A 230686-nucleotide genomic window follows, 5' to 3' on the forward strand; every position below is an offset into this window, starting at 1 on the left:
GTGATGCCGGTCAGGATCGTCGCGCCCTTGAAGACGCGCTGCCTGCGTTTGTCCCTGTTTTCGTCTTCAGCCATCGCGCGCCAATCCCCGGCGATCGTCGCATTTCATGTGGTGCGATCGGCAAGATGATTAGGCCTGCCTGATAAACATAGCGTTATCGTCAGCGGCTGCGGCGACTTTGCATCTAAGCGGCGAGGAAGAGCTTCGCTGCAGGGTTTTTTAGGATGGAGAACTAGCCGCGGGGCCCGACTCGATCGAGGCTTATGTTCCAATCAACGGAACTGTGACTGTCGTTGCGTAATTTATCGGATACCGATCGAAATATGGGAACTCGATGACGAAAGCATAGGTAGCGGTCAGATGCGCCATGCGGAAACCGCTGCTGGGGGGATCGATCCCAATCGTCACTTCGACGTCTCTCAACCCTAAAGCCAGTAATTTCTCTGTGGCAATGGCTTGTATCTGGGCCTGCGTCAGCGAGTTCTTCATCTGCAGCGCACGCGAGGACGTTTCCAGCGTGTACCGAACACTCGACATGGCGTTCAAAGCCCAGCCGAATGCGAAAATCCCGAACAAAAGCATCATCAGAAAAGGCGCGAGCAGTGCGAATTCCAATGCAGCTCCGCCTGACGCATCACGTGTAAATGCTCTTCCTTTAACGGACACGAATCACCTGTTGATGCCTAATCTCGCGCGAGAAGGAAAACACGTCAAAGCCGAAGGGCGGGGACCAGGTGGCTGTCGCCTGTATTTCAACGAAGACCGAGGGAGCTTTCAAACCGTCGCACAGGACCGATGGATCGGCCACGGTGCTCCCGCACATGTATTTGCGCCCCAATGTAACTTGCGCGTCGTCGGGACGATTTTCCCAGCTCGAAAGGGCGACGGCTTGGGTTGCCGCGTCGTTGGCTTCTCCTTGCATCACAAGATTTGCTGCCGTTTTGACGCCTGCACGCATCGACAACGAGCTTGATACGAAAGACCAGCCGTTAATGACGCCAAGAAGTACCAGGCAAAGGATCGGCAGAACCAGCGCAAACTCCACCGCCGCAACACCCGAATCGCTCCGGAAAATCCGGACTGGTCGCCGTTCCATGGAGGATTACTCGACAAGCCGAACGGACTGCGTCGCCGGAATCTCACGCATCCCGAGGCTGGTGCAATCCTGATTGATGGTTGTGTTGCCGGACCACTGCACGTTGCTGGCGACGACCTGCGTGCAACCATTTATGCCCGAGAAATTGCCGAGGTAATTGACCGCCTGCGTTGGAAAATACAGGGCGCCGGTCAAAAGCGAATCCGCCGTGCCATTGAACGTGTTCGATCCCGCTAAGTTTGCTCTGTCGCCGTAAAACAGCACACCCGAATAGGTGCCTGATGTCGGTGCGCTAAGCTTGACGGTGGCAGTGCCGTTCATGGTGACGCCGGAGCTGCCGGCCAGATAGATGATAACTCCCTCGCCGGAAATGTTTGCATTTGAGTTCGCTTTGAAATCGCCTCCCTGAATGACGTATACCCCCGGCGAGAGCGTTACACTGCCGCTCAAGCTGAGCCCCCTGCAGTATGTTCCAGGTTGCAACGTCGACTGATTGCCGTTTTGACAGGGGTTCGTGGCCGGCGGCGCCGGAAGGTCGGCAAAAGGATCGGCAGCGGGCAGCGCCTGGGTTATCAGGCTGGTGCAGACGGTCGTCACAGGATTGGCCAATGACATCCCACCGGCCGATATCAGGCAGTCGACATCAAGGCTTGCCGATCCCTGAAGCTTGATGGCGTCCGGAGCAATCGAATTCGACATGACGGAGCAGCCCGTCAGTTTTGTGGTCGAACTGCCGGAAAAGAGGGCCGCTCTCGAAGCAGAACGATTGAGCGCCAGAACGCAGGCCTTTGAAGCATCCGTGATAAGAGCCACCGCTCTTGCCCGCGCGCCAACCTCGTTCTGCGTGAATATCGACGTGAAAAATCGATCGAGGTTCTGATGAACGATGACCTCGACAGCCTTTTTCGCCACGTTTGGGCCGGATGACGGGGGTGTGAAAACTTCAATCGTGCCTGTCGACGCTGCAAAACCGTTCGAGGCTGCTGAAAGCGTCGCGGCCGAGACTATCGCGGGTTTGTCGGATCCCGAAACCTTTTCCAAAGCGCCAGCATAAGCTGCCGCGTCGGCCACCGCCTGTAATTTCAAGCTACTATAATACCAATACGAGGTTTCCACCCCGAGACCCGCACCACCAACAACGATCGGCAAAGACAGGGCAAAAATGATGGCAACGTTGCCGCTCGTGCCGATGCATCGTCGTCGCAGACAGCGGACAAACCGCCTCGAGATAGGAGCGCCCAATTCCATGCCGGTATTTAAGGAAAGATGAATGAAGGAATGGCTAACGATTTCACTCCATTTGACAGGTGCGCTCCTTGGCCCGGCCGCAAAAGCTCCAGCAGCCGCAAAATGGCGTAGTTGGTGACAACTGAGACAGGCCCAGTTGGAGCCTGAGGAGATCCTGGATGACGATACTTTCTGTCGAACTGAACAAGCTGGTCATCCTTTCGACGTCGTCTATAGTCTATATATGTGCCGGTTCGCGCGTCACGAGGGGCCAAACTGTAACCACCGAACTGGCACCAAAAATTCTTCCCGTCCATATGGCAGTTGGCAATAAGCACGCCGAGAGGCACTACTTCCCACCCTATGGGTTTGGCTTTGCCGGATCGGTATTGTCCGCCTCTCTCACCCACGGTGTCGCCGAGCACTGCTTGATGGCCCTTTTTGGCGACCGCGGCTCAGTACAACCAACTGTCGAAGAAGTTGCGAGAATCTATGCTTTTGTGGCCGAGTCGCAGATTCGAGAGATCGGCGCTCGGCTGCCGATGGAAGATGCGCAGGCCGTACTTTTTGAGGCCGTAGTCTGCGGATTTTCACCCGACACGGGAACTACACGAACCTTTTACATTGCACCTACCCTTTCTCCTGATCTGCAGATGAGATGTCACGAGGTTGATCTGTCAGGCGGCGTTTTTCGCATCGGACTTGGCGCAAATGAGTTTGACAAAGCGCGAGCAGAGATGTCAGCAAACGGCGAAAATCCGACGTGTGTCAACGTAATCGAGAAACTGCTTGAGCAGCAGTTTCATCAGAGCGTCGGCGGCTATCTCCAGGCAGCGACGGTCGATCCTTCGGGCTTCTACCAGGTCGAACTGATTCACTACACCGATGGAAGAGCCATTCCTGATGCGAAATATCTAGGCATAGACCTCGCGGGAATTCCGAGACCGAAAAACTTCAAGTTCGGCCAGCGGGCTATCGGGGACGGCCGCGGCCAGACGCAAATCGTCACTACACACTAGCCCTCAGTCGATCCGGCAACGGCGTTCCTCAAGCTCGAATCGATCAAGCCCAGGAGGAAATTGGCCAAATATTGGACAGGGGAGCGGAGTTTTCCGCTATGTGCTTGAAACGTCTGGTACGCCCAAGGGGAATCGAACCCCTGTTACCGCCGTGAAAGGGCGGTGTCCTGACCGCTAGACGATGGGCGCGCTCAGATGTGAGCGCTTATAGTTGCGTTGCACCAAACCGGCAACCCGTCTGCCGCCGCCTGCGACAACTTTTTTCATTGGCCGCAAAACCGCGCATTTTCGGCGATTTAGCCCGGTTCGACGCGGCAGCGCATGCCGTCCTCAGATGGCGCACTGCGAACGCCGATAACGAGAGGGAGAGCCAGCCGTTACCGCCGCCGGCGGCAGCGCCAGTTCCAGTCGCGCTCGGGGCCGACGTCGATGTGAACAGATTCGGTATGGCAGTAGGTGCCGACGCCGCCACGCCCGGGCATGCTGCGGATGTAGCTTGCCAGTTGCGCTTTCGCGACGCCTGGAACCTGGATGTCGGCAGCAGCGCAATACATGTGCAGCGAATTCTTGGCGCCGTTGGCGCGGCGGTTGCGGGCCGGGTCACGATAGCCGGAGGTGACGATCATCTTCTTGCCGTAGTGGCCCTCGATCGTCTTCAGCACGCGGACCAGGGAAGGTTTCAGGCAGGCAACGTCGACATTCTCGGTCTGCTTCAAAAGACCGTTGGGCGCCAGCCGGGCAAGCCCGGCAGCGGATGCCACCTGATAGGCGCCGCCTTCATCCTCGTTCAGATCGACGTCGCTGTCGTCGTCGAGGCCGGATTTGCGCTTGATCTCGAAGAGTGCGGTCTTGCGTACGCCAGGCAGCGCGTCATCGGTGAAATGGCTGGTATCGCCGATCGAAGCCAGTTGCACCGGCTTTTCAGCCGATTTGGCCGAGGCCAAGGTGATGGTCGGCTTTGCCGCCGCCTTGGGCTGCGCCGCCGTCGATTGCTCGCCCGACCTGTTGCTGGTCTGCGGGGCAGGCGCCGCCGAGGCCGGCGTGGCGCTGAACAGAGAGGCGAGGAACCCCTTCTTCTTCGGCGCATAAGCCTGCGGCTGCGGCTCTCCGGCGGTCACATAAACCGAGTTGTTCATCGCCGGCGCGGCCGCCTCGATCTTGGACTTCGGCGCGGCCGTGCCTGCATCGGCGGTTTCAGTCTCCTGCGTAGCAGAGCCGGCCTGTTCAACCGTCTGCGCGGAGCCCGCAGCAGCGTCTGCGCGCGCAGGAGCCGTGACGGGGAAGCCGGCATCGGACTTGGCGCCTCCCTGAGGGGCTCCCCCCTGGGTTCCCGGCTTGGCCATAGGCACATAGCCGACCTGCTCGGGAAGGCTTGCGTCGCCCCTGGCGGTCATCGTCATCTGTGAAGTCGTGATCTGCGACGACGAATCAACGGCGACCTGTTGGGTACCAGAGGCCGTGCTGACATCCATAGCAGAGGCGTTATAACCGGGCATGCCGACTGACAGGGATGGGTCGCCGGCCGAGGTGCAGGACGCCAGGAGCACGGAGAAAAGCGCGGCTGCAATGGCGCGGCTTTCTCCCTTCGCGAGGCGCGATCCTGCTGATTTCAAAACAAAATTCCCCCTCGATGTCCGGCCGGTAAATCATTGGCGCGGCGTCGGAACGTCTCGCCGAAATAAATCCTTGTCCCCGAACGAAAACGAGACCTGTGTCAAATCCGCAAGCCCCAGAGTAATTCGACGGCTAAAGAGGAATCGAGACTGCTTGAGGGTTGACGACACCATTTCGTCCTCTTTTGGCGGCGCGTCAACTCACCACACATTACAGAAGGTTACACACGCACCTTGACATAGGTGCCTGGCGCGTCGCCCAGGGTTTTCATGTGCTTGCCGGGTTTGCGGGCCGGCACGCGGGTGTTGTCCTTCGCCTCGACCCAGCGTTGCCAGTGCGGCCACCAGGAGCCGGGATGGTTTGTGGCCTCGGCGATCCACTGGTCGAAGTCGCCCGCCGGCTTGCCGCCGGTCCAGTAGTGATATTTCTGCGCTGCCGGCGGATTGACGACACCGGCGATGTGGCCGGAGCCGGCCATGACGTAGTCGACGTCGCCGCCGAAATACTTCGAACCGAGGAACACCGAAAGCGCCGGCGCGATGTGATCTTCCTTCGAGGCGAGGTTGTAGACCGGGATGGTGACGTCCTTCAGCGAAACGACGCGGCCCGCCAGCTCCATCATGCCTTGCGAAAGTCTGTTCTCGAGATAGCAGTTGCGCAGGTAGAAGGAATGGTTGGCCGCGCCCATGCGGGTCGAATCGGCGTTCCAGTAGAGCAGATCGAAGGGCAGGGGATCCTTGCCGCGCATGTAGTTGTTGACGACATAGGGCCAGATCAGGTCGCCCGAGCGCAGCATGTTGAAGGCGGTCGCCATCTTGGTGCCGTCGAGATAGCCTTTCTCGTTCATCGCCTTTTCGACGGCCGCAACCTGCTCTTCGTCGACGAACACTTTCAGGTCGCCGGCATAGGTGAAATCGACCTGCGTGGTGAAGAAGGTGGCCGATTTGATGCGGTGGTCGCCTTCCTGCGCCATCAGCGCCAGGGCCGCCGCCAGAAGCGTGCCGCCGACGCAATAGCCGACGGCGTTGACATCCTTTTCGCCGGTGGCCCTTTCGATCGTATCCAGGCCGTATTGCAGGCCCTCTCGGATATAGGCCTCCCAGCTCTTGGTGCCGTGCCGCTCGTCCGGGTTGATCCAGGAGATGACGAAGACGGTGTGCCCCTGCTCGACCGCCCAGCGGATGAAGGATTTTTGCGGGTTGAGATCGAGAATGTAGAATTTGTTGATCCACGGCGGGCAGATCAGCAGCGGCCGCTTGAGCACGGTCTCGGTCGCCGGATCGTATTGCAGGATCTCGGCGACATCGCTGCGGCCCACCACCTTGCCAGGTGTCGTGGCCAGGTTCTTGCCGATCTCGAAGGACGAGTAATCTGCCTGCCTCAGTTTCAGGTCACCCTTGCCGGCGACGATGTCCTCGGCCAGCATCTTCATGCCGCGCACCAGGTTTTCACCATTCGAGGCGATGGTCTCGCGAAACAGTTCCGGGTTGGTCAGGATGAAATTCGATGGCGAGATGGCGTTGGATACCTGCTTGACGTAGAAGCTGGCCTTGTGGCGGGTGTGCTCGTCCAGGCCATCGGCGTGCTCGACCAGCTCGGCCGCCCAGCGCGAGGTGACGAGATAGGCCTGCTTGAGGAAATCGAAGAAAGCGTTGCGGCCCCATTCCGGGTCCTGGAAACGCTTGTCGCCGAGCTCGGGCTTGACCGCGTCTTCGGCGTCTTCGCCGCCGGCGCTGAGGCGCTGGATGGAGTTGGCCCAGACGGTCATGTAGCCGGAGAACAGCCGCGTCTGCGCCTCCAGCGCACGCTGCGGGTCGGAAAGCCAGTATTCGCTGAGCTTGGAGAAGGTTTTCACCATGTCGACGACCGGCTCGGCGACATGATCGCGCACATCGCCTTTTTCGCGCGGCTCGGCCCATGCGGAAGCCGCCTTGCCGGCCTGCTCGATCATGCGCGCCATGTTCAAGGCGAAGCGCTCCGGGTCCTTCACCAGATATTGCTCGACGGTCGAAGCCTGGTCATCTTCCGCTTTGCCCGAATCGGGTGTTTTGGACATGGTTCGCGGGGTTCCTCCCGAAGCGTTTTCTTGACATATTATCATGGGACAGCCGACAGGGTCCAACGCGCTCTACCTCGGCTGCCAAGGAAACAATATGACGATTAATATTGGCGAAACTGTTTTTTCTGGCACTGGTCGTTTTTGCCGCATGGGCGCGGCGGTCGTTTTGCTGGCGATCGCCGCAGGCTGTTCGAGCACCAACATCGAGGGCGCCACGCCTGTCGCGGCTACCGACGGGCCGAAGAACACCGGCACCTATCCGAACCTGAATATCCCGCCGCAGGTGGCGGCGGAGCAATTCACCGAGGCGGAAAAGAACGCCAAGCTCGCCCAGTTGAAGGCCGACGAGCAGGCGCAGGCCTCAAAGGGCGGAGCGGTCAAGGCCGCGAACCCGGCGGCGCTGAACACACTGGCAAGGAAGCACGGCGCCGATGCGCTGAAGCAGATCGAAGCCAAATGCGATCCTGCCCTCGACCCTACCTGCAAATAGGGTTATATCGCGCGACCGAACCACCTTCGCCAAAAACCACTTTGACCGTCTGGAATTGACATGGAAGAATTTCACAAGGTCCGCCGGCTTCCGCCCTATGTCTTCGAGCAGGTCAACCGGCTGAAGGCCAGTGCCCGCTCGCGCGGCGCCGACATCATCGACCTTGGCATGGGCAATCCGGATCTGCCGACGCCCAAGGCCATCGTCGACAAATTGTGCGAGGTCGTGCGCGATCCGCGCACGCATCGCTATTCGTCGTCGCGCGGCATTCCGGGCCTGCGCCGCGCCCAGGCCAATTACTATGCCCGCCGTTTCGGCGTGAAACTCGACCCGGACACGCAAGTGGTGGCGACGCTGGGCTCGAAGGAAGGTTTTGCCAATATGGCACAGGCGATCACCGCCCCCGGCGACGTGATCCTGTGCCCCAACCCGACCTATCCGATCCACGCTTTCGGCTTCATCATGTCGGGCGGCGTCATCCGCTCGTTGCAGGTGGAACCGGACGACGGCTTCATCCCCGCGCTGGAGCGCGGCATCCGCCATTCGATCCCGAAGCCGCTGGCGTTGATCCTCAATTACCCGTCGAACCCGACGGCGCAGGTCGCCTCGCTCGATTTCTACAAGGAGGTGGTGGCCTTCGCCAAGAAGAACGACATCATCATCCTGTCGGACCTTGCCTATTCGGAAATCTATTTCGACGGCAATCCGCCGCCCTCGGTGCTGCAGGTGCCGGGCGCGATCGACGTGGCGGTCGAGTTCACCTCGATGTCGAAGACCTTTTCCATGCCCGGCTGGCGCATGGGTTTTGCCGTCGGCAACGAGCGGCTGATCTCGGCGCTGACCAGGGTCAAGTCCTATCTCGACTATGGTGCCTTCACGCCGATCCAGGTGGCGGCTGCGCACGCGCTCAACGGCGACGGCGCCGATATCGCCGAAGTGCGCGACATCTATCATAAGCGCCGCGACGTCATGGTCGACGCCTTCAGCCGCGCCGGCTGGATCGTCCCGGCGCCGGCGGCGTCGATGTTCGCCTGGGCGCCGATCCCGGAGCCGTTCAAGCATCTCGGTTCGCTCGAATTCTCCAAGCTTCTGATCGAGCACGCTGACGTGGCGGTGGCGCCGGGTGTCGGCTTCGGCGAGCATGGCGACGACCATGTGCGCATCGCGCTGGTCGAGAACGAGCATCGGATCCGGCAGGCGGCTCGCAACATCAAGCGCTTCCTGGCCTCCAGTGCCAAACAGCCCAACAATGTGGTGCCGCTCGCCGCGCATCGTTGAGCGCCTGACACTACATCGACCGAATTCTTGGGGGGCGTCGCCGGACATGGCTGAAGCGTTGCGTGTTGGAATTGCCGGTCTCGGCACCGTCGGCGCGTCGGTGGCGCGCGTGCTGCACGACAAGGCGGCGGAACTGACGCGGCAATGCGGCCGCGAGGTCGTCGTGTCAGCCGTCTCGGCCCGTGATCGCAAACGCGACCGCGGCGTCGATCTCGGCGCGGCCAAGTGGTTCGACGATCCGGTAGGAATGGCGCAGACCGCCGAGATCGACGTGTTCGTCGAGCTGATCGGCGGCGACGAAGGACCGTCGCGATCATCCGTGAAAGCAGCGCTTGAAACCGGCCGCCACGTCGTCACCGCCAACAAGGCGCTGCTCGCCAAGCATGGCGTGGCGCTGGCCGAGATCGCCGAGAAGAAGGGCGTGCTGCTCAATTACGAGGCGGCGGTGGCGGGCGGCATTCCGGTCATCAAGACGATGCGCGAGGCGATGGCCGGCAATTCGGTGACCCGTGTCTTCGGCATCCTCAACGGCACCTGCAACTATATCCTGACCCGTATGGAGGCCGAGGGCCTGTCGTTCGACGCCTGTCTGAAGGATGCGCAGCGGCTGGGCTATGCCGAGGCCGACCCGACCTTCGACATCGAGGGCCACGACACCGCGCATAAGCTGTCGATCCTGACCAGCCTTGCCTTCGGCACGCGGATTGCCGCCAACGACATCTACATGGAAGGGATTTCCAACATCAGCCAGGCAGATATCCGCGCGGCCGGCGATCTCGGCTACCGGATAAAGCTGCTCGGCGTCGCCCAACGCACGGAAAGCGGGATCGAACAGCGCGTGCACCCGACCATGGTGCCGACGGCCTCGGTCATTGCGCAGGTGCATGGCGTTACCAATGCGGTGGCCATCGAAACCGATATTCTTGGCGAGCTTTTGCTCTCCGGTCCCGGTGCCGGCGGCAACGCCACCGCATCGGCAGTGGTAGGCGACATTGCCGACATCGCCAAGAGCCGGCCCGGTTTCCAGCACGGTCCGGTCTTCGGCCTGCCGGCGAAGGAATTGCGACCCTATAAGAAGGCGCAGATGCGCAGCCATGCCGGCGGCTATTTCATCCGGCTGACCGTGCATGACCGCATCGGCGTCTTTGCCGCCATCGCCAAGCGCATGGCCGACAACGACATTTCTCTGGAATCGATCGTGCAGCACGCCGCCGGGCCGGACACCGCCCTGCAGAAGACGGTGATCCTCGTCACCCACGAGACGACAGAAGCGGCGGTCCGCAAGGCCGTCGACGGCATCACCAAGGACGACCATCTGACCGACAAGCCGCAGGTCATCCGCATCGAGCGGGCGGAATAGGAATTTCTCTTTCTCCTTCAATCGATTGATATCGTTGCGTTTTCAAAAAAGACCCGCCCAGGTCTTGCTGTTGTCATGGAGCTTTGACACAACCGGCGCGCCTCTAACGCATCGGCCCGAAAATCGGAATCGATTTTCGGAAAGCACGATGCGTAGATTCAAAGACTTAGAGCGTCCTTTGCGCGTCCAATGGACGCGCGGCGCTCTAAAGAGAGGCAATGTGCCAACGAGGATTGTCCATCGATGAACGTTGCCCAGAACATCGTAGCCGGCCTTGACCGGATACTCACCATGGAGCTGGTGCGCGTCACCGAACGCGCCGCGGTTGCGGCGGCCAGGTTGCGCGGACGCGGCGACGAAAAGGCCGCCGACCAGGTCGCGGTCGACGCCATGCGCGAAGAGCTCAACCGCCTCGCCATCAACGGCACGGTGGTGATCGGCGAAGGCGAGCGCGACGAGGCGCCGATGCTCTATATCGGCGAAGAAGTCGGTTCCGGCAAAGGCCCGGCGGTCGATATCGCGCTCGACCCGCTCGAAGGCACGACGATCTGCGCCAAGAACCTGCCCAATGCGCTGGCCGTCATCGCCATTGCGGAAAAGGGCAGCCTGCGTTCGCGCCCGACGTCTATATGGACAAGATCGCCGTCGGCCCGGGCTATGCGGACGGCGTCATCGACATCGATGCCTCCCCGGCCGAAAACATCGCCAGCCTGGCCAGGGCCAAAGGCGTGCCGGTGCCGGAGATCACCGCCTGCATCCTCGACCGGCCGCGCCATGGCGGCCTGATTGAGGCCGTGCGCGCCACGGGCGCTGCGATCCGGCTGATCGGCGATGGTGACGTCGCCGGCGTCATCCACACCACCGATCCGGATGAAACCGGCATCGACATCTATCTCGGCACCGGCGGCGCCCCGGAGGGCGTGCTGGCGGCGGCAGCGTTGCGCTGCACCGGCGGCCAGATGCAGGGAAGGCTGATCCTCGACACGCCGCAAAAGGTGGCGCGCGCGGCGAGGATGGGCATCTTGGACCCGAAGCGGGTTTACCGCACGCAAGACATGGCGCGCGGTGACGTGCTGTTTGCGGCAACCGGCGTGACCGACGGCAACATGCTGGCCGGCGTCAAGTTCGGCCGCAATTCCATCACCACGCATACGATCGTGCTGCGCTCGTCGTCGCGCACCGTTCGCGAGATCAAGGCAAGGCACCAGGATCTGGAAAAGTTTTGATTCCCGACTCGGCTAGCCGTCGCATATTGTGAGAAATGACAATCCGCAGACGGCGCGTCGCATGACGGGCGAAAACCGTATCTTCCTCGATGTCAGACAGTCGGCATCAGGTGTTTCCTGGGAACACCGGCTGACCGAGCGGCAGGACATGACTGCGCTTGCGATAGCGCAAGGCTTTGGCGTGCCGGACATCGTCGCGCGCGTCCTTGCCGGGCGCGGCGTGACCGCCGAGCAGACCGAGCGGTTCCTTGATCCGACCATCCGCGATCTTTTGCCGGACCCGGCTTCGCTGACCGACATGGGCAAGGCCGCCGCCCGCATCGCTGAAGCGATCGTGACCAGGGAAAGAGTGGGGATCTTCGGCGACTACGACGTCGACGGCGCGGCCTCATCGGCGCTGCTCAAGCGGTTTCTCACGCATTTCTCCGTGCCAGCGGAGATCTACATACCGGACCGCATCTTCGAGGGGTACGGACCCAATCCGGAAGCCATGCGCGATCTTGTCTCGCGTGGCGCGACGCTGATCGTCACCGTCGACTGCGGCACCAACAGCGCTGTCTCGATCGACGCGGCGAAGGCTGCCGGCGCCGATGTCGTGGTGCTCGATCATCATCAGCTCGGCGGTCCGTTGCCGGCGGCGGAGGCGGTCGTCAATCCCAATCGCGAGGACGACCTTTCGGGGCAGGGCCATCTTTGTGCCGCCGGCGTCGTCTTCCTGGCTCTGGTGCAGACGGCGAGGATCCTGCGCGGCCGGTTGCCGGATGCCGCACCGCCGGACCTGCTTGGTCTGCTAGACCTCGTGGCCCTGGCGACCGTTTGCGACGTGGTGCCGCTGACCGGCGTCAACCGCGCCTTCGTGGTCAAGGGGTTGCAGATGGCGCGCCAGCAGAGGAACGAGGGGTTGGCGGCGTTGGCGCGGGTCTCGCGCATCGGCGAGCCGGTCAACACCTTCCATCTGGCCTATCTGATCGGCCCGCGCATCAATGCCGGCGGGCGCATCGGCGACGCAGCACTCGGCAGCCGCCTGCTCGCCACCGACGATCCCGTCGAGGCCCGCACCATCGCCGAGACGCTGGACCGGCTCAATCAGGAGCGGCAGCAGATGGAATTGGAAATGCTGGCCGTGGCACGAGTCGAGGCCGATGCCGAGCTTGCCGGCGGCAATGGGCCGGCCATCGTCGTCACCGCCAGCTCCAATTGGCATCCGGGCATCGTCGGCCTGCTGGCCTCGCGGCTCAAGGACCATGCGCGCCGGCCCGCCTTTGCCATCGCCTTCAACGCCAATGGCGTCGGAACGGGTTCAGGCCGTTCGGTGTCGGGCTTCGATCTCGGCCGGCTGGTGCGCGAGGCCGCCATTGCCGGGCTGATCGTCAAAGGCGGCGGCCATGGCATGGCGGCCGGCATCACGGTGGAGCGGGCGAAACTTGGCGCGCTCAGGGCCTTCTTCGAGGAACGAGCGGCGGCCGACGTGTTCCGGCTGCAGGGCGAGGAAAGCCTGGCGATCGACGGTGCGCTGGCCGCCGAGGGTGCGACGCTCGGCCTGCTCGATGCGCTGGAGAAAGCCGGCCCGTTCGGCGCCGGGCATGTCGCGCCGGTCTTCGCGCTGCCGCGCCATCGCCTTGCCGATGCAAGGCCGGTCGGCACCAATCACATCCGCGCCGAGTTGCAGTCGGAAAGCGGCAGCCGGATCCAGGCGATCGCCTTTCGCGCCGTCGATACGGCGCTCGGCGAGTTCCTGTTCACGAACAGGGGCAAACCGGTGCACGTCGCCGGTTCGCTTTCGGGCAATCACTGGAACGGCAACCGCACGGTGCAGTTCCGCATCGTCGATGCCGCACGTGCCTGAGAGCGGTTTTCGCTTTTGCTGCGCAGACCTTCAGTAAAGATCGCGGTTTAGGCCAGAACCGTCTGCAGCCGGGCCAGTTCGCCGATCTGGGCCACCGTAACCTGATAGCCGATGCGGATCGCCTCGTCGGCGCGGTGGAATTCGGTCAGGCCGATATGGCTGAGCTTAGGCTGCAGCGACATATCCGGCGGGTCGCCGGCAAGCCGCGCACGCGAAATGCGGTCCTGGATGATGTTGAACGCTTCGACCATAACGCCGGTGATGCCGAGCCGTGTTTGGTACTGGTGCCCTGTATCGACCAGGCCGGGCCTTGGCGCATCCTTTTCGACGACCAGTTCGCCGGCGCTGTGCTTGATGACGGCGGCGCGGCCGAACAGATCATAGTGAAGGTTTACCGCGACTACGAGGGGCTGCTCGTAGGCGCGACAAACCGAGACCGGAACCGGATTGACCAGCGCGCCGTCGACCAGCACGCGGCCGTTGCAAGTGACCGGTTCGAACACGCCGGGCAGTGCATAGGAGGCGCGCATAGCGGTGATCAGCGAACCGCCCGACAGCCAGATTTCATGACCGGTGCGGATTTCCGAGGTGACACAAACGAATGGTTTCGACAAATCCTCGAAACGGATGCCGGCCATATGCTCGCGCAGCCGTGCGTCGAGCTTCATGCCGCCGAACAGGCCGCTGCCGCGCAGATTGAGATCGAGAAGACCAAAAATGCGGCGCTTGGTCAGGCTTCTGGCGAATTCTTCCAGCTCATCCAGCTTGCCGGCAAGATAGCAGCCGCCGACCAGCGCGCCGATCGAGGTGCCGGCGATCATCGACACTTCGATGCCGGCTTCGTCGAGCGCGCGCAGCACGCCGATATGGGCCCAGCCGCGCGCGCAGCCGCCGCCCAATGCCAGCGAAATGCCTGTTTTCTTGGCGGGGTTCGTTTCGGATACGCCGGCGGGCGACGACAGGCCATTGGCCTCTCGAACATCCGGTCTGTTGAGCGATGACGCCCATTCGAGCATCACAATCTCCCTTGTCCCACGGCCAACATACAGGCTGGCCGTATCGAAATCATGAATATACGAGGCTGCAGTTCGGCGAATGGTTCATATGGATGGTTCACGGGGCTTTCGATACGTTTCTTTCGCATCGAACAGCGGCTTGCTGCCGTCGCTGGCCAGCGTCCCCTTGCCTTCGATCAGTCCCACCGTCCGATAAAAGCAGGAACGCCGGCCGGTGTGGCAGGTTGCGTGGTGGCCCATCACTTTGACGCGCAACCATATGGCATCCTGGTCACAATCCGTGAGCATCTCGACCACGTTCTGGACATTCCCGGACGTTTCGCCCTTCTTCCACAGAGCGCTGCGCGAGCGCGACCAGTAGTGGGCGATGCCGGTTTCCAGTGTCAGCGCCAGCGCCTCGGCGTTCATATGCGCAACCATCAGCAGCATGCCGTCTTCGGCATCGGTGACGACGACGGTGACGAGACCGCTGGCATCGAAGCGCGGCGAACAGACCGTGCTTTCTTCCAGTGCATTCTTGTCTGATGGAGCTTTCGGGAATTTCAGTGCCGACATCGCCGGTCCTTGTTTTGTGCGACCGGCGAGGCTCGTTCAGCCCCTGCCGCCGCGCACCATGGTGACGAAACGGACCTGTTCCTCGGGGGTGTCCTTGAAGACGCCGGTGAAGGTCGAGGTCAGCGTAGTGGAGCCCTCCTTGCGGATGCCGCGCATGGCCATACACATATGCTCGGCTTCTAGCATGACGGCGACGCCGCGCGGATTGAGCACGTCCTGGATGACGCCGGCGATCTGTGCGGTCATGGCTTCCTGGGTCTGAAGGCGCTGGGCGAAGATATCGACGACGCGCGCGATCTTGGACAGGCCGACAACCTTGCCGTCCGGCAGATAGCCGACATGCGCCTTGCCGATGATCGGCACCATGTGGTGCTCGCAATGCGAATGGAATGTTATATCCTTGACGAGGACAAGGTCGTCATAGCCGGCGACTTCCTCGAAGGTGCGGCCGAGTTCCTCGGCCGGGCACTTGTCGTAGCCGCCGAACATTTCGCGATAGGCCTTCACCACACGCTTTGGCGTATCGACCAGGCCCTCCCGGTCCGGATTGTCGCCGGTCCAGCGCAACAGCGTGCGAACTGCGGCCTCGGCTTCGGCCTCGGTCGGCCGATCGGTGACCGGCTTTTCCATGTAGGCGGACGGGGGCATGAATTTCTTGATGACGGCATCCATAAAGGCGTCTCCCGTAGTTCCCCTCTCAGGAGGAACGAGTTGAACGGACCACGACCTTTCGGGTGTTAGAAACGTGCCCTGTTTCCAGCCCGTAAGCGGCGTGAACTGATTTGAGCACGGACGAGGTTGTTGGTTACCTTGTCCATACCCGACTACCAGCATTATATATGATCGTGCCGAGCGAAAGGAAGACCGTCAGCGGCAATCGCTGTTCGCTTGGCGGCGACGGATTGGAAAAATATGATCGACGACGTCTACAATGCGAAAATTCTGGGATTTGCCGGGAATATCGCGCGGATCGGCCGGCTCGACCGTCCCGATGCAACCGCGCGCGCGCATTCCAAGCTGTGCGGCTCGACCGTGACCGTCGATCTGAAGATGGACGACGGCGTCGTCACCGATTTCGCCCATGACGTGAAGGCCTGCGCGCTTGGCCAGGCGTCGTCCTCGATCATGGCGCAACATGTCGTTGGCGCCAGCGCGAACGAATTGCGCGCGGTGCGCGAGACGATGCTGAAGATGCTGAAGGAAAACGGCGCGCCGCCCGAAGGCCGCTTCGCCGACCTCAGATATCTCGAACCGGTGCGCGACTATAAGGCGCGCCATGCCTCGACCATGCTGACCTTCGATGCGGTGGTCGACGCGATCGGCCAGATCGAGAAGAAGCGCGCCGAACAGGCGGCTTAGCCGTCAAATGGCTACGGATCACACGCACCAGCATCAGAGGCCGCGATACACGCGCAACTGGCCTGGCCCGTGGCGCAAGACGCCCGGCCGAATCCTCGGCACGTCGCTCGTGCGCTTTTATCAACTGACGCTGTCCGGCTTTGTCGGCAATTCCTGCCGGCATCTGCCGACCTGTTCCGAATACGCACATGAGGCAATCGCCCGCCACGGGCTGTGGGCCGGCGGCTGGATGGGGCTTTTCCGGGTGCTGCGCTGCGGGCCGGGCGGAACGCACGGCATTGATCGTGTGCCGGATGTGCTGGCCGATCGCTATGTCTGGTTCGCGCCCTGGCGGTACTGGCGGATCGGAAAAAAACGCAGTGACCCGGAAAGCTGATCGCGGTAGAGGGGCTCGGTAATCGGGCAGATCTTTACGACTTGCTAACCTTAACCCCATGTTGCGCATTTAAGACAAAATCGAGACAAGACGTCTCGCTAAGCCGCTCCTGACCTGCCTCAGGAGAGATTGCCAAATGCGCCAGATAGACCGCCGTCCATTCGTTTTCGCATTGGTTCTCTACCTTCTGGCTTGGCTGTTGGGTTTTCCGATCCGTGCTCAATCCGCGCCGCTGAAGGACGTTGAATGTACGCTGATCCTGGATGCTGCAAGCGGCGAAACGCTGTATCAGCAAGGGGTCTGTGACCAGCGCTTCAGTCCCGCCTCGACGTTCAAGATTCCCTTGTCGCTGATCGGCTATGACGCGGGAATCCTGAGCGACGAGCACACGCCGAGTTGGGAGTACAAGCCGGAGTTCAAGGCGGTGAAGCGGGACCAGAAAACCGTCGACCCGACGATCTGGGAGAAGGATTCGGTCCTCTGGTTCTCACGCGAGATCACACGCCGGCTCGGCGCCGAGCGGTTCGCCGGCTACGTCTCGAAATTCGACTACGGCAACACCGATGTTTCCGGCAACGCCGGCAAGAATGATGGCCTCACCCGGTCGTGGGTGAACTCTTCCCTCAAGATATCGCCGGTCGAGCAGGTGAGTTTCCTCCGCCGCCTGCTTGCCGGCAAACTGCCTGTTTCGGACAAAGCTCACGCGATGACCGAGGCGATCCTGCCGACCTTCCAGGCAGGTGGCTGGACAGTGCAGGGCAAGACCGGGACTACCAGACTCGGTAATGGCGGCAAGGAAAGACGTTCGCTTGGCTGGTTCGTGGGCTGGGGTGAGAAGGATGGTCGTCAGATCGTGTTTGCTCGGCTTGTGGTCGATACGAAGCGGACCGATATGCCGAAGGGCCCCGCGACGCGGGCGACATTCCTGAAGGACCTGCCTGATCTGATCAAATAAACGGGCGACGACGATCCGGCTTTACGGCGCTTGGATCTACCCCTAAAAGGCTGCCGCCGGACGCATCCGGTATTTCACCACCCGCGCTCGTTTGCGGGACTGGATAGGAGAACTCTATGCTGAATTCCGTTTCCCTGACATTTCCCGATGGCTCCGTCCGCGACTATGAGGCGGCGATGACCGGCGCCGGCCTGGCGGAATCGATCTCGAAGTCGCTGGCCAAGAAGGCCGTTGCCTACTCGATCGACGGCGTGGTGCGCGATCTTTCCGATCCGCTCGGCAAGTCCGGTAAGATCGAGATCATCACCCGCGAAGACCCGCGCGCGCTGGAGCTCATCCGCCACGACGCGGCACACGTGCTGGCCGAAGCCGTGCAGGAATTGTGGCCGGGCACGCAGGTGACGATCGGCCCGGTGATCGAGAACGGGTTCTACTATGATTTTGCCCGCAATGAGCCGTTCACGCCCGACGATTTCCCGGTGATCGAGAAGAAGATGCGCGAGATCATCGCGCGCAACAAGCCGTTCACCAAAGAGGTCTGGCCGCGTGAAAAGGCGAAAAAAATCTTTGCCGACAAGGGCGAGCGCTACAAGCTGGAACTGATCGACGCCATTTCCGACGATCAGGAGCTCAAGATCTATGCGCAGGGCGATTGGTTCGACCTCTGCCGCGGCCCGCACATGACTTCGACCGGGCATATCGGCAGCGCCTTCAAGCTGATGAAGGTGGCCGGCGCCTATTGGCGGGGCGACAGCAACAATCCGATGCTGACGCGCATCTACGGCACGGCCTGGGCTGACCAGGCGCAGCTCGACGCCTACCAGACCATGCTGGAGGAAGCCGAAAAGCGCGACCACAGGAAGCTCGGCCGCGAGATGGACCTGTTCCATTTTCAGGAAGAGGGGCCGGGCGTCGTCTTTTGGCATGCCAAGGGCTGGAGGATGTTCCAGAACCTGGTCAACTACATGCGCCGTCGCCTCGACGAGCAGGGCTACCAGGAGGTCAACGCGCCGCAGGTGCTCGACAAGAGCCTGTGGGAGACGTCGGGCCACTGGGGTTGGTATCGCGATGCCATGTTCAAGGTGACGGTCGCCGGCGACGATACCGACGACGACCGGGTCTTTGCGCTGAAGCCGATGAACTGCCCCGGCCACGTCCAGATATTCAAGCACGGGCTGAAGTCCTACCGCGATCTGCCGGTAAAGCTTGCGGAATTCGGCAATGTGCATCGCTACGAACCGTCCGGCGCGCTGCACGGGCTGATGCGGGTGCGCGGCTTCACGCAGGACGATGCGCATATCTTCTGCACAGAAGATCAGCTGGAAGCCGAGATACTGCGGATCAACGACCTTATGATGTCGGTTTACCGGGATTTCGGCTTTGAAGAGGTCGTGGTCAAGCTTGCCACGCGGCCGGAAAAACGGGTCGGCACCGATCAAATGTGGGATCACGCTGAAGAAATTCTTCGGCGGTCATTGGAACGCATGGCGTCGGTATCCGGCGGTCGGATCAAGACCGGCATCAACGAAGGCGAGGGCACGTTCTACGGTCCGAAGTTCGAATATACCCTCAAGGATGCGATCGGCCGCGAATGGCAGTGCGGCACCACGCAGGTCGATTTCAACCTGCCGGAACGTTTCGGCGCCTTCTACATCGGCTCGGATTCGGAAAAGAAGCAGCCGGTGATGGTGCATCGCGCCATCTGCGGCTCGATGGAGCGCTTCCTCGGCATCCTGATCGAGAACTATTCAGGCCATTTTCCGCTGTGGTTCGCACCGCTGCAGGTGGTGGTGGCGACGATCACCTCCGATGCCGACGATTACGCGCAAAAGGTCGTCGCGCGGCTGAAGGCGGCCGGGCTGTTGGCGGAGGCCGACCTGCGCAACGAGAAGATCAACTACAAAGTGCGCGAGCACAGCCTGGGCAAGGTGCCGGTCATCCTCGTTTGCGGCAAGCGCGAGGCGGAGGAAGAGACGGTCAACATCCGCCGGCTCGGCTCCCGCGACCAGGAATCGCTTGGCCTCGCGGAAGCCGTGAAGCTCCTATCGGAAGAAGCGGTGACGCCCGACCGCAGGCGCCGCGCGGCCTGAATGCTCCGAATTTTCAAGGCAATGGCGGTGGAGTGATCCACCGCCATTTTCATATCCCTGTCACGCCGACCTTGTAATGAGCCGTCATGCTCAAACTGAAATTGCGCGAACGGCCCTTTCCCGAGCTTTCCTATGCCAATCCGCGCCAGCCGGCATTGGCGCGCTGGTTCATCCATTCGATCGAAGGCCTTTCCGGTCGCGACCGCTATGCGGCGCTCTATGATTTCTGGCGTCGCCACGTGGTGCCGACCGGCGAGCGTGTGTTCAGCCGCATGCTGGAGTTGATCGATGTCGGGGTGCGGACCACCGGCCAATGGCCGCTGGCAAGATTGCCCGACACGCCGTTGGTGATCGTCGCCAATCATCCGTTCGGTATCGGCGACGGCATCGCCGTACTGTCGCTGGCCGAGCAGCTTCAGCGCCCGTTCCGCGTCATGATCCACAAGGATCTGCTCAAGATCCGCGAGATGGAGCCCTATTCGCTGCCGATAGACTTCTCCGAGACGAAGGATGCGCTCAAGAACAACATGGCGGTGCGCCATGAGGCGGTGCGGTTGCTGAAAGAGGGCGTCATCATCGTCGTCTTTCCCGCGGGCGGCGTTGCCACCGCGCCGAAAGGCTTTGGCCGGGCGCGCGATCTGCCGTGGAAGATGTTTCCGGCCCGTCTGATCCAGGATGCCAAGGCATCGGTTGTCCCAATGCACTTTTCCGGTCAGAACGGCCGGCTGTTCCACCTGGTCAGCGGACCAATGAACATGGCCGAGCGTGACGGACGTGTGGCGAAGTTCGTCGGGAAGGCTTCGTTGACGCTGCGCACTTCCCTGCTCATCCACGAATTCGCGCGGCTGTCCGGCAAATCGATCGACGTGCGCGTCGGCGACGTGCTGGTATGGGACGAACTGGAACCGCTGCGCGACCGCAAGGCTTTGCTCGACCGCCTCCATCGCGGCGTTTTCGATCTGGCACCGGTCGAACCGCGCGGCCGCGGCCAGTTTCTGCCGCGACGCATGCGCAAGGCGGCCTGATCGGCAAACCATACGCTGGACCCGATCCCGTACGGCAATGTCCGGACGGTTTAGTCCGCGCCTTCCTCGGGATCCATCGCCGAGGCCTCCGTGGCAAGAACCTCGATTTCCTTGTTCTGCCCGGCCACGACCGTAAAATCCTTCTGGTAAATGCGGTCGCGGTTCTTGGCGATGATGGTGTAGTCGCCCTCGGCAAGCACCATCGAAGCAAAGGCGCCGACGGTTTCCTTGATGGGATCGCCGGATTCGTTGAGCAACGACCAAGAGGTGTCGGCAATCGCCTCTCCACCTGACTCGCGTACCAGCTTCATGGTCATCTCCGCAGCACGGTGCTCGACGGCCGCTTCGGTCAGCTTGCCGGCCTCGACGCGTATGTCGGAGCGGATGACCGCATTCACCCCGCCATAGGTCGAGACGACGTGATAGACGCCCGCGTTCAGCCGCACCACGCTGTTCGGCTCGACATCGGGTATGATCAGGGCGCGATCGTGATTGGCTTCGGCTTGGCCCTCATAAATCGAAAACCGCAGTTTCTTCGGCGGTATGCGCACCCCGCCCGATAGTACGGCATCGAGCTTGAGCCCGCCGGCATCGAGCACGAGGCTTTCGCGCTTGGCGTCCTTGCCGACGGTGATGCGCTTGGTGGCGCCGGCCCGGCCGTAGGAGGCATGGACCAGGTAGCTGCCGGGCTCGAGCTGGAACACCGCGCTGCCGCCATGGGCGGAAGCGACCATCGGCAGCTTGCCGTCGCCGGTGGGTTCAGGCTTGAAGACGCGCCAGACGATGCCACGCGTGATGTCGGCGCCCTTGTCCGTCAATTGCGCCGACAGCGTGATCGCCCCGCTGCTCCCCAATGCCAGCGGTGTCTCGCTTTTCGGAGGCGCATAGGTCGAAATTCCGGGAAGTTTCAGATCACCGAGGCCGTCCACATCCTGCGCGAAGGCAAGCGAAACCGGCACCATGAACAGTGCGGCAGCGAGCCAGATCAGGAAAAGACGCAATGTCCCCTCAAACATGCCTTGCGTTGAAGCCCAAGGCGGTGGCAATTTCAAGGCTTAAGACTCCGATCAGCTTCTGCTAGAGGGCTCTTTGTCCGGCGCGCCGCGCCAATGCCCGAGCCGCCCGATGCCCCGATGGTGCGCTTCAGCTCAAATTCCAGGAGACTTGCGCCCATGGCGTCGCCGATCATCGACTTTCTGCTGACCCGAAATTCCGCACCGATCCCGGAGTTGAAGGAACCGGCGCCCAGCGACGCCGACATCGCGACGATGATCGCCGCTGCTTCGCGGGTGCCGGACCACGGGCGCCTCGAGCCCTGGCGCTTCATCCTTTACCGCGGCGAGGCACGCATCGAGATCGGCAAGAAGCTGGCAGCCCTTGCCGAACAGCGTGAAGGGCCGCTGCCAGAAGGCCGGCACAATCAGGAACTGGCGCGCTTTTCACGCGCGCCGCTGGTGATCGGTGTGGTATCGAGCCCGAAGGAAAACCCAAAAATCCCGCAGTGGGAAATGTTCCTGTCGGGCGGCATGGCGGCGATGAACCTGATGATATCCGCCAATGCGCTGGGCTATGGCACCAACATGATCAGCAACTGGTATTCCGATGTGCCGGAGGGCAGGGCGATCCTCGGGTTGGCGCCGCATGAGCGGGTCGTCGGCTTCGTCCATATCGGCTCCTATCTGGGGCCGGCGCCGGAACGGCCGAGGCCTGATCCGGCAAAGCTCTATGCCGACTATGCAGGGCCGTGGGTGGGCTGAATGTTCTACGAGCCGGCAAAGGGTCATGGCCTGCCGCACGACCCGTCCAAGGCGATCGTGGCGCCACGGCCGATCGGCTGGATCTCGACGGTAAGCAAGGCCGGCAAGATCAATCTCGCCCCTTATTCCTTCTTCAACGCCTTTTCGACACGACCCTTCATCGTTTGGTTTTCGTCCGAAGGCGAGAAGGACAGCGCCACCTTCGCCGAAGAGACAGGCGAGTTCGTCGCCAATCTCGTCAGCCGCGATCTCGCTGAACAAATGGTCCGCACGGCGGTCGATGCACCGCGCGGCGTCACCGAATTCGTCTATGCCGATCTCGCCATGGCGCCGTCGCGTCTTGTTGCGCCGCCCCGCGTGGCGGCGGCGCCGGCGGCGCTTGAATGCCGGGTGACGGAAATCCTGCGGCCAAAGGCGCTGGACGGGACGCTGACCAGCGCTGTCGTCGTTGCCGGCGAAGTTGTCGGCGTGCATATCGACGATGCGTTCCTGAACGACGGCATGTTCGATATCATCAAGGCGGGCAATGTCAGCCGTCTTGGCTATATGGATTACGCCAGTGTCAGCGAAATCTTTTCGATGCGCCGGCCGCGCTGGGGAAAAGACTAGAATTTGATCCCGATGGAATCGGGATGGGACGCTAACTTCTTGGTCGTTCTCCCGTTCCGGGGAGACATGCATCAACGATTGCTTCTCTCGATCATCGCAACGATTGTCTCGTAAAGTTCGTCCCGCGCCTGTTGAGCGGTGATTTCTCCCGTCGCAGCAGCATGGGACAAGGTGTCCGCTGCGCCTAGCATTGCCCAAAAACCGGCCTGCATTATCCCTCTTGGCCCTGTAAACGGGGCCAACGCCTTCCGGCACCTCTCGATGAAATCCAGTTGGTAATCCCGCTTGACGGTCTCCAGTTCAGGCGAGCCTGCCAGCGCGGCCAGCACGCCGGGGATCTCACGGCCCTGAGCCAGCACGCATTCGACGTAGGACGACGCGATGACAGAGGCTTTCTCTTCCAAAACCGAAGCGCTTCCTTCAAGGGCGGCGTCGATCAGAGCCGTCTGGCGCGCGTCGAAATCCTGATAGAGGGCGGTCAGCAAACCATTGCGCGTACGGAAATGGTCATAGACCACCGGCTTGGCGACACCGGCCTGTTCGGCCAGGCGCGGCAGCGTCAACGCGTCGGTGCCTTCATCGCGAACCAGCCACCTCGCCACCTCAAGCAGTTGGCTTAGCCGCTGCTCGCGACTGAGACGAATGCGCCTCCCTGTGGATTCGCGGTTCTTCAGTGTGCTTGACATGTCTATGTACCAAAAGTAGCTTACCTGGAGTATATAGAGTTTGCTCTTCAACCGCAACCATCCGCCGGACGTCCGCCGGCGGCCGAATCGGCACGCCTCCGCATGCCGTTCGCAGAGGATTTGTGTCTTATGACCGATACTTCACTTGCACGCTCCACCGACCGCAGGGCATGGTTGGGCCTCATGGCCGTCCTGCCTCTGGTCCTGCTCGTAGCCATGGACGGCTCGATACTCTATCTCGCCATGCCGCGTGTGACCTCGGCCATCACGCCGACCGCTGACCAAGCACTCTGGATTCTCGACATCTACGGTTTCGTGGTTGGATCGCTGCTGATCGTCTTCGGCAATATCGGCGACCGTTATGGGCGGCTGAAGCTGATCATGATCGGCGCGGTGGTTTTCGGTGCTGGATCGCTCGGCGCAGCCTATTCGCAAACGCCTGAAAGCCTGATCGCCTCGTGCGCCCTAATGGGACTGGGCGGCGCGACACTGTTGCCCTCCGGGCTGGCGATCGTGAGCTCGCTGTTCCCCGATCCGAGAACACGCGCTCAGGCGATCGGCATTTTCGCGGCGACTTTTGCAGCTGGTTTCGCCATCGGGCCTGTCATCGGCGGCCTGCTGTTGCGGCAATTCGAATGGGGCGCCGTGTTTCTCATCAATGTCCCCGTCGTGATCGGCTTCCTGATCTCTGCACCGGTACTGCTTCAGGAGGTGCGTTCGACTACCTACGGGCGGATCGATCTCGTGAGCCTCGTATTGTCCTTCGCAGGCATCCTGTTGTTCACATATTCGCTCAAGAGCGCGGCGGCCCATGGCTTCACGCCGACGCTATTGACCATCGGGATCGTCCGCATCTTTGCCCTTGGGCTGTTCGTGCGCAGACAGAGCAGGATCGACTATCCGCTGCTTGACCTGGACCTGTTCCGAGACCCCATTTTGTCCATCGCCATCCTAACCGGTCTTCTTACGCTGGTTGTCTGGTCGGCCACCGGATATCTGTCGGGCATCTATCTGCAATCGGTGCTGGGCTTTGATGTTTTCAACGCTGCACTGCTGACGCTGCCGGGCGCGATCGTGCTGACGGCGACTTGCGTGGGCACCGCTCGCATCGTGGAGCGGATCGGCCGCAAAACCGCCCTTGTTGCCACACATCTGCTCATCAGCGTCGGCGTCCTCCTGCTGCTGTTCACGACCACCGAGGTCGGAATCGCGGCCTTCATCGCTTCGACCATGATCGCTGGCGTCGGATATGGGTTGTCCTTCAGCCTCGTGGCCGAGATCGCGGTGTCGGCCGTTCCTGCCGAACGAGCGGGTGCGGCGAGTTCGATCGCCGAGACCAGCAACGAACTGGGCAACGCGCTGGGAATTTCCCTGCTCGGATCGTTGGCCGCGCTGAGCTTCCGGCTGTTGGGTCCCGGCGTTGCCGGCACGCTCAACGAAACACTTGATCGGTCGGACCCTGAAATTATCGAGCGGGCCAATGATGCCTTCCTCACCGGTTTACATGTCGCGGTCGGCGCCGGCGGACTGCTAACGCTTGCAACTGGCATCATCGCGTGGCTCTGGCTGCCGAGAAAGTTACCCGAATGACCTCTGCTTGCAGGGAGTTAGGAGTTATAAGACACCCCGAAGCAAGGATTTCCGGCAGAAAGCCCGCTAGGTGGAAATCCCTGCCGCCCTGGCTCGCGCCAGAAGCTGCTCTGCCAGCCGCAGATGCGGCCGGTCGTACATTTTGCCATCGATGCCGACGACGCCGGGATTTCCAGCCGCCTCGAATGCCTGAACGATCGCCAGGGAGTGTTTCACCGCCTCGGTCGACGGCGTGAAGGCAGCGTTGATGACCGGCACTTGCGCCGGATGGATCGCCATCTTGCCGGTGAATCCGTCGCGCTCTGCCTCGGCGCATTCCGCCTCGAAGCCGCCCATGTCGCGAAAACTGGGGAAAACCGTGTCGATCGCCGCGACTTCCGCGGCACCCGCGGCGAGGATGGTCATGGTGCGGGCGAAGCGGAACACATCGGTGTAGCGGCCATTCTCGTCGCGCGCCGTGCGCGCACCGATTGCTGCCGAGAGGTCTTCCGCACCCCAGGTCAGGCCGACAAGCCGCGCGCTTGGGTTGGCGTAGGTCGCAGCCGCCAGCACGCCGGCAGCTGTTTCGGTGATGATCGGCAGGATTTTTATCGCACCATCCGGCAGCCCGCTTTCGGACTCGTGCACCCTGAGCTTTGCCGAGAGATGCTGGACATCCTGTCCGCTATTCGACTTCGGCAGCATGATGCCGTGGGGTTTCACTGGCACGAGTGCCGCCAGATCGTCATCGGTCAGGCCGGTCGAGAAATCGTTGATGCGGACATAGATCGCGGATCTGGTTTGGTGCCTGTGTTCGGGGATGAAGCGTGCGGCGATGTCGCGTGCCAAGGCCTTGTTTTGTGGCGCGACCGAATCCTCGAGATCGACGATGACCACGTCGGCGCCGGCGCCAAACGCCTTTTCCAGCTTCTTTTCGGAATCGCCGGGAACGAACAGCAGCGAGCGCATCGGTCAGGCCGCCTTCTTCTTCATCATCATCGCCTGCCTTGTGCATTTGGCGACGAGCACGTCGTTCTGATTGTAGGCGCGGTGCTCGAATTCGACGATACCGCGGTCCGGCTTCGACCTGGAGTCGCGCACCGACACCACCGTCGTCTCGACGCGGATGGTGTCGCCGTGGAAGACCGGATGCGGAAACACTGTCTCCTTCATGCCGAGATTGGCGATGGTGGTGCCGACGGTGATGTCGTTCACCGAAATGCCGATCATTAGGCCCAGCGTGAACAGCGAATTGACCAGCGGCTTGCCCCATTCGCTCTTGGCGGCGAAGTCGAAATCGATATGCAGCGGTTGCGGGTTCAGCGTCATTACCGAAAACAGCATGTTGTCGCTTTCGGTGACGGTTTTCCGCAGCGTGTGCCGGAAGACATGGCCGACGACGAACTCTTCCAGATAAAGCCCGGCCATGCTCGATCTCCTCCGCTGCCGCATCGGCCTGAAAATCGGAATCGATGTTCGGAAAGCACGATGCGAAGACTCAAAGTGTTAGAGCGTACTTCTGTGCGTCCGCTCTTAAGGGGTTGATAGGCGCTGCATACCGCGCTCGCAAGCCAGTTAACAAACATGGTGAACCGTTCGTAAACCATTTCTGCCTACGGTCTTCACTGGGGCGGGAACGGACTCGGGTTAGGGGCGTAGCGGACGGCATGGTTGTTTCGCATTTCCTGAAATGGATCTACACGGCCAAGGTTTCGGAGCGCGCTGCTGCGGCAAGCGCTCTGGCTCGCGCCTACATCAATGCCGATCTGCCTTTCGAGGACCGCTGCGCGGCGGAGGCCGCGCTGACGCTGCTGCTCGACGATGCTTCGTCGAAAGTGCGGCTGGCGATTGCAGAGGCGCTGTCGATGAGCCATCACGCGCCGCTGCAGATCATCAGCGCGCTGGCGTCCGATCAACCGGAAGTCGCAAGCCTGGTGCTGGCACGTTCGCCGCTGCTCACCGATGCTGATCTGATCGACCGCGTTGCCGGCGGCCAGAAGGCGACGCAGAAACTGATCGCCGATCGTGCGCGCGTCTCCATGGCGGTTGCCGCGGCGATCGCCGAAATCGGCGAGCCGGAAGCCTGCGCCACGCTTCTCGCCAACAGCGGCGCCGACATCGCTTCGCTCAGCTTCCGCCGTATCGCCGAACGCCATGGCCATCTGCCTTCGATGCGCGAAGCGCTGATATCAGATGCGCGCCTGCCCGCCGACTGCCGGCATATGCTGCTGATAAAACTTGGTGAAACGCTCAAAGGTTCACCGCTGGTGCTGGCGCTGATGGGCCGTGCCAGAGCCGAGCGCGTCATGCGCGACGCCTGCATCAAGGCGTCCATGACGCTGATCGAAGGCACACGCCAGGAAGAACATGCGGCGCTCATCGAGCATCTGCGCCTGCGCGGCGACCTGACCGCAAGCTTCATCATTCGCACCATCGCGCATGGCAAGGTCGATTTCTTCGGCTCGGCGCTGGTCGCGCTCAGCCAGCAATCCGAACAACGGGTGAGAGCGCTGCTGGCCGGCGGGCATGACGTGGCGCTGCAGGCGCTGTTCCGCAGCGCCGGCCTTGCCGCGGCCACGCACGCGATCATCCTGCGCGCGCTGAAGATCTGGCGCGAGGTCGCCAATGGCAAGCGCCTTGCCGGCGTCCAGGAAGTGAGCTGGCTGATGCTGAAGGAATTGGGCGGGCAGTCCGCCGTAGGCGATCTCGCTGGGTTGGTCAAATCGATTCATCTCGATGCGCTGCGCGAAAACGCGCGTGGCCATGCGCTGGCGATCGCGGCGGCTTAGACCTTATCCTTCGCGAAGAAATCCGGGAGCTCCGCATTCGTGCGAGCGAGTTAGCTCAGATATCCAGCACTTCCGTCTCGGCGAATTCCGCACGTTCCTGGATGAAGCGGAAGCGGGCTTCCGGCTTGGTGCCCATCAGCGCGTCGACCGCATCCTTGGTCGCCGCCTCGGCGTCGATGACATCGACCCTGAGCAGGGTACGCTTTCTAGGGTCCATGGTGGTTTCCTTGAGCTGGGCGGCCATCATTTCGCCCAACCCCTTGAAGCGGCCGATTTCGACCTTGCCGCGCCCGGTGAACTCGGTGCGCAGAAGTTCGTCCTTGTGCGCATCGTCGCGGGCATAGGCGACCTTGCCGCCTTGCCGGATCGAGTAGAGCGGCGGCACCGCCAGATAGAGATGGCCGCCGCGGACCAGGCTCGGCATCTCCTGATAGAAGAAGGTGATCAGCAACGAAGCGATATGGGCGCCGTCGACGTCGGCATCTGTCATGATGATGACCCGGTCGTAGCGCAGATCCTGATCGCGGTACTTCGAGCGTGTGCCACAGCCAAGCGCCTGGATCAGGTCGGAAATCTGCTGGTTGCCGGCAAGTTTGTCGTTGCCGGCGCTAGCGACGTTGAGGATTTTGCCGCGCAGCGGCAGCACCGCCTGGCTGGCGCGATCGCGCGCCTGTTTCGCCGAGCCGCCGGCCGAATCGCCCTCGACGATGAAGAGTTCTGCGCCGGCCGCGGCATTCTGCGTGCAGTCGGCGAGCTTGCCGGGCAGCCGCAGCTTGCGCACCGCGCTCTTGCGCGAGACTTCCTTTTCCTGGCGCCGGCGCACCCGCTCGTCGGCACGCGCGATCACCCATTCGAGCAGCTTGGAAGCTTCCTGCGGATTATCGGCCAGCCAGTGATCGAAGGGGTCGCGGATGGCGGTCTCGACGATCCTGATCGCTTCGATCGTGGCCAGCCTGTCCTTGGTCTGACCGACGAATTCCGGCTCGCGGATGAACACAGACAGCATGCCTGCCGCTGAGATCATGACGTCTTCCGACGTGACGATCGATGCACGCTTGTTGCCGACCAGCTCGGCATAGGCGCGCAAGCCGCGCGTCAAGACGTTGCGGAAGCCGGCCTCGTGCGTGCCGCCTTCGCCGGTCGGAATGGTGTTGCAGTAGGAATTGAGGAACCCGTCGCCGCCGAACCAGGTCACCGCCCATTCGAGCGAGCCGTGGCCGCCTTGCCTGTCGCTTTTGCCGGCGAAGATTTCGCGCGTGACCTGGAATTCGTCGCCGAGCGAGGCTTTCAGATAGTCCTTAAGGCCACCGGGAAAATGGAACTCGGCCTTAGCCGGCGTCGTGTCCTTCTCCTTGATCAGCGACGGATCGCAGGTCCAGCGGATCTCGACGCCGCCGAACAGATAGGCCTTCGAGCGCGTCATGCGGTAGAGCCGCGCCGGCTCGAATGCTGCACCCTTGCCAAAGATCTGCTCGTCGGGGTGGAAGCGTATCCTGGTGCCGCGCCGGTTATGTACCTCGCCGAGTTGCTCCAGGCCGGTCACCGGAACGCCGCGCGAAAAACGCTGGCGATAGAGCTGGCGCCCACGCGCGACCTCGACCTCGAGATGGTCCGACAGCGCGTTGACGACGGAGACGCCGACGCCGTGCAGGCCGCCCGAGGTCTCGTAGACCTTGCTGTCGAACTTGCCGCCCGAATGCAGCGTAGTCATGATGACTTCGAGCGCCGGCTTCTTGAATTTCGGATGCGGATCGACCGGAATGCCGCGGCCATTGTCGGTCACCGCCAGATATCCATCGGCCGAAAGCTCGACATCGATGAAGGTCGCGTGGCCGGCGACCGCCTCGTCCATCGAATTGTCGATGACCTCGGCGAACAAATGGTGCATCGCCTTGTCGTCGGTGCCGCCGATATACATTCCGGGCCGCCGCCGCACCGGCTCCAGCCCTTCCAGAACCTCGATGTCGGCGGCGCTATAGCTCTCGCTGCCGTCGCGGGATGCCGGGCGCTTCGCCGCCTGCACCAGCGGGTCGGCCGGGCGAGCGGTGGCGCGAACCGGTTGCGGCTGCTTGTCCATAGTGCCGAAAAGATCGTTGTTGTCGTCCATGCTGGTCCTGGATTGCGATGCTGCGAATCACCGCTCGATACTGCCACGCTTTTTGCGGGCAGGCGACGGAGGTTCCTGTTACGTTCGAGGATAGAGCCTCTTACTGCAAAACCATCCGGCAACCAAGCGGCGGAAATGGGTCGAAACTCCGGCCATAGGGGTTTGCCGTCTCGGCCACCCTCATTGCCTATGCGCGGGAAATGAGGGGGCAGTCTGCCTCGCAGTCGACTGGTTCTATTCCGCCGCCCCCAGATACTCCGACAGCGGCGGACAGGAGCAGACGAGGTTGCGGTCGCCGGCGACATTGTCGATGCGCGACACCGGCGGCCAGTATTTGGCTGATGTGTCGGCATCACCGGCGGGGTAGGCCGCCTCCAGGCGCGAATAGGGATGGGGCCACTGGCCGGCCAGCGTCTCGGCCGCCGTGTGCGGCGCATTGACCAGTGGATTGTCGGCCAAGGGCCATTCGCCTTTCGCCACCTTGGCTGCCTCGCCTGATATCGCGATCATCGCCTCGCAGAAGCGATCGAGCTCGCTCTTGGGCTCGGACTCGGTCGGCTCGACCATTAGCGTGCCGGCCACCGGAAACGACATGGTCGGCGCATGGAAACCATAATCGATCAGCCGCTTGGCCATATCGTCGACGCTGATGCCGGAGCTCTCCTTGAGCACGCGGGTGTCGAGGATGCACTCATGGGCGATGCGATCGTGCCTGCCCTTGTAGAGGAGCGGGAAGTGCGGCGCGAGCCGCGTCGCCACGTAGTTGGCGGAAACAATCGCCGTCTCGGTGGCCTGCTTGAGGCCGGCAGCGCCCATCATGCGGATATACATCCAGGTGATCGGCAGGATCGAAGCGCTGCCGAACGGTGCGGCCGACACGGCATGGCCCGAGCCTTCGGTGACGTGGCCGGGCAGATACGGTCTCAGATGCGCCTTGACGCCGATCGGGCCGACGCCGGGACCGCCGCCGCCATGCGGGATGCAGAAGGTCTTGTGCAGGTTCATGTGGCAGACATCGGCGCCGATGTCGCCGGGGCGAGCGAGGCCGACCAAGGCGTTGAGGTTGGCGCCGTCGAAATAGACCTGGGCGCCATGCTCGTGAATGAGGGCGCAGAGGTGGCGCGCGCCTTCCTCGTATACGCCATGCGTCGAAGGATAGGTGAACATAAGCGCGGCCAGATTCTTGGAATGCTCATTGGCTTTGGCACTCATATCTTCCATATCGATATTACCATCCTCGGTGCAGCGCACGACGACGACGCTCATGCCGGCCATCGCCGCACTCGCCGGATTGGTGCCATGCGCGGATGACGGGATCAGGCAGACGGTGCGGTGGCCTTCGCCGCGCGAGCGGTGATAGCTGCGGATGGCGAGCAGCCCGGCGTACTCGCCCTGGCTGCCGGCATTGGGCTGCAGGCTGACCGCATCGAAGCCAGTGATCTCCGACAGCCAGCCTTCCAGTTCGCCGACCATCGCGCGATAGCCTGCCGACTGCCCGGCCGGCGCGAATGGATGCAGATTGGCGACGCTTGGCCAGCTCACCGGCATCATCTCGGCGGCGGCGTTGAGCTTCATCGTGCAGGAGCCGAGCGGGATCATGGCGCGGTCGAGCGCCAGGTCCTTGTCGGCCAGCCGGCGCAAGAAGCGCATCATCTCAGTTTCCGAGTGGTTTTCGTGGAAGACCGGCTGGCTGAGAAACGCCTTATCGCGTGGCTTGCCCGGAGTGGTGCTGGTGCCAGCAGCGCCTGCCTTGGCGCCGAACAGTGCTGCGATGGCGTCCAGATCGGCATCGGTCGAGGTCTCGTCGAAGCTGATGCCGACGTGGTCGGCGTCGATGACGCGCAGCAATCGGCCGGTCTTTTCAGCAGCGGCGGCGATCGCGCCGGCTCTGCCGTTCACTTCCACCGTCACCGTGTCGAAGCGGCTTGCGCCAAGCACCGAAGTTCCTGACGCAGTGAGACCGGTTGCCAGCCGGTTAGCCAATGAATGGATTCGGCCGGCAATCGCCTGCAGCCCGGCAGGGCCGTGCCAGATCGCATAGGCCGTCGCCATGTTTGCGAGCAGCGCCTGCGCGGTGCAGATGTTGGAGGTCGCCTTGTCGCGGCGGATATGCTGTTCGCGCGTTTGCAGCGCAAGGCGATAGCCGGGGCGGCCCTTGCTATCGGTGGATTGGCCGACAAGGCGGCCGGGCATCAGCCGAGTCAGCCTGTCGGAAACGGCGCAATAGGCGGCATGCGGCCCGCCAAAGCCCATCGGCACGCCAAAGCGCTGCATCGGGCCGACGGCGATGTCGGCGCCAAGCGTAGCCGGCGCGTCGGTCAGCGTCAGGCCGAGCGGATCGGCAATGAAAACGATCAGCGCGCCGGTGGCGCGGGCCTTCTCGATTACCGCCTTGTGGTCGCCATAGACGCCAAACGTATCAGGCCAGGAGACCAGCAGAGCGGCGGTGTTGTCGTCGATCGTGTCGCCGTCGACCTCGATGCCGAGCGGCTCGGCGCGGGTGCGCACGACGTCGAGCGTCTGCGGGTGCGGCGTGCCGGCAAGCGCCACCTTGGTCCGCTTGTCGCGATGATGGCGCAACGCAATGCCGACCGCCTCGGCCACCGCCGTCGCCTCGTCGAGCAGCGAGGCCGACGCCACCGGCAGGCCGGTCAGTTCGGTAACCAGCGTCTGGAAATTGAACAGCATTTCGAGCCGGCCCTGGCTGATCTCAGCCTGGTAGGGAGTGTAAGCCGTATACCAGGCCGGGTTCTCGAACAGATTGCGCTGGATGACCGGCGGCACGTGGGCGCCGTGGTAACCGGCACCGATAAAGCTCTTCAACACGGTATTTTTGGCCATCGTCGCCGAAAGCTCGGCCAGCGCCTCCGCTTCGCTCGCCGGGGCCGGCAAGGCCAGCGGCCGGTCGAGCCGGATCGATTTCGGCACAGCCTGGCTGATCAGCGTCTCGACGGAGGGAACGCCGATCGTCGCCAGCATGGCTCTGACGTCATTGAGGCCGGGGCCAATATGGCGGGCCGAAAAGGCGTAGGGTGCTGCGGTCATCTTCCTGGTCCTGCTATCAACCAATATGGGCTTTGTAGGCGGCCTCATCCAGGAGACCTTCGAGTTGGCTTTCATCGGCCAGCTTCATCTTCCACAGCCAGCCGTCGCTGGTCGCCGCCGAATTGACCAAAGACGGGTCCGACGAGAGCGAGGTGTTGGCCTCGGTGATCTCGCCGTCGACCGGTGCATAGACGTCCGATGCCGCCTTGACGGATTCGACCACGACGGCCGTGTCGCCCTTGGCCAGCTTTTTCCCAAGCTCCGGCAATTCGACGAAGACGAGATCGCCGAGTTGCTCCTGCGCGTAGTCGGTGATGCCGACGGTGGCGATATCGCCTTCGACGCGGAGCCATTCGTGATCTTCGGTGAAATAGGTTTTTGCCATGAAGTTCATCCTTTGCGGTAGCGATGGGGCGTGAAGGGCAGGGGACTGACATCGACCGGGATTTTGGTCCCGCGAACGTCTGCGAAGAGTTTTGCGCCAGGTTTGGCCAGCGACGTCTGGACGTAACCCATGGCGACCGGATGGGCGGCCGAGGGGCCGAAGCCGCCGGAGGTGACGTGGCCGGCGGGATTGCCGTCGGTGTCGAAAAGGGCAGCGCCGGTGCGCACCGGCTGGCGGCCTTCCGGCTTCAGTCCGACGCGTTTCTGCGCCGGGCCGCGCTCCAGGATTGAACGCAATGCGTCGGCGCCGATGAAAGCGCCAGAGGCGCGAACCTCCTTTGGGATCGCCCACATCAGCACGGCGCTGGCCGGGTCGATCTCAGGCGTGATGTCCAGCCCGTGCAGGCACAGCCCTGCTTCGAGCCGCAGGCTGTCCCGGGCGGCCAATCCAACCCACATCACGCGCTCGTCCTCGAGCAGCTTGGCGACGAGATTTCGCGCATCCGCTTCCGGCAGGCCGATCTCGAAACCGTCTTCACCGGTATAGCCCGACCGGCTTATGAACCAGTTTTCGCGGGGCTCAAAGCCGTGCATGAACAGCAGCGATCCGGTCTCGATGCCGGCGCGGGACAGGGCGGCCCAGGCTTCAGGCCCCTGAACCGCCAGGAAGACGCGGTCGAGTGCATCGATATTGGCATCAAAATCCCCCTTTGCCTCAACATCCCCCTTTGCCTCAACATCCGGGGCAAGCCCACGAAGGTGCTTTTCGTCGGCTTCGGCATTGCCGGCATTGGCAACGACCATGAAGCGTGCCTGGCCGAGCCTGGTGACGATCAGATCGTCGAGGATGCCGGCGGCTTCATTGAGAAAGAACGTGTATTTTGACTGGGAAACTTCAAGCGCGCCTGCGTCGAACGGGCAGGCACGGTTGAGCAGTGCTTCAGCGCCCGAGCCACTGATCTCGAACAGCTTCATGTGCGAGATGTCGAACAGGCCGGCATGCTCGCGGGTATGAAGGTGCTCCTTCATCACGCCGGCCGGATAGGTCAGCGGCATCGACCAGCCGGCGAACGCGCCAAAGCGCGCACCGGCGCCCGCGTGCAGGTCTTCGAGGGGAAGGTGTTTGGTATCATCGCCCGTCATGTCGTCTCCAGAGTCGCACGCAATCGGCCGCGAATGGCGACCAGTCCGTGCCCCTCTGTCTGAAGCCTGAGAGACTCGCGCCCCGTAACTCTGTCGGCAGCGCTTACACCTTCGGCGCGGGGGCAAGCCCCGACTTTCCAGAGTGTCTTTCCCGTCTACGGTTCTTTTGCCTGAGAGATTTCGGGCGATTTCCCCTTCGGCGGCAGCTCTCGCTGCTCTCTCCCGCAAACAGGTAGGACTCAATTTGAGCCCTCGACTAGCCATCCATAGCCTGCGGGCGACACCTTGTCACCTCCCAGCGACACCTTACCGACAAGTCTTCGCTAACCACGCGGTTTGCCGGTTTCTCAACGAACTCCCGATATATTGGGTCCAAACGACGTTCGGGCGGGGAACGAAATGGCCGAATTAACGATGAGCGCGCTTGCGGCCGGGCTGGCCTCGAAAAATCGGATTACAGCGGAAGACGTGGTCACGCTGCGCCGCGAGGTGTTAGGCGACGGCGTGGTGACGCGCGGCGAGGCCGAGGCGCTGTTTGCGCTCGACGCAACGGCCAAGGAAAAATGCGCGCAATGGCCGGACTTTCTCATTGAAGCCGTCACCGACTTCATCGTTCATCAGGAAAAGCCGGCGGGCTATATCTCGCAGGACAATGCCGACTGGCTGGTCCGGGCGATTTCACGCGACGGCATGGTCAACAGCCGGACCGAACTCGAATTGCTGGTGCATGTGCTGGAAAAGGCGAAATCGTCGCCGAACGGGCTCTGCGCCTATGCGCTGGAGCAGGTCGCTCATGCCGTCATCGACGGCAAGGGGTCGCTGATGCACGACGGCAAGCTGGTTGCCGGCCTGATCGCCAAAGCGGAAGTCGAGCTTCTGCGCCGCATCCTCTATGCCCATGGCGGCGACGGCAACATCGCGATCACCCGCGCCGAGGCCGAGATGCTGTTCAAGATCAATGAGCGGACAGCGGCTGCCGACAACGATCCGTCATGGAATGATCTGTTCGTCAAAGCGATCGCCAATTTCGTCATGTGCTCGGCCGGCTACGAAGCGCCGATGCGCGACGTGGCGCTGCGCCGGGATTCTTTCTTCGAGCAGGCGGAACCGGAGATCGGCAGTTTCTTTGGCCGCATGGTATCGGGCGGCCTCGCCGGCATCATGGAAGCCTATCGCGCGCCGGGCGATATCGAATCCGCATGGGAATCGAAGAACAAGGCAGCCGAAGCACTGGCCCGCCGCGCCGAAACCATCGACGCGAGCGAGGCGAAGTGGCTGGCTGAGCGCATCGGCCGCGACCAGCCGCTGCGCGAGAACGAGCGGGCGCTGCTGACACTGATCAAGCATGTCTCGCCGGAAATCCATCCGGTGCTCAAACCGCTGATCGACAGGGTCGCTTGAGCAAAAGCACTAAAACACTGATCGGAAACGGCGGAGCTATGGCCTCAAATGCCGCCGTACCAGTCGTAGCCATTGTCCTCCCAGTAGCCGCCTCTGCCGCCGCCGATATTGGCGAAACCGTCGACCAGTTCGATCTTGCGGAGATATTTCGGCATCTTGTAGCCGATCTGGCGCTCGACGCGGACACGCAACGGCGCGCCGTTCTCGACCGGCAGCGGCTTGCCGTTCAAGCCATAGGCAAGGATCGTCTGCGGGTGACGGGCATCGATCAGGTCGATCGAACCGTAATATTTGATGTCGCCGGACAGGCTACGATCGATCGTGTCGAGGCAATGGAACATCACGTAACGCGCCTGCGGCTTGACCACCGCCTGATCAAGCACCAGCGACAGCGGCGTGCCGGTCCATTTGGCGATGCAGCTCCAGCCTTCGACGCAGTCGTGGCGGGTGATCTGGGTGCGGCTTGGCATGTTCATTAGCTGCTCGCGGGTCAGCGACAGCGGCTTTTCGACGAGGCCGGAAACCTCGAGCCGCCAGTCGGCGAAATTGTTGGCGAGCAGGCCCTTGTAGACATCGTCGTCCGGCGCGGTGACGCCATTCGGCCGCTGCGGCTGGCGAATGTCGGCTTCGGTGAATTCCGGCGCCAGCGAATCGCCGGCAAGCAGGCGTTGCGCGCGCCAGGTAAGGCCATTGGCGCCTTCGAGGAAACTGCGCAGGCCGTCGCCGACACCAAGCTGGCTGTCGAAGGCATCGCAACCCGACAGCATGATACCGGAGACGCCGAGGCTGGCCGAGGTCAGGAATTTTCTTCGGCTTATCTGTAGTTTGGGGCTGATCTCAAACTTCGCCATCTCACGCACTCCTCTCGGGCGGCTTGCTGCCATGCGCCGGCGGATCGGTTCGGTACCAGCCGGTGATGATGGAACGCAACTCGTTGATCGGGCCGGCGGCGAAGATCATCACTATATGGACGATGAAGAAGGCGACGAGCAGCAGCATCACGATGAAATGAATCGTCCGCGCCGTCTGCCGGCCGCCGAGCAGATCGTTGAGGAACGGCAGCACCGCGTTCATGCTCGGCGACATGGCAAGGCCGGTGATGATCATCAGCGGCAGCAGCACGAACATTACGCCGCCATAGGCCATCTTCTGCAGCGTGTTGTATTCGCGCCTATGGTGGAACTTGAGCCTGGCATGATCGGCGATGTCTCGCGGCAACCGCCTGAAATCGTCGATGCGCGGGGCAAGATCGCGGCGCAGATGGCCATTGACCAGGCTGGCGACCAGCCAGACGACCAGTGTCGTGGTCAGTATCCAGGCGAAGAAGAAATGGACGACGCGGGCGGTGCCGAGGTCGTAATAAGAGGGGATCGTCGCCCAGGACGGGAAAGCGCGGGACGTCTCCCGACCCGCCGGCCCCGACCAGCCGAGCACACCGGTCGTATCGAAGCGCTTGCCGAAGATTTCGGTGTAGCCGCGCGGACCGTTTGCAGTGTTCTCGGCGCCGATGGCAAAGATGGTGTTGTCATAGGCGAATCCCGATTCCTTGCCGATATAGAGCTGGGGGCGGGCGTTGAAGATCTGCAGGCCGGAAAGCAGCATGAAGAACAGCGAGATGGCCCAGAGCCAGTGCGTCAGCCGCGTCCAGCCCGACTGCCGGTAGATCAGCGTCGCATCCTTCGGCGCAGCAGTATCTGGTCCGACGGTGGATTGTCTCCTGGCAACCGATTCCACTTTTTCGCGTCCTTCCGGCCGCTCAGTCGGCCTTCCCGATCCTTGTCCTCCCAATACGTTACCAGCCAAAGCGATGTTTCATCCGATCACGGAATTATTACGGCCTGCCGACACTACCGGCTCCCCAGGCTGACGGCGAGGTTGACCGCGGCGGCGACGATCACTGTATTGAAAAAGAACGAAACGATCGAATGCAAGAGCACGATGCGACGCATTTGCGTCGTCGAAACCGCGGTATCGGAGGTTTGTGAAGTCATGCCGACGGTGGTCGAGAAATAGAGGAAATCCCAGCCGTCCGGCCGCTCCTTACCTGCAAACACGAGGCCGCCGACGGGCTTTTTCTGCTTCGCCTTGCTGCCGGCGTCGGTCTCCTCATCGTTCAGCCAGTAAACATGGGCGTAGTGCAGCGCCGTCATGGCGTGGATGGTGAACCAGCCGAGCGGGATCGACAGCAGGGCGAAGGTGAGTTCGACAGGATGCGCGCTGCCCTCGCGATTGATCAATTGAAACAACGAGATAATGGCGACGGCGGCGACAATCAGCGTCACCGCAAAGATGACCAGCACCGGCTGATCGGTGGCGCGGGCATTCTTGCTCAGATAGCGGTCGGTGAGCAGCGGCATCTGGGCGACGACGATGACAGTGTAGGCGGCGAAAAACGCATTGGCGCCGATCGAAAAGGCGAGCGGAGTTCGCAAGACCAGCGCGATCGCCAGCGCAACTACACCGATACAGGCCGACACCGCGAACTGCATGTGGCGGTGAAGTGGTTTCTTCAGCGGCATCTCGGTCGTCATGGCCCGGCCTCTGATGGCGGTCCGTCTTCCCGCCGCTCGTCTTTTAGGACTCGGACACTATAGCACTTTTGACTGTGCGCATGATGCCGAAGATCGATCCCCGGTTTTGCTGCGCTGATCTCCGGTTCAAAGCGCTAGCCCGGTGCGGCGGATTTCAGCGCACGCCGCAAGATGCGGTCGAGCTCGCCGAGAAACCGCGAGCGGTCCTGCGGCGCGAAACTGGCGTTGTAGCCCTTGCTTTCGCCGATCTCGCGCAGATGCTGCTTGAGGTCGCGCATCGCCACCGCCATGCCGATCGTTTCCGGCGTGAACGGGCGCCCGGTCGGCCCGAGCACGTGGGCGCCGAGCGCCACCGTGCGGGCGGCAAGCGGGATGTCGGCTGTCACCACGATGTCGTTGGGCTTGGCATTGTCGACGATCCAATCGTCCGCCGCGTCGGCGCCCTTGGACACGACGACGTTGCGGACCATCGGATCGCGTGACGGGCGCAGGCCGCCATTGGAGACGAAGGTGACGACGACGCCATGACGCTCGGCGACTTTCTCGACCTCGGCCTTCACTGGGCAGGCATCGGCGTCGACGTAAATGGCGGGTGCGGGCATGGTTCGTTCCAAGGCGTATGGAGCCGGGCGGCTTCGATGATATTCGGGCGGTCGCCATCCCCGCAACGCTCCATGGCCTCTTCGCGCAGGGGCAATCGCTTCAGACAAAGATAGCCTCCAACCCATGTTGGAATGACCAATGTCGAGGTCGGCGCTGCCCCTCATCTGCCTGCCGGCATCTTCTCCCCGTATAGGGACGGGGAGAAGGGGTTGGCCGCAACCTCGGCACCCTCTCTGGAACGCTAGAGATGGCGAAACCCTTTGTGAAGGCGTCTTTCTCCCCGTCACTATACGGGGAGAAATGCCCGGCAGGGCAATGAGGGGCAGCCCAAACCTGAAGCGATTGCCTTGCTTTCCTCGCGGTCCAAGTCGCGATATCCGCGGCTTTTGGTTCTCGTCAGTAAACCACCACGCTCCTGATGCTCTTGCCCTCATGCATGAGGTCAAAACCCTTGTTGATGTCCTCCAGGTTCAGCGTGTGGGTGATCATCGGGTCGATCTCGATTTTGCCTTCCATGTACCAGTCGACGATCTTCGGCACGTCGGTGCGGCCGCGCGCGCCGCCAAAGGCGGTACCCATCCAGGTGCGTCCGGTGACCAGCTGGAACGGCCGCGTCGAAATCTCCTGGCCGGCGCCGGCAACGCCGATGACGACGGACTTGCCCCAGCCGCGGTGCGATGCTTCAAGGGCCTGCCGCATCACCTTGGTGCTGCCGGTGCAGTCGAATGTATAGTCGGCGCCGCCGATCTGGTCGGCGCCGCGCTTGGTCATGTTGACGAGATAGGGCACGATATCGCCGTCGATCTCCTTCGGATTGACGAAATGCGTCATGCCGAATTTCTCGCCCCATTCCTTCTTGTCGTTGTTCAGGTCGACGCCGATGATCATGTCGGCGCCGGCAAGGCGCAGCCCCTGGATGACGTTGAGGCCGATGCCGCCGAGGCCGAAGACGGCGGCCGTGGCGCCGATCTCGACCTTGGCGGTGTTGATCACCGCGCCGATGCCGGTGGTGACGCCGCAGCCGATGTAGCAGATCTTGTCGAAGGGCGCGTCGGGATTGACCTTGGCCAGCGCGATCTCGGGGAGCACGGTGAAGTTGGAGAAGGTTGAGCAGCCCATATAATGGAAGATCTTGTCATTGCCGATCGAGAAGCGCGACGAGCCGTCCGGCATCAGGCCTTGCCCCTGCGTGGCGCGGATCGCGGTGCACAGATTGGTTTTCCTGGACAGGCAGGACGGGCATTGCCGGCATTCCGGCGTGTAGAGCGGGATGACGTGGTCACCCTTCTTGACCGAGGTGACGCCCTTGCCGACATCGACGACGATTCCCGCACCCTCATGGCCGAGGATCGCCGGAAAGATGCCTTCGGGATCGGCGCCCGACAGCGTGAATTCGTCGGTGTGGCAGATGCCGGTCGCCTTGATCTCGACCAGCACCTCGCCGGGCTGAGGGCCGTCGAGGTCGACCTCCAGGATTTCCAGAGGCTTTCCGGCGGCAACAGCGACAGCGGCACGGGTTTTCATCGGGGCTCTCCTCTCAAGCCAAATCGGCAATCGAAAGCGAGCTTTAGCGTATCTGCAGGTTCCGGACTATGGGACGAATTGACAGTTCGTGGCCGGGTTTTGGTCGTCACCAGGCGACTTGCACCCGGGATATGCGCCAACTTGCCTTGACCGGCCGGGCGAAGCCCATAAAAGAAAGGCAGCCGAGGAAACGCAACCCGCATGTTCACAAAAATCCTGATCGCCAATCGTGGCGAGATCGCCTGCCGCGTTATCAAGACGGCGCGCAAGATGGGCATCGCCACCGTGGCGGTCTATTCGGATGCCGATCGCGACGCCGTGCATGTCGAGATGGCCGACGAGGCTGTGCATATCGGGCCTTCGCCGGCCGCGCAGAGCTATCTGGTGCCGGAGAATATCATCGCCGCCTGCAAGGCGACCGGTGCTGAAGCCGTGCATCCCGGCTACGGGTTTTTGTCCGAACGCGCATCCTTCTGTGAAGCGTTGGAGAAAGAAGGCATCATCTTCATCGGTCCGAAACCCAAAGCGATCAGGGCGATGGGCGATAAGATCGAATCGAAGAAATTCGCCCATGCTGCAAACGTGTCGACGGTACCCGGCTGGCTCGGCGTCATCGAGAATGCCGGTCATGCCGAGAAAATAGCCGGCGAGATCGGCTATCCCGTGATGATCAAGGCTTCGGCCGGCGGCGGCGGCAAGGGCATGCGCATCGCCTGGAGCAAGGCCGAGGTGCGCGACGGGTTCGACCGGGCGCGGTCGGAGGCCAAAAGCTCGTTCGGCGACGACCGCGTCTTCATCGAGAAGTTCGTGGTCGATCCGCGCCACATCGAGATCCAGGTGCTGGCCGACGCGCACGGCAACGCGCTTTATCTCGGCGAGCGCGAATGCTCGATCCAGCGCCGCAACCAGAAGGTCGTCGAAGAGGCGCCTTCGCCTTTCCTCGACGCAAAGACCCGGAAAGCCATGGGCGAGCAGTCGGTGGCGCTGGCCAGGGCGGTCGACTATCAGAGCGCCGGCACGGTCGAGTTCATCGTCGACAGCGAAAAGAACTTCTATTTCCTTGAAATGAATACGCGATTGCAGGTCGAGCACCCGGTGACCGAGCTCGTCACCGGCATCGATCTGGTCGAGCAGATGATCCGCATAGCTGCCGGCGAAAAGCTCGCTATCAAGCAAAGCGACGTCAAGCTGAACGGCTGGGCGGTCGAAAGCCGGCTCTACGCCGAGGACCCGTATCGCAATTTCCTGCCGTCGATTGGCCGGCTGACCAGATACCGGCCACCGGCAGAGGGCCGGTTCGGCGAAATCGTCATCCGCAACGATACCGGCGTCACCGAGGGGTCGGAAATCTCAATGTTCTACGACCCGATGGTCGCCAAGCTGTGCACCTGGGCGCCGACGCGGGTCGCGGCAATAGACGCCATGTCGGAGGCGCTCGACAGCTTCGTCGTCGACGGCATCGAACACAACATACCATTCCTGGCGGCACTCATGCAGCATCCGCGCTGGCGGGAAGGGCTGATATCGACCGCCTTCATTGCCCAGGAATATCCGAACGGATTCGCGCCGATCGTGCCCAGTGGCGAGGAAAAGGCCGTGCTGGCATCGATCGCCACTGCGGTCGAACTGCTGCGCCGCGACCGGCTCGACCGGCTGGGCGGGCGGCTGGCGCCGCATTCGGGTGCCCTGAAACGCGACTGGGTGGTCAAGATCGGCGAGGATTACCTTTCGGCATCTGTCCTCGATGGCATGATTTCCATTCCGCTGGAGCTCGATCTGTCGATCGACGGTAGCAAGGCTCTGACGGTGGCGTCCGACTGGCGGCCGGGCGATCTCATCTGGCGGGGCACGGTCGGCAGCCACAGGATCGTCGCGCAGATCAGGCAAGTGCCGAACGGGCTTCGCATCGCCTGGAAAGGCATGTCGGTAAGGGCACGCGCCATGCTGCCGCGCACCGCCGAGCTCGAAAGGCTGATGCCGGAAACAGTGGCGCCGGACACGTCGAAGATGCTGCTCTGCCCGATGCCCGGCCTCGTCGTGTCGATCGCCGTTGCCGAAGGGCAGGAGGTCAAGGCCGGCGAGACGCTGGCCGTGGTCGAAGCGATGAAGATGGAAAACGTGCTGCGCGCCGAGCGCGATCTCACCGTGTCGAAACTCAAGGCGAAGCCGGGGGACAGTCTCGCCGTCGATGCGGTTATCATGGAATTCGCGTGAGGCTGAAACACAAAACCCGCCTCGGCGGCGGGTCGTTGGCGCAAATCAGCACCATGCATATATTCCTAGCATAACTGCCATCATAAAGCAAATGAATCTCGAGCTCGCAGACCCGAATCGCTATGCTGGACTCGCATCATTCGGTGCCGGACAATACACCTTCATCGACTGAGTCCTTTCAAGCGGCGCTAAAAAACCATGGCGAATGAGACACTTCCACGCGACCCGTTGCGACGCGAGGCCTTGGTGAAGGCGTCCCGGCCGGAAGCGCCGGCGCGGCCGTTCATTCATCTGCGCGTGCATTCGGCCTATTCGCTACTCGAAGGCGCATTGCAACTCGGCACGGTTGTCGGCCATGCGGTCAAGGACGAGGCTCCGGCCATCGCCGTCACCGACACCAACAATCTGTTCGGCGCGCTCGAATTCGCACAAAAAGCAGTGAAGGAGGGCATCCAGCCGATCATCGGCTGCCAGACCGCTCTCGCCTTTTCCGGCGAAGCCGGCGACAGTCAGCGCGACCGCAGGCGGCAAGGTCCGGAAATGCGGCCCGTTGTTTTGATCGCGGCGACCGAGGCCGGCTACAGCAATCTGGTCAGGCTGGTCAGCCGGGTCTATCTCGAAACGCCGCCCGGCGAGGCCGTGCATCTGACGACCGAGATGCTGCAAGGCAATTGTGATGGCCTGATCTGTCTCAGCGGCGGTCCGCGCGGCCCGATCGGCAACGCCTTGAAAGAGGACCGCCGCGACCTCGCCGAGACACGGCTTTTAGCGCTCAAGGCGCTGTTCGGAGACCGGCTCTATGTCGAGCTGGAACGGGTTTCCGGTTATGACCGGGCGATTGAGCAATCGTCCGTCGACCTCGCCTATACCAATGACTTGCCGCTGGTCGCCACCAACGAGGCGTTTTTTTCCTCGCGCGACGACTATGAAGCGCATGACGCGCTGATCGCCATTGCCGAGGGCTCGGTCGTCGCCGTCGACAATCGCCGCCGCCTGTCGCCCGATAATTTTCTGAGAAGCCAGGCTGACATGGCGAGGCTGTTCGCCGATCTGCCGGAAGCGATCGACAACACCGTCGAAATCGCGCTGCGCTGCTCCTACTATCCCAAGACCCGCAACCCGATCCTGCCGCGCTTTGCCGGCGGCGATGTCGCCGACGCCGATGCGGCGGTGAAGGCGGAGGCGCAGGAACTTGCCAGACAGGCGCATGAAGGGCTGGAGGCGCGGCTCGCCGCGCACGGCCCGACCCCTGGCTATACGGTCGAACAATATCGCGAAAGGCTGGATTTCGAGCTCGGCGTCATCGAGAGGATGAAATATCCCGGCTATTTCCTGATCGTCGCCGACTTCATCAAATGGGCGAAGGCGCAAGGCATTCCGGTCGGGCCGGGCCGCGGTTCGGGCGCCGGCTCGCTGGTTGCATATTCGACGACCATCACCGACATCGATCCGCTGCGCTTCTCGCTGCTGTTCGAGCGCTTCCTCAATCCAGACCGCGTGTCGATGCCCGACTTCGACATCGATTTCTGTCAGGACCGGCGCGAGGAGGTCATCCGCTACGTCCAGCAGAAATACGGCCGTGACCAGGTCGGCCAGATCATCACCTTCGGTACGCTGCAGGCCCGCGCCGTGCTTCGCGATGTCGGCCGGGTGCTGCAGATGCCCTATGGCCAGGTCGACAAGCTCTCGAAGATGGTGCCGTCGAACCCGGCCAATCCGGTCAAGCTCGCCGACGCCATCGCCAACGAGCCGCGCTTTGCCGAGGAGGCCGAGCGCGAGCCGATCGTGCAGACGCTGCTCGATATGGCGCAGAAGCTGGAAGGGCTCTACCGTCACGCCTCGACGCACGCCGCCGGCATCGTCATCGGCGACCGGCCGCTGTGGGAGCTGGTGCCGATGTACCGCGACCCGCGCTCCGACATGCCGGTCACCCAGTTCAACATGAAGTATGTCGAGCAGGCCGGGCTGGTGAAGTTCGACTTCCTCGGCCTGAAGACGCTGACGGTGCTGGAGACCGCAGTCAAGCTGATCCGCCGCCGCGGCATCGAGATCGATCTCGCCCATATTCCGCTCGACGACCCCGATACCTATGCCATGCTGTCGCGCGGCGAAGTGGTCGGCGTGTTCCAGGTCGAAAGTGCAGGCATGCGCAAGGCGCTGATCGGCATGCGCCCCGACTGCATCGAGGACATTATCGCGCTGGTCGCTCTTTACCGGCCGGGACCGATGGAGAACATCCCGACCTACAACGCCAGAAAGCATGGCGAGGAGGAGATGGCGTCGATCCATCCGAAGATCGACCATCTGGTGAAGGAGACGCAAGGCGTCATCGTCTACCAGGAACAGGTGATGCAGATCGCGCAGGAGCTTGCCGGCTATTCGCTGGGCGAAGCCGATTTGCTGCGCCGCGCCATGGGCAAGAAGATCCGCGCCGAGATGGACAAGCAGCGCGAGCGCTTTGTTTCGGGCGCGGTCGAGCGCGGCGTCGGCAAGCCGCAGGCCGACTTCATTTTCGACCTGCTGGCAAAGTTCGCCGACTACGGTTTCAACAAGTCGCATGCGGCCGCCTATGCCGTCGTCTCCTACCAGACGGCCTATCTGAAGGCGCACTACCCGGTCGAGTTCCTGGCCGCGTCGATGACGCTCGACATGGGCAACACCGACAAGCTCGCCGATTTCCGCCAGGATGCGCTGCGCCTCGGCATCGACGTCGTGGCGCCGTCGGTGACATCAAGCTTCCGCGCCTTTGAAGTCGGCGAGAACCGGATCTTCTATTCGCTGGCCGCGCTCAAGGGCGTCGGCGACGCGGCTGTCGAGCACATCGCCGCCATGCGCGGCGAAAAACCGTTCAAGAGCCTCGCCGATTTCTGCGAAAGGGTCGATCCGAAGATCGTCGGAAAGCGGGTCTTCGAAAGCCTGATCATGGCCGGCGCGCTCGACTGCTTCGGCCACGACCGCGCCGCGATGATGGCCGGCGTCGAGCGGATGATGGGGCTGGCATCGCTGGCGCAGCAGAATGCAATGTCGGGCCAGCACGACATTTTCGGTGCTTCGCTCGGCGCACAGTCGCAGGCGCTCAACCTGCCGGCGACCGACCCGTGGCTCGCCGCCGACCGCCTGCACCGTGAATTCCAGGTGGTCGGCTTTTATCTCTCCGCCCATCCGCTGGACGAATACAAGGCGGCGCTGCAGAAGATGCGGGTGCAGAACTGGGCCGAGTTCTCGGCCGCCGTCAAACGCGGTGCTGCCGCCGGGCGGCTTGCCGGCACCGTCACCACCAAGCAGGAGCGCAAGACGCGCACCGGCAACAAGATGGGCGTCGTGCAGTTCTCCGACACGTCGGGCCAGTATGAAGCGGTGCTTTTTTCCGAAGGTCTGGCGCAGTATCGTGACCTGCTCGAGCCCGGCAGATCGGTGGTGATCACCGTTTCGGCCGAGGACAGGCCCGAAGGCGTCAATCTACGCATCCAGACCGTGCAGTCGCTGGAGGACGAGGCAAGCCGCATCCAGAAGGCCTTGCGCATCTTTGTCAGGGATGACCGACCGGCGTCGGCGATTCAATCGCAGCTTACCCAGCGCGGCGATAGCCAGGTGAGCATTATCGTCATCAAGGATGAGGCGCAGGGCGAGGTCGAGATCGAACTGCCCAACCGTTACCGCGTCTCGCCGCAGATCGCGTCGGCCATGCGCGCGGTGCCGGGCGTGGTGGAAGTGGAACTGGTGTGAGCTAACGGGATTAGCACAGCCTCCTTTGTTTGGACCGTGTTCCGCCAAGCCAGCGCTAGCATGCCCAGCGCCGGATTGCCCGGTGACATTGCCACTGGTATCGTGAGGTCGGCCCGCCCACTCGTCTTTTCGGTTGCCGGCCTGGGCTTTTGGCGGCCGGGGGGAGAGCCTCATGGACGAGCGAACAGCTGCTGCCGAACTCCAGAAAATGGTCAATGGGTTCCAGGTATCTCAGGCGGTATGCGTCGCCGCCACGCTGGGCATCGCAGACCATCTCAAGGACGGAAAACGCACCAGCGGCGAACTTGCCGCGTTGACCAATACCCATCCGCAGGCGCTCTACCGGCTGCTGCGCGCCCTTGCGTCGGTCGGCGTCTTCCATGAAGCGGAAGACCGATTTTTCTCGCTTACCCCGATTGGCGGCGCGTTGCGATCCGATGTTCAGCGTTCGGTCGCGCCGTGGGCGATTCTGACCGGACGGCCGTATTTCCGTCAGGCATGGAGCGATCTGCTGCACAGTGTCAGCACCGGCGATAATGCCTTTCGCCACGCTCATGGCAAGGGCGTTTGGGAATACCGGGCGGCGCATCCGGAAGAGTCCGTCATCTTCGACCGGGCCATGACGGCCATGTCGCGTGGCGTCGCCGCCGCGGTGACCGCGGCCTATGACTTCCGGCCGTTCTCTGTTGTCATGGATGTCGCGGGCGGGCAGGGCGCGCTGCTTGCCGAAATTCTCTGCCGCAATCCCGGCCAGCGCGGCATTCTTTTCGATCGGCCGCAGGTGGTGGCGAAGGCCGGCCCGGTCTTTGACGCCGCGGGCGTGGCCGGTCGATGCGACATCGTCGCCGGCGATTTCTTCGTCTCGGTGCCCGAGGGCGCCGATGCGATCGTGCTTAAATGGATCCTGCATGACTGGGACGACGACACAAACATCCGGATCCTGAAAACCTGCCGCCGGGCGATGCGCCCAGACGGCAAACTGCTGGTGCTTGAGAGCATTCTGGCGCCACCCAACGAAGGCGCCAGTGCAAAATTCGGCGATCTGAACATGCTGGTCATGCCGGGCGGGCAGGAGCGCACGGCAGAAGAATTCGAGTTGCTGCTTGCGGCGTCGGATTTCAAAGTCGCCAACATCGTTGAAGCCGGACCTCGCATCAGCATCATCGAGGCGGAACCGCTCTGATCGCTTTCCGGATCTGAAACGCTCCGGATGTTCTCAACTCACAGCGCCTTCACCCTGCTCTGCCCACTGGACGGCTGTCGCAGCGAGCGTTATCGCAGTTGTCATGAAGGCGCCAGACAGGGACGGAGCTCGGGATTTTTCAGCCTTGACGCGGCTGCGCGGCACGCTGCGCAAACTCTACCACGGGCGCACGCCGGCGGCTTTCCGGTTTCAACTGGTCGCGATCATCATCGACCTTGCCATCATCGCCTTCTTCATCGCCACACCGGTTATCCAGGAGTCGCCTTCGTTCCTCTGGCTCGATTATTCTGTGGCAGCGCTTGTCGCCGCCGACATGATTGCGCGGCTGCTTGCCTCCAACGACATGCTGCGCCTGATGAAACAGCCGGCGTCGTGGGTCGATGCATTTATCCTGCTGACGCTGCTGATGCCTTCAGCGCTGGCCAATCTGGGTTTCCTTCGCATATTGCGGCTGTGGTCGCTGTCGCGCAGCGGCGCGCTGTGGCGGTATCTCGAGATGCGCGGCCTCAGGCGATGGCGCGAGGCGAGCCACGCAGTCATCAATCTCCTGACATTCCTCCTTGTCATCACCGGTTTTGTCTACACCTTCTTCTTCCGCACGGGGGCCGGTCTCGAAGGCTATGTCGACGCGCTTTATTTCACCGTCGCAACGGTGACCACGACCGGCTTCGGTGACATCGTTCTGCCGGGTATCGCCGGCAAGCTCACCTCGATCGTCACCATGATCATCGGCATATCGCTGTTCGTCAGGCTGGCGCAGGCGCTCTTCCGTCCCAACAAGGTGTTTTTTCCTTGCCCGCAATGCGGCCTTCAGCGGCATGAAGCCGACGCCGTCCACTGCAAGGCCTGCGGGCACCTCCTCAACATCCCCGACGAAGGCGACTGAGATGCGAGGTTAGAGCGCGGTTTTGGTGGAACCAAAACCGCGCTCTAACTCTTTGCTTTAACGCATTTTGTCGGACGCCAAACAAAGATGCTTGGCTGCAAGATGCTAAGACGCTGCCACTTCCGCTGGTTTGGTCGCTTTTTTCTGCAGATTGAGCAGATTGCCCAGCAGGATCAGCAAGGCGCCGCCGGCGGTGAAGGCGTCGATCTGCTCCTGATAAAGCAGCCAGCCGATCAGCGCCGACAGCGGCACGCGCAGAAAGTCCATCGGCGAGATGACGGTCGCGTCGGCATAGGCGAGGGCGCGGGCCATGCAGAAATGCGACGACATGCCGGTGAAGGCGATCAGCAGGATCCACGGCCACAGTTCGAGCGGCGGGTTGCGCCACTCGTAGAGCGCCGGGATAAGGCCGAGCACCGACTGAATGACCAGCATCCAGAAGATAATGGACACGACGCTGTCCGTCCGCGTCAGCGATTTGACCAGGACCACAGATATGCTGAAGCAGACCGCAGCACCCAGCACGACGATATGTCCCGGATCGACAGAGCCGATGCCTGGACGGACGATGATCACCACGCCGATCAGCCCGAGCACGATGGCTGCAAGCCTTGGCCGGCTTAGTCTTTCACCAAGAAAGCCGACCGCCAGAATGGCCGTCCAGATCGGCGTCGTGAATTCGATGGAGATCAGCACGGCCAGCGGGATCAGCGTCAAGGCGTAGAGCCATGCCGCCTGGCCGACAAAATGGACGACATTGCGGGCGATGTGAGCCAAGGGGCGTTTGGTGCGCATTGCCGCAAAACCGCCGGATATCATCACCAGCGGCAGGAGGATGAAGAGGCCGATCACCGAGCGCAGTTCCAGCACCTGGAATACGTTGAGCTCGGCCGTCGTGGCGCGGCCGGCGACCGACATCGTCAGAAACGATGCGATCGACAGCGCCATCCAGAACGCGGCCCTGGGGATCGAGGGTGAGGGTGCCATGCGCGCTATGTCGCAAGCCGGGACTTTCACCGCAACCACTAGTCGACGCATTCGGCTGGGCCAGGGCAGCACGTTGCAAAACGGTCATGTTGAGGGCGGAACCTGCCGTCACGGCGAGCGTTGGTCCAACAGCCAGTTCGTTGGAAACGTCGTGATACCGATATCAACGGGGAGAGATCCAATGAAATCATTTGCACGATTTGTACTTGCCGGCTGCCTGGCGGCTGCAACTGGCGCAGCTCGCGCCGACGAAGCCGATTTTCTCCGCTCGTTCGAGGGGAACTTCGCCGGCAAGGGTACCGTCAAGGTAACCACCGAGGCGCCGACGGTGAACGTCTCCTGCCGCTTCAATTCCGACGCGACATCGAGTTCATTGTCGCTGGACGGCACCTGCCGCGGTCTCGTCGTGGTGACGCGCGCCATCAGTGCCGATCTGAAGTCCAGCGGGACGAAGTACACCGGCACCTATGTCGGATCCCGCACCGGGCCGGCACAGCTCAGCGGCAAGCGCTCCGGCAATGCGATCAATCTCGGCATCCGTTGGGCCAGGGAGGTCAACGGCGATCGCACGGCGCAAATGACGGTCGAGAAGAGCGGCGAGGACGGCATGCGGCTGACCGTTATCGACGTCGACCCGAAAACCGGCGAGCGCGTGATGACCAGCCGGATCGATTTGCGACGCATCTGAAGGCCCGCTCTTAAGCATGATCTTTTCCACACCGGATTCCACTTTTCGGGAATCATGCATCAGTCCTCGATCGGCTCGGGCGGGTGGGCTTTGCGGCCCTTGCCGAAGGTGTAGCCGGTCTCCACCGCTCTGCGGCCGAACTTGTCGCGCAGCGTGTCGATGGCGCCTTCGGCCATGGCGCGCTTGCGCGACTGGATATCGACGAGATCGGGCGGATCGGCCTTGTCGTCATTCGAGAGGTCGCTGACACCGATACCGAGCAGCCGGTATTTCGTACCATCCGTCTCCTTGCGCAGCAGGTCGAGCCCGGTCGAAAAAATGCGGTCGGCCAGCCGTGTCGGGTCGCCGAGCTGGCGGTTGCGCGTGCGGGTCTTGAAATCCTGGGTCTTCAGCTTCAGCACGACGGTGCGCCCGGCGATGCCGGATTTCTTCAGCCGCCCCGAGACCTTTTCCGACAGCGCTCTGAGCACCGAAACCAGTTCATCCAGGGAGGAGATGTCGGTGTCGAAGGTGGTCTCCGCCGAGACGCTTTTCGCATCCTGGTCGGGATGGACGCGGCGGTCGTCCTCGCCGCGCGAAAGATGGTAGAGCCGGTCGCCCATCACGCCGTAGCGGCGCATCAGGTCGCCGCGCTCCATGCGCTGCAGCTGGCCGATTAAGCGGATGCCGTCCCGTTCAAGCGTGGCGGCGAAGGCTTTTCCCACGCCCCAGATGAGCGTCACCGGCTGCTCGGCCAGAAAGCCTGATGCCTCGGCCTCGCCGATCACCGAAAAGCCGCGTGGCTTGCGAAAGTCCGACGCCACCTTGGCCAGGAACTTGCAGTAGGACAGGCCTGATGAAACGGTGATGCCGATCTCTTTCACCACGCCGAGCGCGAAGCGTGCCAGCACCACCGCGGGCGGCAAGCCATGCAGGCGCTCGGTGCCGGCAAGGTCCAGAAACGCTTCGTCGATGGAGATCGGCTCGACCAGCGGCGTCAGCGCCTGCATCATGGCGCGTACCTCACGGCCGACGCGTGCGTATTTTTCCATGTCCGGCGGGATGACAACCGCTTCCGGACAGGCTTCGAGCGCCTTGAACATCGGCATCGCCGAGCGCACCCCGTGGATGCGGGCGACATAGCAAGCGGTGGAGACGACGCCGCGCTTGCCGCCGCCGATGATCAACGGCCGGTCCTTCAACGCCGGATTGTCGCGCTTTTCGACCGCCGCATAAAACGCGTCGCAATCGATATGGGCGAGATGCAGCCGATAGAGCTCCGGATGGCGGGCAAGTCGTGGACTGCCGCAGCGTTCGCAGCGCCGTGCCTCACCGCGCTGAAAGGTCAGGCAGTCGCGGCAAAAACCGTGATCAGGATTGTTGACAGGAGCCGCCATCGCTGCGAACATAAAGAGAACAAAGGCAATGGTACGTCAGGACGGACGCCACGACAAGGCGGTGGGCCGGGAGAGAGCTCATGAATACGACCATAGCGCCGCTGGTGCCTGAGCTTTGGGCTGATTTCGAAGATCTTTTCGGTAAGCAAGGCGCCTGCTACGGCTGCTGGTGCACACATTTCCGGATGTCGCCGGCAACGCGCCGCGCCAGCGACCGGCAGCGCAACAAGGACCACATCAAGGCGCGGATCGAGGCCGGGCCACCACCGGGCCTGCTGGCGTTCGAGGATGGCAAGGCGGTCGGCTGGATGCAGATCGGCCCGCGCGCCGACGTGCCCGAATGGAACAATAAGGGCAGGGGGTCGGCGCCGGTCGATCCTGCCGACGCGACGGATCCGGGCGTCTGGGCGATCTCCTGCTTCTTCATTCGCGTCAAGGCGCGCGGCAGGGGCGTGACGCACCGGCTGGTCGAAGGCGGCATCGAGTTTGCTCGCCAGAATGGCGCGCGGCTCGTCGAGGCGTGTCCGATCGACCTGTCGAAAGATTCGCGTTCGATCGGGCTGTTCGTCGGCTCGTCGCGGGTCTTCGAGAAAGCCGGCTTCGAGAGGCTGGTCGAGCGCAAGGCGGGCCGACCGCTGATGCGATTGGTGCTTTAACCAGTGCTGCTGTGCGCGCCGCGATGCGTTTCACCGGGGCGATCGCCAGGATGATCGCTCGGACGTCTATGATCTTCTGCGCGCACTCGATCTTCTTTCCGTGCGCGGCGTGCAGGTGACGAATATGAGCCTGTCGGGTCCTGCGAATGCCCTTCTCGAGCAGTTTGTCCGGAAACTTTCCGAAGGCGGCATGATCATCGTCGCCGCTGCCGGCAATGGAGGTCCCAAGGCCGGACCTGCCTATCCGGCGGCCTACGCGGAAGTGATCGCAGTGACGGCGGTGGACCGCATGAGACGCCTCTGCAGGCGTGCCGGCCGCGGCGAGCATATCGACCTGGCCGCCCCAGGCGTCGAAGTATGGACAGCGGCGTCGGTCAGCGGCGCACGGCCGAAGACCGGTACCTCCTTCGCGGCGCCGTTTGTTGCCGCCGCAGCGGCGTTGATGAAGTCGGCAAACAGCAGCGCCACCGCAGTCGACATTCATGATGCGCTCGGCAAGTCGGCGGAAGATCTCGGCGCGCCCGGCAAGGACGCCGTCTTCGGTTGGGACCTGCTCAATGCCCGCGCCGCTTGCGTCGTCACGCCGAAGAAGGCGATGTGAAGCTCCGATGACGCGAGCTCTTGCTGGTGCGACAGGCTGATGCATCGTCGATGCTGGCGAACACCGCGATCGGGCAGGGCGCTTTGCATCATCCGCGTCGCGCCGCGCCGCTGCTTCATGAACGGTGCCCGGGACCTAGCGCTCAGGAGGGATTGCACCTCGCCCGTTTCGGCTTACGGTTACGATTGGAGTTTTCTACCAGAAGAATAGCAACGGAGATTCTGCGTGAACCGTGTTCTGCCGGCCGTCTTTGTTCTCGCGCTCAGCGCGCCTGCCTTCGGCCAGACCGTCGATGGCGAGGGTGCGAAGCAGCTCTCCGAAAATCTGTCTCGCTACATTGGCAGTAAGGCGATCGACAGCGGTTTCCTGAAGGTTTCCGTGGAAGGCGACGCTTACAAACTCGCCGTCGACTTCAAACCTGTCGTGAACCTGTTGGCGACGCAGCATTCCTTCAAGTTCGACTTCAGCCCCTACGCATTCCTCGTCAAGCCAAGCAGCAATGGGACGTGGAATGTCTCTGCAGATTTGTCGCCAAGCGGGTCCTTCGAGTTCATGGGGCCGGAAGGCCCGCAGAGCATGCAATTCTCGATCAAAGACAGCAAGTTCACCGGCGTCTTTGACACCGAACTGGCAGCTTTCACCAGTGCCACACAGTCGATGGCCGGCATGACGATGAATTCCCAGGACGCCATGCAGCGCGCCAAAGTGAGCACCGGCGCCGGTATCGCCACGATGAGCGCAACCAAAGCTGCGAATGGCGGCGTGGATTTCACCGCGACGCAGACGGTGGCCGATTTTGCCGAAACGCTTGATTTTGACGATGCCAAAAGCGGGCTGAAATTCCCGCTTACAATCAAATCGCCAGAACTGTCGGTGAATGCGACCGGCAAAGGGATGCGGACAAAGCCATTTCTCGATCTGCTGGCATTTGCCGTCGCCAATGAAGACGAAGCCAAGCTAAAGGCCAACCAGGCGCAGCTTAAATCGCTTTTACTCGCCGCGCTGCCGCTGTGGGAGCGGATCGACGGAAGCTACGGATTCAAGGATGTCATTGTCGAAAGCCCGGTCGGGCATTTCGGAGCGACGGAGCTGGGCACCAGCTTCGGGACCGACGGCATCGCCCAGAACGGAGCAGTCAACTATACGATCAAGGCCGCAGGATTGACGATCCCTCAAAATCTTGTGCCCGCCTGGGGTACGGCGCTGCTGCCCACCGACATCAATCTGAATTTCGGCGGCGCCAACATCGATCTCGACAGCATGGCGAAAAAGGCGATCGAGGCCTTTGATCTCAACAAGAATCCGCCGCTGCCGGCCGACTTTGGCGATCGGATCAAGGCTGATTTCATGGCCAAGACGCCGAAATTTGTCATCGGCCACAGCACGGTGAAGAACGGCGACATGGAAATCGCGATGGAAGGCGAGATGACGTTCCCCGGCATGAAGCCCGAGGCAAATGTGACGATCGATATCGCAGGCTATGACAGAATTGTGGAAAGCCTGCAGGCGGCGGCGAAGTCGGAGCCGGAAGCCGCGCAATATGTGCCGGTGGCGCTTGCGATCAAGGGATTCGGCAAGACGCTGCCGGACGGTCGCATCGAATGGGTCGTCAACGGCAAGCCGGACGGTTCGGTCACGGTCAATGGTGTCATGGTGAAGCCGGCCGATCCGGTTGCGAATGATGAAGGCGACGACAGCGAAGAAGAAACGACGCCGTAGGCGTTTTCGCGATCCGGTCGTCGCTCATATCGAATGTTCATGGTCGTCGTCGCCAAGCGGCAGCGCCCGCAGCGCCTTGCCGACGGAAGGCGGCGGCGTGCCGGTTTCGGCCGCGAACCGCATGAGCGTCGGCTCGTGGGCGAGGATGAACTGCAGCACGCCGGCCAGGAAACCCGGCTCGCCGGCTGCCTGGCGGATGGAATGCGCCTCGATGCCGGTGATCGCCAGGAAACGGGGCAGAAGTTCCGGATCGGCGGCGACGAAGCCCAATGCCTTCACGGCAATGGTTTCCGCTTCCTCGCGCATTGACGCTGCGTTTGCCATCACTACCTTCTTGCGCGGTGGAATAAGTCTCTTTTTGGCAGTAATCGCAAGCGTCGCCTGCGGCAAGCCATCTAACTCTGCAATGCGGTGACCGAGGTGAAATCCGAAGCTTTTCCGGCAGCCGGTTTCCGTTTCGTCAATTATATTGCCGTAGAGTCGAGCAGGAGTTGATGCGTACCGGCGAGGGCGCATGACGGCAACCTTCGAGCGGAAGGCAGGCCGAGACGGGAATTTGATGCCTAAGAAGGTCATGATCGTCGAGGACAACGAGCTCAACATGAAGCTCTTTCGGGACCTCATCGAAGCGAGCGGTTACGAGACGGTACGCACGCGCAACGGCCTGGAAGCACTGGATTTGGCGCGACTGCACAAGCCGGACCTCATTTTGATGGACATCCAGCTGCCCGAAGTGTCGGGGCTGGAGGTGACCAAATGGCTGAAGGAGGACGACGACCTCCATGTCATACCGGTCATTGCCGTCACTGCATTCGCGATGAAGGGCGATGAGGAGCGTATCCGCCAAGGTGGCTGCGAAGCCTATATTTCCAAACCGATCTCGGTGCCGCGTTTCATCGAAACCATCAAATCCTACCTGGGCGACGCCTGATGCGCCCTTCCAGCCGAGCCGGAGCTTTATGAGATGACTGCACGGATCCTCGTCGTCGACGACATCCCTGCCAATGTGAGGCTGCTCGAGGTCCGGCTGCTTGCCGAATATTTCGAGGTGCTGACCGCCACGAACGGGATGGACGCGATCGAGACCTGCGAAAACGGCAAGGTCGATGTCGTGCTGCTCGACGTGATGATGCCTGACATGGACGGGTTCGAGGTCTGCCGGCGGCTGAAGAGCGACCCGGCGACGTCGCACATCCCCGTCGTCATGATCACCGCGCTCGACCAGGTTTCGGATCGGGTGCGCGGCCTCGAGGCCGGTGCCGACGATTTTCTGACCAAGCCGGCGAACGATCTGCAGCTGATGACGCGCGTCAAAAGCCTGGTCAGGCTGAAGACGTTGACCGACGAGCTGCGCTTGCGCGCCTCGACCACGCGCAATATTGGCATCGAGGAGCTGTTGAGCCGCAACTTCGCGTCCGCAGACACCACGCCGAAGGTTCTGCTGATCGACGAGCGCAAATCCTCCTTCGAGCGCGTCCAGAAAATGCTGCGCGGCACCGCCGACCTCGACATCGCCACCGATCCGCATGCCGGCTTCTTCCAGGCCGCCGAGACGCCCTATGAATGCGTGATGATCTCGACGGCCTTTGCCGATTTCGATCCGCTCAGGCTCTGCTCGCAACTGCGTTCGCTCGATCGCACCCGTTTCGTGCCGATCATCCTTCTGGCGCAGGAGGGTGAGGAGGGGCGCATCATCCGCGGCCTCGAACTCGGCATCAACGACTATCTGATGCGGCCGATCGACCAGCAGGAGCTGACCGCTCGGCTGCGCACGCAGGTGCGCCGCAAGCGCTACAACGACGAGCTGCGTGCCAGCGTCACCCAGACCATCGAGATGGCGGTGACCGACGCGCTGACTGGGCTGCACAATCGCCGATACCTCGACAGCCACCTGCAGACGTTGTTCGACCGTGCCGTGGCGCGGCGACGGCCGCTGTCGATGATGATCACCGATCTCGACCGCTTCAAGACGATCAACGATGCACATGGCCATGACGGCGGCGACGAGGTGCTGCGCGAATTTGCGCGGCGGCTGCGCAAGAATGTGCGCGGCATCGATCTCGCCTGCCGTTTCGGTGGCGAGGAGTTCGTCGTGGTGATGCCGGACACGGACGGCGCCGTCGCCGAAAAGGTCGCGGAGCGCATTCGCGCCGAAATCGCCCTTATGCCGTTTGCCGTCGGTCACGACGGCAAGACGATCGAGGTTACCGTCAGCGTCGGCGTGTCGTCGGTGCTGAAGGGCGTGGATACGGTTGCCGGACTGATGAAGCGCGCCGACCTCGCGCTCTACGAAGCCAAGAGCGCCGGCCGCAACCGCGTCGTCGCCAAGGCGGCGTAAGGCCGATTCTCCATTCAGTGCGACAGGGTTACGAATTTACCTTAATGCAAGCGATTCGCCGGGCTTGGTTAAGAAATTGTTGATTTTCACAGGCTGTTGCGCAAGTGTGCAGACCAATGACGGAACCGGCGCGAGGTAGATAGCCGGATCGATCCGAAGAATACCCCATGATTCAGGTCCGCCGCATCTCCTGGGTCCGTGGGGTCGGCCGGCCGGCGCTGGCACATAGTGGCCTCCTCGTACCGCTGCCAAACGCCGACCGGCCCCCGTTCTCAAAATGCCTCACGACTCTGCGACAAGCGTTGGACATTTTGGACTTTTTCGAAGCCTTGAAAACAAAAACGCCGCCCATAGGGGCGGCGTTTTGGCTTTAAAGCAGGAAACCAGATTACTTGATCTTGGTTTCCTTGAACTCGACGTGCTTCTTGGCAACCGGATCGTATTTGCGGAACGACAGCTTGTCCGTCTTGGTGCGGCTGTTCTTGCTGGTCACGTAGAAGAAACCGGTGTCGGCGGTCGACAGAAGCTTGATCTTGATGTTTGCGGCTTTGGCCATTGTGTTCGTCCGTTATGTTCGTGGAGTTTTGGCCGCTGGAGCACGGGGAAACACCCGGACGCGGGAAACTCGGCGCGACACATAAAGAACGCGCCCGGAAAGTCAACCCCGTGAGGCTTCGGTGCAGTCGCTTGTGCAAGCCGTGGTCAATATCAGAGCCAGCCGGCAGCCGAGAATGTTCCTGACTATGCGTCTTCCCTAACCGGCGGAGCGGCCTTCTTCCAGTCTCCCGTGGTGTTCCACCAGCGGTTCGGGTTGGAGCGGTCGTCCAAGCCCTTGGAGCGGCTGGCGAGGATCGGCTGAATGCGGATCACCGGCTCCTGATAGCTGTGGGCCTGGAATATCGCTTCGACAATGCGGGCGGCCAACGCCTGATCGTCGGGCAGTTCGAACGACACCTCCACCGTGCCATGCCGTCTGCGCAATTCCGTCTCGGCGCCTGCAGCCGCGCCTTCGAGTGGCCGGTAGCGCTCGATGCCGTGCGCCGACTGGTAGGCATTGCTGTCGTATTTGCCCATGGTCAGCGGAGCGATCGCGACCACAGCTTCCATGATGCGGTCGACATCGGAGGCCGGCGCTTGAAAGGTCACAAGCAGCAGCAATTCCATCCGCACCGATTTCGTTTCAAACCCGGAGTCGATCATGGCGGCATCCTCAAATTCGTGGCGTGTTGCTGACAATCTACCTTGGTGCTGCTGACACGGTCATGTCAGCAGCCTTGCGCCACATGAGGCATCGATCGGGTCTTTCTACAGGATTTTTCGGGCGAGCCTGGCGCCGACCAGCGCGATATAGAAGGCGAAGAACACGCCGAGCGCCCAGCCGAAGCCGGAGGGTCCGAAAAGGTCCATGCCGATGCCGATCGCCTGCGGGCCGAGCACCATGCCGACACCATAGCAAAGCACGAAGGCAGCGTTGGCCGAAGCCAGGTCGTGACCGGAAAGCTTCGAGCCGAGATGGGCCAGCCCGATCGTGTACATGGCCGCGACCACGCCGCCCCAGACGAACAGAAGCGCCGCCATCAGATGCCAGTCCTGCGCGAAGTGCGGCATGAAGATAGTGCCGGCAAGCCCGATGGTTGCACACACCAGAAGCAGATAACGGCGGTCGCTGACACGGTCGCTGATCATGCCGAGCGGGATCTGCAACAGCACGTTGCCGAGGCCAATCATGGTGAGCAGGAGGGCGGCATCGGCCTCGGAATAGCCGATGCGGTTGCCATAAACGGGGAACAGCGCAAAGCCGCCGGTCTCGACCGCGCCGAACACCAGCACCGCGGCGGTCGCCGTCGGCACCAACCAGATGTAGCGCAGGAAGTTGCTGGTTTCGCCATTGGAGACGATCGTCGGGCTCTCGTTGCGTGCCGCCAGAACTGGGATGGCGGCCAGCGTCACCAGCGCCATGATGACGCCGAAGGGCAGGAAGCCGGTGCTGCCGAGTTGCGCGAACAGCCACGGCCCGGCGGCAAAGCCGAGGGACAGCACGGTGGCGTAGATGCCGAGGACGAGACCGCGCCGGTGTGGCGGCGCCGACGTGCTGATCCAGAATTCCGACAGGATGAACAGCACCGTCAGCGCGATGTGCAGCAGGACGCGCAGCGGAAACCACATCCAGAAGTCCGGCGCGAAATGGAAGCCGACAAAGGCCAGCACTCCCGTTGCGATCATAGCGAGCATCGTCCAGGCGACGCCGAAGCGCATGGCGAGCGGGGTGGCGAGCGGTGCGCCGACGATCGATGCGAGGCCGGCGACAGCGGTGTTGAAGCCGATCATGGTCGCCGAATGGCCGCGCGTTTCGAGAATGACGCTGAGCAGCGGCATGCCGAGGCCGATGGCGATGCCGACGACGCTGATCGACGAGATCGCCGCGATCATCGGCAGCCAATGTACGCGTTCCTCGACCTCTTGCTGGGTATCGACCGTCATGGGATGTGAATGCTCTATGCTCTACAGAATTTCGCGAACGAAGCGATTGCGGACAAGCCGGTAGAACGGCACGGAACCACCGGGGCGCAGCAGCGGATCATCGACGAGCCGCTTTTCCAGCTCCTCGAGGATAGCCCTGGTGATGTCGGGAATATCAGCTTCTCTGGCCTTGGCGAGCGGCAGCCAGACCAGTTCCTCCAGCTCGTTGGTCGGACCGCCGTCCGGCAACTCCACGGCGACATCTTCGCGCCAGGCGCTGAAGAAGCGCGTGTCGAAGCGACGCACCCGGTTTGGCGGCGTGATGGCGCGCGCGACGAAGCGCAGCGCTTCCAGCGAGGGTCTTACGCCGTGCTCGGCAAAACCCTGCCAATCGCGCCTGGTCGTGGCGAAGGCGCCCTTTTGGCCGATCAGCAGGCCGGCTTCTTCATAGGTCTCGCGAATCGCCGACAGGGCGATGGCGCGGGCGCGGGCCGGGCTGGTGCGGCCGACGCCGGCGGTCAGCCTCGCCTGTTCCTCAGGTTGCAACGCTGTGGCAACGGGAATTCGGCTGTCGGCCGGATCGGTACGACCACCGGGAAAGACGAATTTCCCCGGCATGAACGCGTGACGGGCGTGGCGCCGGCCCATCAGCACCAGGAACTCGTCGCCCTTGCGGTCGAGCAGGATCAGCGTCGCGGCGTCGCGCGGGCGTATAGGCTTGGCGTCGAGCGCGATCCGCTCAACCTTGTCGACTTCCGCCTTGGTCATAACGTCCATGCGCACGACCTAGCGGAATCTTCTCCGATGCGAAAGTGGCGTCCAGCCATGCCGATTTGCGCCAGCCTCGGTTTCAAGCCTCGGGATGCGACTCGATCAGATCTTCTTCCCCACCGAAGCCGTGCATATAGAACGCCCATTGCAGGCCGATGACGGCGCCCTTGACCGGCTGCAGCAAGACGATCGCCATGAGGATGGTCAGCGGCACCCAGATGGCGATGTGCTGCCAGGTGGACAATGTGGAGGTCGCTTCGACACCCATGAAGGCGCCGAGCACGATGTGGCCGACGATAACAACCACCAGATAGGCCGGCAGGTCGTCGGCGCGGTGGTGATGGAGCTCCTCGCCGCAATGATCGCATTTATCGACGGTCTTGACGAAAGCGCGAAACAGCTTTCCCTCGCCGCAATGCGGGCAGCGGCCAAGCGCGCCACGCTTCATCGCCGTCCACAGCGGGCGGGCAATGCGGCCCGAATGATGTTCGCCGCCGAAAACCTGTTGGTTCATGTTCAAATCGCTTGGCATTATCGTCTCCTGCCGCGCGAGCCTGGACGCGATTGCGACGCGCGGGCGCGGCCTTTGGCCTTGTGAAACGACCGTTTGGAGCCGGGCAGCGGCTTTGGGTCGGTCAGCATCTCGAAACGCATCGCGCCGGCCATAGGCGCCACCTCGATCAGGCGAACCTCGACGCGGTCGGCAAGCTGATAGCCCTTGCCGGTGCGCTCTCCGAAAAGCGATCGGGCAGTTTCGTCGTATATATAGTAATCGCCGTCCAGACTTGACACCGGGATGAAACCATCTGCGCCATACTGCGGCAATTGGACAAATAGTCCCGATTTGGTGACGCCCGAAATGCGTGCATCGAAACGATCGTCGACACGCTCGGCCAGATAGGCGGCGATCAGCCGGTCGACCGTGTCGCGCTCGGCGGCCATGGCGCGGCGCTCAGTGGCCGAGATCAGTGCTGAAACCTCTTCCAACCGCTCCGCCTCATCTTGCGTCAGTCCGCCCGCACCAAAGCCGAGGGCGGCAATCAGCCCGCGATGCACGATCAGGTCGGCATATCTACGGATCGGCGACGTGAAATGCGCGTAGCGTTTCAGATTGAGGCCGAAATGGCCGATGTTGCTGGGCGAATATTCGGCCTGCATCTGCGTGCGCAGCACCACCTCGTTGACCAGTCCCTCATGGTCGGCGCCGCGGACGCGATCCAGAATCCCGTTGAACTGGTTGGGCCGCATCTGCGCCCCGCGTGCCAGCGAGAGGCCAAGCGTCTGCAGGAATTCGCGCAGCGATTCCTGCTTGGCGAGCGAAGGCGCGTCATGGATGCGGTAGACCAGCGCCTGCCGTTTCGCCTCCAGCGTCTCGGCCGCCGCGACATTGGCCTGGATCATGAATTCTTCGATCAGCTTGTGTGCGTCGAGCCGCTCCGGCACGACGACCCGGTCGACGGTGCCGTCCTCCTTGAGCAAGATTTTCCGCTCAGGCAGTTCAAGCTCGAGCGGCTGACGCGTCTCACGGCCGCGCTTGACGACGGCGTAGGCATCCCACAGCGGCTTCAGCACCGTGTCGAGGATCGGGCCGGTCTTGTCGTCCGGCGCGCCGTCGATCGCGGCTTGCGCTTGCGGATAAGCGAGTTTCGCCGCCGATTTCATCATGATGCGGTGGAATGAATGCCTGAGCTTGCGGCCATCGGCCGAGAAGGTCATGCGGACCGCCAGCGCCGGGCGGTCCTGGCCTTCGCGCAGCGAACAAAGGTCGTTGGAGATGCGCTCCGGCAGCATCGGCACGACGCGATCCGGGAAATAGACCGAATTGCCGCGCTCCAGCGCCTCGCGGTCGAGCGCGGTGCCATAGCGCACATAAGCGGCGACATCGGCAATCGCTACGGTAACCACCACGCCGCCGGGGTTCTTTTCGTCTGGATCCGATATGGCGAACACCGCATCGTCATGGTCCTTGGCGTCGGCCGGATCGATGGTGACCAGCGGCAGCTCGCGCCAGTCCTCGCGGCCGGCCAGCGTCGCCGGTTTGACCGCCTCCGCCTCGGCAATGACGTCTGCCGGGAAAACATGCGGAATGTCATGCGCGTGGATGGCGATCATCGAGACCGCCTTTTCGCTGGTCAGCGAACCGAGCACCGCCAGCACCTTGGCTCTGGGCAGTCCATAGCGGGAGGCCCGCGCCGGCTCGACCTCGACCAGATCGCCGTTCTTGGCGCCGTTCTGGAATTCCTTGTCGACCACCAGCTCCGGCTGGCGTCTTTCGACAGGCTCGATGCGGAAGGTGCCGTCCTGCAGAACGCGAAAAACGCCGAGAACGGCATCGGTGCGCTTCTCGAAGATCTTCATCACCCGCCCGGTGTATGCGGGGCCCGTCGCGTCATCTGTTGGAAAGGTCTTGGCCAGCACGCGGTCGCCGATGCCCGGAGTCGGGCCGCCGCCGCCGCGCGACACGCGGATCGCGATGACGGGCGGCTCGCCGTTGCCAATGGCTTCGGTTGGGTGCGCCAGCAGCACGCCGTCGGCGTCGCGGCCAAAGATGTCGAGCACGGCGACATGGGCGAGGGCGCCGACGCGGGCCAGCCGCTTGCGTTCCTTGGTCAGCAGGCCCTCATCCTGCAGGTCGCGCAAAATGTCTTTCAGCCAGATACGGTCCTCGCCGCGCAGCGCAAACGCCTTGGCGATATCGCGTTTTCCTGAGCGATCCGGATTTTCGGCGATGTAGCGCAGGATCTCGTCGCGGGACGGCCGGTAGTTATCCCTAACCTTGGCTCTCGTGTCGGCGGTGCGCAGATCGCCATGACTTCTTCCGGATACCCTGCGCGCCACGATGCCCTATCCCTTTTTGTTGGCCACTTTCTTGGCCGCCGGTTTTTTGGCCGCCGCAGGCTTTTTGGCAGGTGCGGCCGCTTTGCGGAAGGGCTTTCTGCCGCCACTGCCGCCCTTGGCTTCCTTCTCGGCAATCAGCGCCACCGCGTCCTCGATCGTCACCGACTGCGGGTCCTTGCCCTTCGGCAGCGTCGCATTGACCTTGCCGAAATTAACGTAAGGCCCGTATTTGCCGTCACGCACGACGATCTTACCGCCGCCAGCCGGATGCTCGCCGAGCTCCTTCAAGGCGGCGGGCGTGCCGCCATTGCGGCCGCCCGGGCCCTTCAACTGCTTCTCGGCAATCACAGACACGGCGCGGTTGAGACCGATCGAGAACACGTCCTCGATATTGTCGAGATTGGCGTAGGTGCCGTCATGCAGCACGAACGGGCCATAGCGCCCCAGCCCGGCCGAGATCATCTTGCCGGATTCCGGATGCTTGCCGACGTCGCGCGGCAGCGACAGCAAGGCGAGTGCCTTTTCGTGGTCGATCGAATCGACCGTCCAGCCCTTGGGCAGGCTGGAGCGCTTGGCTTCCTTTCCGTCGCCGCGCTGGATATAGGGGCCGAAACGACCGCTGCGCAGGGTGATTTCCTCCGCCGTGTAGGGGTCCTTGCCAAGCACCTTGGTGCCGTCCTCGCCATTGCCGTTTTCGCCATTGGGGTTGGCGGCGTCGCCGAGCTGGCGGGTGAAGGAGCATTCGGGATAATTCGAACAGCCGACAAAGGCGCCGAATTTGCCGAGCTTCAGCGACAGGTTGCCGGTGCCGCATTTCGGGCAGATCCGGGGGTTCGAACCGTCTTCCCGCGCGGGAAACACCAGCGGCGCCAGTTCTTCGTTCAATGCATCGAGCACGTCGGTGACGCGCAATTCCTTGATGTCGGCGACGGCGCCCGAAAAATCCTTCCAGAAATCGCGTAGCACATCCTTCCAGGCGAGCTTGCCGTCCGAGATTTCGTCCAGTTTTTCCTCGAGCGAGGCGGTGAAATCATATTCGACATAGCGCTCGAAGAAGCTTTCGAGGAAGGCCGACAACAGCCGCCCCTTGGCCTGCGGTACAAGCTTGCGCTTGTCGATGGCGACATAGTCGCGGTCCTCGAGCGTCTTCAGGATCGCCGTATAGGTCGATGGCCGGCCGATGCCGAGCTCTTCCAGCTTCTTGATCAGCGAAGCCTCCGAATAGCGCGGCGGCGGCTCAGTCGTGTGCTGGGTGGCGTTGATCGCCTCGCGGTCGAGCTGTTCGCCGGCACGGATCTCGGGCAGACGGCGGTTTTCCTCGTCTTCCGAATCCTCGTCCTTCTGCTCGGTATAGGCGGCAATGAAACCGTCGAAGCGAACGACCGAGCCGACGGCGCGAAGCTCGGCCGTGCGGGCGCCATTGACCGCCTCGATCTCGACCGTGGTGCGCTCGATCTCGGCCGGCTGCATCTGGCTGGCGATGGCGCGTTTCCACACCATCTCGTAGAGCCGGGCCTGGTCGGCATCGAGATATTGCCTGACCGAAGCCGGCGTGCGCATGAAATCGGTCGGGCGGATCGCTTCGTGCGCTTCCTGGGCGTTCTTGGCCTTGGTCGTGTAGTAGCGTGACTTTTCCGGCAGGTATTTCGGGCCGAATTCCTTGGCAATGGCATCGCGGGCGGCCGAGATCGCTTCAGGCGCCATCTGCACGCCGTCGGTTCGCATATAGGTGATCAGGCCGGCAGTCTCGCCGCCGATATCCATGCCTTCGTAGAGCCGCTGCGCCACTTGCATGGTGCGGCTGGCCGAGAAGCCGAGACGCGAGGAGGCGGCCTGCTGCAGCGTCGAGGTGGTGAAGGGCGGGCCTGGATTGCGCTTGGTCGGCTTGGCTTCGACCGACAGCGCCTTGAAAACAGCGCCTTCCAACATCGTCTTGATGTCGTCGGCCTGCGCCTTGTTCGAAATGTCGAGCTTTTGCAGCTTCTTGCGCTCGAAGGCGGTCAGCCGCGCCTCGAAATTTTCTTTGCGCGGCGTGCCGAGGAGAGCTGATATCTGCCAGTATTCCTCGCGAATGAAGCGCTCGATCTCCAATTCGCGGTCGCAGACGAGCCGCAATGCCACCGACTGCACGCGGCCGGCGGAACGGGCGCCGGGCAGCTTGCGCCACAGCACGGGCGACAGGGTGAAGCCGACGAGATAGTCGAGCGCGCGGCGGGCGAGATAGGCGTCGACCAGCGGCGCATCGATCTGACGCGGATTGGCCATAGCTTCCAGCACCGACGATTTGGTGATGGCGTTGAAGACGACGCGGCTGACCGGCTTGTCCTTCAGCGCGCGCTTCTGCTTCAGCACTTCCAGAACGTGCCAGGAAATGGCTTCGCCCTCGCGATCCGGATCGGTGGCGAGGATCAGGCCGTCGGCGTCCTTGACCGCCTTGGCGATGTCGGCAAGACGTTTGCTCGAGGCGGTGTCGACAGCCCAGGACATGGCAAAATCCTCGTCCGGACGCACCGAGCCATCCTTGGCCGGCAGATCGCGGACGTGGCCGAACGAGGCCAGGACCTTATAGTTCTTTCCGAGGTACTTGTTGATTGTCTTCGCTTTGGCCGGCGATTCGACGACGACGACGTCCATGAGGTCTCATATCAGCTGTGGTGCGGCAGAAGAATTCCGCTGCGCGCGACGAAATCTCGTAGAATTGTCGCTCACATGGCCGCGCTTTTGCATCCGGTCAAGGGGAAGCGCCCAAAATGCAGTCCTGCATTCAGCGCGCAACCCAAGGGTGCGTCATGTGATATCCGCAATCCCGGATAGGGGGAGCGGCTGCCCTACCGTTGGACAAGCCGGCAATGGATCCGGGAGAAACGGGACAAAATCTTCCGCGGATATAAGAGAAACATCGATCATGCGCCAGCCCCCCGCTGAAGAGACGTTCGGTAGGATGCTCTGTCGGCGGGCGAGCCAGGCGTGGCGAGTGGGGCTCATATGCCCAGCGGACAGTACCAAAAGCTGGCCGCCGGGAGGCCTGTTCTCCCTGATATGATCGGGAAGCGCGCGGAAAGTCGCGGCCTCGTTGCATCAACGCGCCTGGGGTGCCGTTTCTTCCTCGATGCAGGGCGGCAACTTGCCACGCAATGGTGATTGGCGGACAAGCCCGTGCGCCGCTATATCGGCGCCGACAGTTGGAGTTCGGCAATGGCATTGGATATCGGCTATGTCAGCGCGGTCGGGGCGGGGGCGATCTCGTTCCTGTCGCCTTGCGTGCTGCCGCTGGTGCCGCCGTATCTCTGCTACATGGCCGGGGTGTCGGTCGATGATTTCCGCGGCAATGCCGGCGTCACGGCCAAGGCCGACGCGCGCAGTGCGCTGCTCTATGCCTCGATCGCCTTCGTTCTCGGCTTCTCGACCGTCTTCGTGGCGCTGGGCGCCGGCGCCTCGACCATCGGCCGGCTGCTGCGCGTCTGGCAGGAGCCGCTGGCGATGGCCGCCGGCGTGCTGATCATCCTGATGGGGTTGAATTTTCTCGGCATATTGCGCATCCCGCTGCTGTCGCGTGAGGCGCGCTTCCAGTCGCAAGGCAAGCCGGCCAGTATCGTTGCCGCCTATGTCATGGGACTGGCCTTCGCCTTCGGCTGGACACCCTGCATCGGACCGGTGCTGGGGCCGATCCTGACGTTGGCCGGCGGCCGCGAGACGGTGGGCGAGGGCGCGCTGCTGCTTGCCGCGTACTCGCTAGGTCTCGGCATACCGTTCCTGATCGCGGCGCTGTTTTCCGGCGCTTTCATGCGCTTTCTCTCGAAGTTCCGCGTGCATCTCGGCCGTGTCGAAAAGGCCATGGGCGCACTGCTGGTCGTCGCCGGCGTCTTTTTCCTGACCGGAGGCGTGCAGGCCGCATCCTATTGGCTGCTGGAGAATTTTCCGGTGCTGGGGCAGCTGGGGTAGGCTTGACCAGATACGGCCCCATGCTGGCGCATCTACACCTGCTGATTAAAAGTCAGTTGCTCTCCCGTCTCACCGGAATTTAACCGCATTGGTGCAGCATGGCGTCAGTGCTAGACATGCCTTGATTCCCAACGCTTTTCATATGGTTGCCTTTCCATGAGCCAGAGAACCTGCCTGTCCGTCATCCTCGCCGCCGGCGAAGGCACGCGCATGAAAAGCGCTGTGCCAAAAGTGCTGCACACGATCGCCGGCCTGCCGATGGTCGCCCATGTCGTGAGGGCTGCCGAAGCGGCAGGCAGCGGTGATCTGGCTCTGGTGATCGGCCATGGTGCGGACGAGATGCGCAAGGCCACGCAAAAATTCGCGCCGAAGGCGGAGACCTTCGTCCAGGACAAGCGGCTCGGTACGGCGCATGCTGTTCTGACTGCTCGCGACGCGATATCAAAGGGTTACGACGATATCCTGGTGATGTTCGGCGATACGCCGCTGATCGATCCGGAGGTGCTGACTGCTGCGCGCCTGAAGCTGGCCGAAGGCGCTGCCGTCGTTGTGGTCGGCTTCCGCACGTCAAATCCTTCCGGCTATGGCCGGCTGATAGAAAAGGACGGCAAGCTCATCGCCATCCGCGAGGAAAAGGACTGCACCGACGAGGAGAAGAAAATCACCTTCTGCAATGGCGGGCTGATGGCGGTCGCGGGCAAGCATGCGCTCAAGCTGCTCGAGCAAGTCGGCAACAACAATGCCAAGGGCGAGTATTATCTCACCGACGTCGTCGAGATCGCCGGCGGGCAGGGTTTTGATGTCGTTGCGGCAGAAGCCGGCTACGAGAATGTGCTCGGCATCAACAACCGTGCCGAACTCGCCCAGGCCGAAGGCATCTGGCAGAGGCGCCGGCGGGGCGAGGCCATGCTCTCCGGCGTCACATTGATTGCGCCGGAAACCGTGTTCTTTTCGCACGATACCGAGATCGGCGCGGATACGATCGTCGAACCCAATGTCTGGTTCGGGCCGGGCGTGAAAATCGCCACGGGCGCCAAGATCCATGCCTTCAGCCACATTGAAGGCGCCACCATCGCTTCGAACTGCGATGTCGGCCCGTACGCGCGGCTGCGGCCGGGCGCCGATCTCAAGCAAAAGGCCAAGGTCGGCAATTTCTGCGAGGTCAAGCAGGCGACGATCGAGGAGGGGGCCAAGGTCAATCACCTGACCTATATCGGCGATGCCCGCGTCGGCGCCGGCGCCAACATCGGCGCTGGAACCATCACCTGCAACTATGACGGCTACTCGAAGTTTTTCACCGACATCGGCGAGGGCGCCTTTATCGGCTCGAACTCCTCGCTGGTGGCGCCTGTTACGATCGGCAAGGGCGGCTACATCGCTTCGGGCAGCGTGGTCACCGAAAGTGTCCCCGACGATGCGCTGGCCTTTGGCCGCGCCCGCCAGAGGACGCTGGCCGGCAAGGGCAAGGAATTGCGCGAGCGTTTTGCTTCGGCCGCGGCGGCGAAGAAGGCCGGTGGATGATCATTCGGCGTTAGCCGGCAAGGTTCGCATCTGTGCCGAAAGCGGCCGTCACCTCGATCCTGCCGACAATTGCCCTGTTGAATTCAGGAAGGTCTTCGGCAGGGATCCAGTATTCCAGATGTGCCCTGCTACCGGCATGTTCAACCCGGTACTGGTCGAGAAAGCTCTTCAAAACGTCAAACCGGGTAACGAAGCCCGAGCCGCTGGCTGGTACGTTCCAGTCACGCGCGATCTGCACGGCATAAGCTTCGGACAGAACGGGGTAGAAAATGGGTTGCTCGGGAAGGCGCGGCGGAAACGCCCGCATGCCGGACTTCTCGATCAGCTTCAGCTCTTCAGGCCCAACCGGGCGCCAAAGCGTCACCGTGTCGATTTGTTCGTTCATGACCGCATCATATCTTTGACGGATTTCAGAACCATTGGGACGAGATAACATGCATTCGCGGACAAACCGAGCGAACGCGGTAACCGGATTGCAAGAGCGCTGTGTCATGGTGCATCTGTGCAAGATCGTTCCGGCTGATATGGAACGAAACGCAATGTGATTTTCGCGGCAGCCCGGCCAATCCTAAATGACGCCGGGTTTCATGCCGGAATCGGGGGCAAACGTCTATGTGCGGTATCGTCGGAATTGTCAGCCACTCGCCTGTCGCGCCACTGATCGTCGATGCGCTGAAAAGGCTCGAATATCGCGGCTATGATTCCGCCGGCGTCGCCACCGTCGAGCGCGGCAAGCTTGCCCGTCGCCGCGCCGAGGGCAAGCTGATCAATCTCGAACGCCGGTTGAAGGACGAACCGCTCGACGGCATGATCGGCATCGGCCACACGCGCTGGGCGACGCATGGTGTGCCCAACGAGACCAATGCGCATCCGCATTTTTCCGATGGCGTCGCCATCGTCCATAATGGCATCATCGAGAATTTCGCCGAATTGCGCGACGAGTTGATGCGCGACGGCTACACATTTTCATCACAGACCGACACCGAGGTCGTCGCACATCTGGTGGGGCGCGAACTGGCCAAGGGCCTGAAGCCGGTCGAGGCCGCGCACCAGGCGCTGAGGCGGCTGGAAGGCGCCTTTGCGCTTGCCATCATGTTCAAGGGCGACGAGGACCTCATCGTCGGCGCCCGCAACGGCCCGCCGCTGGCCGTCGGCCATGGCGACGGCGAGATGTTCCTGGGCTCCGACGCCATCGCGCTTGCCCCCTTCACCAATTCGATCACCTATCTGGAGGACGGCGACTGGGCGGTGGTGCGCCGCAACGAGGTCGCCATCTTCGACATGGACGGCAGCAAGGTCGACCGCAAGCGCCAGCAGTCGCTCAGCACCAGCTTCATGGTCGACAAGGGCAACCGGCGGCATTTCATGGAGAAGGAAATCCATGAACAGCCCGAAGTGATCTCGCACACGCTGGCGCATTATGTCGATTTTGTCGGCGGCGTATCGAAGCCGCTCGACCTGCCGTTCGATTTCGCCAAAATCGACCGGCTGGCGATCTCGGCCTGCGGCACTGCCTATCTGGCCGGCCTGATCAGCAAATACTGGTTCGAGCGCTATGCGCGGCTGCCGGTCGATATCGATGTCGCTTCGGAATTCCGCTACCGCGAGATGCCGCTGTCGAAGGCAGACGCCGCCTTCTTCATCTCGCAATCGGGCGAGACCGCCGACACGTTGGCCTCGCTGCGCTATTGCCGCAAGGCGGGCATGAAGATCGGCGCGGTCGTCAATGTCCGCGAATCGACGATGGCGCGCGAGTCCGACGTCATCCTGCCGACGCTGGCCGGGCCGGAGATCGGTGTCGCCTCGACCAAGGCCTTCACCTGTCAATTGTCGGTGCTGGCCTCGCTTGCCGTGCGGGCCGGCGTGGCGCGCGGAACGATCTCGCGGGAGCAGGAAACGACGCTGGTCCGCCAACTGTCGGAAGCGCCGCGCTATGCCAACCAGGTCTTGAAGCTCGACGGGCAGATCGAAAAGGTCGCACGCGACCTCGCCCACTACAAGAACGTGCTCTATCTCGGCCGCGACACCAATTTCCCGCTGGCCATGGAAGGCGCGCTGAAGCTCAAGGAAATCTCCTATATCCATGCCGAGGGCTACGCCGCCGGTGAGCTGAAGCACGGGCCGATCGCGCTGATCGACGAGAACATGCCGGTGATCGTCATTGCCCCGCACGACCGCATTTTTGAAAAGACGGTGTCCAACATGCAGGAAGTGGCGGCGCGCGGTGGCAAGATCATCCTGATCACCGACAGCAAGGGTGCCGCACACGCCACGGTGAAGACGATGGAGACGATCGTGCTGCCGGACGTGCCGGAAATCATCTCGCCGATCATCTACGCGCTGCCGATCCAGATGCTGGCCTATTTCACCGCCGTGTTCATGGGCACCGACGTCGACCAGCCGCGCAACCTGGCGAAATCGGTGACTGTGGAATAGGCGTGGTTTAAAAAATTTCGCGGTTCCAAAGCGGATTGCGGTTCATTAATGTTGCGCCGCAACCAGTGCTGCGGTGAACCATGTCCGATGCGCCCAAGACCTCTGGCATGACCCGGCTGCGGAATTACTTCCTGACAGGCTTTGTCGTCTGCGCGCCGCTGGCGATCACCGCTTACATCGCCTGGTCCTTCATCGGCTGGGTCGATTCGTGGGTGAAACCCTATATTCCGGCGCGCTACAACCCCGATAGCTATCTGCCGGCGCCGGTTCCGGGATTCGGCCTGATCGTCGCCTTGATCCTGATCACCCTGATCGGTTTCCTGACCGCCAATATCGTCGGCCGCGCTATCGTCTTGTTCGGCGAACGGCTGCTCGGCCGCATGCCGCTGGTGCGCGGCATCTACGGCTCGCTGAAGCAGATCTTCGAGACTGTGCTGTCGAACAAAGGCGACATGTTTCGCCAGGTCGGGCTGGTCGAATATCCGCGCAAGGGCGTCTGGTCGCTGGTCTTCGTCGCCAGCGACAAGGAAACCGAGATCAACCAGAAGCTCGACCAGGAAGGTGATCCGCTGATCGCGGTATTCATGCCGTGCGCGCCCAACCCGACCACCGGCTTTCTCATGTATGTGCCGAAATCCGATATCGTGCTGCTCGACATGACGGTCGAGGACGGCGCCAAGCTGATCGTTTCGGCAGGCCTGGTGGCGCCGGCGGTCAAGACGAAAATGGTGACGTTGAACGGCAAACCGATCGGCGTTCAGATCGCCAATCCGCCGGTGGATGCCGGGCCTCAGCCGGCGCGCAAGAGCCGCACCGCCTCGTCGCGGCCGAACAAATAAAGCAGCATGCGAAGGGCGGCGCCGCGTTCGGATTGCAGTTCCGGATCGCGCGACAGGATCAGCCGCGCGTCGTCGCGGGCGGCCTCCAGCAGGTCGGCATGCGCCTCGATGCGCGCCACCTGGAAGCCCGGCGTGCCGGACTGTCGGGTGCCGAGCAACTCGCCTTCGCCGCGCAGCTTCAGGTCCTCCTCGGCGATGCGGAATCCGTCCTCGGTCTCGCGCATCACCGACAGCCGGCGCGTTGCCGTCTCGCCGAGCGGATCCTTGTAGAGCAGCACGCAGGAGGATGGTTTTTCGCCGCGACCGACCCGGCCGCGCAATTGGTGCAACTGGGCGAGGCCAAAGCGCTCGGCATGCTCGATGACCATGATCGTCGCATCCGGCACATCGACGCCAACCTCGATGACCGTGGTGGCGATCAGGATGCGTGTCTCGCCGGCCTTGAAGGCGCGCATCGCTTCGTCCTTTTCGGCGCCCTTCATGCGACCGTGCACCAGGCCGATCCGGTCGCCGAACAGCGGCTTCAGCGAGGCAAAACGGTCCTCCGCCGACATCAGCTTGATCTCTTCGGATTCCTCTACCAGCGGACAGATCCAGTAGATCTTCTGGCCGTCGGCGACGGCGTCCCGCATGCGGCCGACCAGTTCGTCGAGCCGCTCGAGCGGCAGGGTGACGGTGCGGATCGGCTGGCGACCGGCCGGCTTTTCGGTCAGCTTCGACACGTCCATGTCGCCGAAAGCGGTCAGCACCAGCGTGCGCGGGATCGGCGTCGCCGTCATCACGAGCATGTCGGGCGCATCGCCCTTGGCGGTGATGGCAAGCCGCTGGTGAACGCCAAAACGGTGCTGCTCGTCGATGACGGCGAGGACGAGGTCGTGGAACATCACCGTTTCCTGGAACAGGGCGTGGGTGCCGACGATGATGTCGATCTCGCCATTGGCCAGACCGGCCAGCGTCTCGGTGCGCTCGCGGCCCTTTTCGCGGCCGGTGAGGATGGCAACGCGCAGGCCGGCTCGATCCGCCAAAGGTGCAATCGTCGCAAGATGCTGGCGCGCCAGGATTTCGGTCGGCGCCATCAACGCCGCTTGGCCGCCAGCCTCGACGGCGCGCGCCATGGCGAGTAGCGCGACAACCGTCTTGCCAGAGCCGACATCTCCCTGCAGCAGGCGCAGCATGCGTTCGGGGTCACCGAGATCGGCATTGATTTCGGCAAGCGCCATTTCCTGCGAGGCAGTCAGCGAATAGGAAAGGGCGGCGCGCAGCTTTTCGACGATGCGACCGTCGCCGACCAATGGTCGTCCGGACAGGCGGCGGACTTTTGCGCGCACCAGCGCCAGCGACACCTGGCCTGCCAGAAACTCGTCATAGGCGAGACGCCGCCAGGCCGCGCCGTCGACGGACACGTCGATCGGGTCCTCGGGATTGTGGATGCGGGCAAGCGCGTCGCCGAAGGCAGGAAAGGTCCGGCGGCGCAGAAACTCGCCATCCTGCCATTCCGGCAGCACCGGCAAGCGAGCGAGCGCCTGGCCGATTGCGCGGCGCAGCACTTTTCCCGAGAGCCCGGCGGTGAGCGGATAGACCGGCTCGACCAGCGGCAGGTTTTCCGCTTCGCTGGCCAGCGCGATGTGGTCTGGGTGAACCATGGTCGGCCGGCCGTTGAACCATTCCATGCGACCGGAGACCACGACATGCTCGCCTTCGGGCATCGCTCTTTCCAGATAGGCGGCGTGCGCATGGAAAAAGGTCAGCGCGATCTCGCCGGTGTCGTCATGGGCGTAGACGCGGTATGGCACCGATCTGTTGCCGCGCGGCGGCGGCTGGTGGCGGTCGACGCGTACTTCGAGGGTGACGATCGCGCCTTCGGCCGAACCGGCGATGCCCGGCCGGTTGCGGCGGTCGATCACCGTGTGGGGCAGCATGAACAGAAGATCGCCGGCGCGCGCCGCTCGGTCGCCGAGATCGGCCGGCACGATTTTCTCGATCATCGCGCCGACCTTCGGCCCGATGCCAGCAAGCGAGGTGATCGGGACAAACAGCGGATCGAGGAGGGAAGGACGCATGATGTCAGCTTATGTCGAGACAGCCGCAGCGCAAGGCTGACACCGCCCTCTATCCACGCTATATGCGCCGCTTCAGGCAAGGATGCTGGACGATGACCGGGACGAAACGACCAAGCGAGGGGCTCGATGCCCGCCGCCGCAAGCTTCTGTTTCGGTCCTGGCATCGCGGCATGCGCGAAATGGACCTCATTCTTGGCAGTTTCGCAGATGCCGAGATCGGCGCCTTGACCGGCGACGAACTCGACCAATATGAGAGGCTCCTCGATGTTCCCGACACCGAATTCCTGCCCGTGATCACCGGCGAGCGTCCGATTCCGGCAAATATCGATTGTGCCGTCCTGCAAAAAATCCTGGCGTCGCGCCAGACGATGACATTCTGAACTACGTGTAATCCATGAGCCTCATTCCCTCGATCGGCCTGCCGAAAGGCCGCGCCGGCCAGTTCATCGTCGACGGTGTTGCCGACGGCTACGAAGCCTTTGCGCTGGTGCAGGCCGCGCACGAGATCGCGCCCGACAAGCCGGTGTTGTTCGTGGCGCGCGACGGCCAGCGCCTGCCTTCGATTGTCGAGGCGCTGTCATTCGCCGCGCCAGGCCTGCCGGTGCTCGAACTGCCAGCCTGGGATTGTCTGCCTTACGACCGCGTCTCGCCCGGGGCGGATGCTGCCGCACGGCGTCTGGATGCGCTCACCGCGATGATCGCGCTGGTGAAAAGACCGCACCGCGCCGTCATCCTGACCACCGCCAATGCGCTGCTGCAGCGCATTCCGCCGGCAAGCCTCATCGAGGCGCAGACCTTCCACGCCAGACCCGGCAACCAGATCGACATGAATGCACTGGTGTCGCGGCTGGAGACATCAGGCTTCGAGCGGGTGCCGACCGTGCGCGGCGTCGGCGAGTTTGCCGTCCGCGGCGGCATTCTTGACCTGTTCGCACCGGGCTGGACGGAAGCGCTCAGGCTCGATTTCTTCGGCGACACGCTGGAATCAATCCGCGTCTTCGACGCCGCCACGCAGCGCACCACCGGCCAGCGCAAGTCGATGTCGCTGCAGGCGATGAGTGAAGTGGCGCTGACGCCGGAGACCATCAGCCGTTTCCGCCGCAGTTACATCGAGGCCTTTGGCGCGCCCTCTCGCGACGATGGGCTCTACGCGGCGGTCAGCGAGGGACGGCGTTTCGCCGGCATGGAGCATTGGCTGCCGCTCTTCTACGAGCGGCTCGAGACGGTGTTCGACTATCTGCAGGACACGCCTGTGGTGTTCGACCATCTGGCGCATGAGGCGCTGGCGGAACGCCATGCGTTGATCCTCGACCACTACGAGGCGCGCAGGAAGCAGGCGGACGGCGCGCTGAAGGACGCCGTTCCGTACAAGCCGGTGCCGCCCGACCTGCTTTATCTGTCGCCCGAAAACCTCATCGCCTCGCTTGGGCCGCGCGGAGCGATCGACTTCACGCCCTTCGATGCGCCCGATGCCGGCGCGAAGAAAATCTTCCATGCCGGCTCGCGACATGGCCGCAGCTTCGTCGAGGAACGCGCCGATCCCACCATCAACGTCTTCGACGTCGTCGTAAAACACATTGCCGATGAGCGGGCCGCCCGCCGCCGGGTCGTCGTCGCCGGCTGGACAGAAGGTTCGCTAGACCGGCTCGGCCAGATCCTGACTGAACACCATCTCGGCAATCTCAAGCCGGTGGCCACGCTGGCCGAGGCGGAAAAGCTCGAACCGGGGCAGGCGGCACTTGCCGAGCTGCCGCTCGAATCCGGCTTCGAGACCGAGAAACTGGTCGTCGTCGCCGAGCAGGACATTCTGGGCGACCGGCTGATCCGCCGCTCGAAGCGCAAGAAGCGTCCTTCCGACTTCATCGCCGAAGCCTCGGCGTTGTCCTCCGGCGACATTGTCGTCCACACCGACCACGGCATTGGCCGCTTCATCGGGCTGCGCACTATCGAGGCGGTCGGTGCGCCGCATGATTGCCTAGAAATCCATTATGCCGGCGACGACCGGCTGTTTCTGCCGGTTGAAAATATCGAACTGCTGTCACGCTATGGCTCGGATTCGGCCGAAGCGACATTGGACAAGCTTGGTGGCGGCGCCTGGCAATCGCGCAAGGCGCGGCTGAAGCGGCGGCTGCTCGACATGGCCGGCCAGTTGATCCGCATCGCCGCAGAGCGGCAGATGCGCGCCGCTCCTTCGCTGGTGCCGGCGGAAGGTCTCTATGGCGAATTCTCCGCGCGGTTTCCCTATGAGGAAACCGACGACCAGCAGACGGCGATCGATTCGGTCATGGGCGATCTGGGGGCTGGAAAGCCGATGGACCGGCTGATCTGCGGCGACGTCGGCTTCGGCAAGACGGAAGTTGCGCTTCGCGCCGCCTTCATCGCGGCGATGGAAGGGTTTCAGGTCGCGGTGGTGGTGCCGACGACATTGTTGTCGCGCCAGCATTTCAAGACCTTTTCGCAGCGTTTCTCCGGCCTGCCGATCCGCGTCGCTCAGGCCTCGCGGTTGGTTGGCGCCAAGGATCTGGCCGAGACCAAGAAGGGCATCGCCGAAGGCACGGTCGACATCGTCGTCGGCACTCACGCGCTGCTCGGCGCCTCAATTTCGTTCAAGAATCTTGGCCTGTTGATCATCGACGAGGAACAGCATTTTGGCGTCAAGCACAAGGAACGGCTGAAGGACCTGAAGAGCGACGTGCATGTGCTGACGCTGTCGGCGACACCGATCCCGCGCACGCTGCAACTGGCATTGACCGGCGTGCGCGAACTGTCGCTGATCGCCACGCCGCCGGTCGACCGCCTGGCGGTGCGCACCTTCATCTCGCCCTTCGACCCGCTGGTCATCCGCGAGACCCTGCTCAGGGAACGCTACCGCGGCGGTCATTCCTTCTATGTCGTGCCACGCATCAGCGATCTGGCGGAAATCCATGATTTCCTGCGTGAATCCGTTCCAGAGCTGAAAGTGGCTGTCGCTCACGGCCAGATGCCGCCCGGCGAGCTCGACGACATCATGAATGCCTTCTACGACGGCCAGTACGATGTGCTGCTGTCGACCACCATTGTCGAATCCGGCCTCGATATCCCGACCGCCAACACGCTGATCGTGCATCGCGCCGACATGTTCGGTCTGTCGCAGCTCTACCAGCTGCGCGGCCGCGTCGGCCGCTCGAAGGTGCGCGCCTATGCGCTGTTCACGCTGCCGGCCAACCGCAAGCTGACCGACACCGCCGAGCGCCGGCTGAAGGTGCTGCAGTCGCTCGACACGCTGGGCGCCGGTTTCCAGCTCGCCAGCCACGATCTCGATATCAGAGGCGCCGGCAATCTTCTCGGCGAAGAGCAGTCGGGCCATATCAAGGAGGTCGGCTTCGAGCTCTACCAGCAGATGCTGGAGGAAGCTGTCGCCGAGGTGAAGGATTCCGGCGAGGTTCAGGATGGCGGCTGGTCGCCGCAGATCGCCGTCGGCACGGCGGTGATGATCCCGGAAAGCTATGTTCCGGACCTGCAGCTGCGGCTGGCGCTCTACCGCCGCCTCGGCGACCTCGAAAACACCGAAGAGATCGATGCCTTCGGCGCAGAACTGATCGATCGGTTTGGCGCGCTGCCGGAGGAGGTGAAGCATCTGCTGAAGATCGTCTTCATCAAGGCGCTCTGCCGCAAGGCCAATGTCGAAAAGCTCGATGCCGGACCAAAAGGCGTTGTCATCCATTTCCGCAAGCGCGAGTTTTCCAATCCTGTCGGGCTGGTCACGTTCATCGGCGAGCAGGGTTCGCTGGCCAAGATCCGGCCCGACCAGAGCGTCGTCTTCAGCCGCGACTGGCCAACACCTGAAAAGCGTCTGGCCGGGGCCGCGGTCGTCATGACGCAATTGGCTCGGCTGGTTGGGAAGGCTGCCTAGCAAGGCGTTGCTGGTGCTTAGGCCAATGACTACGCCGGCAGTTCCTGGCGCATCACGGCCATTCGCCACACGTCCAAATCCGGTCTAGAATAGGAAATCGGCTTCGTGTATGGAGCCGCGAGCCCCATTTTGGGGCGAAATGGCGGGCGATACCACCCGCTGGAAAGAACGTTGGGTGCAACGATGACGAAATGGTCGCCGAATTCGTGGAGAGCAAAGCCGATCCAGCAGGTTCCTGCCTATCCGGATCTTGCCGCGCTGAAGAACACGGAAGGCCAGCTTGCCACCTTTCCACCGCTGGTTTTTGCAGGTGAGGCACGCAAGCTGAAGAAGCAGCTTGCGACCGTCGCTGCCGGTGACGCATTCCTTCTGCAGGGCGGCGATTGCGCCGAGAGTTTTGCCGAGCATGGCGCGGACAACATCCGCGACTTCTTCCGCGTCTTCCTGCAGATGTCCGTGGTGCTGACCTTTGCCGGCGCGCAGCCGGTGGTGAAGGTCGGCCGTGTTGCCGGCCAGTTCGCCAAGCCGCGCTCGTCCGACAACGAGACCAAGGGTGGCGTGACGCTGCCCAGCTATCGCGGTGACATCATCAACGGCATCGAGTTCGACGCCAAGTCGCGCATTCCCGATCCCGCACGCCAGGAAATGGCCTACCGCCAGTCGGCGGCGACGCTCAATCTTTTGCGCGCTTTCGCCCAGGGCGGCTACGCCAGCCTGGAGAACGTGCATCAATGGATGCTCGGCTTTGTGTCGGATAGCCCGCAGGGCGAGAAATACGAGTCGCTCGCCAACCGCATCACCGAGACGATGGACTTCATGAAGGCTGTCGGCATCACCTCGGAGACCAACTACGCGTTGCGCGAGACCGATTTCTACACCAGCCACGAAGCGCTGCTGCTCGGCTACGAGGAGGCGCTGACCCGAGTCGATTCGACGTCAGGCGATTGGTACGCCACTTCCGGGCACATGATCTGGATCGGCGATCGCACGCGCCAGCCCGACCATGCCCATGTCGAATATTGCCGTGGCATCAAGAACCCGCTGGGCCTGAAATGCGGCCCTTCGCTGACGCCGGACGGCCTCTTGCAGCTCATCGACCTGCTCAATCCGGAGAACGAGCCCGGCCGGCTGACGCTGATCGCGCGCTTCGGCTCCGACAAGGTCGCCGACCATCTGCCGAAGCTGCTGCGCGCGGTGAAAAAAGAGGGCCGGAGCGTGGTGTGGTCGTCGGACCCGATGCATGGCAACACCATCGAGGCCGCCGGCTACAAGACGCGGCCGTTCGACCGCATCCTGAAGGAAGTTCAGACTTTCTTCGAGGTGCATCGTGCCGAAGGCACGCATCCGGGTGGCATCCATATCGAGATGACCGGCAAGAACGTCACCGAATGTACCGGTGGCGCCCGCGCCATCACCGCCGAGGAGCTGCAGGATCGCTACCACACCCATTGCGACCCGCGCCTCAACGCCGACCAGGCGATCGAGCTGGCATTCCTGGTCTCGGACTTGCTCAAGAAGGGCCACCCGGTCCAGCACAAGCAGGCCGTCAACGGCTGATTTCAGTCGCCATCGATCAAGAAGCGCCGGAGAAATCCCCAGCTTCTGAGGAACCCGGACCACTTGGCGGCTCATCAGCGTCGGGTATCTCCGGGCTAACTGCCTTGGCTCTTGTCATATTCTTGAGTGCTCTGATCACTCTATGCCGTGGTTCCATGCGCTCATGAAAGCACTCGAACGACAATGATGCCGATCGTATCGTCCGAAAGGCGATCCTTCATATAAAGCACCTCCGCGCCTTCTCGCAGCGATCTCCATGGCAAATTTAGCGCAGCGCCACATTGGCGCTTTTGGGGTCGCGGTCGATTTCATAGCTGCAGTTCGAACACGCCCGCTTTGTGTCGCATTTGCTCGTGCGCGGCGGCGATAAAACTGGAATCCTGCTGCAATGCCGAGGATGGCGACTGGCTGGGGAGGCGAGATGGACGACACTCATATCGGGTCATGCCTGTGCGGAGCCGTGCGCTTCAAGACGCGGGGGCCATTGCGCGGCGTAATCTATTGTCACTGCTCGCAATGCCGGAAGCAGAGTGGTCACTTCTACGCTGCGACCAATGTCCCCGAAGGGAACATCACAATCTCAGGTGCCGAGAGCATCACTTGGTACGAAGCGTCTTCGTTTGCAAAGCGCGGCTTTTGCAAGACATGCGGCTCTCTGCTGTTCTGGAAGCCACGGCAAGATGCCTACATCTCGGTTATGGCGGGACTATTCGACGAGCCCACGGGACTTCAGGGGCAATGTCACATCTTCGTCGGCGACAAGGGCGACTACTACACGATCGACGATGGGCTGCCGCAGTTCGAGAAGTCGGCGCCGTCGATCAAGGTCGCGGATGAGTGAGAAGGTCGCCGACGAATGATTTTTGGAGAGATCGCCTTATTCCCTTGATCCGGCCATTGCGCTATCCCCTGCCGGTGATTCGGAAAGGTTTGGCATGCAGCGGCTGATCGACGCATTCTTCAATTCAGTGCGGGCATTTCGCAAATTGGCTTCCAGCGAAAAAGCCTTCCAGCAGGAGCTGATGCTGCTCGTGCTGGCGTTGCCGCTCGGCTGGTTTGTTTCGGTGTCGTGGCGCGGCTATGCGCTGTTGATCGGGGCGGTGCTGCTCCTGATCATGGTCGAAGTGCTGAACACCGGCATTGAGGCCGCATGCGATGCGTTCAGCCGGGAATTCAACGTCGATATCCAGCTCGCCAAAGACTGCGGTTCGCTGGCGGTGCTGATTTCGGTGGTGATCGTTGCCGGCGTCTGGGGCATCGCCATCATCGAGCGAATCTTGGGGCTACCGATCTAATCCTCACCTCTTATATGACGGTTACCAAAGGAGACCGTCATGTCGGACACTACTGATTTTCTTCTGCTCGAGCGTGCCGGCCTGCCCGATGATTTGCGCTGGCTGACTGAGAAATATCCGCGCGAGATCTGGCAGGGGCATTCCAACATCCATGGCATCGCCACTATGTGGCTGCAGCGGCACGACATGTTCCGCGAGCTCGGCGGCATGCTGACCAACGGTATCGGCGACTATCACGAGGGCAGGCTGACGGGGCCGGAGTTCGCTCGCTGGTTCGCGCCGCGCCTCAATCATTTTCTCGGCAATCTCGACGGTCACCACAATGTCGAGGACCATCATTATTTCCCGGTATTCGCCAAAGCCGAGGTCCGGCTGAAGCGCGGCTTCGAGATTCTGGATGCCGATCATCACACCATCCATGAGGGGCTGGAGCGCAATGCCGAGACCGCGAACGCCTTCATCCGCACGCTTCAGGACAGCGAGGACAAGCAGCGCTTTGCCGCCGATGCCTATGCCGACCAGAACAGCCGGCTGATCGCCATGCTGACCCGGCACCTTGCCGATGAGGAAGACCTGATCATTCCGCTGATCCTTGATCGCGGCGATCGGACGCTCGGCATCGATTAGGATGTGTGGATATTCAGGTGATGCCGGCCTGCAAATGGCGGCTTCCTGTGCTTCCGGTGCTCACGTACCCAAAAGTACGCTGCGTTCCGGTTCTCGGAACCCACCATTTTCGACTCGGCCTGACCTGAATCTCGACACATCGTGGAGCAAGTTGAAGTCAGGTTGGTCAATCCCTACGTCTCCTTGCTACGCTCCGTTTTGGCAATGTGATGAGCGATGAACCAGGCAAGGACGGCCACGCCCAACCCAATCGCCAGGGCGATCAGCAATCGCTCGTGACGGGCCAACGCCTGGCCGACGATGCGCTCCGCGCCCAGCCCGAACACATAGCCGATGGTGGTGAACAATCCGGCCCAGATGATCGATGAAATGACGTTGAGAATGACAAAGCGCGTCACGGCAATGCCGGACAATCCGGCCGCGATGCCGCCGACAAGGCGCAGGCCGTAAATGAAGCGGTTCGACAGCACGAAAATGTCGGGATGGTTGGAGACGAGACGATAGGCGTGGCTGAAGCCTGGCCGACCTCTCAATTTGATCACAAGCGGATGATCGGCGAAGCTTCGTCCGAGGGTGAAGAAGAAAGTATCGCCGACAAAGGCGCCGATGGAGGCCGCCAGAAACGCCTGCCACAGGACGAAGACATGCTGATGGGCGAAAAACCCGCCAAGGAGGGCGGCACTTTCGCCCTCGGCGACACAGCCCAGAAAGACGGCAATCAGCCCATATTGTTCGATGAGATTATGGATGGCATCCGTCATGGACGCGTCCGCTGCTTCGACAGAATCTCGTCGATGCGCTTCACCTGCTCGGCTAGCCGGGCGATCTCGTCGCGCATCCCGATGATCTGGCTGTGGCGCAGTTCGTCGAGCTTTTCATGCAGCGCCATGATCTCGATCTCGGCCTTGAGATTGACCTCGTAGTCGTGCGCGGCATCGATACGATCGCGCTCGGTCTGGCGGTTTTGCGCCATCATGATCACCGGCGCCTGCAGGGCCGCGACCATGGAAAGCACCAGGTTGAGGAAGATGAAGGGATAGGGATCGAAGGCGTCGCGCGTCAAAAGCCAGACATTGCCCGCCGTCCACAGGATCAGGAAAGTAATGAATGTCAGGATGAAGGACCACGAGCCGCCGATCCGGGCGATGGTGTCGGCCAGGCGGTCGCCAAACGTCTGATGAAAGGCGATAGCCTTGCTGGTATCCTTGGAGATCGTGGTGCGCTCGAGCGTTGATTGCAGCACCCGGTTTTCAGGTGCGTCCGGCTTTCGCTTCAGCCAACGGTTCGCCAGTTCCTCGATCGTCTTGTTCATCGTCGCCTCCCGTTGCGATAGAGGTAGAGGCTGCTGGTTCGCACGGGAAGTGGTAGATTGACGCGATAAGGTGAGGAAACAATGATGGATTTTCAGAAAATCCGCGCCCGCGCGGCCAAACGCAAGGGCGGGGAAGCGGCGCTGGCGTCGCTGCTGGGACCTATGCCCGACAATGCCGCGGTGGCTGACATTACCGACGACCGCATCCTCTCGACCATGGCCGAGCGTGTTTTCGCCGCTGGTTTCGTCTGGCGCGTCATCGAGCAGAAATGGCCTGGTTTCGAAGAAGCGTTCCTCCGCTTCGAGCCGAAGCGGCTGTTGTTCCAGCCCGATGATTTCTGGCACGATCTGACAGCCGACGAGCGCATCGTGCGCAACCCGCAGAAGATCAAATCTGTCCGCGACAACGCGGTGTTTGTCGAGAGGGTGTCGAAGGAGCATGGCGGCTTCGGCAGGTTCCTTGCCGATTGGCCGGCCGACGACCAGGTGGGGCTGATGGCCTATCTCGCCAAGCATGGCAGCCGGCTCGGCGGCAACACCGGCCAGTATTTTTTGCGTTGGCTGGAATGGGACGCCTTCATCGTCTCAACCGACATGGCGGCCGCGCTACGCGACGCCGGCCTGGACATCGCCGAAAGCCCGACCTCCAAGAGGGATCTCGACAAGATCCAGAGCCAGATCAATGCCTGGGCGGCGCAAACCAGCCTGCCGCGCCGGCATATTTCGCGCATTCTGGCGATGTCGATCGGCGAGAACCATTCGACGGAAGCGCTGCGCGAATATATGGGCGAATAGGGCCGAACGACATGTCGATCGGTCCGACACGATCGACATTCGTCGATCGGCCGGGACACGAATGACACATGTCATTCGGTCCGGGTGGTCCAAGCAAACGCCATTGCCCGGGCGATTTTGCCGCGCTAAACCCGCAGCATGACCAACACCGCTTCCGACATATTGCGCATCGCCGTCGCCCAGCTCAATCCGACGGTTGGCGACGTCGCCGGCAATCTCGCCAAGGCGCGCGAGGCGAGGGCGGATGCCGCCCGCCAAGGCGCCGATCTCGTGCTGTTCACCGAGCTTTTCCTCGCCGGTTATCCGCCCGAAGACCTGGTGCTGAAGCCGGCTTTCCTGAAGGCCTGCGAGCGGGCGGCGCAGGATTTCGCCGGCGATACTGCCGATGGCGGGCCGGGCGTCATCATCGGCACGCCGCTGAAGCGCAAGAGCGGCACGCACAATTCAATCATCTTTGCCGATGGCGGCAAGATCCTCGCCGAGCGCTACAAGCTCGATTTGCCGAACTACGGCGAATTCGACGAGAAGCGCGTCTTCCAGGCTGGCCCTGAAATGCAGGGACCGGTCAATTTCCGCGGCGTGCGCCTGGGGATTCCGATCTGCGAAGATATCTGGGGCGATGTCGGCATCTGCGAGACGCTGGCCGAAAGCGGTGCGGAAATCCTGCTGGTGCCGAACGGCTCGCCCTATTATCGCGGCAAGGTCGACATTCGCCACCAGGTTGTCATCCGCCAGGTCATTGAATGCGGATTGCCGATCATCTATGCCAATCAGCTTGGCGGCCAGGACGAACTGATCTTCGACGGTGCATCCTTTGCCATCGGCGCCGACAAGACGCTGGCCTTCCAGATGAGCCAGTTCGAGGAGACGGTCAACGTCACCACCTGGAAGAGAAACCGCGCCGCCGCAGGCGGGCAAAACGGCAATAATTCCGACGGCTGGGTCTGCTCCGAAGGGCCGATGTCGAAAATCCCGGAAAAGGAGGAGGCCGATTATCGCGCCTGCATGCTGGGCCTGCGCGACTACGTCAACAAGAACGGCTTCAAGAACGTTGTGCTCGGCCTGTCCGGCGGCATCGATTCGGCGATCTGTGCAGCACTTGCCGTCGATGCGCTCGGCGAGGAACGGCTGCGCGCCGTGATGATGCCCTACCGCTACACCTCGAAGGACTCGCTCAAAGACGCCGAGGACTGCGCCCGTGCGCTCGGCTGCCGCTACGATATCGTGCCGATCTTCGAACCGGTCGAAGGATTTCTGCATACGCTGACGCAGCTTTTCGAAGGCACCAAGGAAGGCATCACCGAAGAAAACCTGCAGAGCCGCGCGCGCGGCACCATTTTGATGGCGATCTCTAACAAGTTCGGCTCGATGGTGGTCACCACCGGCAACAAGAGCGAAATGTCGGTTGGCTACGCCACGCTCTACGGCGACATGAATGGCGGCTTCAACCCGATCAAGGACCTCTACAAGATGCAGGTCTATGCGCTGGCGCGCTGGCGCAATACGCACGTGCCGCCGGGCGCGCTGGGCCCATCCGGCGAGGTGATCCCGAACAACATCATCGACAAGGCGCCGTCGGCGGAACTGCGCGAGAACCAGACGGATCAGGATTCGCTGCCGCCCTATCCGGTGCTGGACGACATATTGGAGTGTCTGGTCGAGAACGAGATGGGTGTCGACGAGATCGCTGCCCGCGGCCACGACAGGGCGACGGTGACGCGCGTCGAGCATCTGCTCTACATCGCCGAATACAAGCGCCGGCAGGCAGCGCCCGGCGTGAAGATCACCAAAAAGAATTTCGGCCGCGACCGCCGTTATCCCATCACCAACCGGTTCAGGGACGGCGGATAGATCACCGTTTCTCGCTTCTGTGAAATGCTTGCGGCCGGCCGATCGCTGGGATAGCCATGCCTGACTGTGAAATCAGCTTCGACGTGTCGCGGATCGACTTCCGGGAGACCTCCGACCGGTTGATGGCAAGCTACTGGGGCAGCGGGCGCAGCGACGAAGTCCACCGCCGCGCCTTTGCTAATTCGCTTTGCGTCGGCGCCTATTCCGACGGCAAGCAGGTCGGCTTCGGCCGGGCAATCACCGACCGCACGGTGTTTGCCTATCTGGCCGATGTCATCATCTGGCCGGAATATCGTGGACAAGGGATCGGCACGCGGCTTGTCCAGGCGCTTATCGATCATCCGGATTGCAAGACAGTCACGCACTGGAGCCTGTCGACGAATGATGCCCACGTGGTTTACGAAAAACTTGGCTTCAGGCCGTCCACCGATGGCCGCTACATGCGGCTCGATCGTATTCCGGTAGCCTGAGTGGACGACGACGGCGCACAACCCGCGATTGTTGCAAATCTTCTCACTGGTTGGACCAGATGCGCTTTCAGTCGCTCTCTGGCTTGGCGACGCGTTGAGGCCTCTCTATAAGAACGGTTCCGCGATTCCCCTTTTCGGGAGGACCGAATGCCAGGATTTGACATCGTTATGCGAGGCCGCGAAGCCTAGTTCTCAGGTGGCGCGCCGGAAGGTTTTCACCTTCATGGCCAAGCCGATCTGACAACAGGCCTTCGTCGATGCCGGTCGCCGCCCGTATTCGGGTGAGCCGCCAAATATGCCGAACCTCCGCATTCCCGGGCGCTAATTCGCCCCACGCGGTTTCTTCAATTTTCGACCTTACCGGGACCGGGCTCGTTTGCGCCCGAATGACATCATGGCTCGTTTTCAGATAGATTTGCGCGCGGGTGCCTTTCGCAGCGTTCTTGGCTTCACGCTCAGTCATTGGCGGCGTCAGCCGTGGCGGCTTTCGCTCATCATGGGCACGTTCCTGCTGTCGACGTTGGCCGACGTGCTGACGCCGCTCTATTCCGGCCGACTGGTCGATGCCGTTGCCAGCAGTGCTGCAGCGGACGATGTCGCGTGGAATGCGGCGATGGCGGCCTTTTCGATGCTGGTAGCGCTGGCGCTCACCGGCGTTGTGCTGCGCAATCTCGCCTTCGTGGCCATCGTCGAACTGACCCTGAAGATGATGGCGGATATCGCCGCCGACGCCTTCCATCGCGTCCAGCGCTTCTCGACCGACTGGCACGCCAACAGCTTCGCCGGATCGACCGTGCGCAAGATAACCCGCGGCATGTGGGCGCTCGACCTGCTCAACGACACGATCCTGATCGCGCTGCTGCCGTCCGTCGTCATGCTCGTCGGCTCGACGCTGCTGCTCGGCTGGTTCTGGCCGCTGATGGGTGCTGTCGTCGCCGCGGGTTCGGTGCTGTTCATCGCGGTGACGGCGCTCCTGTCGCTTGGCTATGTCGCGCCTGCGGCAAGGCTTGCCAACGCGTGGGACACGCGCCTGGGCGGTTCGCTGGCCGATGCGGTGAGCTGCAACGCCGTGGTCAAGGGTTTTGGCGCCGAGGAGCGCGAGGAGACGCGCCTTGCCAAAGTCGTCGCCAGATGGCGCGCGCGTACGCGCCGCACCTGGGTGCGCGGCACCATCAACGGCACCACGCAAGGGTCGATGCTGCTGCTTCTGAGAGCAGCGGTGATCGGACTTTCGCTGCTTTTGTGGTCGTGGGGGCAGGCGAGCGCCGGCGATGTCACCTTCGTGCTGACCTCGTTCTTCGTGCTGCAAGGCTATTTGCGCGACATCGGCACGCACATCCGCAATTTGCAGCGCTCGATCAACGACATGGAGGAACTGGTCGACTTCCAGTCCGAGCCGCTCGGTATCGAGGATGCTCCCGGCGCCAAGCCGATCCGCATCACCGACGGTCGCATCAGCTTCGACAACGTCACCTTCCATTATGGCAGCCATAGACTGCCGCTCTATCGCGACTTTTCGGTGGATATCGCGCCGGGCGAACGCATCGGGCTGGTCGGCCATTCGGGCTCGGGCAAGACGACCTTCGTCAAGCTGATCCAGCGCCTTTACGACGTGAACGCGGGAACGATCCTGATCGACGGCCAGGATATTGCTGGGGTGGCGCAGGCATCGCTGCGCGGGCAGATCGCCATCGTCCAGCAGGAGCCAATTCTGTTCCACCGGTCGCTGGCCGAAAACATCGCCTATGCCCGGCCGAGCGCCACGCAAGCCGAAATCGAGCACGCAGCACGGCTGGCAAGCGCGCACGACTTCATCGTCGGCCTGCCGAAGGGTTACCGCACGCTGGTCGGCGAACGCGGCGTGAAACTATCGGGCGGCGAGCGCCAGCGCGTGGCGATCGCGCGGGCTTTCCTCGCCGACGCGCGGATCCTCATTCTGGACGAGGCGACATCCAGCCTCGATTCGGAATCGGAGGTGCTGATCCAGCAGGCGATGGAGCGGTTGATGGTCGGCCGCACAACCCTCGTCATCGCGCACCGGCTTTCGACGGTGCGGGCGCTGGACAGGCTTCTGGTGTTCGATCGTGGCCGTATCGTCGAAGAGGGTTCGCATGACCAACTGATCCGGCTGCAGGGCGGCATCTACCGCCGGCTGTTCGAGCGCCAGGCGCTCGAATTGACCAAGGGGCTGGCGATCTGACGCCTACAGAGCCGTGTGTCTTAATGAACGCGCGGCGCTGCCGCCTTTTCATCGCCTTCGTCATGTTCTATGTCTGCGGCCAAGCGCGGGGGCGTGTCTTGTCAACAGCAAAACCATCCGGTACGCCCCGTTCATGACAGTTACCGTCCGTTTCGCCCCATCACCCACCGGCCGCATTCATATCGGCAACGCGCGCACTGCGCTGTTCAACTGGCTGTTCGCCATGAACAACAAGGGCCGCTTCATCCAGCGTTTCGACGACACCGACGTTGCCCGCTCGATGCAGGAATTCTCCGACGCCATCCTCTACGACCTACATTGGCTAGGGATATTTCCGGACGCGACGGAATACCAGTCACGGCGCTTCGAGATCTACGATGCGGCGGTCGAGAAATTGAAGGCGGCGCGCCTTCTCTACGCTTGTTACGAAACACCGGAAGAGCTCGATCTCAGGCGCAAGGTGCGCCGCACGCGCGGCCTGCCGCCGGTCTACGGCCGCGAAGCGCTGACGCTGACCCCTGAGCAGATCGCCGAATACCAGTCCGATGGTCGGCGGCCGCATTGGCGCTTCCTCCTGCCCAATTTCACCAGCGATCCTCTGCAGCCGGAGCGCACCGAAGTCCACTGGAACGATCTGGTGCGCGGCGAGGAAACCGTCGACCTTGCCTCGCTTTCCGACCCGGTTCTAATGCGCGAGGACGGCACCTATCTCTATACTCTGCCCTCGGTGCTCGACGACATCGAGATGGGGATCAGCCATGTCATCCGCGGCGACGACCACGTCACCAACACGGGCGTGCAGATCGCGCTGTTCCAGGCAATGGGTGCCGAGCCGCCGGTGTTCGGCCACCACAATCTGTTGACCACTGCGTCGGGCGAGGGCCTGTCGAAGCGGAGCGGCGCGCTGTCCATCGAGAGCCTACGCGAGACCGGCATCGAACCGATGGCCGTTGCCTCGCTGGCCGTGCTTGTTGGCACGTCGGAAAACGTAGTGGCGGTGCCTGACATGACCGAGCTTGCCCGGCGCTTCGATCCGGCCGCGACGTCGAAATCCGCCGCCAAATTCGATCCGGACGAGCTCTTCGTGCTCAACCGCACACTGCTCCACCATATGCCGTTTTCCGAGGCGCGCGACCGGCTGATCGTGCTCGGCATTTCCGGCGAACAGGCCGAGCCCTTCTGGCTGGCGGTGCGCGGCAATCTCGACAGGCTGGCCGATGCAGGAATCTGGTGGCGCACACTTCGCAACGGCCCGCAGGAGCAGCCGGACTTTTCCGACGTCGACCGCGATTTCCTTCGCCAGGCGTTCGACCTTTTGCCGGAAGACCCCTGGAACGGGTCGGTCTGGAAGGAGTGGACGGGCAGGATCAGGGAAGCGACCGGCCGCAAGGGCAAGGCGCTGTTCATGCCGCTCAGGCTGGCGCTTACGGGGCAGCCTTCGGGGCCGGAGCTTGCAGATCTGTTGCCGCTTCTGGGTCGGGAAGGAACGTTGGCCCGACGACCCTGACCTTGCGCCGTCCCGGCGGCGGCAAAGTCGTCGGCGAGGGTTTGACGGCGAGGCGCTTGATGGCTTCGCGATCGAGCTCGCCTTCGACATTTGCCAAAGTCTCGGGGTCGGCGCCTTGATCGGCTTTGGCGACCGGCGCCGGAATGAGCGGCTTGGTCTCCACATCGGCCTCGGTCTGTTCCGGGCTTGGCGGATTGCCGGCAATGATCTCGAAATTCTGTGCAGCGTTGCAGCCGCAGGCCGGCGGGCGCAACGTTTCGGGCTGCTTGTAGAGATAGGCGGTGGGCAGTTCGCTGTAGGGCCTGCCGGTTGCCGAAGACGTCATGTCAGCCGAGTCGTCGCCAATGCCGCGCGTATAAAACACCTGCATCTCGGTGCCGGGGCAACTCGAATTGCAGTTCTTCTGGTCGCGCTCGAAATCGCCAAGCGAGGCGGCATTCGACATCGGGAAGAAATAGCCGTCGCAGGTGCGCACGCACATTGTGCGGAATTCGCCGCCAAGGCGCGGCAGGTCCATGCCGTCGGGCTGATTGATCATGGCGCGGACACCGCGTTCTTGGTCGGGATCGCTCGGCTCGTCCAGCGCATCGGGCTGATTTCCGTCGTCGCCCAAAAGCCGATCGAGCAGACTTTCTTCGCCGTTTTCACGGTTCGCTTCGAGGACGGGCGCACGCCTCGAAGGCACGACGCTGTCGCGACAGCCATTGGCGTTGAGTGAGGCCAATATGCGTGCGCGATCGCGGCGCGAGCCGCCGCCGGCGAGCTGCGCGCGCTTGACCTGCAGGGCATCGAGATTGGCGTTCATGCGGTCGAGCGTGGCCTCGAGTGCGGCGCAAGCGTTGCGATTGCGGCCGAGCAGCGAAAAGCCGCAGCCGGCGCTGTCGGACTGGCGGCTTACCTTTGAAATCTGCTCGCGCTGCCGCACGATCGCATCATCGTATTTCCTGAGCAGGGCCGGCTTGCCGCCGCCACCACGCGAAGCGGTCGCGAGATCGGCTTCCAGTTGCCGGCAAACACGGGAGGCGGCCTGCGGCTGAGTGACGGCAAAGCCTGATAACGCCAGGGCACCAAGCAGTGCCGCGGCATGCGTCAGCTTCCACCCTCCGCCCGTCATTCGCCGTGAACTCCGTTTAACGCCCGTCGCGAAAGCTACCGCTTTGCGGTCATTTATCAGCTTACCGCGAAAAAGCCGTTTTAACCCAGATTTACGACCGCCTGCGCCTTATGGGCCGCTTCGACCACGGCGAGCGCCGTCATGTTGACGACGCCACGTGACGTCACCGACGGCGTCAATATATGCGCCGGTCTGTCGGTGCCGAGCAGGATCGGGCCGACATGCAGCGCGTCCATCATCGCGCGCAGCGCGGTGAGCGTGATGTTCGCCGAATCGAGATTGGGGAAGACCAGCAGATTGGCTTCGCCCTTCAGCCGCGAATGCGGATAGACCCGCTGGCGCAGCTGCTCCGACAAAGCCGAGTCGGCATGCATCTCGCCGTCGCATTGCAGGTCTGGCGCGATGCGCGCCAGGATTGCCGCTGCCTGCCGCATCTTGAGCGCGCTTGGCGAATCGCGTGAGCCGAAATCCGAATGCGACAGCAGGGCGGCCTTGGGTTCGATGCCGAAGCGCTGGATTTCTTCGGCCGCCAACACCGTCATCTCGGCAATCTCCTCGGCCGTCGGATCGACCGTGACATGGGTGTCGGTGAGGAAAATGATGCCGCGCTGCGAGATCAGCATGGAAAGCGTCGACAGGTCATGATCCTTGATACCGGCGCGCGGGCCGATGATCAGGGTGACATTGCGCAAATGCCGCTCAAAACGTCCTTCCAGGCCGCACACCATGGCGTCGGCATCGCCACGCTTGAGGGCAAGTGCGGCGATCACGGTGTTGTCGGTGCGCACCATGGTGCGCGCGGCTTCCGTCGTTACGCCACGCCGGCCGGCGAGTTCGATCAAAAGGTCAACATAGTGGCGATAGCGTGGATCGTCCTCGGGATTGATCAGGCCGAAATCGACGCCTGGTTTGATTCGCAGTCCGTAGCGTTTCAGCCGCACCTCGATGACATGCGGGCGGCCGATCAGGATCGGCTCGGCTATGCCTTCCTCCAGCACCACCTGGGCGGCACGCAACACGCGCTCATCCTCCCCGTCGGCATAGATGACGCGCTTGGCATTCGACGTCTTGGCCATCGTGAACACCGGCTTCATCACCAGGCCGGAGCGGAAGACGAAGCGGTTCAGCGTGTCGATATAAGCGGCAAAGTCGGTGATCGGCCGTGTCGCGACGCCGGTGTCGCAGGCGGCTTTGGCCACCGCCGGAGCGATGCGCAGGATCAGCCGCGGGTCGAAGGGCGAGGGGATCAGGAAATCAGGCCCGAAGATCGGCGTTTCGCCGGAATAGGCGCGCGCGGCGACATCGGAAGGTTCCTCGCGGGCAAGGGCAGCGATCGCCCGCACCGCGGCCATCTTCATCTCTTCGTTGATGGCGCTGGCACCGCAGTCCAGCGCGCCACGGAAAATGTAAGGAAAACAGAGTACGTTGTTGACCTGATTGGGGAAATCCGAGCGGCCGGTGCAGATCATCGCGTCGGGCCGCGCCGCCCGTGCCGCTTCCGGCATGATCTCGGGGTTGGGATTGGCCAGCGCCAGGATCAGCGGTTTTGGCGCCATATGCTGGAGCAATTCCGGTTTCAGCACGCCGGCGGCCGAAAGACCCAGGAACACGTCGGCGCCCGGCAGCACATCGGCCAGCGTGCGCGCCTCGGTGTCCTTGACATAGGGGTCCTTCCAGCGGTCCATCTCGTCGACGCGGCCCTTGTAAGCGACGCCGAAACGGTCGGTGACCCAGATGTTTTCCACGCGCGCGCCCAGCAAAACCAGCAAGTTGAGGCAGGCAAGGGCAGCTGCCCCGGCGCCGGAGGTGACGATCTTGATGTCGGAGATCGTCTTGCCGGCAAATTCCAGCCCGTTGAGTACGGCGGCCGCGACGATGATCGCGGTGCCGTGCTGGTCGTCATGGAAGACCGGTATGGCCATGCGGGCCTTGAGCCGTTCCTCGACCTCAAAACATTCGGGCGCCTTGATGTCCTCGAGGTTGATGCCGCCGAAGGTCGGCTCCAGCGCCGAGATGGTCTCGACCATCCGCTCGATGTCAGGCGCGTCGATCTCGATGTCGAAGACATCGATGCCGGCAAATTTCTTGAACAGCACCGCCTTGCCTTCCATCACCGGCTTGGAGGCCAGTGGGCCGATATTGCCTAAGCCGAGCACCGCCGAACCATTGGAGACGACGCCAACCAGATTGGCGCGCGCCGTGTAGTCGGCGGCCGCCGCCGGATTGTCGCGGATTTCCAGACAGGGCGCCGCGACCCCGGGCGAATAGGCAAGCGCCAGGTCGCGCTGGTTGCCGAGCGGCTTTGTTGCCTGGATTTCAAGCTTTCCAGGCCGTGGATGCTTGTGGAAATAAAGTGCGGCTTCGTCGAGGTCCGAGCGGGCCGTTTTTTTGATTTCGCCTTCCATACGGGCCTCCCTGCGATCCTGCCTTGAAGCCCTTTTAGCATGCAGCGTTGGATTTTCACGATGCCAAATGACGTAACCGCCAATTAGGCAGAAGAATCGTCAAAAACTCATCTATGTCAGACTGTTGCGCTGAAATCCTCACCTGCCATGTCGCTGCCGGGCTGATGTCATGGGAGCGCATTGCGCGACCTGGTACGTCCGATCGCCGGCGGTCAAGTCACGTCTGGCCGACCGTCAAGCAGTTTCCAGACGCTATCGACGATGGCCGGCCGTGGCCGCCGTTTCGCGATCACCGCAAGTGGCCACGCGGGCAGCGATGCGTCGGCGATCGCTGCATACCGGACGCCCTGAAATACAAGGCGCTGTGTCGATCGTGGCAGCAGGGCCGCGCCCAAGCCTGTGGACACGAGCGAAAGCATGGTCAGTGCCCGCGTCGCCTCCTGGACGATCCGCACGTCGAGGCCAGTCTTGGTGAATGTGTCTACGATGCGGGCATGGAGCGCCGGGCCTTGTGCAGCCGGAAACATGATGAGCCCGTGGCGGGCGATGTCCGCCAGCGTCACCCCGTGCGTCTGCCGGTCGTCAGGCAGAACGGCAATAAGATCTTCAGCAGGATAGTCATGGACGTCGAGACGTTCGTCGGTCCCGAGCGGTGGATGCACGAAACCGATGTCGATCTCACTGCGCGACAACGCCGCAATCTGCTCATTGGTGGACACCTCGATGAGCTTTGGATGGATGTCCGGATACTTCTCGCGAAGCCGGGACAGGAGGTGCGGCAGATGCTCGTAAAGGGCCGCCGACACGAAGCCGATCCTGATCTCGCCAGCTTCGCCGTCATGCGCTGCGCGGGCGACATGAAGCGCCGAATCGGCGTGCCGTATGGATGCTCGAGCCTCTTCCACGAAGGCCGAGCCGGCGCGCGTCAAGGTCAGGCGGCGGTTGGCCCGCTCGAACAGTTTGACGCCGAGCTCCTTCTCCAGGCGCCCGATCGATTGACTAAGCGGAGGCTGCGCCATGGCCAGCCGCAGTGCGGCACGACCCATATGCAAATCCTCCGCAACAGCGAGGAAATGTCGCAATCGAATAGCTGGCAGTCTTTGCGGAACGCAATTGCGACCGGAGACGTCATGATGTCCCATTTTACCGCCTTTCCCCTCGTGCTCACAGCAGCCGCTATGATCGCCGCTCCAGCACCGGCAGGAGAGCCGGATCTCGTCCGGGCCGACAGGTTCGTCGAACTTCGGACGGGCGAGCGCCTCTTCGTCCGGGAGGTGCGCCGTCCTGGCGCAGCGTCCGAAGCCAACTCCGCCGTCCTCCTCGTCCATGGCGCACGCGTGCCCGGCGTTGCGTCCTTCGATCTGCCTGTTGCGGGTGGGTCGCTTGCCGCCGACCTCGCGGCGGACGGGCACCTTGTCTATGTCCTGGATGTTCGCGGCTACGGCGCATCGAGCCGCCCTGCGGCCATGAACAGGCCGCCGGACAAGTCCGCTCCCCTGATGCGTACCGAAGACGTCGTGGCGGATATTTCCGCAGCGGTCGACGCTATCGCGAAATGGAGCGACGTTTCGAGGGTCAGCCTCGTCGGCTGGGCCACCGGCGGACATTGGGCCGGCGCCTACGCCAGCCGGTTTCCGCAGACGGTTGACCGGCTCATCCTCTACAACTCCCTGCATGGAGGCTCAGACCAGCACTCCACTCTTGGCACCGGCTCGCCGCTCGAAAATCCCGACCGGCCCGGGACATTCAATGTCCATACGTTCGGCGGTTATCGGATGAATACACGTCAGAGCCTATTCACTGCCTGGGACGACAGCATCCCGGTCGCGGACAAGGCCCAGTGGCGCGATCCCGCGGTCGCTGCGGCCTATGGTGATGCAGCACTCGCCTCCGACGAGACGGCGCCGACGCGCCAGCCGCCGAGTTTCCGGTCCCCAAGCGGCGCCATGGCCGACAGCTTCGGACTCGCCTTCGGTCGCCGGCAATGGTCGGCGGCGGCACTCACCATGCCAGTGCTCGTCATCCGCTCCGGACGGGATTTCTGGAGCCGGCCGGAGGACGCGAAGACAATCGTGGACGAAGCACCAAAAGCGGAACGTCTAGACATCCCGGACGCCACGCACTTCGTGCATCTCGATCGCGAGGCCGCAGGGCGCGGTGTGTTCCTCGACGCTGTGAAGCGGTTTCTCGATCGGCAGGAGGAATGACCATGAAGGGTAGTTCATGTGTCCTGCGGGAGCAGCAGCCGCAACGGTGTCAGGCGGACCGCTTTGCGGCTACCGTCCACCCGACAGCTACTCACCGCGGTTGCGGGGCTACGCCTATCTCCGCCGCGCCACATCTCGACTCTCCCGCCTCCGCCATTTCCCGGCGCGTACAAACGTCAGACTTCGCTAGGCCGGCGCCGTTTCCTGGATGTACATGCTTTTTTCGTCATCGATGAACGCACCCATCGCGGCGAGGTGGTCGGCGAAGCCGGCAACGAACCGCCTGACCTTCAACGGAATGAAGCGGTTCGATGGATAGACCGCATGCACATGGTGCGGCGCATAGTGCCAGTCCGGCAGCACATGTTCGAGCAAGCCCTCGGCGATGAGCGGATCGAGTATCACCTTGTGCCCGAGGCCGATGCCGACGCCAGACAGCAACGCCTGATGATTGAGCAGCGAATTGTCCGAGCGCATGGCCGGCCGGATTCGCACCTCGGCCTTTTCGCCGCCCGGGCCGGTCAGCGGCACGACATCGCGCTTTCTGATGTGGGCGTAAAGCAGATAATCATGGTTGGCGAGATCTTCTGGGCGCCGCGGCCTGCCCCTGCGGTCGAGATACTCTGGCGTCGCCGCGAGGCAGCGCCCGATCACGCCGAGCTTGCGCACGATCAGCCGGTTGTCATCGATGGTCCCCATACGGATCGCCACGTCGAGCCCCTCTGCGATCACATCGACGAAACTGTCGGTCAGCGCCACGTCGAGCAACAGTTCCGGATAGGCGCGCTTGAACTCGATCAGATAGCCGCCAAGCACGCCGGCGCCGAAGCTGGCCGGCGCGCCGACGGCAAGACGTCCGCACATCTTCGATTCGAGGCAGCCGACGCTGCGGTCCGCCTCCTCAATGCGCTCAATGATGTCGCGGGCGCGCTCCAGATAACGCCGGCCGGCTTCCGTCGGCGAAACATGGCGGGTGGTACGGTCAAAGAGCCGGACGCCTAGACGCTTTTCCAGTGCGCGGATCTGCTGGCTGACGGCCGGCTGGCTCAAGCCCAACTCGCGCGCTGCCGCCGAGAAGCTGGCGGTATCGCAGGCGCGCACGAAGCTGGTTAGCTCGGTCAAGCGGTCCATGGTGGCAACTCTCCGTCGTGATTAATTACTGAGAGTAATAAGACATATAAGGAATCGGCAAGTTCAAAAAGCTAGGCCTATGACGTATACCCGCCTTGCTCCGCTTGGAGCTCTGAATCCCCAAAACTGGAGACGATGCAATGCCGCTTTCCCGCCGTCATTTTCTCGCCGGTGCCGGCCTAACCGGCGGCACTCTCCTAGCAAATATCTCCGTTCCGGCGGTGGCCCGCGCGCCGCTGGCCGACGCCGCAACGCTTGGCGCTCTCCGCCGCAACGTGGGATCGGTCCAGGTTACGGCGCTACTAGACGGCTATATCGACATTGGTTCCGAGCTGGTCATCGGGCACGCTGAGGCCGATGCGGAGCGGCTGGCTGAGGCCAGCTTCCAGAAGAGCGGACCGCGCCGCGCACCGGTCAACGCCTATCTCATCAATCTGGGCGACCGTCTGGTGCTCGTCGACGCCGGTACGTCAGACAGCATGGGCCCGTCACTCGGCCGACTTCCGGCCGCTATCGAGGCGGCCGGCGTCTCTCCGGACCAGATCGACACGTTGCTGATTACCCATATGCATCCCGACCATATCAACGGCGTTCTGACTCCCGCCGGCCAGGCGCGGTTTCCCAATGCCGAGCTCGTCGTCACCGCCGCCGATTACGCCTTCTGGCATGACGATGCGAACATGAACCAGGCGCCGGATGGGGCAAAGCCGTTCTTCATCGGCGCCCGCCAGGCCGCCGCCGCCTACGCGAACCGCGTGCGGCAGGTGGGTGGCGAGGGCGAGGCGGTCGGCGCGATCCGCACCGTGCCGCTGCCCGGCCACACTCCGGGCCATGCCGGCTTCATCGTGGAATCGGACGGCGAGGCGCTGTTCATCTGGGGCGATGTCGTGCACATGGCGACCTACCAGTTCGCGCGCCCGGACTGGAGCATCGCCTTCGATGTCGATTCCAAGCTGGCTGCCGAAACGCGCAAGCGGACGCTCGACCGGGTCTCTGCTGACCGGATGCTGATCGCCGGCATGCATTTGCCGTTCCCCGGCATGGGCCATGTGGCGCGCGATGGCGACGCCTATCGTTTCGTGCCGGACGAATGGCCGTATGCACTGTAGCGGCGACCAGCGCGGGAAGGGGCCATCATAGCCCCGCTGCTCAACACCACACCCGCCCCTCGCCAGCGCAGCCGATATCTTTGAGACGTCGGACGATAAATCGGCTGCTTATGGTCTGGCACAGCAGAAGCTTGCTCACCTCCCTCGCGCCGCGCGAAACAGCGATGTCGCCATCGACCGTGCGTCAGCCATCAGCTCAAACTGAACCGGCCGACCACTTTCTGCTGCACCACGATCGCACGCGTCCGTATCTGTGGACCGACGACCGAGCTTCCGGTCTTGATCTTCACGAGGTCGCATCGGTATCGTGGCGACAGGCGCGATCTGCCTCGGCTGCCAATTATGATCTGTCGGAAATTCAGTTCTGCACCCAACTTCCGCGACAGACATGATCCCATGACGACGGCCACCTGCAAGGCCTGCTTTCAGAGCCGTCCCTCCTGACAAGTACGGCCGAGATGGATCGCCTCCCGCCGTTCCCAGCGGGTGCCAAACCTTGGATTCTGCCACTAGAACGCGCTGACGTAGGCGCCACCATCGACCGGTATGTTCTGCCCGGTCAGATAGCCGGCATGAACCGAGCACAGGAAGGCGCAGATCTGGCCGAATTCCTCCGGCGTGCCGAGCCGCTTGGCCGGAACGTTGGCTGCTGCCTGGGTCTTGCGTGCGGCGGCAGCAGCCGGATCTTCGGGGGTGCCGGCTTCATGCGGGGGCCGCAGCCGGTCGGTGTCGATCTTGCCCGGCAGCATGTTGTTGATCGTCACATTGCGGTCGACCACCGTCCGCGCGACGCCGGCAAGGAACGAGGTCAGGCCGGCGCGCGCGCCGGACGACAGGTCGAGGCCGGGAATGGGAACATAGACCGACAACGAGGTGATGCTGACGATGCGGCCGAAGCCGCGCTCGGCCATGCCGTCGATCACAGCCTGAACCAGTTCGACCGGGGTCACCATGTTCTGGGTGACGCCTTCGAGGATCTTTTCGCGGTTGAGCTCGCGGAAATCGCGAAGCGGCGGTCCGCCATTGTTGTTAACGAGGATATCGGGATCGGGGCAGGCTGCCAGCAGCGCCTTCTGCACCTCGCGCTTCGACACGTCGCCGACGATCTCTGTCACCTTGACGCCAAATCTTTCGCGCAGTTCGGCGGCGGTCTTCGCCAGCTGGTCGGCGTTGCGCCCGTTGACGACCAGATCGCAACCGGCCTCGGCCAGCGCCATGGCGCAGCCGCGCCCAAGTCCCTTGCTCGAAGCGCAGACGATGGCCTTTTTTCCGCGAATACCGAGATCCATGGCGATTTCTCCTTTGATTGGGGCCGCAACCTACTCTTGGGGCTGGACCAATCGCAACCGTCATACGGTTGTTGCATGAATCGGGGCATAGGCTGCACGAGAGCAACGGTGAGAATCCAATGCCTGGCGCAGAGCCCCGCACTTTCCGCAGCATGTTCATCTCCGACGTCCATCTCGGATCGAAGGCGGCGAAAGCCGAGTTCCTGATCGATTTCCTGCGCCATCACGACGCCGATATCATCTATCTCGTCGGCGACATCGTCGACGGCTGGCGGCTGAGACGGAGCTGGCACTGGCCGCAGAGCCACAATGACGTCGTCCAGAAGTTGCTGCGTAAGGCGCGCAAGGGCGCCAGCATCACCTACATCGCCGGCAATCACGACGAGTTCGCGCGCCAGTTCCAAGGCGTGCATTTCGGCGGCATCGTCGTCGCCGACCGCGCCATCCACGAGACCGCCGACGGCAAACGTCTTCTTGTCATCCATGGCGACCAGTTCGACACTGTCGTCCACAACGCGCGCTGGCTGGCCTATCTTGGCGACTATGCCTACGACGCGGCCATGCTCGTCAACCGCGTGGTGACGCGGCTTCGCCAACTGCTTGGCCTGCCTTATTGGTCGTTTTCCTCCTGGGCCAAGGTCAACGTCAAAAAGGCGGTGAATTTCATCGGCTCGTTCCAGACCATGCTGACCGAGGAAGCGCGCCGCTCGCATGTCGACGGCGTGATCTGTGGTCACATCCACCATGCCGCGATCGAAAACTACGAGGATGTGCAATACATCAACACCGGCGACTGGGTGGAGAGCTGCACCGCGGTGGTCGAGCATTTCGACGGCCAGATGGAGATCCTGCACTGGGCGCATGTCCTGCCGGAGGCTCCGGTCGGCAGCGAAGTGCTGGTCCCGATCGACATCGTCGACATCAAGGGCAGGGCAGTCCAGGCTGCCTGACGCGATGATGCGTTAGTCCAGGCGATTTCGTCGCTTTTTTTGCCGTGCTATGGGATCTACGTGCGCTGCTGACCGGCCGGTCGAATGCCGCGCCGACGGATTGCCTTCTGATGTCCTCCCTGCCGCCGCTTTCACCCGAACAGCTCGTCAAGCCGCGTCATTTCGAACTGCGCATGGGCCTGATTTTCTTCACGCTTTTCGTGCCGCTCGGGATACATTTGCCGTACTTCCCGCTGTGGCTGCAGGCAGAGGGTTTCGATGCCGAGCAGATAGCGATCATTCTCGCAGCACCAATGTTCCTGCGCGTGGTGACGACGCCATTGCTTACGGCACTGGCCGACAGGGCGAGCGACCGCGCCCATGTTTATGTCGCGCTGATCGCCGCATCTGTGGCGCTGTCCGCCGGTTATTTTCTGACGCCGACCTACGCCATGGTGCTCGCTGTTTCGCTGGCGCTCGCTGTGGTCTGGACACCGCATTCGCCGATTGCCGATTCGCTGGCACTGTCGGGAGTGCGCCGCTTCGGCTCCAACTACGCAAGTATGCGCAAATGGGGATCGATCTCCTATCTGTGCGCAAATCTTGCGGGCGGTTTCATCCTGTCGGTGACTGGCGCCCAGGCTGTTCCGGTGATCATTTTCGCAGCGTTTGGCGCGGCGCTTGTCGTCGGACTGATCGCGCCGCGGCTCGGCCGTCCCCGCCGTGCCTCGCCGCTTTCGGCGGCCGACATCCAGCAATCGGCGCCCAAACTCCTCAACGCCTATTTCCTGTATTTCTCCATCGGCGTCGGCGTCATCACCGCCAGCCACGCGTTTCTCTACGGTTTCGTGTCGATCTACTGGAAATCGATCGGCATCGGCGATCAGGTGGTCGGGCTGCTTTGGGGTTGGGGTGTGGTGGCCGAGATCGGCATGTTCATGGTCTTCACCCGGGTTTTCGGCTCCTTCTCGGTCGTGTCGATCATGGTGATGGCCGGGATAGGCGCGATCGTGCGCTGGATTGCCTTCCCCATGATCTGGCCGCTTGGCCTTGGCGTCGCCGGATTTTTCGCAGTCCAGACGCTGCATGCGGTCTCCGTGGCGCTGGTGCTGATCGGCCTGCAGAAAATGATCGGTGAGACGATCGCGGAGGAGCGCACCGGGGCCGCGCAAGGCATCGCCTATTTCTCCAACGGCTTTTTCACGGCCGTGGTGACGCTCTTGTCCGGCCCGCTTTATGACCGCTTCGGCGTGGACGGCTTTTTTGCGATGATCCCGATCGCCCTTATCGGCCTTGCGTTGATCGGGCTTGCAGCGCGTTCAGCCCCACAGCGCCGTATCGGGCGGTGACACCAGCGAACCCTGGTAGACGAGACCGGGAACACGGTCGCGGGCAAGCAGCAGCGGACCGTCGAGATCGACGAAATCGGCATCCTGCGCCAAGAGCACGGCCGGCGCCATGGCCAATGACGTGCCGACCATGCAGCCGACCATGACGCCAAAACCCAGTTCGCGGGCGCGATCGCGAAGGATAAGGGCAGCGGTCAAGCCGCCCGACTTGTCGAGCTTAATGTTGACGGCATCGTAAAGGCCGACAAGCGAGGCAAGGCCCTCTGCCTCATGCACGCTTTCATCGGCGCAGATCGGCACCGGATGCGCGATTTGGCGAAGGAAGCCGTCACGGCCCGCCGGCAGCGGCTGTTCAATCAGGGCGATGCCGTATTCGGCGGCAAAGGCGAGATTTGCTACGATGTTGTCGTCGCTCCAGCCCTCATTAGCGTCAAGGATGATGCGGCTCGCCGGTGCCGCCTCCCTAACCGCGCGGATACGGGCCATATCGTTGTCGCCGCCGATCTTGACCTTGAGCAGCGGGCGCTGGGCGTTGGCGCGGGCCTGGGCTGCCATCGCGTCGGGCTCACCAAGCGACAGCGTGTAGGCCGTCTCAGGCGCGCTCGGCGGAGCCGTGCAGATGCTGAAAGCGACCGGCTTGCCTGTGAGCTTCGCCTCCAGGTCCCATAGCGCGCAGTCGATGGCATTGCGGGCGGCTCCGGCGCGCATGGCATCGAGCAGCGCGGCCCGGCTGATGCCGCCAGCGATCTCGCCGCGCATCGCCTCGATCGCATCGCGCACACCGTCCATCGTTTCGCCATAGCGCTTGTAGGGGACGCATTCGCCGCGCCCGCTCTGGCCGTCCTCGTGGATCGTCACTGTGATAACCTCGGCTTCGGTTTTCGAACCGCGCGAAATGGTGAAGGTCCCGGCGATGGGAAAGCGCTCGGCCTCGACCGAAATGACACGCGCCATATATTTCTGCTCCGGCTGTGCGACAACGAGCTTGTCGGCAAATCGACAGGTGGATCTCGTCAGGTTAAACAGATTGGCCCGTCAGGCTAACAGGACGCCATGTTGACCATCCGCAAACGCCACGCAAGCGGCACGACCGCCAAAGAGGCCGACCACCAGCCGCGCGTCGCGGTCGGTGAGGAGGGTGGCGTTCTGGGCTGCGCCTTCTCCGGAAACTGGACGACGCGCACCGTGACGCTGGTCGACGCCGAGATGCGCAAGATCGAGAAGCGCAGCGGTTTCCAGACGCTGGCGCTCGACCTTTCGCATATCGAGAAGATGGATACCGCCGGAGCCTGGCTGATCGACCGCCTGGTCAGCGCCTTCGAAAAGAAAGGCGTCGAGATCAGGCTGCAAGGGCAAAGCGAGATTGCCTCGATCCTGCTCGGCGCCGTTGGCGACGCGGTCCGGCGCGAACCCGATTCCGGCGGCACAAAGCCGCCCAACATCATCATTCGCGCCCTAGAGGCGGTTGGCCGGCGTGTCTATGAAATGCGCGACGATTTCCTGGCCGCGATGAACATATTGGGCGCCACGATACGCGGCTCGCAGATGAAGCTCGGCCGCGGCCATGCGGTCAATCCGGCGGCGATCTTCAACCAGATCGATCGCATGGGCGTCGGCGCCATCCCGGTGGTAGTGCTGATGTCGGCCATCGTCGGCGCGATCGTCGCCCAGCAAGGCGCCTACCAGCTCAGCTATTTCGGCGCCGATATCTTCGTCGTCGATCTGGTCGGCGTGCTGATCCTGCGCGAACTCGGCGTGCTGATGACCGCGATCATGATCGCCGGCCGTTCGGGCAGCGCCATTACGGCGGAAATCGGCTCGATGAAAATGCGCGAGGAGGTCGACGCGCTGAAGGTCATCGGGCTCAATCCAATCGGCGTGCTGGTGTTTCCGCGGCTGGTCGCGCTGGTGATCGCACTGCCTTGCCTGACGATCATCGCCAATTTCGCCGCACTCGGCGGCGGCATCCTGGCCGCATGGCTCTACTCCGACATCGCACCGGCGGCGTTCATCGACCGGCTGCGTGTCGCCATCGATCTCAGCACCATCTTTGCCGGGCTGATCAAGGCGCCGTTCATGGCCATGATCATCGGCACGATTGCCTCGGTCGAAGGCATGAAGGTTGGCGGCAGCGCCGAATCGCTGGGACAACACGTGACCGCTTCGGTGGTGAAGTCGATCTTCGTGGTCATCATCCTCGATGGGCTTTTTGCCATGTTCTACGCGGCGATCGAGTTCTGACATGGCGACGCAGGGCAGCACAAAGGCGACTGGGGTTGCGGAAGGGGCCGCCGACGAAGACGAGATCGTGCTTTCCGCGCACGACATCACCGTGTCCTTCGGCGACAAGGTCATTCTCGACAGATTGTCGCTCGATATCAGGCGCGGCGAGATCCTCGGCTTTGTCGGCGCCTCCGGTGCCGGCAAGTCGGTTCTCCTGCGCACCATCCTCGGCCTGGTCCACAAGCAGTCGGGAACGATCAAGCTGTTCGGCGTCGATGTCGAAAAGGCGAGCGAGAGGGAGCGTCTTCGCATCGACATGCGCCTCGGCGTCCTCTTCCAGCACGGCGCGCTGTTTTCGGCGCTCACGGTTCTCGAAAACGTGCAGGTGCCGATGCGCGAATATCTCGACCTGCCCAGAAAGCTGATGGACGAGCTGGCGATGCTCAAGGTCGAACTGGTCGGGTTGCCGCCGGATGCGGCGCAGAAATTTCCGTCCGAGCTTTCCGGCGGCATGATCAAGCGCGCGGCGCTGGCGCGCGCGCTGGCGCTCGACCCCGACATCGTGTTCCTCGACGAGCCGACATCCGGCCTCGATCCAATCAGTGCGGCTGAATTCGACGAACTGGTCGTCAAGCTGCGCGATACCATGGATCTGACCGTGTACATGGTCACGCACGATCTCGACACGCTGTTCACCGCTTGTGATCGGGTGGCCGTGCTCGGCAAAAAGAAAGTGCTGGTCGAAGGCACGATCGACGACATGCTCAGAAGCGAGGAACCCTGGGTGAAATCCTATTTTCGCGGAAAACGTGCGCGGCAACTTGATCTTGCGGCCCGCGCGTAGCCATAAGTGATAAATGGAAACCAGAGCCAACTACGTCATTGTCGGCATTTTCACGCTAGCCGCGATCCTGGCAGCGTTCGCGTTCGTCTATTGGACGGCCGCGATCGGCGACAGAGGTGAGACGGCGATGCTGCGGGTGCGCATTCCGGGATCGGCTTCCGGCCTCGGCCGCGGCAGCTTCGTGCTGTTCAACGGCGTCAGGGTTGGGGATGTCAGACGCGTCTATATCGACGTCGACAATCCGACCGCCGCCATAGCCGACGCCGAAATAGACCGCATGACACCGATCACCAAATCGACGCAGGCCGATATCGGCCTCGCCGGCCTCACCGGTCAGGCCAATATCGAACTCAAGGGCGCCGACCCCAAGGAAGTAAATCTTCTCGATCAGGCGGAGGCGGAGGGCCGCGTCGCTGAGATCGTCGCCAACCCGTCGGCGGTCACCAACCTGTTGCAGACGGCGCAGAACATCTTCACCCGCGCCGATACGGTTCTCACCCAGCTCGAAGGCTTCACCCGGGACGTTCGCGGGCCGCTGACGCAGACCGTCAACAATGTGCAGACATTCTCCGACGCGCTGGCCAAGAACTCCGACGGCATCGACAAATTCCTCGCCAGCGTCAGTTCGCTTTCGGACGAGTTGAGGGGTGTCTCGGGCAAGCTCGACGGCACGCTTAGGGCGGCGGAAGGACTGCTCAACGCCGTCGACAAGGACCAGATCAAGAGCATCGTCGCCAACGTCGATACGGTGACCACGAACCTTAAGGAAACCAGCAAGCAGTTCGACAGGGTCGTCAGGAATGTCGACACCGCGGTGGGGTCGATCAACGACTTCGCCCAGAAGACGCAAGGCACGCTGGCCAAGGTCGACGGCGTTCTCGACGGCATCGACCCGGCACAGGTTCGCACCGCGCTGGCCAACATCCAGAAGGCAAGCGAAAACGCCAACGAGGCTGCCGCCGACATCGCCAAGGTGACCAGCAAATTCGCCAACCGGGCCGACGATATCGACCAGACCATCAAGGACGCGCAGCAGCTCGCGGAGCGTCTCAACGACGCCTCGGTGCGCGTCGACGGCATCCTCGTCAAGGTCGATACATTGCTCGGCTCAGGTCAGGCCGACGGCATGATAGCCGATGCCAGGAATACGCTGAGATCGTTCAAGCAGGTCGCCGACACCCTGAACGCCCGCCTCGGCACCATCACCGCCAATCTGGCCCGATTCTCCGGTCAGGGCCTGCAGAACGTCGAAGCGCTGGTCCAGGACAGCCGCCGTTCGATCAGCCGCATCGAAGAGGCGGTGACGGATCTCAGCCGCAATCCGCAGCGGATCCTGTCAGGCGGCGAAGGCGAGGTTCGGCAATTCGACGGCAGGGTGCGGCGTTGACTTCGGATTTCGCCCGCCCCAAGAACAGCAGGCAAGTGCACTGCGGATGCGGATTGCTCATACGATTCGGGGACAACGAGGATCGCGTGTGAAGTCGGTGGTGCTTAAATTGGGCGGGGTCAAATCGGGTGGGCTCAAAGCGGGTGCGGCATTGCTTGCGCTTTCGCTAGCCGGTTGCGCGTTTTTGCCGGGCGGCGGGCCGCCGCCGCTGGACACATTCGAATTGTCGGCGCCGCCGCTCGATGCGCGCGGCCGCAGCCGCCGCCAGATCCTCATTGCCCAACCCTCCGCGCTCAAGGCGCTGGACAGCCAGAACATTGTCATCAAGCCGTCCGTGCGCTCGATCCAGTACCTCAAGGGCGCGCAATGGGCCGATCGGCTGCCGCTGATCGTGCAGGCGCGGCTGGCCGAGACATTCCAGCGCTCGGGCAGCTTCGCCGGTGTCGGCAAGCCGGGCGAGGGGCTGGCGATCGACTATCAGGTCATCGTCGAGGTCCGTTCCTTCGACGTCAGGGTCGACGGCGGCGAACATGCCGAAGTCGACCTGTTCGTGCGGATACTGAACGACCGCAATGGCGAGGTGCGCGCCTCGAAGAGCTTTACCGCGACCGCGCCCGTCTCGGGCAGCGGCAATCAGGCCTATGTCGGCGCGCTCGACCGTGCGTTCGGCGATGCCGCCAAGGACATCGTCCGCTGGACCGATTCGGTGATCTGATACAGCCGGAATTGCCGGGCGCAGCTTAGGATCAAACTCAATCATCTGGCTGCCGCCAATGGCCGAGACGGGTGGGCAACTGCCGTCCGTTTCGACGACTGGAACGAGCAGGGAGCGCCAATTACCGACCTTCCCGGCGCTTCTCCAAAGCCGCCCTTCGCGCTGCAGCTTTGAATCGACTTCCTTTCGGACGTAGACAGCGACCTGCATGAAGGTCTGGTTTGGCTACGGCCAGCGGCTTTGGGCGATGGAAAGCCGCAACGTTCGCCTGCTTCGCCGCGGAGAGGCTGCGCGTTCGGCCGGGGACATAGCGCCAGCAAGCAAGCTCCGGATCCGCTGCCTTGCCTCCCACAGCGACGACGCCCAGAGCTTCAGTGTCTCGATCGAAACGTCCGTCATTCATGATCTCCGAATCATGGCGACCCATCGATTCAGCAACCAGAAAAGAACGCAGCTGCAACGCTAGGACGCGTCGGTGGAGAATTTGTGTATCGTAGTCGACTTCAGCGTTTCGCCCGGTTTCAGCACCGTCGTTGGAAATGACGGCTTGTTCGGCGAATCCGGGAAGTGCTGCGTCTCAAGGCAGAAGCCGTCGGTCTGGCGGTATTGCTGACCGGCTGCGCCGACGAGCGTCGAATCGAGGAAGTTGCCGCTGTAGAACTGGACGCCGGGCTCGGTGGTCGAGATCTCCATGATCCGGCCCGAGCGCGGCTCGTAGACTCGGGCGGCGAGCGAAAGTCCACCACCCGACCGGTTCAGCACGAAGTTGTGATCGTATCCGCGGCCATAGGCCATCTGTGGGTCGCTCGAGCGGATGCGTGCGCCGATCGGCGCCCCTTGGCGGAAGTCGAACGGCGTGGCGGTCACGGAGGCGAGCTGCCCGGTCGGGATCAAGGTCGCATCGACCGGCGTGTAGCGATCGGCGTTGATCGTGAGGATGTGATCATCGATCCCACCCGTGCCGTCGCCGGCGAGATTGAAGTAGGAATGACTCGTGAGATTGACCACGGTTGGTTTGTCGGTCGTCGCCTCGTAGTCGATGCGCAGCTCGTTGTCGTTGGTGAGGCTATAGACGACCTGGACCGTGAGCGTGCCGGGATAGCCTTCCTCGCCATCCTTGCTCGTGTAGTTGAGCCGCGCTGCGGCGCCGCTGACGCTGCTCAACGGCTCGACCGCCCAGACGACCTTGTCGAAGCCTTTCGTGCCGCCGTGCAGGCTGTTCGGCCCGTTATTGGGGGCGAGTTGGTATTGCGTGCCGTCGAGCGTGAACTTCGCGCCGCCGATGCGATTGCCGTAGCGCCCGATCAAGGCGCCGAAATAGGGGTTCATGGATTCGTAGTCGGCGAGTTCCTTGAAGCCGAGCACGACGTTGTCGAGCTTGCCCCAGCGGTCGGGCACATTGATCGCCGTGACGATACCGCCATAGGCGATGAACTTGACGGACGCGCCCCTGTCGTTGGTGAGCGTGTAGAGATCCACGGCCTTGCCGTCCTCCGTGTTTCCGAATGGGGTCTTGTCCACAGAGCCGGCGCCGGCGCTCGTTCCCGTCAGCAGCACGCCCATGCCGAGCATGGCCGCGCCGAGCACTGACCTATGCCAGGTACGCGACTTGTTTGGTTCGATCGGCGTCATGGTTTCCTCCCTCGATAGGCTTCTTCGCCGGCGGCTTCTGACGAGCCGCCTAGAAGACCAATTCTAAACTCATCGGGCTATCAAGGTAAGCGCGCCCTGGTAGAGATTGTACAATAGCACCGTGCTTGAAATACGTGTGCCGGATACCGCCGGTCGCATCAGCTCATTGCCTGATCAAAATTGCCGTCGGTGCATGAATCGCAGGACGGGTATCCGCCTGATTCCCGACTTTGATCTTGCTGCTCGTTGGTGTCGCAAAGCCACCCGATTGAGACGTAGAACGCGCCATAGCGGTGAAATCCGAGCCGATGCCCCGGCCGGTTCGGTTGCGTCATTTCCGGACCAACATCGAGCCGCCCCTGTCGGTCGCCTCTCCGACTCGTTGCCCGACCTTCATGTTGTTTCGCTGCAAGGACCGCACAGGGGTTAGCGGTTCGACGTGGCTGCGGGCGACATAGTAGAACGGGGTCGCCAGATCACTATCAAAAGATCTGATCGTCATCGAGCTTCCTGAAAGGCAAAGGTCGCTTGGACGTGGGTGCGGGATTGGCATCTTCCAGTGTCGCTCGCGATGCGGTCGGGGCGGAGGTGGCGAACCTGGCGCTGTCGGACCAGCGGGAACCCAGGAGTCCGAACGCGAGAACCGGCGCGTCGCGATCCGCCGCATCACGCCGCTGGTCGCACCCGTGGCGAACTCCGAATAGGCCCCCACCCTTGTTTTGAGCCGGCCGGGCAGGTAGCGCCAGCCTCATCATTGCAAGCCCGCTTATATACCCCGCATATCGAGCGGGCCAAATAGGCGACACGCATCTAGTCCGGTCAAGATCCGCTTTCGCCACCTCTTGCGACATTGAGGTCGAAATCGAGTAACTACTGGATTGGGTCAAAGCGGTGAGTTCCACTGGAGGTCCCTATCTGGGAGAAAATTTGGGCCTGGAATGTCCGACTAGGGTCAGGGGCGTGAATTCGGCAGGGTCGAACGAACTTCCGCAACGGGTCGAAAAGCGGTCGCAGGGAGCCTAACATGAAGGTCTGCGGCCCCGGTTCCAAAAAACCTCAGGACTTGTGTCGGATTGGTCAAGATCCGTTCGTCCTTGGGCAGGATCGACACTCCAATTACAAGGATAAATGATATGCCCAGTACCGTACGCCTGCACCGCGTCCTGGCAACCAGCCCAGAAAAAGTCTACCGCGCTTTCCTTGAGGCGGACGCGCTCGCGAAATGGCTACCGCCCAACGGCTTCACCTGCACGGTTTATCATCTGGAACCCAAAGTCGGCGGCACATTCAAAATGTCGTTCCGCAACTTCACAACCGACAAAAGCCACGCGTTTGGCGGCGAGTATGTCGAGCTCGTTCCGGGCGAACGCCTGCGCTATACGGACAAGTTCGACGATCCTAACTTGCCCGGCGAGATGCAGGTGACGGTGATACTGAAGAAAGTATCAGTCGGCACGGAGCTGGATATCACGCAGGCAGGCGTGCCGGACGTCATTCCAGCTGAGGCTTGTTATCTCGGTTGGCAGGAGTCGCTGCGAAACCTGGCAAGGCTCGTAGAACCGGAGATCAATCAATAGAGCATGATCCCGAAGAGGTCGGAACGGCATGAAAAAGGCGGGAAAATTTCCCGCCTTTTTTGTTCCCCTGTCGCCTGATCAATGCAGGCGGCCACTGGCGTGGGCAAGCATCGTATAGACCTTGCCGGTGTCCGACGTCAGGTAGGTCTGCGCCATCATGTTGTCGCGGTCGTTGCGCGACACGTCCTTGAGCAGCTTTTCGAAATCGTCGCAATAACGGTCGACGGCGGCGCGGAACTCCGCCTCCATCTGATATTTGCGGCGAATCTCATCGAAAGTCTGCTGGCCCTTCAGCGTGTAGAGACGCCGCGTGAACACGTCGCGCTCGCCGCGCCGGTAGCGGTTCCACAGCTCGATCGAGGCGTCGTGATCGATGGCGCGGGCGATGTCGACCGAAAGCGAGTTAAGCGACTCCACGACGTGAAGCGGCGAGCGCTGGGCAGGTGCCGAGCGTGGCGCTTCCGAAGGTGCCGCGGGCTTGGCGCCCTCTTCGCGCGATGCCCCGGTCAAGAGATCGCGCACCCAGCCGCCCTGCGGCGTACGGCCATTGGGGTCGCGCTGGCGCGGCGCCGTCTCAGCCGGGCGTTCCAAGTCGAGTGTGCCGCGCAGTGCAGTGTCACCCGATGGCGCCTGCGGGGCACGAGGTTCGGGTTGCTGGGCCGGAGGACGGCGCAGCGGCTCAGTGGCGCGCGCGGCAGGCGCTTGCGGTGCCGGACGCAGGTTGCGCGGCTCCGAGGAGTCGGTGCTGCGACCCGATTTCGCAACGATATCCGAAAGTTCCTTCAGGGCGTTGATCTGCTCGGAAACGGCGCGGCGGATGGCCGTGGTCGATTCCTTTGCCTCTTCCGGCATCTCGATGACGCCCTTCTTGAGCTCGGCGCGGGTAAGGTCGAGCTCGCTCTTGATCGAGCCGGCGGTGCGCCGCATCTCCTCGGTCGCGTCGGCGAAGCGCTTCGTTGCCGAATCGACGACGTCGGCGATGGCGGTACGGATCTTGTCCGCCGACTCCAGCGTCTTGCCTTCGGCGTTCTGCAACGTCTGGCCGACCAGATCCTCGAACGAGCGCATGACCTTTTCGAGATCCTCCGACTTCTTAACCAGGCCGACGGCGAGATCCTCCAGCGACGACTGTCTTTCCAACGTGTGTTCGAGGTTGCTCTGGGCCGAGCTCAACAGATCCGAGGCACTGGACAGCAATCGGCTGTGCTCGTCGAACTTGGTGGCGATCGAGGCAACCTCGCGCAAGGTCGCGGATGACAGCTCGGTAAGCCGTGTCGTGTTCGAATCGACCAGGCGTGCCGAACTGGCGAAGGTCTGCGCGGCTTTTTCCGTCGTCGCTGCAAAGCTTTGCGTGCTGCCCGTCAGGCGTTCGTCGACCTGGCCGAGATTGGCCGCCGCCTGCTCGATCAACTGACCGAGCTGCGAGCTGGAGGTGCTCATACGGCCGATGAGATCGGCGACACTGTCGGCGAGCGTTGAGCGCGCGCCTTCGACGGCCGACAATGTTTCGGCCGTGCGGCTGGCGAGCGCATTGACGAGGGTGGCGTTTTCACTGCGCAGCTTCTCGGTGGCGCGTTCGGTCACCTCTTCCATGCTCTTTTGCAGTTCCGAGCCGCCCTGGGCGAAGCGCTCGACCAGCGGCCGTGCCGTTTCGTCGAGGATTTTCGAGATCTCGGCCGAACGTGCCGCAAGCATGGTGTTGAGCTCGCGGGTGTTGGTGCCGATGGTCTTCGCCGCGTCGTTGGTGCTCTGGCCGATATGCTGGCCGACCGCAGTGAAGGTTTCGGCGATCGCGTTGGCGCGCGAAATAAGTTGCGCCTCAGCGGTCGAAACCTGCTCGTTGAGCTTCTGGCCTATCGTTTCGGTGGTGTAGACGAGACGGTTTTCGACGCCGGCAACCTGCTCCTCGACGCGAGCCGCCGCAGCCGCCGCGCTGGATGCCAGGCGCTCGTCGGCGCCGGCGAGCGCCTGCTCGATTTCACGGGCGTGGACGGCAAGTTCCTGACCGGTCTGCCGCGCACGTTCGGCAACCCGCTGCTCGGTGCTGGCGAAGGCCCCGACGATGTTGTCGGCATGTTCTCCGATCGTCGACGTGCTGTCGGCGATGCGGGATACCAGACGGTGATCCGCCTCGTCGAAGATACGGCCGATCTCCGACGCGCGGGCCGACAGCGCCTCCGAACCTTCGGCGATGCGCGAGATCAGCTGTTGGTCGGCGGCATCGAAAATGCGGCCAAGGTCCGATGCTCGCGCTGCGAGCGCTTCGGCCGATTCGCCGATGCGCACGCCGAGCCGTTCGTCGGCGCCTTCAAAATTGCGCAGGATGTCGCCGGCGCGTGCCGCCAGCGACTGCGCCGTTTCGACCGCGCGGGCAACCAGCTTCTGGTCCGCCGCATCGAATGTACCGGCGATCTCGCTGGCACGAGCGGCCAGTTGGTCGGCCGTCTCCTGGGCGCGCGTCAGCAAGGAGTTCGATGTGTTGTCGACATGGGCCATGATTGCGCTCGATGTATCCTCGGCGCGGGCAATGAGCGCACTCGACGTGTCTTCGGCGCGTGCGGCGAGGCGGCGGTCCGCCTCCTCGAAGGTGCGGGCGATATCCTCCGCCCTGGCGAGCAAGGCGGCCGAGGTCTGCTCGGCACGCTCGGCGATCTTGCGGTCGGCGTCGCTGAACGCCGCGCCGGCCTGCTCATGCAGCGCGCTGGTGACTTCCATTACCTTTTCACGCAGCGCTCCCGCGACGAAGACGGCGCTCTTTTCGAGCACGCTGCGGACGTTGTCGACACCGGTCGACAGCGCGCGCTCCATGGTTCCGGCGCGCTCCTCGATGATGCCGGTCTGACGGCTGAACGCCTGCTCGATCTTTTCGACGTCAGAGGCAATAGCGTCCGAAATGTCGGTGCTTCTGGCGGCGATCTGGTCGATATGGCCGGACAGGGAACGGTCGACTTCCTTGCGCGTGTCGGCGAGCTTGGAGAGATCGTCCTCCAGCGCACGGGTCAGCGCGTCGCGGCCTTCGGCCAGCTTGCCGACATGCCCGGCGATGACGTCGTCCACCTCGCCGCGGCTCGCCGCAATTTTCTGCAGGTCTGCTTCCAGCGCACGTCTAAGGATATCGCGGCCTTCGGCCAGCTTCTCGACCTGGCCGGCAACCAGCCCGTCGATGCTCGACCGGCTTTCCGCCAGTTTGGCGAGGTCGTCTTCAAGCGCCTTGGACAGGATCGAGCGGTCCTGGATGAGCTTATCGGCGTGGCTGTTTACGAGACCGTTGACGCTGCCGAGATCGGCCTCCAGCGCCCGCGCAAACTCTGCACGATTGTCGGTCAGCTGCTGCGACTGGTCGGCGACGACACCCTTGATGGTATTGAGGTCTGCTTCCAGCGCGCGTCTGAGGATGTCGCGGCCTTCGGCCAGCTTCTCGACCTGGCCGGCAACCAGCCCGTCGATGCTCGACCGGCTTTCCGCCAGTTTGGCGAGGTCGTCTTCGAGCGCCTTGGACAGGGTCGAGCGATCTGCGGCGAGCCTGTTCATGTGATCGGAGACAAGGCCGTTCACATTCTGCAGGTCGGTTTCCAGCGCTCGCGTCAGTTGACCACGATCTTCCGCCAGCTTTTCGGACTGACCTGATATAACGTCTTTGATCGTGTTGAGATCGGACTCCAGCGCGCGCTTGAGAATGTCGCGGCCTTCGGCCAGCTTCTCGACCTGGCCGGTAACCAGACCATCGATGCTCAACCGACTTTCAGCCAGTTTGGCGAGGTCGTCTTCGAGTGCCTTCGACAGGATTGAACGGTCCTCGGCGAGCCTGTTCATGTGATCGGAGATAAGGCCATTCACGCTCTGCAGGTCGGTTTCCAACGCCTTCGAGAGCTGACCACGGTCTTCCGCCAGCTTTTCGGACTGACCTGATATAACGTCCTTGATCGTGTTGAGATCGGACTCCAGCGCGCGCTTGAGAATGTCGCGGCCTTCGGCCAGCTTCTCGACCTGGCCGGTAACCAGACCATCGATGCTCGACCGGCTTTCGGCCAGTTTGGCGAGGTCGTCTTCGAGTGCCTTCGACAGGATTGAACGGTCCTCGGCGAGCCTGTTCATGTGATCGGAGATAAGGCCATTCACGCTCTGCAGGTCGGTTTCCAACGCCTTCGAGAGCTGACCACGGTCTTCCGCCAGCTTTTCGGACTGACCTGATAAGACGTCCTTGATCGTGTTGAGATCGGACTCCAGCGCGCGCTTGAGGATGTCGCGGCCTTCGGCCAGCTTCTCGACCTGACCGGCGACCAGCCCGTCGATGCTCGACCGGCTTTCCGCCAATTTGGCGAGGTCAGCCTCGAGCGTTTGCGAAAGCAGGCTGCGGTCGTCGGCGAGCCTGCCCGAATGGTCCTCGATCAGGCCTCGGATACCGGACAGGTCGTTTTCGAGCGAGCGCGAAAGCAGGCTGCGGTCTTCCGCCACTTTGGCGGAATGGCTCTGGATGAGATCCTTGATGCCGACGATGTCGGTTTCCAACGCCTTGGCAAGTATGGCGCGACCTTCGGCGATCTTCTCGACCTGACCGGCGACCAGGCCGTCGATGCTGGCGCGACTGTCGGCCAGCTTACCGAGATCGGCCTCGAGGGCGCGTGAAAGAATGCTGCGGCCTTCGGCGAGTTTTCCAACGTGACCGGCAACCATTTCGTCAATGATTGTACGAGCTTGTACAAGTTTTCCGGAGTCTTCGTTCAAAGCCTGTGAAAGCCTGTTGCGGCCCTCTTCGAGCTGTTCGAGATGGCTGCCGAGCGAAGCATCGATGGTGGCGCGCGACTCGTTGACCTTGCGCAGATCCTCTTCGAGGGCGCGCGCGATCAGGTTGCGGCCTTCGGCAAGCTTCTGCACCTGGTCGGTGACAGCCGCGTCGATGCCGGCGCGGCTTTCGGCGAATTTCGCCAGATCGGCCTCCATCGCCGCCGCCATGCGTTCGCGGCTTTCGGAAAGCTTGCGGCTGTGGTTCTCGACGGCTTCTTCGATGCCGACGCGGGCATCGGAAAGCCGCTGGATATCGGCGTCGAAGGAGCGCGACACCACATGACGGGCCGCTTCCATGCGCCCGGCGAAATCGCCGGCGCGTGCTTCAAGCATGGACGAAGTCGACGAAACGATGTCGGCCATGTCGGCGCCGATCTGGGTCTTGCCCTGATCGATCATCGCCGACAGCGTCTCCTTGCTCTCTTGGAAGGTATGGGCGATTTCGCGCGCGCGCTCGACCAGCGTCTCGTTGATCTGGCGTGCGCGAGCCTCGAGCGCGGCGTTGAGCTTCTGGGTGCCGGTGTCCAGCGCTTCGGCGCGGGTCTGAAATTCACTAATCAGCGCCTGGCCGCGTTCGGCCAGCGTCCGCTCGATCCCGTCAAGGCTGGCTTCAAATTCGGAGTTGAGCGTACGCGCGGCGCCGCCGAGCAGCGACACCATGCCGGAGGTCCGATCGTCGAGCAGGTCGGTCAGCGACCGGGTGAGGCCGTCGGTCGTGTCCGTCAGCTTGGCGATGCGCGTATCGAGAAGGCTGGCGAAGGCTTCGCCGGAGGTCGACAGCCGGTCCGTGATCGATTCGAGCCGGCCTTCCACCGAATCGAAGATCGACAACGAGCTTTGGTTGATCCTATCGATCAGGGTGTCGCCGGAATTGGTTATGGTCATCGAGAGGTTGGTCGAGGCGTTGAGAATGCTGTCGCGAATGATGTCGCTGGCCGCCCCGATTTCGTCCTTCAGCGTCTCATGCGCGCCGGTGATCGAGGCGCGCACGCGTTCAGCGTGGGTGACCACCGCTTCGCGCTCGCTGCCCAGCCCGTCGACAAGCGAGCGGATGCGGGATTCATTCTCCGAGTAGGAGCGTTCGATCTGGTTCACCTCGCTGTGGACCAGGGTTTCGAGCTCGACGGCACGCGCAAGCGTGCGCTCGATGCCTTCACCCATGGCCGCCACTTCGCGGCGGACAGCTTGCCCGATCATCATGACGCGATCCTGGGCAATATTTTCCGGCTCGGTCAGGCGGAAGGCCACTTCCGTCATTGACTGAGCCGCGATGCGCATCTCCTGCGCGCGGCGAATCATGGCTGCAAACGCCCAGAACAGGAGCACGGGCAGGATCGCAGCGATCGCCAGGCCGATCAGTTCGGGACGGGCGAAAAACTGGCCGGGCGTGCGGATTTGCCAGATGCCTGGTCCAAACAGCAGGTTGGCCAATGCACCGGCGCCCGCGATCCAGGCGAGCGAAACGAGCGCCACGACCCAGTAGATCGTGTTCGAGGCACGCCGATTGAGGGTGTGCAGCAGCGTTTTGTAATCTTTCCGACGAGGGTCATTGGCCGGCGTGAAGCCGGCCGGCTGCGTGCCATTGCGCGTTTCCACAGGGCGCAGTTCAGCCGGCTTGGCCTTTGCCGCGGGCTTTGCTTTCTGGTCCTGGGCTTTTTCGTCCTGGTTGGCGGCAGGCTCCGTCTTCTGGCTCTGGCTGGCGACAGGCTCGGCATTCTCGCCTTGGCTGGCGACAGGCTCGGCATTCTGGTTACGGCCTTCGCGTGCCAACTCGTCGGCAGCCTGCGATATCTGCGCTTCCAGATCTTCCATCGACGCTGCGATGTCGAGGTCGCCGCCGGCATCGCCGCTCAGATCGATATCAAGTGCTTTTTCGAGTTCCCTGGCTACGTCGTTGTCGAGCGTTCTCGTCGTTGTTTTCTTCGCCATGCCTTCGCTACCCTGTACAAGCTGCCGCGGGACTTATTGATTCTGCTTGTCGTGTCCCACGCAAGAGGCTGAAAATGGACCTGTCGTATCGTAATGACACACCGGGGTAAAGAAAACCTGCATTCGGCGCGATACGTAAAACTTTAAATATAAGGTTAACGAAACTGTGATTCCGGCGCCGTTATCGCAACATTTTTCCGGGCCAATCATTAACCCGTCGTCCACAGGATGGGCCTATTTTTTGCGGCGGTCGACCAACGGAGTTGCAGATTCATGCGTGGCGAAAACGGCATTGCCTTCTCGATGCCCGGCGGCGACGTGTCGGGAACGGCCGGGTCGCGGCCGGTGGACCTGGCGCATCTGGCGCGTCAGACGATGGGCGACCGCAGCCTCGAACAGGAGGTGCTGGCGCTGTTCGTGCAGCAGGCGCTGTCCGTTCGCGACAGGATCGTCGACGCCGATGTGGGGCAAAGACTGCTTCTGGCGCACGGGCTGAAGGGTTCGGCGCGCGGTATCGGCGCCTTCGCTATTGCCGATTGCGCCAGCGCGATCGAACTTCAACCTGAAGATACCAATACCCTCAAGCGGCTTGGCTCCCTGATCGAAGAAGTCCGCGATTTCGTCGCCGCCATCAGCCGTTAAACCGATTTCCGAAAAAAACGGCATAGAGCGCCGCTTTCGCGCGGCAGTTGACTTGTCTGCTGGAGTGATTATCTCGGCTGGAACTCCCTTCAGGTGACAAATGACCAAGCTGACCTTCATCGCCCATGACGGCACACATTTTGACGTGGATGCCGAAAATGGCTCGACCGTCATGGAGAACGCGATCCGCAACGCCGTGCCGGGGATCGAGGCCGAGTGCGGTGGCGCCTGCGCCTGCGCGACCTGCCACGTCTATGTCGACGAGGCATGGACGGCGGAGGTCGGCGAGCCGGAAGCGATGGAAGAGGACATGCTGGACTTCGCCTACGACGTCCAGCCGAACTCACGGCTCTCCTGTCAGATCAAGGTGCGCGACGCTCTCGACGGCCTGGTTGTGCGCGTGCCCGCCCGCCAGGGCTGAAGCGTGAAGGCTGAAGCGCGGCTTATAGCCGATTTTTCGGGCCCCGGCTTGGCAGCGGGCCAATGGTCATGCAGTGTCTCGCCGTTCTCTATAGCGCCGCGCATCCTCTTGGACACGCAAAGGACGCTGTAGCACCGTGATTTGGCGCATGATCCCCAGCGAAAATCGATTCCGATTTTCGCGGTCATGCGCAGCGAAGGCGCATTCATGACCGATATCACCAGGACGGACGTATTGATTGTCGGGGCAGGGCCGGTCGGCCTGTTCGCCGTGTTCGAGCTCGGCCTCTTCGACATGAAATGCCATCTCATCGACATACTCGATCGCCCTGGCGGGCAATGCGCCGAACTCTATCCGGAAAAGCCGATCTACGACATTCCCGGCTGGCCATCGATTTCGGCGCAGGGCCTGGTCGACAGGCTGCTTGAGCAGATCGCGCCGTTCAAGCCCGACTTCACCTTCAACCGCATGGTCTCAAGCCTGGAAGAGCTCGAGGACGGCAGCTTTCGCGTCGTCACCGACGAGAACGAGGTGTTCGAAGCCAAGGTGGTGGTGATCGCCGCCGGCGGCGGCTCATTCCAGCCGAAGCGGCCGCCGATCCCGGGCATCGAGATTTATGAGGGCAAGAGCGTCTTCTACTCGGTTCGCCGGATGGAGGAATTTCGCGGCCACGACCTCATCATCGTCGGTGGCGGCGATTCGGCGCTCGACTGGACGCTGAACCTGCAGCCGGTGGCCAAGAGCGTGACGCTGGTCCACCGGCGGCCGGAGTTTCGCGCGGCGCCCGACAGCGTCAACAAGATGTACGCCATGCAGGAGATGAAGGAACTGGATTTCCAGGTCGGGCAGGTGACGGGATTGTCCGGCGCCGACGGCCAGCTTTCCTCCGCGACCATCAAAGGCCCCGGCGGCGATATCGAGGTGCCGTGCACGCGGATGCTGCCGTTCTTCGGCCTGACCATGAAGCTCGGACCGATCGCCGAGTGGGGCCTCAATCTTCACGAGAACATGATCCCGGTCGACACCGAGAAATTCCAGACATCGGTACCGGGCATCTTCGCCGTCGGCGACATCAACTGGTACCCCGGCAAGCTGAAGCTGATCCTGTCGGGCTTCCATGAGGTCGCCCTGATGGCGCAGGCAGCCAAGCGCATCGTCAGCCCCGGCGAGCGCATCGTATTCCAGTATACGACGTCGTCGACCAGCCTGCAGAAGAAGCTCGGCGTCGCCGGCTGACGCCCCACTCCTACTCCACGAGAATCGACCTTACCATCTGGCCAGAGCTAACCCGGCAGCCGGCCGTTCTCGATGCGCTCCATGCGATAGCGCAGCAGACGCAGGATACGGCTTTCGAAATTGATTGTCTCGACGCGATCGAATTGCATCTGGGCCCGGTCGTGCTTGGCGAGAATAGCGGCGGCAATCTCCGCTGCCTTGGCCTTGGCCTCCTGGCAAGTCTTCTGCGGATAGGTCCCCTTCAGCGCATCCTCGAGGTCGCGGGCATGGTTCTTGGCGATCTCGACATGGCGGTCCTCATGGCGCTTGATGTCGGCGGACAATGTGTCCCAAAACAGCCTTACGCCCGCGTCGGCCTTGCGCGAGCGGCGCCACTCGGGAAGGATCACCTTGACTTTGAGGGTGACGTTGGCGTCAGCAATCGCGCAGGAATTCGATTTTTCTGCATAGCTGACGCGGGTGGTGAACGCCATCTGCGTGGCGCCTGGATGTCGCATCCCGGTGCTTTTCACCTGAGGTCCAAGTTTCGTAAGCTGGGATCCGATATCCTCGAGCGTTCTGCCGCCGATGCTGAAATAGCTATATGTCTTTACCAAACTCGCCGTGCCCGCCGGCAAGGCAGAAAAAGCGAGCATCAGGGCGCAAAGCAGTGATCGTTTCATCATGTTGCCTCTTTGCCCACCATGCGCTACGGCCGCTGCCGGCGCAACGGAATTGATCTTTGGCGGATCACACATGGTTGATGGACAATGACGACACGGCGATGGCAACTGGCGCATGGGCGTCATCTCGACCTTGGCGGCAAAGCGGTGATCGTCGGTATCCTCAATGTCACGCCGGACAGTTTTTCCGACGGGGGACTGTTCGTTGCGCCCGAACAGGCGATGGCCCAGGCCCGCCGGATGGTGGAAGAGGGGGCCTCCGTCATTGACGTCGGTGGAGAATCGACACGCCCCGGCGCATTTCCGGTAGCCGTCGAGGAAGAGCAGGCCCGCGTGCTGCCTGTCATCGAGGCGCTCGCCAGGCTTGGTAAGGCGCTGATTTCGGTCGACACCTATCGCGAGGACACCGCCCGGCTTGCCGTCGCCGCCGGCGCCCATATCGTCAACGATGTCTGGGGCCTGCAGCGCGAACCGGGCGTCGCGCGGGTCGCTGCCGAGACCGGCGCCGGGCTGGTCATCATGCACACCGGACGTGACAGGCAAAAACTGCCCGACGTGATCGAGGATCAGTTTTCCTTCCTCGGGAAGTCACTGGAAATCGCCCGGCAAAGCGGCGTTGCCGACGACCAAATCGTGCTCGATCCGGGCTTTGGCTTCGCCAAGGAAACAGCGGAGGAAAATCTCGACCTGATGGCACGGTTTTCCGAACTTGATGCCTTGGGCTTTCCGCTGATGGCGGGTACATCGCGAAAGCGCTTCATCGGCGCCGTCACCGGCCGCGACGCCTCGGCCAGGGGGGCCGGAACAGCGGCGACGAGCGTTATCCTGAGACTCAAGGGCGCGCAGCTTTTTCGCGTCCACGATGTCGCAATCAATGTGGATGCGCTGGCGCTTGCGGATGCTATGCTGGCCCGTGAAACCACCGCATAGGCTCGAAAATCAAAACCGATTTTCGGAAAGCAGGATGCGTAGATTGAAAGCGTTAGAGCGTAGTTTTTGCGTCCAAGTGGATGCACGTCGCTCTAATCGAGCGGGACGCTGAGCGATGTATGTCATCCGCATGAAGAACTGCGCCTTCTTCGCCCGGCACGGCGTGCTGGATGAGGAGGAGACGCTCGGCCAGCGTTTCTATGTCGACGCTGCGCTCTCCGTCGAACCCGGCCGCGCGCTGGTCGATGATTCCATCGAGGATACCGTCCACTATGGTATCGCCTTCGGAGTGATCGAAAAGATCATAACCGGCGAGAGGCGTTTTCTGATAGAGGCGCTGGCGCTGGAGGTGGCCCGGGCGCTGACGGCCCGGTTTCCTCAGATCAAAAAGGCCGAGATCACTGTGCGCAAGCCGAACGCGCCAGTGCCCGGTGTGCTCGATCATGTCGAGGTGACCGTTGTCTGGCCAGAATAACACGGTTTACCTCAGCCTTGGCGGCAATCTCGGCGACCCGGCAAGGTCGATGGGCGCTGCGCTGCGTATGCTGGACGCTGACGAGAACGCGCGCGTCGTTGTCGTCTCCTCGCTTTACCGCACGCCGCCTTGGGGCAAGCTCGACCAGCCGGATTTTCTCAATGCGGCTGCCGAAATTTCGACTGTGCTCGCACCACACGCATTGCTCGATCTCTGTCTCGACGTCGAGCGCAGACTGAAGCGGGTGCGCGAGGAGCGCTGGGGTCCACGGCTGATCGACATCGACATTTTGGTGTTCGGCGATCGGATTATCCACGAAACCGGGCTGGAAGTGCCGCATCCGCGCATGCTGGAGCGCGCTTTCGTTCTGGCGCCGCTGGCCGAGATCGCGCCTGACCTCACCGTCGACGGCAGAAGCGTGGCGGAGCGGCTTGCCGCTCTCGACAGCGCCGGCATCGAGCGACTGCCGTCCGGCCGGGATTGGTGGCTGACCTAAAGCATCGGACCAAAACCTCTAACCAGTTTTGGCTGCGATGCACTGAGCTCAGCCGGAAAATCCGCCCCCGTCGAGGAACACCTGTTCCTCCGGCGTCGTCTCGCGGCCAAGCATCCTGTTTCGATGCGGAAAGCGGCCGAAGCGCTGAATGATCTCCAGGTGCTCGACCGCATATTTCAGATAGGATTGGGCTTTGGCGGTAAAAAGGTCCATCGATTTGAGCTGGTCGGCGAGATGCTCCGAATGCTCATACGGCAAATAGAGGAAGGCGCGCAGGTCTTCGTCGAGCGCCAGATCCTGGCCGGCGGCGGTCGCCTTTTCGGCAAAATGCCTCGCCAGCGGGTCGGTTGCATACATATGGCCGGTGCCGCGAAAGCAGTTTCGCGGGAACTGGTCGAGCAGGATCATCAGTGCCAGTGAGCCTTCGGCATGCTCCGACCAGTCATCGCATTCACGCCGTGCGGCAGCGTAGTGCAGGTCGAGAAACCGGTTGCGGAACTCCACGTCGAAGGCGTCACTCTTCTCGAACCACGCATCTTTCCCGGCGTCACGCCAGAATTTGGTGACGGAGAGCGCACGTTCGTCCAGTTCGGTCATCTGTTTGCTCCAGGTATTTAGTCTGCAGGCTCGGATTTGTGCAGAACGCCGGCGGTTTCTTCATTGAGCGCCTGACCGGCGCGGCGCGGCTGGCTGAGCGGTGTCGGAATGGGCGTGCCGATATTGCCCTTGAGGAAGCGCGCTCCGGCGCGAACGCCTTCGGCGAGCTGCAACTCGAAACGGGCAGCATCGCGGTGGCGGACATCCTCGATCACCTCGGCGACTTCCTCCGGGTCGACGCCCAGCGCTTCCAGCGTGGAGCCGCCGAAGACAAGCGCCGATTCGAAGGTTTCGCGAATCTGGAAATCGACGTCGGCACGTATCAACTGCAGTGCGGTTCCGCGGTCGAAAGCCCGTGCAAGCACGGTCAGCAGGGGAAACTCCGCCTTGACGAGCCGTGCGATGCGGACGGCGACATCGGGCTTGTCGACGCAGATCAACACGGCGCGCGCGCGGCCGGCACCTGCGGCACGCAGAATGTCCAGCCGCGTGCCGTCGCCATAATAGACCTTGAAACCGAAATCGGCCGCCGCCTGGATCATCTCGACCTCATTGTCGATGATCGACACATCGATCCCGCGCAACAGCAGCGGCTGGCTGGCGATCTGGCCGAAGCGGCCGAAGCCGATGATCAGCACGCTGCCGGTAAGGCCATCGGCGACGTCGACGCCTTCGAGCGACTGCTCGTCGCGCGGCGTCAGATACCGCAATGCCAGAATGGCCAGCGGTGTCAGCACCATGGAGATGATGACGATCGCCGTCAGGGTCGCGTTAGCCTGGCTGTCGATGATGCCGACCGCCGTGGCTGCGGAATAGAGAACGAAGGCGAATTCGCCGCCTTGCGCCATGAAGACGGCGCGCTCGAGCGCTTCCCGGTGACCGGTCTTGAGGATGCGGGCGACGAGATAGATGCCGATCGCTTTTATCGCCATGTAGGCAACGACGTAGATGGCGACAAGCCGCCAGTTCTCGATGACCACATGCAGGTCGAGCGACATGCCGACAGCGAGGAAGAACAGCCCGAGCAGCACACCGCGGAATGGTTCGACATCGGCCTCCAGCTGATGGCGGAAGGTGGATTCGGACAAAAGCACGCCGGCCAGGAAGGCGCCCATCGCCATCGACAGGCCGCTGAGCTGCATGGCAAGCGCCGACCCCAGAACGACCAGAAGGGCGGCTGCGGTCATCACTTCGCGGGCGCGGGCGTCCGCCAGGATGCGGAAGAACGGATTGAGCAGGTAACGCCCAGCCAGCACCAACCCGACGATGGCGGCAAGGCCGATGCCCACCTCCGTCAGCCGCTGCGTCAAGCTCATATCGGCGCCGCCCGGCGCCAGGAAGGCGATCAGGGCCAGCAACGGCACGATCGCCAGGTCCTCGAGCAGCAGGATGGAGACGATGCGCTGGCCTTTGGGCGCAGCGATCTCACCACGTTCCTCCAGAAGCTGCATGACGATGGCTGTCGAGGTCAGCACGAAGCCGGCGCCGGCGACGAAGGATTGCGAGATCGGAAAACCTCCCGCCAGTCCGACGCCGGTCAGCAACAGCGCGCACACGCCGACCTGCAATGCCCCAAGGCCAAAGATCTCTCGCCTGAGGCCCCACAGCCGCGACGGTTGCATCTCCAGCCCGATGATGAACAGGAACATGACGACGCCGAGCTCGGCGACGTGAAGAATGGCTTCCGATTCGGAAAAGATGCCGATGCCGAACGGGCCGATGACCACGCCGGCCGCCAGATAGCCGAGGATGGAGCCAAGCCCCATGCGCTTGAAGATCGGCACGGCGACAACACCTGCGGCGAGCAGCGCCACCACGTGGATCAGATCGCTGCCCGCTGCCTCTGCTGCCATGCCTGCCGTTCCGTTCTCTCTAACGACCGCTGCACGTGCTGCGGCATCGAGCGGCCAAGATAGGGGCTTCGGCTGAGATCGAACAGTCCGAATCCGGAAACTGGTGCGGCAGTGTTGCAGGCGCGCTCCACAACTTTATGCACCCGCTGCGTTGCGTGTTGCAGCAATCGGGCGCTAAGGGCGCGCGGCTTTGGCCGTGAAGGGCGGAGGACGATCAAGTCCGCCGCCTTTTTTTGAGGGAGACGACTAACATGAAGATTTTTTTGCTTGTTGCCGTTGGCATCGCGGCACTTGCCGGATCGGCCTGCTCGAACGCGCCGGCCTGCACGACTGAAATGCTGACCAAGAAGGCTCAGGACATGACTGCAGCCCTTCAGGAGGCGATTACCAAGGATCCGGCCAAGGCGGCCGATCTCACCGCCAAGGTTCAGGCGGTCACAACTAAGTATCAGGGCGATACGACCGCGGACGAGGCCTGCAAGGCGTATGACGAGCTGACTGCCGCCATCAAGGCCTGAGAATCGATTTGAGTTTCGCAAAAGAAGCGGTGGCCGTGGCTGCCGCTTTTTTTATAGCGCCGCGCCGCACGTCCTGTCGGACGGGCAGATAATCGCTCAGTTCGGCGCGATGGAGCCGACTTCGACCGTATCGACGCGCTTCAGCTTCATGCCGATGACCGGCACCAATTGCTGGTCGACGCGCACCGCAACCGTCACCGTCATCGAATTGTCGTTGGGGACAAGGGCCTGCATGACGCCGCGCAACTGGTTGCGGTTGATGGTGAAAACCACCTTGTTGGCGCTGACCACGTTGCCGCCGATAATGTCGAGGCCGGAACCGGCGGCACCGCCCATGAAGCTGCCTTTGTAGCCCTCGCGGCCCTTGTGCTGGATCGTCGCCGACATCTGCTGGGTGAACATGCCGACCCGGCAACCGCCGTCGAGCGACATGCCGATCTTGCCGTCAGGTGTCGAGCCGGTGAAATTACAGGTGAATTTCGTGCCCTTGTATTTGCCGGCGACGATTTCCCCCGGGCCGACCCATTCGCCTTCCACCGATTGAAAGAACTTCTTGTCCCGTTCCGCTGCAAACGTCTTTTCGGCCATGCCGGCAATTGTTGAAACCACGACCGCCATGGGCAGGACGCTAGACAAGATCACGCTTTTCATCGACGACACCCGGCAACAAAGAGTCTGGTTTGGAACCCGTCCGACCATGAACAAGATTGGTTAATGCTTCGTCACCGCTAGCGCATGGCCCCGAAAATCGGAAGCGATTTGCGCTGGGATCATGCGCTAAATCAAAGGGCTACAGCGTCCTTTGCGAGCCACCAGGATGTGCGGTGCTGTAGGACGGTTGTCACGTGTCGGAAGCGGATGTTTCCTTCTGCTTTTTGGTTGCAAAAGATGTCAGCGCGGACAGGAAATCGCCCATGCCGGGCCGCCTCGCGGCGCTAAAGGGCAGAGGCCTTGCGGTCTCCATCGCAGCAATGCCGATGCGCGCCGTCATCATGCCGTTGACGACACCTTCGCCAAGCTTGGCCGAGAGCCGGGCGGCGAGGCCATGGCCGACGATCTGCTGCACGAAACTGTCGCCGACGGCGATCGAGCCGGTCACCGCCAAATGGGCGAGAACGCTGCGTGCCAGCCGGAAGAATCCCAGCGTGCCCGGCCGGCCGCCATAAAGCTCCGACAGGCGGCGGATCAGCCGGCCCGCTTCGAACACGACATAGGCGACGTCGACCAGAGCGCGAGGGCTGACCGCCGTCACCAGCGACACGCGCTTTGCCGCTTCGAGGATCATCACCTTGGCGCGCGCATCGAGAGGGCCGAGGATTTCGGTCTCGGCCAGGCGCACCAGATTGCCACCGTCAATGATCTCGTCGCGCAGGTCAGCCAGCGCGCGTCTGCCGGCCGCGGTTTCGGGCTTGGCCGCGACGAAGGCCGAGAGTTCGTCGACCACGGCGCGAGCGGCCTTCGGATCGTCGCGGGCAATGGCGTCGAGTGCCCGCTTCTGCAGTTTTTCGACCTCGGCGAGGCGGGTGATCGCCAGGAACTCGCGGACGAGGATGATCAGAAGCGCCAGCAGCGCGATCACGGCCATCCCGGCAGCCAGCCAGCCCAGCCATTCGGCACGCGCGAACAGATCGCGAATCAGCTGGTCGGTCCAAAGGCCGAGGGCCAGCGAAACCAGAACGCCCAATGCGCCAAACAACAAGCCACCGAGCATCGAACGCTTACGCGGCGCGGTCGCCGGCGGCGGTTCGGCGGCGATAATATCTGGCTCGTCGAAAACGTCGATTTCCGCCGGAGTGACGACGGCAAGATCAGCCTTCACGGTGCGCGGCTTTCTGGCCGATGGAGCGTCAGGCTGGCGCAAGGCTGCCCTTTCTTTTGGCGGGGCTTCCGGCTCGATGCGAAATGCCGCCGGCTTGCGGGGCGCGGTCATGCCAGATGATCTCCGATCAGGAACTGCAGGGCGCGGTCGAGCCTGATATGCGGCAGCGACAGCGTGACGCCTTCAGCCGTGCTTTCGAGCTTTGGCGGGCGAAAGCGCACGAAGCGTATCGCCGGGTCCTCATTGCTTTGCCGATGGCCCGGGTTCTGCCGATGGTCTGGTCCAGAGACATCGAACACTGCATCAATTTTCTCCGGTAAATCACCGGGAAATATAGCTGTTTCGGTTCTTCCATCGAATGTTTCGCCGTTGATCTTTTCACCTTTCAACGGTGTGCCAATGATGACCGGCAGCGTCTCACGGCCTTGCTTGACCGTGCCTTCGCGGGTCGCGCGCACCGCCGCCAGGGCGACCACGTCGACATCGGCGCCGGTGAAATTTGCTCGCGCCACCGCACGGTCGGCAAGCCGCCGCACGATCGCCTGCAGCCGATCGTGGCTTTCGTGATGCAGATGGTCCGCCTTCGTCGCCGCCACCAATATGCGGTCGATCCGCCTTGAAAAAAAGTCAGTCAGGAAATTGCCGCGGCCGGGGCGGAAACAGGCGAGGATTTCGGTCACCGCACGTTCGAGATCGGCCATCGCGCCGGGGCCTGCGTTCAAGGCCTGCAGGGCGTCTATCACCACGATCTGACGGTCGAGGCGCGTGATGTGCTCCCGGAAGAACGGCTTTACGACATATGTCTTGTAGGCCTCGTAGCGCCGCTCCATCATCGCCTGAAGCGACCCGGAACGCGCCCGCCGCTCACTCAGGCCCGGCAAGGGCGCGAAGGTCAGCGCCGGCGAGCCCTCAAGATCGCCGGGCATCAGGAAACGGCCGGGCGGCAGGGTCGAAAGCGCCCGCTCGTCGAGCTTGCATGCCTTGAGGTAAGCGGCGAAGCTCTCGGCGAGGCGTCGCGCCGTCATCTCGTCGGCGTCCGCATTCAGGTCGACTGCGGCGGAGAGCGAGCGCCATTCCTGCGAAAGGTCGGCGCGCACCGGCAGCACGGCCATCTCGAATGCTTCGCGCGAGAAATCAGCGTAGGATTTACCGAGCAACGGTAGGTCCAGCAGCCATTCGCCGGGATAGTCGACGATATCGACCGACAATCTGCCTGATGAAAACATGCGGCTCCAGGCGGAGGCCGATTCATATTCGATGGTGAGCCTCAGCTCGGAAATGGCACGTGTCGAATCCGGCCACAGGCGATCGTTGACCAAAGCCGCTACGTGATCCTCGTACTGGAATCGCGGTACGGCGTCATCCGGTTGCTCTTCGAGGAAGGCACGGGCGATGCGTCCCGATTTCTGCGCCGAGAACAGCGGCAAGCGCCCGCCATGGATCAGATTGTGGACAAAGGCTGAGATGAACACCGTCTTGCCCGCGCGGGAAAGACCAGTGACACCCAGTCGCAGCGATGGCGAAAAAAGCCCGGTAGCGCGCCCCGACAGCGTATCCAGGGCAATCTTCGCCTCGTCGGTGAAAGTGGTCAGCGATGATGCCAAAATGCGGTCTCTCGGGCTTCGGTACGATCCGATATAGACGCTGCTGCCTAGGTTTGAAATGGCGTCAGAGATCGGCCGGCGTCACGAAGGCTTCGAGATAGCCGGTGCCTTGCGCGGCGTTGGCAAGACTGGCCGGAAAGCGGACGACGGCAAGGCCGGAAGTCGGGAAGCCGTGATTCAGCATCCCCCTGGCAGACTCGTCGCCGTCGCCCGAAAGCGCGATAGTGAGATCTTCCGTCATCGGATTGTGGCCAATGACGAGCAGCGAGCTTGGCCCGCCATTGCTGCGGATGAGGTTGAGATAGCCGGCGGCGTCCTCGCTGTAGAGCGTATCGAGGAACAGGACCCGGCCTGTATCGGTATGGCCGGCCAGACCTTCCAGGGTCTGGCGCGCTCGCTTTGCGTTGGAGCAAAGGGTGAGGTCCGGAATGTAGCTGCGGGCCCGCATGGCCGCACCCATCGTTTCGGCGTCGGCGATGCCGGATGCGTCGAGGGGACGATCGAAATCGCGCATGCCCGGCAGAGCCCACCCGGCCTTGGCATGCCTCAACAGATAAAGCTTGCTCACCGGCCCCTCGCTTGTGCCAAATACCGAAACTCGTCAAAAGGCGATGCGGGATTAGCCATGAGAAACGCCTTGCGCACAATGGCCGGCACCCTTCAAACCCAACGAATCATACGCGAATTCGGTCGCGCCCTTCATGCGAATGATGCGGCCCATAGCATTTTGCCCGACATTAACAATTGCGTGAAACTGTCGTCGATTGCGCTTGTGCAGTATTCGGTCCGCGAATATATAGGCGCCAAAATTGGGGCTGTTTGGGTGAGTCGAATGAACGACATCGTTACCGCCGATTACGTACCCTCCGAAGACGAGCCGTTCATGAACGAGCGGCAGAAATCCTACTTTCGCCTGAAGCTCGTCACCTGGAAGAACGACATACTGCGCGAAGCGCGCGAAACTCTCGAAATCCTGCAGCAGGAAAACGCCAACCACCCCGATCTCGCTGATCGCGCCTCTTCGGAAACCGACCGCGCCATCGAACTTCGCGCCCGTGATCGCCAGCGAAAACTCATTTCAAAGATCGATTCCGCGCTTCAGCGCATTGATGAAGGCACTTACGGTTATTGTGAGGAGACCGGCGAGCCCATCGCGCTGAAGCGGCTCGATGCGCGTCCGATCGCGACCTTGTCGATCGAGGCGCAGGAGCGCCACGAGCGCCGCGAGAAGGTCTACCGCGACGACTGAAGCACAGGCGAATCGCCTAAAAAGCAGCAATAGCGAATTTTGTCATGGCCGGTCTCCGGCCATTTTTTGTTGCCTGTTCGCTGGCCCGGTTTCTGGCCGGTTATCTTTTCTGGCTGGAAAGCTCGCCGAGAAGCTTCGTCATCTCGTCATCGAGAGACGACGGCGCCTTTGCCGCCGGCTTGCTCTCCGGCGCGGGCTGCGGGACATCAAACGAGACCTCGAGCTCCCTCATCAGCGTATCGTCAATGGAATCCTGCTTTGCCGGCGAATCCTGTCTTGCCGGCGATGGCGCGTGTCGAACGGCATTGGCGTAGGCGGGCAGCGGCGTGATGGTCGCCGATTGATGGCTTTGTACTGGCTTCGGCGTTGGCGCTGGTGCAGTCTGATGGGGCCGGACAGGCGTGGGGGCCGCGCTTACCGGCTGCGGAGGCGGTGCTTGCCTCATTGGCGCAGGAGCCGGTTGAGGCGCGCGCGGCCGCGGTGCCGGCTGATGGCCGCCGCCATCTCCGGTCAGTGCAGGACGGCGCAGCGCCGACAGCCGGATGTCGCGTTCGACGACGACATCGGTCGGGCCTCCGATCAGCAGCAGGTGCTCGATGTCGTCGCGGCGCACCAGCACCAACCGGCGGTGGCTGTCGACAGCGGTGGCGTCCATGACGGCCAGGCGCGTCTTGCGGTTCCTGCCGCCGGCAACGAATGTTCCGAAGGTCAGATTGCGGACCAGCTTTATGATAAGGAGAATGATGACCAAAAGGACAAGCGCGACAAACGTCCACAGGATTGCCGCGGCATAACCAGGACCCGCCACACTATCCAGCCACTGCAGCATTGGTGCCCCCAATATCGGCTTTCGATGAAGACGCGACACTAGACTGTTGCGGCACGCCACTGCAAGTCGCCTTTCGCGCCTCTTGAACAGCTTGAAACACCAATGTGGTGGATTTGAAGTCCCTACGAATTGAGGGCGTCAGCGTTCCGGAATTTCAAATCCACCACACTGGATTTTCAGCACGTTGCTGGTGTGGTGAATTCGAAATTCGCTCCCCGCAGCACCCAGGGTAATGCGAATTTCGGATTCACCACACCAGGCGCCGAACGGGCGTCATTTTTAGCGGACATTTGCCGCCAGGCCTTTTCCGGACCCTGAGAATGTGATTCAACCGGGCAGGGGCAAGTACCGGATTTCACGAGCAGGGGGCACATGGCCAAGGAAGCGCGCGGCGATTTCTATCCGGTACCGATCGTCGACCAGAATACGCGACCGGGTGCGGTCACCCGGCTCATCGTCTTTATCGTCGTCCTGACTGGCGCCGCGATCGTCTTCGGCCTTTTCCGCGAACGTCTTGGCGACCCATTCCTGCTTGGAATGCTTGGTGTGCTGGCGATGATCGGTGTCGGCTTCCTGTTCGCCACCGCCATCGGCTTCGTGCAGATCACACCGCGCTCGACGAGTGACGAGCTGTCGAAAGCCTTCGTCGATTCGATGTCGCAGGGTCTTCTGGTCACCGACACCAAGGGTCGTGTCGTCTACGCCAACCGGTCCTATGCCGACATGACGGGCGCGGCGTCCGCGGCGGATCTCAAGACGGTCGAAGGTTTGCTGTCCGACGTTCCCGAGGCCTCGGTGACCATATACCGGCTCGCCTCCGGCCTGCGCGACGGCCAGCCCGGCGACGGGGAGTTTCGGCTTGCGCAATCCATTCGACCCGGCGCCGAGCCGGGCGCGCGCTGGTATCGTGCCCGCGCCCGCGCCTTCAGCGTCCCGGGCCAGCGGCTGCCCTTGCTCGCCTGGGAACTCGCCGACATCTCGGAAGAACGGGCCGAGCAGGAGCGGTTCTTCCTCGATCTGCAGGAGGCCATCGATCATCTCGACCATGCGCCGGCCGGCTTCTTTTCGGCCGATCAGGAAGGCCGCGTCACCTACATCAACGCCACGCTTGCGGAGTGGCTGGGCATCGACCTGACGAGCTTCACGCCTGGCGCCGTCACGCTTCCGGAGATCGTCGCCGGCGACGGCATGGCGCTGGTCCGCTCGGTCAAGGCCGATCCCGGCACCACGCGCAATGCGGTCATCGATCTCGATCTGACGACAGTGAAGGGCGAGGCGCTGCCCGTGCGTTTCATGCATAGGGTCTCGGCCAGCCGCGAGGGCGTCAACGGTCCGACGCGCACCATAGTGCTCAACCGGACGCAAGGCGAGGACGCTTCCGCCGACCTTCGCGCCTCAGAGATCCGCTTCACCCGCTTTTTTAATTCGACGCCGATGGCAATAGCAGCTGTCGACAACAGCGGGCGCATCTTGCGCACTAACGCGCCTTTCCTGTCGCTGTTTTCCTCCGTCGTCGACGGGGACGCGGTCGATCGGCGCGTGCGGCTGGACACGGTGATCCATGAGCGCGACCGGCCCGCCTTTGCCGCGGCGTTCGAAAAAGCGCGACAAAGGCAGGCTGACATCGAACCGATCGATACGCTGCTGCCCGGCAATGAGGAACGGCACATGCGCTTCTACGTCAACGCGGTCGCCGACGGCACCGGCGAGGGCGCCGAAGAATCGGCCATCGTCTACGCCGTCGAGACCACCGAGCAAAAGGCGCTCGAGGGCCAGATGGCTCAAAGCCAGAAGATGCAGGCGGTCGGCCAGCTTGCCGGCGGCATCGCACACGACTTCAACAATGTGCTGACCGCCATCATCATGGCGTCGGACCTTTTGTTGACCAATCATCGCCCGTCGGACCCGTCCTTCCCGGACATCATGAACATCAAGCAGAACGCCAACCGGGCGGCGTCGCTGGTGCGGCAGCTTCTGGCCTTCTCGCGCAAGCAGACGCTGCGGCCGGAGGTGCTCAACCTGACCGACGTGCTAGCCGATCTGCGGATGCTGCTGGCCCGTCTGGTCGGCAACGACATAAAGCTGAAGGTCGATCATGGTCGCGATCTGTGGCCGGTGAAGGTCGACATCGGGCAGTTCGAGCAGGTGGTGGTCAATCTGGCGGTTAATGCGCGCGATGCGATGCCGAACGGCGGCGACCTCACCGTGCGCACCCGGAATGTGACCACAGAGGAGAGCAAGAGCATTCCCTACCGCGAACTTGCGCCGGCCGACTATGTGGTGGTCGAAGTCGAAGACACCGGCAGCGGCATCGCCCCCGAAGTACTCAAGAAGATTTTCGAACCCTTCTTCACCACCAAGGAGGTCGGCAAGGGCACTGGCCTCGGCCTGTCGATGGTCTATGGCATCATCAAGCAGACAGGCGGCTTCATCTTCTGCGAATCCGAGGTCGGCAAGGGATCGGTGTTCCGCATCTTCCTGCCGCGCTACATTGCAGAGGCGAGAGCGGGGGGCGAACCCGGCGAGGCGCCGGCTGCACCGGCAAAGATCGCCGACGCAGCCAAGGATCTGTCGGGTTCGGCCACGGTGCTGCTCGTCGAGGACGAAGATGCCGTGCGGATGGGCGGCATGCGGGCCCTGACGTCGCGCGGCTATACCGTCCACGAAGCGTCCTCAGGCGTCGAGGCGCTGGAAGTCTTCGAGGCGCTCGGCGGCAAGGTCGACATTGTCGTTTCCGATGTGGTGATGCCTGAGATGGATGGGCCGACGCTGCTTGGCGAATTGCGCAAGCGGCAGCCGGACATCAAATTCGTCTTCGTTTCCGGCTACGCGGAGGATGCGTTCGCTAAAAACCTGCCGGCAGACGCGCATTTCGGTTTCCTGCCGAAGCCGTTTTCGCTCAAGCAACTGGCCACAATCGTCAAGGATGTGCTGGAATCTTAGGGATTACTAATTCTCGCACTTGCGAAATGGCGTGAGACTGCCATGATTATGGGCGAAACGGGCGGCGGGTTTTGGGGGAGCATGCCGTGACGCCGCACAACGAGGCAGGCAAGGGTGATTATGCCGCAACAGTGCTGTTGCCGGGCGACCCGCAGCGTGCCGAATGGATGGCGGAAACCTTTCTGGAGGCGCCGCGCTGCGTCAACCGTCGAAGGGAAGCCCTCGGTTTTACCGGCTTGTTTCGCGGCAAACCCGTCAGCATCCAGTCCACCGGCATCGGCGTCTCGTCATTCCTGATCTACGCGCATGAATTGCTGGATTTCCACGGCGTGAGGACACTGATCCGCACCGGTACCTGTGGTGCCCTAACTGCCGCGGTTAAACTGCGCAGCCTGGTGATCTCGCAGTCGGTGCGCGGTGAAAGTGCCGAGAGCGGCCAGGTTTTTGGGCTCTATGGTGCTGATGCCGGCCCCGATCCGGCGCTAGTTTCCCGAGCCTTGGCCCGAGCTGCCGGAATCGGCATCGAACATCAGGCTGGGCTGACCATCTGCAGCGATATATTCTATCATCCTCAGGGGCGCGATCGCTTCGCCGAAGCGCAGGCCCACGGCGCGCTGGCCGTGGATATGGAGACCAGTGCGCTCTATCGCATCGCGGCGCATTTCGGCGCCCGGGCGCTGTCGATCCTGACTGTCGTCGACAATGTGGTGACCGGCGAGCAAACCGATTATTCCGAACGCCAGGCGCTTTTCACCGACATGACCCGCCTGGCACTCGATGTTGCGAGCGAAAGTTAAGCGGCTTGCCGCTTCGGGGCCGTGTGTTCTTCGATGCCCGGCCGGTGGCCGCGCAGATAGAGGGCACAGGTCGTGCGCAACATCGAGGCGAAGTTCGGAATCTGGCCATTGATCTCTATGGCCTCGTCATAAAGCTTCGAGATGAACTTCGGCGTCGTTAAACCTTGGCTGTCGGCGATCTCGTCGAGCAATGCCCAGAACGTCGCCTCGAGCTGGATGCTCGTCGAGTGCCCATCGATGCGGATCGATCGATTGATCTGCCGGTAGCCCTCCGGATCCTGCCCGGCAAAAACCCTGCACATCGTTACCTCCCGTTCTTAGTGGTCTTGGCCATTCTTGTTGATTTTAGGCGCAATCTGCAGCGATTCGCGCCTTTGAGCAGTGCCTATTGCGGCCAATTATCTTCAGCCGGAAAGCGGAAAACAGCAATCGGACTTTCGTCCTTAGGCGGTTTGCCACCCCATCGTTAGCTTAGCGCGTGGTAATCGGCTGCCACCACCTTTGCCGCAACCCGCGCATAATCACGCCGACGCGCACAAGGCGCTGCTGCGACGGAGTGTCATTTGGCGAAGACGATCCACACCATGATCAGGGTTCTGGACGAGGCCCGGTCCATCGACTTCTACCGGAAAGCCTTTGGGCTGGACGTCGCTGAACGGCTCGATTTCGAAACCTTCACGCTCGTCTATCTGAGCAATGTCGAGGCGGGGTTCGAAGTCGAGCTCACCGTCAACAAGGGCCGCCAGGAGCCTTATGCGCTCGGCGACGGCTACGGCCATCTCGCGGTTTCGGTCGCCGATCTGGACAGCGAACATGACCGGCTCGGCGCGCTTGGCTTGAGCCCGAAGAAGATCGTCGAGTTCAACCGCGACGGAGCGCTGCTCGCGCGGTTCTTCTTCATAGAGGATCCCGACGGCTACAAGATCGAGGTTCTGCAGCGTCAGGGCCGGTTCAAATAGGAGACATTACGGCCGCGCCGGCCAGCGGGCGCCAGCCAAGGCACCTTCGGGTGCGCACAGCAAGCAAAGGGAGGAACAAATGGTCACGATTTATGAGAGAAAGCCGGCCCATGCAAGGGAGCCCGGGCTATCGCGCCGTGAGCTTCTGAAGCGCGGCGGTGTCGGCGCGTTGCTGGTCATTTCGGGCAGTGCCGTCATCAGCCCGGAACATGCCTGGGGTCTCGAAACATCCGCGCTCAAGCCCGAAACCATGGCGACCCTGATCCAGATGGCGCGCGACATCTACCCGCACGACCAAGTGCCTGACAAATATTACGCAATCGCCGTCAAGGCCCATGACGAGCAGGCCGGCAAAGACCCAGCCCATAAGGACCTCATCGAAAATGGCATCGCCGAACTCGACTCGAAGTCGGGTAAGGGTGGCTACACCAGCCTCGGCTGGGAGGAGCAGCGCGTTGCCGTGCTAAGAGAGATCGAGGACACGCCGTTCTTCCAGGCAGTCCGTGGCGGGCTTGTCGTCGGTCTCTACAACCAGAAAGAGGTCTGGCCGAACTTCGGCTACGAGGGCGAGTCCTACTCCAAGGGCGGCTACATGGCGCGCGGGTTCGACGACATCGAGTGGCTCTGAGCCCCCGTCGTCCCAAACCGCACACAATAGACATCATGGGAGGAAACCATGGCAGCACCATTTGATCTCACGAACGACGGCGTGGTTGTCATCATCGGCTCCGGCGCCGGCGGCGGCACGCTCGGCAACGAACTCGCCCAGAAAGGCATCAATGTCGTCATCCTGGAGGCGGGCGCACGGCACGAATACGAGGATTTCATCAACGACGAGTGGGATTCATTCGCCCAGCTCGCCTGGACGGACAAGCGCACGACCTCGGGCGGCTGGCGGGTGGCGAAAGATTTTCCCAATCTGCCGGCATGGATCGTCAAGGCGGTCGGCGGCTCGACCACGCACTGGGCGGGCGCCTCGCTGCGCTTTCAGGAGCATGAATTCAGAACGCTTTCGACCTACGGAAAACTAAAAGGCGCGAACCTGCTCGATTGGCCGATCACGCTTGCCGAGCTGGAGCCCTACTACGCAAAGGCCGAAGATAAGCTGGGCGTGACGCTCACCAACAACATCCCAGGCCTTCCCGGCAACAACAACTTCAAGGTGATGAAGGCCGGCGCCGACAAGCTCGGCTACAAGGAGTGCCACACCGGCCGGATGGCAATCAATTCAGAGCCGCGCGACAACCGCAATGCCTGCCAGCAGACCGGCTTCTGCTTCCAGGGCTGTAAATGGGGCGCCAAATGGTCGACGCTCTACAGCGAAATTCCCAAGGGCGAGGCGACCGGCCATCTCGAGGTCAGGCCGAACGCCATGGCTATCAAGATCAACCACGATGGGTCAGGCAAGGTGACCGGCGTCGTCTATGCCGACAAGGACGGCAGACTGCAGGAACAGAAGGCCCGCATCGTCGCCGTGGCCGGAAACTCGATCGAGAGCCCGCGGCTGCTGCTCAATTCGGCATCGAGCCAGTTTCCCGACGGCCTTGCCAATTCGTCGGGGCAGGTCGGCAAGAACTACATGCGCCACACCACGGGCTCGGTCTACGGCATCTTCGACAAGCCGGTGCATATGTATCGCGGCACCACCATGGCCGGTATCATCCGCGATGAGGCCCGCAACGATCCTTCGCGCGGCTTCGTCGGCGGCTACGAGCTTGAGACGCTGTCGCTCGGCCTGCCGTTCATGGCCGCCTTCCTCGATCCCGGCGGCTGGGGGCGTTCCTTCACCACGGCGCTCGACCACTACGACCATATGGCCGGCATGTGGATCGTCGGCGAAGACATGCCGCGCGAGGAAAACCGCATCACGCTGCATGCCGATCTCAAGGACGAGCACGGCATGGCGGTGGCGGACGTCCATTTCGACGACCATGCCAACGACACGGCAATGCGAGACCACGCCTACAAGCAGGGCTCGGCGCTTTACGCAGCGGTGGGTGCGACCCGGACCTTCCCGACGCCACCCTATCCGTCGACCCACAATCTCGGCACCAACCGGATGAGCGAGAAGCCGGTCGGCGGCGTCGTCAACAAGCATGGCCAGGCGCACGACATCAAGAACCTGTTCGTGTCGGATGGCAGCCAGTTCACCACCGGCGGCGCGGAAAATCCGACATTGACGATCGTGTCGCTGGCGATCCGTCAGGCCGACTATATCGCTGAACAGATGTCGGCCAAGAGCATTTAGCGATACCCTCTCGACTGCCTGTTGGCGCGGAACCTCGCAAGGTTTCGCGCCTCTTCTTGTCGGCTGTTCAACGCTTCGTGCAGGTCGAGGCGGTGAAGGCGCCGTCAGGCTGCTTCATGATGATGTCGAAGGACGGGCTGGTTTGATCGTCCAGGATGGCTTGCGTGAGCGAGATCGAGTTGCCGCCGGTCGTATAGCCGCCCAACGGGCCCAACCATGTAATCTCGCCATTTGCATCCATCTGATAGTTGTAGCCCTGCCGGGCGGTTCCGAAGGTCACCGGACCGCTATAGACATTTCCCTTGATGGTGATGTCGCCAAGGCTGAGGAACATGCCTAGCAGATAGACTTCGCAATGATAGGTCCCGTCCGGCAATTTGCCGTGGGTGAAATCGGCGCGTGCACTGCCGGTGGCCGCAACCAGAAGCATGGTGCTGAAAATACGAGAAATCCTGGAGGTCATGACGTAGCTCTTTTGAAGATCGAACTTGCCCCATCTTCCTGCAGCGCTGCAACAGTTCGCCGTCTTTGATACGATGTTGCTCAAAATTCATGCATTAATTCGTGAGTGATCAAAACTTAGGCGAGAGCGGGGAAATTTTTCTCAATCAGAACACCTGCGGCGGCGCTTAACGTAGGCGGCTAGTATATTAACCCACTGATAGGGCAAAGAAATCTAAGCCCCTCAATTTTGCTCCCGCGGTTGGCACAGCTGTTGCATGGTCTGTTTGCGATGCGGTCAACCAGCTAGGGAGTTTGAAATATGAGGGGCAGTTTCTCGACAATAACAAAAATGTTTTCGGCAGGCGCGGTCACGGCCGGCTTGCTAATGAGTGTCCCGGCCAAGGCGGCTGACGACACGATCAAGGTGGGTATTCTCCACTCGCTGTCGGGGACCATGGCGATTTCGGAGACGACGCTGAAGGACGCCATGCTGATGCTCATCGAAGAGCAGAATGCAAAGGGCGGCCTGCTCGGCAAGAAGCTCGAAGCGGTCGTCGTCGATCCGGCTTCGAACTGGCCGCTGTTCGCCGAAAAGGCACGCGAGCTGATCTCCAAGGAGAAGGTCGCGGCGGTGTTCGGTTGCTGGACCTCGGTGTCGCGCAAATCGGTGCTGCCGGTGTTCAGCGAGCTCGACAACATCCTATTCTACCCCGTCCAGTACGAGGGCGAGGAGAGCGAGCGCAACGTGTTCTACACCGGTGCGGCGCCGAACCAGCAGGCTATTCCGGCCGTCGACTATCTGATGAGCGAGGACGGCGGGTCGGTGAAGCGCTGGGTGCTTGAAGGCACCGACTATGTCTATCCACGCACCACCAACAAAATCCTCGAAGCCTATCTGAAGGCCAAGGGCGTCGCTGCCGAAGACATCATGGTCAACTACACGCCGTTCGGCTTCTCCGATTGGCAGACCGAGGTCTCGGCGATCAAGAAGTTCGGCTCGGCCGGCAAGAAGACCGCCGTCGTCTCGACGGTCAATGGCGACGCCAACGTGCCGTTCTACAAGGAACTCGGCAACCAGGGCATCAAGGCCGAGGACATCCCGGTCATGGCCTTCTCGGTCGGCGAGGAAGAGCTTGCCGGTCTCGACACTGCGCCGCTCGTCGGCCATCTCGCCGCCTGGAACTATTTCCAGAGCATCGATACGCCCGAGAACGCGAAGTTCATTGCCGACTGGCACAAGCTCATCAAGAACGACAAGCGCACCACCAACGACCCGATGGAAGCCCACTATGTCGGCTTCAACATGTGGGTGAAGGCGGTTGAGAAGGCCGGCACCACCGACCCTGACAAAGTCATCGACGCGGTGATCGGCGTCTCGGTGCCGAACCTGACCGGTGGTTATTCGACCATGATGCCGAACCATCACATCACCAAGCCGGTACTGATCGGCGAAATCCAGGCCGATGGCCAGTTCGAGACCGTCTCGCAGACGCCTGGCCTGGTGATGGGTGACGAGTGGTCTGACTATCTGGCTGATTCGAAGGACCTGATCTCCGATTGGCGCGCGCCTCTGTCCTGCGGCAACTTCAATGTCGCCACCGGCAAGTGCGGCGGCAAGGGAACCAACTGATCCTCCCGGGTCTGACCTGTCGTGGAGTTCTCCACGACCCAGACCGCGACGCGTCCGGGCGAGCTCCTCCTCTCCTCCAGTCCGTCCGGACGCGAATTTCAACCCTTCAAGAGCCGCCAGAAATCGATGATCTTCACCCGCGCGATCGGCCTGACGATGCTGCTCCTCCTGGGGATGCTATCGCCGTCGAACGCTGCCGAAGCGGATCTGCGCGCCATCATCGCCAAATTTGCCACTGCCTCGAATTTTTCGGCCACCGAAGCTGTCGTGCGCGAGCTGGCGGCCACCGGCGATACTGCCGTCGAACGCCCGCTCGGCGCGCTTGCAGAGGGCGATCTCTACGTCCGCAAGGCCGATTCGCTGGTCTTCATCGGCAAGGAAGGTGGCGGCAGCGTTGAGCTGCTCGACCCGCTGAGCGGTGAAAAATCCGGCGACGCGGCCAAGCGCGAGATCACCAAGATCAAGGTCAACAATACGCTGCGCCGCGCCATCCGCGATGCTTTGGGCATGCTGACGCTCGGCGCAAAAGATCCGGCCGCGCGCATTGCCGCCGCCGACACCATGTTCAAGACGCCCGATGCGACAAACATCGAGCCACTCGATGCCGCAATCGCCAGCGAAACCGTGGCAAGCGTCAAAGCGCTGCTCGAACAGGCCCGCGCCGCATCCATTCTGGTGTCGGACAGGCCGGAGGCCGACAAGCTGGCGGCCATCGCCCTGATCGGCGCGCGCGGCGACCGCAACGCACTGTCCCTGCTCACCGCCGTCGAGGCCAATTCCGAAGGCGCGGTCAAGGACGCGGCGACGGCGGCGATCGCCAGCATCAAGTCGACGCTGACGCTGTGGGATGCGGGCCAGAACATCTGGTACGGCATTTCGCTTGGATCGGTGCTGCTGCTGGCGGCGATCGGCCTTGCCATCACCTTCGGCGTGATGGGTGTGATCAACATGGCGCATGGCGAAATGGTCATGCTCGGCGCCTACACGACCTTTGTCGTGCAGGAGGTGATCCGCAATTCCTTGCCCGGCCTGTTCGACTGGTCGCTGGTCATCGCGCTGCCGCTCGCCTTCTCGGTCGCGGCGCTCGTCGGCCTTGTCATCGAGCGGGGCGTCATCCGTTTCCTTTACGGCCGGCCGCTAGAGACGCTGCTGGCGACATGGGGCGTCTCGCTGATCCTGCAGCAGGCCGTGCGCAGCATCTTCGGGCCGACGAACCAGGAAGTCGGCAACCCGTCATGGATGTCCGGTTCGTTCGATATCGGCCAGCTTGCGGTTACCTGGAACCGGCTCTGGATACTGGTATTCGCGCTCTGCGTGTTCGTGGTGCTGCTTTATGTGATGAAGCGCACCCCCTGGGGCCTGCAGATGCGCGCCGTCACTGCCAATCGCCGCATGGCCGCGTCCATGGGAATCAGGACGCCATGGGTCGACGCGCTGACCTTTGCACTGGGGTCCGGAATTGCCGGCATCGCCGGTGTCGCGCTCAGCCAGATCGACAATGTCTCGCCCAATCTCGGCCGCGGCTACATCATCGACAGCTTCATGGTCGTCGTCTTCGGCGGCGTCGGCAATCTCTGGGGCACGCTGGTCGGCGCCTTCTCGCTCGGCATCGTCAACAAGTTTCTCGAACCCTATGCCGGGGCAGTCCTCGGCAAGATAGTCGTGCTGGTCCTCATCATCCTGTTCATTCAGAAACGCCCGCGCGGCCTTTTCGCGCTGAAGGGCAGGTCGGTGGAAGCATGATCACGGGACGCTTCTTCGCCGCCGGCGCCGACCGCCGCATCGCCATCACGATCTTCATCATTTTGGCGGTCGCCTTCATCGTTCCGCTGCTCAATCTTGCGGTCTCGCCGACAAGTGCGTTCTACGTGCCGTCCTATGTCGTCGCGCTCACCGGGAAATATCTCTGCTACGCGCTGCTCGCCTTGGCGCTCGATCTCGTCTGGGGCTATTGCGGCATCCTTTCGCTCGGCCACGGCGCCTTTTTCGCGCTCGGCGGCTATGCGATGGGCATGTATCTGATGCGCCAGATCGGTTCGCGCGGCGTCTACGGCAATCCGCTGCTGCCGGACTTCATGGTGTTCCTAAACTACAAGGAGCTGCCGTGGTTCTGGTTCGGTTTCGACCATTTCTGGTTTGCGGCGATCATGGTGCTTGCGGTGCCCGGCCTGCTTGCCTTCGTCTTTGGCTGGTTCGCCTTCCGCAGCCGCGTCACCGGCGTCTATCTGTCGATCATCACCCAGGCAATGACTTATGCGCTGCTGCTTGCGTTTTTCCGCAACGACATGGGCTTTGGCGGCAACAACGGCCTGACCGATTTCAAGGATATTCTCGGCTTCAACGTGCAGGCCGATGCGACTCGCTCGGCATTGTTCGCGGCCAGCGCCATAACACTGGCGCTCGCCGTCTTCGTTACCTGGGCAATCGTCGGTTCAAAATACGGCAAGCTGCTGATGGCTGTGCGCGACGCCGAGAGCCGCACGCGCTTTCTCGGCTGGCGCGCGGAGAACGTCAAACTGTTCGCCTTCACTGTGTCGGCTGTCATGGCCGGCATTGCCGGCGCGCTCTATGTGCCGCAGGTCGGCATCATCAATCCGGGCGAGTTCGAGCCGTCCAATTCGATCGAGGTCGTGGTATGGGCGGCGGTCGGCGGGCGCGGCACCATCGTCGGGCCGATCATCGGCGCGCTCGTGGTCAATGCCGGCAAATCCTGGTTCACCGGCGTGCTGCCGGAGTTCTGGCTGTTTGCGCTGGGTGGACTGTTTGTCGCCGTCACGCTGTTCCTGCCCAAGGGCATTGTCGGCATGTGGGATTCCTGGCGCGGCAACGCCAAGGCGCTGCGCGCAGCCTCGATCGCCGAGGAGGCCGGCACAGATCCTGACGTCCCGCCACCGCCGAAGATCGTTCGCTCGGCTGCGAGAACGCCGGGCGACTGGTCCGCGTCCGGCCCCGAACCGCAGCCGGCGGAGTGAGCGATGTCGAAGAGCAACACCATCCTCTATCTCGACGGCGTCTCAGTTTCCTTCGACGGCTTTCGCGCCATCAACAACCTGTCGCTGGTGCTCGACAAGGGCGAGATGCGGGCGATCATCGGTCCCAACGGCGCCGGCAAGACCACGATGATGGACATCGTCACCGGCAAGACGCGTCCCGACGCGGGCGAGGTTTACTTCGACGGGCAGGTCGACCTGACCAAATATGACGAGGCCGAGATCGCCATGATGGGCATCGGCAGGAAATTCCAGAAGCCGACCGTCTTCGAAAACCACACGATCGAGGAGAACCTGATGCTGGCGCTGAAGGGCCCACGCTCGATCTTCCCAGCGCTGTTCCATCGCCGCTCGGCCGCGGAGGCGCGGCAGATCGACTATATCCTCGGCATCACCCGGCTGGGGGACAAGCGCGATGAACTCGCCGCCAATCTCAGCCACGGCCAGAAGCAATGGCTCGAGATCGGCATGCTGCTGGCGCAGGATCCGAAGCTGCTGCTGGTCGACGAACCGGTTGCCGGCATGACCGACGCCGAGACCGAGGAGACCGCGCGGCTGCTCAAGGATATTGCGCGCGACCATTCGGTCATCGTCGTCGAGCATGACATGCATTTCGTGCGCGAGCTCGGCGTCAAGGTCACCTGCCTGCACGAAGGCTCGGTCCTGTCCGAAGGCTCGCTCGATTTCGTTTCGGCCGACGAGCGTGTCGTCGAAGTCTATCTGGGGAGATGATCATGGTCTGGCGCGTTCCGTTCCATCATTTCGACCTTTCGTTCTTCAGGCGTTGGAGAAGGCGCTGACCATGCTCGAAGTCTCCAACGCCACGCTGCACTACGGCGCCGCCCAGGCGCTGCGTGGCGTCTCGCTGAAGGCCGGCGCGGGCAAGATCACCTGCGTGCTCGGCCGCAACGGCGTCGGCAAAACCAGTTTGATGAGATCGATCGTCGGCCACCACCGGCTGACGAGCGGGAGCGTTGCCTTCGAGGGGAAGGCGCTCGACCGGAGCGCGGCGTATGACCGCGCCCGGTCGGGCATCGCATTCGTGCCGCAGGGCAGGGAGATCTTCCCGCTGCTCACCGTGCGGGAAAACCTCGAATCGGGCTTTGCGCCATTGAGGCGCGCCGACCGCAAGATTCCCGGCCATGTCTTCGAATTGTTCCCGGTGCTGAAGCAGATGCTCGCGCGCCGCGGCGGCGACCTTTCCGGCGGCCAGCAGCAGCAGCTTGCCATCGGCAGGGCACTGGTGATGCGGCCGAAACTGCTGGTGCTCGACGAGCCGACCGAAGGCATCCAGCCGTCGATCATCAAGGATATCAGCCGCGCCATTCGCTATCTGCGCGACCAGGCAGGCATCGCCGTGCTGCTGGTCGAACAGTATCTAGATTTCTGCCGGGAACTGGCGGACGAGGTCAACATCATGGACCGCGGCCAGATCGTCCACACGGGCCCGGCCGAGGATCTCGACCGCGCGGATGTCCGCAAGTTCCTGACTGTCTAAAGCCTCAGTGGCGAATCCCAAACCTCTAGGATTAGCTGAACCATCTCTCCCGTCGTCATCCTGGGGCGAAGCAAGAAGCGAAGCGACGCGGCGCAGACCCCAGGAATCCATGCCGTGACACCCGCCGAAGAGTGCAGGGGCGAAGAGAAAAAGCCGTTCTCCGGCGCCCCGCATCCTGGATTCTGCACCGTGGCGATCCTCTGAAGTCACGGCATTGATTCTTGTATCTTCACTCCGCTTCGCGTCGCTGCGCCCAAGGATGAAATAACGAAGGTTTACGAGATTTTCTTCAACGACACCGTTTGCAACTCTGGCGCGCCGAAGATTGCATGCTAGGCTTTACTTGGCCTTGTTGAGTCGGCCGCTTCCGTATCAGTTTTGTTGACAGATCAAGGTGAAGCGTGGACTCAGCCGGCACGTTCCGTGCAAGCAACCCCCTTTCTGCGATCTGATCGTTGTTCAACGCATTTGGGGCACTTGGGCCGGGGCAGCCGATGGAACGTTATGTCGAGGACTACCAGAAACGACGGCTCACCGAGCGCGTCGACATCATGACCGCCATCAACATTCTGAAATCGCAAGGATACGATCACGACGAGCTGATCGCAGAGATCACCAAGGTCTTCTACGTCGATCTCGATGCCTACAACGAGGTCGTGATGGCGGCGTGAGGGCTGACGGAAGGGGCGGTACGCTATCCCGCCAAGGGCTAGCTTGCGCGTCGGAAGGTCGAGGCCGCGACGCGGTTGCGACCGCCGCGCTTGGCGGCATAGAGCGCCTTGTCGGCGGCGCTGACCACTTTGTCGAAGCTCATGCCGTCCTTGCTGCCGAAGGCGTATCCGGCGCTGACCGTACATGTCAGGGGACGGGTTTCGGTCTCGATGACACGCGCGGCAAAGGCGGTGCGTATACGCTCGGCGGTGAACTCCACCGCTTCGGGCAGGGTCCGCTGCATAACCAGCGCGAACTCCTCTCCGCCCATGCGCGCGGCGACATCGGTGGGGCGAAGGTTCTCCACCAGTTCCTCGGCGAACACTCTCAGCACCTGATCGCCTGTGGCGTGGCCGAATTCGTCGTTGATGGCCTTGAAGCCGTCGAGGTCGAATACGACCACCGCCGTGAAGGCCCCGATCGGGGCGCCGCCATTGAGATCGAACAGGGCGCGCCGATTGAGCAGGCCAGTCAGCGGATCGGTTAGCGCAGCCAGACGATGATATCGGGCCAGACGGCCCTGGTTGAGTGCCAGTGAAAGAGCGCCGATGCCAGTCATGCTGGCGATGACGATTACGAGGCTCAGATCCTCGGCCCAGTTGCTCGGCGCATGTCCAAGGACAAGCTTCCCATCCCATGCAAGAGCCATGGCACACAGTACAAAGGAAATGCCGGTGGCCGAGTAGAGCACGGCGAGGCCGATGATCGGGACAGGGGCTTCAGCGCGCCCGATCCAGTATTGATAAGCCGTCGCAAATAGAAGCAGGGCGGCAAGAAGATTTTCGAACATGAAGCCGAGCCCGTCATAGCCGAGCGCCATCGGCGGCAACGCTAGGGCAAGCGAGATGCAACTGCCGAAAACCGTCAGCGGGATCGGCGACCGGCCGGACCTGAACTGGTAGGCGGCGCCCAGCATGGTCGAGAACCCAACCAGGAGCAGGGCGAACGTCGCGATGCCGAGGATGCGTCCGGGCGTCTCGATATAGTCCTCGTAGATAAAAACATCGCCGACGATCAACAACGCGCTGATCGACCATGTCAGCAGAAACTTTTCAGTTCGCGCGGTCAGCCAGATGCCGAACAACGTCAGGCTCAGGCAGGCGGCGGAAAAACCGACAGCCAGCAGAAGTGAGTGGTAGTCGAGCGACATGCCCTAACCCGCGGCTGCCCTAGCTCCGCGGATTCATGCAGCAAGGAGGTATCGATAAGGTTACGATGGTGATGTAGATGTCACAACTCGAGCCATCAGCCTGTGACGCGTTTCATCAGCGCCATGGCGCCGAACGGCGCGCGGACCTTGCCTTCGGTGATGAAGTAGGCAAACACATCACGCGGTTTGACTGGTGCGTCGGTTGAAGGATCGGTGCGCGGCAGGTCGGCAGGCACATTGCCTTCCGCCCAGGTTTTTGCCCGCGCCGCCCATTCGTCGAGCGCCTTTGGCGTGTAGCAGTCGGGATTGTCGTCGCTGCCTGTCTGCAGCCGGAGATAGACGAAATCGCCGGTGATATCGGCGATTGCTGGATATTTGGCGTGGTCGGCGTAGACGATCGCGACCTTGTATTTGCGCGCCAGGGCGGCGAATTCCGGCACGACGAAGCTGTCGTTGCGCACCTCGACCGCATGGCGCAGCGCAACACCGTCCTGCTTTTCAGGCAACAGCTTGAGGAAGGCCTCGAAATCGTCCGGATCGAACTTTTTCGTCGGCGCGAACTGCCACAGGATCGGCCCGAGCTTGTCGCCGAGTGCGGCGACGCCCGACCCCAGGAAGCGCGTCATCGACTCGCCGGCCTCGCCGAGCACGCGGCGGTTGGTGACGAAGCGGTTGCCTTTAAGCGAAAAGACGAAGCCACCCGGCGCTTCGTTAGCCCATTTGACGAAGGTCGGCTCCTTGAAACTCGAATAATAGGTGCCGTTGACCTCGATGCTCGGCACCTGCCGGGTTGCGTAGTGCAGTTGCTTCGCCTTGGATAGTTTGTCCGGATAGAAGGACGTGTCCCATGGCTCGAAGGTCCAGCCGCCCATGCCGGCGCGAATTGTTCCTGATTGAGTCACTGTCGTCCTCCCGTTTGCTGCAAAGGATCAGGCGATCGCCGTTGTCTGGGCGGCTTTAGCCATATCGACGATCGTCCATCCTGGCCGGTACGGATTGGGCCGGCGACCCGTTTCGTGAAAGCCATAGGCTTTGTAGAGCGCGATGTTCCGCTCCATCTTCGCGTTGGTGTAGAGCCGCACCTCGGGCAGATGCCATAGGCGCGTCTGTTCGTCCGCCCATCTGAGTAGGGCGATGCCGAAACCTTTGCCCTGGAAGGCAGGTACGACGGCGACAGAGAAGATCATTGTGTGGTCCGGGTGCCGCTCGAAGGACAATCAGTCCGGCCGGCTCGCCGCTGCTTTCCAGCAGCCAGACTTTGCCGCGTCCGATCCGCGGCGCATAGTGTTCAGCGACCGGGATCGGCGGCGCGCCCAGCAACGCAGTGTAGGGCGCGTAGGCGGCGGTGGTCAGCTGAACGACAGCATCAAGATCACCGGCAAGCGCTCTTCTGATCTTCATTTGAAGGTTCTTCCAAACGCCAGCCAGTCCTCATTCACTCCGCCGCTTCGCGCTTGCCTCCGGGCCGCCGCTCCAGCAGTTCCCGCAGGAACTGGCCGGTGTAGCTGCGCTTTTCGCGGACAATATCCTCCGGCGTGCCGGACGCCACCAACTCGCCGCCGCCGTCGCCACCCTCGGGGCCGAGGTCGAGCACCCAGTCGGCGGTCTTGATCACTTCGAGATTGTGCTCGATGACGACCACCGTATTGCCCTGGTCGACCAGCTCGTGCAGCACTTCGAGCAGCTTGGCGACGTCGTGGAAATGCAGGCCGGTGGTCGGCTCGTCGAGGATGTAGAGCGTCTTGCCGGTCGCCTTGCGCGACAGTTCCTTGGCGAGCTTGATGCGCTGCGCCTCGCCGCCCGACAGCGTCGTCGCCTGCTGGCCGACATGGATGTAGCCGAGGCCGACCTGCTTCAGCGTCTCCAGCTTGTCGCGCACGCCGGGCACGGCGGCGAAGAAATCGACGCCCTCCTCGACCGTCATATCGAGCACGTCGGCAATCGACTTGCCCTTGAACAAGACATCGAGCGTTTCGCGGTTGTAGCGCTTGCCATGGCAGACGTCGCAGGTGACGTAGACGTCGGGCAGGAAGTGCATCTCGATCTTGATGACACCGTCGCCCTGGCAGGCCTCGCAGCGGCCGCCTTTGACGTTGAACGAGAAGCGGCCCGGCTGATAGCCGCGCGCCTTGGATTCCGGCAGGCCGGCGAACCAGTCGCGGATCGGTGTGAAGGCGCCGGTGTAGGTGGCGGGATTGGAGCGCGGCGTCCGTCCAATGGGCGACTGGTCGATGTCGATGACCTTGTCGAGGAACTCCAACCCCTCGACGCGGTCGTGCTCGGCCGGGTGCTCGCGCGAACCCATGATACGTCGCGACGCTGCTTTGAACAAGGTTTCGATCAGGAAGGTCGACTTGCCGCCGCCGGAGACGCCGGTGACTGCCGTGAAGGTGCCGAGCGGGATTTCGGCGGTAACGTTCTTCAGATTGTTGCCGCGCGCGCCGACGATCTTCAGACGCCGGTTCTTCTTGGCTTCGCGCCGCACGGCCGGCGTCGCCACTTCGAGCTCGCCCGACAAATATTTGCCGGTGATCGAGGCCGGGCTCGCCATGATCTGCTGCGGTGTTCCCTGCGCGATGATGTGGCCGCCATGGATGCCGGCGGCCGGGCCGATATCGACAACGTAGTCGGCATGCAGGATGGCGTCCTCGTCATGCTCGACGACGATCACCGTGTTGCCGATGTCGCGCAGATGCTTCAGCGTGTCGAGCAGGCGCGCATTGTCGCGCTGGTGCAGGCCGATCGACGGCTCGTCCAGCACATAGAGCACGCCGGTGAGGCCGGAGCCGATCTGCGAGGCCAGGCGAATGCGCTGGCTCTCGCCGCCCGACAGTGTGCCGGAATTACGCGACAGCGTCAGGTAGTCGAGCCCGACATCGTTGAGGAAGCGCAACCGCTCGCGGATCTCCTTGAGCACGCGCACGGCGATCTCGTTCTGCTTGTCGGTGAGCGAGCCGGGCAGGGCGGTAAACCATTGGTCGGCCTTGCGGATCGACAGTTCGGTGACCTCGCCGATATGCTTGCCGGCAATCTTCACCGCAAGCGCTTCCGGCTTCAGACGGTAGCCGTGGCAGGCCGGGCAAGGCGTGGCCGACATGAAGCGCTCGATCTCCTCGCGCATCCAGGCAGATTCAGTCTCCTTCCAACGCCGCTCGAGATTGGGGATGACCCCTTCGAAGGTTTTCGTCGTCTTGTAGGAGCGCAGGCCGTCATCGTACTGGAAGGTGACCTCGCGCTCGCCGGTGCCATGCAGGATGGCTTCCTTTGCCTCTTTGGTCAGATCCCTGAACTTGTCGCCGAGCTTGAAGCCATAGACCTTGCCCAGCGCCTCCAGCGTCTGCACGTAATAGGGCGAGGTCGATTTCGCCCACGGGCTGACGGCGCCGGCACGCAGGGACAGGTTGTCGTCGGGCACGATCAGGCTGGCGTCGATGGCGCGCTGGCTGCCGAGGCCGTCGCAGGTCGGGCAAGCGCCGAACGGGTTGTTGAAGGAGAACAGCCGCGGCTCGATCTCGGGAATGGTGAAGCCTGACACTGGGCAGGCGAACTTTTCCGAGAACAGAATACGTTCGTGCGTCTCGTTCTTCGACTTGTTGACCGAATTCTCGCCGGTCTGGCCGGATTCGAGCGGACGGTCGGCGAATTCGGCCACTGCCAGTCCGTCGGCGAGCTTCAGCGCGGTTTCGATGGAATCGGCAAGCCGCGTCGCCAGATCGCCGCGCACCACGATGCGGTCGACGACGACATCGAGATCATGCTTGTACTTCTTGTCCAGCGCCGGCACGTCGGCGATTTCGTAGAAGACACCGTCGACCTTGACGCGCTGGAACCCCTTTTTCTGCAGCTCCAGCAGTTCCTTGCGGTACTCGCCTTTGCGGCCTCGCACCATCGGCGCCAGGATGAAAAGCCGCGTGCCTTCCTCGACCGCCAGCACGCGGTCGACCATCTGCGACACCGTCTGGCTCTCGATCGGCAGGCCGGTGGCCGGCGAGTAGGGGACGCCGACGCGCGCGAACAGCAGCCGCATGTAGTCGTAGATTTCCGTGACGGTGCCGACCGTCGAGCGTGGATTCTTCGAGGTGGTCTTCTGCTCGATCGAGATGGCCGGCGACAGGCCGTCGATCTGGTCGACGTCAGGCTTCTGCATCATTTCGAGGAATTGCCGCGCATATGCCGACAGGCTCTCGACATAGCGGCGCTGGCCCTCGGCATAGATGGTATCGAAGGCGAGCGACGACTTGCCGGAGCCCGACAGGCCGGTCATGACGATCAGGCTGTCACGCGGCAGGTCGAGATCGACATTCTTCAGATTGTGTTCGCGCGCCCCGCGAATGGAAAGATATTTATGGTCGGCCATCGCCGGTCGCCGCCTCAGGTCTGGAATCTCGTGGGATGGCGGGTTGTCCCGGCCATCTCCTATGTAGGTAATTTCGCCACCTTTTCGAGAGACGCCACAACTCTCGACCAAAGCCTTTAACCGTCTTTCGCGCGGGCGGGCAAGCGGAAAGAACAAAGACCGAACAAGCTCCTGACAAAAGCGTCCACGTAATCCAAGGCCGACGCCGGGCTGCTCGAAACGGATGCAAATTTCGGATTCGCCCCACAAGCGATCACATTTTTTGTAATCGGCTGTCCAACGGTTGACGTCTCAGGCTCAGGGAGTCAGACTCCAAACGTCACCGAAGCCGGCCGTCTTTCGATGGCCTCGCCGCCCCAAGGTGGTCTGCGAGACGCCGCGGGTTTTTGCGATATGCGCTTCGGACGACACCAGTCGCAATGGACAGAAAAGGAGAGCAGAGGAATGACTCCACCGGACAGTCCCTTGAGGCTCCACGTGTCGCTGGAGCCGCGGCAGGCATAAGTGCCAGGGCCAGGCGTGTGCGCCGCCCGACAAACCGTGACTTGCCGATCCCCACCAAAATCAGAGACTACTAGTCGGATCGTCGGCTGAATGCCGCGAAGCATCCGAAATCAAAAGCCGGCAGTGCACTCCCGGCGAGTTGGATTTTAGATCCAAGAAAGCCCCGACCGTTTGCGGAAGCAGCGGCGGGGCTGTTCGTTTTAGGGCCGCAAGGGCACGAGTGCCTGGAGGTCGTGGCAGCGATGATGGCCCGCACGCATGCCTTATGCCGAGGGACCTTGATCGCGCCGGCGCCGACATCGATGGTTATGCTGCCGGAAATCCTGACCTCGGTTTCGCCGATCTTGAACTGGCCGTTACCGTTGCTGGGCACGGCGTCGTCGGGTTCGGGAGCCGGCTCGGCGATGCGATAGTCGTTGGACACACCGGGCAGCGTGCCGTCCTGCAAAGGCGTTGAATTGTCTTGGGCGAACGCCGTGCCGAAGGTCATCGCCGCGACGGCAACACCGATGACTAGCCGGTTCAAGCGGGTGCGTGAGATCTTGTGGAGCATTGACGGACTATATCCGCCGAGCCCTGGTCGAGCCAGACCGGCGGCGATGAAACTTGCCGAACGACTTGGCCGCCATCGCTCATGAGCCGGCTACCTTTTCACGCCGCCTTTTTACGGGTGTCAAAAACATGATCGACGAGCCCCCAAGTCTTTGCCTCCTCGGCGGTCATGAAATGGTCGCGGTCAAGCGTGCGTTCGACCTCTTCGAACGTGCGACCGCAGTGGTGCGCGTAAAGCTCGGTCATGCGCCGCTTGGTCCTGAGGATGCCTTCGGCGTGGCGCTGGATGTCGGAGGCCTGGCCCTGGAAGCCGCCTGACGGCTGGTGCAGCAGGATGCTGGTGTTGGGCAGCGCGATCCGCCGGCCCGGCGTGCCTGCCATCAGCAGGAACGAGGCCATCGAGGCGGCAAAGCCCATGCAGACGGTCGATACCGGACTGCTTATATACTGCATCGTGTCGTAGATGGCGAAACCGCTGGTCACCACGCCGCCCGGCGAGTTGATGTAGAGCGAAATCTCCTTATCGGGATTGTCGGATTCCAGCGACAGAAGCTGGGCACAGACCAGCGCCGACACATTATCGTCGATCGGACCGTTGATGAAGACGATGCGCTCGCGCAGCAGCCGCGAAAAAATGTCGAAGGCGCGTTCGCCGCGGCTCGACTGCTCGATCACCATCGGCACCAGGTTGGCAAAACCGCTCATCGCTTTCTCCGTTGTGCCGCTCAGGCCGCGCGCAGGAAGAGGCGAGGCGAGTTTGCAGCTATGATCTGTCTGGGGCTGTGTGCGTTGAGCGAAAGCCGGCAACCGGCGCCTGCAAACGCAGGCGTAGCTACTCGCGCAAATCCGTCGTGGACGATGCGCAGATGCGTGCCGCCCGACACGGTGCGGTCGAGCGTGAAGGTGACGATACTGTCCAGCGGGCTGGTAAGCGGATCCGCTGCGTTGCCAGGCGCCGGCCGCTCCCGCCAGGAATAACGCAGCAGGCGTTCGGGCTCGGCGTCGAGGATTTCGCACTCGATCTGCGCATCAGCCTTAGCAAAGGCAAAGCGGCCGCCGATCTCGGGCTTGATGTCGTTCGGCATCATCCAGGCCGCGAGCAGGTCCGGCACCGTCAGCGCCCGCCACACTTTTTCCGGCGGGTCTGGAAGTTCGCACTCGAACTCGATCGAATCTGCCGCCATGTCTGAATGGTGTTTTGCCGTCATTGATCCATATCCTTCAAAACCGCCTTGAGCCGTTCGATACGCTCGGGCCAGAACGCCCGGTAGCGCTCGATCCAGCCGAGCAGAGGGTCAAGCCCTTGCGGATCGGCGCGATAATAGGCGTTGCGACCGGCTCGCCGCTCGACCACCAGCCCGGCGCCGCGCAGCACCGCGAGATGCTGCGAGACGGCCGGTTGCGACACGCTCATGCCGCTGCGCAGTTCCGACACGGTCATCTCGCCGGCGGCGAGCCGTTCGTAGACGGCGCGGCGCGTCGGGTCGGAAAGGGCGCGGAAAATCTCTGCTTCGATCATGGCAAAAGCATAAGTCGATACTTATTGATTTGGCAAGCGCTGTTTTACGGAGCCGCCAAAAGCCAGCGCTTCACCGGCTCGGCGGATCCGTCAAACGTGGCCTCGAAGATCGACGATGCGAGCACAGCATTGACGTGAAGTGTATCGGAGCCGACATTTCGGAAACCGTGCTTCCTAAAGGCCGGAACAATGAGTGACTGGCCGGAGGTCAGTACGGTGTGCTCTTCGTCGATCCACATCTCGGCATTGCCGGTGACGACGGTAAGCACTTCCTCGACCGGGTGCCAATGCGTTGGGGCACCTGCCGCAGGTTCCACCCATTGCTCGAAGAGGCAAAGGTTAGTTGCGCCGCTACTGGCCGAGATAAGCATCCGGGTTTCCACTCCCGCTCGCCATTGCTCGCGCTGCTGGTCCTTGTGAATGATTGGCTTCATTTGGACTCCCTCATATCGTGGAAATTCTGGTTCGAAACACTACATGCTGCTGACAAGCATTGACATGACATTGCTTTGTTCTGTAGAACGAAAAGAGAACAAAAACCTTGTGGGAAAAGGCAGCCACGGCAGGCGGCGATTGTCCGCAGTCTATAAGGTATGCGACAGAAATTTTGTTTCGGATGAGCGCGGAGAAGTATCATGGCGGGTAGCGTCAACAAGGTTATTCTGGTGGGCAATCTCGGGGCGGACCCGGAAATCCGCCGTCTGAATTCGGGTGAGCCGGTCGTCAATATCCGCGTCGCCACGTCGGAAAGCTGGCGCGACAAGACTTCCGGCGAACGCAAGGAAAAGACCGAGTGGCACAATGTCGTCATCTTCAACGATCAGCTCGCCAAGGTCGCCGAGCAGTATCTGAAGAAGGGCGCGAAGGTTTATGTCGAGGGCCAGTTGCAGACGCGCAAATGGCAGGATCAGACCGGCAATGATCGCTACACGACCGAAATCGTGCTGCAGAAATTCCGCGGCGAGCTGCAGATGCTCGACGCGCGCGGGCAGGGCGAGGGCGGTCAGGTCGGCAGCTATGCCGGTGGTGGCAGCAGCCGCGGTTCCGATTTCGGCCAGTCCGGCCCGGGCGAGAGTTTCAATCGCGGCGGCGGTGGCGGCAACAAGGGTGGCGGCGGTTCGTCGCGCGAACTGGACGACGAAATCCCGTTCTGATCCCTCGGAGCGAACGGCTCTGCGCGAGCTGACAACGCCAGCTACTCGAGGCCACGAATTGGCGTCCCGAAAATCTGTCTTGGATTTTCGGGACGTTCTGTATTTAAGCGGTGCACGGTAGAAGGACGTATCAAGTGAAAGCACGGGTCAAATGGGTCGAGGAGCGCACCTTTGTCGGCGAGTCCGGCAGCGGTCACAAGCTGGTGCTGGGGACTGCGTTCGGGCCGGAAGGCAGGACGCCGGGGCCGAGCCCGATGGAGCTGGTGCTGCTCGGTACCGGCGGCTGCTCGGCCTATGATGTGGTCCATATCCTCGAAAAGAGTCGCGAGGCAGTCGAGGACTGTGTGGTCGAACTCGACGCCGATCGGGCGGAGAAGGAGCCGCGAGTGTTCACCCGCATCCACATGCATTTCATCGTCAAGGGCCGCGCGCTTTCGCGCGACAAGGTAAAACGGGCGATCGACCTGTCGATCGAAAAATACTGCTCGGCGACCGCGATGATGGCCAAGACGGCGACCATCACTCACGATTTTGAAGTCATCGACACGGCGAAGTAGGATAGGTCACAGCGGCAGCGGTTCGCCGCGCGAGCTGGACGACGATAATGACGGCCTCGGCAATCAAACGCGAGGCCGCTTTCGTTTTCATGCCGCCATCAGCGCTTTGATGCCATCGGCGACGAACTGCACGGCGAGCGCCGCCAGGATGACGCCGAGCAGCCGCGTCAGGATCGAGCGGCCGGTCTGGCCGAGGATGCGGTCGATGCGCTCGGCCAGCACGAACACCAGATAGGTGATGACAAGACAGATCGCGATGATGCCGACAAGGGCTGCCTGCGCGCCAAAACCTGGAAAAGAGCCGGACAGCAGGACGGTCGCTGAAATCGCGCCAGGACCGGCGATCAGGGGGATCGCCAGCGGAAACGCGGCGATGTTGTGGATCATGTCCTTGGTGATGGCGACGTCGCCGATCTTTTCCTTGCGGTCCTGCCGGCGCTCGAACACCATTTCAAAGGCGATGAAGAACAGCAGGAACCCGCCGGCGACGCGGAACGCCGGCAGCGTGATGCCGAACACCGACAGGATCGATGCACCGGCGATTGCAAACAACGCCATCACCAGGAAACCGATGATCGAGGCGCGGACGGAAACCTGGTTGCGCTCCTCGCGGTTCATGCCTCGCGTCACGGCGAGGAAGAGCGGTGCCAGGCCGGGCGGGTCGATGGTCACGAGAATGGTGACGAAGGCGTTGAACAGGCTGTCGAAGCTCGGCATCTCTGACCCTCCCCGCCGGGCCGTGCCCGAGACCCCTGCATTGGTAGAGCAAAGCAGCGTCAGGGGAAACCGTGCAGGTCAGGTGCTGCCGGCTCGCCGCGCCAGGAACTCGACTTCGAGCCGCCAGGTCGCGCCATCGTCCTGAGAGCGTTCGCCCAGCCAGCGGAAGGAGTTTTCGGTAATCCGGGAAAAGCTCCAGCGCACCGAGGCGCCGCTGCCGTCAGCGCCTTGCTGGACGATGGTGTCGCCCTCGGCGCGGCCGAGCTGTCGGCTGTAGTACTGGGTGCGCGGATCGCTCCAGAAAATATGCCAGGCGTCGACGCCGGGGTCATAGACACGCAATGTCGTGCCATAGAAAGTCCATTTGCCGAGGGAGGGTGAGGGATCGGCGTCGCGCGCCGGCAGGATCCATACGTCCTGGATCGCGCGGCCCTCGAGCACCCAGCCGAAATGCACCTCGCCGCGCCCGGTCAGCACCTGGCCGTCCTCGAGATGGCGCGTGGCATCGAATGTCCAGGCGCCGACGAAGCGGCCGTAAAGGTTCAGTTTTTCGGCCAGGTCCCCGGCAGGCTCGTCGCTGTGCAGGGCTTCGATAAAGGAAGATGAATTGAACATGATTTCGACCTCGTCTTGTCAGGAGACTGGAGGGAATAGGCGGCGGCAGGGTTCTGTGCTTGGGAAAAATTGCTATCTTTCGAGCCATGACGACGAGCGCGCATACACTGGCGTCCGGACGAGGCTGGCAGGTGTTGGACGTGGTCTGCACCGCCGGCTCCGCCGATCGCCCGTTCGAGGAAGAGCATCGTAATTTCTGCGTCGCCGTGGTGACCAATGGCACATTCCGCTACCGCGCACGCCAGGGCAATGCGATGCTGACGCCGGGCGCGCTCCTGCTCGGCAACCCTGGCACGTGCTACGAGTGTGGGCACGAGCATGGCGCCGGCGACCGCTGCCTCTCCTTCCAGTTCGAGCCGGCCTATATGGAACAGATCGTTGCCGACATGCCGGGCGTGAAGAAGCTGGCCTTCGAGACGCCGCGGCTCCCGCCCTTGCCGGCGCTGGCACCGCTGCTGGCCGAGGCGGAATCCGCACGCGAGATGGCCGACGTCGACGCGTTCGAGGAAATCGGTCTGCGGATTGCCGGCGCAGCCGTCGCCTCCGGCGTCACGCCTGCTGCCCGGGTGCCGAGCCGCCGCGACGAGAAACGTGTCGCGGAGGCGGTGCGGCGCATTGAGCTGGATGCCGACCGGCCGGTCTCGCTTGCTGCGCTTGCAAGCGAGACGGCGACCAGCCCGTATCATTTCCTACGCACGTTCCGACGCGTCGCGGGCATGACGCCCTACCAGTTCCTGCTGAAAACCCGGCTGCACAGGGCGGCGGTGCGGCTGCGCATGTCGGACGAGGCGATCTCGACGATCGCCTTCGAGGTGGGGTTCAACGATTTGTCGACCTTCAACCGTCGTTTCCGGCGCGTGATGGGAGAGGCGCCCGGCGCCTACCGGCTCCGGCAGCGGGGCGATAAAGCGCCGGACACATATGCCGTTCCGGCCTTGTGAAGCAAAATTGGCCTGACAATGAGCTTTGCCGCGACAGCAACGAAAAAGCGCCTCGGCCATATCGTCGCAATCAGTGATATCCTTTTGAAATCACCACAAAAATCGACACTGGAAAAATACCGCGGACATTGGAGTTTCGACCCGGCTTCCTATATAAGCACCGAGTGATTCCCGATTAGATTGTGACCTGATTTGACCGACCAGAAGACACCGCGCGGCGCCGACGGCGGCCCGACCGGCATCGAGCCGATATCCATCATCGAGGAGATGCAGCGCTCCTACCTCGATTACGCCATGAGCGTGATCGTCAGCCGTGCGCTGCCCGATGTACGCGACGGGCTGAAGCCGGTGCATCGCCGCATCCTCTATGCCGCCCATGAAAGCGGCTACCACTGGAACCGCAAATACGTGAAGTCGGCGCGCCCGGTCGCCGACGTGATGGGTAAGTACCATCCGCATGGCGACGCCTCGATCTACGACGCCTTGGTGCGCATGGCGCAGGATTGGTCGCTGCGCGTACCGCTGATCGACGGGCAGGGCAATTTCGGCTCGATCGACGGTGATCCGCCGGCGGCGATGCGTTACACCGAATCGCGCCTGACCAAGGTCGCGCATGAGTTGCTGGAAGACATCGACAAAGACACCGTCGATTTCCAGGACACTTATGATGCGTCCGGCAGCGAGCCGAAAGTCCTGCCGGCGCGCTTTCCAAACCTGTTGGTCAACGGCTCCGGCGGCATCGCCGTCGGCATGGCCACTAACATCCCGCCGCACAATCTGGGCGAGGTCTGCAACGGCGCCATCGCCCTCATCGACAATCCGGCGATCGATCTGCCGGCGTTGATGGAGATCATTCCGGGGCCGGATTTCCCGACCGGCGGCATCGTGCTCGGCCGCTCCGGCATCTACAGCGCCTATTCGACCGGCCGCGGTTCCATCGTCATGCGCGGGCGCGTCAACGTCGAGGCGCGCGGCAACGACCGTGAATCGATCGTCATCACCGAAGTTCCCTACCAGGTGAACAAGTCGTCGATGATCGAGAAGATGGCGGAGCTGGTGCGCGACAAGCGCATAGAGGGCATTTCCGACATCCGCGACGAGAGCGACCGCCAAGGTTACCGCGTCGTCATTGAACTGAAGCGCGACGCGGTCGCCGACGTCATCCTCAACCAGCTCTACCGCTTCACGCCGCTGCAGACCTCCTTCGGCGCCAATATGGTGGCGTTGAACGGGGGCAAGCCGGAACTGCTGACGCTGACCGACATGCTAAGGGCCTTCGTTGCCTTCCGCGAGGAGGTGATCAGCCGGCGCACCAAATTCCTGCTGCGCAAGGCGCGTGACCGCGCCCATGTGCTGGTCGGCCTTGCCATTGCCGTCGCCAACATCGACGAGGTCATAAAGCTGATCCGCACCGCGCCGGACCCGCAGACGGCGCGCGAGCAGTTGATGGAGCGGCGCTGGCCTTCGGGCGACGTCGAATCGCTGATCCTGCTGATCGACGATCCGCGCCACCGCATCAACGAGGACGGCACCTACAATCTGTCCGAGGAACAGGCGCGCGCCATCCTCGAACTGCGCCTGCAGCGCCTGACCGCGCTCGGCCGCGACGAGATCGCCGACGAGTTGAACACGATCGGCGACGAGATCAAGGACTACCTGGACATCCTGTCGTCCCGCGCCCGCATTCAGCAGATCGTCAAGAACGAGCTTGCCGCCGTCCGCGACGAGTTCGGCACGCCGCGCCGCACCGAGCTCTCCGAGGGCGGGGCTGATATGGAAGACGAGGACCTGATCCAGCGCGAGGACATGGTCGTGACGGTCAGCCATTCCGGCTACATCAAGCGTGTGCCGCTGTCGCTCTACCGGGCGCAGCGCCGCGGCGGCAAGGGCCGCTCCGGCATGTCGACCAAGGAAGAGGATTTCGTCACCCGGCTGTTCGTTGCCAACACGCACACGCCGGTGCTTTTCTTCTCCTCGCGTGGCATCGTCTACAAGGAAAAGGTCTGGCGCCTGCCGATCGGAAATCCGCAGTCGCGGGGCAAGGCGCTGATCAACATGCTGCCGCTGGAGCAGGGCGAACGCATCACCACCATCATGCCGCTGCCTGAGGACGAGACCAGCTGGGGCGAGCTCGACGTGATGTTCGCCACCACCCGCGGCACGGTCCGCCGCAACAAGCTGTCGGACTTCGTCCAGGTCAACCGCAACGGCAAGATCGCCATGAAGCTGGAAGAGGAAGGCGACGAGATCCTCGGCGTCGAGACCTGCACCGACAATGACGACGTGCTTCTGACCGCAAGCTCCGGCCAGTGCATCCGCTTCTCGGTCAGCGACGTGCGCGTCTTCCAAAGCCGCAACTCGGTCGGCGTGCGCGGCATCGCCATGGCTGCCACCGACCGGGTGATCTCGATGGCGGTGATCGAACATGTCGAGGCGCCGCCGGCCGAGCGCGCCGCTTATCTCAAGCGGGTGGCGGCCGAACGGCGGCTCGCCGCCGGCATTGCGGCTGGCGAGGACGAAGACATCCAGCTCACCAATGAGGAGGTCGGCGAGGAGACGGAGCTTTCCGACGAGCGCTACGAATTCCTCAAGGCACACGAGCAGTTCGTGCTGACGGTGACGGAATATGGCTACGGCAAGCGTTCGTCTTCCTATGATTTCCGCCTCACAGGGCGCGGCGGCAAGGGCATCCGCGCCACCGATGTGTCGAAAGTGGCTGAGATCGGCCGTCTGGTGGCGACTTTCCCGGTCGGCAATGACGACCAGATCATGCTTGTCTCGGATGGCGGCACCGTCATCCGCGTGCCGGTCAACGGCATTCGTTTCGCCAGCCGCGCCACCAAGGGCGTGACCATCTTCAACACGGCCGACGGCGAGAAGGTCGTTTCGGTAGAGCGGATATCGGAACCGCAATCGGACGAGGAAGCCGAAGAGAGTGTCGAGGGCGACGCAACTCTGGATACCGGTACTGAAGACGTTGGCCCGGACAACAACGCCGAGTAGGTCTTGACTGGCAATGCCGGCCCGATGGGCCGGCGCCGTCAACAGCTAGCGGCCGGTTAGAAGTGGCGATACGGCTTGCGGATACCGAAGCCTCCGAACCGCTTGGCATTGGACTTGGCGCGGACGCGCTCTGCTTCCTGATGCAGCCCGAATACGGTGGCGATCAGCATGGCGACGGTCATTGCGGTGGCGAGCATGTAGATCAGCATGTGCGTGTTCTCCTGCACCTAGCAACGATTAAATGAGGTTTTGGTTTCATCTTCTGAAGCTGCAACCTAGTGAACGCTGCGTGAGGGCTTCGTGATCGGCCCGTTCATTGGTCGTTCATCTCGGCCAAAAGGTTCACACAAAGCGCATCGCGATTACCGTGGCTCAGGCGTTGCGCTTTGAGGCTCTGTTTGGGTGCATGTCGTTGTCGAGTCCGAGGGCATGCTTTTGGGCGACATGCATTGGCGGCTCGCTGATCGGATTTGCCTTTAAGAGAGAGGCTCGTTAGAAGCACCTTCCATGACCGAACGCATCGCCCTTTATGCCGGCTCCTTCGACCCGCTGACCAACGGCCATCTCGACGTGCTGAAGGCGTCGCTGGCCGTGGCGGACACAGTCTATGCGGCGATCGGCATTCATCCTGGCAAAAAGCCGCTGTTTTCGTTCGAGGAACGGGTCGGCCTCATCGAGGCAGCGACGAAGGCCGAATTCGGCCGCGACGGCGCGCGCATCAGGATTGTCGCTTTCGACGGGCTGGTCATCGACGCGGCCAGGAAGCAGGGCGCCTCGATCATGATCCGTGGCCTGCGCGACGGCACCGATCTCGACTACGAGATGCAGATGGCCGGCATGAACGAGACGATGGCGCCGGAACTGCAGACAGTTTTTCTGCCCGCCAGCCCTTCGGTGCGAACCATTACCGCCACACTTGTCCGCCAGATAGCCTCGATGGGAGGCGACATCCGCCCCTTCGTGCCGGCGGCTGTGGCCGGCGCACTTACCGCCAAATTCGCGAAATAATGCATGTCGCCCAAAATTGGAACCCCGTTTTGGGACAACGACATGCATGAGACAAAGGTTTTCGGAGAAAGATCCATGCAGCTCAAAAGGCTCGCCACCTGCTTTGTCGTTGTTTTCGGTCTTGTGGCTGCATCCGTTTCGGCGTTCGCCGCCGATCCGGAAAACACCATGATCATAACGCTGAGGGGCGGCGACGTGACCATCGCGCTCAGGCCCGATCTCGCGCCGAAGCATGTCGAGCAGATCAAGAAGCTGGTTCGTCAGGGCGCTTACGACAACGTCGCTTTCCACCGCGTCATCGACGGCTTCATGGCGCAGACCGGCGACGTGAAGTTCGGCAACATGAAGAACGGCTTCAACGCCGATGCTGTCGGTACTGGCGGTTCCGATCTTCCCGACCTACCGGCCGAATTCTCGACATCCGAGCGCTACGAGCGCGGCGTGGTCGGCATGGCCCGCTCGCAGGACCCGAATTCAGCCAATTCGCAGTTCTTCATCATGTTCGCGCCGGCGCCGCCGCTGGATGGCCAGTACACTATCGTCGGTAATGTCGAGAACGGCATGGAGTTGGTGGACCAGATAAAGAAAGGCGATGCGGCACAGAACGGGGTCGTCACCGATCCCGATCGCATGATCAAGGTGCGCATCGCCGCCGACGGCAAGTAAACCCATTAGTTTCAAAGGATATTCTGACATGGCCGAGATCAAGGACCGCGAGAACGCGCTCATCATGGAAACGACCAAGGGCAAGGTCGTCATCGAACTTTTTCCCGATCTGGCGCCTGGCCATGTCGGCCGCATCAAGGAACTGGCGCGCGAAGGCGCTTACGACGGCGTGGTGTTCCATCGCGTCATCGAGGGGTTCATGGCGCAGACCGGCGACGTGAAATTCGGCAATTCCACCAAGCCCTCTTTCGCACCGGCGCGCGCTGGCACGGGCGGCTCCGACAAGCCCGACCTGAAGGCGGAGTTCTCCAACGCCAATCACGGCCGCGGCACCTGCTCGATGGCGCGCTCGCAGAATCCGAACTCGGCCAATTCGCAGTTTTTCATCTGCTTCGACGATGCCGCCTTCCTCAACCGCCAATACACGGTCTGGGGCCAGGTCATCGAGGGCATGGACAATGTCGACAAGATCAAGCGCGGCGAGCCGGTGCCGGATCCCGACAAGATCGTGTCGCTGAAGGTGGCGGCCGACGTGAAATGACCTACCGGGCTGTCGCGGCTATCACTCTGATGCTTGTCGCGGCGGCCACTCCGGCGCTGGCGACGGAATCGATTGTTTGCAGCGCTGAAGGCGACGCGGCATCGATCGACGTTCTGATGGGGCACACTGCCGTCATCGCGGTTGCGCGTGTATGGCTTGATGCCGGCGGCAGGAACTGGACCACCGACGGTCAGCCGGGTTCGACGAAAGTCATCGTCGGACAGGCATTCGAGGACGACCAGCACATGGCGATCGATCTCACCGATGAGGGCATCAGCTCGATCGTCGCCAAATTGCGACTGGTCAAGGCCAGCGAACAGTCCAATTTCGCAATGGGCGGCACGCTGAGCATCGACGGTGTTGGCGCCTGGGCGGTGACCTGCCCGGAATTTTGAGGCGGGATTTTCTTGCGCGTCGATCTTTTCGACTTTGATCTGCCGGAGGAGCGTATCGCGCTTCGACCGGCAGAACCGCGCGACAGCGCCAAAATGCTGGTTGTCAGGCCGGGTGAGGGCCGCGAAGACCGGACGGTGCGCGAGCTGCCGTCCCTGCTCGAGACCGGTGACGTGCTGGTCTTCAACGACACCAAGGTCATTCCGGCACAGTTGAAAGGCATCAGGCGGCGCGGCGAAGCGATGGCGCAAGTCGAAGCCACGCTGCACATGCGGGTGGCTCCCGACCGCTGGCTGGCTTTCATGCGGCCGGGCAAGCGCATCGCCGCCGGTGACCGCGTCCATTTCGGCCATGACGCCAATTCCTGCTTTCTCGGCCAGCTCGATGCCACGGTGGTCGAGAAAGGCGAGGCCGGCGAGGCTTTGCTCGGTTTTGACCTCTCAGGTCCGTTTCTCGATGAGGCGTTGCACGCCGTCGGTCACATTCCGCTGCCGCCTTACATCGCTTCGAAGCGCGACGACGACGAACGCGACCGCAAAGACTACCAGACCATCTATGCCAGGGAGGAGGGGGCCGTGGCGGCACCCACTGCCGGCCTGCATTTCACGCCCGAGCTTTTCGCGGCGCTGGATGCCAAAGGCGTCGAGCGGCGCTTCGTCACCCTGCATGTCGGCGCCGGCACGTTCCTGCCGGTGAAAGTCGACGACACCGCCGATCACAAGATGCATGCCGAAATCGGTTCGGTCAGCCGGGAAACCGCCGAGGCGCTGAACGCGGCGAAAGCGCGCGGCGGGCACATCATCGCCGTCGGTACGACGTCGCTGCGCCTGCTGGAGAGCGCCGCGCGGGAGGACGGCACATTGGCTGGATGGTCGGGTCCGACCGACATCTTCATCACCCCCGGCTACCGTTTTAAGGCCGCCGACATGCTGATGACCAATTTCCATCTGCCGCGTTCGACGCTGTTCATGCTGGTTTCGGCGTTTTGTGGTCTGGAAACAATGCGTGCGGCCTATGCGCATGCCATCGAGAACCGCTACAGGTTCTACTCCTACGGAGATGCAAGCCTTCTGTTCAAAGACGAGAACGATGGACGCGCGCCCGGTATAGAACAAGGAATTCAATGACTAAGGCGTTCACCTTCGAGGTGCTGGCGACCGACGGAAAAGCGCGGCGCGGCTCTATCACTATGCCGCGCGGAGAAATCCGCACGCCAGCCTTCATGCCGGTCGGCACCGGCGGCACGGTCAAGACCATGTATATGGATCAGGTGCGCGGCGTCGGCTCGGACATTATCCTTGGCAATACTTACCATCTGATGCTGCGGCCTGGCGCCGAACGTGTGGCGCGGCTTGGCGGTCTGCATGAATTCGCCCGCTGGCCGCACCCGATCCTGACCGACAGCGGCGGCTTCCAGGTAATGTCGCTGTCGAAACTGAGGAAACTCACCGAAAAGGGCGTCACCTTTCGCTCACATATTGATGGCGCCCCCTATGAGATGTCGCCCGAGCGCTCGATCGAAATCCAGGGACTGCTCGGTTCCGATATCCAGATGCAGCTCGACGAATGCACCGCGCTGCCGGCTATGGAGAAGGAGATCGAGCGCGCCATGGAGCTGTCGCTGCGCTGGGCCGAACGTTGCAAGACGGCATTCGGCGACCAACCGGGCAAGGCGATGTTCGGCATCGTCCAGGGCGGCGACATACCGGCCCTGCGGCTGCGCTCGGCGCAGGCGCTGAAAGCGATGGACCTCAAGGGCTACGCCATCGGCGGGCTGGCGGTCGGCGAGCCGCAAGCGGTGATGCTCGAAATGCTCGACATCACCTGCCCGGAGCTGCCGGCGGACAGGCCGCGCTATCTGATGGGTGTCGGCACGCCTGACGACATATTGAAATCGGTGGCACGCGGCATCGACATGTTCGATTGCGTGATGCCGACGCGCGCCGGCCGTCATGGCCTCGCCTATACAAGGCGCGGCAAGGTCAATCTGCGCAACGCTCGCCATGCCGACGATCCGCGCCCGCTGGACGAGGAGAGCGACTGCCCGGCCGCCAGGGATTATTCACGCGCCTATCTGCACCATCTGGTCCGCTCGCAAGAGGCGCTGGGGGCGATGCTGCTGACCTGGAACAATCTTTCCTACTACCAGAGGCTGATGCAGGATATTCGTGCCGCCATCGAAGCCGGCGCCTTCGAGGCGCGGGCGGCGGCAATTTCCGAGGGCTGGGCAACGGGCGATATCCCGGTGATGTGAGCAGGCCCTCTCAGCGAAGCGAACGCGCGCAGGCATAGCCTACGCTTGGCAACGCTCCACAGGGTCAACGCCCGCGGCATCCGTCGTTTGGCTGCACTAAAGCTTCCCTCAGGTCGCGTTCTGCCTGAGCCCCGTCCTGATGCTTGAAAGCCGGGCGGCAGTCTGCCACAAGGGCCGCTTATGCGTGCAAGTTGAGCAGGACCGGGCAATGAAGGCATTTTTCGTGCAGATAAAGTGCGATCTGGGCAGGGCCTATGACGTTGCCGGCGCATTGGCCGATGCCGAGATCGCTTCGGAAATCTACTCGACAGCCGGCAACTACGATTTGCTCGCCAAATTCTATGTCGACGACGAGGAAGACATCGGGCACTTCGTCAACGAGAAGGTGCAGATTCTTCCCGGCATCAAGGACACGTTTACGGTCGTCACCTTCCGCGCCTTCTGAGCGGCGCCGGCCGCCTGCCCGGGCAAAAGGCAAAGCCTGACCCAGCCATATCGGCGCTGCCCCAATTTTAGGCAGGTCGCGACATACTGATCGCCAGCATCCTCCAAATCACCGATTGCGCTTGATTTTCTCCCGTGACGCCAGTGAAATGGTCTCACAGGGGAGTATGCGATTGGCAGCGTTCGACGAAATGCTTCCGGAAGTCTCCGGATTGAGAAAACCGTATTCGGCTTACGATCGCTGGCTGAAGGAGCAGGATCCAGCCAGGCTTACCGAGAAGATGCAGGACGCCGAACGCGTCTTTCGCAAGACCGGCATCACCTTTGCCGTCTATGGCGAGCAGGAAGCCTCCGAACGCCTTATTCCCTTCGATATCGTTCCGCGCATCATTTCCGGCAACGAATGGCGACGGCTGACGCAAGGCATCGAACAGCGCGTCCAGGCCCTGAACGCGTTTCTCGACGATATCTACCACCGCCAGGAGATATTGCGCGCCGGGCGCGTCCCCAAGGAATTGATCGCCAGGAACGAGGCGTTCCTGCCGGAGATGATCGGGGTAAGGCCGCCGGCCGGCGTCTACACCCATATCATCGGCGTCGATATCGTGCGTATCAGCGAGAGCGAATTCTACGTGCTGGAGGACAATGCGCGCACGCCGTCCGGCGTCTCCTACATGCTGGAGAACCGCGAGACGATGATGCAGCTCTTTCCCGAGCTGTTCCGGCAGATCAAGGTGCGGCCGGTGGAAAACTATCCGCAGCTCTTGCGCCAGTCGCTGGCGGCGGTGCGGCCGCAAAGCACCAAGGGTGCGCCGACCATTGCCGTGCTGACGCCGGGCAGCTTCAACTCCGCCTATTTCGAACATGCCTTCCTTGCCGACCAGATGGGCGTGCAGCTTGTCGAGGGGCAGGATCTGCGCGTCGTCGATGGCCACGTCGCAATGCGTACGACCGAAGGCTACAAGCAGATCGATGTGCTTTATCGAAGGGTTGACGATTCTTTCCTCGATCCGCTGACCTTCCGTCCGGACTCGGCACTTGGAGTGCCGGGCATCATGGATGTCTACCGCGCCGGCAACATCACCATCGCCAATGCGCCGGGAACCGGCATCGCCGATGATAAGGCGATCTATTCCTACATGCCCGAGATCGTCGAATTCTACACTGGCCGCAAGGCAATCCTCGGCAACATCCCGACCTGGCGCTGCTCGGAGCCGGACAGCCTGAAATACGTGCTCGAACATATCGACGAGCTGGTGGTGAAGGAGGTGCACGGCTCAGGCGGCTACGGTATGCTGGTCGGGCCGGCGGCGACCAAGAAGGAATGCGAGGATTTTTCCAAGAAACTCGCAGCAAAACCGTCGAACTACATCGCCCAGCCAACGCTGGCGCTGTCGACCTGTCCGATCCTGACCGACAAAGGGCTGGCGCCGCGCCATGTCGACCTCAGGCCCTACGTGCTGGTTTCCGACCGCATCCAGATCGTGCCGGGCGGGCTGACGCGCGTGGCGCTGAAGGAAGGCTCGCTGGTGGTCAACTCATCGCAGGGCGGCGGCACCAAGGATACGTGGGTGCTGGATGATTGAGACGAGTAAGTAGTGAATAGTAAGTTGTCAGTAGTAGGGGAAAGCACAATGTCATACTCCGTCAAAATCCAAACATTCACCATGCACTACTCACCACTCACTACTCACTAGCCCGAAGGGCAGCCCCACATGCTTCTCGGCCGCACCGCCAACGGGCTCTACTGGATGAACCGCTACATCGAGCGGGCGGAAAACATGGCGCGGCTGGTCGATGCCGGGCTGCGCATGGCGCTGACCCGTACCCAGAACGCCTCCGAAGAGTGGAATTCGGTGCTGCTCAGCGCCGGTTCGGACGCTGCCTTCACGCAGAAATATTCCGACTATACCGCCGCCAACGTCGCGGATTTCCTGCTTCGCGACACATCGAACCCGTCGAGCACGATGGCGTCGATCGAGACGGCTCGCAACAACGCCCGCATGGTGCGCACCGCGCTGACGCGCGAAACCTGGGAAAGCATCAACGAGGCCTGGATGTCGCTGAAGCGCATGCTGGCCAAGCCGATCGACGAACGTGACCTGCCCAGCGTGCTCGACGCGATCAAGCGCGAAACGGCGCTGATCCGCGGCGCGTTCTACGGCACCATGCTGCGCAACGAGATCTTCGATTTCTCGCAGCTCGGCACCTATGTCGAACGCGCCGACAACACGGCACGTATTTTGGACGTGAAATACTACGTGCTGTTGCCGTCGATCTCGTGGGTCGGCTCTACGCTCGATAACTACCAGTGGGAATCGATCCTGCGCTCGGTGTCGGCGCATCGCTCCTATCGCTGGGTCTACGAGGCCGACTACAAGCCGAGCAACATCGCCGACTATCTGATCCTCAACGTTCGGATGCCGCGCTCGCTGACCTTCTGCTACCGTTTCCTGACGGAGCACCTGAAATTCCTAGGCGACGATTATGGCGAACGCCATGCCTGTCATGCGACAGCCGGAAAAACCCAGGCCATGCTGACGGCCGGCTCGATCAAGGACATATTCGACGCCGGCCTGCACGAATTCCTGGCCAATTTCATTCGTGACAACACCAGGCTCGGCGACGAGATCGCGCAGGATTACAGGTTCTATTGAGCATGATCCCGGAAAGTGGACGCCGGTTTCCGGTAAAGGTGATGCTCGGGGGACGAGAGCAATGCGGCTGAAGATCACCCACCGGACCGAATACCGCTACGATGCGCCGGTGCATTATCTATTGCAGCGGTTGCGGCTGCTTCCGGTCAGCGGGCCGACGCAGACCGTTTTGTCCTGGGCGCTGACGATCGAAGGGGCACGCGAGGAAGTGCGCTTCACCGACCATTTCGGCAACGATACGCGGCTCCTGAGCGTCGAAGGTGAGCGCGATTTCATCACCGTCGAGGCATCAGGCGAGGTGGTGACACGCGACACCGCTGGCGTCTCCGGGCCACATCAGGGTTTCGCGCCGCTCTGGCTGTTTGGCCATGAAACCCCGTTGACCATGATCGGCAGCGGCATTCGCGAACTCGCGGCCTCAGTCGGCGAGGGGACCGATATCGAAAGGCTGCACCGGCTGATGGCCGTGATCGGTGAGCGCGTCGCCTATACGCCGGGTACCACCAATGCGGCGACTCCGGCCGAGGACGCGCTGGCGCTCAAGACCGGCGTGTGCCAGGACCACAGCCACATCTTTGCCGCCGCCGCGCGCGCCATGGGGTTTCCCGCCCGCTACGTCAGCGGCTATTTGATGATGGATGCGGCGGTCGAGCAGGCGGCAAGCCATGCCTGGGCCGAGGCGCATGTTGCGGGCCTCGGCTGGGTCGCCTTCGACGTCGCCAACGGCATTTCGCCCGACGAACGCTATGTAAAGGTGGCGACCGGCCGTGATTACCGCGACGCCACGCCGGTGTCGGGAATTCGGCTGGGACAAGCGGAAGAACAGCTTGCGGTCACCGTCACCGTGGAGCAGTAATCCCCGGCAAGATTTGCTGCCAAAGAGATTCGATGACCTATTGCGTCGGCCTGAAGATCGATCGCGGGCTCGTGTTCATGTCCGACACGCGTACCAACGCCGGCATGGATTCGATCTCGACCTTCAAGAAGATGCATGTCTGGGAGGAGCCGGGCGAGCGCGTCATCGTGCTGATGTCGGCCGGCAATCTGGCGACGACGCAGGCCGTCGTCAGCCTGCTCGACGAGCGCACCAAGGCGGTGGCCGATCGCCACGCCACTTTGCTTGAAACGCCTTCCATGTACCAGACGGTGCGGATGGTCGGCGACACCGTCAAGGAAGTCATCGCCAGTTCGTCACCGGCGGGCGAAAAGGCCGATTCCTATTTCAATGCCTCCTTTATCCTCGGCGGCCAGATCAAGGGCAGCGCGCCTCGGCTGTTCATGATCTATCCGGAAGGCAATTTCATCGAATCGACCGATGACACGCCGTTTTTCCAGATCGGCGAGACCAAATACGGCAAGCCGATCATCATCCGCGCCTATGAAAAGTCGATGAGTTTCGCCGAGACGGTGAAACTGCTGCTGGTGTCGTTCGACTCGACGCTGAAATCGAACCTGTCGGTCGGTCTCCCGCTTGACCTGCTGTTCTACGAAAAGGATGCCTTCAAGGTCAGCCTGAAGAAACGGATAGCCCAGGACGATCAATATTATCGCACGATCTCGGACGGCTGGTCGAACGCGCTGAAGACCGCTTTCGCGAGCTTGCCTGATTTTCCCGAATGAAAGCCTCCGTTTTTCGTGCTCTTTGATCGCTGGGCTCGCTGCGACGGAAAGCAAGATGAATAGCAACGAATTCCGGGAATGGTCGCTGTACGCGGCCGAATGGGGTGCCGATTACAGGAGCACACTTCGCGAAAGACCGGTGCGGCCGCTTGTCGAACCGGGCGAAATCTCTAGAAGCATCGATGTCTCGCCGCCGGAAGAGGGCGAAACGATGCAGGCAATCTTCGCCGACTTCGAGCAAAAAATCCTGCCGGGCATGACGCATTGGCAGCATCCGCGCTTCTTCGCCTATTTCCCGGCCAACGCCGCACCGGTCTCGGTGGTGGCCGAATATCTGGTCTCGGTGATGGCCGCGCAATGCATGCTCTGGCAGACCTCGCCGGCAGCGACCGAACTCGAGACGCGCGTCGTCGACTGGATGCGTCAGGCGCTTGGCCTGCCGGAAGGGTTTTCCGGCGTCCTGCAGGATTCGGCATCATCGGCGACGCTTGCCGCCGTGCTGACCATGCGCGAGCGCGCGCTAGACTGGCAGGGCAACAAGAAGGGCCTGCAAGGCCAGCCGATATTGCGCATCTATTCTTCCGACCAGGTCCATACTTCCATCGACCGGGCGATCTGGGTATCGGGCATTGGCGAGGACAATCTCGTGCGCATTCCGGTTGCTGGCCGCCTTCGCGCCATGGATGTCACAGCCCTCGAAGCGGCGATCGTCGCCGACCGGGATGCGGGCATGCTGCCGGCCGGCATCATCGCTTGTGTCGGCGGCACCAGCACCGGCGGCACCGATGACATCGCCGGCGTCGCCGCTGTGGCTAAGCGGTACGGGCTCTATCTGCATGTCGATGCCGCCTGGGCCGGATCGGCGATGATATGTCCGGAATACCGGCATTTCTGGGCCGGCGCGGAGCACGCGGATTCCATCGTCTTCAATCCGCACAAATGGCTGGGCGCGCAGTTCGACTGCTCGATGCAGTTCATCCGCCGGCCGGAAGACCTGGTGCGGACGCTCGCCATCAAGCCGGATTACCTGAAGACGCATGGACGCGACGGCATCATCAACTATTCCGAATGGTCGGTGCCGCTCGGGCGGCGCTTTCGCGCACTGAAACTGTGGTTCCTGCTGCGCGCCCACGGGCTGGAAAATCTCCGGACCATGATCCGCAACCATGTCGCCTGGAGCGAAGGCCTTGCCGCGCGGCTGGCTCGGGAACCGGATTTCGAGATCGTCACGGAACCGATGCTGTCGCTGTTCTCGTTCCGGCATCTGGCGGCGGCCGGCATCGATTCGGACGAACACAATCTGCGGCTGGTCAATGCGATCAACGACGATGGCCGCATCTATCTGACACAGACACGGGTGGACGGGCAGATCGCGATCCGCTTTCAAGTCGGTCAGTTCGAGACGACGGCGGCGGATGTCGATACAGCTTTCGAGGTCATCACCGAAGTCGCCCGCGGTCTGGGTTGAGTTGAAATGGTCGGCAAAGTTGCGCCGTGGTTGTCTTTGGACGGATATAATTTCGTTAGCCGGCTTACGCCTTTTCATCACTTTCGTTTTCCGCTATAGACAAGAAAAACGAAAACGAGAGGCCCCCAATGTATCTGTCGCCGCGTCATTCCGAAATCATCCAGATGGCCAAGGACAATGGCCGCGTGCTGGTCGACGATCTGGCAACGCATTTCAGCGTGACGCCGCAGACCATCCGCAAGGACCTTAACGACCTGTGCGACCAGCGGCTGCTTTCCCGTATCCATGGCGGGGCGCTGTTTCCGTCCGGCATCGAGAACATGGAGTATGAAGCGAGGCGCAAGATCGCCGCCGAGGAGAAGGAGGCGATCGGCCGCGCAGCAGCCAGGCTGATCCCGGACAATGCCTCGCTGTTCATCAATATCGGCACCACGACGGAGTCGGTCAGCAAGGCGCTCCTTGATCATATCGGCTTGATGGTCATCACCAATAACATCAATGTTGCCAATAGGATGCGCATATATCCTTCCATCGAAGTTGTTATTGCCGGCGGTGTCGTGCGCGGTTCCGATGGCGGCGTGGTCGGCGAGGCGGCGGTCGATTTCATCCGGCAGTTCAAAGTCGACTACGCGGTGATCGGCGCCTCGGCGATCGACCATGACGGTGCGTTGCTCGATTTCGATTTTCGCGAGGTGAAGGTGGCGCAGGCGATCATCGCCAATGCAAGGCATGTCATCCTAGTTTCCGACCAGACCAAATTCGAGCGGACGGCGCCGGTCCGCATCGGCCATCTGTCGCAGGTCAACACCTTCATCACCGACCGCTGCGACATTCCCTCGGTGCGCAAGATCTGCCAGGAGGCCGAGGTTCAACTGATCGAAACGTCGCTCTCCTAGAGGGTGCCGTCGCGGCAGTAGCCGCCGTTTACATTTCGTTTGACATTCGTTCTTATTTCGAAATAATCCCACCACGGTTTCGTAAAAACCTAAAAATGCTGCAATGCGAAATCCGGGAGGACTATTGTGAGCGCACCCCCGATCCATGACATCTTCGTCATCGGTGGCGGTATCAACGGCTGCGGCATTGCTCGCGATGCGGTTGGGCGCGGCTTTTCGGTCTTCCTTGCCGAAATGAACGATCTGGCCAGCGGAACCTCCTCCGGCTCGACCAAACTGATCCATGGCGGCCTGCGCTATCTCGAATTCTACGAATTCCGCCTGGTGCGCGAGGCGCTTATGGAGCGCGAGGTTCTCTGGAAGATCGCGCCGCACATCATCTGGCCGATGCGCTTTGTGCTGCCCTATGCCAAGGGTTTGCGTCCGGCCTGGCTGATCAGGCTCGGCCTTTTCCTTTACGACCACATTGGCGGGCGCAAATTGCTGCCGGCGACCAAGACCCTGGACATGGCAAAGGACCCAGCGGGCAAGCCGCTGAAGCCGTTGTTTCGCAAGGCCTTCGAGTATTCCGACGGCTGGGTCAACGATGCGCGACTGGTGGCATTGAACGCCCGCGACGCCGCCGATCGCGGCGCAACGATCCGAACCCGCACGAAAGTCATCGGCGCACGCCGTGAAGGCGAGCTTTGGACGGTCAGTCTGAAAAACGCGCAGAACGGGGACACCGAGGAGGTCAAGGCGCGGCTTTTGGTCAACGCCGCCGGTCCATGGGTCGACCACGTGCTGTCTGCTACGGTCGGCTTGAACGAGGTGCACAATGTCCGGCTGGTACAGGGCAGCCATATCGTCATCGGCAAGAAGTTTGACGATCCGCGCGCCTATTTCTTCCAGAACAAGGATGGCCGCATCATCTTTGCTATCCCCTACGAGGAAGAGTTCACGCTGATCGGCACCACCGACCAGGACTATGCTGGCGACCCGCATGACGTGAAGATCAGCGATGCCGAGATCGATTATCTGTGTGCTGCGGCGAGCGAATATTTCGCGCAGCCGGTCAAGCGTTCGGACATCGTCTGGACCTATTCCGCCGTGCGCCCGCTTTATGACGACGGCGCTTCGAAGGCGCAGGAAGCAACCCGCGATTATGTGCTGAAGACCGACGGCGGCGAGGGCACGGCGCCGATCATCAACACCTTCGGCGGCAAGATCACCACCTATCGCCGGCTGTCTGAATCGATGCTCGAGAAAATCGAGGGTCTTCTCGGCAAGCGCGGCAAGCCGTGGACGGCAAACGCGCCGCTGCCGGGCGGCGATTTCCCGGCCAGCGGTTTCGACGCCGAAGTGGCGAAACTGAAAATGGCCTATCCGTTCCTCGACGCACGTCTGGCGCGCCGCCTGAGCCGGCTTTACGGAACTCGCGCACGGATGCTGCTGGGCCTCGCCAGATCGAATGCCGACCTTGGCCGCAACTTTGGCGCCGATCTCTATGAGGCCGAAGTGCGCTACCTCGTTCAAAATGAATGGGCGATGACGGCTGAAGATGTATTGTGGCGCAGGACCAAGCGCGGCCTGCATCTGAGCCGCGAGCAGACGGCAGCGCTCGACGAATTCATGCGCGGAATAAGCCGGCGCCATGTCGCGGCTGCCGAATAGTCATGCAGAAAGCCTGGGAGGAGGCATCATGCTGGAACTGAGAAACGTGACGAAGACGGTCGGGGCGACGGAGCATATACGCGACGTGTCGCTGACGCTTCAGCACGGCTCGCTCAATGTCCTTCTTGGGCCGACGCTTTCCGGCAAGACCAGCCTGATGCGGCTGATGGCCGGCCTCGATGTGCCGACATCAGGCTCGGTCTGGTTCGACGGCAAGGATGTCACCGGCATCCCGGTGCAGAAGCGCAACGTCGCCATGGTCTACCAGCAGTTCATCAACTATCCGGCAATGACCGTTTACGAGAACATCGCCTCGCCGCTGAGGGTGGCCGGGACCGAGCGGGCAAAGATCGACAAGGAGGTGCGCAGTGCGGCAGCCCTTCTCAAGCTGACGCCCTATCTCGACCGCACGCCGCTCAGCCTCTCCGGCGGCCAGCAGCAGCGGACTGCGCTGGCGCGCGCCATCGTCAAGAACGCCAGCCTCGTGCTGCTCGATGAGCCGCTTGCCAACCTCGACTACAAGCTGCGCGAGGAGCTGCGCGCGGAATTGCCGAAAATCTTCGCGGCGACCGGCACCATTTTCGTCTACGCCACTACGGAGCCGCACGAAGCCTTGCTGCTCGGCGGCAACACGGCGACGCTTTCCGAAGGCCGCATCACTCAGTTCGGCCCGACGATCGACGTCTTCCGCAGGCCGAACGACCTCATCACGGCCAAGACATTCGCCGATCCGCCGCTCAACACGATCGTGCTGAAGAAGAGCGGTTCGAGCTTCCTTCTTGATGGTGGGGTGAACCTCCCGGTGCCGGCTGAACTCGCCGGTATTGCCGATACGAGCTACACGATCGGCTTCCAGCCTCACCATCTCTCTCTTGCCCGGCCAAGCCCGTCTGCGGTTGCGGTGAGAGCCAAGGTCTCGGTCACCGAAATCACTGGTTCGGAAAGCTTTGTGCATCTCGATTTCGCCGACGTCCGCTGGGTGATGCTGGAGCACGGCATCCTGGTGTTCGAACCGGACCAGACCATCGAGGTGTTCATCGACCCTCGGCACATCATGGTGTTCGACGCGAACGGCCGCTCGGCCGCGCCGCCACAGATGCTGGCGGCTTGAGGAGGAGGGCACATGGCGCGCATCGACTGCAATCATATCCGCCACGCCTACGGGCCGCATCCGAAGTCGGACAAGGACTATGCGCTGAAGGAGGTGCATCACGCCTTCGAGGATGGCGGCGCCTATGCGCTGCTCGGGCCGTCGGGCTGCGGCAAGACCACGCTGCTCAACATCATTTCCGGCCTGTTGTATCCGTCGCATGGCGAGCTTCTGTTCGACGGCAAGGACGTTACCAATCTGTCGACGCAGGAGCGCAACATAGCGCAGGTGTTCCAGTTCCCGGTCATCTACGACACCATGACCGTCTACGACAATCTGGCGTTCCCGCTGCGCAACCGCGGCGTTCCGGAACCTGACGTTGACCGTAAGGTGCGCGAAACGCTGGAAATGACCGGTCTGGCCGATATGGCCAAAAGGAAGGCGAGGGGTCTGACCGCCGACCAGAAGCAGAAGATCTCGCTCGGACGCGGGCTGGTGCGCTCCGATGTCAACGCGATCCTGTTCGACGAGCCGCTGACCGTCATCGACCCGCATATGAAGTGGGTGCTGCGCTCGCAGTTGAAGCAGCTGCACAGGCGTTTCGGTTTCACCATGGTCTATGTCACGCACGACCAGACCGAGGCGCTCACCTTCGCCGAAAACGTCGTCGTCATGTATGAGGGCGAGGTTGTGCAGATCGGCTCTCCAGCCGAACTGTTCGAGCGGCCCAAGCATACGTTCGTTGGCTATTTCATCGGCTCGCCGGGCATGAACGTCATGCCGGTCGCGGTCGAAGGCAGGAATGCGCGGCTCGGCAGCCAGACGATCGAATTGCCTGGCGCGCCAAAGGCTGGAACCACAGGCATGATCGAACTCGGCATCCGCCCCGAATATGTCAGGCTTGGCGCTAGCGGCATGCCGGTTTCAATCCGGAAGGTCGAGGATATCGGCCGCCACAAGGTGGTGCGCGCCAGTTTCGAAGGCCGCGACATAGCGGCGATCGTCGGCGAGGACGAGGATATTCCCGCCGATCCGAAGATCGCTTTCGACCCGGCCGGCATCAACATCTATGCCGATTCCTGGCGCGTCGAGATGGGAGGCTGAACTCCATGGATAAGACCTGGAACAACAAGGCGTGGTTCATGGTGCTCCCGGTGCTGGTGCTGGTGGCGTTCAACGCAATCATCCCGCTGATGACGGTGGTTAACTATTCAGTTCAGGAGACGTTCGGAAACAACCTGTTCTTCTTTGAAGGCGTTAAGTGGTTCCAGGAAGTGCTTAATTCGCCGCGCTTCCACGCATCGCTCCTGCGCCAGTTCGCCTTCACCGGGTTAATCCTGCTGATCGAGGTGCCGCTAGGCGTGGCGGTGGCGCTTGCCATGCCGCGTTCCGGCCCATGGGTCGCGGTCTGCCTGGTGTTGATGTCGCTGCCGTTGCTGATCCCATGGAACGTCGTCGGCGCTATGTGGAACATCTTTGCGCTGCCGGACATCGGGCTGCTCGGCTATGTTATCAACGCGATGGGCATCAGCTACAATTTCACCAGCCAGCCGCTGTCGGCGTGGTTCACCGTCGTCCTGATGGACGTATGGCATTGGACCTCGCTGGTAGTGCTGCTTGCCTACGCAGGCCTCGTCTCGATACCCGACGCCTACTATCAGGCTGCAAAAATTGACGGTGCATCACGTTGGTCGGTGTTCCGCTTTATCCAGCTGCCCAAGATGAAGCGCGTGCTGACCATTGCCATGCTGCTGCGGTTCATGGATTCCTTCATGGTCTACACTGAACCGTTCGTACTGACAGGCGGGGGACCGGGCAATGCCACGACCTTCCTGTCGATCGATCTTGTCAAGGCAGCGCTCGGCGAATTCAACCTTGGAATCGCGGCGGCCATGAGCATCATCTACTTCCTGATGACGCTGCTGGTGTCGTGGCTCTTCTACACCCTGATGACCCAATCCGAAGCGGAGGGCTGAGATGACATCGGTGAAGGAAGGCCTTGGGGATAAAAGGGGCGACGTTTTGATGCGAGAGCAGACAACGCCGCCACCGGCGTCGAATGCGGCGGGTCTCCAGGCGGTAAGCGTAATGAGCGGACGCGGCCGGGAGGCGCGCTTCCTTTGGCTCGTGCCGACGGTCTACATCATCTTCCTGATGCTGCCGATCTACTGGCTGCTCAACATGTCGTTCAAGACGACGAACGAAATCCTCGGCGGCTTTTCATTGTGGCCACGCAGTTTCACGGTGGCGAGCTATGTCGAGATCCTCACCAACCCCGTTTGGTACAATGGCTACATCAGCTCCATCAGCTATGTATTTATCAACACTGCGATTTCGGTCAGCGTGGCGCTGCCCGCTGCCTATGCCTTCTCGCGCTACCGTTTTCTCGGCGACAAGCACCTGTTCTTCTGGCTGCTGACCAACCGCATGGCGCCGCCGGCGGTTTTCGCGCTGCCGTTTTACCAGCTCTACTCGGCCATCAATCTCTTCGACACGCCATGGGCCGTTGCGCTGGCGCACTGCCTGTTCAACATACCGCTCGCAGTGTGGATTCTCGAAGGCTTCATGTCCGGCGTGCCGAAGGAGATCGACGAGACGGCCTTCATAGACGGCTATTCCTGGCCGCGGTTCTTCGTGAAGATATTCATGCCGCTGATCGCTTCCGGCATCGGTGTCACGGCGTTCTTCTGCTTCATGTTCTCTTGGGTCGAGCTGTTGCTCGCCAAGACGCTGACGTCTGTCGCCGCGAAGCCGATCGCCGCCGTGATGACCCGGACGGCGAGCACATCGGGCTACGAACTCGGATTGCTGGCGGCCGCCGGCGTGCTCACCATCGTTCCGGGCGCAATCGTCATCTGGTTCGTCCGGAACTATATCGCCAAGGGGTTTGCGCTTGGCCGCGTCTAGCGGCGGCGCGGGGAAGGAGTAAAGACGATGGATCTCTCATGGATGGCCTGGACCTGGCAGACCGCCACTTTCTTTGGCGTGATCCTGCTTCTTCTGGTCGGAATGACCGTGTGGGAGTGGGCCAGTCCTGGCGGAGCGCCGCGCCATGGCGTTCTCGGCCTCGATACTACGCGTGGCGACCGACTGTTCATTTCGCTGCTAGGCAGCGCCTACATCCATCTCGCTTGGCTGGGTCTTGTCGGACCCAACCTGTGGTGGGCACTCGCCCTCTCGATCGTCTACGCCATCGGCGTTTTTCGATTCGTCTAGGGGGAGAAACTGTTGGAGCGGCCGCGCAACGACCGCTCCGATCGCACTTGAAACCGAAAATGGGAGGAACTCATGCGACGTCACCTACTAACATCGACAACGGCACTAGTCCTGCTGCTCGGGGCCAGTCAGGCCTACGCAGGCATGGATGAAGCCAAGACATTCCTTGACACGGAAATCAATGGCCTTTCGACCCTTGATCGCTCGGCTCAGGAAGCCGAAATGCAATGGTTTGTCGATGCCGCGAAACCCTTCGCCGGCATGGAGATAAACGTGCTGTCGGAAGGTATCCCGACACACACCTACGAATCGACCGTGCTCACCAAGGCGTTCGAGGCGATCACCGGCATCAAGGTCAACCACCAGATCCTCGGCGAGGGTGAAGTCGTCCAGGCCGTGCAGACTCAGATGCAGACCAACCGCAATCTTTATGACGCTTATGTCAACGACAGCGACCTGATCGGCACCCATTCGCGGCTGCAGCTTGCGGTAAATCTCACCGATTTCATGGCCGGCGAAGGCAAGGATGTCACCCTTCCGACACTCGATCTCGAAGACTTTATTGGCATTAAGTTCACGACCGGCCCGGACGGCAAGCTCTACCAGCTCCCGGACCAGCAGTTCGCCAACCTCTACTGGTTCCGCAAGGACTGGTTCGACAAGCCGGAACTCAAGGAAAAGTTCAAGGCCAAGTATGGCTACGATCTCGGCGTCCCGGTGAACTGGTCCGCCTACGAGGATATCGCCGAATTCTTCTCCAAGGACGTGAAGGAAATCGACGGCGTGCAGGTCTTCGGACATATGGACTACGGCAAGCGGGCACCCGATCTCGGTTGGCGCATGACTGACGCGTGGCTGTCCATGGCCGGCACCGGCAGCCCCGGCGAGCCGAATGGCATCCCGATCGACGAATGGGGCATTCGCATGGAGGCTGGCACCTGCAATCCGGTCGGCGCGAGTGTTTCGCGCGGTGGCGAGGCGAATGGTCCGGCGTCGGTCTATGCCATCGCAAAGTGGGACGAGTGGCTGCGTAACTTTGCGCCTCCCGGAGCAGCGAGCTACGATTTCTACCAGTCGCTGCCCGCGCTGAGCCAAGGCAACGTGGCCCAGCAGATCTTCTGGTACACGGCTTTCCTCGCCGACATGGTGAAGCCCAAGTCGGAAGGGAACAACACGGTCGATGATGAGGGCAATTTGTTGTGGCGAATGGCCCCGTCGCCGCACGGCCCGTACTGGAAGGACGGGCAGAAGATCGGCTACCAGGACGTGGGCTCTTGGACGATCCTGAAATCGACCCCGGCCGATCGTGCCAAGGCCGCCTGGCTTTATGCGCAGTTCGTCGTGTCGAAGACCGTGTCTTTGAAGAAGTCCCATGTCGGGCTCACTCTGATCCGCGATTCCGACATTCGGCATCAGTCGTTTACCGACCGTGCGCCCAAACTCGGCGGCTGGGTGGAGTTCTACCGCTCTCCAGACCGGGTCGCCTGGTCGCCGACCGGCATCAACGTGCCCGACTACCCGAAGCTCGCCCAGATCTGGTGGCAGCAGATCGGCGACGTGAACTCCGGGGCGTTCACGCCGCAGCAGGCGATGGACCGCCTCGCTGAGGAAATGGACATCACGATGGCCCGCATGCAGGCTGCCGACGAGTCCGCCAAGGTCTACGGCGGCTGTGGTCCGCGACTCAACGAGCCGAAAGATCCGGCCGAATGGTTGGGCAAGGAGAACGGTCCTAAGGCCAAACTCGAGAACGAGAAGCCGAAAGGCGAGACCATCGTCTATGAGGAACTGATCAAGCGCTGGACCACCCAGTAGGCTTGCCGAACCGCGAAAGCGAAAAGAGGCTACAGGGAGGCGGCGCGAGCCGTCTCCCTTCTTTGCGAATGATGGGGGAGACAGCATGACCGGATACATCCTTGCAATTGATCAGGGGACGACGTCGAGCCGGGCGATCTTGTTCGATCCCGAAATGAAGGTCGTAGGCAGCGGACAGAAGGAATTTACCCAGCATTATCCGGCCTCCGGCTGGGTCGAGCACGATCCGGAGGAAATCTGGTCGAGCGTCGTGGCGACGGTGAAGGCTGCGCTGAAAAGCGCCGGCCGCGATGCGTCGGATGTCGCGGCAATCGGCATCACCAATCAGCGCGAGACCGTCGTCATCTGGGACAGGGCGACCGGCAAGCCGATCCATAACGCGATTGTCTGGCAAGACCGCCGCACCGCGCCGCTGTGCCAGAAATTGAAGAAGCAGGGGCTGGAGAAGAAGTTCACCAGAAGGACCGGCCTGCTGCTCGATCCCTATTTCTCCGGCACCAAGATCGCCTGGATGCTGGACAAGGTGAAGGGCGCGAGGAAACGCGCCGCCAAGGGCGAATTGCTGGCCGGCACCATCGACAGCTTTCTGATCTGGCGGCTGACCGGCGGCAAGGTTCACGCCACCGATGCCACCAATGCCTCGCGAACGTTGGTCTACAACATCGAAAAGAATGCCTGGGACGACGAGCTTCTGGCCATTCTCGGCATACCGGAAAAAATGCTGCCGCAGGTGAAGGATTGCGCTGACGACTATGGAATCACAGAGAAAAGCCTGTTCGGCGCAGAGATAAGAATCCTCGGCGTGGCTGGCGACCAGCATGCGGCGACCATCGGCCAGGCCTGTTTCGAGCCGGGCATGATGAAGTCCACCTATGGCACCGGTTGCTTCGCGCTGCTCAACACCGGCAGCGATCTGGTGCGCTCGAAGAACCGGTTGTTGACGACCATTGCCTATAGGCTGAACGGCAAGACCACTTATGCGCTGGAGGGGTCGATCTTCATCGCAGGTGCCGCCGTGCAATGGCTGCGCGACGGCATCAAGGTGATCGGCAAGGCCGAGCAGAGCGGCGTGCTGGCGGCGAGCGCCGACCCGACTCAAGAAGTGTATCTAGTGCCGGCTTTCGTTGGACTTGGCGCGCCGCACTGGGACGCCGAGGCGCGCGGCGCCATCTTCGGGCTGACCCGCAATTCGGGCCCGGCCGAATTTGCCAGCGCCGCACTTGAATCCGTTGCGTTCCAGACGCGCGACCTGCTCGACGCGATGCGCAAGGACTGGAAGGGCGCGTCTGCGAAGACCGTTCTCAGGGTCGATGGCGGGATGGTGGCGTCGGACTGGACCTTGCAGCGGCTGGCCGACATCCTCGATGCGCCGGTCGACCGTCCGACCATCCTGGAGACGACGGCGCTTGGCGCGGCATGGCTGGCCGGCTCGAAAGCGGGAGTCTGGCCGAAGGCCAGGGACTTCGCCAGGAGTTGGGCGCTGGAGCGACGGTTCAAGCCGGATATGAACGCTACGGTTCGTTCCGTAAAGCTGGCGGGCTGGCGCGATGCTGTGCGCAGGACGCTGAGCACGCTTTAGATTCGCGCACCAAAAAAAGCCCGCGCCGTTGTCGGCGCAGGCTCTTCAACAAAACTTACTCAACTTCGCCCGGGCTTTATCAATAGGGCGAGATGCACTGCCGACGCGGCCCGTAGTAAGGCTGGTACGTGTTGTCATATGCCCGGTAGGATCTGTAGCGATTATAGCACCACGCCACGTGGGCATCGCCTCCTCGATAGACGCGGTTCTGGTTGTTGATGATCGCGCCGGTAATCAGCGCGCCAGTGGCGAAGGCAGCCAGCGGGAACCAGTAGTCGCCGTGACGGCGATAGCCGCGACGCCAACTGCGATAGCCGCGATGGCCGCGCCAATACCTGCCGTCGTCATGCGAGAAACTGCGACGAAAATCGCGGCGCGAGAAATCGCGGCGGGAAAAATCGCGATCGCCGTCGAAACGCCTCCAACGCCTGTGGTCGACGGTCTGGACATCCGACGCGACGTTCTGACCTAGCGGCACGTAAATGGGCTGGGCGTTGACGGGCACGATTTCCGCCACAGCGAATGACGCTGACAGCGCGGTCGCCAGCAAGCCCGACATGATTCTGTTCATGATCTTCTCCTTGAAAGCGTCGTCCCTTGTAGCGACAAAAACGGACAGGTTGCGCAATTGTTCCGCTAAAAATAGCAAGCTGCTGATTTGTAATGCGTCTCAGCTTTCTGCGGGACAGCCACGCAGGCTTTGCCGAAGCGGTTGGAGAGGCGCTGCAAGTGTGCGGAAAAGCCCTGCTTGCGCGTGCTCTTTTTCCAGTTGACCGGTCGAGGCACTCTCCCTATGTTCCGCGCAATTTCGAGGGCGGCATTCTGAGCCCGCGGGAGCGCGTAGCTCAGCCGGTAGAGCAACTGACTTTTAATCAGTAGGTCCAGGGTTCGAATCCCTGCGCGCTCACCATTGTTTCATTGAATTCAACTACTTAGGCTTACTCGGCGAGCGTAGCCAGAACCTGGGAGACTGCAAAGCCTCACGGCACAGCTGTTTCCGCCGTCAGATGGCTGACTATCGCAAAACGATAGCACAGCAGCATTCTCCTAGCCGCCCGTCCCGTCGTCCATCTTTGTATTGGTCAGCGCCTCATAGGCCATGCTGCATAGGCGAGAGATCGCTCACGGGATCACTGCCACAGGCGCGACCGGCAATAACCGGATGAGGCGAGCATCGGGGCAGGTTCCCACAAGAATCGTGCGCTGAGGCATCCGGAAAACCTTGCTCAAATCAGCGAGACATTGCCGCCGGCGTGGCGCTCCAGTCGGCCGGCGAGGTCGAGTTCCAGTAACACCATGAAAACCTGGGCGGGATGCAGGCCGGTGTGGCGGATGATTTCGTCGACCGCCACCGGCGTCGGGCCGAGGGCTTCGATAACGCGGGCGCGGTCGTCTTCGCAGGGCGGCGGTGTTGCCGAAAAGTCGGGCGGCTCTCCAAGTGGCGGCGTCCTTGGTGCCAAGGCGCTGACCAGCGGCGCGACTGCGCTGGTGATGTCCGACGCCTCGGTGACCAGGGTGGCGCCGTCCTTGAGCAGGGCATTGGTGCCGGCAGCGCGCGGATCGAGCGGCGAACCGGGGACGGCGAAGACCAGCCGGCCCATCTCGCCGGCAAGCCTGGCGCTGATCAGCGAGCCGGAGCGTTGCGCCGCCTCGACCACGACCAGCCCCAATGCAGCACCCGCGACGAGGCGGTTGCGGCGCGGAAAATCCTGGGCGCGCGGCTGCCAGCCGAACGGCATCTCTGAAATGATGGCGCCGCCGCGCTCGGCAATCTCGTTACAGAGTTCGGCATTCTCGGGCGGGTAGGGCAGGTCGAGGCCGCCGGCCAGCACGCCGATCGTGCCGGTCGCAAGGCTGCCCTGATGTGCTGCCGTGTCGATGCCGCGCGCCAGACCGGAGAGGATGCCGTATCCGTCGCGGCCGAGTTCGGCGGCGAGCGTGCGCGCCATCTTGATGCCGGCCAGCGAGGCGTTGCGGGCGCCGACGATGGCGACTGCCGGTAGCCGAAACACCGCGCCTTCGCCTTTGACCGCGAGCAGCGGCGGCGGATGGTCCATGCTTTTCATCAGCGGTGGATAGTCGGCCTCGCCGATGCCGACGAAGCGGGCGCCGGCGCGCCGGGCTGTCTCCACTTCCGCCTCGGCCTCGGCAATCGACGGGATGCGGACGATCTTTCTGGCACCGCCCGAAATCATTAGCTCGGGCAGCATCTCAAGCGCCGTCTCGGCCGAGCCGAAACGGTTGATCAGGTCGCGAAAGGTGGCCGGGCCGACATTCGGCGTGCGGATCAAACGAAGCCAGCTCAACCGCTGCCGGTCGCTGAGCCGCGGCCCGGCGGCGCGCTGGCTCACTCCTTGGCCCCGATCTTGCCCTCGGTGCCGGCCAGCAGCCGCGTGATGTTGGCCCGGTGTTTTATGATGACGATCAGGCTCATCAGCGCGAACAGCCCGGCAATCTCAGGCGTGCTGAGGACATAGAGCGCGATCGGCACGACGACTGCTGCCGTCAGCGCCGCCAGCGAGGAATAGCGGAACAAGAAAGCGACGGCCAGCCAGACGATGGCGAAGATCAGTGCCACCTGCCAGGCCAATGCAATCAGTACGCCGAGATAAGTGGCGACCCCCTTGCCGCCCTTGAAACCGAGCCAGACCGGAAAGAGATGGCCGAAAAAGGCGCCGAGGCCGGCCCAGGGCCCGAGCTCCAGTGCAAAGCGACCGGCGATCAGCACGGCCGCCGTGCCTTTCAGCGCGTCGAGCAGCAGCGTGGCGGCGGCCAGGCCCTTGTTGCCGGTGCGCAGTACATTGGTGGCGCCGATGTTGCCGGAGCCGATATTGCGGACGTCGCCCAGACCGGCGGCGCGGGTGATCAGGAGCCCGAACGGGATCGAGCCGAGCAGGTAGCCGAACACTAGCGCCAAGACGATGCCGTAAGCCATTGTTCCCCCAGATATCCCCTAGGCTGAAAACACTGTGCGGCCCGCCACCATCGTTTGCAAGACCTTGCCCTGCAGCCGCGCGCCTTCGAAACAGGTGTTTTTCGAGCGCGAACGGATACCGGCTTCGCTGACGATCCATGGCTCGTTGAGATCGACCAGCGCAAGATCGGCGATCGCGCCTGGCTTCAGCGTGCCGCCGGGCAGGCCGAACAGTCTTGCCGGCGCGGTGGACAAGGTCTCGACCAATCTAAGCAGCGTCACGTCGCCATTGTGATAAAGGCGCAGCGCCGCGCCCAGCAGCGTTTCCAGCCCGATCGCGCCGGCCGCGGCGTCGGCGAAGGGCAGGCGCTTGGTGTCGACATCCTGCGGGTCGTGCGAGGACACGATGAGGTCGATCGTGCCGTCCTTGACCGCCTCGAGCATCGCCAGCCTGTCTTCCTCGGCGCGCAGCGGCGGCGTCAGCCGGAAGAAGGTGCGGTATTCGCCGACATCGTTCTCGTTGAGCGACAGATTGTGGATCGACACGCCTGCTGTGACATTCGCGCCGTCGGCTTTCGCCCGCGTTACCGCGTTTGCCGCCATGGCCGTCGAGATCTTGGCCGCGTGATAGGCGCCGCCGGTCAGCCGCGCCAGCGCAAGGTCACGCTCCAGCGGAATGGACTCGGCCTCGCGCGGAATGCCGGCGAGGCCGAGCCAGCTGGCATAGAGGCCTTCGTTCATGACGCCTGATGAGGCGAGGTCGGCGTCTTGGGTTTCATGTGCGATCACGCCGCCGAAGTCGCGCGCATAGGTCAGCGCGCGGCGCATCACCAGTGCGCTTGCTATGGTGTGCCGCCCGTCAGTGAAGGCGACCGCGCCGGCCTCGCGCAGCAGGCCGAATTCGGTCATCTCGCGGCCTTCGAGGCCCTTGGTGATCGCCGCCGCCGGAAAGATGTTGACGATGGCCGTATCCTTGGCGGTGCGTAGCACGAATTCGACCAGCGCCACATTGTCGATCACCGGGTCGGTGTCGGGCATCATGACGATGGAAGTGACGCCGCCGGCCGCCGCCGCCAGGCTGGCCGAAGCGATGGTTTCGCGGTGCTCGCCGCCCGGTTCGCCGATGAAGACGCGCGCATCGATCAGGCCCGGGATGATTGCTTTGCCGCCGCAGTCGATGACGGTAGCATCTTGCGGAGCGCCCTGGTTCAAGGCCGACTTGCCGGCAGCCACGATCTTGCGGCCCTCGACAATGACGGTGCCGACCTCGTCAATGCCGCGCGACGGATCGACGATGCGGGCCCGGCTGAAGACCGTTGTGCTCATCGGGCAACTTCGCGGTTGCGACGGGGGTCGAGCAGCGCTTCCATCACTGCCATGCGCACGGCAACACCCATCTCCACCTGTTCCTGGATGACGCTCTGCGGACCGTCGGCGATTTCCGATGCGATCTCGACGCCGCGGTTCATCGGGCCGGGATGCATGACCAGAGCGCCGTCCTTGGCCGCCTTCAGCTTCTCGGCGTCGAGGCCGAAATAGTGGAAATACTCACGCACCGAAGGCACGAAGGCGCCTTCCATCCGCTCGCGCTGCAGCCGCAGCATCATCACCACATCCGCGTCCTTGAGCCCTTCGGCCATCGAACGGGTGACGACCACGCCCATTTTCTCGATGCCGGCGGGCAGAAGTGTCGACGGCGCCACCGCGCGGACCTGGGCGCCGAGCGCGTTGAGCAGTATGATGTTGGAACGCGCCACGCGCGAATGCAGGATGTCGCCACAGATTGCCACGATCAGCTTCGACAGCGGGCCCCTGGCGCGGCGGATGGTCAGCGCGTCGAGCAGCGCCTGCGTCGGGTGCTCATGGGCGCCGTCGCCGGCATTGATCACCGAGCAGCCGACCTTTTGCGCCAGTAGTGCGGCGGCACCCGCCGACTGGTGGCGGATGATCAATATGTCCGGGCGCATGGCGTTCAGCGTCATCGCCGTGTCGATCAGCGTCTCGCCCTTCTTCACCGAAGAGCTCGCCACCGACATGTTCATGACGTCGGCGCCTAGCCGTTTTCCGGCCAGCTCGAACGACGACTGCGTGCGGGTCGAGGCTTCGTAGAAGAGGTTGATCTGGGTGCGGCCGCGCAGCGTCGAGGTCTTCTTCTCCGACTGCCGCGAGATCGCGACCGCCCGGTCCGCCTTGTCCAGCAAAAGCTCGATGTCGGCGGGGGAAAGATCGCGGATGCCCAGAAGATGGCGGTGAGGATAGAGTGGCAGGGACGAAGCGTCGGTCATCTCAAGGCGCTGCTATAGGGTGGAGGACCTTTGGCTGCAAGCACCAGCTTTGGATTGCGGTCTTTCTCCCCGGTATTTTCGTCGCGCGCGTTGCGCGGCTTGGGCTATAAACCGCTACTGGCTTCGGATTCGTGGCCTTGTGATGATAAGGACAGTGCGTGACCGACGACGTGACGAACCAGCCGCCGCCGCTGGCAGGCGGCAACGCCTGGCGGGGCGATCCGTTGCTGATCCAGCTTGCCGAGCGTTTTTCCGATCCGGTGCGCAAAGATCTCGATGGGCTTGGCCGTTTCGTGCTGACGCAGGAGGCGCAGGAACTGGCTCGCCTCGCCAATGTCGAGACGCCGAAGCTCAGGACCCATGACCGGCAGGGCCGGCGCATCGATCTGGTCGAGTTTCATCCAGCCTATCACGCACTGATGCGCCGGTCGGTGGCGAACGGGCTGCATTCGTCGGTCTGGGAAAATGGCGATGCCGAGATCGGCCGCCGTCATCAGGTGCGCGCCGCCCGTTTCTACCTGACGGCCGAGCTCGAAACCGGGCATCTCTGTCCCATCACCATGACCAGCGCATCGCTGGCAGCGCTGATGGCCAGCCCGAAACTGTTTCGCGAATGGGCGCCGCGGGTGACGACACGCAAATACGACCAGAGCCAAAAGCCTCCGGTCGAAAAGGCCGGGCTGACGCTCGGCATGGGCATGACCGAGAAGCAGGGCGGCACCGACGTCCGCGCCAACGTCACCAGGGCCGAGCGGGCCGGCAGCAGCTTCTATCGGCTGACCGGCCATAAATGGTTCATGTCAGCGCCGATGTCGGATGCGTTCCTGGTGCTTGGACAGGCGCCGGAAGGACTTTCGTGCTTTCTCGTTCCCCGCATTCTCGGCGATGGTTCGGGCAACGGCTTCCGCTTCCAGCGGCTGAAGGACAAGCTCGGCAACCGCTCCAACGCCTCGTCCGAAGTGGAGTTCGTCAACGCCATCGGCGAGATGGTCGGCGAGCCCGGGGCAGGCGTCAAAACGATCATGGACATGGTGACGCTGACCCGGCTCGACTGCGCGATCGCCTCGTCGGCGATCATGCGTGCCGGGCTGGCCGAGGCCGTCCACCACACCCGTCACCGCCAGGTGTTTGGAACCAATCTGATCGAGCAGCCGCTGATGCAGCGCGTGCTGGCCGACATGGCGCTCGACGTCGCCGCGGCCACCGCGCTGTCGTTCCGGCTGGCGCGCTCCTTCGACGAAGCGGCCGGCGACCGCGGCGAGGCGGCCTTCGCTCGCGCCATGACGCCGGTCGTAAAGTACTGGGTCTGCAAGATCGCACCACAGCTGCTCTACGAAGCGATGGAGTGCCTCGGCGGCAATGGCTATGTCGAGGAGGCGCCGCTCGCCCGCTACTATCGCGAAGCTCCGGTCAACGCGATCTGGGAGGGATCCGGCAACGTCATGGCGCTCGACGTGCTGCGCGTGCTGGGGCGTGCACCCGGCCTGTTCGAGGAGGTGCTGGCCGGCATCGATCGCGATCTCGGCGCAGGCGGACGCGGCACCGTCGGCGTACTCAAGGCGGCAATGCAGGTCGCGGCAACCGACGAGGGCTCGGCCCGCCTGCTCACCGAACAACTGGCGCTGTCGGCGGCAGCGGCAGAACTTCGCAGGCTGGGGGCAGGGCGGATCGCCGACGCCTTCGTCGAGACGCGCCTCGCCGGCCAGTGGCGCAACACCTATGGCATGCTCGATTCGCGCCATGACGCGCGCATGATCATCGACACGCTCTATCGGCCGACGAACTGAGCCGCCAACAGCAGTACAACCGGGATGGTCGCGAAGGAAGCAAGCGTCTGCAGCGTCGTAACCGTAGCGTAAAGCTCGGCGTCGCCGCCTATTTGCTTGGCCAGCACATAACCGTTCATGGCGGTCGGCACGGCGCCGCACAGGATGAGAAACAGCAATTCCTCGCCAGTGACGCCAAGCAAGAGCGAAATGGCCAGCAGCAGCGCCGGAAACACCACCAGCTTGACTGCAACCGGGACGAGAATAACGATCCTGGGCTTGACCAGGCTGTCGAGCCTCAGGCCCGCACCAATGCCGACGAGGCCAAGCCCAAGCGCGGCCTGGCCGATCAGCTGAAGCGTCTTGTTGACCGGTGCAAAAAGTTCGAAGGGCAGTGCGCGTAACAGAAGACCGCCGGCAGCCGCGATCACCATTGGATTAGTCGCCATGCGGCGGATCAGCGTCGGCCAGTTGGCCGTCCTGTCGGCGAAGCGTGTAACTACGAAAACCGTCACAAGATTGATCGGCAGGATGACGATCGCCATCACCAGCGCGACGACAGCCATTCCGGCGGGCGGAAACAATTTTTGGGCAATGGCCAGCGCCATGAAACCGTTCCAGCGGATCGATGTTTGGAAAATCGACGAGAATTCGGCCGCTCCGGCAAGACCGGCCTTGCGCAGAAACGGCCACAATGACAGCACGAATACAAACATCAGCGGCACGGTGATTGCCAGCGCCAGCATCATGGCATCCAGCTGCAGGCCGGTGAAATCGGCGTTTACGATCGTCACGAGAATCAGTGTCGGATAGAAGAACCAGTAGCCCAACTGGTCGATGCCGTGCCAGCCGGCCGGATCGATCACATCGACGCACCGAAGAATATTCCCGCACAGGATAAGCAGGAAGATCGGCAGGATACTTTCGAACATGGCTTGCATGGAAGCGTCTCGGAGGGAGACCGTGCCATAGCAGGCATTGCCGGCATGTAAAGCGCCACGACCGACGCTGTCGTGCGCCTGTGGACGACCGTTAACCTTAACAAATGGTTTCCATTGCGGTCGCAAGCCGCAAGGCCCACTGTCCTGTTTACGGAAGCAGGAACGCCATGCGGCATATATTGAGCTCCTTTCTGGCCTTGCACTGGGCGGTCGTTTTCGCCCTGCTGGCGTTCCTCTGCATCGACGGGAATCGCGGTGTTGCGGCAGCGCTTGGCGTGCTCGGCGTCGCCGTCCAGAACACCCGCTTCGTCAATCTCGAAAACGCCATCATCGTGGCACCGCTTGCCGTAGCGCTGCTTGTCGTCGCGGTGCTGTTCTGCTGGGCCTTTGTCGAAACTCTGATCAGCGACCCGACAAATCCGGACGCCACCGACAGCGTCGTGCGGGTCGCCTTCATCTCCGCCTCCGGCGTGCTGTCGCTCATTGTTGTCGGCGGCGCCGCGCAAGGCATCAACGGGCTGTTCATGGTTGTCGCGGTGCAACTGGCGGCGCTGCTGGCGTCCTATGTCGCCATGCTCGCAGAGCGACGGTCGGCCCTTGGCGCAGAGGTTCCGGGCACGGGTGAAATCAGGGCCGCCGCGCATGTAATGGCGAAAGCGGCGGCGCACAACTCGGCGCTCTCGCGCATTTCCGGCCGGCTGGCCACCAACTTGAGGCCGGACACGAATTTGAGGGATGGCCGCTGATGCGTACCTTGTTCGCGCTATGGGCGGCGCCGCTCGCCCTGTTCTGGGGCTGGTTCTTCCTGTCGCTCAACGACATCAATTTCGGATATGTCATGCTGAGCCGCCAATTGCATGACCTCGTCTTCCAGCTTTATGGGGAGATGCTCGGCATTGATCCGGCGCTCATTCCCGGCATGGTGGCAAAGGCCTGCATCTTCGACAGTCTGCTGCTCATGGCATTTTGGGCGTTCCGACGCCGCCGGGTGATCGGCGGCTGGATCAGGATAATGCGCGACCGCTATTTCGGCCAGGCATCGACGCCGAGCGCCTGAAGCCGGTCGAGAACGCCCTGCAGAATAAAGGCCGCCGCGGCCGAATCGATCTTGCCGGCGCGTTTGCGGCGCGAAAAATCCATCTCGATCAACGTCCGCTCAGCCGCCACCGTCGACAGTCGCTCGTCCCACAAAACGAAGGGCAGGTCGGTCACACCAGCCATGTTGCGGGCGAAGGCGCGGGATTTCTGGGCGCGCGGCCCTTCCGATCCGTCCATGTTGATCGGCAGGCCGAGCACCACGGCGCCGACATTCTCTTTCTGCAGCAAGGCGAGCAGCACAGCTGCATCCAGCGAGAATTTCCTGCGCATGATGACCGGACGCGGATGGGCGAAGGCAAAGCCCCTGTCGGAAACCGCCACGCCGATGGTCTTGTCGCCGAGGTCGAGCCCGGCCAGCGTCTTGCCGCCGCTGAGCCGCGCCGGCAACTCTTCGATGGTGATGATGCTCAACGGCCTTCCTTGGACCACACGCCGCGAAGGGACGCTGTGGGACTTTAATTTCACTGCCGGCGTTCTATCCTTTGGCGAAGCAAAAATCGAGGAAGGCATTCATGAAACTGACCTGGTACGGACATTCCGCATTCCGCATCGAAACCACCGACGCGAAAATCCTCATCGATCCCTATCTGATCGGCAATCCGTCATGGACGAGCGGCTGGGAAGGACCGGCGGAAGGGGTCACGCATGTTCTTTTGACCCATGGCCATAGCGATCACATCAGCGGTGCGCTCGAAGTGCTTGGGAAAAGCGGCGCTATGCTGGTCGCCAATTTCGAGGTCTGCATGTACCTGGTCGGCAGGGGCGCCAGCGACAAGAAGATCAATCCCGGCAACATCGGCGGCACGATCGATTGCGGCGGGTTCACCACCACCTTCGTCCAGGCGCTGCATTCATCGTCGTTCCCGGGTGACAATGGCCAGAACACCTATCTCGGCAATCCAGGCGGCCTCGTCCTGCATTTTCCGGAAGACAAGACGCTCTATCACATGGGCGACACCGACATCTTTTCCGACATGGCGCTGATCAACGAATTACATGAGCCGAAGATCGGCATCGTTCCGATCGGCGACCGCTTCACCATGGGTGGCGCGGTGGCAGCCCTTGCCTGCCGACGCTTCTTTCAGTTTGAGACGGTCATTCCCAGTCACTTCGGTACGTTCCCGATCATCGACCAGACCGCCGACAAGTTTGTCGCGGGGTTGGACGGATCCGGCGTGAAGGTGGCGTTGCCGGAGATCGGCGGGACGATTAGCTTGTAGAAGACGCTAGGTATAAGACGCTAAAATGGAGCGAAAACATGATTTTGAGGGGCTTTCTTTGCATTTCTATTCTCTCTGTGGCGTCCGCCGCTCCCGCCGCGGAGGATTTCATCGAAGGCGTCTATCTCCAGTCCGAGGATCTTTGTGCGCAGGCCAAGAAGGACACACTGGAAGCGCTGATCGACGCCGGCAACATCGTGCTCTCGGCGCGTGGCCTGCAAAGCGTCGAATACGATTGCGAGTTCCTTCAGATCACCAAGGCGACGCTCTCGCCGAGCTGGGCGGTGACAGCCATATGTCAGGAACCGGGCCACGTCTTTCCGGACGTTCTCTCCGTAACGCAATTGAGCCCGAAGCAGATCGATCTGGTTTCGGTCCGGCCTGCGGAAGACGAAAGCGAGGCGAGCGGCAACAGCGGCAGCTATTTCCTCTGCGACGGTGTGGCCCTGCCATAGACCTTCTGCCTGAGTTGTCGGCACGATGCATGTTGCGCGGCACGCGCCGCGCCGCTATAGCGCGGACTGGTTTTCCAGAGGCACAAACAACCATGTCCGTTGATCTTCAGACTGTGAAGCGCGTCGCGCGTCTCGCCCGTATTGCGGTGAGCGAGGAGGATGCCGAGCGCATGACCGGCGAGTTGAACGCCATTCTGGGCTTTGTCGAGCAATTGAACGAGGTCGACGTCTCCGGTGTCGAGCCGATGACTTCGGTGATTCCGATGGAAATGAAGAAGCGCCCGGACGTCGTCACCGACGGCAGCAAGGCGGTCGACATCGTCGCCAACGCACCGGCCACCGAAGAGAATTTCTTCCTCGTTCCGAAGGTGGTGGAGTAGCGGGCCGATGGCAATCGAGATCGCCATCGAAACGCCGCTGCAGGACGATGTGCGCGGGCTGGTTAAGGAGCTCAACGCCACGCTGCTGGAACTGACGCCGCCGGAGCACTGCTATCACATGACCGTCGAACAGATGGCCGACAACGACACAACAGTCTTCATCGCTCGCTACAACGGCCTTGCCATCGGTTGCGGCGCGCTGAAGCGCCACGATGGCACCGTCGGCGAGGTCAAGCGCATGTACACGCGGCCTTCGCATCGTGGACAGAAGATCGGCGCCAGGATCGTCGAGCGGATCGAAGCGCTGGCGCGCAATGAAGGGCTGAAGCGTTTGGTGCTGGAAACCGGCGACCGCCATCCGGCAGCGTGGACCGTCTATGAAGGCGCCGGATTTTCGCGCTGCGGCCCGGTGCTGGACTATCCCGATACCGGGTGGTCGGTGTTTTACGAAAAGAGCCTTGCCTGATGAGCGACCTGACCCACCTGACGATTTCGCAGGCCCGCACCAAGCTGCGCGCCAAGGAAATCACCGCAACCGAGATCACCGAAGCCTATCTCCAGGCGATCGAGCGGGCCAATCCGACGCTCAACGCCTATGTCGTCGTTACCGACGACAAAGCGCGCGACATGGCCAAGGCCTCGGACGCGAAGCTGGCGAAGGGCCAGGGCGGGTCGCTCGAAGGCATTCCGCTCGGGATCAAGGACCTGTTCGGCACCGAAGGCATCCACACCCAAGCCTGCAGCCATGTGCTGGACGGGTTCAAGCCGCACTACGAATCGACCGTCACCGCCAATCTGTGGGCCGACGGCGCCGTCATGCTCGGCAAGCTCAACATGGATGAGTTCGCCATGGGCTCCTCCAACGAGACCTCCTACTACGGCCCTGTCGTCAATCCGTGGCGGCGTTCGCGCCTCGACACGGTGGTGATGCCGACCACGCATCAGGGGGATGGCGGTTTCGTCTCGGCCGGCGGCACCAGGACCGCGCGCACGCTGGACAACGCCCAACTCGTGCCGGGCGGCTCGTCGGGTGGCTCGGCCTCCGCCGTTTCGGCGCTCCTATGTGCCGGCGCCACAGCCACCGACACCGGCGGCTCGATCCGCCAGCCTGCCGCCTTCACCGGCACGGTCGGCATCAAGCCGACCTACGGCCGCTGCTCGCGCTGGGGTACTGTCGCCTTTGCTTCGTCGCTCGACCAGGCCGGACCGATCGCCCGCGATGTGCGTGACGCCGCGATCCTCTTGAAATCGATGGCCTCGGTCGATCCGAAGGACACCACCTCGGTCGACCGGCCGGTGCCGGATTACGAAGCGGCGATCGGCAAGCCGATCAAGGGCATGAAGGTCGGCATCCCCAGGGAATACCGCGTCGACGGCATGCCCGACGAGATCGAGGCGCTGTGGCAGAAAGGCATTGCCTGGCTGAAAGATGCCGGCGCCGAGATCGTTGACATTTCGCTTCCGCATACCAAATATGCGCTGCCGGCCTATTACATCGTCGCGCCCGCCGAAGCCTCTTCGAACCTGGCCCGCTATGACGGCGTCCGCTATGGGTTGCGCGTGCCGGGCAAGGACATAGTCGACATGTACGAGAAGACCCGCGCCGCCGGCTTCGGCCGCGAGGTCAAGCGCCGCATCATGATCGGCACCTACGTCCTCTCCGCCGGCTACTACGATGCCTACTATCTGCAGGCGCAGAAGGTGCGGAGTCTCATCAAGCGGGATTTCGAAAATGCATTCACGGCCGGCGTCGATGTCATCCTGACACCGGCAACGCCGTCGGCGGCCTTCGGCATCGCCGACGAGGACATGGCCGCCGACCCGGTCAAGATGTACCTCAACGACATCTTTACGGTGACGGTGAACATGGCTGGACTGCCGGGCATCGCCGTGCCCGCAGGGCTAGACGCCAAGGGCCTGCCGCTCGGCCTGCAGCTCATCGGCCGGCCCTTCGACGAGGAAACTTTGTTCCAGACCGCCCATGTCATCGAACAGGCGGCGGGTACGTTCCAGCCGGAAAAGTGGTGGTAGTGTCCTCTCCCATCTGAAGGGGTGAGGGATGTTCTACTATCTTTCCAAGGTATTTTGGCTCCTCGTCCAGCCGTTGAATCTGGCGATCATCCTGATGTTGGTCGCGTTGCTTTCTGCCTTGGTCGGGCGCGGAAAGCTGTTTGCCACCGGCAGCGGGCTGGCCTTTCTCATCCTCGCCCTCTCGACCTGGACCTCGCTCGGCGCACTGATGCTCAACCCGCTGGAAGAGCGCTTTCCGCGCCCGCCGCTGCCGGAAAAGGTCGATGGCATCGTCGTGCTCGGAGGCGGCATGGAGGGCGCCGTCAATTTCGCGCGTGGCGGCTATGAACTGAGTGCCAGCGGCGATCGGATGGTCGCGGCGGCCGTGCTGGCACGGCATTTTCCGACAGCGAAAGTCGTCATCTCAGGGGGCACTATCGCAATGATCGGCGAAGGCGAGGGCGATGCAGAGACGGCGCCGCGTCTGTTCGCCGCACTTGGTGTGACGGCCGATAGGCTGATCCTCGAGAACAGATCCCGCAACACCTACGAGAACGCCGTCTTCACCCGCGAACTGGTCACCCCGAAACCGGGCGAGACCTGGTTGCTGGTGACCTCGGCCTTCCACATGCCGCGCGCCAAGGCGCTGTTCGACAAGGCCGGCTTTGCCACCGTTCCCTGGCCGGTCGATTACCGCACCTCCGGCAAGGAAGGCATCGGCCTGTTCCGCGACGATCCCTTCGGTTCGCTGCAGACCACCAGCACGGCGGTCCGCGAATGGATCGGGCTCGTCGCCTACTGGCTGTCGGGCCGCATCGATCGGCTTTTCCCTGGACCGGGTGTTGGTTCGGGCGGCTGACCGATCACGGCTTGCCGCGCCGCCGAGAAGAACTGGCGACGCACCAGGACCGCCAGCAATAGCAGCGTCGACAGCACGAACACTTTTGGGTCGACGAACCAGCCGAGATAACCGATCGAGAAAAACACGCCGCGCAGGCCGGAATTGAAGTGCTTCCCGGCCAGCATGTTCATGCGCGCCGCACGCCATACCGCCGTCTCGCTAACCGGGTTATGTGAAGCCTCGCCATGCGGAATCGGCACAGCTCCGATCAGGATCGAGCAGTAGTTGAACAGCCGGTAAGCCCAGCCGAACTTGAAGAAGGAGTAAGCCAGGATCAGCACCAATCCGAACACCTTCATCTGAAAAGCGGTGCGGGACGATGTCGCGCCGAGCGGCAGGTTACTCAGCACCGAAATAACCTGATCGGAGGCGCCGAGCAGCGCAAAACAGCCGCCGATCGCAATCAGTGAACTGGAGGCGAAGAAGGCGGTTCCCTGTTGAAGGCCTGCCATGATGGCGGTGTCGACAATGCGGATCTCGCGTTCGGCCATGGTCCGCATCCAGGCTTCGCGCTGAGCGTTCATCGCCGTCGTCAGTGACATGCGGCTGACCAGCTTTCCGTCGGAGGCGAGCGTATGCAGCACCCATACGAAAAGGAAGAAGGCCAGCGCCACGAGGTCTGCCGTCGACAAATGGAAAGAATCGCCCATGCGACCCTTTTACCACACGCCGTGGCGCCGCTTCGATGGCGGAACGCAACGATGTCGCTGCCGGAGCAAACAAGGTCGGCAGGTGCAGCGCCGCGATCTTCGAAAGAGCGGAAACCTCACAGGAATTCCTATATGTAAATTCCAATAGGAGAGAGCGGCGCGTGTTCCTTTCGGTTTTCGACCTGTTCAAGATCGGCATTGGACCATCGAGTTCGCACACGATGGGACCGATGACGGCTGCGCGGCGTTTTCTCGACGAGGTCGCGGGAGATGACTGGCCACGCCCGGCCGGCGCCAAGGTCGACCGCGTCGCCGCCAGCCTGCACGGCTCGCTTGCCTATACCGGCGTCGGCCATGGTTCAGATCGCGCCGTCGTGCTCGGGCTTGCCGGCCAGATGCCGCAGACGGTGGACCCCGATCAGGCGGACAGCATCGTCGACCGTATCGCCGCCGACAAGCGGATATCGCCGCCCGGCCACCCGTCCTATCGCTTCGACCCGGCCACGGATCTGGTGCTGGACCGCAAAACGCCGCTACCCGGTCACGCCAACGGCATGGCTTTCTCCGCCTATGATGCCGACGACCGCCTGCTGCTCAAGCGCATCTATTATTCGATCGGCGGCGGCTTCGTGGTTTCCGAGGAAGAATTGCAGCGGATGAAGGTGAAGGGCTCGGTGACGACGGAAGGCAAGAAGGTTCCATACCCCTTCAAGAACGCCGTCGAGATGCTGTCGATGGCGGCGAAAAGCGGCCTTTCCATCGCCGACATGAAGCGGGTCAACGAAGAGACGCAGATGCCGCGCGAGGAACTCGACGCCGGCCTCGACGGCATCTGGAGCGCCATGAAGAGCTGCATCGAGCGTGGCCTGTCGCAGGACGGCATCATGCCGGGCGGGCTGAAGGTGCGCCGACGCGCGCGGCAATTGCATGACAAGCTGCAGGAGCAGTGGCGGCAGAACCGGCCCAATCCGCTGCTCGCCAACGACTGGCTGTCGATCTATGCCATGGCGGTGAATGAGGAGAACGCCGCCGGCGGGCGCGTCGTCACCGCGCCGACCAATGGTGCTGCAGGCACGCTGCCCGCGGTGCTGCGCTACTGGCTGCATTTCCATCCCGAGGCCGACCAGCCAAGCATCCGCGATTTCCTGCTGACCGCGGCAGCGATCGGCGGCATCATCAAGACCAACGCTTCGATCTCGGGCGCCGAAGTCGGCTGCCAGGGCGAGGTCGGTTCGGCCTCGGCGATGGCGGCGGCGGGGCTGTGCGCCGTGATGGGCGGCACGCCCGAGCAGGTCGAGAACGCCGCCGAGATCGCGCTTGAACATCATCTCGGCATGACCTGCGATCCGGTCGGCGGGCTGGTGCAGGTGCCTTGCATCGAGCGTAACGCACTCGGCGCCGTCAAGGCGGTGACTGCTGCTTCGCTGGCCATCAAGGGCGACGGCGTTCACTTCGTGCCGCTCGATGCCGCGATCGAGACCATGCGCCAGACCGGCCTCGACATGAACGACAAATACAAGGAAACCAGCCTCGGCGGACTGGCCGTCAATATCGTGGAATGCTGAGCGAACCTTTGCACTGGGGATTGGCACTGTGGAGAACAGCACTGCGAAGACTGGCACTGTGGAGAAAGTCGGCCAGGCCGTTGACGCCCTCGCGCGCCGGACTAAACCTTAATCCATGTCCCTCAATCTCATAAAGCTCTGCGTTGGCTGCGACAGCGTCGAAGATCTCGAAGAGTGGATCGCCTTCCGCCTCGACGAACGGCAGCGCGCCGGTGAACCGGTCGAGCATTACCACACCACCCGCATGATGCCGACCCGCGGCGCCGAGGTCACCGATGGCGGTTCCCTCTACTGGGTGATCAAGGGCAATGTGCAATGCCGCCAGTTGATCACGGAAATCCGTCCTTTCACCGATGACGAGGGCATCGGCCGCTGTCATCTGATGCTCGATCCCGCGGTGGTGCGCACCGAATGGCAGCCGCGCCGCGCCTTTCAAGGCTGGCGCTACCTGAAACCGTCGGACGCGCCGGCCGATCTCGGCAAGGGTAAAGCGGGATTGGTCGAGATGCCGCCGAAACTCAGGCGCGAGCTTGCCGATCTCGGCCTTCTCTAGGAAGGTCCCCCAAATTCAAAGCTGCCGGGATAGCTGACCCTCCAGGTCGCCTCATGCTGGGCTTGCAAGCGGCGCAACAACGCCACATCTTGAATGTCATGAGCGACAAGAAGCAGCCCGTGCCCGCAAAGGCCAATCCTGCGCCGGTCGAGTCCCAATCGAGCACTGGCGAGATCGATGCCTTTATCCGTCAGGCAAGGACGCTCGCTGCGTCCGCGACCGGTTCTGGCAGGCTGATACTCTCGCTCGACGCGACGATGAGTCGCCAGCCGACCTGGGACCTTGCCTGTGCGCTGCAGGGCGAGATGTTCGACGCCGTCGGCAAGGCCGGAGCGCTGAAGGTTCAATTGGTTTATTTTCGTGGTCTTGGCGAGTGCCGCTCATCTGCATTCGTCACCGATACGGACGCGCTGAAGCAGCTGATGACGCGGATCGAATGCCGCAGCGGCCACACCCAGATCGGCAAGGTTCTCGCCCATGCGCTGAAACAGACGGCGGCGGCCAAGGTGAATGCGCTGGTCTATATCGGCGACGCGATGGAAGAAAACATAGACGATCTGGCCGAAAAGGCCGGCAGCCTCGGCCTGCACGGCGTTCCTGTCTTCGTCTTTCAGGAGGGCCATGATGCCGGCGCAGAAAAGGCATTTAAGGAGATTGCGCGGCTGTCCAAAGGTGCTTGGTTCCGATTTGATCGGCGGGCCGCCGCAACCTTGGCCAGCCTGCTTTCGGCGGTCGCCGTCTTTGCAACCGGCGGGCTGAAGGCACTGGAGGCCAGGGGTAGGCCGGAAGACCGGCTGATGATCGAGCATCTGCGGAGCGGCAGGAAATAATGGGCGCGATTATCGCATTCGTGGCGTTGCTTTTGGTGCTGCTCGGCGTGGCCACGATCTTTCTCCGCGCCGACCCCGCGAGACTCGCAAGCGGGATGAGGACACTTGGGCCCGTCCTGCTGGCGCTGATCGGCGTCGCCGTGCTTCTGGTCGGACGCGAAGGTATCGGCGGCTTGATCCTATCGACGGCGCTCGCCTGGTATGGCTCCATGCGGATGAAGCGGCCGACGGCGAAACTGGAGCCGGGCAAGCATTCGACGGTGCGCACCGCTGCACTCGAAATGGAGCTTGATCATGATACCGGCAATCTGGAGGGGCTCGTGCTCGCCGGCCGCCATGAAGGCAAGATGCTTGGCACGATGAGCCTTGCGGAATTGCAGCAACTTTATCGCGAACTTCCCGGCGACCCGGAGAGCCGCCAGTTGCTAGAGACGTATCTTGACGGCAGATTTCCCATCTGGCGCAAAGACGCTGAGGCGGATGGTGGCGACGGGCTGGGTGTTTCGCCAGGTTCGGGCGCCATGACTAAGGAGGAGGCCTACAAGATCCTTGGTCTTGAAGCGGGGGCCGCCGCGGCGGATGTCCGCAAGGCGCACCGCCGCCTGATGCAGCGCCTGCACCCCGATATCGGCGGCACGTCTTTTCTGGCGGCGCGGATCAATGAAGCCAAGGACGTCTTGCTCTCCAATCACAACTAGTCTCCTTCGACGCAGAATTTTTCCGGGAGATATTTTCGACGCCGCCTATTGCTGGACGGCGTAGCACTCGATTTTCTTTTTCTTCAGGGCGTTGCAGGCTTTCCAGGCAGCAGTCTTCGAACCAAAGCCGAACCGGGCGCGGTAATAGGTGACGCCGTCCTTTTCGAAGGCGACGGTGAAGCCTGTGGCATCGGCGAGGATCGAAGGCGCCTGCTTGCTCGTCTCGTCCAGGAGAGCCTGGGCTTCGGATTGTTTTGGCGAAGAGGCGACCTGGACTGCCCAGCCTGACGGCACCGATGCCGTGTTGACGGGATCGACCGCCGCCGGTTCGGCGTAGGCTGCTGCGACCCTTGCCGTCGCCACATCGTCCGCCGTGGCCGCGGCCACTGTGTTGACCTTCCTGGTCTGAACGACGGGCCTGGTCTGGACGACGGGGGTGGCTTCTTCAACGGCGGGCTCGGTTTCCTCAACCAGCGAGGCAATGGCATCATCGTCCGGGGCATCGTCCGGCCGGCTGTCCGGCGTCGGCGCGTCGCGCTTGGGCAGGAACACTTTTGCCAGGGCGCTGATCGGGTTGCCGCCGCCGGCCTTGGCGACCAGCATGCCGCTGCCGCGCGACGACGCTTTCGGCATGTAGGTGTTGATCAATGCGGCCATCTGGTTGTCGCGGCTGCCGCCGGATTTCCCGCCTATCACCACCGCGACAATGCGGCGATCGCCGTCGTCGACCGAGGAAACGAGATTGTAGCCGGAGGCGCGGGTGTAACCGGTCTTGATGCCGTCGACGCCCTTGATGCGCCCAAGCAGGCGGTTATGGCCGTTGATACGCCTCCGGCCGTAGAGAAAGGAACGCTGCGAGAAATAGCCGTAATACTGGGGAAAATGCTCCCGCAGCGCGATGCCGAGCACCGCCATGTCGCGCGCGGTCGTGAACTGACCGGGGTTTGGCAAGCCGTGGGCGTTGCGGAAAACGGTCCCCTTCATGCCCAGCGCCCGCGCCTTGGCTGTCATCATGTGGGCGAAATTGGCTTCATTGCCGCCGAGAAGCTCGCCGAGCGCCGTTGCCGAGTCGTTTGCCGACTTGGTCACCATCGACAGGATTGCGGTCTCGACCGTGATCGCGCCGCCCCGTCTGACGCCGAGTTTCGTCGGCGGTTCGGCAGCAGCATTGGCCGAAAAGACGACCCGGGAGTTCTTGCTGATCTTGCCGTTCGCCATGGCCTCGAAGGCCAGGTAAAGCGTCATCATCTTGGTGAGCGAGGCCGGATAGCGCCGACCATCGGCATTCGAAGAATAAAGCACCTTGCCGGTCTTGGCATCGATGACGATGGCGGCCGACCTCGCTGCCATGGACGAAGCAGCGTCGGCAACGACGAATGTCATCGCCAAAGCGAGGATCATGATCGTTTTCAAAGAGGACGCGGATTTGGAGAGAATGCCCGACAACGCCTGACGCACCGATGGTTCCTTTGAATTTTTTGTTGCTGGAGGCGGCAAAGGTCCTGCCTCACTTCAAGCCAAGCTATCGCGGCCAGTGTTACCAATCCGTTTATGGTAACCACCGTGTTCACCATTTTCTTCGGACTTGAGCTTCCCTTTATTCGAATTTTAGCCATTGCGGTGGCTGGGCCTGCACGCCGGGCCGGTCGTCTGGAACCGCGCTCGGCGAAACATTGACTTTTTGTGCAGTGCACAATATATAACTTGCATTGCACAACGCGGCCCCGGACAGGGCGCGTCCACCGTTCAACGGCAACTGCCAAGGGAGCGTGAAATGACCCAGACCTATGAAGATTTCAGCAAATACGGCAAGGAGTTTGCCGACACCGGCTTGAAGAGCTTCGCATCCCTTTCCAAGGGTGCGCAGGCCATCGCCACCGAGGCGGGCGAGTACACCAAGAAAAGCTTCGAGGCCGGCAGCGCAGCAGCCGAGAAACTTTTGTCGGCCAAGTCGCTGGAGAAGGCGATCGAGATCCAGTCCGATTTTGCCAAGCAGTCGTACGAAGCCTTCGTCGCCGAAGCGACCAAGATAGGCGATCTCTATGCCGAACTCGCCAAGGAAGCCTACAAGCCGTTCGAATCAATCGTCGCAAAATCGAAATAATCTCGCTATGATGTGAAGATGGCCCTCGGGCCTGCATGACAGACCCGGTCGCGAACGCGCGGCCGGGTTTTTTCATGGCAATTTGAAATCAGAGGGCTCTGCCGCCTTCACGATTTCGAAAATCGGCCAAGTTTGGCCACCTAGCCATATTGTCAGCTAAACAGAAGGGCTTAAAATCGTCCATCGAAGACCTACATGTCGAACTTGCATGGGTATTCGAAAAGGCAGGGCTACGTGACGATTGGTTTGACTGCCACGAGAGATGTGGTGCGGATGCAAAACGGCAACGACGGCAATGAGGCCGGTCGCGGCACGGCTGTCATCACGCGCACCAAAACCAAGACCAAAAAGCCTAGCCTTTATCGGGTCCTCATTCTCAACGACGACTATACGCCCATGGAATTCGTGGTTCACGTACTGGAACGTTTTTTCCAGAAGGACCGTGAAGCCGCCACACGCATCATGCTACATGTTCACAATCATGGAGTGGGCGAGTGCGGGGTCTATACATTCGAGGTGGCCGAGACCAAAGTGTCTCAGGTCATGGATTTCGCCCGACAGAATCAGCATCCGCTGCAATGCGTGATGGAGAAGAAGTGAGGTAACATGCCGGCTTTCTCACAAGGCCTGGAAAAGGCGCTTCACCAGGCGCTGACGCTCGCCAATGAGCGGCACCACGAATACGCAACCCTTGAACATTTGCTGCTCGCTCTCATCGACGACACCGAGGCGGCCGCGGTCATGCGCGCCTGCAACGTCGATCTCGACGAGCTGAAGCACACGGTTCTCACCTATATCGACACCGAGCTCGACAATCTCGTCACCGGCTACGACGAGGATTCCAAGCCGACGGCCGGTTTCCAGCGCGTCATCCAGCGGGCGGTGATCCATGTGCAGTCGTCCGGCCGCGAGGAAGTCTCCGGCGCCAACGTGCTCGTTGCGATCTTCGCCGAGCGTGAGAGCCATGCCGCCTATTTCCTGCAGGAACAGCAGATGACCCGCTACGACGCGGTCAACTACATTTCGCATGGCATCGCCAAGCGCCCCGGCGCATCCGAGACGCGGTCGCCGCGCGGCGCCGACGACGAGCAGGGCGGCCAGAGCGGCGCCGAGCCGCAAGAGGACGGCGGCAAGAAAAAGCAGCAGGACGCGCTGACCGGCTATTGCATCAATCTGAACAACAAGGCCAAAGCCGGCAAGATCGATCCGCTGATCGGCCGCGAGTCCGAGATCAACCGCACCATCCAGGTGCTGTGCCGCCGCTCCAAGAACAATCCGCTCTATGTCGGCGACCCCGGCGTCGGCAAGACGGCGATCGCCGAAGGCCTTGCCAAGCGCATCGTCGAGGGTGACGTGCCGGAAGTGCTGCACAACGCCACTATCTTTGCGCTCGACATGGGAACATTGCTGGCCGGCACCCGCTATCGCGGCGATTTCGAGGAGCGGCTGAAGCAGGTCGTCAAGGAACTCGAGGATTATCCGGGCGCGGTTCTGTTCATCGACGAGATCCACACCGTGATCGGGGCAGGGGCGACGTCGGGCGGCGCCATGGATGCGTCGAACCTGTTGAAGCCGGCGCTGTCGTCCGGAACGATCCGCTGCATCGGCTCGACCACCTACAAGGAGTTCCGCCAGTTTTTCGAGAAGGACCGCGCTTTGGTGCGGCGCTTCCAGAAGATCGACGTCAACGAGCCGACCATCGAGGACGCCATCGAGATCATGAAGGGTCTGAAGCCGTATTTCGAGGAGTTCCACAAGGTTCGCTACACGTCTGAGGCGATCAAGGCTTCGGTCGAACTGTCGGCGCGCTACATCAACGACCGCAAGCTACCGGACAAGGCAATCGACGTGATCGACGAGACCGGCGCCTCGCAGATGCTGGTGCCGGAGGCCAAGCGAAAGAAGACTATCGGCATCAAGGAGATCGAAGCGACGATCGCCACCATCGCCCGCATTCCGCCGAAGACGGTTTCCGCCGACGACGAGAAGGTGCTGGCCGGTCTCGACGTTGAGTTGAAACGTGTCGTCTACGGTCAGGACACCGCGATCACGGCATTGACCTCGGCGATCAAACTGGCGCGGGCCGGCCTGCGCGAACCGGAGAAGCCGATCGGCTCCTACCTGTTCTCGGGACCGACCGGCGTCGGCAAGACCGAAGTGGCAAAGCAGCTCGCCGCCTCGCTCGGTGTCGAGCTGATCCGCTTCGACATGTCGGAATATATGGAACGCCACACGGTCTCGCGGCTGATCGGCGCGCCTCCCGGCTATGTCGGCTTCGACCAGGGCGGCCTGTTGACCGACGGCGTCGACCAGCATCCGCATTGCGTGCTGTTGCTGGACGAGGTCGAGAAGGCGCATCCGGACCTGTTCAACATCCTGCTGCAGGTCATGGACCACGGCAAGCTGACCGACCACAACGGCAAGCAGATCGACTTCCGCAACGTCATCCTGATCATGACCACCAATGCGGGCGCCTCGGATGCGCAACGCGCGGCGATCGGGTTCGGCTCGACCAAGCGCGAAGGCGACGATATCGAGGCGATCAACCGGCTGTTCACGCCGGAATTCCGCAACCGTCTCGATGCGATCATCCCGTTCGGCTCGCTGCCGGTTCCGGTCATCCACCAGGTGGTGCAGAAGTTCGTCATGCAACTCGAGGCCCAGCTCTCCGAGCGTGGCGTCACCTTCGACCTGTCGCAGGAAGCGATCGCCTGGCTGGCCGAGAAGGGCTACGACGAGCGCATGGGGGCCCGGCCGCTCGGCCGCGTCATCCAGGAGCACATCAAGAAGCCGCTGGCCGACGAGGTGCTGTTCGGTAAGCTCAAGAAGGGTGGCACGGTGCGTGTCACCGTCGAGAAGAAGGAGACAGGCGAGACCGGCCTGAAGCTCGAGTCGCTCGCCGACGAGGCGCCGGTCAAGCCGAAGAAGGAAGAACCGGACGACACGCCGAAACTCAAGAAAGCTGCCAGCAAGAAGCCCGTCGCGAAAAAGGCGATCGCGCAGAAGGCGGAGCCCAAGGGCAAGGATGGCGGCAAGCGCAGCTTGGTGCCGCAACTGCCCCGCAAGGGGTGACAGCCTGAAAGCCAAAAAAAGCCCCGGAAACGGGGCTTTTTTGTTGATGAAGAGGTAGTGATTGGCCGAAGGCGTTTGCTGTGCGACCTCCGGCTTCAGTTTTCCAGCGCCACTCGTATCTTGCCGGCGTTCTCAGCCAACACTTCCGGCTTCTCCATTTGCCCGCTATGCGGCTTCAAAGGAATGCCCTCGAAGCGTGGAATAATGTGAACGTGGAGGTGAAAGACGGTCTGGCCCGACGCAGGCTCGTTGAACTGCATGACTGTGACACCATCGGCATCGAAGGCCTTTTTTACTGCCCGCGCAACTTTCTGGACATTTGCGAAGAGCGGGCCGAACACTGCCGGATCGGCATCGAGCAGGTTGCGCGACGGCGCCTTCGGCACAACCAGCGTATGACCCGGCCCTTGCGGCATTACATCCATGAAGGCGACGACGGCGTCATCTTCATAGACGCGATGCGACGGGATTTCACCGCGCAGGATTTTCGCGAAGATATTGCTGCTGTCGTAGGTGGTTTCGGCCATGGCGTGCGCTCCGGATTGTGCCTTGCTCTACCGTATCAAACCCGAAAATCGGAATCGATTTTCGGAAAGTACGATGCGGAGATTCAAAGTATTAGAGCATGCTTTGTGCGTCCAATTGGACGCACGTCGCCCTAATCGTCCGCCATATCCTTGCGGAACGGCGTGTGCTCTTCAAGATAGTCGCCCATTCGCTCCACTTCGCGCCGCTCGCGCCTGAGATAGTCGGCGACCGCGTTGCGCAAGCCGGGATGCGCGATGTAATGCGCCGAATGCATGGTCACCGGCCTATAGCCGCGCGCCAGCTTGTGCTCGCCTTGCGCGCCGGCTTCGACCACTTTCAGCTTACGGTCGATCGCGAAGTCGATCGCCTGGTGATAGCAGACCTCGAAATGCAGGAACGGATGGTCTTCGATGCAGCCCCAGTTGCGGCCGTAGAGCGCATCGGAACCGATGAAATTGATAGCGCCGGCAATGTAGCGTCCATTGCGCTTGGCCATCACCAGCAGGATGTCGTCGGCCATGCGCTCGCCGATCATCGAGAAAAACTCGCGGTTGAGGTAGGGCCGCCCCCATTTCCTGCTGCCGGTATCCATGTAGAAGGCAAAGAAGTCGTCCCAGATCCTTTCGGTGAGATCCCTGCCGGTCAGCCAGTCGATCGAGATGCCGTGGGCGAGCGCCTCGCGCCGCTCCTTCTTCATGGCCTTGCGCTTGCGCGACGCCAGAGTGGCGAGAAAATCGTCGTAGGTCGAAAAACCTTCGTTGAAGAAGTGGAACTGCTGGTCGGTGCGGTGCAGGAAACCCGCCGCTTCCAGAGCCCCGACATCCTTCTGCTGCGCGAAGGTTACGTGCGCCGAAGAAATGCCGAGCTTGTCCGTCACCGCCTTCAGGCCTGCTGCCAAGCCGGCTTTAACGGCGCGACTGTCCTCGCCCTTGTTGACCAGCAGGCGAGGACCGGTGACCGGCGTGAACGGCACGGCGCATTGCAGTTTTGGGTAGTAACGCCCGCCGGCGCGCTCGAACGCGTCGGACCAGCCGTGATCGAAAACATACTCGCCCTGGCTGTGCGATTTCAGGTAGCAGGGAACGGCACCGAGCAGTTTTCCCTGCGCTGTCTCCAGCCTGAGATGATGGCCCTGCCAGCCGGTGCGCTGCACGGCGCAGCCCGAATCCTCAAGCGCGCTCAAAAAAGCGAACGAAACGAGGGGGTTGTAGCCGTTTTCTGTATCGGCGCGTGCGGTACCGCCGAGGCCATCCCATTCCGCGCAGGTGAAGGCTCCGATGCCGGAGGCAACCCGGATCGCATACGCTCCATTCGCCGTTTGCCCGTCGCCTTCATCGCCTTCATCCATGAGGCTTATTTAAGCTCCGTGCCGGTCCATGCAAGCTCGGTCTCAAGCGACCTGTACAAGATCGGGTTCGAATCCTTCGAAAGTCATTTGGTCGGCATATCTAAAGGTTAGGTCGACCGCCGGTTGGTCGAGCACGGTCCAGGTGATGACCGGCATTTTGAGCCTTTCGCGCACGAAACTGACAAACCGGTTCGGCAGGTCACCGGCGGCGTAGGAGGTGAAGGCGATGTCGTGCGCCAGCATGGCGAAATGCGCCTCGATCAGCTTGTCGTCCTTGCCATAGGCGGTCAGCCCGCCCGGAATGCCGGGCGCGTGTTTCGGGAAATCGCGGATCAGCCAGTGGTCGAACGACATGATCGCCGCCTTGCCCTTGTATCGCTTGAGCATCTTGCCGACGCTTTCCACCAGCCCTTCGTCCCGGCCGGGAACCCCTTTCAGCTCCACGACCATCGGCACACGACCATCGACCAGGTCGAGTGCCTGCTGCAGAGTCGGCAGATGGTCTGTTGTGCCGCCAACCCTGAGTGCCGTCATCTCCGCCGCTGTTCGCTGCCAGACGAAGCCATCCTGGCCGGTCAGCCGCTTCAGATCGCCATCGTGAATGACGACCGGGATGCGATCAGACGACAGATGCACGTCGCATTCGATCGCATAGCCGCGTTCAGCTGCCGCGGCAAAGGCGGAAAGCGTGTTCTCCCACCGCGTCTTGTTCATGTCGTGGAGGCCGCGATGGGCAACGGGTCGGGCGGTCAGCCAGGAAAGATCGGTCATGACTGGCTCATTCGACTTCGAAGATGGCTTCGATTTCCACTGCGGCATTAAGCGGCAGGGAGGCGGCGCCGACGGCGGAGCGGGCATGTTTGCCGTGATCGCCGAGCACTGCAACCAGAAAATCCGAGGCGCCGTTGGCAACCAGGTGCTGTTCGACAAAATCCGGCGCCGAGGCGACGAAGACGGTGATCTTCACCAGGCGGCGGATTTTCTCGAGATCGCCAAGGGCTGCCTTGGCCTGCGCCAATATGTTGATTGCGCAGTATTTTGCCGCTTCCTTGCCGCCTGCGGTGCCGACATCGCGGCCGAGCAGCCCGCTCGCCTGCAGCTTGCCCTCGCTGAGCGGCAGCTGCCCGGCGGTGAACAGCAGATTGCCTGACCTGGAATAGGGCACGTAGTTGGCGGCGGGCGCGGCGGCGACCGGAAGCGTCACGCCGAGATCGCTTAGCCGCTTTTCGATTGTTTCACTCATGGTATTTCCCTATTGCTTGATGAGGCCGGGCAGGCCGGGCCGAAATTGCTATTTTTGCCTCGCTTCCGCCACGACTTTTTTTAAGCTGGACCCTCTTTCCTGCGGCCTGCCATCAGGCGCGATGATCGGAGCCCCTCATGCGCGCAACACGCCTCGCATTCCACGCTGTCCTGCTGCCAGCGGTGTTCTCGATGGCGCCGGCTTTTGCCGTACCGGCGCTGCAGGCGCATCGCGCGGTTTATGATCTGAGCCTAGACAAAGCCTCCGATCGCTCCGGTATTACCGGCATTTCCGGCCGCATGGTCTATGAGTTCAACGGCTCACCTTGCGAAGGCTACACGGTGAAGTTCCGCTTCGTCACCCAGATTGCCACCAACGACAATGCAACAAAGCTGACCGACCAGCAGACGACCACTTTCGAGGACGCCGAAGGCAAGACGTTCTCGTTCGTGACAAAATCCTTCGTCGACCAGAACCTCGACAAGGAGGTCAAGGGCACCGCGACGAAGGAGACGAAGGGCCTCAAGGTCGACATCGACAAGCCGGAGAAGAGCAGCCTCGAACTCGCCGCCACCCAGTTTCCGACCCAGCATCTGGCCGAACTGATCGACAAGGCCGAAAAGGGCGAAAATTTCTACGAAACCAACCTGTTCGACGGCTCGGAAGATGCCGACAAGGTGATGACCACCACCGTTGTCGTCGGCAAGAAAGCCGATGCCGACAAGGCTGATCCGGAAGCGCCGGCACTGGCGAAACTCGCCACCGACAAATACTGGCCAGTCGACATCGCCTATTTCGATGGCACCGACAAGTCAGGCGAGGAGGTGCCGGAGTACCGGATCAGCTTCAAGCTGCATGATAACGGCATCACGCGCGACCTCGTCATGGACTATGGCGAGTTCTCGATGACCGGCAAGCTGGTCAATCTGTCGTTGTTCGATCAGTCGAAAGCCTGTCCGCCCAAATAGGCTTCAGGTAACCACGCCCGCAAGGTGGCGCCTACAGCGCCGCGCGTTCTTGCGCGTTCTTGGACGTGCAAAAGGACGCTGTAGCACTTTGATTTTGCGCATGATCATTCCCGAAAATCGATTCCGATTTTTTGGGGTCATGCGCCATGACTTGAACACGCCGCAATTGCATCTCAACTTCTACGCCGATGGGTCGATCGGGGGGTGGGTTGAGCAGAATCGATGTGTTCGTGGCGCCGAGGCCCAATCCGGCGCTGATCAGGATCATGACTGTAGTCAACCGGGTTGTCATGCTGCATGGCATTCCCGGGGTTCGCGACCTGTTGCCGTTCAACCGCCTGGCCGGATTGCGCGGCGTCGCCAATATCCGTCATATCGACTTTCCCGACGACGACCGGCAGCGACTGAAGGCCTGTTGCGGCGCCGGCAAGGCGACGTTCATCACGCCCAACCATCCGGAATTCTTTACCGACTGGATGATCGACAAGGAGATCGTCTCGCAGGTCAGTCCGCTCGCGGCATCCTGGGCCACGCATGGCGTCGTCAACGGCCTCGGCCGGATCATGCAGAAATTCTGGCTGGCCAACAATCTGATCGCCCAGATTCCCGGCAACAGTGGGGCCGCCAAGGAATACTCGATCGCCTGGGCGCTGAAAGGGCATGGTGTTCTCTTGCATCCCGAAGGCGGCGTCGGCTGGCATGCAAATGTCGTCGGTTCGCTCCTTCCGGGGGCGGTCGAGATGGGGTTCGAAGCGCTCAAGCGCGGTCGCACCACGGATCAGGATTGTAGGATTTGGATCGCGCCGGTTGTCTGGAAGCTCGCCTTCATCAAAAATGTCGAGCCGGCGCTGGCGCAGGAATGCGCGTATGTCGAGAAGAGCCTGAAGATCGAACGCCGTGCCGCCGATACGCTGCCGGAGCGTGTCCACCATGTCTATGCGACGTTGCTGTCGCGCGATGAGATTGCCTGTGGTATGGCGCCCGACGAACGGGCTTCGTATGCAGCGCGTCAGACGCAACTGCTGCTCGAATTGAGCCGGCGCCTGGGGGAGGGCATTTCGTTCGATCCCGGCGCCAACGAGATCGCCGAGCTTTTGCGCCGGTCGCGCCGCTGGCTGCGGGAAAACAGCGGCGACGCTGAGAGACAAAAACAGGTCCGCACGCTGGCGGACACGATCCAGCGTCTCCAGCGCGTCGGACCGTGGGCCTCAGTGAACTCGCGCATCACGCAAGAGGAGATCGCCGAGCATCTGAAGCGCGTCCGCAACGACTATTGCAAGGGCACGCTGCGCGATACGATCAACCGCTTCGTGCCGCAGCCGGCCGGGCCGCGCTGCGCGCATATCCGGGTGCCGGAACCGTTGGGATTGCACGCCTTTCCGGGCTCGATCGACGATGCGCTCGCCGAACTGCACAGCCGTATGCAGGCGGCTGTCACCACGTCAGTAGCCGAACTCGAAGCCGCGGGCGGCTTCATTTTCTATCCGAATCCCTTCTATCATCGCTAACGTTTGGATCTTGGCCCCAGGTGAACTGCGGCTCCGCTGGTCGGCGCAAGATGAAGGAGTGCGGCAAACCTCATGGCGGTGTATGTCGACGCGGCGATCTGGAAATGGGTCGGCCACCGCTGGTGTCATCTGCTGGCCGACGACACCGACGAGCTGCATCGTTTTGCAGCACAGCTCGGCGTCAAGCGCTCGTCCTATCAGGGGCCGCCGAAGACATCGGCGCCGCATTATGACATAACCGGCTTCGAGCGCGACCGCGCGGTGCGGCTGGGCGCCATCGAATGCAGCCGCGAAGAGATCGTTGCTGTTTTCCGGCGTGTCCGCGTGCCGAAGGGGAAGATACGACCATAGCCGGGTGCGCTGATCGCCGCACGCTGACCCGCAAGACACTGCAGCGCTTGCGTTTGCCGCACAACCCCTCTATATGCGCGCTCATTCCACACACGGACTTTGGTATCTGCCCGGGAGAAATCCGGCTGAAACCTCCGGTGGCGTTCGAGGCAAAGTCCAGAAATGCCTGTGTCCGTGGAGGCTAACCGGAAAGGATACTCAAGAATGGCTCTGCCTGATTTCAGCATGCGCCAGCTTTTGGAAGCTGGCATTCACTTCGGCCACCAGACTCACCGCTGGAACCCCAAGATGGCGCCCTATATCTATGGCGCCCGCAACAACATCCACATCATCGACCTCTCGCAGACGGTGCCGCTGCTGCACCAGGCGCTCAAGCAAGTTTCCGACACCGTCGCCAAGGGTGGCCGCGTGCTGTTCGTCGGCACCAAGCGCCAGGCGTCCGACATCGTCGCCGACGCCGCGCAGCGCTCGGCCCAGTACTATGTCAACTCCCGCTGGCTCGGCGGCATGATGACCAACTGGAAGACGATCTCGAATTCCATCCAGCGCCTGCGCAAGCTCGACGAGATGCTGGCTGGCGAGGCCCAGGGGCTCACCAAGAAGGAGCGCCTCAACCTCGATCGCGAGCGCGAGAAGCTCGACAAGGCGCTGGGCGGCATCAAGGACATGGGCTCGACGCCCGACCTGATGTTCGTGATCGACACCAACAAGGAAGCGATCGCCATCCTCGAGGCCAAGCGCCTCGGCATCCCCGTCGTCGCCATCATCGATTCCAACTGCGACCCGGACAAGATCGATTTCCCGATCCCCGGCAATGATGACGCGGCCCGCGCCATCCAGCTCTATTGCGATCTGATCGCCAAGGCTGCAATCGACGGCATTGCTCGCCAGCAGGGCGCGCTTGGCGTCGACGTTGGCGCTTTGGCCGAGGCCCCGATCGAGCCGGCACTCGAGCCGACGCCGACCGCCGAGACACCGGCTGCCCAGACACCGGAAGCGTAACAGGGAAGGCCGGTTTCGGCCTTCATCTTTCTCATATTCTGGCGCGCTAAGCGCTGGCGCCAGGCGCATCATCGAGGACCGGTGGTGCGTCGGTGCATTTTAAACAAAGAGGCGACAATGAGTATTTCGGCTGCACAGGTCAAAGAACTCCGCGACTTGACCGGCGCGGGCATGATGGACTGCAAGGCGGCGTTGAACGAGACCAACGGCAACATGGAAGAGGCCGTCGACTGGCTGCGCAAGAAGGGCATTTCCAAGGCCGACAAGAAGGCCGGCCGTACCGCGGCCGAAGGCCTGATCGGCGTCGATTCCGGTATCCGCGAGGCGGCGGTCGTCGAGGTCAATTCTGAGACCGACTTCGTTGCCCGCAACGCCGCCTTCCAGGAGATCGTCGCCAAGGTCGCCAAAGTCGCGCTCGCCTATGGCGGCAAGACCGAGGCCGTCGCAGCCGCCCCGTATCCGGGTTCCGACAAGTCGGTGGCCGACACCATCAAGGACGCTGTCGGCACAATCGGTGAGAATCTTGGCTTCCGCCGTTCGGCCAAGCTCACGGTCGAGCACGGCGCTGTCGCGACCTACGTCCACAATGCGGTTGCCGACGGCCTTGGCAAGCTCGGCGTACTGGTCGCCATCGAGACGACAGGCAACGCGCAGGCCGCCAACGCCTTTGCCCGTCAGGTCGCCATGCATGTCGCCGCCACCAACCCGATGGCGCTGACGACGGAGCAGCTCGATCCGGCCGCGGTCGAGCGCGAGAAGGCGATCTTCGCCGACCAGGCGCGCCAGTCCGGCAAGCCGGAGGCGATCATCGAGAAGATGGTCGAGGGCCGTCTGCGCAAGTTCCACGAAGAGGTCGTGCTGCTCAAGCAGGCTTTCGTGCTCAATCCCGACATCACCGTCGAGAAGGCGCTGCAGGATGCCGAGAAGGAAATCGGCGCACCGGCCAAGATCATTGCTTATCTGCGCTTCGCGCTCGGCGAGGGCATCGAGAAGGAAGAGACCGATTTTGCGGCGGAAGTCGCGGCGGCGGTCAAGAAGTAAACCGTACCCTATCTTTCTGAAAAGACTTTATGGCCGGGTGTCCGCGAGGATGCCCGGCGGATTTCTTGCGCGGTGCGGCCGGCGACAGGCCGGCTGGCTGTCTGCCGGATCTGCTCATGCCCGGATCTGCTCATGCAAGGTGCATTTGCCGGCGTAAGCTAAAGGCTGGAAGAGAGTTTTCCGGTTCGGGCGCCGCGTGACATCGCGGCGCCCTTCGTGTATCGGAACCCAATGCTTCGGGGCAGCGCCTGCGCGGCGGCAGCCCGCGGCGCGTCACACGCATGATAATGAGGACCAGATGACGGTGAAGCCCCTCTACCGACGTGTCTTGCTGAAAGCATCTGGCGAAGCGTTGATGGGCGAGCAGCATTTCGGCATCGACGTGTCGGTAGTCGATCGCATCGCCGCCGACATCGCCGAGGCCCGCGCCCTGGGCATCGAGGTCGGCATCGTCATCGGCGGCGGCAACATCTTTCGCGGCGTGGCGGTTGCGTCCAAGGGAGGTGACCGGGTCACCGGCGACCACATGGGCATGCTCGCCACCGTCATCAACTCGCTGGCGCTGCGCACTTCGCTGAATAAGATCGGCGTCGACGCGGTGGTGCTGTCGGCAATCGCCATGCCTGAGCTTTGCGAGAGCTTTTCGCAGCGCCAAGCGACCGCCTACATGAACCAGGGCAAGGTCGTCATTTTCGCCGGCGGCACCGGCAATCCTTTCTTCACCACCGATTCGGCCGCGGCGCTGCGCGCGGCGGAAATCGGCGCCGATGCGCTGTTCAAGGGTACCCAGGTCGACGGCGTCTATTCGGCAGATCCCAAGAAGGACCCGAATGCGACCCGCTTCGAGCGCATCAGCCATGGCGAAGTCATAAGACGCGGTCTTTCGATCATGGATACGGCCGCGATTGCACTTGCGCGCGAAAACAACATTCCGATAATCGTCTATTCGATCCACGAGAAGGGTGGTTTCGGTGATATTCTGAGGGGCGGCGGCCGTTGCACGGTCGTCACGGACGACTGATCGGGAGCCCGATCCCGAACCAAAGGTTTCCCGTAGGCGAAAAGCGGGAACCGGTTTTCGGATTGAGGCTTGAATACGGGGTTACCCTGAAGTGAACCCGGCTAACGGGTCGAGGAGACGATGATGAGTGGCGAATACGATGATCTCAAACGGCGCATGGACGGGGCGATCGCTGCGTTCAAGCACGATCTGGCTTCGCTGCGGACCGGCCGCGCTTCGAGCAACCTGCTCGACGCGATCCAGGTGCAGGCCTACGGCACCACCATGCCGATCAACCAGGTGGCAAACGTGTCGGTGCCGGAGCCGCGCATGATTTCGGTTTCGGTCTGGGACAAGTCGATGGTCGGTGCGGTCGATCGCGCCATCCGTGAATCCAATCTCGGTTTCAATCCGATCGTCGATGGCACCAATCTCAGAATTCCGCTGCCCGAACTTAACGAACAGCGCCGCAAGGAGCTGGTTAAGATCTCGCATGGCTATGCCGAGAATGCGCGCATCGCCGTGCGCCACGTGCGCCGGGACGGCATGGAGTTTCTCAAAAAGGCGGAAAAGGACGGCGATATCAGCGAGGACGATCATCGCAAGCGGTCCGACCAGGTCCAAAAGCTCACAGACGAGATGATCGGCACCATCGACCATCTGCTTTCCGATAAGGAAGCAGAAATCATGCAGGTTTAAGGGTAGGTGACCGACCCGAAAGCGAGACTATGACAAGCCCCGCGCATGTCGCGATCATCATGGACGGAAACGGACGCTGGGCCAAGGCGCGTGGCTTGCCACGGCTTGCTGGGCATCGTGCCGGCGTCGAGGCGCTGCGCAACACGGTGCGCGCCGCTCCTGGGCTCGGCATCTCGTTCCTGACCGTCTACGCCTTCTCGTCGGAAAACTGGTCGCGGCCGAAGTCCGAAGTCAGCGACCTGATGGGCCTGTTGAAAATCTTCATTCGCCGCGATCTCGCCGAACTGCACCAAAACGGCGTGCGGGTCAGGATCATCGGCGACAGGGCAGGGCTGGAGCCTGACATCAGGACCCTGCTTGAAGAGGCCGAAACCCTGACCGTCCGCAACGACGCGCTGACCCTGGTCATCGCTTTCAACTATGGCGGACGCGACGAGATCGTGCGCACAGCGCGCAAGCTTGCCTCGGCGGTGGCGCGCGGCGAGCTCGACAGCGAGGCGATCACGGCCGAATCCTTTGCCGGCTCTCTCGACACCCAGGGTATTCCGGATCCGGAACTGGTCATCCGTACCAGCGGCGAGCTCAGGCTGTCGAATTTCCTTCTGTGGCAAGCGGCCTATAGCGAGCTTGTCTTCCTGCCTTGCTACTGGCCTGATTTCAGCCGCGAGCATTTGGCCGACGCATTGCGCGACTTTGCCAGTCGCGAGCGCCGTTTCGGCGGTCTGGGCGCTCAAGACGTCGCCGTGACGGCCAAGGGATGAGCAATCTCCAGCTTCGCGTCATTTCTGCCGTCGTGCTTGCGGTCGTCACACTCAGCCTGACCTGGCTCGGCGGACTGCCCTTCCGGTTGCTTTGCGCGGCCATGACGATCCTGATCTTCTACGAATGGTCGCGAATGTGCCGCCCGGTCGCCGCCACGGGTCTTGGTTTTCTGCCGGAAGCGCTGCTTCTGGTTTTCGTCGGCGGTTTGGTCGCCGGCCTGCCTGCGTCATGGCTTCTGCTTCTTATGGCAGTGATGGTCGTTGTCACAGTGGTCGTGGGTTCGATGCGCCAGACTTCGATGCGCCAGGCGGGACAGTGGGACGCGTCCGGCCTTGCCTATGCCGCCATTTCCGGACTGTCACTTGCACTTTTGCGTGACGGCGATCATCCTGGTCTCGTCGCCATTCTCTTCCTGTTCGCGGTGGTTTGGGCGACCGACATATCAGCCTATTTTGTCGGCCGCGCTGTCGGCGGTCCGAAGCTTGCACCATCGATCTCGCCCGGCAAGACGCAGAGCGGGGCCCTCGGCGGCGCTGTCGGCGGCGTGGTTGCCGGGCTGCTTCTTGCGGCCGCGGCCGGAGCCGGCAATCTCGCAGTGCTCGGCGTCGTCGCGCTCGTGCTTTCGCTCGTCTCCCAGGCCGGCGATCTTTTCGAATCATGGGTGAAGCGCCGCCACAACCGCAAGGATTCGGGCACGCTGATACCGGGCCATGGCGGCGTCATGGACCGGGTCGACGGGCTTGTCGCGGCGGCTTTCGCCCTGTACGCCATCGGCTGGATTTCGGCGACCGCCGACCATCCAGCACAGGGGCTGTTTCCAGCTTGACCAGCATTGATTCCTGGCCTGGTTTCTTGACCTGCGCAGGATGCGCCATGGATTCGCCTGGATTGATGCCACAGTCGCGGTACGACCGTGCTGCGGACGAATTTGAGGACATGAGTTGAACGAGATTCTTCATGCGGTTTTCAGCACGGAAGGCTTTGTCCTCGGCACGCTGGTGCCGTTCCTGTTCGTGCTGACCGTAGTCGTGTTCGTCCACGAGATGGGTCATTATCTCGTCGGCCGCTGGTGCGGCATCGGCGTGAAAGTCTTTTCGATCGGCTTCGGCCCGGAACTCTTCGGCTTCAATGACAGCCATGGCACGCGCTGGAAACTCTGCGCCATACCACTCGGCGGCTACGTCAAATTCGTCGGCGACATGAACGCCACCTCGAGCCCGCCCAGCTCGGAGGAGATCGAAACGCTGACCGATGCCGAGCGCAAGATCGCGTTTCACACGCAGCCGGTCTGGAAGCGCGCCGCGACTGTGGTGGCCGGTCCGCTGTTCAATTTCCTGCTGACGATCGCCGTCTTCGCGGTGCTGTTTACCGCCTATGGCCGCCCTGTGATGGAGCCGATGGTGGCTGAAGTCACCGCCGACAGTCCGGCGGCGCAGGCCGGCATCCTGCCCGGGGACCGATTCGTCAGCGTCGACGGCAGCAAGGTCCAGACCTTCGCCGACGTCCAGCGCCGGGTCTCGGGCCGCGGCGGCGATGCCATCACCTTCGTCATGCTGCGCGACGGCAAGGAGATCACCGTTACGGCGACGCCGCGGTTGATGGAACAGGAGGACGCGCTGGGCAACAAGGTCAAGGTGGCCGTGATCGGCGTCGTCAACAACCAGGAATTCGGCCAACCCCGCCTGATCACCTACAGCCCGGCTGGCGCACTGGCTGCCGCGGTCGAGGAAACCGGCCACATCATCCAGGGTACCGGCCAGTTCCTGCAGCGTTTCGTCGTCGGTCGCGAAGACAAATGCCAGCTGGGCGGTCCAATCAAGATCGCAAAGATGTCGGGGCAGGCGGCAAGACTGGGCTTCGACTGGCTTGTGCAACTTGTTGCGCTGTTGTCGGTCGGGATCGGTATTCTCAACCTTTTGCCGATTCCGCCCCTCGACGGCGGCCATCTCCTGTTCTACGGCGTGGAGGCCGTCATTCGGCGACCGGTGTCGGAACGGATGATGGAGATGGGTTACAGGGCCGGCCTGCTTCTCGTCTTGGGCTTTATGGGGTTCGTTTTCTGGAACGACCTGTTTGGATGCTGAAATCATGAAGAAATTTGGCTTCGGCACAGCCAATGTTGAGACGCCGTTTACCATGCATGGGGATATGCGTGACGCGAAAGCCACGCAACAGGGTTAAGTAAATACAAATTAACCAGGAGCCTTGCGTGTAGGGAAAATCCGGTTAATACGGTAGGGGAAATTACCGCACGTCCGGTTTTCTCGCCGTGGGGACTTCGAGAAAAGGTACAAAAGCCCGATGAAGGCAGCATCCAAGTTTCTGAGCGCCGCGTCCGCGGTGGCCCTGTCCGCCGCCCTGGTCGTACCAGGTGCGCTCGCAGTGCAGTTCGTTGCCACATCGGCGGCCGAGGCCGCTGTTGTTTCAAGAGTTGAAGTCAGCGGCAATCAGCGTGTCGACGCCGAGACGATTCGCAACTACGTCACGATCAAGCCCGGCAAGCCCTTTTCCAGCTCCGATATTGACGATGCGGTCAAGGCGCTGTTCGGCACCGGGCTGTTCTCGGACGTCCAGATCAACCAGGTCGGTTCGTCGCTGGTCATCAAGGTTTCCGAATACCAGGTCGTGAACCAGGTGCTGTTCCAGGGCAACAAGAAGCTCAAGGACAACGCCCTTGCGGCCGCGGTCCAGTTGAAGCCGCGTGGAACGTTCTCGCAGCAGGCGCTCGATGCCGATGTCGAGGCGGTCAAGGCTGCCTACAGGCGTATCGGCCGCGACGACGCCGCCGTGACCACCCAGATCATGGATCTCGGCGACAACCGCGTGAACGTGGTCTTCAACATCAACGAAGGCGGCCGCACGCAGATCGCCGCGATCAATTTCGTCGGCAACAGTGCCTACTCGAGCCGTCGCCTGTCCGACGTCATCTCCACCAAGCGCTCGACCATCCTTTCGTTCGTGCTGCGCGACGACGTCTTTGACGAAGATAAGCTGCGCGCCGACGAGGAGCTGCTGCGCCGTTTTTATTACAATCACGGATATGCCGACTTCCAGGTGATTTCCGCGGTCGGCGAACTCGACGAAACCACCAACAAGTACACGGTGACCATCACCGTGCAGGAGGGCGACCGCTACACCTTCGGCGACGTCAGCGTCGAGAGCACGATTCCCGAGGTCGACGCTGCATCGCTGCAGTCGGCGGTCGAAACCCACAAGGGCGACGTCTACAACGCTGAGAACGTCGAAGACACCATCATTGCGTTGACCGAGAGGGTCGCCGGTTCCGGCTATCCCTTCGCCCAAGTGACGCCGCGCGGCGACCGCAATTTCGAGAACCACACCATTTCAGTGGTCTATACGATCGACCAGGGTACCAAGGCCTATGTCGAGCGCATCGAGATTCGCGGCAACGACCGGACACGCGACTATGTCATTCGCCGCGAATTTGACGTGAGTGAGGGCGATGCCTTCAACCAGGTTCTCATCCAGCGCGCGAAGAAGCGGCTGGAAGCGCTCGATTTTTTTGAAAAAGTCGAAGTTTCCACCGTTCCCGGCTCTGAGCCAGACCAGGTGGTGCTCGTGGTCGACGTGGTCGAAAAATCGACCGGCGAGTTCTCGATTGGCGCCGGCTATTCGACAGGCGGCGACACGTCAGGCCCGTCCGTCGAGGGATCGATCACCGAGCGCAACTTCCTCGGACGCGGCCAGTTCATCAAACTATCGGCGGGCGGCGGCAGGAATTCGCGCGACTACAGCTTCTCCTTCACCGAGCCCTATTTCCTCGGGCGGCGCATTGCCGCCGGTTTCGATATCTTCAACCGGACCAGGGAATACGACGACTATAAGAGCGAGACGCTAGGCGCGACAGTGCGCTTCGGCCTGCCGATCACCGACAACATCTCGACGCAGCTGGCGTACAATATCTCGCAGGAGAAGTATAAGCTCGACGATGACTGCGATCCAATGGCTGGCTGCGACATCTCTCAGGCTGTCCTAAACGGGATTGAGGAAAGCCCATGGCTCAAGTCGTCGGTCAGTCTCGCCCTGGTCTACAACACCATCGACGACATGAAGAACCCGCATGAAGGCATCTTCGCCAACGTCACCACGGAATTCGCCGGCCTCGGCGGCGACGCCAAATTCGTCAAGGTGACCGCGCGCGGCAGCGTCTACCAGACATTGTCGGAGCAGCTTGATCTGGTGGGGGTGATTTCGGGCGGGGCTGGCCATATCCAGGGCTTCGGCAACGACGACCTGCGCATCTTCGATCATTTCCAGAGCAGCGACCGCATGATCCGCGGCTTCGCCTATGGCGGCATCGGTCCGGCGGCCCCAGCACCCAGCGACGACCATCTCGGTGGCACCACCTATTTCAATGCCTCTGCGGAAGCCCAGTTCCCGATGCCGGTCATTCCGGAAAGCTTCGGCCTGCGCGGCGCGGTGTTCGCCGATGCGGCGACGCTCTATGGCAGCAAGATCGAAACTGCACTGGTCGATCAGTCGACGGTCGACATGCAGTGGCGCGCCTCTGTCGGCGTCGGTCTTATGTGGGCGTCGCCCTTTGGCCCGATCCGCATCGACTATGCGATTCCGGTCCTCAAGGAGGACACCGACGAGGTACAGGAATTCAACTTCGGTATATCGACCCGCTTCTGATCGGCGGGCAACGATGCTTCCGGGCCGTTGGCGTCCGGAAGAGAGTGATCCGACACTACAGCGCCGCGCGTCCTCTTGGACGCGCAAAGGACGCTGTAGAACTTTGATTTTGCGCATGATCCTTTCCGAAAATCGATTCCGATTTTCGGGGTCATGCGCTAGCTGGATATAGCTTCTGGAATGACCGATCCGGTGTTCTTCGCGCCATCACGCCGGTATACGGCTGGCGAAGTCGCGAATCTGACCGGCTCGGTGCTTGTTGATTCCGACCTCTCCGACATATCGATCGAAGCCTTGGCGCCGGCAAGCGAAGGCGGCGAGCACGCTCTTGTCTTCGTCGATGGCAGGCGCAACTTCGCGCTGATGCAATCGCTGCGGGCAGCGGCGGTTCTCTGTCCCGCCGAATTTGCCGGGAAAGCGCCGGCGGGCATCGCGGTTCTGGTCCATCCGCGCCCGCAACAGGCTTTCGCGATGGTCGGACGCCTTCTTTTTCCGGCGGCTGCGACACCGGCGCCGATGACCGGCGAAACCGGTATCTCGCCGCATGCCCATGTCGATCCATCGGCGCATGTCGAGGCCGGCGCGATCGTCGAGGCCGGCGCGATCATCGGCCCCCGCGCATCTATCGGCAGCGGAACCGTCATTGCTCCTCATGCCGTCATCGGTCCCTCCTGCCAGTTCGGCCGCGACGGCTATGTCGGTCCAGGCGCCAGCATCCAGTACGCGCTTATCGGCAACCGCGTCATCATTCATGGCGGCGCCCGCATCGGCCAGGACGGTTTTGGCTTCGTGGCCGGCGCCAAGGGCCCGGAGCGCGTCCCGCAAATCGGCCGGGTCATTATCCAGGACGACGTCGAGATCGGCTCGAACACCACGGTCGATCGTGGCGCCATGTCCGACACGATCATCGGTCAAGGCACCAAGATCGACAATCTGGTGCAGATCGCTCATAACGTCCGTATCGGCCGCAACTGCATAATCGCCGGCCTTTCGGGTATTTCCGGTTCCGTAACGGTGGGCGACAACGTCACCATGGGTGGCGGTGTCGGCCTTGCAGATCACCTGACCATAGGAACAGGAGCCAAGCTTGCTGCAAGAAGCGGGTTCATGAGCAACGTCCCTGCGGGCGAGATTTGGGGTGGGTACCCAGCGCAGCCCATGGCGGAAGCCATGCGGGAGATCGCGGCTCTGCGAAGACTGGCCAGGGCGCGCAAATCCGGCGGCGGAGGGAAGAACTGAGATGGTGGCGGCGACGACGCTCGAGGCGGTCGACATTTTGGGGCTGATGAAGCTCCTGCCGCATCGCTATCCGTTCCTGATGATCGACCGCATCATCGACATCGATGGCGACGAGTCCGCTATAGGCATCAAGAACGTGACCATAAACGAGCCGCATTTCCAGGGTCATTTCCCGGATCAGCCGGTCATGCCCGGCGTGCTGATCGTCGAGGCGATGGCGCAGACGGCCGGCGCCATCTGCATCCGCAGCCTTGGCACCGAAAAACCGTCGCTGGTCTATTTCCTGACCATCGACAATGCCAAATTCCGTAAACCGGTCGTTCCCGGCGACCAGTTGAAGATCCATGTGAAGAAAATCAAGAAACGCGGCAATCTTCTCAAATTCGCCTGCGAGGCTCTGGTCGACGGCGTCAAGGCCGCGGAAGCCGAGATCTCGGCGATGATGGTTACGAGCGACTGACGATCGAATGCTTATGAATATCCAGACAGTCATCCATCCATCGTCGGTCATCGAGGCCGGCGCAAAAATCGGCGAAGGCGTCCGCGTCGGGCCGTTCTGCCACATCAGCGCCGACGCGGTGATCGGCGACCGCGTCGAACTGGTCAGCCACGTCTCGGTGATGGGCGCGACCATCATCGGTGCGTCGACCAAAGTGTATCCGATGGCGACTCTGGGCGCGCCGCCGCAGAACACCAAGCACAAGGGTGGCCGCACCACGCTGGTCATCGGTGAGAACTGCACGATCCGCGAAGGCGTAACCATGCACCTCGGCACCGATTCCAGCCGCGGCGAGACGACGATTGGCGACAACGGTAACTTCCTTGCCTACGCCCACATCGCCCATGACTGCATCGTCGGCAAGAATGCCACCTTCGCCAATCAGGCGACGCTGGGCGGCCATTGCGAGATCGGCGACAACGTCTATATCGGTGGCCTCACCGCCGTTCATCAGTTTGTCCGCGTCGGCGACAACGCCTTTCTCGGCGGTTGCTCGGCAATCGTCGGGGATGTCATTCCCTACGCCATCGCCGTCGGCAATCGCGCCAGCCTTCGCGGCCTCAACATCATCGGCCTGAAGCGCGCGGGCCTGCCGCGCTCCGAGATCCATACGCTGCGCAAGGCCTACAGGACGATCTTCGATCGCTCCCGAACCGTCGGCGAAAACGTCGAGTTCGCCAAGGCGGAATTCGCCTCGTCACCGACCGCCATGAAAATCATCGATTTCATCGCCAGTCGCGGCAAGCGGCACTATGCTGTCCCGTCGCTCAAGGCTGGCGACGGCGACGATGCAGATGACGAAGATTGAGGCCACCCGGACGGGCCTTGATCTCGCGCCAGACTCCAAGGTCGGCATCATTGCCGGCGGCGGCAGTCTGCCGGTCGAAGTCGTCAGGGCGCTTGGTGGGCAAGGTAAGTCTCCCTTCGTGATAATCGTGGCGGGCGAGGTCGACCGCAAATCCGATTTCGACGCCTACGAGCAGGCGACGTTGAGGCTGGAGGATGTCGGCTCACTGCTGCCGACGCTCAAAAATCATCATGTTACCCATTTGGTGACAGCGGGCCATATCACACGCCGTCCCCGGCTGAGCGCCATGCGCCTCAATCTCGGCCTGCTCGCCTGGGTGCCCAGCCTTCTTGTCGGTGTAACCCAAGGGGACGACACCGTGCTGAAACTGTTCGTGCGGAGGATCGAGCGCAGCGGCATCAAGGTTGTCGGCGCCCATGAGATCGTGCCGGAGCTGGTCGCGGCCGAAGGCGCGCTGACCAAGGCTACGCCGCGGAAATCCGACTGGCGCGACATCGAAGCGGCGCATACGGCGGCAAAGGCCATCGGCGCGCTGGATATCGGCCAGGCGGCTGTTGCGATCGGCGGCCGCGCCATCGCGCTGGAAGGCGTCGAGGGCACTGACGGATTGCTCGAACGAACAAGGCAGTTGCGCGACCATGGCAGGCTGGCCGGCAGAACGCGCGGCGTCCTGGTCAAATGCGCCAAGCCCGGCCAGGAGTTGCGCGCCGACCTGCCCTCCATCGGCCCGCAGACGGTCGAGGCGGCGCATACCGCCGGACTTGCCGGCATTGCCGTCGAAGCCGGCCGCTCGCTGGTTCTGGAAGGCCCTACGGTCGTTGCCCGCGCCAATGCGCTCGGCCTGTTCGTGATCGGCCTGCCTGCTGCGGAGCCGATGCATGGCGACTGAGAAACCGCTGAAGATCGCCATCGTCGCCGGCGAAGAATCCGGCGACCTGCTTGGCGCCGACATCGTAGCGTCGCTCAAGCGCGCGACTGGCCGTGAGGTCCGGCTCGTCGGCATCGGCGGCCGGCATTTGCAGGCGCTCGGCCTCACGCCGCTCTTCGACGGCGGCGAGATCGCGCTGATGGGCCTGAGCGCCATCCTGCGCGACCTGCCGCGCCTGATGCGACGGATCAGCCAGACGGCCGATGCGGTCGCCGGTGAAAAGCCCGACTGCCTCATCACCATCGACAGCCCGGATTTTTCGCTGCGCGTGGCGAAGAAGGTGCGTGCCGCCGATCCGGAAATCCCGATCGTCCACTATGTCTGCCCGAGCGTCTGGGCGTGGCGGCCGGGCAGGGCGGAGGCGATGAAACCGTATGTCGATCATATCCTCTGCATCCTGCCTTTCGAGGTGAAGGAGCTCGCCCGCCTCGGCGGTCCGCCCGGCACCTATGTCGGCCATCGCCTTACGCACGATCCGGGCGTGCTCGGCGCTGCCAAGACGCAAAGCCTGCCGCGCGACCTGTCCGAGAATCGTGTGAAGACACTGCTTGTGCTGCCCGGCTCGCGTCGCGGTGAGGTGCGACGGCTGGTTGGCCCGTTCGGCAAGACGATCTCGATCCTACGCGCACGCGGACACCGCTTGCGCCTGCTGTTGCCGACGGTGCCGCATGTCGCCGACCTGATCAGGGCTTCGGTGGCAAGCTGGGACGAGAAGCCGGAGATCATCCTTGATACCGAACGCAAATGGCAGGCCTTCGGCAAGGCCGATGCAGCACTGATCGCATCGGGAACGGTGTCGCTGGAACTGGCGCTGTCGGGCGTGCCGATGATCTCCTGCTACCGGCTCGATCCGGTCATGCGGATTGCCCAGCGCCTGATCACCGTATGGAGCGCCGCATTGCCCAATCTCATCGCCGATCGCCCGATCGTGCCGGAAAGCTACAACGAATATGTGCGGCCGCACTATCTGGCGCGGCAGTTGGAGGCGCTTTTTTCCGACACCCCCTATCGCGCATGGCAGAAGGACGGTTTTGCCGAGGTGGCCAGACGCATGGCCGTTGACAAACCTTCCGGCGATATCGCTGCGGGGGTCGTGATGAGATACATCAAAGGGTGAGTAGTGAGTAGTGAGATAGCAGAGCACCGCTCGGCGTCTGGAATTCCTATTTACCACTCACTACTCACTTCTTCTATTCACCGTTTAGCAATCGGCACGTAGTCGCGTTCCGGCGCACCTGTATAGAGCTGGCGCGGGCGACCGATCTTCTGGTGCGGATCCTCGATCATCTCTTTCCACTGCGCGATCCAGCCGACGGTACGGGCGACCGCGAACAGCACGGTGAACATGGTGGTGGGGAAGCCCAGCGCCTTCAGCGTGATGCCGGAATAGAAATCGACGTTCGGATAAAGCTTCTTCTCGATGAAATAGGAGTCGGTCAGCGCGATCTTTTCCAGTTCCATGGCGATGTCGAGCAGCGGATCATCCTTGATGCCGAGTTCGCCCAAAACCTCATGTGCGGTCTTCTGCATGATCTTGGCGCGCGGATCGTAGTTCTTGTAGACGCGGTGGCCGAAGCCCATCAACCGGAACGGATCGTTCTTGTCCTTGGCGCGGGCGATGAATTCCGGGATGTGGTCGACATGGCCGATCTCGCCCAGCATGTTCAAGGCCGCCTCGTTGGCGCCGCCATGAGCCGGTCCCCACAGGCAGGCGATGCCGGCGGCGATGCAGGCAAACGGGTTGGCGCCCGACGAGCCGGCGAGGCGAACGGTCGAGGTCGAGGCGTTCTGCTCGTGATCGGCATGCAGGATGAAGATGCGCTCCATCGCACGCGCCAGCACCGGATTGATCTTGTATTCCTCACACGGCACGGCAAAGCACATATGCAGGAAGTTGGCCGCGAAATTCAGCTCGTTCTTCGGGTAAATGAAGGGCTGGCCGATGTGGTACTTATAAGCCATCGCCGCGATCGTCGGCATCTTGGCGATCAGCCGCATCGACGCGACCATGCGCTGGTAGGGGTCCGAGATGTCGGTGGAATCGTGATAGAAGGCTGACAGCGCGCCGACCACGCCGCACATCACCGCCATCGGGTGCGCGTCGCGGCGAAAGCCGGTGAAGAAGCGCGACATCTGCTCGTGCACCATGGTGTGGCGCGTCACCCGGTAGTCGAAATCGTCCTTCTGCGCCTTGGTCGGCAATTCGCCGTAGAGCAAGAGGTAGCAGACCTCGAGGAAGTCGCCATGCTCGGCCAACTGGTCGATCGGATAGCCGCGATGCAAAAGGATGCCGGCATCGCCATCGATGAAGGTGATTTCCGACTCGCAGCTTGCCGTCGAAGTGAAGCCGGGATCATAAGTGAACGCCCCGGTGGTGCTGTAAAGCGAGCCGATATCGATGACGTCCGGTCCGACCGAGCCGCTTCGCACCTTGAGCTCGTGAGTTTTGCCGCCGAATTCAAGTTTCGCAGTCGACGCGTGGGTTTTGCCGCCAAATTCCATTTTTGTCGCAGCTTCGGACATTGCAAACTCCTTTAGGTTTTCTCAGTGCCGGCAAAGGCGAAATATCTGCAACGCAACACGTCGAAAGCACCGGAGTTCGCGCGTTTGCGCCCGCAATTGGATTTGCGTGCCAAATTGGGCCAAGATCTAATGTTGCACTGCGAAACCCACCTTTCAATGCCAATCTTCTTGGGCCAGTTTTGCTAATCGATTTGATCCGCGACGCGCGCCAGGCTTTCCTCGCGGCCAAGTACGGCAAGCACGTCGAACACGCCCGGCGAGGTGCTTTTGCCGGTGAGCGCGGCGCGCAAGGGTTGGGCCACAGCGCCGAGCTTATGGCCGCCGGCCACCGCATATTCCCGGATCGCAGCCTCCGCTGCTTCGGCCGTCCAGTCGCCTGAAATCGCCTTCAGCGCCGCATGAGCACCCCGCAGGATCTCGCGCGCATCACCGCCGAGCAGCGCCGCCGCCTTCTCGTCGATCCGCAGCGGCCGCTCGGCAAACAGGAAGGCGGCACCGTCGGCCAGCTCGACCAGTGTCTTGGTCCGCTCCTTTAAGCCGGGCAGGGCGGCGAGCAACTGCGCCTTGCGCGTGTCGTCGAGGCGCGCTGCGATCGCCGGGCCGCCTTCCAGATGGGGCAAAGTGGCGATGAAGATATCGAGCAATTCGGCGTCGTTCATGCGGCGCATATGCACGCCGTTCAGCGCCTCGAGCTTGGCGAAGTCGAAGCGGGCGGCCCCCTTGTTGACGTCGCCGATGTCGAACCAGGCAATCATATCGGCGATCGACATGATCTCGTCGTCGCCGTGGCTCCAGCCGAGCCGCGCCAGGTAGTTGAGCAGTGCCTCCGGCAGGTAGCCCATGGCACGATAGGCTTCAACGCCTAGGGCACCGTGCCGCTTCGACAGCTTGGCACCGTCGGCGCCATGGATCAGCGGGATATGCGACATCGACGGCACGTCCCAGTTCATGGCTTGATAGATCACCATCTGGCGGGCGGCATTGGTCAGATGGTCGTCGCCGCGGATGATGTGGGTGATGCCCATGTCATGGTCGTCGACGACGACGGCATGCATATAGGTCGGATTGCCGTCCGAGCGCAGGATGATGAAATCGTCGAGGTCCTTGTTGGGGAAGCGGACTTCGCCCTGCACGCGGTCATGCACCACCGTCTCGCCGCCGGCCGGCGCCTTGATGCGGATCGCGCCCTTGGCGCCGGCCGGCGCCTCCGACGGGTCGCGGTCGCGCCAGCGGCCGTCATACCGAGGAGGCAGCCCCTTGGCACGCGCGCTCTCGCGCATCGCCTCCAGCTCGGCCGGCGTCGCATAGCAGTAATAGGCTTTGCCGAGCCGCACCAGCTCCTCGGCGACCGCGCGGTGGCGCGGCGCGCGCTCGAACTGCGATACCGGCTCGCCGTCCCAGGTGAGGCCGAGCCAGGCGAGCCCATCGAGAATGGCAGCGGTTGCCTCATCGGTCGAACGCTCGCGATCGGTGTCCTCGATGCGCAGCAGCATCTTGCCGCCAGTGTGTTTCGCATACAGCCAGTTGAACAGCGCCGTGCGCGCGCCGCCAATATGCAGGAAGCCGGTGGGCGAGGGGGCAAAGCGGGTGACGACCTTGTCGGACATGGAACTCTCAGGCAAGCGCAGGAAACGGATGTGGTTGCGCGGACTTTCGCGCGTCGCGCGTTCATGTAGCATAGGAGGTCAAGGGCGCAAGGGGCAGACCCGATGGCTGGACCAGGCCGGGGCGAGGACGAGAGCGAGGGCGCGATCACAAGCGTCAGCGAACGATCGCTGTTTGCCGACGTTCCTCACGCCGAGCCGCTACCCGCTTCGCTGCCTGCATCGCACCCGGCCACCCAGCCTCTTTCGCCGGACCGCTCCGCGCCAATACCGGCTCCACAACCCGGGCCTGTCATTCGTTTCCGCCGACAGCTCAGCCATCTTTCACCATCCGGTATCCGCAACAGCGTGGCCTCGGCAGCCGGCCTGGAACTCGACCGCGGCGTCGCCTTCCTGCTGGTGCCGGTTTTTCTGGCGTGCGGGGTGATCGTCTATTTTTCGCTTGCCGTCGAACCGGACTTTCCGCAGCCCATTGCCGTCGTGGTCCTCACGGCATTGTGTGCGGCTGTCACCCGCTCATGGCGCAAGACGCATCTGTGCTTCATGGCAGCGTTGCTGTGCGCACTCGGTGTTCTCGCCGCCAAGGTTGAAACCTGGCGCGCGGGAACGCAGATGCTCGGTTCGGAAATCCAGACCCAGCTCACCGGCCGTGTCGTTAGGCTCGATCAGATGGCGAACGGCCGGATCAGACTGACCATCGACGTGATGTCGACCGCCCGGCCGACACTGCGTTATGCACCGGGACGTGTCAGGGTTTCGGCACGCAAAATTCCCGCTGAGATGACTGCAGGCTCGGTGGCAACTGGTTATGTGAGGCTTTTGCCTCCGACTGGCCCGGTTAGGCCGGACAGTTATGACTTCTCCTTTGACAGCTATTTCGCCGGTATCGGTGCCAGTGGCTTTTTCCTCGGCAATCCGAAGATCGTCGTTTCCGAGGATGCGCCGTTCGCCGCGCGCCTTTCTTCTTCGATCGAAAAGGCGCGCGAAAACATTGCCGACCATATCAGGGACAGCATTGGTGGCGCCGAGGGGGAGATTGCCGCCGCACTGATGGTCGGCGTGCGTGCCGGCATTCCCGAAGAGATAAACGAATCGATGCGGCGCACCGGCATCTACCACATCATCTCGATTTCCGGCCTGCACATGGCGCTTGTCGCCGGCACGATCATGGGATTGCTGCGCGGCGTCTTTGCGCTGTTTCCCGATTTTTCGTCACGCCGGCCGGTCAAAAAATATGCGGCTGCTGCCGCACTCCTTTCCATCGCTGCCTATCTCATTTTTTCCGGTATCGTGGTCGCGGCTGAACGCAGCTTCATCATGCTGGCGGTAATGCTTGTCGCCGTGCTGTTCGACCGAGCGGCACTTACCATGCGCAATCTGACGATTTCTGCCATCGCCGTCATCGTCGTTTCGCCGCACGAGGTGGTCGGCCCAAGCTTCCAGATGTCCTTCGCCGCGACTGCTGCTCTCGTGGGCGCCTATGCCGGCTGGTCCGACTATCGTACCGACAGGGCCACGGCGCCGCCACAGCGACGGTCGCCGGTCGCTTTCGTCACGCGAAAACTCGCCGCTGGGACAGGTACCATCGCAATGACCTCCATCATTGCCGGCAGCGCCACCGCGCTCTTCGCCATCTGGCACTTCCAGCGCGTATCGCCGCTTAGCCTGTTCGCCAATCTGGCGGTCATGCCAATCGTCACGGTCGTCATGTTCCTGGCCGTCCTCAGCGCTCTGGCAATGCCTTTCGGCTTCGACGGACCTTTCCTCTACATGATGGGCAAGGGACTGACGGCCATGATCGCAATATCGGGATGGATTTCCGAGCGGTCGCCGGTCGATGCAGTCGGGCTGATCTCGTTGCAGTCGGTTCTGCTGGTGACGGTCGCCCTGGTCATCGCCACGATGGCGACGACATGGTTGCGGCTTGCGGCACTTCCCTTTGCGCTCGCCGGCCTGCTGACGATTTCCGACACGCGCACCCCCGATGTGCTGATTTCGGAAGATGCGCATCTGGTGGCGCTGCCGATCGGCGGCGGCGAACTTGCCGTCAACCGGGTTCGTTCGAACGAATTCACCACCGACAACTGGAAACATGCGCTGGTTTCAGCGACCATTGTCGAGCCAGAGACATTCGAAAAAGGAGACGTGCGGTTCGACATCGCCGACCCGGCCGACCTGCCGCCGGGAGCGCCCTTCTACTGCACTGCCGGCCTGTGCCTCGCCCGGCACCCGTCCGGCGCGATCATCGCACTCGCCGACGACCGCAAAACCGCACGGCCAGCCTGTGCGTTTGCGGATTTGATCGTCATCGACGATGCCACAGCCTATTATGATCCCTGCCGCAATCCGCTGGTTCTCGTCGTTACCAAACGGCAGCTCGCTCGCATGGGCAGTGCCGCTGTCTTCTTCGATCCGCTATCAGCGACGACGCGCGCAGAAATCCGTTTTGCCGTCAGACAGCCATATAGGCCTTGGCACGAGCAGCGGAGATTTTCGCGCGAGGCGAGGGGCTTGCCGCCATACCGCAGGGCCGAGAAACCCAACAAGCCTGCCGCTCAGTAACGCCGGATCAGTCCGACGAGCTTGCCTTGCACCTTGACCCGGTCCGGCCCGAAGATGCGCGTCTCATAGGCCGGATTGGCGGCTTCCAGTGCGATCGAGGCGCCCTTGCGGCGGAACCGCTTCAGCGTCGCTTCCTCCTCGTCGACCAAGGCGACGATGATCTCGCCAGGCTGGGCGGTGTCGGCGTTGCGGATGATGACCGTGTCGCCGTCGAAAATGCCGGCCTCGATCATCGAATCACCCTTGACCTCCAGTGCGTAGTGCGTGCCGCCGGTGATCATGTCCGGTGGTACCGAGATCGAATGCGTCTGGTGCTGGATGGCGTCGATCGGCACACCGGCAGCGATGCGGCCCATCACCGGTATGGAGATGGTGGCAACGACGTCGTCGTCATTGCCGGCCGCGGGCAGGCGCGAAGGCGCCGGTTTGATCTGTCGTCCGAGGCTGCCCTGCCCAAGGCTGCCCTGAATGACGCTTGGCGAGAATTTGCGCGCCGCATTGAGGCCGGGCGCGATCGAATCAGGCAGGCGCAGCACCTCCAGCGCGCGGGCCCGGTTAGGCAGGCGGCGAATGAAACCGCGCTCCTCCAGCGCCGTGATCAGCCGATGGATCCCCGACTTGGAGGCGAGGTCGAGCGCTTCCTTCATCTCGTCGAACGAGGGCGGAATGCCGCTTTCCTTCAGCCGCTCGTGGATGAACATCAGCAGTTCATGTTGTTTGCGTGTCAGCATCGCAACCCCCAACAGAATCAGAAAAACAAACCCAGAACAAACACTATCTGTTCCAGTTGTGTTCCGCAACCGTTTAAAGTTTAATGAATGTGTTGACGTTTTGTTCAGCGTAGCATCAGCACGCTGCACGCGGCTCCCGTCGCGGCTGGGGGAGCGAATGGCTCGCGCACGATCAGCCCGTTGGCGTCGGCCAGCATTTTGAGCATCGAGGAATCCTGGATGCCGAACGGGGTTGCCAGTGGCGTGCCGGCTTCTTCCTTCACCACCGCGCGTACATAGTCCTGCCTGAGATCGTTGGCCGACATGGCGGCGCCGAGCCGCGCCTGACGCATGTCCTGCCGGAAGGCGCGGCCGCCGAGCCGCGCAAGCAGCGGCTTCAGAAAGAGCTGCGTGCAGACCAGGCTCGCCACCGGATTGCCAGGCAGGCCGATGCAGCGGATGTCGCCCATCCGCCCGAACATCAGCGGCTTGCCGGGCCGCATGGCGATTTTCCAGAAATCGAGCGTCATGCCTTCACCGGTCAGCACGTCATGGACCAGGTCATGGTCGCCGACCGAGGCGCCGCCCAGCGTGACGATGACGTCGGCGCCTGCGTCGACCGCTTGTTTCACCAGCGTGGCGATCGCCTCCTTGCGGTCGGGGGCGATGCCGAGATCGAGCGCGCTGGCGCCGACCGAGCGGGCCGCGGCGGCGACGCCATAGGCATTGGACGAGATGATCTGGTCGGGGCCAAGGTTGCTGCCCGGCGGCAGCAATTCGTCGCCGGTGGCGATGATGGCGACCAGCGGCCGTTTCACCACGCTGACCTGCGGGTGGTTGGCCGACGCCGCCAGCGACAATGCCGCCGGATCAAGCGGGCGGCCTTTCTCCAGCAGAACGTCGCCCTTCGAGAAATCGAGCCCGAGGCGGCGGATGTTGCGGCCTTCGACCGTCGACGCGGTCACTTCGACGCTGCCGCCGCCGAGATCCCTGGCATTCTCCTGGATGACGATGGTGTCGGCGCCTGCAGGAAGCGGCGCGCCGGTGAAGATGCGCACGGCCTGCGCCGGGCCGACTGTTCCGGCAAAGCCGCGTCCGGCTGGCGCCATGCCGATCACCGAAAGTCTTGCGGGCACGAACGCGACGTCCTCGGCCCGCACGGCGTAGCCGTCCATGGCGGACGCGTCGAACGGCGGCTGGGTGCGGAGCGCCA

Annotated in this window: 205 protein-coding genes, 2 tRNA genes, 5 pseudogenes and 1 riboswitch (1 of these 213 cut by a window edge); of the genes and pseudogenes, 129 read left to right on the plus strand and 83 right to left on the minus strand. The window is 62.3% G+C overall.

Annotated features, from left to right (window positions below; genetic code table 11):
* Window positions 1-261: 261 nt before the first annotated feature.
* The 3 genes from EN807_RS27035 to EN807_RS27045 are packed head-to-tail and all read right to left on the minus strand — an operon-like array spanning window position 262 to window position 2344.
* On the minus strand, window positions 262-615 hold the full coding sequence (locus tag EN807_RS27035; RefSeq protein WP_246684383.1) for a TadE/TadG family type IV pilus assembly protein: 354 nt from the start codon (window positions 613-615) through the stop codon (window positions 262-264).
* Window positions 616-655: 40 nt separating this feature from the next.
* Window positions 656-1096: a TadE/TadG family type IV pilus assembly protein gene (locus EN807_RS27040; RefSeq protein ID WP_135937396.1), complete on the minus strand. Its 441-nt coding sequence runs from the start codon at window positions 1094-1096 to the stop codon at window positions 656-658.
* 6 nt (window positions 1097-1102) lie between these two features.
* On the minus strand, window positions 1103-2344 hold the full coding sequence (locus tag EN807_RS27045; RefSeq protein ID WP_135937397.1) for a pilus assembly protein TadG-related protein: 1242 nt from the start codon (window positions 2342-2344) through the stop codon (window positions 1103-1105).
* A 158-nt stretch (window positions 2345-2502) separates the two neighbouring features.
* On the opposite strand from EN807_RS27045, the gene EN807_RS27050 reads away from it, so the two are divergent.
* Entirely contained in the window at window positions 2503-3342 is an 840-nt protein-coding gene (locus tag EN807_RS27050) for a hypothetical protein (RefSeq protein ID WP_135937398.1), read from the plus strand.
* A 114-nt stretch (window positions 3343-3456) separates the two neighbouring features.
* Here the strand turns inward: EN807_RS27050 and EN807_RS27055 are convergent.
* The 3 genes from EN807_RS27055 to phaC form a co-directional block, all read right to left on the minus strand.
* A tRNA-Glu gene (locus tag EN807_RS27055) sits at window positions 3457-3531 on the minus strand.
* Between the two features lie 188 nt (window positions 3532-3719).
* A complete protein-coding gene (locus tag EN807_RS27060) occupies window positions 3720-4838 on the minus strand; it encodes a YcbK family protein (protein WP_246684387.1) in 1119 nt (372 codons plus the stop codon).
* Between the two features lie 338 nt (window positions 4839-5176).
* Entirely contained in the window at window positions 5177-7012 is a 1836-nt protein-coding gene (gene phaC / locus EN807_RS27065) for a class I poly(R)-hydroxyalkanoic acid synthase (RefSeq protein ID WP_135937400.1), read from the minus strand.
* Window positions 7013-7109: 97 nt separating this feature from the next.
* On the opposite strand from phaC, the gene EN807_RS27070 reads away from it, so the two are divergent.
* From EN807_RS27070 to recJ, 5 genes and pseudogenes are all read left to right on the plus strand, one after another.
* A complete protein-coding gene (locus EN807_RS27070; protein ID WP_135937401.1) occupies window positions 7110-7505 on the plus strand; it encodes a hypothetical protein in 396 nt (131 codons plus the stop codon).
* Window positions 7506-7565: 60 nt separating this feature from the next.
* On the plus strand, window positions 7566-8783 hold the full coding sequence (locus EN807_RS27075) for an LL-diaminopimelate aminotransferase (protein WP_135937402.1): 1218 nt from the start codon (window positions 7566-7568) through the stop codon (window positions 8781-8783).
* Window positions 8784-8829: 46 nt separating this feature from the next.
* Window positions 8830-10143: a homoserine dehydrogenase gene (locus tag EN807_RS27080; protein ID WP_135937403.1), complete on the plus strand. Its 1314-nt coding sequence runs from the start codon at window positions 8830-8832 to the stop codon at window positions 10141-10143.
* A 243-nt stretch (window positions 10144-10386) separates the two neighbouring features.
* Window positions 10387-11369: pseudogene (gene glpX, locus EN807_RS27085) on the plus strand (class II fructose-bisphosphatase).
* A gap of 61 nt (window positions 11370-11430) precedes the next feature.
* A complete protein-coding gene (gene recJ, locus EN807_RS27090; protein ID WP_135937404.1) occupies window positions 11431-13215 on the plus strand; it encodes a single-stranded-DNA-specific exonuclease RecJ in 1785 nt (594 codons plus the stop codon).
* Between the two features lie 47 nt (window positions 13216-13262).
* On the opposite strand, the gene EN807_RS27095 is transcribed toward recJ, so the two are convergent.
* The 3 genes from EN807_RS27095 to folE all read right to left on the minus strand — a co-directional run bounded on the left by EN807_RS27095 (window position 13263) and on the right by folE (window position 15458).
* Complete coding sequence (locus EN807_RS27095; RefSeq protein ID WP_135937405.1) at window positions 13263-14231, minus strand: patatin family protein; 969 nt, start codon at window positions 14229-14231, stop codon at window positions 13263-13265.
* Between the two features lie 84 nt (window positions 14232-14315).
* The gene (gene hisI, locus EN807_RS27100) at window positions 14316-14786 is read right to left on the minus strand and encodes a phosphoribosyl-AMP cyclohydrolase (RefSeq protein ID WP_135937406.1); all 471 of its coding nucleotides are present in this window, start codon (window positions 14784-14786) and stop codon (window positions 14316-14318) included.
* Between the two features lie 36 nt (window positions 14787-14822).
* Window positions 14823-15458: a GTP cyclohydrolase I FolE gene (folE, locus tag EN807_RS27105; RefSeq protein ID WP_023801043.1), complete on the minus strand. Its 636-nt coding sequence runs from the start codon at window positions 15456-15458 to the stop codon at window positions 14823-14825.
* Between the two features lie 240 nt (window positions 15459-15698).
* Here folE and EN807_RS27110 point away from each other — a divergent pair, with 240 nt between their 5' ends.
* From EN807_RS27110 to EN807_RS27130, 5 genes are all read left to right on the plus strand, one after another.
* Window positions 15699-16145: an iron-sulfur cluster assembly scaffold protein gene (locus EN807_RS27110; protein WP_127319048.1), complete on the plus strand. Its 447-nt coding sequence runs from the start codon at window positions 15699-15701 to the stop codon at window positions 16143-16145.
* 7 nt (window positions 16146-16152) lie between these two features.
* Entirely contained in the window at window positions 16153-16521 is a 369-nt protein-coding gene (gene yidD, locus EN807_RS27115) for a membrane protein insertion efficiency factor YidD (protein ID WP_135937407.1), read from the plus strand.
* A gap of 136 nt (window positions 16522-16657) precedes the next feature.
* Window positions 16658-17476 carry a class D beta-lactamase gene (gene blaOXA, locus EN807_RS27120; protein ID WP_135937408.1) on the plus strand — a complete coding sequence of 273 codons (819 nt, stop codon included), beginning with the start codon at window positions 16658-16660 and terminating at the stop codon, window positions 17474-17476.
* A 116-nt stretch (window positions 17477-17592) separates the two neighbouring features.
* Window positions 17593-19566 (plus strand): threonine--tRNA ligase, encoded by a 1974-nt coding sequence (thrS, locus tag EN807_RS27125; protein WP_135937409.1) that lies wholly within the window; start codon window positions 17593-17595, stop codon window positions 19564-19566.
* An 86-nt stretch (window positions 19567-19652) separates the two neighbouring features.
* Window positions 19653-20591, plus strand: a complete 939-nt coding sequence (locus tag EN807_RS27130) for a GNAT family N-acetyltransferase (protein WP_135937410.1) — start codon at window positions 19653-19655, stop codon at window positions 20589-20591.
* 50 nt (window positions 20592-20641) lie between these two features.
* On the opposite strand, the gene EN807_RS27135 is transcribed toward EN807_RS27130, so the two are convergent.
* Window positions 20642-21607, minus strand: a complete 966-nt coding sequence (locus tag EN807_RS27135; protein ID WP_127319645.1) for a hypothetical protein — start codon at window positions 21605-21607, stop codon at window positions 20642-20644.
* 156 nt (window positions 21608-21763) lie between these two features.
* Between EN807_RS27135 and EN807_RS27140 the strand changes: the two genes are divergently transcribed.
* Window positions 21764-22348: a nitroreductase gene (locus EN807_RS27140; RefSeq protein ID WP_135937411.1), complete on the plus strand. Its 585-nt coding sequence runs from the start codon at window positions 21764-21766 to the stop codon at window positions 22346-22348.
* Window positions 22349-22957: a flavin reductase family protein gene (locus tag EN807_RS27145; protein WP_135937412.1), complete on the plus strand. Its 609-nt coding sequence runs from the start codon at window positions 22349-22351 to the stop codon at window positions 22955-22957. It abuts the gene before it with no gap.
* Window positions 22958-23028: 71 nt separating this feature from the next.
* On the opposite strand, the gene EN807_RS27150 is transcribed toward EN807_RS27145, so the two are convergent.
* Window positions 23029-23643 (minus strand): TetR/AcrR family transcriptional regulator, encoded by a 615-nt coding sequence (locus EN807_RS27150; RefSeq protein WP_135937558.1) that lies wholly within the window; start codon window positions 23641-23643, stop codon window positions 23029-23031.
* Between the two features lie 129 nt (window positions 23644-23772).
* Between EN807_RS27150 and EN807_RS27155 the strand changes: the two genes are divergently transcribed.
* On the plus strand, window positions 23773-25233 hold the full coding sequence (locus EN807_RS27155) for an MFS transporter (protein WP_135937557.1): 1461 nt from the start codon (window positions 23773-23775) through the stop codon (window positions 25231-25233).
* Between the two features lie 66 nt (window positions 25234-25299).
* On the opposite strand, the gene EN807_RS27160 is transcribed toward EN807_RS27155, so the two are convergent.
* Both EN807_RS27160 and EN807_RS27165 read right to left on the minus strand, forming a co-directional pair.
* Window positions 25300-26181 (minus strand): CoA ester lyase, encoded by an 882-nt coding sequence (locus EN807_RS27160; protein ID WP_135937413.1) that lies wholly within the window; start codon window positions 26179-26181, stop codon window positions 25300-25302.
* A 3-nt stretch (window positions 26182-26184) separates the two neighbouring features.
* A complete protein-coding gene (locus tag EN807_RS27165) occupies window positions 26185-26640 on the minus strand; it encodes a MaoC family dehydratase (protein ID WP_135937414.1) in 456 nt (151 codons plus the stop codon).
* Between the two features lie 239 nt (window positions 26641-26879).
* On the opposite strand from EN807_RS27165, the gene EN807_RS27170 reads away from it, so the two are divergent.
* Window positions 26880-28001 carry a DUF2336 domain-containing protein gene (locus EN807_RS27170; protein ID WP_135937415.1) on the plus strand — a complete coding sequence of 374 codons (1122 nt, stop codon included), beginning with the start codon at window positions 26880-26882 and terminating at the stop codon, window positions 27999-28001.
* A gap of 55 nt (window positions 28002-28056) precedes the next feature.
* Here the strand turns inward: EN807_RS27170 and parE are convergent, their stop codons facing one another.
* The 4 genes from parE to gcvT form a co-directional block, all read right to left on the minus strand.
* A complete protein-coding gene (parE, locus tag EN807_RS27175; protein ID WP_135937416.1) occupies window positions 28057-30108 on the minus strand; it encodes a DNA topoisomerase IV subunit B in 2052 nt (683 codons plus the stop codon).
* Between the two features lie 234 nt (window positions 30109-30342).
* The gene (gene gcvP / locus EN807_RS27180) at window positions 30343-33153 is read right to left on the minus strand and encodes an aminomethyl-transferring glycine dehydrogenase (protein ID WP_135937417.1); all 2811 of its coding nucleotides are present in this window, start codon (window positions 33151-33153) and stop codon (window positions 30343-30345) included.
* Between the two features lie 16 nt (window positions 33154-33169).
* Entirely contained in the window at window positions 33170-33538 is a 369-nt protein-coding gene (gcvH, locus tag EN807_RS27185) for a glycine cleavage system protein GcvH (RefSeq protein ID WP_135937418.1), read from the minus strand.
* 5 nt (window positions 33539-33543) lie between these two features.
* Complete coding sequence (gcvT, locus tag EN807_RS27190) at window positions 33544-34680, minus strand: glycine cleavage system aminomethyltransferase GcvT (RefSeq protein WP_135937419.1); 1137 nt, start codon at window positions 34678-34680, stop codon at window positions 33544-33546.
* A gap of 148 nt (window positions 34681-34828) precedes the next feature.
* Window positions 34829-34915: riboswitch (glycine riboswitch) on the minus strand.
* A 164-nt stretch (window positions 34916-35079) separates the two neighbouring features.
* Between gcvT and EN807_RS27195 the strand changes: the two genes are divergently transcribed.
* Window positions 35080-36081 carry a hypothetical protein gene (locus EN807_RS27195; protein ID WP_135937420.1) on the plus strand — a complete coding sequence of 334 codons (1002 nt, stop codon included), beginning with the start codon at window positions 35080-35082 and terminating at the stop codon, window positions 36079-36081.
* A gap of 44 nt (window positions 36082-36125) precedes the next feature.
* On the opposite strand, the gene EN807_RS27200 is transcribed toward EN807_RS27195, so the two are convergent.
* The 5 genes from EN807_RS27200 to EN807_RS27225 form a co-directional block, all read right to left on the minus strand.
* Window positions 36126-36932 carry a molybdopterin-binding protein gene (locus EN807_RS27200; protein WP_135937421.1) on the minus strand — a complete coding sequence of 269 codons (807 nt, stop codon included), beginning with the start codon at window positions 36930-36932 and terminating at the stop codon, window positions 36126-36128.
* Between the two features lies 1 nt (window position 36933).
* On the minus strand, window positions 36934-37815 hold the full coding sequence (locus EN807_RS27205) for a cytochrome b/b6 domain-containing protein (RefSeq protein ID WP_135937422.1): 882 nt from the start codon (window positions 37813-37815) through the stop codon (window positions 36934-36936).
* Between the two features lie 113 nt (window positions 37816-37928).
* Entirely contained in the window at window positions 37929-38612 is a 684-nt protein-coding gene (locus tag EN807_RS27210) for a DUF1345 domain-containing protein (protein WP_135937423.1), read from the minus strand.
* Between the two features lie 134 nt (window positions 38613-38746).
* Window positions 38747-39214 carry a YaiI/YqxD family protein gene (locus EN807_RS27215; RefSeq protein WP_135937424.1) on the minus strand — a complete coding sequence of 156 codons (468 nt, stop codon included), beginning with the start codon at window positions 39212-39214 and terminating at the stop codon, window positions 38747-38749.
* Window positions 39215-39611: 397 nt separating this feature from the next.
* A complete protein-coding gene (locus EN807_RS27225; protein WP_135937425.1) occupies window positions 39612-40739 on the minus strand; it encodes an S-(hydroxymethyl)glutathione dehydrogenase/class III alcohol dehydrogenase in 1128 nt (375 codons plus the stop codon).
* Between the two features lie 201 nt (window positions 40740-40940).
* On the opposite strand from EN807_RS27225, the gene EN807_RS27230 reads away from it, so the two are divergent.
* From EN807_RS27230 to EN807_RS27245, 4 genes are all read left to right on the plus strand, one after another.
* Window positions 40941-42953, plus strand: coding sequence for an acetyl/propionyl/methylcrotonyl-CoA carboxylase subunit alpha (locus EN807_RS27230; protein WP_135937426.1), 2013 nt, complete (start codon window positions 40941-40943; stop codon window positions 42951-42953).
* Between the two features lie 198 nt (window positions 42954-43151).
* Window positions 43152-46679 carry a DNA polymerase III subunit alpha gene (gene dnaE / locus EN807_RS27235; protein ID WP_135937427.1) on the plus strand — a complete coding sequence of 1176 codons (3528 nt, stop codon included), beginning with the start codon at window positions 43152-43154 and terminating at the stop codon, window positions 46677-46679.
* Between the two features lie 172 nt (window positions 46680-46851).
* The gene (locus EN807_RS27240) at window positions 46852-47862 is read left to right on the plus strand and encodes a methyltransferase (RefSeq protein ID WP_135937428.1); all 1011 of its coding nucleotides are present in this window, start codon (window positions 46852-46854) and stop codon (window positions 47860-47862) included.
* A 103-nt stretch (window positions 47863-47965) separates the two neighbouring features.
* The gene (locus tag EN807_RS27245; RefSeq protein WP_127319531.1) at window positions 47966-48769 is read left to right on the plus strand and encodes a potassium channel family protein; all 804 of its coding nucleotides are present in this window, start codon (window positions 47966-47968) and stop codon (window positions 48767-48769) included.
* Window positions 48770-48874: 105 nt separating this feature from the next.
* On the opposite strand, the gene EN807_RS27250 is transcribed toward EN807_RS27245, so the two are convergent.
* On the minus strand, window positions 48875-49756 hold the full coding sequence (locus tag EN807_RS27250) for a DMT family transporter (RefSeq protein ID WP_135937429.1): 882 nt from the start codon (window positions 49754-49756) through the stop codon (window positions 48875-48877).
* Between the two features lie 181 nt (window positions 49757-49937).
* On the opposite strand from EN807_RS27250, the gene EN807_RS27255 reads away from it, so the two are divergent.
* Window positions 49938-50444, plus strand: a complete 507-nt coding sequence (locus EN807_RS27255; protein ID WP_135937430.1) for a hypothetical protein — start codon at window positions 49938-49940, stop codon at window positions 50442-50444.
* 59 nt (window positions 50445-50503) lie between these two features.
* Here the strand turns inward: EN807_RS27255 and EN807_RS27260 are convergent, their stop codons facing one another.
* Entirely contained in the window at window positions 50504-51832 is a 1329-nt protein-coding gene (locus EN807_RS27260; RefSeq protein ID WP_135937431.1) for a DNA polymerase IV, read from the minus strand.
* Window positions 51833-51900: 68 nt separating this feature from the next.
* On the opposite strand from EN807_RS27260, the gene EN807_RS27265 reads away from it, so the two are divergent.
* The 3 genes and pseudogenes from EN807_RS27265 (at window position 51901) to EN807_RS27275 (ending at window position 54796) form a co-directional block, all read left to right on the plus strand.
* Complete coding sequence (locus EN807_RS27265; protein ID WP_135937432.1) at window positions 51901-52476, plus strand: GNAT family N-acetyltransferase; 576 nt, start codon at window positions 51901-51903, stop codon at window positions 52474-52476.
* A gap of 22 nt (window positions 52477-52498) precedes the next feature.
* Window positions 52499-53077: pseudogene (locus tag EN807_RS27270) on the plus strand (S8 family serine peptidase); the annotation flags it as partial.
* A gap of 225 nt (window positions 53078-53302) precedes the next feature.
* Window positions 53303-54796 carry a hypothetical protein gene (locus tag EN807_RS27275; protein WP_135937434.1) on the plus strand — a complete coding sequence of 498 codons (1494 nt, stop codon included), beginning with the start codon at window positions 53303-53305 and terminating at the stop codon, window positions 54794-54796.
* Between the two features lie 24 nt (window positions 54797-54820).
* On the opposite strand, the gene EN807_RS27280 is transcribed toward EN807_RS27275, so the two are convergent.
* Entirely contained in the window at window positions 54821-55120 is a 300-nt protein-coding gene (locus EN807_RS27280) for a DUF3572 domain-containing protein (RefSeq protein ID WP_135937435.1), read from the minus strand.
* A gap of 250 nt (window positions 55121-55370) precedes the next feature.
* Here EN807_RS27280 and EN807_RS27285 point away from each other — a divergent pair, with 250 nt between their 5' ends.
* Window positions 55371-55727 carry a response regulator gene (locus EN807_RS27285; RefSeq protein WP_287247952.1) on the plus strand — a complete coding sequence of 119 codons (357 nt, stop codon included), beginning with the start codon at window positions 55371-55373 and terminating at the stop codon, window positions 55725-55727.
* A gap of 33 nt (window positions 55728-55760) precedes the next feature.
* Window positions 55761-57134 carry a PleD family two-component system response regulator gene (locus EN807_RS27290; RefSeq protein ID WP_135937436.1) on the plus strand — a complete coding sequence of 458 codons (1374 nt, stop codon included), beginning with the start codon at window positions 55761-55763 and terminating at the stop codon, window positions 57132-57134.
* Between the two features lie 388 nt (window positions 57135-57522).
* On the opposite strand, the gene rpmG is transcribed toward EN807_RS27290, so the two are convergent.
* From rpmG to topA, 7 genes are all read right to left on the minus strand, one after another.
* Window positions 57523-57690: a 50S ribosomal protein L33 gene (rpmG, locus tag EN807_RS27300; RefSeq protein ID WP_006201775.1), complete on the minus strand. Its 168-nt coding sequence runs from the start codon at window positions 57688-57690 to the stop codon at window positions 57523-57525.
* A 185-nt stretch (window positions 57691-57875) separates the two neighbouring features.
* Window positions 57876-58334: a hypothetical protein gene (locus EN807_RS27305; RefSeq protein WP_135937437.1), complete on the minus strand. Its 459-nt coding sequence runs from the start codon at window positions 58332-58334 to the stop codon at window positions 57876-57878.
* Between the two features lie 105 nt (window positions 58335-58439).
* Window positions 58440-59615, minus strand: a complete 1176-nt coding sequence (locus EN807_RS27310; RefSeq protein ID WP_135937438.1) for an MFS transporter — start codon at window positions 59613-59615, stop codon at window positions 58440-58442.
* Window positions 59616-59636: 21 nt separating this feature from the next.
* Window positions 59637-60371, minus strand: a complete 735-nt coding sequence (locus tag EN807_RS27315; RefSeq protein ID WP_135937439.1) for an NUDIX domain-containing protein — start codon at window positions 60369-60371, stop codon at window positions 59637-59639.
* A gap of 73 nt (window positions 60372-60444) precedes the next feature.
* Complete coding sequence (locus EN807_RS27320) at window positions 60445-60897, minus strand: DUF983 domain-containing protein (RefSeq protein ID WP_127210820.1); 453 nt, start codon at window positions 60895-60897, stop codon at window positions 60445-60447.
* The gene (rnr, locus tag EN807_RS27325) at window positions 60897-63167 is read right to left on the minus strand and encodes a ribonuclease R (RefSeq protein WP_246684390.1); all 2271 of its coding nucleotides are present in this window, start codon (window positions 63165-63167) and stop codon (window positions 60897-60899) included. The genes EN807_RS27320 and rnr overlap by 1 nt, the downstream gene beginning before the upstream one ends.
* A 42-nt stretch (window positions 63168-63209) precedes the next feature.
* Window positions 63210-65837 carry a type I DNA topoisomerase gene (gene topA, locus EN807_RS27330; protein ID WP_135937441.1) on the minus strand — a complete coding sequence of 876 codons (2628 nt, stop codon included), beginning with the start codon at window positions 65835-65837 and terminating at the stop codon, window positions 63210-63212.
* 561 nt (window positions 65838-66398) lie between these two features.
* Between topA and EN807_RS27335 the strand changes: the two genes are divergently transcribed.
* Together EN807_RS27335 and glmU are read left to right on the plus strand one after the other, a co-directional pair.
* Entirely contained in the window at window positions 66399-67145 is a 747-nt protein-coding gene (locus EN807_RS27335; protein WP_127318765.1) for a cytochrome c biogenesis CcdA family protein, read from the plus strand.
* A 156-nt stretch (window positions 67146-67301) separates the two neighbouring features.
* Window positions 67302-68666, plus strand: a complete 1365-nt coding sequence (gene glmU, locus EN807_RS27340; RefSeq protein ID WP_135937442.1) for a bifunctional UDP-N-acetylglucosamine diphosphorylase/glucosamine-1-phosphate N-acetyltransferase GlmU — start codon at window positions 67302-67304, stop codon at window positions 68664-68666.
* Window positions 68667-68676: 10 nt separating this feature from the next.
* On the opposite strand, the gene EN807_RS27345 is transcribed toward glmU, so the two are convergent.
* The gene (locus EN807_RS27345) at window positions 68677-69051 is read right to left on the minus strand and encodes an ADP-ribosylation/crystallin J1 (protein ID WP_135937443.1); all 375 of its coding nucleotides are present in this window, start codon (window positions 69049-69051) and stop codon (window positions 68677-68679) included.
* A gap of 227 nt (window positions 69052-69278) precedes the next feature.
* Between EN807_RS27345 and glmS the strand changes: the two genes are divergently transcribed.
* Both glmS and EN807_RS27355 read left to right on the plus strand, forming a co-directional pair.
* Window positions 69279-71102, plus strand: coding sequence for a glutamine--fructose-6-phosphate transaminase (isomerizing) (gene glmS / locus EN807_RS27350; RefSeq protein WP_135937444.1), 1824 nt, complete (start codon window positions 69279-69281; stop codon window positions 71100-71102).
* Between the two features lie 80 nt (window positions 71103-71182).
* The gene (locus EN807_RS27355) at window positions 71183-71941 is read left to right on the plus strand and encodes a DUF502 domain-containing protein (RefSeq protein ID WP_128344452.1); all 759 of its coding nucleotides are present in this window, start codon (window positions 71183-71185) and stop codon (window positions 71939-71941) included.
* On the opposite strand, the gene recG is transcribed toward EN807_RS27355, so the two are convergent.
* Complete coding sequence (gene recG, locus EN807_RS27360; RefSeq protein ID WP_135937445.1) at window positions 71893-74001, minus strand: ATP-dependent DNA helicase RecG; 2109 nt, start codon at window positions 73999-74001, stop codon at window positions 71893-71895. The genes EN807_RS27355 and recG overlap by 49 nt on opposite strands.
* A gap of 92 nt (window positions 74002-74093) precedes the next feature.
* Between recG and EN807_RS27365 the strand changes: the two genes are divergently transcribed.
* The 6 genes from EN807_RS27365 to EN807_RS27390 all read left to right on the plus strand — a co-directional run bounded on the left by EN807_RS27365 (window position 74094) and on the right by EN807_RS27390 (window position 81372).
* On the plus strand, window positions 74094-74381 hold the full coding sequence (locus EN807_RS27365; RefSeq protein WP_135937446.1) for a succinate dehydrogenase assembly factor 2: 288 nt from the start codon (window positions 74094-74096) through the stop codon (window positions 74379-74381).
* 14 nt (window positions 74382-74395) lie between these two features.
* Window positions 74396-77893: a transcription-repair coupling factor gene (gene mfd / locus EN807_RS27370; protein WP_135937447.1), complete on the plus strand. Its 3498-nt coding sequence runs from the start codon at window positions 74396-74398 to the stop codon at window positions 77891-77893.
* Between the two features lie 183 nt (window positions 77894-78076).
* Window positions 78077-79450, plus strand: coding sequence for a 3-deoxy-7-phosphoheptulonate synthase class II (locus EN807_RS27375; RefSeq protein ID WP_135937559.1), 1374 nt, complete (start codon window positions 78077-78079; stop codon window positions 79448-79450).
* A gap of 421 nt (window positions 79451-79871) precedes the next feature.
* Window positions 79872-80291, plus strand: a complete 420-nt coding sequence (locus EN807_RS27380) for a GFA family protein (protein ID WP_128343439.1) — start codon at window positions 79872-79874, stop codon at window positions 80289-80291.
* Window positions 80292-80385: 94 nt separating this feature from the next.
* Complete coding sequence (locus EN807_RS27385; RefSeq protein ID WP_029352991.1) at window positions 80386-80745, plus strand: diacylglycerol kinase; 360 nt, start codon at window positions 80386-80388, stop codon at window positions 80743-80745.
* A gap of 39 nt (window positions 80746-80784) precedes the next feature.
* The gene (locus tag EN807_RS27390; protein WP_127212003.1) at window positions 80785-81372 is read left to right on the plus strand and encodes a hemerythrin domain-containing protein; all 588 of its coding nucleotides are present in this window, start codon (window positions 80785-80787) and stop codon (window positions 81370-81372) included.
* Between the two features lie 173 nt (window positions 81373-81545).
* Here EN807_RS27390 and EN807_RS27395 read toward each other — a convergent pair whose 3' ends face one another.
* On the minus strand, window positions 81546-82133 hold the full coding sequence (locus EN807_RS27395) for a DedA family protein (protein WP_135937448.1): 588 nt from the start codon (window positions 82131-82133) through the stop codon (window positions 81546-81548).
* Window positions 82130-82684 carry a DUF1003 domain-containing protein gene (locus tag EN807_RS27400; protein ID WP_135937449.1) on the minus strand — a complete coding sequence of 185 codons (555 nt, stop codon included), beginning with the start codon at window positions 82682-82684 and terminating at the stop codon, window positions 82130-82132. The genes EN807_RS27395 and EN807_RS27400 overlap by 4 nt, the downstream gene beginning before the upstream one ends.
* Before the next feature lie 81 nt (window positions 82685-82765).
* Here EN807_RS27400 and EN807_RS27405 point away from each other — a divergent pair, with 81 nt between their 5' ends.
* The 5 genes from EN807_RS27405 (at window position 82766) to gltX (EN807_RS27425) (ending at window position 89507) form a co-directional block, all read left to right on the plus strand.
* Window positions 82766-83479 (plus strand): DNA-3-methyladenine glycosylase I, encoded by a 714-nt coding sequence (locus EN807_RS27405; RefSeq protein ID WP_135937450.1) that lies wholly within the window; start codon window positions 82766-82768, stop codon window positions 83477-83479.
* Window positions 83480-83617: 138 nt separating this feature from the next.
* On the plus strand, window positions 83618-85330 hold the full coding sequence (locus tag EN807_RS27410) for an NAD+ synthase (protein WP_135937451.1): 1713 nt from the start codon (window positions 83618-83620) through the stop codon (window positions 85328-85330).
* Between the two features lie 56 nt (window positions 85331-85386).
* Entirely contained in the window at window positions 85387-85800 is a 414-nt protein-coding gene (locus tag EN807_RS27415) for a GNAT family N-acetyltransferase (protein WP_135937452.1), read from the plus strand.
* 394 nt (window positions 85801-86194) lie between these two features.
* Window positions 86195-88000 carry an ABC transporter ATP-binding protein gene (locus tag EN807_RS27420; protein ID WP_135937453.1) on the plus strand — a complete coding sequence of 602 codons (1806 nt, stop codon included), beginning with the start codon at window positions 86195-86197 and terminating at the stop codon, window positions 87998-88000.
* 133 nt (window positions 88001-88133) lie between these two features.
* Window positions 88134-89507 carry a glutamate--tRNA ligase gene (gene gltX / locus EN807_RS27425; RefSeq protein WP_135937454.1) on the plus strand — a complete coding sequence of 458 codons (1374 nt, stop codon included), beginning with the start codon at window positions 88134-88136 and terminating at the stop codon, window positions 89505-89507.
* Here gltX (EN807_RS27425) and EN807_RS27430 read toward each other — a convergent pair.
* The 3 genes from EN807_RS27430 to EN807_RS27440 form a co-directional block, all read right to left on the minus strand.
* Entirely contained in the window at window positions 89425-90621 is a 1197-nt protein-coding gene (locus EN807_RS27430; RefSeq protein ID WP_135937455.1) for a DUF2865 domain-containing protein, read from the minus strand. The two genes, gltX (EN807_RS27425) and EN807_RS27430, sit on opposite strands and share 83 nt — an antisense overlap.
* Before the next feature lie 80 nt (window positions 90622-90701).
* Complete coding sequence (locus EN807_RS27435) at window positions 90702-93026, minus strand: NADP-dependent malic enzyme (RefSeq protein ID WP_135937456.1); 2325 nt, start codon at window positions 93024-93026, stop codon at window positions 90702-90704.
* A 212-nt stretch (window positions 93027-93238) separates the two neighbouring features.
* The gene (locus EN807_RS27440) at window positions 93239-94072 is read right to left on the minus strand and encodes a LysR family transcriptional regulator (protein ID WP_246684384.1); all 834 of its coding nucleotides are present in this window, start codon (window positions 94070-94072) and stop codon (window positions 93239-93241) included.
* Window positions 94073-94159: 87 nt separating this feature from the next.
* Between EN807_RS27440 and EN807_RS27445 the strand changes: the two genes are divergently transcribed.
* On the plus strand, window positions 94160-95233 hold the full coding sequence (locus EN807_RS27445) for an alpha/beta hydrolase (RefSeq protein ID WP_135937560.1): 1074 nt from the start codon (window positions 94160-94162) through the stop codon (window positions 95231-95233).
* A 186-nt stretch (window positions 95234-95419) separates the two neighbouring features.
* On the opposite strand, the gene EN807_RS27450 is transcribed toward EN807_RS27445, so the two are convergent.
* A complete protein-coding gene (locus tag EN807_RS27450) occupies window positions 95420-96364 on the minus strand; it encodes a LysR family transcriptional regulator (protein ID WP_127318528.1) in 945 nt (314 codons plus the stop codon).
* A 140-nt stretch (window positions 96365-96504) separates the two neighbouring features.
* Between EN807_RS27450 and EN807_RS27455 the strand changes: the two genes are divergently transcribed.
* Entirely contained in the window at window positions 96505-97473 is a 969-nt protein-coding gene (locus tag EN807_RS27455) for an MBL fold metallo-hydrolase (protein ID WP_135937458.1), read from the plus strand.
* Window positions 97474-97982: 509 nt separating this feature from the next.
* Here the strand turns inward: EN807_RS27455 and EN807_RS27460 are convergent.
* A complete protein-coding gene (locus tag EN807_RS27460) occupies window positions 97983-98762 on the minus strand; it encodes an SDR family oxidoreductase (protein WP_135937459.1) in 780 nt (259 codons plus the stop codon).
* 152 nt (window positions 98763-98914) lie between these two features.
* Between EN807_RS27460 and EN807_RS27465 the strand changes: the two genes are divergently transcribed.
* Window positions 98915-99712, plus strand: coding sequence for a UDP-2,3-diacylglucosamine diphosphatase (locus EN807_RS27465; RefSeq protein WP_164783922.1), 798 nt, complete (start codon window positions 98915-98917; stop codon window positions 99710-99712).
* 110 nt (window positions 99713-99822) lie between these two features.
* Window positions 99823-101040 (plus strand): MFS transporter, encoded by a 1218-nt coding sequence (locus EN807_RS27470; RefSeq protein WP_135937460.1) that lies wholly within the window; start codon window positions 99823-99825, stop codon window positions 101038-101040.
* Here the strand turns inward: EN807_RS27470 and dgcA are convergent.
* Window positions 101011-101994, minus strand: coding sequence for an N-acetyl-D-Glu racemase DgcA (gene dgcA / locus EN807_RS27475; protein ID WP_135937461.1), 984 nt, complete (start codon window positions 101992-101994; stop codon window positions 101011-101013). The two genes, EN807_RS27470 and dgcA, sit on opposite strands and share 30 nt — an antisense overlap.
* 99 nt (window positions 101995-102093) lie before the next feature.
* On the opposite strand from dgcA, the gene EN807_RS27480 reads away from it, so the two are divergent.
* The 5 genes from EN807_RS27480 (at window position 102094) to EN807_RS27500 (ending at window position 106675) form a co-directional block, all read left to right on the plus strand.
* The gene (locus tag EN807_RS27480; RefSeq protein WP_135937462.1) at window positions 102094-103281 is read left to right on the plus strand and encodes an ABC transporter permease; all 1188 of its coding nucleotides are present in this window, start codon (window positions 102094-102096) and stop codon (window positions 103279-103281) included.
* A 1-nt stretch (window position 103282) separates the two neighbouring features.
* Entirely contained in the window at window positions 103283-104107 is an 825-nt protein-coding gene (locus EN807_RS27485) for an ABC transporter ATP-binding protein (protein ID WP_135937463.1), read from the plus strand.
* Between the two features lie 13 nt (window positions 104108-104120).
* A complete protein-coding gene (locus EN807_RS27490) occupies window positions 104121-105494 on the plus strand; it encodes an MlaD family protein (protein WP_135937464.1) in 1374 nt (457 codons plus the stop codon).
* Window positions 105495-105540: 46 nt separating this feature from the next.
* Window positions 105541-106209 (plus strand): ABC-type transport auxiliary lipoprotein family protein, encoded by a 669-nt coding sequence (locus tag EN807_RS27495; RefSeq protein ID WP_189522588.1) that lies wholly within the window; start codon window positions 105541-105543, stop codon window positions 106207-106209.
* 208 nt (window positions 106210-106417) lie between these two features.
* Window positions 106418-106675 carry a hypothetical protein gene (locus EN807_RS27500; protein WP_065008807.1) on the plus strand — a complete coding sequence of 86 codons (258 nt, stop codon included), beginning with the start codon at window positions 106418-106420 and terminating at the stop codon, window positions 106673-106675.
* On the opposite strand, the gene EN807_RS27505 is transcribed toward EN807_RS27500, so the two are convergent.
* Window positions 106672-107841 carry an aldose epimerase family protein gene (locus EN807_RS27505; protein WP_348640269.1) on the minus strand — a complete coding sequence of 390 codons (1170 nt, stop codon included), beginning with the start codon at window positions 107839-107841 and terminating at the stop codon, window positions 106672-106674. The two genes, EN807_RS27500 and EN807_RS27505, sit on opposite strands and share 4 nt — an antisense overlap.
* A 1133-nt stretch (window positions 107842-108974) precedes the next feature.
* Here EN807_RS27505 and EN807_RS27510 point away from each other — a divergent pair.
* A complete protein-coding gene (locus EN807_RS27510; RefSeq protein WP_029352946.1) occupies window positions 108975-109418 on the plus strand; it encodes an SRPBCC family protein in 444 nt (147 codons plus the stop codon).
* 78 nt (window positions 109419-109496) lie between these two features.
* Here EN807_RS27510 and EN807_RS27515 read toward each other — a convergent pair whose 3' ends face one another.
* Window positions 109497-116132 (minus strand): kinesin, encoded by a 6636-nt coding sequence (locus EN807_RS27515; protein ID WP_135937466.1) that lies wholly within the window; start codon window positions 116130-116132, stop codon window positions 109497-109499.
* Window positions 116133-116405: 273 nt separating this feature from the next.
* Here EN807_RS27515 and EN807_RS27520 point away from each other — a divergent pair, with 273 nt between their 5' ends.
* From EN807_RS27520 to EN807_RS27530, 3 genes are all read left to right on the plus strand, one after another.
* Complete coding sequence (locus EN807_RS27520; RefSeq protein WP_135937467.1) at window positions 116406-116774, plus strand: Hpt domain-containing protein; 369 nt, start codon at window positions 116406-116408, stop codon at window positions 116772-116774.
* 100 nt (window positions 116775-116874) lie between these two features.
* Window positions 116875-117195, plus strand: coding sequence for a 2Fe-2S iron-sulfur cluster-binding protein (locus EN807_RS27525; protein WP_006334837.1), 321 nt, complete (start codon window positions 116875-116877; stop codon window positions 117193-117195).
* Window positions 117196-117402: 207 nt separating this feature from the next.
* Window positions 117403-118431: an NAD(P)/FAD-dependent oxidoreductase gene (locus EN807_RS27530; protein ID WP_127317422.1), complete on the plus strand. Its 1029-nt coding sequence runs from the start codon at window positions 117403-117405 to the stop codon at window positions 118429-118431.
* A gap of 47 nt (window positions 118432-118478) precedes the next feature.
* Here the strand turns inward: EN807_RS27530 and EN807_RS27535 are convergent, their stop codons facing one another.
* Complete coding sequence (locus EN807_RS27535; protein ID WP_135937468.1) at window positions 118479-119096, minus strand: DUF922 domain-containing protein; 618 nt, start codon at window positions 119094-119096, stop codon at window positions 118479-118481.
* Between the two features lie 84 nt (window positions 119097-119180).
* On the opposite strand from EN807_RS27535, the gene folP reads away from it, so the two are divergent.
* The 3 genes from folP (at window position 119181) to folK (ending at window position 120994) form a co-directional block, all read left to right on the plus strand.
* Window positions 119181-120023 (plus strand): dihydropteroate synthase, encoded by an 843-nt coding sequence (folP, locus tag EN807_RS27540; protein WP_135937469.1) that lies wholly within the window; start codon window positions 119181-119183, stop codon window positions 120021-120023.
* A 115-nt stretch (window positions 120024-120138) separates the two neighbouring features.
* On the plus strand, window positions 120139-120498 hold the full coding sequence (gene folB / locus EN807_RS27545) for a dihydroneopterin aldolase (protein ID WP_135937470.1): 360 nt from the start codon (window positions 120139-120141) through the stop codon (window positions 120496-120498).
* Window positions 120482-120994, plus strand: a complete 513-nt coding sequence (folK, locus tag EN807_RS27550; RefSeq protein WP_135937471.1) for a 2-amino-4-hydroxy-6-hydroxymethyldihydropteridine diphosphokinase — start codon at window positions 120482-120484, stop codon at window positions 120992-120994. The genes folB and folK overlap by 17 nt, the downstream gene beginning before the upstream one ends.
* Window positions 120995-121042: 48 nt before the next feature.
* Here folK and EN807_RS27555 read toward each other — a convergent pair whose 3' ends face one another.
* Both EN807_RS27555 and EN807_RS27560 read right to left on the minus strand, forming a co-directional pair.
* Window positions 121043-121591 (minus strand): DUF924 family protein, encoded by a 549-nt coding sequence (locus EN807_RS27555; RefSeq protein WP_135937472.1) that lies wholly within the window; start codon window positions 121589-121591, stop codon window positions 121043-121045.
* Between the two features lie 17 nt (window positions 121592-121608).
* Window positions 121609-123444 (minus strand): monovalent cation:proton antiporter-2 (CPA2) family protein, encoded by a 1836-nt coding sequence (locus EN807_RS27560; protein WP_135937473.1) that lies wholly within the window; start codon window positions 123442-123444, stop codon window positions 121609-121611.
* 251 nt (window positions 123445-123695) lie between these two features.
* Between EN807_RS27560 and EN807_RS27565 the strand changes: the two genes are divergently transcribed.
* Window positions 123696-123962, plus strand: coding sequence for a hypothetical protein (locus tag EN807_RS27565; RefSeq protein WP_135937474.1), 267 nt, complete (start codon window positions 123696-123698; stop codon window positions 123960-123962).
* Between the two features lie 96 nt (window positions 123963-124058).
* Here EN807_RS27565 and EN807_RS27570 read toward each other — a convergent pair whose 3' ends face one another.
* The 4 genes from EN807_RS27570 to EN807_RS27585 all read right to left on the minus strand — a co-directional run bounded on the left by EN807_RS27570 (window position 124059) and on the right by EN807_RS27585 (window position 127953).
* Window positions 124059-124613, minus strand: coding sequence for a hypothetical protein (locus EN807_RS27570; RefSeq protein WP_135937475.1), 555 nt, complete (start codon window positions 124611-124613; stop codon window positions 124059-124061).
* A 190-nt stretch (window positions 124614-124803) separates the two neighbouring features.
* A complete protein-coding gene (locus EN807_RS27575) occupies window positions 124804-125892 on the minus strand; it encodes a TIGR01620 family protein (RefSeq protein WP_135937476.1) in 1089 nt (362 codons plus the stop codon).
* Complete coding sequence (locus EN807_RS27580) at window positions 125889-127385, minus strand: YcjX family protein (RefSeq protein ID WP_135937477.1); 1497 nt, start codon at window positions 127383-127385, stop codon at window positions 125889-125891. Before EN807_RS27580 ends, EN807_RS27575 begins: the two co-directional genes overlap by 4 nt.
* Before the next feature lie 64 nt (window positions 127386-127449).
* Window positions 127450-127953, minus strand: coding sequence for a histidine phosphatase family protein (locus EN807_RS27585; protein WP_135937478.1), 504 nt, complete (start codon window positions 127951-127953; stop codon window positions 127450-127452).
* A 264-nt stretch (window positions 127954-128217) separates the two neighbouring features.
* Between EN807_RS27585 and dksA the strand changes: the two genes are divergently transcribed.
* Window positions 128218-128634, plus strand: a complete 417-nt coding sequence (dksA, locus tag EN807_RS27590) for an RNA polymerase-binding protein DksA (protein WP_006202025.1) — start codon at window positions 128218-128220, stop codon at window positions 128632-128634.
* 100 nt (window positions 128635-128734) lie between these two features.
* Here dksA and EN807_RS27595 read toward each other — a convergent pair whose 3' ends face one another.
* On the minus strand, window positions 128735-129463 hold the full coding sequence (locus tag EN807_RS27595; RefSeq protein WP_189522589.1) for a flagellar biosynthetic protein FliO: 729 nt from the start codon (window positions 129461-129463) through the stop codon (window positions 128735-128737).
* Between the two features lie 372 nt (window positions 129464-129835).
* Here EN807_RS27595 and EN807_RS27600 point away from each other — a divergent pair, with 372 nt between their 5' ends.
* Complete coding sequence (locus tag EN807_RS27600; RefSeq protein WP_135937479.1) at window positions 129836-132406, plus strand: PAS domain-containing sensor histidine kinase; 2571 nt, start codon at window positions 129836-129838, stop codon at window positions 132404-132406.
* 86 nt (window positions 132407-132492) lie between these two features.
* Window positions 132493-133203 carry a DeoD-type purine-nucleoside phosphorylase gene (locus EN807_RS27605; protein ID WP_127319409.1) on the plus strand — a complete coding sequence of 237 codons (711 nt, stop codon included), beginning with the start codon at window positions 132493-132495 and terminating at the stop codon, window positions 133201-133203.
* On the opposite strand, the gene EN807_RS27610 is transcribed toward EN807_RS27605, so the two are convergent.
* The gene (locus EN807_RS27610; protein WP_077384009.1) at window positions 133200-133505 is read right to left on the minus strand and encodes a ribbon-helix-helix domain-containing protein; all 306 of its coding nucleotides are present in this window, start codon (window positions 133503-133505) and stop codon (window positions 133200-133202) included. The two genes, EN807_RS27605 and EN807_RS27610, sit on opposite strands and share 4 nt — an antisense overlap.
* 261 nt (window positions 133506-133766) lie before the next feature.
* Here EN807_RS27610 and EN807_RS27615 point away from each other — a divergent pair, with 261 nt between their 5' ends.
* The 3 genes from EN807_RS27615 to EN807_RS27625 all read left to right on the plus strand — a co-directional run bounded on the left by EN807_RS27615 (window position 133767) and on the right by EN807_RS27625 (window position 136410).
* Complete coding sequence (locus EN807_RS27615) at window positions 133767-134162, plus strand: VOC family protein (protein ID WP_135937480.1); 396 nt, start codon at window positions 133767-133769, stop codon at window positions 134160-134162.
* A 79-nt stretch (window positions 134163-134241) separates the two neighbouring features.
* Window positions 134242-134790 (plus strand): gluconate 2-dehydrogenase subunit 3 family protein, encoded by a 549-nt coding sequence (locus EN807_RS27620; RefSeq protein WP_135937481.1) that lies wholly within the window; start codon window positions 134242-134244, stop codon window positions 134788-134790.
* A gap of 48 nt (window positions 134791-134838) precedes the next feature.
* Window positions 134839-136410, plus strand: coding sequence for a GMC family oxidoreductase (locus EN807_RS27625; protein WP_135937482.1), 1572 nt, complete (start codon window positions 134839-134841; stop codon window positions 136408-136410).
* A 67-nt stretch (window positions 136411-136477) separates the two neighbouring features.
* On the opposite strand, the gene EN807_RS27630 is transcribed toward EN807_RS27625, so the two are convergent.
* A complete protein-coding gene (locus EN807_RS27630) occupies window positions 136478-136873 on the minus strand; it encodes a hypothetical protein (RefSeq protein WP_135937483.1) in 396 nt (131 codons plus the stop codon).
* A gap of 300 nt (window positions 136874-137173) precedes the next feature.
* On the opposite strand from EN807_RS27630, the gene urtA reads away from it, so the two are divergent.
* The 6 genes from urtA to EN807_RS27660 all read left to right on the plus strand — a co-directional run bounded on the left by urtA (window position 137174) and on the right by EN807_RS27660 (window position 143643).
* Complete coding sequence (urtA, locus tag EN807_RS27635) at window positions 137174-138484, plus strand: urea ABC transporter substrate-binding protein (protein WP_135937484.1); 1311 nt, start codon at window positions 137174-137176, stop codon at window positions 138482-138484.
* A 126-nt stretch (window positions 138485-138610) separates the two neighbouring features.
* Window positions 138611-140227 (plus strand): urea ABC transporter permease subunit UrtB, encoded by a 1617-nt coding sequence (urtB, locus tag EN807_RS27640; protein ID WP_135937563.1) that lies wholly within the window; start codon window positions 138611-138613, stop codon window positions 140225-140227.
* Complete coding sequence (gene urtC / locus EN807_RS27645) at window positions 140224-141456, plus strand: urea ABC transporter permease subunit UrtC (protein ID WP_135937485.1); 1233 nt, start codon at window positions 140224-140226, stop codon at window positions 141454-141456. The genes urtB and urtC overlap by 4 nt, the downstream gene beginning before the upstream one ends.
* 3 nt (window positions 141457-141459) lie before the next feature.
* On the plus strand, window positions 141460-142206 hold the full coding sequence (urtD, locus tag EN807_RS27650; RefSeq protein WP_135937486.1) for an urea ABC transporter ATP-binding protein UrtD: 747 nt from the start codon (window positions 141460-141462) through the stop codon (window positions 142204-142206).
* A 70-nt stretch (window positions 142207-142276) separates the two neighbouring features.
* Window positions 142277-142972, plus strand: a complete 696-nt coding sequence (urtE, locus tag EN807_RS27655; RefSeq protein ID WP_135937487.1) for an urea ABC transporter ATP-binding subunit UrtE — start codon at window positions 142277-142279, stop codon at window positions 142970-142972.
* A 494-nt stretch (window positions 142973-143466) separates the two neighbouring features.
* Entirely contained in the window at window positions 143467-143643 is a 177-nt protein-coding gene (locus EN807_RS27660; protein WP_095485313.1) for a hypothetical protein, read from the plus strand.
* A 38-nt stretch (window positions 143644-143681) separates the two neighbouring features.
* Here EN807_RS27660 and EN807_RS27665 read toward each other — a convergent pair whose 3' ends face one another.
* The 9 genes and pseudogenes from EN807_RS27665 to EN807_RS27705 all read right to left on the minus strand — a co-directional run bounded on the left by EN807_RS27665 (window position 143682) and on the right by EN807_RS27705 (window position 152199).
* A complete protein-coding gene (locus EN807_RS27665; RefSeq protein WP_135937488.1) occupies window positions 143682-144833 on the minus strand; it encodes a GGDEF domain-containing protein in 1152 nt (383 codons plus the stop codon).
* A gap of 95 nt (window positions 144834-144928) precedes the next feature.
* Window positions 144929-145735, minus strand: a complete 807-nt coding sequence (locus tag EN807_RS27670) for a DUF72 domain-containing protein (protein ID WP_135937489.1) — start codon at window positions 145733-145735, stop codon at window positions 144929-144931.
* Window positions 145736-145762: 27 nt separating this feature from the next.
* Window positions 145763-146234: pseudogene (locus tag EN807_RS27675) on the minus strand (GNAT family N-acetyltransferase).
* Between the two features lie 34 nt (window positions 146235-146268).
* On the minus strand, window positions 146269-149190 hold the full coding sequence (gene uvrA / locus EN807_RS27680; RefSeq protein WP_135937490.1) for an excinuclease ABC subunit UvrA: 2922 nt from the start codon (window positions 149188-149190) through the stop codon (window positions 146269-146271).
* Between the two features lie 790 nt (window positions 149191-149980).
* Window positions 149981-150184 (minus strand): annotated as a pseudogene (locus tag EN807_RS27685) (hypothetical protein); the annotation flags it as partial.
* A 161-nt stretch (window positions 150185-150345) separates the two neighbouring features.
* A complete protein-coding gene (locus tag EN807_RS27690) occupies window positions 150346-150951 on the minus strand; it encodes an ATP-dependent Clp protease proteolytic subunit (protein WP_127314869.1) in 606 nt (201 codons plus the stop codon).
* A gap of 20 nt (window positions 150952-150971) precedes the next feature.
* Window positions 150972-151454, minus strand: coding sequence for an SRPBCC domain-containing protein (locus EN807_RS27695; RefSeq protein WP_135937491.1), 483 nt, complete (start codon window positions 151452-151454; stop codon window positions 150972-150974).
* Window positions 151451-151765: a metalloregulator ArsR/SmtB family transcription factor gene (locus tag EN807_RS27700; protein ID WP_135937492.1), complete on the minus strand. Its 315-nt coding sequence runs from the start codon at window positions 151763-151765 to the stop codon at window positions 151451-151453. The genes EN807_RS27695 and EN807_RS27700 overlap by 4 nt, the downstream gene beginning before the upstream one ends.
* Before the next feature lie 44 nt (window positions 151766-151809).
* Complete coding sequence (locus tag EN807_RS27705) at window positions 151810-152199, minus strand: cupin domain-containing protein (protein ID WP_135937493.1); 390 nt, start codon at window positions 152197-152199, stop codon at window positions 151810-151812.
* 201 nt (window positions 152200-152400) lie between these two features.
* Here EN807_RS27705 and ssb point away from each other — a divergent pair, with 201 nt between their 5' ends.
* Window positions 152401-152919, plus strand: a complete 519-nt coding sequence (gene ssb, locus EN807_RS27710; RefSeq protein ID WP_127314876.1) for a single-stranded DNA-binding protein — start codon at window positions 152401-152403, stop codon at window positions 152917-152919.
* Between the two features lie 134 nt (window positions 152920-153053).
* The gene (locus EN807_RS27715; protein ID WP_135937494.1) at window positions 153054-153476 is read left to right on the plus strand and encodes an OsmC family protein; all 423 of its coding nucleotides are present in this window, start codon (window positions 153054-153056) and stop codon (window positions 153474-153476) included.
* An 87-nt stretch (window positions 153477-153563) separates the two neighbouring features.
* Here EN807_RS27715 and EN807_RS27720 read toward each other — a convergent pair whose 3' ends face one another.
* Together EN807_RS27720 and EN807_RS27725 are read right to left on the minus strand one after the other, a co-directional pair.
* Window positions 153564-154193 (minus strand): MarC family protein, encoded by a 630-nt coding sequence (locus EN807_RS27720; protein ID WP_029352879.1) that lies wholly within the window; start codon window positions 154191-154193, stop codon window positions 153564-153566.
* A gap of 78 nt (window positions 154194-154271) precedes the next feature.
* Window positions 154272-154808, minus strand: a complete 537-nt coding sequence (locus EN807_RS27725; RefSeq protein ID WP_135937495.1) for a hypothetical protein — start codon at window positions 154806-154808, stop codon at window positions 154272-154274.
* 86 nt (window positions 154809-154894) lie between these two features.
* Between EN807_RS27725 and EN807_RS27730 the strand changes: the two genes are divergently transcribed.
* A complete protein-coding gene (locus tag EN807_RS27730; protein WP_135937496.1) occupies window positions 154895-155749 on the plus strand; it encodes an AraC family transcriptional regulator in 855 nt (284 codons plus the stop codon).
* A gap of 192 nt (window positions 155750-155941) precedes the next feature.
* Window positions 155942-158752: a DNA gyrase subunit A gene (gene gyrA, locus EN807_RS27735; RefSeq protein ID WP_135937497.1), complete on the plus strand. Its 2811-nt coding sequence runs from the start codon at window positions 155942-155944 to the stop codon at window positions 158750-158752.
* Window positions 158753-158808: 56 nt separating this feature from the next.
* On the opposite strand, the gene EN807_RS27740 is transcribed toward gyrA, so the two are convergent.
* Window positions 158809-158961: a hypothetical protein gene (locus tag EN807_RS27740; protein ID WP_127314881.1), complete on the minus strand. Its 153-nt coding sequence runs from the start codon at window positions 158959-158961 to the stop codon at window positions 158809-158811.
* 298 nt (window positions 158962-159259) lie between these two features.
* Here EN807_RS27740 and coaD point away from each other — a divergent pair, with 298 nt between their 5' ends.
* From coaD to glpK, 21 genes are all read left to right on the plus strand, one after another.
* A complete protein-coding gene (gene coaD / locus EN807_RS27745) occupies window positions 159260-159760 on the plus strand; it encodes a pantetheine-phosphate adenylyltransferase (RefSeq protein ID WP_127314882.1) in 501 nt (166 codons plus the stop codon).
* Between the two features lie 75 nt (window positions 159761-159835).
* Window positions 159836-160426 carry a peptidylprolyl isomerase gene (locus EN807_RS27750; RefSeq protein ID WP_135937498.1) on the plus strand — a complete coding sequence of 197 codons (591 nt, stop codon included), beginning with the start codon at window positions 159836-159838 and terminating at the stop codon, window positions 160424-160426.
* Between the two features lie 28 nt (window positions 160427-160454).
* On the plus strand, window positions 160455-160967 hold the full coding sequence (locus EN807_RS27755; RefSeq protein WP_065009548.1) for a peptidylprolyl isomerase: 513 nt from the start codon (window positions 160455-160457) through the stop codon (window positions 160965-160967).
* On the plus strand, window positions 160964-161362 hold the full coding sequence (locus EN807_RS27760; protein ID WP_135937499.1) for a hypothetical protein: 399 nt from the start codon (window positions 160964-160966) through the stop codon (window positions 161360-161362). Before EN807_RS27755 ends, EN807_RS27760 begins: the two co-directional genes overlap by 4 nt.
* Window positions 161363-161374: 12 nt before the next feature.
* Complete coding sequence (queA, locus tag EN807_RS27765) at window positions 161375-162487, plus strand: tRNA preQ1(34) S-adenosylmethionine ribosyltransferase-isomerase QueA (protein ID WP_135937500.1); 1113 nt, start codon at window positions 161375-161377, stop codon at window positions 162485-162487.
* Window positions 162484-163614: a tRNA guanosine(34) transglycosylase Tgt gene (tgt, locus tag EN807_RS27770; protein WP_135937501.1), complete on the plus strand. Its 1131-nt coding sequence runs from the start codon at window positions 162484-162486 to the stop codon at window positions 163612-163614. The genes queA and tgt overlap by 4 nt, the downstream gene beginning before the upstream one ends.
* A gap of 208 nt (window positions 163615-163822) precedes the next feature.
* Window positions 163823-164059 carry an Lrp/AsnC family transcriptional regulator gene (locus EN807_RS27775; protein WP_029352863.1) on the plus strand — a complete coding sequence of 79 codons (237 nt, stop codon included), beginning with the start codon at window positions 163823-163825 and terminating at the stop codon, window positions 164057-164059.
* Window positions 164060-164231: 172 nt separating this feature from the next.
* Window positions 164232-165644, plus strand: a complete 1413-nt coding sequence (locus EN807_RS27780) for a circularly permuted type 2 ATP-grasp protein (RefSeq protein ID WP_189522590.1) — start codon at window positions 164232-164234, stop codon at window positions 165642-165644.
* Between the two features lie 129 nt (window positions 165645-165773).
* Window positions 165774-166715 (plus strand): alpha-E domain-containing protein, encoded by a 942-nt coding sequence (locus EN807_RS27785; protein WP_127314888.1) that lies wholly within the window; start codon window positions 165774-165776, stop codon window positions 166713-166715.
* 61 nt (window positions 166716-166776) lie between these two features.
* A complete protein-coding gene (locus EN807_RS27790; protein WP_135937503.1) occupies window positions 166777-167571 on the plus strand; it encodes a transglutaminase family protein in 795 nt (264 codons plus the stop codon).
* A 32-nt stretch (window positions 167572-167603) separates the two neighbouring features.
* Window positions 167604-168335: a peptidase gene (locus EN807_RS27795; RefSeq protein ID WP_127314890.1), complete on the plus strand. Its 732-nt coding sequence runs from the start codon at window positions 167604-167606 to the stop codon at window positions 168333-168335.
* Between the two features lie 55 nt (window positions 168336-168390).
* Window positions 168391-169803 carry an aspartate aminotransferase family protein gene (locus EN807_RS27800; protein WP_135937504.1) on the plus strand — a complete coding sequence of 471 codons (1413 nt, stop codon included), beginning with the start codon at window positions 168391-168393 and terminating at the stop codon, window positions 169801-169803.
* Between the two features lie 128 nt (window positions 169804-169931).
* Window positions 169932-170699 carry a DeoR/GlpR family DNA-binding transcription regulator gene (locus EN807_RS27805; RefSeq protein WP_135937505.1) on the plus strand — a complete coding sequence of 256 codons (768 nt, stop codon included), beginning with the start codon at window positions 169932-169934 and terminating at the stop codon, window positions 170697-170699.
* Between the two features lie 126 nt (window positions 170700-170825).
* Window positions 170826-172352 (plus strand): glycerol-3-phosphate dehydrogenase, encoded by a 1527-nt coding sequence (gene glpD / locus EN807_RS27810; RefSeq protein WP_135937506.1) that lies wholly within the window; start codon window positions 170826-170828, stop codon window positions 172350-172352.
* Window positions 172353-172380: 28 nt separating this feature from the next.
* A complete protein-coding gene (locus tag EN807_RS27815) occupies window positions 172381-173463 on the plus strand; it encodes an ABC transporter ATP-binding protein (RefSeq protein WP_135937507.1) in 1083 nt (360 codons plus the stop codon).
* Window positions 173464-173475: 12 nt separating this feature from the next.
* Window positions 173476-174546: an ABC transporter ATP-binding protein gene (locus EN807_RS27820; protein ID WP_135937508.1), complete on the plus strand. Its 1071-nt coding sequence runs from the start codon at window positions 173476-173478 to the stop codon at window positions 174544-174546.
* Between the two features lie 5 nt (window positions 174547-174551).
* Window positions 174552-175418 (plus strand): sugar ABC transporter permease, encoded by an 867-nt coding sequence (locus EN807_RS27825; RefSeq protein WP_065007669.1) that lies wholly within the window; start codon window positions 174552-174554, stop codon window positions 175416-175418.
* A 112-nt stretch (window positions 175419-175530) separates the two neighbouring features.
* The gene (locus EN807_RS27830) at window positions 175531-176349 is read left to right on the plus strand and encodes a carbohydrate ABC transporter permease (protein WP_065007668.1); all 819 of its coding nucleotides are present in this window, start codon (window positions 175531-175533) and stop codon (window positions 176347-176349) included.
* A gap of 27 nt (window positions 176350-176376) precedes the next feature.
* Complete coding sequence (locus EN807_RS27835; RefSeq protein WP_065007667.1) at window positions 176377-176658, plus strand: DUF2160 domain-containing protein; 282 nt, start codon at window positions 176377-176379, stop codon at window positions 176656-176658.
* A 72-nt stretch (window positions 176659-176730) separates the two neighbouring features.
* On the plus strand, window positions 176731-178473 hold the full coding sequence (locus EN807_RS27840; protein WP_065007666.1) for an ABC transporter substrate-binding protein: 1743 nt from the start codon (window positions 176731-176733) through the stop codon (window positions 178471-178473).
* Between the two features lie 85 nt (window positions 178474-178558).
* On the plus strand, window positions 178559-180052 hold the full coding sequence (gene glpK / locus EN807_RS27845; RefSeq protein WP_135937509.1) for a glycerol kinase GlpK: 1494 nt from the start codon (window positions 178559-178561) through the stop codon (window positions 180050-180052).
* A 79-nt stretch (window positions 180053-180131) separates the two neighbouring features.
* On the opposite strand, the gene EN807_RS27850 is transcribed toward glpK, so the two are convergent.
* Window positions 180132-180623: a BA14K family protein gene (locus tag EN807_RS27850; RefSeq protein WP_127314899.1), complete on the minus strand. Its 492-nt coding sequence runs from the start codon at window positions 180621-180623 to the stop codon at window positions 180132-180134.
* 263 nt (window positions 180624-180886) lie between these two features.
* Between EN807_RS27850 and EN807_RS27855 the strand changes: the two genes are divergently transcribed.
* Window positions 180887-180962: transfer RNA gene (locus EN807_RS27855), tRNA-Lys, on the plus strand.
* 316 nt (window positions 180963-181278) lie between these two features.
* Here EN807_RS27855 and dprA read toward each other — a convergent pair.
* From dprA to EN807_RS27875, 4 genes are read right to left on the minus strand one after another with little or no spacing between them, the layout of a single operon-like run.
* Window positions 181279-182403: a DNA-processing protein DprA gene (gene dprA / locus EN807_RS27860; protein ID WP_135937510.1), complete on the minus strand. Its 1125-nt coding sequence runs from the start codon at window positions 182401-182403 to the stop codon at window positions 181279-181281.
* Window positions 182400-182987, minus strand: a complete 588-nt coding sequence (gene plsY, locus EN807_RS27865; protein WP_135937511.1) for a glycerol-3-phosphate 1-O-acyltransferase PlsY — start codon at window positions 182985-182987, stop codon at window positions 182400-182402. The genes dprA and plsY overlap by 4 nt, the downstream gene beginning before the upstream one ends.
* Before the next feature lie 18 nt (window positions 182988-183005).
* A complete protein-coding gene (locus tag EN807_RS27870) occupies window positions 183006-184292 on the minus strand; it encodes a dihydroorotase (protein WP_135937512.1) in 1287 nt (428 codons plus the stop codon).
* A complete protein-coding gene (locus EN807_RS27875) occupies window positions 184289-185251 on the minus strand; it encodes an aspartate carbamoyltransferase catalytic subunit (protein ID WP_127314903.1) in 963 nt (320 codons plus the stop codon). Before EN807_RS27875 ends, EN807_RS27870 begins: the two co-directional genes overlap by 4 nt.
* A gap of 158 nt (window positions 185252-185409) precedes the next feature.
* Here EN807_RS27875 and EN807_RS27880 point away from each other — a divergent pair, with 158 nt between their 5' ends.
* Complete coding sequence (locus EN807_RS27880) at window positions 185410-187038, plus strand: DNA alkylation response protein (protein ID WP_135937513.1); 1629 nt, start codon at window positions 185410-185412, stop codon at window positions 187036-187038.
* Here EN807_RS27880 and EN807_RS27885 read toward each other — a convergent pair.
* Window positions 187020-187958, minus strand: coding sequence for an AEC family transporter (locus tag EN807_RS27885; RefSeq protein ID WP_135937514.1), 939 nt, complete (start codon window positions 187956-187958; stop codon window positions 187020-187022). The genes EN807_RS27880 and EN807_RS27885 overlap by 19 nt on opposite strands.
* Before the next feature lie 167 nt (window positions 187959-188125).
* On the opposite strand from EN807_RS27885, the gene EN807_RS27890 reads away from it, so the two are divergent.
* Window positions 188126-188704, plus strand: a complete 579-nt coding sequence (locus tag EN807_RS27890) for a hypothetical protein (protein ID WP_135937515.1) — start codon at window positions 188126-188128, stop codon at window positions 188702-188704.
* Window positions 188704-189015, plus strand: a complete 312-nt coding sequence (locus EN807_RS27895) for a DUF6105 family protein (protein ID WP_127314907.1) — start codon at window positions 188704-188706, stop codon at window positions 189013-189015. Before EN807_RS27890 ends, EN807_RS27895 begins: the two co-directional genes overlap by 1 nt.
* On the opposite strand, the gene ruvX is transcribed toward EN807_RS27895, so the two are convergent.
* A complete protein-coding gene (gene ruvX / locus EN807_RS27900; protein ID WP_029352820.1) occupies window positions 188982-189467 on the minus strand; it encodes a Holliday junction resolvase RuvX in 486 nt (161 codons plus the stop codon). The genes EN807_RS27895 and ruvX overlap by 34 nt on opposite strands.
* Before the next feature lie 101 nt (window positions 189468-189568).
* On the opposite strand from ruvX, the gene EN807_RS27905 reads away from it, so the two are divergent.
* The 6 genes from EN807_RS27905 to EN807_RS27930 all read left to right on the plus strand — a co-directional run bounded on the left by EN807_RS27905 (window position 189569) and on the right by EN807_RS27930 (window position 193980).
* Window positions 189569-190276 (plus strand): metal-dependent hydrolase, encoded by a 708-nt coding sequence (locus EN807_RS27905; protein WP_135937516.1) that lies wholly within the window; start codon window positions 189569-189571, stop codon window positions 190274-190276.
* A gap of 38 nt (window positions 190277-190314) precedes the next feature.
* On the plus strand, window positions 190315-190731 hold the full coding sequence (locus tag EN807_RS27910) for a hypothetical protein (RefSeq protein WP_127314910.1): 417 nt from the start codon (window positions 190315-190317) through the stop codon (window positions 190729-190731).
* 92 nt (window positions 190732-190823) lie between these two features.
* Window positions 190824-191111, plus strand: coding sequence for an Asp-tRNA(Asn)/Glu-tRNA(Gln) amidotransferase subunit GatC (gene gatC, locus EN807_RS27915; protein WP_127314911.1), 288 nt, complete (start codon window positions 190824-190826; stop codon window positions 191109-191111).
* A 7-nt stretch (window positions 191112-191118) separates the two neighbouring features.
* Window positions 191119-191577 (plus strand): GNAT family N-acetyltransferase, encoded by a 459-nt coding sequence (locus EN807_RS27920; protein WP_135937517.1) that lies wholly within the window; start codon window positions 191119-191121, stop codon window positions 191575-191577.
* Window positions 191577-193142 (plus strand): amidase family protein, encoded by a 1566-nt coding sequence (locus EN807_RS27925; protein ID WP_135937518.1) that lies wholly within the window; start codon window positions 191577-191579, stop codon window positions 193140-193142. Before EN807_RS27920 ends, EN807_RS27925 begins: the two co-directional genes overlap by 1 nt.
* 28 nt (window positions 193143-193170) lie before the next feature.
* Window positions 193171-193980 (plus strand): YdcF family protein, encoded by an 810-nt coding sequence (locus EN807_RS27930; protein WP_135937519.1) that lies wholly within the window; start codon window positions 193171-193173, stop codon window positions 193978-193980.
* Here EN807_RS27930 and EN807_RS27935 read toward each other — a convergent pair.
* Window positions 193917-194672 (minus strand): DUF599 domain-containing protein, encoded by a 756-nt coding sequence (locus tag EN807_RS27935; RefSeq protein WP_135937520.1) that lies wholly within the window; start codon window positions 194670-194672, stop codon window positions 193917-193919. The genes EN807_RS27930 and EN807_RS27935 overlap by 64 nt on opposite strands.
* Window positions 194673-194833: 161 nt before the next feature.
* Between EN807_RS27935 and EN807_RS27940 the strand changes: the two genes are divergently transcribed.
* From EN807_RS27940 to EN807_RS27955, 4 genes are all read left to right on the plus strand, one after another.
* On the plus strand, window positions 194834-196237 hold the full coding sequence (locus EN807_RS27940) for an L-serine ammonia-lyase (RefSeq protein WP_135937521.1): 1404 nt from the start codon (window positions 194834-194836) through the stop codon (window positions 196235-196237).
* 115 nt (window positions 196238-196352) lie between these two features.
* Window positions 196353-196790, plus strand: a complete 438-nt coding sequence (locus EN807_RS27945; RefSeq protein ID WP_135937522.1) for a DUF1489 family protein — start codon at window positions 196353-196355, stop codon at window positions 196788-196790.
* A gap of 98 nt (window positions 196791-196888) precedes the next feature.
* Window positions 196889-197620 (plus strand): VWA domain-containing protein, encoded by a 732-nt coding sequence (locus EN807_RS27950; RefSeq protein ID WP_189522591.1) that lies wholly within the window; start codon window positions 196889-196891, stop codon window positions 197618-197620.
* Entirely contained in the window at window positions 197620-198318 is a 699-nt protein-coding gene (locus EN807_RS27955; protein ID WP_127314919.1) for a DnaJ domain-containing protein, read from the plus strand. Before EN807_RS27950 ends, EN807_RS27955 begins: the two co-directional genes overlap by 1 nt.
* Before the next feature lie 45 nt (window positions 198319-198363).
* On the opposite strand, the gene EN807_RS27960 is transcribed toward EN807_RS27955, so the two are convergent.
* Complete coding sequence (locus EN807_RS27960; protein WP_135937524.1) at window positions 198364-199776, minus strand: D-alanyl-D-alanine carboxypeptidase; 1413 nt, start codon at window positions 199774-199776, stop codon at window positions 198364-198366.
* 316 nt (window positions 199777-200092) lie between these two features.
* On the opposite strand from EN807_RS27960, the gene EN807_RS27965 reads away from it, so the two are divergent.
* The 3 genes from EN807_RS27965 to clpA all read left to right on the plus strand — a co-directional run bounded on the left by EN807_RS27965 (window position 200093) and on the right by clpA (window position 203494).
* The gene (locus EN807_RS27965; protein ID WP_135937525.1) at window positions 200093-200422 is read left to right on the plus strand and encodes a phasin family protein; all 330 of its coding nucleotides are present in this window, start codon (window positions 200093-200095) and stop codon (window positions 200420-200422) included.
* Between the two features lie 273 nt (window positions 200423-200695).
* Window positions 200696-201022 carry an ATP-dependent Clp protease adapter ClpS gene (clpS, locus tag EN807_RS27970; protein WP_029352795.1) on the plus strand — a complete coding sequence of 109 codons (327 nt, stop codon included), beginning with the start codon at window positions 200696-200698 and terminating at the stop codon, window positions 201020-201022.
* A gap of 6 nt (window positions 201023-201028) precedes the next feature.
* Window positions 201029-203494: an ATP-dependent Clp protease ATP-binding subunit ClpA gene (gene clpA, locus EN807_RS27975; RefSeq protein WP_135937526.1), complete on the plus strand. Its 2466-nt coding sequence runs from the start codon at window positions 201029-201031 to the stop codon at window positions 203492-203494.
* Between the two features lie 95 nt (window positions 203495-203589).
* Here clpA and EN807_RS27980 read toward each other — a convergent pair whose 3' ends face one another.
* The 4 genes from EN807_RS27980 to EN807_RS27995 all read right to left on the minus strand — a co-directional run bounded on the left by EN807_RS27980 (window position 203590) and on the right by EN807_RS27995 (window position 206613).
* Entirely contained in the window at window positions 203590-204021 is a 432-nt protein-coding gene (locus EN807_RS27980) for an HIT family protein (protein WP_135937527.1), read from the minus strand.
* 131 nt (window positions 204022-204152) lie between these two features.
* A complete protein-coding gene (locus EN807_RS27985; RefSeq protein WP_135937528.1) occupies window positions 204153-205370 on the minus strand; it encodes a GNAT family N-acetyltransferase in 1218 nt (405 codons plus the stop codon).
* Window positions 205371-205412: 42 nt separating this feature from the next.
* Window positions 205413-206141 (minus strand): glycerophosphodiester phosphodiesterase, encoded by a 729-nt coding sequence (locus EN807_RS27990; RefSeq protein ID WP_127314924.1) that lies wholly within the window; start codon window positions 206139-206141, stop codon window positions 205413-205415.
* A gap of 7 nt (window positions 206142-206148) precedes the next feature.
* Complete coding sequence (locus tag EN807_RS27995; RefSeq protein WP_135937529.1) at window positions 206149-206613, minus strand: RidA family protein; 465 nt, start codon at window positions 206611-206613, stop codon at window positions 206149-206151.
* Between the two features lie 137 nt (window positions 206614-206750).
* Here EN807_RS27995 and EN807_RS28000 point away from each other — a divergent pair, with 137 nt between their 5' ends.
* The 16 genes and pseudogenes from EN807_RS28000 to lpxB all read left to right on the plus strand — a co-directional run bounded on the left by EN807_RS28000 (window position 206751) and on the right by lpxB (window position 223191).
* The gene (locus tag EN807_RS28000) at window positions 206751-207581 is read left to right on the plus strand and encodes a cell envelope integrity EipB family protein (RefSeq protein WP_029352783.1); all 831 of its coding nucleotides are present in this window, start codon (window positions 206751-206753) and stop codon (window positions 207579-207581) included.
* Between the two features lie 209 nt (window positions 207582-207790).
* Window positions 207791-209089 (plus strand): hypothetical protein, encoded by a 1299-nt coding sequence (locus EN807_RS28005; RefSeq protein ID WP_135937530.1) that lies wholly within the window; start codon window positions 207791-207793, stop codon window positions 209087-209089.
* 72 nt (window positions 209090-209161) lie between these two features.
* Window positions 209162-209440, plus strand: a complete 279-nt coding sequence (locus tag EN807_RS28010; RefSeq protein ID WP_029352779.1) for a DUF4031 domain-containing protein — start codon at window positions 209162-209164, stop codon at window positions 209438-209440.
* Window positions 209441-209644: 204 nt separating this feature from the next.
* On the plus strand, window positions 209645-210442 hold the full coding sequence (gene rpsB / locus EN807_RS28015) for a 30S ribosomal protein S2 (RefSeq protein ID WP_077384079.1): 798 nt from the start codon (window positions 209645-209647) through the stop codon (window positions 210440-210442).
* A gap of 117 nt (window positions 210443-210559) precedes the next feature.
* Window positions 210560-211483, plus strand: coding sequence for a translation elongation factor Ts (gene tsf, locus EN807_RS28020; protein ID WP_135937531.1), 924 nt, complete (start codon window positions 210560-210562; stop codon window positions 211481-211483).
* Between the two features lie 298 nt (window positions 211484-211781).
* On the plus strand, window positions 211782-212504 hold the full coding sequence (pyrH, locus tag EN807_RS28025) for a UMP kinase (protein ID WP_029352773.1): 723 nt from the start codon (window positions 211782-211784) through the stop codon (window positions 212502-212504).
* A gap of 123 nt (window positions 212505-212627) precedes the next feature.
* Window positions 212628-213182 carry a ribosome recycling factor gene (gene frr, locus EN807_RS28030; protein ID WP_077384157.1) on the plus strand — a complete coding sequence of 185 codons (555 nt, stop codon included), beginning with the start codon at window positions 212628-212630 and terminating at the stop codon, window positions 213180-213182.
* A gap of 17 nt (window positions 213183-213199) precedes the next feature.
* Window positions 213200-213943 (plus strand): annotated as a pseudogene (locus EN807_RS28035) (isoprenyl transferase); the annotation flags it as partial.
* A complete protein-coding gene (locus EN807_RS28040) occupies window positions 213940-214770 on the plus strand; it encodes a phosphatidate cytidylyltransferase (protein WP_135937532.1) in 831 nt (276 codons plus the stop codon). The pseudogene EN807_RS28035 and the gene EN807_RS28040, both read left to right, overlap by 4 nt.
* 115 nt (window positions 214771-214885) lie before the next feature.
* Window positions 214886-216028 (plus strand): RIP metalloprotease RseP, encoded by a 1143-nt coding sequence (rseP, locus tag EN807_RS28045; protein WP_135937533.1) that lies wholly within the window; start codon window positions 214886-214888, stop codon window positions 216026-216028.
* A 217-nt stretch (window positions 216029-216245) separates the two neighbouring features.
* Window positions 216246-218600, plus strand: a complete 2355-nt coding sequence (gene bamA / locus EN807_RS28050) for an outer membrane protein assembly factor BamA (protein ID WP_135937534.1) — start codon at window positions 216246-216248, stop codon at window positions 218598-218600.
* A 180-nt stretch (window positions 218601-218780) separates the two neighbouring features.
* Complete coding sequence (gene lpxD, locus EN807_RS28060) at window positions 218781-219839, plus strand: UDP-3-O-(3-hydroxymyristoyl)glucosamine N-acyltransferase (protein ID WP_135937535.1); 1059 nt, start codon at window positions 218781-218783, stop codon at window positions 219837-219839.
* Between the two features lies 1 nt (window position 219840).
* On the plus strand, window positions 219841-220299 hold the full coding sequence (gene fabZ, locus EN807_RS28065; protein ID WP_095520391.1) for a 3-hydroxyacyl-ACP dehydratase FabZ: 459 nt from the start codon (window positions 219841-219843) through the stop codon (window positions 220297-220299).
* Window positions 220300-220312: 13 nt separating this feature from the next.
* Window positions 220313-221146, plus strand: coding sequence for an acyl-ACP--UDP-N-acetylglucosamine O-acyltransferase (gene lpxA / locus EN807_RS28070; RefSeq protein ID WP_135937536.1), 834 nt, complete (start codon window positions 220313-220315; stop codon window positions 221144-221146).
* Window positions 221133-222035: a UDP-2,3-diacylglucosamine diphosphatase LpxI gene (gene lpxI / locus EN807_RS28075; protein WP_135937537.1), complete on the plus strand. Its 903-nt coding sequence runs from the start codon at window positions 221133-221135 to the stop codon at window positions 222033-222035. The genes lpxA and lpxI overlap by 14 nt, the downstream gene beginning before the upstream one ends.
* Window positions 222025-223191 carry a lipid-A-disaccharide synthase gene (gene lpxB / locus EN807_RS28080; protein ID WP_135937538.1) on the plus strand — a complete coding sequence of 389 codons (1167 nt, stop codon included), beginning with the start codon at window positions 222025-222027 and terminating at the stop codon, window positions 223189-223191. The genes lpxI and lpxB overlap by 11 nt, the downstream gene beginning before the upstream one ends.
* Before the next feature lie 77 nt (window positions 223192-223268).
* Here the strand turns inward: lpxB and gltA are convergent, their stop codons facing one another.
* Together gltA and gltX (EN807_RS28090) are read right to left on the minus strand one after the other, a co-directional pair.
* The gene (gene gltA, locus EN807_RS28085) at window positions 223269-224597 is read right to left on the minus strand and encodes a citrate synthase (protein WP_065009590.1); all 1329 of its coding nucleotides are present in this window, start codon (window positions 224595-224597) and stop codon (window positions 223269-223271) included.
* A gap of 182 nt (window positions 224598-224779) precedes the next feature.
* Window positions 224780-226204, minus strand: coding sequence for a glutamate--tRNA ligase (gltX, locus tag EN807_RS28090; RefSeq protein WP_135937539.1), 1425 nt, complete (start codon window positions 226202-226204; stop codon window positions 224780-224782).
* A gap of 102 nt (window positions 226205-226306) precedes the next feature.
* Here gltX (EN807_RS28090) and EN807_RS28095 point away from each other — a divergent pair, with 102 nt between their 5' ends.
* Window positions 226307-228763 (plus strand): ComEC/Rec2 family competence protein, encoded by a 2457-nt coding sequence (locus tag EN807_RS28095; protein ID WP_135937540.1) that lies wholly within the window; start codon window positions 226307-226309, stop codon window positions 228761-228763.
* Here the strand turns inward: EN807_RS28095 and lexA are convergent.
* Together lexA and glp are read right to left on the minus strand one after the other, a co-directional pair.
* Window positions 228757-229494, minus strand: a complete 738-nt coding sequence (gene lexA / locus EN807_RS28100; RefSeq protein WP_065009592.1) for a transcriptional repressor LexA — start codon at window positions 229492-229494, stop codon at window positions 228757-228759. The two genes, EN807_RS28095 and lexA, sit on opposite strands and share 7 nt — an antisense overlap.
* Before the next feature lie 104 nt (window positions 229495-229598).
* Window positions 229599-230686, minus strand: partial view of a gephyrin-like molybdotransferase Glp gene (gene glp / locus EN807_RS28105; RefSeq protein ID WP_135937541.1) — the 3' portion only. It continues 118 nt past the right edge of the window; 1088 of the gene's 1206 nt are visible here — the last part of the coding sequence; its start codon lies off the right edge, out of view; it ends in the stop codon at window positions 229599-229601.

It is taken from the genome of Mesorhizobium sp. M5C.F.Ca.ET.164.01.1.1 (assembly GCF_004792125.1).
In the GTDB taxonomy this organism is placed as follows: domain Bacteria; phylum Pseudomonadota; class Alphaproteobacteria; order Rhizobiales; family Rhizobiaceae; genus Mesorhizobium; species Mesorhizobium wenxiniae.

Bases quoted from the DNA above. Each gene is read 5' to 3' on its own strand.
- EN807_RS27255 (WP_135937430.1), top strand. From the start codon at position 49,938: ATGAAATCATTTGCACGATTTGTACTTGCCGGCTGCCTGGCGGCTGCA.
- gltX (WP_135937539.1), bottom strand. From the start codon at position 226,204: ATGTCCGACAAGGTCGTCACCCGCTTTGCCCCCTCGCCCACCGGCTTC.
- EN807_RS27695 (WP_135937491.1), bottom strand. From the start codon at position 151,454: ATGACGGCAAAACACCATTCAGACATGGCGGCAGATTCGATCGAGTTC.
- EN807_RS27885 (WP_135937514.1), bottom strand. From the start codon at position 187,958: ATGCAAGCCATGTTCGAAAGTATCCTGCCGATCTTCCTGCTTATCCTG.
- dnaE (WP_135937427.1), top strand. From the start codon at position 43,152: ATGGCGAATGAGACACTTCCACGCGACCCGTTGCGACGCGAGGCCTTG.
- EN807_RS27535 (WP_135937468.1), bottom strand. From the start codon at position 119,096: ATGATGAAACGATCACTGCTTTGCGCCCTGATGCTCGCTTTTTCTGCC.
- EN807_RS27955 (WP_127314919.1), top strand. From the start codon at position 197,620: ATGGGCGCGATTATCGCATTCGTGGCGTTGCTTTTGGTGCTGCTCGGC.
- EN807_RS27705 (WP_135937493.1), bottom strand. From the start codon at position 152,199: ATGAAGCCAATCATTCACAAGGACCAGCAGCGCGAGCAATGGCGAGCG.
- EN807_RS27775 (WP_029352863.1), top strand. From the start codon at position 163,823: ATGAAGGCATTTTTCGTGCAGATAAAGTGCGATCTGGGCAGGGCCTAT.
- EN807_RS27965 (WP_135937525.1), top strand. From the start codon at position 200,093: ATGACCCAGACCTATGAAGATTTCAGCAAATACGGCAAGGAGTTTGCC.
- ssb (WP_127314876.1), top strand. From the start codon at position 152,401: ATGGCGGGTAGCGTCAACAAGGTTATTCTGGTGGGCAATCTCGGGGCG.
- EN807_RS27400 (WP_135937449.1), bottom strand. From the start codon at position 82,684: ATGAACAAGACGATCGAGGAACTGGCGAACCGTTGGCTGAAGCGAAAG.
- EN807_RS27925 (WP_135937518.1), top strand. From the start codon at position 191,577: ATGAGCGACCTGACCCACCTGACGATTTCGCAGGCCCGCACCAAGCTG.
- EN807_RS27375 (WP_135937559.1), top strand. From the start codon at position 78,077: ATGACGAAATGGTCGCCGAATTCGTGGAGAGCAAAGCCGATCCAGCAG.
- EN807_RS27315 (WP_135937439.1), bottom strand. From the start codon at position 60,371: ATGGACGTTATGACCAAGGCGGAAGTCGACAAGGTTGAGCGGATCGCG.
- EN807_RS27460 (WP_135937459.1), bottom strand. From the start codon at position 98,762: ATGGATCTCGGTATTCGCGGAAAAAAGGCCATCGTCTGCGCTTCGAGC.
- EN807_RS27465 (WP_164783922.1), top strand. From the start codon at position 98,915: ATGTTCATCTCCGACGTCCATCTCGGATCGAAGGCGGCGAAAGCCGAG.
- EN807_RS27510 (WP_029352946.1), top strand. From the start codon at position 108,975: ATGCCCAGTACCGTACGCCTGCACCGCGTCCTGGCAACCAGCCCAGAA.
- EN807_RS27505 (WP_348640269.1), bottom strand. From the start codon at position 107,841: ATGACGCCGATCGAACCAAACAAGTCGCGTACCTGGCATAGGTCAGTG.
- rpmG (WP_006201775.1), bottom strand. From the start codon at position 57,690: ATGGCCAAAGCCGCAAACATCAAGATCAAGCTTCTGTCGACCGCCGAC.
- EN807_RS27795 (WP_127314890.1), top strand. From the start codon at position 167,604: ATGACCTATTGCGTCGGCCTGAAGATCGATCGCGGGCTCGTGTTCATG.
- EN807_RS27500 (WP_065008807.1), top strand. From the start codon at position 106,418: ATGAAGGTCTGGTTTGGCTACGGCCAGCGGCTTTGGGCGATGGAAAGC.
- tgt (WP_135937501.1), top strand. From the start codon at position 162,484: ATGACTAAGGCGTTCACCTTCGAGGTGCTGGCGACCGACGGAAAAGCG.
- EN807_RS27170 (WP_135937415.1), top strand. From the start codon at position 26,880: ATGGTTGTTTCGCATTTCCTGAAATGGATCTACACGGCCAAGGTTTCG.
- gltX (WP_135937454.1), top strand. From the start codon at position 88,134: ATGACAGTTACCGTCCGTTTCGCCCCATCACCCACCGGCCGCATTCAT.
- EN807_RS27335 (WP_127318765.1), top strand. From the start codon at position 66,399: ATGGCATTGGATATCGGCTATGTCAGCGCGGTCGGGGCGGGGGCGATC.
- EN807_RS27365 (WP_135937446.1), top strand. From the start codon at position 74,094: ATGACCGGGACGAAACGACCAAGCGAGGGGCTCGATGCCCGCCGCCGC.
- EN807_RS27285 (WP_287247952.1), top strand. From the start codon at position 55,371: ATGATCGTCGAGGACAACGAGCTCAACATGAAGCTCTTTCGGGACCTC.
- EN807_RS27215 (WP_135937424.1), bottom strand. From the start codon at position 39,214: ATGCCCGCACCCGCCATTTACGTCGACGCCGATGCCTGCCCAGTGAAG.
- EN807_RS27825 (WP_065007669.1), top strand. From the start codon at position 174,552: ATGGATAAGACCTGGAACAACAAGGCGTGGTTCATGGTGCTCCCGGTG.
- EN807_RS27790 (WP_135937503.1), top strand. From the start codon at position 166,777: ATGCGGCTGAAGATCACCCACCGGACCGAATACCGCTACGATGCGCCG.
- EN807_RS27910 (WP_127314910.1), top strand. From the start codon at position 190,315: ATGATTTTGAGGGGCTTTCTTTGCATTTCTATTCTCTCTGTGGCGTCC.
- EN807_RS28010 (WP_029352779.1), top strand. From the start codon at position 209,162: ATGGCGGTGTATGTCGACGCGGCGATCTGGAAATGGGTCGGCCACCGC.
- EN807_RS27800 (WP_135937504.1), top strand. From the start codon at position 168,391: ATGAATAGCAACGAATTCCGGGAATGGTCGCTGTACGCGGCCGAATGG.
- topA (WP_135937441.1), bottom strand. From the start codon at position 65,837: ATGGACGTCGTCGTCGTCGAATCGCCGGCCAAAGCGAAGACAATCAAC.
- EN807_RS27390 (WP_127212003.1), top strand. From the start codon at position 80,785: ATGTCGGACACTACTGATTTTCTTCTGCTCGAGCGTGCCGGCCTGCCC.
- EN807_RS27385 (WP_029352991.1), top strand. From the start codon at position 80,386: ATGCAGCGGCTGATCGACGCATTCTTCAATTCAGTGCGGGCATTTCGC.
- EN807_RS27160 (WP_135937413.1), bottom strand. From the start codon at position 26,181: ATGCGCTCGCTGCTGTTCGTTCCCGGCGATTCCGAAAAGAAGCTGGAA.
- hisI (WP_135937406.1), bottom strand. From the start codon at position 14,786: ATGTCGGCACTGAAATTCCCGAAAGCTCCATCAGACAAGAATGCACTG.
- EN807_RS27310 (WP_135937438.1), bottom strand. From the start codon at position 59,615: ATGACGGTCGATACCCAGCAAGAGGTCGAGGAACGCGTACATTGGCTG.
- EN807_RS27210 (WP_135937423.1), bottom strand. From the start codon at position 38,612: ATGACGACCGAGATGCCGCTGAAGAAACCACTTCACCGCCACATGCAG.
- gatC (WP_127314911.1), top strand. From the start codon at position 190,824: ATGTCCGTTGATCTTCAGACTGTGAAGCGCGTCGCGCGTCTCGCCCGT.
- EN807_RS27750 (WP_135937498.1), top strand. From the start codon at position 159,836: ATGCAGCTCAAAAGGCTCGCCACCTGCTTTGTCGTTGTTTTCGGTCTT.
- lpxA (WP_135937536.1), top strand. From the start codon at position 220,313: ATGAATATCCAGACAGTCATCCATCCATCGTCGGTCATCGAGGCCGGC.
- EN807_RS27920 (WP_135937517.1), top strand. From the start codon at position 191,119: ATGGCAATCGAGATCGCCATCGAAACGCCGCTGCAGGACGATGTGCGC.
- EN807_RS27575 (WP_135937476.1), bottom strand. From the start codon at position 125,892: ATGACCGCGCCCCGCAAGCCGGCGGCATTTCGCATCGAGCCGGAAGCC.
- lexA (WP_065009592.1), bottom strand. From the start codon at position 229,494: ATGCTGACACGCAAACAACATGAACTGCTGATGTTCATCCACGAGCGG.
- EN807_RS27525 (WP_006334837.1), top strand. From the start codon at position 116,875: ATGACCAAGCTGACCTTCATCGCCCATGACGGCACACATTTTGACGTG.
- parE (WP_135937416.1), bottom strand. From the start codon at position 30,108: ATGGACGACAACAACGATCTTTTCGGCACTATGGACAAGCAGCCGCAA.
- EN807_RS27430 (WP_135937455.1), bottom strand. From the start codon at position 90,621: ATGACGGGCGGAGGGTGGAAGCTGACGCATGCCGCGGCACTGCTTGGT.
- EN807_RS27070 (WP_135937401.1), top strand. From the start codon at position 7,110: ATGACGATTAATATTGGCGAAACTGTTTTTTCTGGCACTGGTCGTTTT.
- urtB (WP_135937563.1), top strand. From the start codon at position 138,611: ATGATCTTCACCCGCGCGATCGGCCTGACGATGCTGCTCCTCCTGGGG.
- EN807_RS27850 (WP_127314899.1), bottom strand. From the start codon at position 180,623: ATGAACAGAATCATGTCGGGCTTGCTGGCGACCGCGCTGTCAGCGTCA.
- EN807_RS27835 (WP_065007667.1), top strand. From the start codon at position 176,377: ATGGATCTCTCATGGATGGCCTGGACCTGGCAGACCGCCACTTTCTTT.
- EN807_RS27135 (WP_127319645.1), bottom strand. From the start codon at position 21,607: ATGTTTGAGGGGACATTGCGTCTTTTCCTGATCTGGCTCGCTGCCGCA.
- urtE (WP_135937487.1), top strand. From the start codon at position 142,277: ATGCTCGAAGTCTCCAACGCCACGCTGCACTACGGCGCCGCCCAGGCG.
- gcvP (WP_135937417.1), bottom strand. From the start codon at position 33,153: ATGACCGCAGCACCCTACGCCTTTTCGGCCCGCCATATTGGCCCCGGC.
- EN807_RS27560 (WP_135937473.1), bottom strand. From the start codon at position 123,444: ATGGCAGCAGAGGCAGCGGGCAGCGATCTGATCCACGTGGTGGCGCTG.
- EN807_RS27435 (WP_135937456.1), bottom strand. From the start codon at position 93,026: ATGGAAGGCGAAATCAAAAAAACGGCCCGCTCGGACCTCGACGAAGCC.
- EN807_RS27555 (WP_135937472.1), bottom strand. From the start codon at position 121,591: ATGACCGAACTGGACGAACGTGCGCTCTCCGTCACCAAATTCTGGCGT.
- EN807_RS27495 (WP_189522588.1), top strand. From the start codon at position 105,541: ATGCGGATTGCTCATACGATTCGGGGACAACGAGGATCGCGTGTGAAG.
- EN807_RS27060 (WP_246684387.1), bottom strand. From the start codon at position 4,838: ATGCCCGGTTATAACGCCTCTGCTATGGATGTCAGCACGGCCTCTGGT.
- folB (WP_135937470.1), top strand. From the start codon at position 120,139: ATGTATGTCATCCGCATGAAGAACTGCGCCTTCTTCGCCCGGCACGGC.
- EN807_RS27345 (WP_135937443.1), bottom strand. From the start codon at position 69,051: ATGAACGAACAAATCGACACGGTGACGCTTTGGCGCCCGGTTGGGCCT.
- folP (WP_135937469.1), top strand. From the start codon at position 119,181: ATGACGACACGGCGATGGCAACTGGCGCATGGGCGTCATCTCGACCTT.
- EN807_RS27570 (WP_135937475.1), bottom strand. From the start codon at position 124,613: ATGAAAAGCGTGATCTTGTCTAGCGTCCTGCCCATGGCGGTCGTGGTT.
- EN807_RS27625 (WP_135937482.1), top strand. From the start codon at position 134,839: ATGGCAGCACCATTTGATCTCACGAACGACGGCGTGGTTGTCATCATC.
- EN807_RS27935 (WP_135937520.1), bottom strand. From the start codon at position 194,672: ATGGGCGATTCTTTCCATTTGTCGACGGCAGACCTCGTGGCGCTGGCC.
- EN807_RS27240 (WP_135937428.1), top strand. From the start codon at position 46,852: ATGGACGAGCGAACAGCTGCTGCCGAACTCCAGAAAATGGTCAATGGG.
- EN807_RS27630 (WP_135937483.1), bottom strand. From the start codon at position 136,873: ATGACCTCCAGGATTTCTCGTATTTTCAGCACCATGCTTCTGGTTGCG.
- EN807_RS27230 (WP_135937426.1), top strand. From the start codon at position 40,941: ATGTTCACAAAAATCCTGATCGCCAATCGTGGCGAGATCGCCTGCCGC.
- EN807_RS27045 (WP_135937397.1), bottom strand. From the start codon at position 2,344: ATGGAATTGGGCGCTCCTATCTCGAGGCGGTTTGTCCGCTGTCTGCGA.
- recG (WP_135937445.1), bottom strand. From the start codon at position 74,001: ATGCGTCCTTCCCTCCTCGATCCGCTGTTTGTCCCGATCACCTCGCTT.
- gltA (WP_065009590.1), bottom strand. From the start codon at position 224,597: ATGTCCGAAGCTGCGACAAAAATGGAATTTGGCGGCAAAACCCACGCG.
- yidD (WP_135937407.1), top strand. From the start codon at position 16,153: ATGGCTACGGATCACACGCACCAGCATCAGAGGCCGCGATACACGCGC.
- folE (WP_023801043.1), bottom strand. From the start codon at position 15,458: ATGGATGCCGTCATCAAGAAATTCATGCCCCCGTCCGCCTACATGGAA.
- EN807_RS27690 (WP_127314869.1), bottom strand. From the start codon at position 150,951: ATGAGCGGTTTTGCCAACCTGGTGCCGATGGTGATCGAGCAGTCGAGC.
- tsf (WP_135937531.1), top strand. From the start codon at position 210,560: ATGAGTATTTCGGCTGCACAGGTCAAAGAACTCCGCGACTTGACCGGC.
- EN807_RS27415 (WP_135937452.1), top strand. From the start codon at position 85,387: ATGCCTGACTGTGAAATCAGCTTCGACGTGTCGCGGATCGACTTCCGG.
- thrS (WP_135937409.1), top strand. From the start codon at position 17,593: ATGCTGAATTCCGTTTCCCTGACATTTCCCGATGGCTCCGTCCGCGAC.
- EN807_RS27660 (WP_095485313.1), top strand. From the start codon at position 143,467: ATGGAACGTTATGTCGAGGACTACCAGAAACGACGGCTCACCGAGCGC.
- gcvH (WP_135937418.1), bottom strand. From the start codon at position 33,538: ATGGCAAAAACCTATTTCACCGAAGATCACGAATGGCTCCGCGTCGAA.
- EN807_RS27445 (WP_135937560.1), top strand. From the start codon at position 94,160: ATGTCCCATTTTACCGCCTTTCCCCTCGTGCTCACAGCAGCCGCTATG.
- EN807_RS27250 (WP_135937429.1), bottom strand. From the start codon at position 49,756: ATGGCACCCTCACCCTCGATCCCCAGGGCCGCGTTCTGGATGGCGCTG.
- EN807_RS27395 (WP_135937448.1), bottom strand. From the start codon at position 82,133: ATGACGGATGCCATCCATAATCTCATCGAACAATATGGGCTGATTGCC.
- gcvT (WP_135937419.1), bottom strand. From the start codon at position 34,680: ATGACGGGCGATGATACCAAACACCTTCCCCTCGAAGACCTGCACGCG.
- EN807_RS27945 (WP_135937522.1), top strand. From the start codon at position 196,353: ATGTCCCTCAATCTCATAAAGCTCTGCGTTGGCTGCGACAGCGTCGAA.
- EN807_RS27165 (WP_135937414.1), bottom strand. From the start codon at position 26,640: ATGGCCGGGCTTTATCTGGAAGAGTTCGTCGTCGGCCATGTCTTCCGG.
- urtA (WP_135937484.1), top strand. From the start codon at position 137,174: ATGAGGGGCAGTTTCTCGACAATAACAAAAATGTTTTCGGCAGGCGCG.
- EN807_RS27755 (WP_065009548.1), top strand. From the start codon at position 160,455: ATGGCCGAGATCAAGGACCGCGAGAACGCGCTCATCATGGAAACGACC.
- EN807_RS27485 (WP_135937463.1), top strand. From the start codon at position 103,283: ATGGCGACGCAGGGCAGCACAAAGGCGACTGGGGTTGCGGAAGGGGCC.
- EN807_RS28095 (WP_135937540.1), top strand. From the start codon at position 226,307: ATGGCTGGACCAGGCCGGGGCGAGGACGAGAGCGAGGGCGCGATCACA.
- plsY (WP_135937511.1), bottom strand. From the start codon at position 182,987: ATGGCTTACGGCATCGTCTTGGCGCTAGTGTTCGGCTACCTGCTCGGC.
- EN807_RS27985 (WP_135937528.1), bottom strand. From the start codon at position 205,370: ATGGATGAAGGCGATGAAGGCGACGGGCAAACGGCGAATGGAGCGTAT.
- EN807_RS27760 (WP_135937499.1), top strand. From the start codon at position 160,964: ATGACCTACCGGGCTGTCGCGGCTATCACTCTGATGCTTGTCGCGGCG.
- urtD (WP_135937486.1), top strand. From the start codon at position 141,460: ATGTCGAAGAGCAACACCATCCTCTATCTCGACGGCGTCTCAGTTTCC.
- glmS (WP_135937444.1), top strand. From the start codon at position 69,279: ATGTGCGGTATCGTCGGAATTGTCAGCCACTCGCCTGTCGCGCCACTG.
- EN807_RS27155 (WP_135937557.1), top strand. From the start codon at position 23,773: ATGACCGATACTTCACTTGCACGCTCCACCGACCGCAGGGCATGGTTG.
- glmU (WP_135937442.1), top strand. From the start codon at position 67,302: ATGAGCCAGAGAACCTGCCTGTCCGTCATCCTCGCCGCCGGCGAAGGC.
- EN807_RS27050 (WP_135937398.1), top strand. From the start codon at position 2,503: ATGACGATACTTTCTGTCGAACTGAACAAGCTGGTCATCCTTTCGACG.
- EN807_RS27140 (WP_135937411.1), top strand. From the start codon at position 21,764: ATGGCGTCGCCGATCATCGACTTTCTGCTGACCCGAAATTCCGCACCG.
- EN807_RS27440 (WP_246684384.1), bottom strand. From the start codon at position 94,072: ATGGGTCGTGCCGCACTGCGGCTGGCCATGGCGCAGCCTCCGCTTAGT.
- EN807_RS27890 (WP_135937515.1), top strand. From the start codon at position 188,126: ATGCGGCATATATTGAGCTCCTTTCTGGCCTTGCACTGGGCGGTCGTT.
- EN807_RS27700 (WP_135937492.1), bottom strand. From the start codon at position 151,765: ATGATCGAAGCAGAGATTTTCCGCGCCCTTTCCGACCCGACGCGCCGC.
- EN807_RS27420 (WP_135937453.1), top strand. From the start codon at position 86,195: ATGGCTCGTTTTCAGATAGATTTGCGCGCGGGTGCCTTTCGCAGCGTT.
- EN807_RS27820 (WP_135937508.1), top strand. From the start codon at position 173,476: ATGGCGCGCATCGACTGCAATCATATCCGCCACGCCTACGGGCCGCAT.
- EN807_RS27620 (WP_135937481.1), top strand. From the start codon at position 134,242: ATGGTCACGATTTATGAGAGAAAGCCGGCCCATGCAAGGGAGCCCGGG.
- urtC (WP_135937485.1), top strand. From the start codon at position 140,224: ATGATCACGGGACGCTTCTTCGCCGCCGGCGCCGACCGCCGCATCGCC.
- EN807_RS27930 (WP_135937519.1), top strand. From the start codon at position 193,171: ATGTTCTACTATCTTTCCAAGGTATTTTGGCTCCTCGTCCAGCCGTTG.
- EN807_RS27725 (WP_135937495.1), bottom strand. From the start codon at position 154,808: ATGTTCAATTCATCTTCCTTTATCGAAGCCCTGCACAGCGACGAGCCT.
- EN807_RS27730 (WP_135937496.1), top strand. From the start codon at position 154,895: ATGACGACGAGCGCGCATACACTGGCGTCCGGACGAGGCTGGCAGGTG.
- EN807_RS27565 (WP_135937474.1), top strand. From the start codon at position 123,696: ATGAAGATTTTTTTGCTTGTTGCCGTTGGCATCGCGGCACTTGCCGGA.
- EN807_RS27665 (WP_135937488.1), bottom strand. From the start codon at position 144,833: ATGTCGCTCGACTACCACTCACTTCTGCTGGCTGTCGGTTTTTCCGCC.
- EN807_RS27195 (WP_135937420.1), top strand. From the start codon at position 35,080: ATGGCCGAATTAACGATGAGCGCGCTTGCGGCCGGGCTGGCCTCGAAA.
- lpxI (WP_135937537.1), top strand. From the start codon at position 221,133: ATGACGAAGATTGAGGCCACCCGGACGGGCCTTGATCTCGCGCCAGAC.
- mfd (WP_135937447.1), top strand. From the start codon at position 74,396: ATGAGCCTCATTCCCTCGATCGGCCTGCCGAAAGGCCGCGCCGGCCAG.
- uvrA (WP_135937490.1), bottom strand. From the start codon at position 149,190: ATGGCCGACCATAAATATCTTTCCATTCGCGGGGCGCGCGAACACAAT.
- bamA (WP_135937534.1), top strand. From the start codon at position 216,246: ATGAAGGCAGCATCCAAGTTTCTGAGCGCCGCGTCCGCGGTGGCCCTG.
- coaD (WP_127314882.1), top strand. From the start codon at position 159,260: ATGACCGAACGCATCGCCCTTTATGCCGGCTCCTTCGACCCGCTGACC.
- EN807_RS27895 (WP_127314907.1), top strand. From the start codon at position 188,704: ATGCGTACCTTGTTCGCGCTATGGGCGGCGCCGCTCGCCCTGTTCTGG.
- frr (WP_077384157.1), top strand. From the start codon at position 212,628: ATGAGTGGCGAATACGATGATCTCAAACGGCGCATGGACGGGGCGATC.
- EN807_RS27830 (WP_065007668.1), top strand. From the start codon at position 175,531: ATGAGCGGACGCGGCCGGGAGGCGCGCTTCCTTTGGCTCGTGCCGACG.
- EN807_RS27530 (WP_127317422.1), top strand. From the start codon at position 117,403: ATGACCGATATCACCAGGACGGACGTATTGATTGTCGGGGCAGGGCCG.
- EN807_RS27450 (WP_127318528.1), bottom strand. From the start codon at position 96,364: ATGGACCGCTTGACCGAGCTAACCAGCTTCGTGCGCGCCTGCGATACC.
- fabZ (WP_095520391.1), top strand. From the start codon at position 219,841: ATGGTGGCGGCGACGACGCTCGAGGCGGTCGACATTTTGGGGCTGATG.
- EN807_RS27130 (WP_135937410.1), top strand. From the start codon at position 19,653: ATGCTCAAACTGAAATTGCGCGAACGGCCCTTTCCCGAGCTTTCCTAT.
- glpK (WP_135937509.1), top strand. From the start codon at position 178,559: ATGACCGGATACATCCTTGCAATTGATCAGGGGACGACGTCGAGCCGG.
- EN807_RS27720 (WP_029352879.1), bottom strand. From the start codon at position 154,193: ATGCCGAGCTTCGACAGCCTGTTCAACGCCTTCGTCACCATTCTCGTG.
- EN807_RS27740 (WP_127314881.1), bottom strand. From the start codon at position 158,961: ATGCTGATCTACATGCTCGCCACCGCAATGACCGTCGCCATGCTGATC.
- EN807_RS27145 (WP_135937412.1), top strand. From the start codon at position 22,349: ATGTTCTACGAGCCGGCAAAGGGTCATGGCCTGCCGCACGACCCGTCC.
- EN807_RS27405 (WP_135937450.1), top strand. From the start codon at position 82,766: ATGATGGATTTTCAGAAAATCCGCGCCCGCGCGGCCAAACGCAAGGGC.
- EN807_RS27455 (WP_135937458.1), top strand. From the start codon at position 96,505: ATGCCGCTTTCCCGCCGTCATTTTCTCGCCGGTGCCGGCCTAACCGGC.
- recJ (WP_135937404.1), top strand. From the start codon at position 11,431: ATGACGGGCGAAAACCGTATCTTCCTCGATGTCAGACAGTCGGCATCA.
- EN807_RS27355 (WP_128344452.1), top strand. From the start codon at position 71,183: ATGTCCGATGCGCCCAAGACCTCTGGCATGACCCGGCTGCGGAATTAC.
- EN807_RS27075 (WP_135937402.1), top strand. From the start codon at position 7,566: ATGGAAGAATTTCACAAGGTCCGCCGGCTTCCGCCCTATGTCTTCGAG.
- EN807_RS27410 (WP_135937451.1), top strand. From the start codon at position 83,618: ATGACCAACACCGCTTCCGACATATTGCGCATCGCCGTCGCCCAGCTC.
- EN807_RS27080 (WP_135937403.1), top strand. From the start codon at position 8,830: ATGGCTGAAGCGTTGCGTGTTGGAATTGCCGGTCTCGGCACCGTCGGC.
- lpxB (WP_135937538.1), top strand. From the start codon at position 222,025: ATGGCGACTGAGAAACCGCTGAAGATCGCCATCGTCGCCGGCGAAGAA.
- EN807_RS27805 (WP_135937505.1), top strand. From the start codon at position 169,932: ATGTATCTGTCGCCGCGTCATTCCGAAATCATCCAGATGGCCAAGGAC.
- phaC (WP_135937400.1), bottom strand. From the start codon at position 7,012: ATGTCCAAAACACCCGATTCGGGCAAAGCGGAAGATGACCAGGCTTCG.
- EN807_RS27200 (WP_135937421.1), bottom strand. From the start codon at position 36,932: ATGGCGAAGTTTGAGATCAGCCCCAAACTACAGATAAGCCGAAGAAAA.
- EN807_RS28040 (WP_135937532.1), top strand. From the start codon at position 213,940: ATGAGCAATCTCCAGCTTCGCGTCATTTCTGCCGTCGTGCTTGCGGTC.
- EN807_RS27515 (WP_135937466.1), bottom strand. From the start codon at position 116,132: ATGGCGAAGAAAACAACGACGAGAACGCTCGACAACGACGTAGCCAGG.
- EN807_RS27225 (WP_135937425.1), bottom strand. From the start codon at position 40,739: ATGAAAACCCGTGCCGCTGTCGCTGTTGCCGCCGGAAAGCCTCTGGAA.
- EN807_RS27150 (WP_135937558.1), bottom strand. From the start codon at position 23,643: ATGTCAAGCACACTGAAGAACCGCGAATCCACAGGGAGGCGCATTCGT.
- EN807_RS27110 (WP_127319048.1), top strand. From the start codon at position 15,699: ATGATCGACGACGTCTACAATGCGAAAATTCTGGGATTTGCCGGGAAT.
- EN807_RS27245 (WP_127319531.1), top strand. From the start codon at position 47,966: ATGAAGGCGCCAGACAGGGACGGAGCTCGGGATTTTTCAGCCTTGACG.
- EN807_RS27610 (WP_077384009.1), bottom strand. From the start codon at position 133,505: ATGTGCAGGGTTTTTGCCGGGCAGGATCCGGAGGGCTACCGGCAGATC.
- EN807_RS27870 (WP_135937512.1), bottom strand. From the start codon at position 184,292: ATGAGCACAACGGTCTTCAGCCGGGCCCGCATCGTCGATCCGTCGCGC.
- EN807_RS27470 (WP_135937460.1), top strand. From the start codon at position 99,823: ATGTCCTCCCTGCCGCCGCTTTCACCCGAACAGCTCGTCAAGCCGCGT.
- lpxD (WP_135937535.1), top strand. From the start codon at position 218,781: ATGACCGATCCGGTGTTCTTCGCGCCATCACGCCGGTATACGGCTGGC.
- dgcA (WP_135937461.1), bottom strand. From the start codon at position 101,994: ATGGCGCGTGTCATTTCGGTCGAGGCCGAGCGCTTTCCCATCGCCGGG.
- rpsB (WP_077384079.1), top strand. From the start codon at position 209,645: ATGGCTCTGCCTGATTTCAGCATGCGCCAGCTTTTGGAAGCTGGCATT.
- EN807_RS27280 (WP_135937435.1), bottom strand. From the start codon at position 55,120: ATGGCAAACGCAGCGTCAATGCGCGAGGAAGCGGAAACCATTGCCGTG.
- EN807_RS27260 (WP_135937431.1), bottom strand. From the start codon at position 51,832: ATGTTCGCAGCGATGGCGGCTCCTGTCAACAATCCTGATCACGGTTTT.
- EN807_RS27785 (WP_127314888.1), top strand. From the start codon at position 165,774: ATGCTTCTCGGCCGCACCGCCAACGGGCTCTACTGGATGAACCGCTAC.
- EN807_RS27320 (WP_127210820.1), bottom strand. From the start codon at position 60,897: ATGCCAAGCGATTTGAACATGAACCAACAGGTTTTCGGCGGCGAACAT.
- EN807_RS27040 (WP_135937396.1), bottom strand. From the start codon at position 1,096: ATGGAACGGCGACCAGTCCGGATTTTCCGGAGCGATTCGGGTGTTGCG.
- pyrH (WP_029352773.1), top strand. From the start codon at position 211,782: ATGACGGTGAAGCCCCTCTACCGACGTGTCTTGCTGAAAGCATCTGGC.
- clpS (WP_029352795.1), top strand. From the start codon at position 200,696: ATGCAAAACGGCAACGACGGCAATGAGGCCGGTCGCGGCACGGCTGTC.
- EN807_RS27520 (WP_135937467.1), top strand. From the start codon at position 116,406: ATGCGTGGCGAAAACGGCATTGCCTTCTCGATGCCCGGCGGCGACGTG.
- EN807_RS27290 (WP_135937436.1), top strand. From the start codon at position 55,761: ATGACTGCACGGATCCTCGTCGTCGACGACATCCCTGCCAATGTGAGG.
- EN807_RS27480 (WP_135937462.1), top strand. From the start codon at position 102,094: ATGTTGACCATCCGCAAACGCCACGCAAGCGGCACGACCGCCAAAGAG.
- dksA (WP_006202025.1), top strand. From the start codon at position 128,218: ATGAACGACATCGTTACCGCCGATTACGTACCCTCCGAAGACGAGCCG.
- EN807_RS27905 (WP_135937516.1), top strand. From the start codon at position 189,569: ATGAAACTGACCTGGTACGGACATTCCGCATTCCGCATCGAAACCACC.
- EN807_RS27380 (WP_128343439.1), top strand. From the start codon at position 79,872: ATGGACGACACTCATATCGGGTCATGCCTGTGCGGAGCCGTGCGCTTC.
- EN807_RS27305 (WP_135937437.1), bottom strand. From the start codon at position 58,334: ATGATCGACTCCGGGTTTGAAACGAAATCGGTGCGGATGGAATTGCTG.
- EN807_RS28000 (WP_029352783.1), top strand. From the start codon at position 206,751: ATGCGCGCAACACGCCTCGCATTCCACGCTGTCCTGCTGCCAGCGGTG.
- EN807_RS27600 (WP_135937479.1), top strand. From the start codon at position 129,836: ATGGCCAAGGAAGCGCGCGGCGATTTCTATCCGGTACCGATCGTCGAC.
- EN807_RS27990 (WP_127314924.1), bottom strand. From the start codon at position 206,141: ATGACCGATCTTTCCTGGCTGACCGCCCGACCCGTTGCCCATCGCGGC.
- EN807_RS27490 (WP_135937464.1), top strand. From the start codon at position 104,121: ATGGAAACCAGAGCCAACTACGTCATTGTCGGCATTTTCACGCTAGCC.
- EN807_RS27815 (WP_135937507.1), top strand. From the start codon at position 172,381: ATGCTGGAACTGAGAAACGTGACGAAGACGGTCGGGGCGACGGAGCAT.
- EN807_RS27980 (WP_135937527.1), bottom strand. From the start codon at position 204,021: ATGGCCGAAACCACCTACGACAGCAGCAATATCTTCGCGAAAATCCTG.
- EN807_RS27595 (WP_189522589.1), bottom strand. From the start codon at position 129,463: ATGCTGCAGTGGCTGGATAGTGTGGCGGGTCCTGGTTATGCCGCGGCA.
- EN807_RS27095 (WP_135937405.1), bottom strand. From the start codon at position 14,231: ATGCTCGAATGGGCGTCATCGCTCAACAGACCGGATGTTCGAGAGGCC.
- EN807_RS27950 (WP_189522591.1), top strand. From the start codon at position 196,889: ATGAGCGACAAGAAGCAGCCCGTGCCCGCAAAGGCCAATCCTGCGCCG.
- clpA (WP_135937526.1), top strand. From the start codon at position 201,029: ATGCCGGCTTTCTCACAAGGCCTGGAAAAGGCGCTTCACCAGGCGCTG.
- EN807_RS27995 (WP_135937529.1), bottom strand. From the start codon at position 206,613: ATGAGTGAAACAATCGAAAAGCGGCTAAGCGATCTCGGCGTGACGCTT.
- EN807_RS27840 (WP_065007666.1), top strand. From the start codon at position 176,731: ATGCGACGTCACCTACTAACATCGACAACGGCACTAGTCCTGCTGCTC.
- EN807_RS27875 (WP_127314903.1), bottom strand. From the start codon at position 185,251: ATGACCGACGCTTCGTCCCTGCCACTCTATCCTCACCGCCATCTTCTG.
- blaOXA (WP_135937408.1), top strand. From the start codon at position 16,658: ATGCGCCAGATAGACCGCCGTCCATTCGTTTTCGCATTGGTTCTCTAC.
- EN807_RS27265 (WP_135937432.1), top strand. From the start codon at position 51,901: ATGAATACGACCATAGCGCCGCTGGTGCCTGAGCTTTGGGCTGATTTC.